General features: G+C 66.9%; 170 protein-coding genes, 3 tRNA genes, 1 pseudogene and 1 riboswitch. Of the genes and pseudogenes, 82 read left to right on the top strand and 92 right to left on the bottom strand.

Annotation, left to right across the window (positions count from 1 at the left end; all coding sequences use genetic code 11):
* Nucleotides 1-128 precede the first annotated feature (128 nt).
* Complete coding sequence (locus G481_RS0104120) at nt 129-554, top strand: PaaI family thioesterase (RefSeq protein WP_051294292.1); 426 nt, start codon at nt 129-131, stop codon at nt 552-554.
* A 20-nt stretch (nt 555-574) separates the two neighbouring features.
* Here G481_RS0104120 and G481_RS0104125 read toward each other — a convergent pair whose 3' ends face one another.
* The 5 genes from G481_RS0104125 to G481_RS0104145 form a co-directional block, all read right to left on the bottom strand.
* Nucleotides 575-1,255 (bottom strand): exopolysaccharide biosynthesis protein, encoded by a 681-nt coding sequence (locus G481_RS0104125; RefSeq protein WP_035025060.1) that lies wholly within the window; start codon nt 1,253-1,255, stop codon nt 575-577.
* Nucleotides 1,256-1,328: 73 nt separating this feature from the next.
* Nucleotides 1,329-3,962, bottom strand: a complete 2,634-nt coding sequence (gene secD / locus G481_RS0104130; protein WP_028028891.1) for a protein translocase subunit SecD — start codon at nt 3,960-3,962, stop codon at nt 1,329-1,331.
* A gap of 98 nt (nt 3,963-4,060) precedes the next feature.
* Entirely contained in the window at nt 4,061-4,432 is a 372-nt protein-coding gene (locus G481_RS0104135) for a hypothetical protein (protein ID WP_154664518.1), read from the bottom strand.
* A 109-nt stretch (nt 4,433-4,541) separates the two neighbouring features.
* Nucleotides 4,542-5,531, bottom strand: coding sequence for a 2-dehydropantoate 2-reductase (locus tag G481_RS0104140; RefSeq protein WP_028028893.1), 990 nt, complete (start codon nt 5,529-5,531; stop codon nt 4,542-4,544).
* Nucleotides 5,528-7,171, bottom strand: a complete 1,644-nt coding sequence (locus tag G481_RS0104145; protein WP_028028894.1) for an FAD-binding dehydrogenase — start codon at nt 7,169-7,171, stop codon at nt 5,528-5,530. The genes G481_RS0104140 and G481_RS0104145 overlap by 4 nt, the downstream gene beginning before the upstream one ends.
* Before the next feature lie 250 nt (nt 7,172-7,421).
* On the opposite strand from G481_RS0104145, the gene proS reads away from it, so the two are divergent.
* From proS to typA, 9 genes are all read left to right on the top strand, one after another.
* Entirely contained in the window at nt 7,422-8,759 is a 1,338-nt protein-coding gene (proS, locus tag G481_RS0104150; RefSeq protein WP_028028895.1) for a proline--tRNA ligase, read from the top strand.
* Nucleotide 8,760: 1 nt separating this feature from the next.
* Nucleotides 8,761-9,258, top strand: coding sequence for a DUF2937 family protein (locus tag G481_RS0104155; RefSeq protein WP_028028896.1), 498 nt, complete (start codon nt 8,761-8,763; stop codon nt 9,256-9,258).
* Nucleotides 9,259-9,578: 320 nt separating this feature from the next.
* Complete coding sequence (locus G481_RS0104160) at nt 9,579-10,868, top strand: ABC transporter permease (protein ID WP_028028897.1); 1,290 nt, start codon at nt 9,579-9,581, stop codon at nt 10,866-10,868.
* Nucleotides 10,861-11,541, top strand: a complete 681-nt coding sequence (locus G481_RS0104165; protein ID WP_028028898.1) for an ABC transporter ATP-binding protein — start codon at nt 10,861-10,863, stop codon at nt 11,539-11,541. Before G481_RS0104160 ends, G481_RS0104165 begins: the two co-directional genes overlap by 8 nt.
* A gap of 102 nt (nt 11,542-11,643) precedes the next feature.
* Entirely contained in the window at nt 11,644-12,429 is a 786-nt protein-coding gene (locus tag G481_RS0104170; protein ID WP_028028899.1) for a peptidoglycan-binding domain-containing protein, read from the top strand.
* 114 nt (nt 12,430-12,543) lie between these two features.
* Nucleotides 12,544-13,758 carry an NADP-dependent isocitrate dehydrogenase gene (locus G481_RS0104175; RefSeq protein WP_028028900.1) on the top strand — a complete coding sequence of 405 codons (1,215 nt, stop codon included), beginning with the start codon at nt 12,544-12,546 and terminating at the stop codon, nt 13,756-13,758.
* 346 nt (nt 13,759-14,104) lie between these two features.
* Nucleotides 14,105-14,707 (top strand): YitT family protein, encoded by a 603-nt coding sequence (locus G481_RS0104180; RefSeq protein WP_028028901.1) that lies wholly within the window; start codon nt 14,105-14,107, stop codon nt 14,705-14,707.
* A 114-nt stretch (nt 14,708-14,821) separates the two neighbouring features.
* Nucleotides 14,822-15,439, top strand: coding sequence for a YitT family protein (locus G481_RS0104185; protein ID WP_028028902.1), 618 nt, complete (start codon nt 14,822-14,824; stop codon nt 15,437-15,439).
* Between the two features lie 59 nt (nt 15,440-15,498).
* Nucleotides 15,499-17,319: a translational GTPase TypA gene (gene typA / locus G481_RS0104190; RefSeq protein WP_028028903.1), complete on the top strand. Its 1,821-nt coding sequence runs from the start codon at nt 15,499-15,501 to the stop codon at nt 17,317-17,319.
* Nucleotides 17,320-17,736: 417 nt separating this feature from the next.
* Here the strand turns inward: typA and cobT are convergent, their stop codons facing one another.
* On the bottom strand, nt 17,737-18,741 hold the full coding sequence (cobT, locus tag G481_RS0104195; RefSeq protein ID WP_028028904.1) for a nicotinate-nucleotide--dimethylbenzimidazole phosphoribosyltransferase: 1,005 nt from the start codon (nt 18,739-18,741) through the stop codon (nt 17,737-17,739).
* Nucleotides 18,742-18,817: 76 nt separating this feature from the next.
* On the opposite strand from cobT, the gene cobS reads away from it, so the two are divergent.
* Genes cobS through G481_RS0104210 form a run of 3 tightly spaced genes read left to right on the top strand, consistent with a single transcriptional unit; the run spans nt 18,818 to nt 22,417 of the window.
* Nucleotides 18,818-19,555, top strand: coding sequence for an adenosylcobinamide-GDP ribazoletransferase (gene cobS / locus G481_RS0104200; RefSeq protein WP_028028905.1), 738 nt, complete (start codon nt 18,818-18,820; stop codon nt 19,553-19,555).
* Between the two features lie 49 nt (nt 19,556-19,604).
* Nucleotides 19,605-22,025: a heavy metal translocating P-type ATPase gene (locus G481_RS0104205; protein WP_028028906.1), complete on the top strand. Its 2,421-nt coding sequence runs from the start codon at nt 19,605-19,607 to the stop codon at nt 22,023-22,025.
* Complete coding sequence (locus G481_RS0104210; protein ID WP_028028907.1) at nt 22,025-22,417, top strand: MerR family DNA-binding protein; 393 nt, start codon at nt 22,025-22,027, stop codon at nt 22,415-22,417. The genes G481_RS0104205 and G481_RS0104210 overlap by 1 nt, the downstream gene beginning before the upstream one ends.
* A gap of 43 nt (nt 22,418-22,460) precedes the next feature.
* Here G481_RS0104210 and G481_RS0104215 read toward each other — a convergent pair whose 3' ends face one another.
* The 3 genes from G481_RS0104215 to G481_RS0104225 all read right to left on the bottom strand — a co-directional run bounded on the left by G481_RS0104215 (nt 22,461) and on the right by G481_RS0104225 (nt 25,617).
* Nucleotides 22,461-23,150, bottom strand: a complete 690-nt coding sequence (locus tag G481_RS0104215; RefSeq protein ID WP_028028908.1) for a hypothetical protein — start codon at nt 23,148-23,150, stop codon at nt 22,461-22,463.
* A gap of 158 nt (nt 23,151-23,308) precedes the next feature.
* The gene (gene eno, locus G481_RS0104220; RefSeq protein ID WP_028028909.1) at nt 23,309-24,586 is read right to left on the bottom strand and encodes a phosphopyruvate hydratase; all 1,278 of its coding nucleotides are present in this window, start codon (nt 24,584-24,586) and stop codon (nt 23,309-23,311) included.
* A 140-nt stretch (nt 24,587-24,726) separates the two neighbouring features.
* Nucleotides 24,727-25,617 carry a DMT family transporter gene (locus G481_RS0104225; RefSeq protein WP_028028910.1) on the bottom strand — a complete coding sequence of 297 codons (891 nt, stop codon included), beginning with the start codon at nt 25,615-25,617 and terminating at the stop codon, nt 24,727-24,729.
* A gap of 129 nt (nt 25,618-25,746) precedes the next feature.
* Between G481_RS0104225 and ribB the strand changes: the two genes are divergently transcribed.
* The 6 genes from ribB to G481_RS0104255 all read left to right on the top strand — a co-directional run bounded on the left by ribB (nt 25,747) and on the right by G481_RS0104255 (nt 29,513).
* Nucleotides 25,747-26,871 carry a 3,4-dihydroxy-2-butanone-4-phosphate synthase gene (ribB, locus tag G481_RS0104230; protein ID WP_035025062.1) on the top strand — a complete coding sequence of 375 codons (1,125 nt, stop codon included), beginning with the start codon at nt 25,747-25,749 and terminating at the stop codon, nt 26,869-26,871.
* Nucleotides 26,872-26,874: 3 nt separating this feature from the next.
* Nucleotides 26,875-27,393, top strand: coding sequence for a 6,7-dimethyl-8-ribityllumazine synthase (locus G481_RS0104235; RefSeq protein ID WP_028028912.1), 519 nt, complete (start codon nt 26,875-26,877; stop codon nt 27,391-27,393).
* The gene (gene nusB, locus G481_RS0104240; protein WP_028028913.1) at nt 27,390-27,881 is read left to right on the top strand and encodes a transcription antitermination factor NusB; all 492 of its coding nucleotides are present in this window, start codon (nt 27,390-27,392) and stop codon (nt 27,879-27,881) included. The genes G481_RS0104235 and nusB overlap by 4 nt, the downstream gene beginning before the upstream one ends.
* A 178-nt stretch (nt 27,882-28,059) precedes the next feature.
* Nucleotides 28,060-28,413: a CidA/LrgA family protein gene (locus G481_RS0104245; RefSeq protein WP_028028914.1), complete on the top strand. Its 354-nt coding sequence runs from the start codon at nt 28,060-28,062 to the stop codon at nt 28,411-28,413.
* On the top strand, nt 28,406-29,131 hold the full coding sequence (locus tag G481_RS0104250; RefSeq protein WP_028028915.1) for an LrgB family protein: 726 nt from the start codon (nt 28,406-28,408) through the stop codon (nt 29,129-29,131). The genes G481_RS0104245 and G481_RS0104250 overlap by 8 nt, the downstream gene beginning before the upstream one ends.
* Before the next feature lie 76 nt (nt 29,132-29,207).
* On the top strand, nt 29,208-29,513 hold the full coding sequence (locus tag G481_RS0104255) for a hypothetical protein (RefSeq protein WP_028028916.1): 306 nt from the start codon (nt 29,208-29,210) through the stop codon (nt 29,511-29,513).
* Between the two features lie 69 nt (nt 29,514-29,582).
* Here the strand turns inward: G481_RS0104255 and dapA are convergent, their stop codons facing one another.
* From dapA to G481_RS0104280, 5 genes are read right to left on the bottom strand one after another with little or no spacing between them, the layout of a single operon-like run.
* The gene (gene dapA / locus G481_RS0104260) at nt 29,583-30,479 is read right to left on the bottom strand and encodes a 4-hydroxy-tetrahydrodipicolinate synthase (protein ID WP_028028917.1); all 897 of its coding nucleotides are present in this window, start codon (nt 30,477-30,479) and stop codon (nt 29,583-29,585) included.
* A 22-nt stretch (nt 30,480-30,501) separates the two neighbouring features.
* On the bottom strand, nt 30,502-31,899 hold the full coding sequence (locus G481_RS0104265; protein WP_028028918.1) for an aldehyde dehydrogenase family protein: 1,398 nt from the start codon (nt 31,897-31,899) through the stop codon (nt 30,502-30,504).
* Complete coding sequence (locus tag G481_RS0104270; protein WP_028028919.1) at nt 31,896-33,173, bottom strand: FAD-dependent oxidoreductase; 1,278 nt, start codon at nt 33,171-33,173, stop codon at nt 31,896-31,898. The genes G481_RS0104265 and G481_RS0104270 overlap by 4 nt, the downstream gene beginning before the upstream one ends.
* Complete coding sequence (locus tag G481_RS0104275; protein WP_028028920.1) at nt 33,166-33,420, bottom strand: 2Fe-2S iron-sulfur cluster-binding protein; 255 nt, start codon at nt 33,418-33,420, stop codon at nt 33,166-33,168. The genes G481_RS0104270 and G481_RS0104275 overlap by 8 nt, the downstream gene beginning before the upstream one ends.
* A complete protein-coding gene (locus tag G481_RS0104280; protein ID WP_028028921.1) occupies nt 33,417-34,580 on the bottom strand; it encodes an NAD(P)/FAD-dependent oxidoreductase in 1,164 nt (387 codons plus the stop codon). The genes G481_RS0104275 and G481_RS0104280 overlap by 4 nt, the downstream gene beginning before the upstream one ends.
* Before the next feature lie 246 nt (nt 34,581-34,826).
* On the opposite strand from G481_RS0104280, the gene G481_RS0104285 reads away from it, so the two are divergent.
* The 5 genes from G481_RS0104285 to G481_RS22805 all read left to right on the top strand — a co-directional run bounded on the left by G481_RS0104285 (nt 34,827) and on the right by G481_RS22805 (nt 39,240).
* A complete protein-coding gene (locus tag G481_RS0104285; protein ID WP_245594921.1) occupies nt 34,827-35,717 on the top strand; it encodes a transporter substrate-binding domain-containing protein in 891 nt (296 codons plus the stop codon).
* A 66-nt stretch (nt 35,718-35,783) separates the two neighbouring features.
* Nucleotides 35,784-36,446, top strand: coding sequence for an amino acid ABC transporter permease (locus G481_RS0104290; RefSeq protein ID WP_028028923.1), 663 nt, complete (start codon nt 35,784-35,786; stop codon nt 36,444-36,446).
* Nucleotides 36,447-36,456: 10 nt separating this feature from the next.
* Complete coding sequence (locus tag G481_RS0104295; RefSeq protein WP_035025065.1) at nt 36,457-37,212, top strand: amino acid ABC transporter ATP-binding protein; 756 nt, start codon at nt 36,457-36,459, stop codon at nt 37,210-37,212.
* Between the two features lie 4 nt (nt 37,213-37,216).
* Complete coding sequence (locus G481_RS22800; protein WP_051294293.1) at nt 37,217-38,305, top strand: saccharopine dehydrogenase family protein; 1,089 nt, start codon at nt 37,217-37,219, stop codon at nt 38,303-38,305.
* A gap of 14 nt (nt 38,306-38,319) precedes the next feature.
* The gene (locus G481_RS22805; protein ID WP_051294294.1) at nt 38,320-39,240 is read left to right on the top strand and encodes a LysR family transcriptional regulator; all 921 of its coding nucleotides are present in this window, start codon (nt 38,320-38,322) and stop codon (nt 39,238-39,240) included.
* On the opposite strand, the gene G481_RS0104310 is transcribed toward G481_RS22805, so the two are convergent.
* The 8 genes from G481_RS0104310 to gcvT all read right to left on the bottom strand — a co-directional run bounded on the left by G481_RS0104310 (nt 39,237) and on the right by gcvT (nt 46,629).
* Complete coding sequence (locus G481_RS0104310) at nt 39,237-39,635, bottom strand: OsmC family protein (RefSeq protein ID WP_035025069.1); 399 nt, start codon at nt 39,633-39,635, stop codon at nt 39,237-39,239. The two genes, G481_RS22805 and G481_RS0104310, sit on opposite strands and share 4 nt — an antisense overlap.
* Nucleotides 39,635-39,862: a thioredoxin family protein gene (locus G481_RS0104315; RefSeq protein WP_028028926.1), complete on the bottom strand. Its 228-nt coding sequence runs from the start codon at nt 39,860-39,862 to the stop codon at nt 39,635-39,637. Before G481_RS0104315 ends, G481_RS0104310 begins: the two co-directional genes overlap by 1 nt.
* 15 nt (nt 39,863-39,877) lie before the next feature.
* On the bottom strand, nt 39,878-40,876 hold the full coding sequence (locus G481_RS0104320) for a permease (protein ID WP_028028927.1): 999 nt from the start codon (nt 40,874-40,876) through the stop codon (nt 39,878-39,880).
* 406 nt (nt 40,877-41,282) lie between these two features.
* Entirely contained in the window at nt 41,283-41,618 is a 336-nt protein-coding gene (locus tag G481_RS22810; protein ID WP_051294295.1) for a hypothetical protein, read from the bottom strand.
* A gap of 172 nt (nt 41,619-41,790) precedes the next feature.
* A tRNA-Phe gene (locus G481_RS0104330) sits at nt 41,791-41,866 on the bottom strand.
* A 311-nt stretch (nt 41,867-42,177) separates the two neighbouring features.
* Nucleotides 42,178-45,018, bottom strand: a complete 2,841-nt coding sequence (gene gcvP / locus G481_RS0104335; RefSeq protein ID WP_028028928.1) for an aminomethyl-transferring glycine dehydrogenase — start codon at nt 45,016-45,018, stop codon at nt 42,178-42,180.
* Nucleotides 45,019-45,141: 123 nt separating this feature from the next.
* Nucleotides 45,142-45,498, bottom strand: a complete 357-nt coding sequence (gene gcvH, locus G481_RS0104340) for a glycine cleavage system protein GcvH (protein WP_028028929.1) — start codon at nt 45,496-45,498, stop codon at nt 45,142-45,144.
* Between the two features lie 12 nt (nt 45,499-45,510).
* Nucleotides 45,511-46,629 carry a glycine cleavage system aminomethyltransferase GcvT gene (gene gcvT / locus G481_RS0104345; RefSeq protein WP_028028930.1) on the bottom strand — a complete coding sequence of 373 codons (1,119 nt, stop codon included), beginning with the start codon at nt 46,627-46,629 and terminating at the stop codon, nt 45,511-45,513.
* A 152-nt stretch (nt 46,630-46,781) separates the two neighbouring features.
* Nucleotides 46,782-46,884: riboswitch (glycine riboswitch) on the bottom strand.
* A 73-nt stretch (nt 46,885-46,957) separates the two neighbouring features.
* Here gcvT and G481_RS0104350 point away from each other — a divergent pair.
* Nucleotides 46,958-47,527 (top strand): gamma-glutamylcyclotransferase family protein, encoded by a 570-nt coding sequence (locus G481_RS0104350; protein WP_028028931.1) that lies wholly within the window; start codon nt 46,958-46,960, stop codon nt 47,525-47,527.
* On the opposite strand, the gene G481_RS22815 is transcribed toward G481_RS0104350, so the two are convergent.
* A complete protein-coding gene (locus G481_RS22815; protein ID WP_035025073.1) occupies nt 47,502-48,836 on the bottom strand; it encodes an MATE family efflux transporter in 1,335 nt (444 codons plus the stop codon). The two genes, G481_RS0104350 and G481_RS22815, sit on opposite strands and share 26 nt — an antisense overlap.
* Nucleotides 48,837-48,941: 105 nt before the next feature.
* A complete protein-coding gene (gene gltX, locus G481_RS0104360; protein WP_028028932.1) occupies nt 48,942-50,264 on the bottom strand; it encodes a glutamate--tRNA ligase in 1,323 nt (440 codons plus the stop codon).
* A 74-nt stretch (nt 50,265-50,338) separates the two neighbouring features.
* Between gltX and G481_RS0104365 the strand changes: the two genes are divergently transcribed.
* Nucleotides 50,339-50,767 carry a metallopeptidase family protein gene (locus tag G481_RS0104365; protein ID WP_084450619.1) on the top strand — a complete coding sequence of 143 codons (429 nt, stop codon included), beginning with the start codon at nt 50,339-50,341 and terminating at the stop codon, nt 50,765-50,767.
* A 174-nt stretch (nt 50,768-50,941) separates the two neighbouring features.
* Complete coding sequence (locus tag G481_RS0104370) at nt 50,942-51,865, top strand: MBL fold metallo-hydrolase (protein WP_154664519.1); 924 nt, start codon at nt 50,942-50,944, stop codon at nt 51,863-51,865.
* Here G481_RS0104370 and G481_RS24985 read toward each other — a convergent pair whose 3' ends face one another.
* The 3 genes from G481_RS24985 to gph all read right to left on the bottom strand — a co-directional run bounded on the left by G481_RS24985 (nt 51,866) and on the right by gph (nt 54,863).
* Entirely contained in the window at nt 51,866-52,771 is a 906-nt protein-coding gene (locus tag G481_RS24985; RefSeq protein WP_051294296.1) for a TPM domain-containing protein, read from the bottom strand. It abuts the gene before it with no gap.
* On the bottom strand, nt 52,768-54,153 hold the full coding sequence (locus tag G481_RS0104380) for a pyridoxal phosphate-dependent decarboxylase family protein (protein ID WP_028028935.1): 1,386 nt from the start codon (nt 54,151-54,153) through the stop codon (nt 52,768-52,770). The genes G481_RS24985 and G481_RS0104380 overlap by 4 nt, the downstream gene beginning before the upstream one ends.
* A gap of 62 nt (nt 54,154-54,215) precedes the next feature.
* Nucleotides 54,216-54,863, bottom strand: a complete 648-nt coding sequence (gene gph, locus G481_RS0104385) for a phosphoglycolate phosphatase (protein ID WP_028028936.1) — start codon at nt 54,861-54,863, stop codon at nt 54,216-54,218.
* Between the two features lie 222 nt (nt 54,864-55,085).
* Here gph and G481_RS0104390 point away from each other — a divergent pair.
* Nucleotides 55,086-55,161, top strand: a tRNA-Val gene (locus G481_RS0104390).
* A 1-nt stretch (nt 55,162) separates the two neighbouring features.
* Here the strand turns inward: G481_RS0104390 and G481_RS26615 are convergent.
* Nucleotides 55,163-55,408, bottom strand: coding sequence for a tyrosine-type recombinase/integrase (locus G481_RS26615; RefSeq protein WP_245594922.1), 246 nt, complete (start codon nt 55,406-55,408; stop codon nt 55,163-55,165).
* Between the two features lie 71 nt (nt 55,409-55,479).
* Here G481_RS26615 and G481_RS26620 point away from each other — a divergent pair, with 71 nt between their 5' ends.
* Entirely contained in the window at nt 55,480-55,764 is a 285-nt protein-coding gene (locus G481_RS26620) for a hypothetical protein (protein ID WP_028028938.1), read from the top strand.
* 213 nt (nt 55,765-55,977) lie between these two features.
* The gene (locus tag G481_RS26850) at nt 55,978-56,112 is read left to right on the top strand and encodes a hypothetical protein (RefSeq protein ID WP_281171636.1); all 135 of its coding nucleotides are present in this window, start codon (nt 55,978-55,980) and stop codon (nt 56,110-56,112) included.
* Between the two features lie 31 nt (nt 56,113-56,143).
* Here the strand turns inward: G481_RS26850 and G481_RS0104410 are convergent, their stop codons facing one another.
* Entirely contained in the window at nt 56,144-56,338 is a 195-nt protein-coding gene (locus G481_RS0104410) for a hypothetical protein (RefSeq protein WP_154664520.1), read from the bottom strand.
* Nucleotides 56,339-56,863: 525 nt separating this feature from the next.
* Nucleotides 56,864-57,070, bottom strand: coding sequence for a cold-shock protein (locus tag G481_RS0104415; RefSeq protein ID WP_028028940.1), 207 nt, complete (start codon nt 57,068-57,070; stop codon nt 56,864-56,866).
* A 493-nt stretch (nt 57,071-57,563) separates the two neighbouring features.
* Between G481_RS0104415 and G481_RS0104420 the strand changes: the two genes are divergently transcribed.
* The 4 genes from G481_RS0104420 (at nt 57,564) to G481_RS22825 (ending at nt 59,530) form a co-directional block, all read left to right on the top strand.
* Nucleotides 57,564-57,989, top strand: coding sequence for a hypothetical protein (locus G481_RS0104420; protein ID WP_028028941.1), 426 nt, complete (start codon nt 57,564-57,566; stop codon nt 57,987-57,989).
* Nucleotides 57,990-58,216: 227 nt separating this feature from the next.
* A complete protein-coding gene (gene rpmB / locus G481_RS0104425; RefSeq protein WP_028028942.1) occupies nt 58,217-58,504 on the top strand; it encodes a 50S ribosomal protein L28 in 288 nt (95 codons plus the stop codon).
* A 101-nt stretch (nt 58,505-58,605) separates the two neighbouring features.
* The gene (locus G481_RS0104430; RefSeq protein WP_028028943.1) at nt 58,606-58,953 is read left to right on the top strand and encodes a hypothetical protein; all 348 of its coding nucleotides are present in this window, start codon (nt 58,606-58,608) and stop codon (nt 58,951-58,953) included.
* A gap of 73 nt (nt 58,954-59,026) precedes the next feature.
* A complete protein-coding gene (locus tag G481_RS22825) occupies nt 59,027-59,530 on the top strand; it encodes a copper chaperone PCu(A)C (RefSeq protein WP_051294297.1) in 504 nt (167 codons plus the stop codon).
* Between the two features lie 97 nt (nt 59,531-59,627).
* On the opposite strand, the gene G481_RS0104440 is transcribed toward G481_RS22825, so the two are convergent.
* The 4 genes from G481_RS0104440 to moaA form a co-directional block, all read right to left on the bottom strand.
* Nucleotides 59,628-60,848 (bottom strand): MFS transporter, encoded by a 1,221-nt coding sequence (locus tag G481_RS0104440; RefSeq protein ID WP_028028944.1) that lies wholly within the window; start codon nt 60,846-60,848, stop codon nt 59,628-59,630.
* 330 nt (nt 60,849-61,178) lie between these two features.
* On the bottom strand, nt 61,179-61,820 hold the full coding sequence (locus tag G481_RS0104450; RefSeq protein ID WP_028028945.1) for a DsbA family oxidoreductase: 642 nt from the start codon (nt 61,818-61,820) through the stop codon (nt 61,179-61,181).
* Nucleotides 61,817-63,355, bottom strand: a complete 1,539-nt coding sequence (locus G481_RS0104455; protein ID WP_035025077.1) for a class I adenylate-forming enzyme family protein — start codon at nt 63,353-63,355, stop codon at nt 61,817-61,819. Before G481_RS0104455 ends, G481_RS0104450 begins: the two co-directional genes overlap by 4 nt.
* 210 nt (nt 63,356-63,565) lie before the next feature.
* A complete protein-coding gene (gene moaA, locus G481_RS0104460) occupies nt 63,566-64,570 on the bottom strand; it encodes a GTP 3',8-cyclase MoaA (RefSeq protein ID WP_028028947.1) in 1,005 nt (334 codons plus the stop codon).
* An 85-nt stretch (nt 64,571-64,655) separates the two neighbouring features.
* Between moaA and G481_RS0104465 the strand changes: the two genes are divergently transcribed.
* Entirely contained in the window at nt 64,656-65,132 is a 477-nt protein-coding gene (locus G481_RS0104465) for a hypothetical protein (protein ID WP_154664521.1), read from the top strand.
* A 277-nt stretch (nt 65,133-65,409) separates the two neighbouring features.
* On the opposite strand, the gene topA is transcribed toward G481_RS0104465, so the two are convergent.
* From topA to tldD, 4 genes are all read right to left on the bottom strand, one after another.
* A complete protein-coding gene (topA, locus tag G481_RS0104470) occupies nt 65,410-68,037 on the bottom strand; it encodes a type I DNA topoisomerase (protein WP_028028949.1) in 2,628 nt (875 codons plus the stop codon).
* Nucleotides 68,038-68,380: 343 nt separating this feature from the next.
* Complete coding sequence (gene dprA, locus G481_RS0104475) at nt 68,381-69,643, bottom strand: DNA-processing protein DprA (RefSeq protein WP_051294298.1); 1,263 nt, start codon at nt 69,641-69,643, stop codon at nt 68,381-68,383.
* 84 nt (nt 69,644-69,727) lie between these two features.
* The gene (locus G481_RS0104480; protein WP_028028951.1) at nt 69,728-70,129 is read right to left on the bottom strand and encodes a hypothetical protein; all 402 of its coding nucleotides are present in this window, start codon (nt 70,127-70,129) and stop codon (nt 69,728-69,730) included.
* Complete coding sequence (tldD, locus tag G481_RS0104485) at nt 70,126-71,547, bottom strand: metalloprotease TldD (RefSeq protein WP_028028952.1); 1,422 nt, start codon at nt 71,545-71,547, stop codon at nt 70,126-70,128. Before tldD ends, G481_RS0104480 begins: the two co-directional genes overlap by 4 nt.
* A gap of 201 nt (nt 71,548-71,748) precedes the next feature.
* On the opposite strand from tldD, the gene coxB reads away from it, so the two are divergent.
* The 9 genes from coxB to G481_RS0104530 all read left to right on the top strand — a co-directional run bounded on the left by coxB (nt 71,749) and on the right by G481_RS0104530 (nt 79,214).
* Nucleotides 71,749-72,645 carry a cytochrome c oxidase subunit II gene (coxB, locus tag G481_RS22830; RefSeq protein WP_035025079.1) on the top strand — a complete coding sequence of 299 codons (897 nt, stop codon included), beginning with the start codon at nt 71,749-71,751 and terminating at the stop codon, nt 72,643-72,645.
* A gap of 47 nt (nt 72,646-72,692) precedes the next feature.
* A complete protein-coding gene (gene cyoE, locus G481_RS0104495) occupies nt 72,693-73,637 on the top strand; it encodes a heme o synthase (protein ID WP_028028953.1) in 945 nt (314 codons plus the stop codon).
* A gap of 1 nt (nt 73,638) precedes the next feature.
* The gene (locus tag G481_RS0104500; RefSeq protein ID WP_028028954.1) at nt 73,639-73,827 is read left to right on the top strand and encodes a hypothetical protein; all 189 of its coding nucleotides are present in this window, start codon (nt 73,639-73,641) and stop codon (nt 73,825-73,827) included.
* Complete coding sequence (locus G481_RS0104505; protein WP_028028955.1) at nt 73,824-74,396, top strand: cytochrome c oxidase assembly protein; 573 nt, start codon at nt 73,824-73,826, stop codon at nt 74,394-74,396. Before G481_RS0104500 ends, G481_RS0104505 begins: the two co-directional genes overlap by 4 nt.
* Nucleotides 74,397-74,417: 21 nt before the next feature.
* The gene (locus tag G481_RS0104510) at nt 74,418-75,218 is read left to right on the top strand and encodes a cytochrome c oxidase subunit 3 (protein WP_028028956.1); all 801 of its coding nucleotides are present in this window, start codon (nt 74,418-74,420) and stop codon (nt 75,216-75,218) included.
* Between the two features lie 91 nt (nt 75,219-75,309).
* On the top strand, nt 75,310-75,972 hold the full coding sequence (locus G481_RS0104515; RefSeq protein ID WP_028028957.1) for an SURF1 family protein: 663 nt from the start codon (nt 75,310-75,312) through the stop codon (nt 75,970-75,972).
* 10 nt (nt 75,973-75,982) lie between these two features.
* Nucleotides 75,983-77,374, top strand: a complete 1,392-nt coding sequence (gene thrC, locus G481_RS0104520) for a threonine synthase (RefSeq protein WP_028028958.1) — start codon at nt 75,983-75,985, stop codon at nt 77,372-77,374.
* The gene (locus G481_RS0104525) at nt 77,371-78,630 is read left to right on the top strand and encodes a M16 family metallopeptidase (protein ID WP_028028959.1); all 1,260 of its coding nucleotides are present in this window, start codon (nt 77,371-77,373) and stop codon (nt 78,628-78,630) included. Before thrC ends, G481_RS0104525 begins: the two co-directional genes overlap by 4 nt.
* Nucleotides 78,630-79,214, top strand: coding sequence for a GNAT family N-acetyltransferase (locus G481_RS0104530; RefSeq protein ID WP_028028960.1), 585 nt, complete (start codon nt 78,630-78,632; stop codon nt 79,212-79,214). Before G481_RS0104525 ends, G481_RS0104530 begins: the two co-directional genes overlap by 1 nt.
* 515 nt (nt 79,215-79,729) lie before the next feature.
* On the opposite strand, the gene G481_RS0104535 is transcribed toward G481_RS0104530, so the two are convergent.
* Nucleotides 79,730-79,957 carry a DUF1127 domain-containing protein gene (locus G481_RS0104535; protein WP_028028961.1) on the bottom strand — a complete coding sequence of 76 codons (228 nt, stop codon included), beginning with the start codon at nt 79,955-79,957 and terminating at the stop codon, nt 79,730-79,732.
* Nucleotides 79,958-80,235: 278 nt separating this feature from the next.
* Here G481_RS0104535 and G481_RS0104540 point away from each other — a divergent pair, with 278 nt between their 5' ends.
* The 9 genes from G481_RS0104540 (at nt 80,236) to ettA (ending at nt 91,724) form a co-directional block, all read left to right on the top strand.
* Nucleotides 80,236-81,303 carry an Mrp/NBP35 family ATP-binding protein gene (locus G481_RS0104540; protein WP_028028962.1) on the top strand — a complete coding sequence of 356 codons (1,068 nt, stop codon included), beginning with the start codon at nt 80,236-80,238 and terminating at the stop codon, nt 81,301-81,303.
* Between the two features lie 747 nt (nt 81,304-82,050).
* The gene (locus tag G481_RS22835) at nt 82,051-82,560 is read left to right on the top strand and encodes a division/cell wall cluster transcriptional repressor MraZ (protein WP_051294299.1); all 510 of its coding nucleotides are present in this window, start codon (nt 82,051-82,053) and stop codon (nt 82,558-82,560) included.
* Nucleotides 82,561-82,599: 39 nt separating this feature from the next.
* Entirely contained in the window at nt 82,600-83,586 is a 987-nt protein-coding gene (gene rsmH / locus G481_RS0104555; protein ID WP_028028963.1) for a 16S rRNA (cytosine(1402)-N(4))-methyltransferase RsmH, read from the top strand.
* Between the two features lie 3 nt (nt 83,587-83,589).
* Nucleotides 83,590-83,946: a cell division protein FtsL gene (ftsL, locus tag G481_RS0104560; protein WP_028028964.1), complete on the top strand. Its 357-nt coding sequence runs from the start codon at nt 83,590-83,592 to the stop codon at nt 83,944-83,946.
* Nucleotides 83,943-85,733 carry a peptidoglycan D,D-transpeptidase FtsI family protein gene (locus G481_RS0104565; RefSeq protein WP_028028965.1) on the top strand — a complete coding sequence of 597 codons (1,791 nt, stop codon included), beginning with the start codon at nt 83,943-83,945 and terminating at the stop codon, nt 85,731-85,733. Before ftsL ends, G481_RS0104565 begins: the two co-directional genes overlap by 4 nt.
* Before the next feature lie 23 nt (nt 85,734-85,756).
* Nucleotides 85,757-87,238, top strand: a complete 1,482-nt coding sequence (locus tag G481_RS0104570; RefSeq protein WP_028028966.1) for a UDP-N-acetylmuramoyl-L-alanyl-D-glutamate--2,6-diaminopimelate ligase — start codon at nt 85,757-85,759, stop codon at nt 87,236-87,238.
* Entirely contained in the window at nt 87,235-88,680 is a 1,446-nt protein-coding gene (locus G481_RS0104575; RefSeq protein WP_028028967.1) for a UDP-N-acetylmuramoyl-tripeptide--D-alanyl-D-alanine ligase, read from the top strand. Before G481_RS0104570 ends, G481_RS0104575 begins: the two co-directional genes overlap by 4 nt.
* Nucleotides 88,680-89,762, top strand: coding sequence for a phospho-N-acetylmuramoyl-pentapeptide-transferase (gene mraY / locus G481_RS0104580; RefSeq protein ID WP_028028968.1), 1,083 nt, complete (start codon nt 88,680-88,682; stop codon nt 89,760-89,762). The genes G481_RS0104575 and mraY overlap by 1 nt, the downstream gene beginning before the upstream one ends.
* A 306-nt stretch (nt 89,763-90,068) precedes the next feature.
* Nucleotides 90,069-91,724, top strand: coding sequence for an energy-dependent translational throttle protein EttA (gene ettA / locus G481_RS0104585; RefSeq protein WP_028028969.1), 1,656 nt, complete (start codon nt 90,069-90,071; stop codon nt 91,722-91,724).
* A 105-nt stretch (nt 91,725-91,829) separates the two neighbouring features.
* Here ettA and G481_RS0104590 read toward each other — a convergent pair whose 3' ends face one another.
* The 11 genes from G481_RS0104590 to G481_RS0104640 form a co-directional block, all read right to left on the bottom strand.
* Complete coding sequence (locus tag G481_RS0104590) at nt 91,830-92,150, bottom strand: hypothetical protein (RefSeq protein WP_154664523.1); 321 nt, start codon at nt 92,148-92,150, stop codon at nt 91,830-91,832.
* 161 nt (nt 92,151-92,311) lie between these two features.
* Nucleotides 92,312-93,658 carry a phosphoglucosamine mutase gene (glmM, locus tag G481_RS0104595; protein ID WP_028028971.1) on the bottom strand — a complete coding sequence of 449 codons (1,347 nt, stop codon included), beginning with the start codon at nt 93,656-93,658 and terminating at the stop codon, nt 92,312-92,314.
* 145 nt (nt 93,659-93,803) lie between these two features.
* Nucleotides 93,804-94,577 carry a cell wall hydrolase gene (locus G481_RS22840; protein WP_084450624.1) on the bottom strand — a complete coding sequence of 258 codons (774 nt, stop codon included), beginning with the start codon at nt 94,575-94,577 and terminating at the stop codon, nt 93,804-93,806.
* A 160-nt stretch (nt 94,578-94,737) separates the two neighbouring features.
* Nucleotides 94,738-97,338, bottom strand: a complete 2,601-nt coding sequence (locus G481_RS22845; protein ID WP_154664524.1) for a putative PEP-binding protein — start codon at nt 97,336-97,338, stop codon at nt 94,738-94,740.
* A gap of 39 nt (nt 97,339-97,377) precedes the next feature.
* On the bottom strand, nt 97,378-98,097 hold the full coding sequence (locus tag G481_RS0104610) for an alanyl-tRNA editing protein (RefSeq protein WP_028028972.1): 720 nt from the start codon (nt 98,095-98,097) through the stop codon (nt 97,378-97,380).
* 2 nt (nt 98,098-98,099) lie between these two features.
* Nucleotides 98,100-100,631, bottom strand: coding sequence for a DUF3772 domain-containing protein (locus tag G481_RS22850; RefSeq protein ID WP_051294300.1), 2,532 nt, complete (start codon nt 100,629-100,631; stop codon nt 98,100-98,102).
* An 8-nt stretch (nt 100,632-100,639) separates the two neighbouring features.
* Nucleotides 100,640-101,671 (bottom strand): cysteine synthase A, encoded by a 1,032-nt coding sequence (locus tag G481_RS0104620; protein WP_028028973.1) that lies wholly within the window; start codon nt 101,669-101,671, stop codon nt 100,640-100,642.
* Between the two features lie 64 nt (nt 101,672-101,735).
* Nucleotides 101,736-102,845 (bottom strand): NUDIX domain-containing protein, encoded by a 1,110-nt coding sequence (locus G481_RS0104625; protein ID WP_028028974.1) that lies wholly within the window; start codon nt 102,843-102,845, stop codon nt 101,736-101,738.
* Between the two features lie 70 nt (nt 102,846-102,915).
* Nucleotides 102,916-103,356: a TrgA family protein gene (locus G481_RS0104630; protein ID WP_028028975.1), complete on the bottom strand. Its 441-nt coding sequence runs from the start codon at nt 103,354-103,356 to the stop codon at nt 102,916-102,918.
* A 95-nt stretch (nt 103,357-103,451) separates the two neighbouring features.
* Nucleotides 103,452-104,684, bottom strand: a complete 1,233-nt coding sequence (locus tag G481_RS0104635; protein WP_028028976.1) for an aminotransferase class V-fold PLP-dependent enzyme — start codon at nt 104,682-104,684, stop codon at nt 103,452-103,454.
* 78 nt (nt 104,685-104,762) lie between these two features.
* Nucleotides 104,763-105,392, bottom strand: a complete 630-nt coding sequence (locus G481_RS0104640; protein WP_028028977.1) for a J domain-containing protein — start codon at nt 105,390-105,392, stop codon at nt 104,763-104,765.
* Between the two features lie 86 nt (nt 105,393-105,478).
* Between G481_RS0104640 and G481_RS0104645 the strand changes: the two genes are divergently transcribed.
* Nucleotides 105,479-105,736, top strand: coding sequence for a BolA family protein (locus G481_RS0104645; RefSeq protein ID WP_028028978.1), 258 nt, complete (start codon nt 105,479-105,481; stop codon nt 105,734-105,736).
* On the opposite strand, the gene G481_RS25360 is transcribed toward G481_RS0104645, so the two are convergent.
* Complete coding sequence (locus G481_RS25360; RefSeq protein WP_084450626.1) at nt 105,737-106,198, bottom strand: DUF4177 domain-containing protein; 462 nt, start codon at nt 106,196-106,198, stop codon at nt 105,737-105,739.
* 233 nt (nt 106,199-106,431) lie between these two features.
* Between G481_RS25360 and G481_RS0104655 the strand changes: the two genes are divergently transcribed.
* Both G481_RS0104655 and G481_RS0104660 read left to right on the top strand, forming a co-directional pair.
* Nucleotides 106,432-107,703, top strand: coding sequence for an FAD-binding domain-containing protein (locus G481_RS0104655; RefSeq protein WP_028028979.1), 1,272 nt, complete (start codon nt 106,432-106,434; stop codon nt 107,701-107,703).
* Between the two features lie 141 nt (nt 107,704-107,844).
* Nucleotides 107,845-108,609: a gamma-glutamyl-gamma-aminobutyrate hydrolase family protein gene (locus G481_RS0104660; protein ID WP_028028980.1), complete on the top strand. Its 765-nt coding sequence runs from the start codon at nt 107,845-107,847 to the stop codon at nt 108,607-108,609.
* A 164-nt stretch (nt 108,610-108,773) separates the two neighbouring features.
* Here the strand turns inward: G481_RS0104660 and G481_RS22860 are convergent, their stop codons facing one another.
* From G481_RS22860 to G481_RS0104690, 6 genes are all read right to left on the bottom strand, one after another.
* The gene (locus G481_RS22860) at nt 108,774-109,775 is read right to left on the bottom strand and encodes a FliM/FliN family flagellar motor switch protein (protein ID WP_051294302.1); all 1,002 of its coding nucleotides are present in this window, start codon (nt 109,773-109,775) and stop codon (nt 108,774-108,776) included.
* Between the two features lie 54 nt (nt 109,776-109,829).
* Entirely contained in the window at nt 109,830-112,526 is a 2,697-nt protein-coding gene (locus tag G481_RS0104670; RefSeq protein ID WP_028028981.1) for a sensor histidine kinase, read from the bottom strand.
* 4 nt (nt 112,527-112,530) lie between these two features.
* Nucleotides 112,531-112,797 carry a hypothetical protein gene (locus tag G481_RS0104675; protein WP_028028982.1) on the bottom strand — a complete coding sequence of 89 codons (267 nt, stop codon included), beginning with the start codon at nt 112,795-112,797 and terminating at the stop codon, nt 112,531-112,533.
* The gene (locus tag G481_RS0104680) at nt 112,794-113,165 is read right to left on the bottom strand and encodes a response regulator transcription factor (protein WP_028028983.1); all 372 of its coding nucleotides are present in this window, start codon (nt 113,163-113,165) and stop codon (nt 112,794-112,796) included. The genes G481_RS0104675 and G481_RS0104680 overlap by 4 nt, the downstream gene beginning before the upstream one ends.
* A 72-nt stretch (nt 113,166-113,237) precedes the next feature.
* Complete coding sequence (gene hisN / locus G481_RS0104685) at nt 113,238-114,053, bottom strand: histidinol-phosphatase (RefSeq protein WP_035025085.1); 816 nt, start codon at nt 114,051-114,053, stop codon at nt 113,238-113,240.
* Between the two features lie 69 nt (nt 114,054-114,122).
* Entirely contained in the window at nt 114,123-114,485 is a 363-nt protein-coding gene (locus tag G481_RS0104690) for a helix-turn-helix domain-containing protein (RefSeq protein WP_028028985.1), read from the bottom strand.
* Nucleotides 114,486-114,814: 329 nt separating this feature from the next.
* Between G481_RS0104690 and G481_RS0104695 the strand changes: the two genes are divergently transcribed.
* Nucleotides 114,815-115,774, top strand: a complete 960-nt coding sequence (locus G481_RS0104695; protein ID WP_028028986.1) for an NADPH:quinone oxidoreductase family protein — start codon at nt 114,815-114,817, stop codon at nt 115,772-115,774.
* A gap of 138 nt (nt 115,775-115,912) precedes the next feature.
* On the opposite strand, the gene G481_RS0104700 is transcribed toward G481_RS0104695, so the two are convergent.
* Complete coding sequence (locus G481_RS0104700) at nt 115,913-116,767, bottom strand: LysR family transcriptional regulator (protein WP_028028987.1); 855 nt, start codon at nt 116,765-116,767, stop codon at nt 115,913-115,915.
* Nucleotides 116,768-116,891: 124 nt separating this feature from the next.
* Here G481_RS0104700 and G481_RS0104705 point away from each other — a divergent pair, with 124 nt between their 5' ends.
* Both G481_RS0104705 and G481_RS0104710 read left to right on the top strand, forming a co-directional pair.
* Nucleotides 116,892-117,119 (top strand): YjiS-like domain-containing protein, encoded by a 228-nt coding sequence (locus tag G481_RS0104705; RefSeq protein WP_028028988.1) that lies wholly within the window; start codon nt 116,892-116,894, stop codon nt 117,117-117,119.
* A 126-nt stretch (nt 117,120-117,245) separates the two neighbouring features.
* Nucleotides 117,246-117,992, top strand: a complete 747-nt coding sequence (locus G481_RS0104710; protein WP_028028989.1) for a Bax inhibitor-1/YccA family protein — start codon at nt 117,246-117,248, stop codon at nt 117,990-117,992.
* Nucleotides 117,993-118,319: 327 nt separating this feature from the next.
* Here G481_RS0104710 and G481_RS0104715 read toward each other — a convergent pair whose 3' ends face one another.
* From G481_RS0104715 to guaD, 4 genes are all read right to left on the bottom strand, one after another.
* Nucleotides 118,320-118,592 (bottom strand): putative quinol monooxygenase, encoded by a 273-nt coding sequence (locus G481_RS0104715; protein ID WP_028028990.1) that lies wholly within the window; start codon nt 118,590-118,592, stop codon nt 118,320-118,322.
* Nucleotides 118,589-120,145, bottom strand: a complete 1,557-nt coding sequence (gene guaA, locus G481_RS0104720) for a glutamine-hydrolyzing GMP synthase (RefSeq protein ID WP_028028991.1) — start codon at nt 120,143-120,145, stop codon at nt 118,589-118,591. Before guaA ends, G481_RS0104715 begins: the two co-directional genes overlap by 4 nt.
* Nucleotides 120,146-120,193: 48 nt before the next feature.
* Entirely contained in the window at nt 120,194-121,030 is an 837-nt protein-coding gene (locus G481_RS0104725) for a DMT family transporter (RefSeq protein WP_028028992.1), read from the bottom strand.
* Nucleotides 121,031-121,313: 283 nt separating this feature from the next.
* Nucleotides 121,314-122,603 (bottom strand): guanine deaminase, encoded by a 1,290-nt coding sequence (gene guaD, locus G481_RS0104730; RefSeq protein WP_028028993.1) that lies wholly within the window; start codon nt 122,601-122,603, stop codon nt 121,314-121,316.
* A 133-nt stretch (nt 122,604-122,736) separates the two neighbouring features.
* On the opposite strand from guaD, the gene mgtE reads away from it, so the two are divergent.
* The 11 genes from mgtE to G481_RS0104785 all read left to right on the top strand — a co-directional run bounded on the left by mgtE (nt 122,737) and on the right by G481_RS0104785 (nt 132,977).
* Nucleotides 122,737-124,107: a magnesium transporter gene (mgtE, locus tag G481_RS0104735; RefSeq protein WP_028028994.1), complete on the top strand. Its 1,371-nt coding sequence runs from the start codon at nt 122,737-122,739 to the stop codon at nt 124,105-124,107.
* Nucleotides 124,104-124,700, top strand: coding sequence for a 5-formyltetrahydrofolate cyclo-ligase (locus tag G481_RS22865; protein WP_035025090.1), 597 nt, complete (start codon nt 124,104-124,106; stop codon nt 124,698-124,700). The genes mgtE and G481_RS22865 overlap by 4 nt, the downstream gene beginning before the upstream one ends.
* A gap of 50 nt (nt 124,701-124,750) precedes the next feature.
* A complete protein-coding gene (locus tag G481_RS0104745) occupies nt 124,751-125,308 on the top strand; it encodes a NifU family protein (RefSeq protein ID WP_028028995.1) in 558 nt (185 codons plus the stop codon).
* Nucleotides 125,309-125,311: 3 nt separating this feature from the next.
* Nucleotides 125,312-125,983, top strand: a complete 672-nt coding sequence (tsaB, locus tag G481_RS0104750) for a tRNA (adenosine(37)-N6)-threonylcarbamoyltransferase complex dimerization subunit type 1 TsaB (protein ID WP_028028996.1) — start codon at nt 125,312-125,314, stop codon at nt 125,981-125,983.
* Nucleotides 125,976-126,404, top strand: coding sequence for a GNAT family N-acetyltransferase (locus G481_RS0104755; RefSeq protein ID WP_028028997.1), 429 nt, complete (start codon nt 125,976-125,978; stop codon nt 126,402-126,404). Before tsaB ends, G481_RS0104755 begins: the two co-directional genes overlap by 8 nt.
* 152 nt (nt 126,405-126,556) lie before the next feature.
* Nucleotides 126,557-127,546 carry a BMP family lipoprotein gene (locus G481_RS0104760; RefSeq protein ID WP_028028998.1) on the top strand — a complete coding sequence of 330 codons (990 nt, stop codon included), beginning with the start codon at nt 126,557-126,559 and terminating at the stop codon, nt 127,544-127,546.
* A gap of 7 nt (nt 127,547-127,553) precedes the next feature.
* The gene (locus tag G481_RS0104765) at nt 127,554-129,128 is read left to right on the top strand and encodes an ABC transporter ATP-binding protein (protein ID WP_028028999.1); all 1,575 of its coding nucleotides are present in this window, start codon (nt 127,554-127,556) and stop codon (nt 129,126-129,128) included.
* Nucleotides 129,125-130,216: an ABC transporter permease gene (locus tag G481_RS0104770; protein ID WP_028029000.1), complete on the top strand. Its 1,092-nt coding sequence runs from the start codon at nt 129,125-129,127 to the stop codon at nt 130,214-130,216. The genes G481_RS0104765 and G481_RS0104770 overlap by 4 nt, the downstream gene beginning before the upstream one ends.
* The gene (locus G481_RS0104775) at nt 130,216-131,181 is read left to right on the top strand and encodes an ABC transporter permease (protein WP_028029001.1); all 966 of its coding nucleotides are present in this window, start codon (nt 130,216-130,218) and stop codon (nt 131,179-131,181) included. The genes G481_RS0104770 and G481_RS0104775 overlap by 1 nt, the downstream gene beginning before the upstream one ends.
* Nucleotides 131,182-131,310: 129 nt before the next feature.
* Complete coding sequence (locus G481_RS0104780) at nt 131,311-132,228, top strand: sulfite exporter TauE/SafE family protein (RefSeq protein WP_028029002.1); 918 nt, start codon at nt 131,311-131,313, stop codon at nt 132,226-132,228.
* Nucleotides 132,225-132,977: a TIGR02186 family protein gene (locus G481_RS0104785; RefSeq protein ID WP_028029003.1), complete on the top strand. Its 753-nt coding sequence runs from the start codon at nt 132,225-132,227 to the stop codon at nt 132,975-132,977. The genes G481_RS0104780 and G481_RS0104785 overlap by 4 nt, the downstream gene beginning before the upstream one ends.
* 14 nt (nt 132,978-132,991) lie before the next feature.
* Here the strand turns inward: G481_RS0104785 and G481_RS0104790 are convergent, their stop codons facing one another.
* The 4 genes from G481_RS0104790 to G481_RS0104805 form a co-directional block, all read right to left on the bottom strand.
* The gene (locus tag G481_RS0104790) at nt 132,992-133,447 is read right to left on the bottom strand and encodes a universal stress protein (RefSeq protein ID WP_028029004.1); all 456 of its coding nucleotides are present in this window, start codon (nt 133,445-133,447) and stop codon (nt 132,992-132,994) included.
* An 84-nt stretch (nt 133,448-133,531) separates the two neighbouring features.
* The gene (locus tag G481_RS0104795) at nt 133,532-134,275 is read right to left on the bottom strand and encodes a hypothetical protein (protein ID WP_028029005.1); all 744 of its coding nucleotides are present in this window, start codon (nt 134,273-134,275) and stop codon (nt 133,532-133,534) included.
* Nucleotides 134,276-134,414: 139 nt separating this feature from the next.
* Entirely contained in the window at nt 134,415-135,824 is a 1,410-nt protein-coding gene (gene glnA / locus G481_RS0104800; protein ID WP_028029006.1) for a type I glutamate--ammonia ligase, read from the bottom strand.
* A 60-nt stretch (nt 135,825-135,884) separates the two neighbouring features.
* The gene (locus G481_RS0104805) at nt 135,885-136,223 is read right to left on the bottom strand and encodes a P-II family nitrogen regulator (protein WP_028029007.1); all 339 of its coding nucleotides are present in this window, start codon (nt 136,221-136,223) and stop codon (nt 135,885-135,887) included.
* A gap of 171 nt (nt 136,224-136,394) precedes the next feature.
* Here G481_RS0104805 and G481_RS0104810 point away from each other — a divergent pair, with 171 nt between their 5' ends.
* Nucleotides 136,395-138,053 carry a bifunctional ADP-dependent NAD(P)H-hydrate dehydratase/NAD(P)H-hydrate epimerase gene (locus tag G481_RS0104810; RefSeq protein ID WP_028029008.1) on the top strand — a complete coding sequence of 553 codons (1,659 nt, stop codon included), beginning with the start codon at nt 136,395-136,397 and terminating at the stop codon, nt 138,051-138,053.
* Nucleotides 138,054-138,150: 97 nt separating this feature from the next.
* On the opposite strand, the gene G481_RS0104815 is transcribed toward G481_RS0104810, so the two are convergent.
* The 6 genes from G481_RS0104815 to cobA form a co-directional block, all read right to left on the bottom strand.
* Nucleotides 138,151-138,972: a ferredoxin--NADP reductase gene (locus G481_RS0104815; RefSeq protein WP_028029009.1), complete on the bottom strand. Its 822-nt coding sequence runs from the start codon at nt 138,970-138,972 to the stop codon at nt 138,151-138,153.
* Nucleotides 138,973-139,142: 170 nt separating this feature from the next.
* On the bottom strand, nt 139,143-139,556 hold the full coding sequence (locus G481_RS0104820) for a DUF934 domain-containing protein (RefSeq protein ID WP_028029010.1): 414 nt from the start codon (nt 139,554-139,556) through the stop codon (nt 139,143-139,145).
* Nucleotides 139,553-140,341, bottom strand: a complete 789-nt coding sequence (locus G481_RS0104825; protein WP_084450628.1) for a phosphoadenylyl-sulfate reductase — start codon at nt 140,339-140,341, stop codon at nt 139,553-139,555. Before G481_RS0104825 ends, G481_RS0104820 begins: the two co-directional genes overlap by 4 nt.
* Nucleotides 140,313-141,974 carry a nitrite/sulfite reductase gene (locus tag G481_RS0104830; RefSeq protein ID WP_028029012.1) on the bottom strand — a complete coding sequence of 554 codons (1,662 nt, stop codon included), beginning with the start codon at nt 141,972-141,974 and terminating at the stop codon, nt 140,313-140,315. Before G481_RS0104830 ends, G481_RS0104825 begins: the two co-directional genes overlap by 29 nt.
* 69 nt (nt 141,975-142,043) lie before the next feature.
* On the bottom strand, nt 142,044-142,343 hold the full coding sequence (locus G481_RS0104835) for a DUF2849 domain-containing protein (protein ID WP_028029013.1): 300 nt from the start codon (nt 142,341-142,343) through the stop codon (nt 142,044-142,046).
* A 2-nt stretch (nt 142,344-142,345) separates the two neighbouring features.
* Entirely contained in the window at nt 142,346-143,101 is a 756-nt protein-coding gene (cobA, locus tag G481_RS0104840; RefSeq protein WP_028029014.1) for a uroporphyrinogen-III C-methyltransferase, read from the bottom strand.
* 144 nt (nt 143,102-143,245) lie between these two features.
* Between cobA and G481_RS0104845 the strand changes: the two genes are divergently transcribed.
* Nucleotides 143,246-143,710: an Lrp/AsnC family transcriptional regulator gene (locus tag G481_RS0104845; protein WP_028029015.1), complete on the top strand. Its 465-nt coding sequence runs from the start codon at nt 143,246-143,248 to the stop codon at nt 143,708-143,710.
* 179 nt (nt 143,711-143,889) lie between these two features.
* On the opposite strand, the gene G481_RS24990 is transcribed toward G481_RS0104845, so the two are convergent.
* Both G481_RS24990 and G481_RS22875 read right to left on the bottom strand, forming a co-directional pair.
* Nucleotides 143,890-148,794, bottom strand: a complete 4,905-nt coding sequence (locus G481_RS24990) for a M10 family metallopeptidase C-terminal domain-containing protein (RefSeq protein ID WP_051294303.1) — start codon at nt 148,792-148,794, stop codon at nt 143,890-143,892.
* A gap of 171 nt (nt 148,795-148,965) precedes the next feature.
* Entirely contained in the window at nt 148,966-149,505 is a 540-nt protein-coding gene (locus G481_RS22875; protein ID WP_154664526.1) for a helix-turn-helix transcriptional regulator, read from the bottom strand.
* Between the two features lie 219 nt (nt 149,506-149,724).
* Here G481_RS22875 and G481_RS0104860 point away from each other — a divergent pair, with 219 nt between their 5' ends.
* From G481_RS0104860 to G481_RS22880, 4 genes are all read left to right on the top strand, one after another.
* Complete coding sequence (locus tag G481_RS0104860) at nt 149,725-149,982, top strand: metal-sensing transcriptional repressor (RefSeq protein WP_028029016.1); 258 nt, start codon at nt 149,725-149,727, stop codon at nt 149,980-149,982.
* 6 nt (nt 149,983-149,988) lie between these two features.
* Nucleotides 149,989-151,296 carry an MFS transporter gene (locus G481_RS0104865; RefSeq protein ID WP_028029017.1) on the top strand — a complete coding sequence of 436 codons (1,308 nt, stop codon included), beginning with the start codon at nt 149,989-149,991 and terminating at the stop codon, nt 151,294-151,296.
* A 1-nt stretch (nt 151,297) separates the two neighbouring features.
* Nucleotides 151,298-151,732 (top strand): YqaA family protein, encoded by a 435-nt coding sequence (locus G481_RS0104870; RefSeq protein ID WP_028029018.1) that lies wholly within the window; start codon nt 151,298-151,300, stop codon nt 151,730-151,732.
* Nucleotides 151,733-151,858: 126 nt separating this feature from the next.
* Nucleotides 151,859-153,439, top strand: a complete 1,581-nt coding sequence (locus G481_RS22880; RefSeq protein WP_035025094.1) for an oleate hydratase — start codon at nt 151,859-151,861, stop codon at nt 153,437-153,439.
* A 170-nt stretch (nt 153,440-153,609) separates the two neighbouring features.
* Here G481_RS22880 and G481_RS0104880 read toward each other — a convergent pair.
* From G481_RS0104880 to G481_RS0104890, 3 genes are all read right to left on the bottom strand, one after another.
* Nucleotides 153,610-153,684, bottom strand: a tRNA-Thr gene (locus G481_RS0104880).
* 363 nt (nt 153,685-154,047) lie between these two features.
* Nucleotides 154,048-155,334 (bottom strand): O-acetylhomoserine aminocarboxypropyltransferase/cysteine synthase family protein, encoded by a 1,287-nt coding sequence (locus G481_RS0104885; protein ID WP_028029019.1) that lies wholly within the window; start codon nt 155,332-155,334, stop codon nt 154,048-154,050.
* 150 nt (nt 155,335-155,484) lie between these two features.
* Nucleotides 155,485-157,098 carry an acyl-CoA dehydrogenase family protein gene (locus G481_RS0104890; RefSeq protein WP_028029020.1) on the bottom strand — a complete coding sequence of 538 codons (1,614 nt, stop codon included), beginning with the start codon at nt 157,096-157,098 and terminating at the stop codon, nt 155,485-155,487.
* 268 nt (nt 157,099-157,366) lie between these two features.
* On the opposite strand from G481_RS0104890, the gene G481_RS0104895 reads away from it, so the two are divergent.
* Together G481_RS0104895 and G481_RS0104900 are read left to right on the top strand one after the other, a co-directional pair.
* Entirely contained in the window at nt 157,367-157,669 is a 303-nt protein-coding gene (locus G481_RS0104895; protein WP_028029021.1) for an FtsB family cell division protein, read from the top strand.
* Nucleotides 157,670-157,730: 61 nt separating this feature from the next.
* Nucleotides 157,731-159,560: a M3 family oligoendopeptidase gene (locus tag G481_RS0104900; RefSeq protein WP_028029022.1), complete on the top strand. Its 1,830-nt coding sequence runs from the start codon at nt 157,731-157,733 to the stop codon at nt 159,558-159,560.
* A gap of 124 nt (nt 159,561-159,684) precedes the next feature.
* Here G481_RS0104900 and G481_RS0104905 read toward each other — a convergent pair whose 3' ends face one another.
* From G481_RS0104905 to G481_RS0104950, 10 genes are all read right to left on the bottom strand, one after another.
* Nucleotides 159,685-160,182 (bottom strand): prepilin peptidase, encoded by a 498-nt coding sequence (locus G481_RS0104905; RefSeq protein WP_035025096.1) that lies wholly within the window; start codon nt 160,180-160,182, stop codon nt 159,685-159,687.
* Complete coding sequence (locus G481_RS0104910; protein ID WP_028029024.1) at nt 160,182-161,039, bottom strand: tetratricopeptide repeat protein; 858 nt, start codon at nt 161,037-161,039, stop codon at nt 160,182-160,184. The genes G481_RS0104905 and G481_RS0104910 overlap by 1 nt, the downstream gene beginning before the upstream one ends.
* 26 nt (nt 161,040-161,065) lie before the next feature.
* Nucleotides 161,066-161,590 (bottom strand): tetratricopeptide repeat protein, encoded by a 525-nt coding sequence (locus G481_RS0104915; RefSeq protein ID WP_028029025.1) that lies wholly within the window; start codon nt 161,588-161,590, stop codon nt 161,066-161,068.
* A gap of 34 nt (nt 161,591-161,624) precedes the next feature.
* Nucleotides 161,625-162,611 carry a type II secretion system F family protein gene (locus tag G481_RS0104920; protein WP_028029026.1) on the bottom strand — a complete coding sequence of 329 codons (987 nt, stop codon included), beginning with the start codon at nt 162,609-162,611 and terminating at the stop codon, nt 161,625-161,627.
* A gap of 4 nt (nt 162,612-162,615) precedes the next feature.
* Nucleotides 162,616-163,584: a type II secretion system F family protein gene (locus G481_RS0104925; protein ID WP_028029027.1), complete on the bottom strand. Its 969-nt coding sequence runs from the start codon at nt 163,582-163,584 to the stop codon at nt 162,616-162,618.
* A gap of 11 nt (nt 163,585-163,595) precedes the next feature.
* Entirely contained in the window at nt 163,596-165,044 is a 1,449-nt protein-coding gene (locus G481_RS0104930) for a TadA family conjugal transfer-associated ATPase (protein ID WP_028029028.1), read from the bottom strand.
* A 10-nt stretch (nt 165,045-165,054) separates the two neighbouring features.
* The gene (locus G481_RS0104935) at nt 165,055-166,320 is read right to left on the bottom strand and encodes a CpaE/TadZ family protein (RefSeq protein WP_028029029.1); all 1,266 of its coding nucleotides are present in this window, start codon (nt 166,318-166,320) and stop codon (nt 165,055-165,057) included.
* Between the two features lie 237 nt (nt 166,321-166,557).
* Nucleotides 166,558-167,202 (bottom strand): OmpA family protein, encoded by a 645-nt coding sequence (locus tag G481_RS0104940; protein ID WP_051294305.1) that lies wholly within the window; start codon nt 167,200-167,202, stop codon nt 166,558-166,560.
* Nucleotides 167,203-167,207: 5 nt separating this feature from the next.
* Nucleotides 167,208-168,638 carry a type II and III secretion system protein family protein gene (locus tag G481_RS0104945; protein ID WP_028029031.1) on the bottom strand — a complete coding sequence of 477 codons (1,431 nt, stop codon included), beginning with the start codon at nt 168,636-168,638 and terminating at the stop codon, nt 167,208-167,210.
* A 203-nt stretch (nt 168,639-168,841) separates the two neighbouring features.
* A complete protein-coding gene (locus G481_RS0104950) occupies nt 168,842-169,078 on the bottom strand; it encodes a ribbon-helix-helix domain-containing protein (RefSeq protein ID WP_028029032.1) in 237 nt (78 codons plus the stop codon).
* Between the two features lie 151 nt (nt 169,079-169,229).
* Between G481_RS0104950 and G481_RS0104955 the strand changes: the two genes are divergently transcribed.
* A complete protein-coding gene (locus G481_RS0104955) occupies nt 169,230-169,754 on the top strand; it encodes a hypothetical protein (protein ID WP_245594923.1) in 525 nt (174 codons plus the stop codon).
* On the opposite strand, the gene G481_RS0104960 is transcribed toward G481_RS0104955, so the two are convergent.
* From G481_RS0104960 to G481_RS0104975, 4 genes are all read right to left on the bottom strand, one after another.
* Nucleotides 169,751-169,930, bottom strand: a complete 180-nt coding sequence (locus tag G481_RS0104960) for a DUF4169 family protein (RefSeq protein ID WP_028029034.1) — start codon at nt 169,928-169,930, stop codon at nt 169,751-169,753. The genes G481_RS0104955 and G481_RS0104960 overlap by 4 nt on opposite strands.
* A gap of 64 nt (nt 169,931-169,994) precedes the next feature.
* On the bottom strand, nt 169,995-171,389 hold the full coding sequence (fumC, locus tag G481_RS0104965; RefSeq protein WP_028029035.1) for a class II fumarate hydratase: 1,395 nt from the start codon (nt 171,387-171,389) through the stop codon (nt 169,995-169,997).
* A gap of 81 nt (nt 171,390-171,470) precedes the next feature.
* Nucleotides 171,471-172,025 carry a class I SAM-dependent methyltransferase gene (locus tag G481_RS0104970; protein ID WP_028029036.1) on the bottom strand — a complete coding sequence of 185 codons (555 nt, stop codon included), beginning with the start codon at nt 172,023-172,025 and terminating at the stop codon, nt 171,471-171,473.
* Between the two features lie 4 nt (nt 172,026-172,029).
* Nucleotides 172,030-172,503 carry an SspB family protein gene (locus G481_RS0104975; protein ID WP_028029037.1) on the bottom strand — a complete coding sequence of 158 codons (474 nt, stop codon included), beginning with the start codon at nt 172,501-172,503 and terminating at the stop codon, nt 172,030-172,032.
* A gap of 290 nt (nt 172,504-172,793) precedes the next feature.
* On the opposite strand from G481_RS0104975, the gene G481_RS0104980 reads away from it, so the two are divergent.
* Nucleotides 172,794-173,129 carry a hypothetical protein gene (locus G481_RS0104980; protein ID WP_028029038.1) on the top strand — a complete coding sequence of 112 codons (336 nt, stop codon included), beginning with the start codon at nt 172,794-172,796 and terminating at the stop codon, nt 173,127-173,129.
* A gap of 622 nt (nt 173,130-173,751) precedes the next feature.
* On the opposite strand, the pseudogene G481_RS25370 reads toward G481_RS0104980, so the two are convergent.
* Nucleotides 173,752-174,544 (bottom strand): annotated as a pseudogene (locus tag G481_RS25370) (IS5 family transposase); the annotation flags it as partial.
* Nucleotides 174,545-174,554: 10 nt separating this feature from the next.
* Between G481_RS25370 and G481_RS22885 the strand changes: the two are divergent.
* Both G481_RS22885 and G481_RS0105000 read left to right on the top strand, forming a co-directional pair.
* Nucleotides 174,555-174,854, top strand: a complete 300-nt coding sequence (locus G481_RS22885; protein WP_028029041.1) for a hypothetical protein — start codon at nt 174,555-174,557, stop codon at nt 174,852-174,854.
* Nucleotides 174,855-174,869: 15 nt separating this feature from the next.
* On the top strand, nt 174,870-175,154 hold a 285-nt coding region (locus G481_RS0105000; RefSeq protein ID WP_028029042.1), incomplete at its 3' end, for a transposase.

Here is a 175,154-nt window from a genome sequence, read left to right on the forward strand (position 1 = left end):
CATGGCGGGGCCGGCGCGGGGCGGCAGGCCCGGGGCCACCCCCGGGATATTTGGATCAAGGCGAAAGTTCGGACCGTTGACAGGGGCCGGGGGGCTTCGCATACCGGCAAGGCACCGAAGGAGCCACCATGAGCATTGCAGAAGAACATGTCAGCATCGTTGTCGGGGGGCAGCCGCCCTATGCCCGGCATCTGGGGATCCGCGTGGTCTCGGCCTCGCCCGAGGAGGTGGTGGCGGAAATGCCGGTGACGGCCGAGCTGATCAACCGCAACGGCGTGCTGCATGGCGGGGCGCTGATGTCGCTGGCCGACAATACCGGGGGAACGGCGACGTTTCTGCATCTGGCCGAGGACGAATTCACCACGACCTCGGAAAGCCGGACGTATTTCTTTCGGTCCATCGGGGCGGGCGAGACGGCGCGGGCGGTGGCGCGGCTGATCCACAACGGGCGGACCATGAAGGTCTGGCAGACCTCGATCTACCGCGATGATGGCAAGCTGGCCGCACAGGTCAGCCAGACGCAGGTGATCCTGAAAAAGGGCGCGCGGGGCTGAACCGCCCCTGCCGCGCAGGGTCACTGCGCGAAGGCGTGCAGCAGCAGGAAGATGGCGGTCTTGATCACCGCCCAGATCACGCCCCAGACGATCAGCAGCGACAGAACGCCCAGCACCGCGCCGACGATGATCCACAGCCCGTCGCGTTCCAGGATGCCAAGCGCGATCAGGCTGATCGCGAAGGCTGGCAACATGTTGCCCAGCGGGATCGGCAGGAACAGCACGACCGCCAGGATCAGGCACAGCGCCCCGACGGCGCGTTCTGCGGTGGGCGTCGTGATCTGCGTCAGGCGCTGTTGCAGCAGCCGCTCGGCCCGTTCCAGCAGCGGCGAGATCCTGGCCACCAGCGCGGCGAAGTCGCGGCGCGTCATCGAGCGTTCGTTGATGAAGCGGGGTAGCCAGGGCGTGCGGCCCAGCATCAGCTGCCAGGTCAGATAGACCAGCGGCAGGCCCAGGATAGCCGAGGTGCCAGGCGGTGCCGGCACGGTATTGGGCAGCGCGAAGATCAGCAGCAGCGCCCCGAAGGCGCGCAGTTGCATGGCCGCCATCAGATCGGCGACCGAGATGCGATCACGCGCGGGGTCGTCGGCAATGTCGCGCAGCAGGGCCGAGAGGCGCTTTTCCGGCATCAAGGGCGCCGGATCGGGCGCAGGCGGCAGCGGCGGCAGGAAGGGGCTGCGGTTTGGCGGGGCTTGGGTCATCGGGCAGCCTTGTGCAAAGGGGGCGGCGGGCCCCCGAGGTGGCGGGCCCCCGGCAAAGGGGCCCGGCCACAGCTTAGGCGTCTATGTTGGCAAACTCGTGATCCTTGCCCTTTTTCTTGGGCTTGTCGCTGCGGTCGAGGCCGATGAACAGCACGATGTTCTTGGCCACATAAAGCGTCGACCAGGTGCCCAGGAACACGCCCAGCAGCATCGCAAAGACGAAGCCCCGGATCACGTCACCGCCAAAGACCAGCAGCGCGACCAGGGCGATGATCGTGGTCAGCGCGGTCATCAGGGTGCGGCCCAGCGTCTCGTTGGTGGTCAGGTTCATCAGATCGCGCAGCGGCATCGACTTGTATTTCGCCAGGTTCTCGCGCAGGCGGTCGAAGATGACCACGGTATCGTTCACCGAATAGCCAAGGATGGTCAGCAGCGCCGCCACGATGGTCAGGTCGAACTTGAGCTGGAACAGCGAATAGATGCCGACCGTGACGATCACGTCATGCAAGAGCGCGATCACCGTTCCAACGGCGAACTGCCATTCGAACCGCAGCCAGATGTAGACAAGGATCCCGAACGATCCTGCCGCCACAGCCGCAAACGCCAGCCAGATCAGCTCGGACGAGACCTTGGGCCCGACCGATTCGACCGAGGGGAAGGTGATCGCCGGGTCGACGGCCTTCAGCGCGGTCTCGATCCTGGTGATCACCTCGGGGGTGATCGCCTCGTCGCCGTCCTGGGCCTGGATGCGGATCATGGCGACATGCTGGTTGTCACGGAACGAGGGGTCGAACACTTCGGTGATCGCGACATCGCCAAGGTTCAGCGGGGCCAGCGCCTCGCGGTAGATGCCGACATCGACGGCCTGGGTCGATTCGGTGCGGATCGTGGAGCCGCCGCGGAAGTCGATGCCGAAGTTCAGCCCCATGGTGGCGACCAGCAGCAGCGAGGCCACCATCATCATCATCGAGGTGCCGAACGTGCCCCATTGCCAGCGGAAGAAGTCGATCCTGGTGTTGTTCGGCACCAGCGTGACAAAGCCCCGCAGCGGCGTGCCGCGCGGTTTGCGGATCGCGTTCCAGCTGTGGATCAGCAGGCGGGTCACATAGACCGCAGTGAACATCGAGGTCAGGATGCCGATCCCCAGCGTCACCGCAAAGCCGCGCACCGGGCCCGAGCCGACAGCGAACATGATCACCGCGGTCAGAAGGCCGGTGATGTTGCTGTCCATGATCGCCGACAGCGCCTTGTCAAAGCCAAGGTCGATGGCCCGTCCGGCCGGCTTGCCGGCGCGCAGCTCTTCGCGCGATCGTTCAAAGATCAGCACGTTGGCATCGACCGCCATGCCCATCGTCAGCACGATCCCGGCAATGCCCGGCAGCGTGAGCGTCGCGCCCAGCACCGACAGGATCGCCAGGATCAGCAGAACGTTGATCCCCAGCGCGACGTTGGCCAGCATCCCGTAGGTGCCATAGACCGCCACCATGAACACCACCACGGCGATCATCGCGATGACCGAGGCCATCTTGCCGGCGTCGATGCTGTCTTGCCCCAGTTCGGGGCCGATGGTGCGTTCTTCCAGGAAGTCCATGCCCGCAGGCAGGGCGCCCGCGCGCAGCAGCACGGCCAGCTGGGTGCTTTCGTCCACGGTGAAGCGGCCGGTGATGATGCCCGATCCGCCCGGGATATGGCTCTGGATCACCGGGGCCGAGATGACCTCGTTGTCGAGCACGATGGCGAAGGGGCGGCCGATGTTGCCGGCGGTATAATCCCCGAACACCCGCGCGCCCGACGGGTTGAAGCGGAAGTTCACCGCCGGTCGGCCGTTCTGGTCAAAGGCGGGCTGGGCATCGACCAGTTCCTCGCCGGTGACGACGGGGGCCTGTTCGATGACGTAGAAGACGCCCTTTTCATTCATCGAGGGCAGCACGACTGCCCCGGCCGGGGCCACCTCGTCGGCGCTGGAGGCCATGCCGACGACCGGGTTGAAGGTCAGCTTTGCCGTGGTGCCGATCAGCGCCTTGAGTTCCGAGGCCGAGCCGATGCCCGGCACCTGGATCAGGATCCGGTCGGTGCCCTGACGCTGGATGGTGGGCTCGCGCGTGCCGACCTCGTCGACGCGGCGGCGGATGATCTCGAGGCTCTGGCGCATGGTGCGGTCGTCCATCTGGACGCGCTCGGCCTCGGACAGACGGATGGTCAGGGTGCTGCCGGCGGTCGTGACCTCGATGTCGTTCTGGCCGACGCCGGTCAGGGTGACAACGGGCGTTGCCAGCTTGCGCACGGCTTCGGCCGCGGCCTGAATGCCATCGGGGTTGCCGATTTCCACCTTCAGCTCGCCCGGCGCGCCGCTTACGCGGCGGATGGCGCCGACCTGATCGCGCAAGCCCCGCAGGCTGTCGCGGACCTCGGGCCAGAAGCTGTCCATGCGCGCGGCATAGACGTCCTGCACCCGCACCTCGGCCAGCAGATGCGCGCCGCCGCGCAGATCAAGCCCCAGCGCCACAAGGCTGGACGGCAGCCAGCTTGGCCAGCCGGCCAGATCGGCCTGCTGGTCTGGGGTCAGCGTCGTGCCGGCATCGACCAGCACGGCGGCATCGTTGTGCTTTTCCACTTGCGTGTAAAAGGCGTTGGGCATGGCGGCCAGCAGGCCCCAAAGACAGATGCCCCAGATGATGAGGCGTTTCCACAAGGCGGTATTTTGCATGAACAGGATCCAGAAGTGCCCCTTGGGCCGCGCGGGCGCCAGTCTGGGCAGGTCATGGGAACAGGGCGCCCCGGCGGTCGGGGCGGCGACAGGATGGGTCAGGCCAGCGGCGGGGCGCGGGGGGCTTGCCGTGATCCGGGGGCGCAGGGCGGGCAGGCGGCGCTGGCCTGGGTCCGGCTGGCCAGGACGGCCCGCCAGGCGGGACCGGCGATGCCCGTGACCGGCGCGCCAAGCCCGGGCGGCGTTCCGGGGCTGCGATCGTCGCTGGCGCGTTTGGCGGCGGCGGTTGCACGCGGGGCGGCGCCCTTGTCGGTCTGCAGCCCGGCCGTGGTCAGCAGCGCCTCGGCCGAGCCCGCGCCGGTGGCGCGGCTTGCCGCGCGGGGCTGCCACAGAACGGCAACGGCAAGCACCATGAGCAAGGCCAGTAGCCTTGCCCCCGTCAGGCGCAGCAGGGATGCCGAAGCGTTCATGCCCCACCCGTCGCATATTCCGCGCGCGAAGGCAAACCCGCGTTAGCGGGGCAGGGCACGAGACAGAGGGCGCAGGTTCCGGCCATCGCGGGTCGGCTTGTCAGCGCGCTCAGCCTGTCAGCTGTGCCAGCAAGGATGCACTGTCCCATCGGCGCGGATGGGCAAGGGCCTGATGCACCAGCGCCGTCAGCCGGGCGTTCACCGGCGCCTGCCGGTTCAGCCGCCGGGCCAGCGCGACGACCGCGCCGTTCAGGAAATCCACCTCGGTCGGCCGGCCGGCGGCCAGATCCTCGGCCATCGAGGACCGGGCGGCCGGGTCGATGCGCAACATGCGCCCGGCGATGCGCCGGAACAGCGGATCGGGCAGGCGCAGCACAGGCGGCACAAGGCGCGGGGGCAGGGGCCCCAGCCGTGCAACCGGCTGACGCGCGGCGGCCAGCAGGTCCAGCGCCTCGGCCTGCGCCAGCGCCAGACAGCGGCGGAAATCGCGCTGCGCCAGTTCATCGCGCAGCGGCAGGCCGGACAGAGCGTTGATGGCATTGTTGAGGTTCATCAGCAGCTTGCCCCACATCACGGCCTCCATGTCGGGGCGCAGATCCAGCGGCAGGCCGGCGGCGGCAAAGGCCGGGGCACAGGGGCCGGCGTCGCGGTCGGCCATGATCTGCCCCGAGGTCGCGCGGCGCAGCACGCCCGGTTCGGGCGAGACCACGTTGAACGGCACGATCCCGCGCAGCACCCGCGCCTGCGGCAGCGCGGTGGCCAGAACCTCGGCATTGCCGATGCCGTTTTGCAAGGTCATCACCCGTGTGCCCGCCGCCAGCACCGGGGCCAGCGCGGCGGCGGCCTGCGGTGTCTGCGCCGACTTCACGCAGACCAGCACCAGACAGCACTCCGCGAGGTCGGCAGGGTCTTGGGAAATCGTGATCGCCTCGGGGGGCACCTGCCTGTCGGGGCCTTCCAGATCGGTCAGGCGCAGGCCGCGCGCCACGCTGTCGGCCATGGCCGGGCGGCCGATCATGGCGACGCTGGCCCCGCCTGCCGCCAGACGCCCTCCGATGAAGCCGCCGATCAGCCCTGCACCGAACACCCCGATCTTCATGCCGCCAGCCCCGCAGCCCGACCCGAAAACAGGCAGCCGCCCAGAAACGTGCCTTCAAGCGCGTTATAGCCATGATAGCCACCGCCGCCAAAGCCCGCCGCCTCGCCGCAGGCATAAAGACCGGGGATCGGCTGGCCATCCTGCCCGATGGCCTGCGCGTTCAGGTCGGTCTCGATCCCGCCCAGCGACTTGCGGGTCAGGATATGCAGGCGCACGGCGATCAGCGGCCCGGCCTTGGGGTCAAGAATGCGGTGGGGCCGCGCCGTGCGCATGAACCGATCGCCGCGATAGGCGCGGGCCTGCCGGATCGCGATGATCTGGGCATCCTTGGCAAAGGGGTTGGTCAGCTCGCGGTCGCGCGCCTCGATCTGGGCGCGCAGATGGGCAGGCTCGATCGGGCGGCCGCCGATGCGGGTCATGCCGGCGACCAGATCCTCCAGGGTTTCCGCGACCACGAAATCCTCGCCATGGCGCTTGAACGCCTCGACCGGGGGCGTTGCGCCCTTGCCCAAGCGGCTGCGCAACAGCAGCGCGATGTTGCGGCCGGTCAGGTCCGGGTTCTGTTCCGATCCCGACAGCGCGAATTCCTTTTTCACGATGGCCTGCGTGGTGACGAACCACGAATGCGGATGGCCGCGCTGGCACAGGATTTTCAGCGTGCCAAGGCTGTCGAAGCCGGGCAGGGCGGGGGCAGGCAGGCGGCTGCCTGCCGCATCGAACCACATCGAGGAAGGCCCGGGCAGGATGCGGATGCCATGGTTCGGCCAGATCGGATCCCAGTTGCGGATGCCTTCGGTGTAATGCCACATCCGGTCGGTGTTGATGGTGCGGGCGCCTGCGGCCTCGGCATGGCCGATCATCAGCCCGTCGACATGGGCGGGCACGCCGCAGACCATGGTGTCGGGGGGCGGGCCCAGCCGGTCCACCGGCCAGGCGCGGCGCACCAGCCCCTCGTTCCCGCCGATGCCGCCCGAGGCGACGATGACCGAGGCGGCGGTGATCTGGAAGGCGCCGGTGATGTCGCGGCTGGAGGGCCGGCCGCGTTCGGCGCCATCCTCGGCCAGCACTTCGCCCGCGGCCCCGGTGATGCCGCCGGGGCCGCCCAGCAGGCGGGTCACGCGATGGCGAAAGGCAAAGGTCAGCCTGCCATCCGCCTCGGCGGCCAGGGCGCGGGTGACAAAGGGCTCCAGCACACCGGGCCCGGTGCCCCAGGTCAGGTGAAAGCGCGGCACCGAATTGCCGTGCCCGTCGGCCAGCCCGCCGCCGCGTTCCGCCCAGCCGACGACGGGAAACCAGCGCATCCCCAGCCCGTGCAGCCAGCCCCGCATGGGGCCAGCGGCAAAATCCAGATAGGCATCGGCCCAGGCGCGGGGGCGGGCATCCTCGGCCCGGTCGAACCCGGCCGAGCCCATCCAGTCCTGCCGTGCCAGATCGAGGCTGTCGCGAATGCCCATCCGCCGCTGTTCGGGGGTATTCACCATGAACAGCCCGCCCAGCGACCAGAACGCCTGACCGCCCAGGCTGGCGCGGGGTTCCTGATCCAGCACCATGACCCGTCGCCCGCGCGCCACCGCCTCGCAGGCGGCGACAAGGCCGGCCAGACCCGCGCCGATCACCAGAACATCGGTGGCTGTGTCCATGGCTGGCCCCCTGCCGATTCCCTGTGCCCAGTGTTTCGCGCATGGGATCATTCGTCCACCGCAAGTTGCAGGCGGCGTCAGGGGGCCTTCTGCCCCCTCTTGGCCGTGCCGGCCAATTCACCCCCGAGGATATTTGGGGACAGATGAAAGGGGGGCCGCGTGCGGCCCTGTTCCACGGGACCCCCGCGGCCTTGTCAGGATGCGGGCTTCCCGCTAGGAACTGGCAAACCCTTCGCCTGAGAGGCCGCCGATGCGTCTGTCCCGCTATTTCCTGCCCGTTCTCAAGGAAAACCCTGCCGAGGCGCAGATCGTCTCGCACCGCTACATGCTGCGCGCCGGCATGATCAAGCAGCAGGCGGCGGGGATCTATTCCTGGCTGCCGCTGGGCTATCGTGTCCTGCGCCGCATCGAGCAGATCGTGCACGAGGAACAGCAGCGCGCGGGGCATATCCCCCTGCTGATGCCCACGTTGCAACCGGCCGATCTATGGCGCGAATCCGGCCGTTATGACGATTACGGCCAGGAGATGCTGCGCATCAAGGACCGGCACGACCGCGACATGCTGTACGGGCCGACCAACGAGGAGATGATCACCGACATCTTCCGCGCCCATGTCGGCAGCTACAAGGATCTGCCGCTGACGCTCTATCACATCCAGTGGAAGTTCCGCGACGAGGTGCGCCCGCGCTTTGGCGTGATGCGGGGGCGCGAGTTCCTGATGAAGGACGGCTACAACTTCGACATCGACCGCGATGCGGCGATCCATGCCTATAACCGCCACATGGTCACCTATCTGCGCAGCTATGAACGCATGGGACTGACGGCCATTCCGATGCGCGCGGCATCCGGCCCGATCGGGGGCGACAATACGCATGAATTCCTGGTGCTGGCGCAGACCGGCGAGTCGGAAGTGTTCTATGACGACCGGGTGACCGCGTTGAAACTTGGCGCGCGCGACATCGACTATGACGACCGCGCGCAGGTGGCCTCGGTCTGCGAGGAGTTCACCACGCTATATGCCCGCACCGATGAAACCCACGATGCGGCGCTGTTCGACCAGATCCCCGAGGAACACCGCAAGGTGGGCCGCGGCATCGAGGTGGGGCAGATCTTCTACTTCGGCACCAAGTATTCCGAGGCGATGGGCGCCACGGTCGTCACCCCCGATGGCAGCCGCGTGCCGGTGGAAATGGGCTCGCATGGGATCGGGGTGTCGCGCCTGCTGGGCGCGATCATCGAGGCAAGCCACGACGACAAGGGCATCATCTGGCCCGAAGGCGTCACGCCCTTCCCGGTCGGTATCGTGAACCTGAAACAGGGCGATGCCTCGACCGATCTGGCCTGCGAGGGGATCTACAAGGGTCTCGCCGCCAAGGGGCTCGAGGCGCTCTATGATGACCGCGACGAGCGGGCAGGGGCGAAATTCGCCACCATGGACCTGATCGGCCTGCCCTGGCGCATCACCGTCGGCCCGCGCGGGCTGGCGGCGGGCAAGGTGGAACTGACCTGCCGCCGCACCGGCGCGTCCGAAGAGCTGAGCCCCGAGGCCGCCGTGGCCAAGGTGGCGGACATCTACGCAGGGCTCTGACATGGGCCTGCGCGGCATCCTGATGCTGGCCGGCGCATGTGCCGGTGGCGCCGGGGTGTCGCAGTTTCCGGAATTCTCGCAGCAATATCTGCAACGGCTGGCCGGTCAGGTCGATGCCCTGCAGCTGGTGGTCGAAAATTTCGACGCCTCGGCCGCGCGCAACGGCCTGACGCGCGAGGCGGCGCTGGGGCAGATGACCGGCACCGCCTTTCTGGCTGACCGCCAGACCGACCTGCGCGGCGATTTCGCCCGATACGACCGGCTCGGCAGCGATCTGGCGCTGCTGCGCGCCGCAACCCCGCTGGAGCGGTTGGCCATGCCGCACCGGCTGGCCGATACGGCGACCTTTCAGGCGACCTGGGCCGATTACCGCCCGGCCTTGCCTGTGACCAGCGACGGGGTGATCGCGGCTGGCGTCGGGGCGGCCCTTGGCTGGGCGGCGGTGGCGGCGCTGCTTGCGCTGCTTGCCTGGCCGTTTCGGCGGCTGCGCGGCGCCTGACCGCCCCCCGTCCCCAAGATGTCCGGCCCGGGGGCAAGGCGCAGACCCCTCACCCGCGCGCCAGCTGCCCGCCGCGGGCACGATGCGGCACGATCCCTGCTATGGCCCTTGCCCCCCCGCGCTTCCTCCCTGATCTTTGCCTTTTTCCAAATACCCATCGAACGCCGGGGCCGGGCGCATCGCTTGACCGCCTGGCGACCCCGCCCGCCGCAGGGGCGATCCTCGGGTCACGATCGCGCGGGGTTCTGCCGGCCAGCCCCGGCGCGGCTTGACCTTTGGCCGCTCGGCAGGCATGGCTGCCGGACAACCTGGGGGACGATTTGGCCAGCCGCACCGCACCCTTTTCCCGTTTCGAATGGATGATCGCCTGGCGCTACATGCGCGGGATCGGCGCCGATGGCGGCGTGTCCATTGTCACCATCATCAGCCTGATGGGGATCACGCTGGCGGTCTTTGCGCTGGTGGCAACGCTGGCTGTGCGCTCGGGCTTTCGCACCGAGTTCGTCGATACGATCCTGGGCGCCAATGCCCATGTCACGGTCTATGCCAGCGCCCGCACCAACGATGCCGGGCGGATCGAGCGGGGCATCCGCGACTATGAGGGCTGGGCCGAACGCCTGGCCACGGTGCCCGATGTTCTGCGCGCCGCGCCCCTGATCCGGGGCCAGATCATGGCCAATGCCAATGGCCGCAACGCCGGGGCCGAGGTGTTCGGGATCACGCTGCCGGACCTGCGCGGCATCCCCCGCGTTGCGGGCGACGAGGCCGACATCGAAGGCGAGATCGACCGTTTCGATCAGGGCATCGCTATCGGATCGGGCCTTGCGCGCGAGTTGGGGGTGATGGTCGGCGACCGGATCAAGCTGATCTCGCCCGAGGGGGTCAAGACGGCCTTTGGCACCAGCCCGCGGGTCAATGCCTATGAGGTGGTGGCCATCTTCACTGCCGGGCGTTGGGACATCGACCGCACCCGCATCTACATGCCCTTTGCCGAGGCCCAGAGCTATTTCAACCGCGAAGGCCAGGCCGACGAGATCGAGGTGATGGTCAAGAACCCCGATGCGGTGGACGACATGGCGCTGCCTCTGATGCAGGCGGCGGGCGAGGGGGCGCTGATCTGGACTTGGCGCGATGCCTCGGGCAGCTTCCTGCGGGCGCTGACGGTCGAGGACAACGTGATGTTCGTGATCCTGGGGATCCTTGTGCTGATCGCCTCGCTGAACATCATTGCCGGGCTGATCATGCTGGTGCGCACCAAAAGCCGCGCCATCGGCATCCTGCGCACCATGGGCCTGACCGAAGGCGCGGTGCTGCGCATCTTCTTCCTGTGCGGTGTGGCGACGGGGGTGACCGGCACGGCGCTGGGGCTGATCCTTGGGGTGTTGTTCGTGCAGAACATCGACTTCATCTTTGCCGTGGTGAACGGGATCGGGCAGGGCGGTGTGTGGGATCCGTCGATCCGTGGCATCTATGCCCTGCCGGCCGAATTGCGGCTGGTCGATGTGCTGAAGGCGGCGGGCCTGTCGCTGGGCCTGTCCTTCGTCGTCACCCTGCCGCCGGCCTGGCGGGCCGCCCGCATGAACCCGGTCGAGGCGCTGCGCCATGAGTGAGACGGTGTTGCGGCTGGACGGGATCGACAAGACCTATAACCCCGGCACCCCCGGCGCGGTCCATGTGCTGCGCGGCGCCAGCCTGCCCATCGCGCGGGGCGAGGTGGTGGCGCTGGTCGCGCCATCCGGGTCGGGCAAATCGACGCTTCTGCATATCGCGGGGCTTCTGGACACGCCCGACAAGGGCACGGTCGAGATTGCCGGCCAGGATGCCGGGCGCCTGTCGGACCGGGCGCGCACGGCGATCCGGCGGGCCGAGGTGGGCTTTGTCTACCAGTTCCACCACCTGCTGCCCGAATTCAGCGCGCTGGAAAACGTCATGCTGCCGCAGCTCGCGAATGGGGCCTCCAGCCGGGCGGCCAAGGATCGGGCGATGGATCTGCTCTCGCGCGTCGGGCTGGCGCCGCGCGCCGGGCACCGCCCCGCGCAATTGTCGGGGGGCGAGGCGCAGCGCGTCGCGTTCTGCCGCGCGCTGGCCAATGCGCCCAAGCTCTTGCTGGCCGATGAGCCGACGGGGAACCTTGATCCCGGCACCTCGGATCAGGTCTTTGCGGTGCTGATGGACATCGTGCGCGAAACCGGCCTGTCGGCGTTGATTGCCACCCATAACCTTGACCTTGCCGCGCGCATGGACCGCGTGGTCCGGCTGGAGGCCGGGCGGATCGAGCCCTAGGCCCGGCTGCAAGCTGGGTGCAAGGAACCGCTGTCAGGCTTCGGGCGTTGTCTGCCTGTCTGCCAGGCCCCCGCCCGGCCGGATTGCGAAGGAGACCCGATCATGCGGACTGTCGTTCTTCCCCTTGTGCTTGGCGCCGTGCTGGCGCTGCCTGTCGCGGCACCTGCCCAGCAAAGCTTTGGCGATACCGTGTCGGGCATCGCCCAGACCATGCTGCAACAGCAGATGGACCGCAGCGCCTTTGCCGATGCCCAGCGGCTGGATACGCCATCCGCCTATCAAAGCTATCTGATGCGCTACCCCAACGGGCTGCACAAGGCCGATGCCGAACAGGCCCTGCGCCGGCTGCTGCCGCCGGTCATGAACCCCGATCCCGGCCGGCCCGGGGTCTATCCGCCGCGCCCGGGCACCGATCCGGTCGCGCTCGAGGCTGCCATCGGCCTGAACCGGCTGGAAAAGACCGAGATTCAGCGCCAGCTGACCGATCTGGGCTATGACACGCGCGGGGCGGACGGGCTTTGGGGCACCAATACCCGCGCCGCGATCGCCCGCTGGCAGGCGGCGAACCGCCAGCCCCAGACCGGCTATGTCACGCGCGAGCAGCTGCGCCAGATTGCCGAACAGCACAACCGCCTTGCGCCCGTGCGCCCCGGCCCAGGCAGCAGCGCCGAACAGGCGGAAAAGGCGCTGGACCTGGCCCCGGCCGAGCGGCGCGAGATCCAGTTGCGCCTGACCTTGCTGGGGCACAGCACCCAGGGGACCAACGGCAGTTTCGGCCCGCTGACCCGCAGCGCCATTGCCGACTGGCAGCGCAAGCAGGGCGATCCGGCCACCGGCTACATGACCGCCGATCAGGTGCGCAAGCTGCAACGCCAGACCGGCGGCTGACCTTCGGGCGGGGATCGGGTATTTCGGTATGCAATCGCATACCGGACTTCCCAAATCGCTGCGGGTGCGATAAGACGCGCGCAGCGAATCCTCCAACCGGAAAGGGCGGCACGAATGAGCAAGATCAAGGTGGCAAACCCCATCGTCGAGATGGACGGCGATGAAATGACCCGGATCATCTGGGACTTCATCAAGAAGAAACTGATCCTGCCCTACCTGGACGTTGACCTGCTGTATTACGATCTTGGCATCGAAGAGCGGGACCGCACCAACGACCAGATCACCATCGACGCGGCCAACAAGACCAAAGAGGTCGGCGTTGCGGTGAAATGTGCCACCATCACCCCCGATGAGGCTCGGGTCGAGGAATTCGGCCTCAAGCAGATGTGGAAGTCGCCCAACGGCACCATCCGCAACATCCTTGGCGGCGTGATCTTCCGCGAGCCGATCATCTGCAAGAACGTGCCGCGTCTGGTGCCGGGCTGGACCCAGCCGATCGTCGTCGGCCGTCATGCCTTTGGTGACCAGTACCGCGCGACCGACTTCCGCTTCCCCGGCAAGGGCAAGCTGACGATCAAGTTCGTCGGTGAAGACGGCACCGTGATCGAGCGTGACGTGTTCGACGCCCCCGGCGCCGGCGTGACCATGGCGATGTACAATCTGGACCAGTCGATCATCGACTTCGCCCGGTCCTCGATGAACTATGGTCTGCTCAAGGGCTGGCCGGTGTATCTGTCGACCAAGAACACCATCCTCAAGGCCTATGACGGCCGCTTCAAGGATCTGTTCCAGAAGGTCTATGAGGAAGAGTTCGCCGACAAGTTCAAGGCTGCCGGCATCACCTATGAACACCGCCTGATCGACGACATGGTCGCCTCGGCGCTGAAATGGTCGGGCGGCTATGTCTGGGCCTGCAAGAACTATGACGGCGATGTGCAGTCGGATACCGTCGCGCAGGGCTTTGGCTCGCTGGGCCTGATGACCTCGGTGCTGATGACGCCCGATGGCAAGACGGTCGAGGCCGAGGCCGCCCACGGCACCGTGACCCGCCACTTCCGCGAACATCAGAAGGGCAAGGAAACCTCGACCAACTCGATCGCCTCGATCTACGCCTGGACGGGCGGCCTCAAGCACCGCGCCAAGCTGGATGGCAACGAGGCGCTGATGACCTTTGCCTCGACGCTGGAAAAGGTGACCGTGCAGACGGTCGAAGACGGCTTCATGACCAAGGATCTGGCGCTGCTGGTCGGCCCGGAACAGAAGTGGCTCTCGACCATGGGCTATCTGGAAAAGGTCGACGAATACCTGAACAAGGCGCTCAAGGGCTGAGAGCCGGGGCGATGAACATCGGGGGGGCGTGCCACGGCGCGCCCCCTTTGCATTGCGGCGTCCGGCGGTCGACCGGACCGGGATTGCGCAGGCGTCCGGCGTGATCGACCGGGCCGGCCGGACAGATCGCGCCGGGGCGGCTGCGCCGATGTCATGCCCCGCGCAGGATCGGCGGCCGATGGCGCCAGTTGCACCGGCAACTCAGCTGGACGCCCCCGCCCGTCTGATGCCCCGTCCCCGCAGGGGCGTCCGCCTTGCCCCAGTCGCGGCCGGCCCTGCGGGGGGCGGGGCATTGCAGAGCGGCCCGTTTCATGCTGCATGGCGCGCGAAAGACCACGAGGCCGTCATGACCGATCCCGATACCCATTCCCTGCTGGAAGACGCCCAGGGCATTGCCTATGGCACCACGATGGCCGCCTTTGGCATGATCGTGCTGACTCATCTGGGGCTGGTGACGGGGCAGACGGCGGGGCTGGCGGTGCTGATCGCCTATGCCACCGGCTGGGGCTTTGGCCCGGTGTTCTTTGTCATCAACATTCCGTTCTATGCGCTGGGGCTGTGGCGGATGGGCTGGCGGTTCACGCTCAAGACCTTTGTCTCGGTGGCGGCGCTGTCGGGGCTGACCATGGTGATGCCGGGCTGGGTCAGCTTTGCACAGCTGAACCCGGTGTTCGGCGCGGTGCTGTTCGGGCTGGCGTCGGGGTCGGCGCTGCTGGCGCTGTTCCGGCATGGGGCAAGCCTTGGCGGCGTCGGCATCCTGGCGCTGCTGCTGCAAGACCGGCTGGGCTGGCGCGCGGGATGGGTGCAGCTGGGATTCGATGCGGTGCTGTTCGCGGCGGCGCTGCTGATCTTGCCGCTTTCCGCCGTTGCCTACAGTTTCATCGGTGCGCTGGTGGTCAATCTGGTGATTGCCATAAATCACCGCAGGGACCGCTATATCGCGGCCTGACCGCCATGCGGCAGGGGCAATCCTGCCATGCGACCAATCGAAAATGCGTCAGCAATATTGACGCATATGCTGCGCTGCAACATCTTGCTGGCATCCCCCATCCCCGAGGATGTCATGACCGCCAGTGCCGTTCCCACGACCCCGCGCTATAGCCGCCTTGAAGACGTTCAGGGCCTTGTCATCTCGATCATCGAGGGGGCCTTTGGCATCATGCTGCTACGATCGGCAGGGCTGATGACGGGGGGCACGGCAGGGCTCGCGCTGCTGCTGTCCTATGCCATGGGCTGGGGCTTTGGCCTGACCTTCTTTGCGGTCAACCTGCCGTTCTATGGCTTTGCCTGGTGGAAGCGCGGCCCGGTCTTTGCCATCAAGAGCTTCATCGCCGTCACCGCCGTCTCGCTGCTGGCCGAAGTGCTGCCGGACTATCTGACGCTCAGCTATCTGCACCCCGGGGTGGCCGCGGTGCTGTTCGGCGTGATCGCCGGGGTGGGCATCCTGGGGCTGTTCCGCCACGGATCCAGCCTGGGGGGCGTGACCATCGTGGCGGTGGTGGTTCAGGACGCCACGGGCATTCGCGCCGGATGGGTGCAGATGGGCTGGGATCTGGCGCTGTTCGCGGTCGCCTTCTTTGTCCTGCCGCTGCCACAGGTGATGTGGTCGCTGGTCGGCGCGGCCATCCTGTCGTTTGTTCTGGCGATGAACCACCGCCGCGACTGGTATCTTCCCGGCTAAGTCTGGCCAATCCCGCCTCGCTCGTGTATGCGCGGCACCGCAGCATTCAGGGCGAACATATGGACATCCGCAACATCGCGATCATCGCGCACGTCGACCATGGCAAGACCACGCTGGTGGACGAGCTTCTCAAACAGTCCGGCACCTATCGGGAAAACCAGCAGGTGACCGAACGGGCGATGGACAGCAACGACATCGAACGAGAGCGCGGGATCACCATCCTTGCCAAGGCGACCTCGGTCGAATGGAAGGGCGTGCGGATCAACATCGTCGACACGCCCGGCCACGCCGACTTCGGCGGCGAGGTGGAGCGGATCCTCAGCATGGTCGATGGCGTCTGCCTGCTGGTCGACGCGGCCGAAGGCCCGATGCCGCAGACCAAATTCGTGCTGACCAAGGCACTGGCGCTTGGCCTGCGGCCGATCGTGGTGCTGAACAAGGTCGACAAGCCCGATGCCGAACCCGACCGCGCCCTGGACGAGGTGTTCGACCTGTTCGCCAACCTGGGTGCAAGCGACGAACAGCTTGATTTCCCGCATCTCTATGCCTCGGGCCGTGCCGGCTGGGCGGATGTGGATCTGGACGGCCCGCGCAAGGATCTGTCGGCGCTGTTCGATCTGGTGCTGCGCCATGTGCCGCCGCCCAAGCAGCAATCGCGCACCGACGAGCCCTTCCGCATGCTGGCGACCACGCTGTCGGCCGACCCGTTCGTCGGCCGCCTGCTGACGGGCCGGGTGGAATCGGGCAAGCTGGCGGTGGGCGCGTCGCTCAAGGCGCTGACCCGCACCGGCGAGCGGATCGAGCAGTTCCGCGTGACCAAGATCCTCGCCTTCCGCGGCCTTGCCCAGACCGCCATCGACGAGGCGGTTGCGGGCGATATCGTGACGCTGGCCGGCATGACCAAGGCCACCGTGGCCGACACGCTGTGCGCTCCCGAGGTGGATACCGCGCTGCCCGCCCAGCCGATCGACCCGCCGACCATCTCGGTCACCTTCGGCATCAACGATTCGCCCCTGGCGGGCCGCGATGGCAACAAGGTGCAGTCGCGCGTGATTCGCGAACGCCTGTTCAAGGAGGCGGAATCGAACGTCGCCATCCGCATCGAGGACACGCCGGGCGGCGAGGCCTTCATCGTCTCGGGCCGGGGCGAATTGCAGATGGGCGTGCTGATCGAGAACATGCGCCGCGAAGGGTTCGAGCTGTCGATCTCGCGCCCGCGCGTGATCATGAAGGACGAAGACGGCCAGCGCATGGAGCCGGTCGAGGAAGTCATCATCGACGTCGATGACGAATACACCGGCGCGGTGATCGACAAGCTGACCGGCGAGCGCAAGGGCGAACTGGTCGAGATGAAACCGGCCGGCGCTGGCAAGACCCGGATCGTCGCACATGTGCCCTCGCGCGGGCTGATCGGCTATCATGGCCAGTTCCTGACCGACACGCGCGGCTCGGGCGTGCTGAACCGCATCTTCCATGGCTGGGTGCCGCACAAGGGCGCGATCCAGGGCCGCCGCCAGGGCGTTCTGATCAGCATGGAAAACGGCGTCTCGGTCGCTTACGCGCTGTGGAACCTCGAAGAGCGTGGCAAGCTGTTCATCGGTGCGCAGGAACAGGTCTACGAGGGCATGATCATCGGCGAGCATTCGCGCGACAACGATCTGGAAGTGAACCCGCTCAAGGGCAAGAAGCTGACCAACGTGCGTGCCTCGGGCACGGACGAGGCCGTGCGCCTGACGACGCCGGTGCGCATGAGCCTTGAAGAGTCGATCGCCTATATCGACGATGACGAACTGGTCGAGGTGACGCCCAAGATCATCCGCCTGCGCAAGCGCTATCTCGACCCGCACGAGCGCAAGCGTCAGGCCCGCAGCGAAGGCTGACCCGCGTACTCCCGCACCCTTGCTCCGCACCCGAGGGTGCGGCCCAAAGCTTTGGGCCGGGCGCCGCGCGTTCCGCGCGGCGTGCCTCCGGCGGGGGTATTTGGAAAAAGGCAAAGCAGATCGGGCGCGGGCCCCATGTCGGCAAAGCTCGGAATTTTGTTTTGCCTTTTTTCAAATACCCATCTGTCCTGTATGCCGGGCGCTGTCTGCCCTCAGGTGCAGGCCATCAGGCGTGCCAGGCATTCATTGGTTAGCCAGGCAGGTCGAGCATGTCATTCTCGCAAAGTGATAGGAGAGGCTTCACGGTGGTCCCGTGATTCGGCGAAGGCCGTGGCCCGCGCCGCGCCATCGCGCGGCGCCCGGCCCAAAGCCTTGTGCCGCCCCTTGGGGCGGTTCAAGGGTGCGGGAGTGCCTCGGTCACGCTTCGGAGACGCCGGCCTCGGCAAAGGTTGCCATGCCCGAATGGCAGGCGATCGCGCCTTGGAGGATGCCGATCGCCAGCGCCGCGCCCGAGCCTTCGCCCAGTCGCAGGTCCAGCGCCAGCAGCGGCGTCTTGTCCAGGTGGGCCAGCAGGCGGCCATGGCCGGGCTCTTGCGAGACATGGGCCGCAACGCAATGATCGAGGGCGCCGGGACGGGCGGTTTCCAGCACGGCCGCCGCCGCCGTACAGATGAACCCGTCAAGAAGCACCGGGATGCGCAACGCCCGTGCGCGGGCGATGGCGCCGGTCATCGCGGCCAGTTCGCGCCCGCCAAGGCGGCGCAGCACCTCGAGCGGGTCTGCGTCCGCATGGAGGGCCAGCCCGCGTGCCACGACATCGGCCTTGCGCGCCAGGCCCGCATCGTCCAGTCCCGTGCCCCGGCCGGTCCAGTCCTGCGCTGTGCCGCCCATCAGGGCCAGGGCAATCGCGGCGGCCGAGGTGGTGTTGCCGATGCCCATCTCGCCCACGACCAGCAGGTCCGCCGCCGGATCGACCGCGTCCCAGCCAGCAGACAGGGCCGCGGCGCAGTCGGCCTCGGTCATCGCGGGGCCTTGGGTGAAATCCATCGTCGGGCGGTCCAGATCCAGCGGCACGACCGACATCGAGGCCCCGAAGCTGCGCGCGAGCTGGTTGATCGCAGCGCCCCCGGCCTGAAAATTGGCGACCATCTGGACCGTCACTTCGGGCGGAAAGGCCGAAACGCCTTGTGCCACCACGCCATGATTGCCGGCAAAGATCACCACTTGCGGGCGCTCCAGCTTGGGGCGCGGGTTCCCTCGCCAGCCGGCATACCAGATCGCCAGCTCCTCCAGCCGCCCCAGCGCCCCCGGCGGTTTGGTCAGCTGGCCGTTGCGGGCCTGTGCCCCGGCGATGGCGTCCGGATCGGGGCCGGGCATCGCGCTCAGGGCTGCGGCGAACTGGGCGAGGGTGGTGAAGGTCATGGTCTTGTCCGTCTGTTCCGTCTTGTGCCATGGCTAGCGCCAGCGGGCGACCGGCGCCAGAGCGAAGGGACAGGCAATGCAGGACAACGGGGCCGGGCCGCTGTGGCTGGGCGATCTGCGCGGGGCCTTTGGGCTGTTGACCCGGCTGCCGCTGGGCGGGCCGGGGCGCGGGGCGGCGGGGTGCTGGGCCTGGCCGGTGGCGGGGGCCGTGGTGGGCGCCCTCGGGGCCGTCGCGGGCTGGGGCGCGCTGGCGCTTGGCCTGCCGGCCGGGTGGGCGGCGGCGCTGGCGCTGGCCGTTCAGGCCATGGCCACGGGCGGGCTGCACGAGGATGGGCTGGCCGATACCTTCGATGGCCTGATGGGCGGGCGTGACCCCGCGCGGCGGCTGGAGATCATGCGCGACAGCCGGATCGGATCGTTCGGGGCGCTGGCGCTGATGCTGGTGCTGCTGGCGCGCTGGTCGGCGCTGGTGGTGATCTTGCCGATTGCGCCATGGGTGCTGATTGCGGCGGCGGCGGCCAGTCGGGCAGTGATGCCGGTGCTGATGGCCGCCATGCCCCCCGCCCGCCCCGATGGCCTGTCGCGCCTGATGGGGCGGCCCACGGCCCTGCAGGCGGGGCTGGCGGTTATGGTGGCGCTGGTGCCGCTGGCGATCTTCGGGCCGCTGGCGGCGCTGATCGCCGTTCCGCTGCTGCTCTTGGCGCTGGGGCAGTGGGCCAGGGCGCGCATCGGCGGGCAGACCGGCGACATCCTGGGCGCCGCCCAGCAGCTGACCGAGGCGCTGACCTTGGGATTTCTTGCCGCGACCCCTTGACCTTCCCGTGACTGGAAGGTCCATCTGGTGGGGGGAAAGGATACCCGCCATGACCACAACCACCACCGTCGAGATCGAAGGCCTTTACTGCGCGGCCTGTGTCGGGCGGGCCGAGCGTGTCCTGCGCGCCCAGCCTGGCATCGACAGCGCCGAGGTCAATCTGGCCCAGAACACCGCGCGCATCGGCTTTGCCGGTGATCCTGACCTGAACGCCGCCGACACCGCGCTGAAACGCGCCGGCTATGGCCTGCGGCACGAGGTGACGCGGCTGGCGCTGGACGGGATGACCTGCGCCTCGTGCGTGGCGCGGGTGGAAAAGGTGCTGACCGCCCTGCCGGGGGTCGAGGGCGCAACCGCGAACCTTGCCGATACCTCGGTCACGGTGCGCCATGTTGCCGGGCCTGGCATGATCCCGGCCATGATGGCCGCGCTTGGCAAGGCCGGCTATCCGGCCGAACCCATGACCGATGCCCGCGCCGATCGTCAGGCCGCCGAAGAAGCCGCGATGAAGCGCCGGTTCCTGTGGGCACTGGGGCTGACCTTGCCGGTGTTTGTGCTGGAAATGGGCGGGCATCTGATCCCGGCCTTTCACCACTGGGTGCTGCATACCATCGGGCAGGGGCCAAGCTGGACAGTGCAGGCGCTGTTGACCACCATCGTGCTGGCCGGGCCGGGGCGGGTGTTCCTGACGCGGGGGCTGCCATCGCTGGCGCGGCTCTCGCCCGACATGAACTCGCTGGTGGCGGTGGGCACGCTGTCGGCCTGGATCTATTCGATGGTCGCGCTGCTGGTGCCCTCGGTGCTGCCGGACAATGCCCGCGCGGTCTACTTCGAGGCGGCGGCGGTGATCGTCACGCTCATCCTGATGGGCCGCTGGCTGGAGGCACGGGCGCGCGGGCGCACGGGCGCCGCCATCCGGCGGCTGGTCGATCTGCAACCCGACAGCGCGCTGGTCGAAACCCCCGACGGGGCCGAGGAGCGCAGCGCCCATGCCCTGCGCCCCGGCGACATCCTGCGCATCCGCCCCGGAGAGCGGCTGGCGGCCGATGGCGTCGTGCTGTCCGGCACCTCGTATATCGACGAAAGCATGATCACCGGAGAGCCGGTGCCCGTCGCCAAGGCCGAAGGCGCCGAGGTGACGGGCGGCACCGTGAATGGCACCGGCGCGCTGCGGGTGCAGGTGACGCGGGCCGGGGCCGACACCCGGCTGCAACAGATCGTGCGCATGGTGGGCGAGGCTCAGGCCGGCAAGCTGCCCATTCAGGCGCTGGTCGACAAGGTGACGGCGGTGTTCGTGCCGGTGGTCATGGGGCTGGCATTGCTGGCGGTGGTGGTCTGGCTGGTCGCGGGCGCGGCGCTCACCCAGGCGCTGGTCGCGGGGGTTTCGGTGCTGATCGTCGCCTGTCCTTGCGCCATGGGCCTTGCGACGCCAACCTCCATTCTGGTTGGCACCGGGCGGGCGGCGGAACTGGGCATCCTGTTCCGTAAGGGCGAGGCGCTGCAGCGGCTGTCCTCGGTTCAGGGCATCGCCTTTGACAAGACCGGCACGCTGACCGAAGGCCGCCCCGAACTGACCGATGTGGTGCTGGCGGATGGCGCCGACCGGGCGCAGGTGCTGGCCCTTGCGGCAGCGGTCGAGGCGCAGTCGGAACACCCTGTCGCGCTGGCGATCCGCCGCGGGGCCGAAGGGCTGGCCGTGCCCGAGGCAGACGGTGTGCAGGCCGTGCCGGGGCAGGGCGTCACGGGCCAGGTGGGCGGGCGGCAGATCGCCCTTGGCAACCCGCGCCTGATGGGGGCGCAAGGGATTGATATTGCCGCGCTGTCCCCGGCCGCGGCCGATCTGGCGGCGCGCGGGCGCACCGTGCTCTATGCGGCGGTTGATGGCCAGCCTGCGGCCCTGCTGGCGGTGGCCGACCCGATCAAGCCCGGCGCGGCCCCGGCGGTGGCGGCGCTGAAGGCGATGGGCCTGAAGGTCGCCATGGTCTCGGGCGATGCCCCGGCGACGGCGCAGGCGGTCGCAGCCGAGATCGGCATCGAAACCGTGGTGGCCGGCGTTCTGCCCGAAGGCAAGGTTCAGGCGATCGGCGGGCTTGGCCCGATGGCCTTTGTCGGCGACGGGATCAACGATGCCCCGGTGCTGGCGGCGGCCGAAGTCGGGCTGGCCATGGGGCAGGGCACCGATGTTGCCATCGAGGCGGCGGATGTCGTGCTCGCCTCGGGCGATCCGCGCGCGGTGGCAACGGCGGTGGAACTGGCCCGCGCGACGCTGCGCAATATCCGGCAAAACCTGTTCTGGGCCTTTGCCTATAACGCCGCGCTGATCCCGGTGGCGGCAGGCGTGTTCTACCCGGCCTTCGGGCTGATGCTCTCGCCCATGCTGGCGGCGGGGGCGATGGCGCTGTCCTCGGTGTTCGTGCTGTCGAACGCGCTGCGGCTGCGCCGGGCCGGCCACCGGATCGGAGAGCTGTGATGAACATCAAGGAAGCGTCAGAGGCGACGGGCCTGCCGGCCAAGACCATCCGCTATTACGAAGACATTGGCCTGATCGCACCCAGGCGGCTGGCCAATGGCTATCGCCGCTTTGCCCCCGCCGATCTGGACCGGCTGGAGTTTCTGGCCCGCTCCCGCGCGCTGGGGTTCAGCATCGAGGATTGCCGCGCCCTGCTGTCCTTGCGCGCCGATCCCCACCGTGCCAGCGCCGATGTCAAACGCATCGCGCAGCACCATCTGGACGGGATCGACGACCGCATCGCCGCGCTTGAAGCGATGCGCGGCGCGCTGGCCGACATGATCGCCGCCTGTCCGGGGGACCAGGGGCCGCATTGCGCGATCCTGTCCGGGATTTCGGGCGAGCGGTCCTGACGCCCCGGGCGGCTGCGCTTTGGTGCCGCGCCGGGCCAGCCCGCTAGAACTCCAGCCAGCTTGCTGCCTTGATCTGCGGGCGCCCGCCGCGCAGGTTCTGCCGCAGGCCGAGTTCCATCTGCACGCGCTTGCCCGCCGACCAGACCGCCGAACCCGCCAGATGCAGATCCGGCCGCTGCCCCCGGCCCAGGTCGGCCTGCACCTGCCCGATCAGCGCCAGCCGCTCGCGCGGGCGATAGCCGACGGTCGCCTCGGCTTTGGCCCGCGTCCCGGCAGGGCCAAGGTCAACCCGCATGTCCAGCGTTGCCCATCCCGGCCAGGGCCGGGCCAGCGCCTTGCCCAGACTGAGCCCGACCCGGGCCGAGACCACGGGGCGGATCTTGACCACGGCCTGCCAGGTTGACGGGAAGTGGACCACGGGCACGGTGATGTTGATGTCCGTCTTGGGCATCCCCACGGCAACACCGGCAAACCAGGCCAGCTTCAACCCGCCCCGGTCCTGCATCGCCTTGTGAAAGCTGGCCGCAATCGACCAGTTGCCAGAGCCGGTATCATACCAGCCGTCCAGCGCCAGCCATCGCCCGCGGCCAAGCCCCCGTTCTGCCCACAGGCTGGCCGTCTGCCCGGTCGTGCCAAGCGTCACAAAGCTGCGCCCCTTGTCGCGGGGCCAAGGCCCGGCCGATGCCAGACCGGCCCAGATCAGCACCACGAAGACAACAAAAAACCCGCGCATGGCCGAACCTTGCGCGGGTCTTGCTTAACGGGCGGTTAATGCCCCTTCATCTTTCCGAAAATATCCTCGGGGCTTCCAAAGGGGCAGACGGCCCCTTTGGCGGCGGGGCGCCCTTGGTTCAAGGCCCAGTGACGGCGGGGGGCTGGCCCCCCTGCACCTCAAGTCCGCAGGATGTTCGTCCCGGCATATTCCGCGATGTCGCCCAGCATTTCCTCGATACGGATCAGCTGGTTATACTTGGCCAGCCGGTCCGAGCGCGCCAGCGAGCCGGTCTTGATCTGGCCGCAGTTGGTGGCCACTGCCAGATCGGCGATGGTCGCATCCTCGGTCTCGCCCGAACGGTGGCTCATCACGCTGGTATAGCCGGCACGGTCGGCCATGCGCACCGCGTCCAGCGTCTCGGTCAGGGTGCCGATCTGGTTCACCTTGACCAGCAGCGAGTTGGCGCAGCCGCGCTCGATGCCTTCGGCCAGACGTTCGGGGTTGGTGACGAACAGATCGTCGCCCACCAGCTGGACGCCCGCGCCCAGACGGTCGGTCAGCATCTGCCAGCCTTCCCAGTCATCCTCGGCGCAGCCATCCTCGATCGACAGGATCGGGTAGTCGGCGCACAGGCTGGCCAGGAAATCGACGTTCTGCTCGGCGGTCAGGCTCAGGCCTTCGCCGGTCATCGCATAGCGGCCGTCCTTGAAATATTCGGTCGAGGCGCAGTCGAGCGCCAGCATGATGTCATCGCCAGGGGTATAGCCGGCGATCTCGACCGATTTCAGGATGAAGTCCAGCGCCTCGCGGGCCGACGACAGGTTCGGCGCAAAGCCGCCCTCATCGCCCACGCCGGTGTTGTGGCCGGCGGCCTTGAGTTCCTTTTTCAGCACATGGAACACTTCGGCGCCCATCCGCACGGCATCGCGGATATTGCCGGCCGAGACCGGCATGATCATGAATTCCTGAATGTCGATCGGGTTGTCGGCATGCTGGCCGCCGTTGATGATGTTCATCATCGGGACCGGCAGCAGGCGCGCGCCGGTGCCGCCGACATAGCGGAACAGCGGCTGGCGGGTGGCCAGCGCGGCGGCCTTGGCGGTGGCGAGCGAGACGCCCAGGATGGCATTGGCGCCCAGGCGCGACTTGTTGGCGGTGCCGTCCATCTCGCACAGGACACGGTCGATGGCGATCTGTTCGGTCGCGTCATAGCCGACCAGTTCCTCGGCGATCTCGCCGTTCACGGCCTCGACCGCCTCCAGCACGCCCTTGCCCAGATAGCGCGACTTGTCGCCGTCGCGGCGTTCCACTGCCTCGTGTGCGCCGGTCGAGGCGCCCGAGGGAACCGCCGCGCGGCCCATCTCGCCGTCTTCCAGCGTGACGTCCACCTCGATGGTGGGATTGCCGCGGCTGTCGAGGATCTCGCGGGCGTGAATGTCGATGATCGTGGTCATGGGGCAATCCCTTCGGGTGAACTTGCCGCCCCTTTAGCCCGTTCAGGCCCTTATGGAAAGAATGGTAGCGCTCGCGCAGGGCGCAAGCCGGAAACAACTGGCCCGGACTGTCGCGTCCTCTGTCCACCTGCGGGGCAGCGTCAGCGCCGCGCCAGCCGGCGTTCGCGCAAAAAGGTGTAGAAGCCCGATCCCACGATCATCGTCCCGCCCAGCAGCGTCCAGCCATCGGGCACCTCGGCAAAGGCCAGCCAGCCCAGCACCATGGCAAAGACCAGCCGCGAATAGCGATAGGGCATGATGGCCGACACCTCGCCCACGCGGGTTGCGCTGACCATCAGCGAATAGCCGGTCACGCCCATTCCCGCGAGGCCCGCCAGCATCAGCCAGTCAAGGCCCTGCGGCATGATCCAGTCCGACCCGGTCGCCACCATCAGGATAAGGCCCGAGGGAATGAACGAGGCCGAGCCCCACAGCGCCAGCGACAGCGACGACACCGCCCCGGCCACCTTGCGCGTGGCCAGATCGCGCACCGCCAGGCTGAACACCGCCGTCATCGTGGCCGCCGCCGCGAACCCCGACAGCCCGTCACCTGTCGGCCGCAAGATCACCAGAACACCCAGAAATCCGACCGCAACCGCCGCCCACCGCCGCCAGCCGACCTTTTCCCCCAGAAACAGCGCGGCCCCCAGCGTCATCGCCAGCGGCATGGTCTGGTGCAGCGCCGAGGCCGTGGCCAGCGGCATCAGCGTCAGCGCAGTGATGAACCCGGCCGTGCCCGACATTTCCGCCAGGTTGCGCAGCATCACCAGCGGGTGCAGGATCGCCGGGGTGACCAGCGGTTGCCGCTGGCGCAGCGCGACCAGCGACAGCACAAGGGTCGAGCCGATGCCGATCGCAAGGATGATCTCGCCTGCCGGAACGCGGCCCGAGACCGCCTTGGTCATCATGTCCTCGATGGCAAAGGCCGCCATGGCCGCCATCATCAAGAGGCCGCCGCGCAGGTTGTCGCGGGTCAGATCTGCGCTGGTCATCCGGGGGGGCCTTTTGCTGACGTGCATGACTGGTGACCCTGCTGTGCGCCAAGGTCAAGCCGATAGGCTCTGGCCACCCGGCGCGGGCTGCGCTATCTGCCAAGGGACATGCGATCATAGGGGCTGCCGATGTCCGAAAATTACGCCAAGCCGGGGCCGGTGGAACGCGACCTGGGCGCGGCCATCTCGCCCATCGAGGATATCATCGAAGATGCGCGCAACGGGCGCATGTTCATTCTGGTCGATCACGAGGATCGCGAGAATGAAGGCGATCTGGTGATCCCGGCGCAGATGTGCACGCCGGCGGCGATCAACTTCATGGCCACCCACGGGCGCGGGCTGATCTGTCTGGCCATGCCGGCGCAGCGGATCGAACAGCTTGGCCTGCCGCTGATGAGCCCCAAGAACTCCAGCCGTCACGAAACCGCCTTCACCCTGTCGATCGAGGCGCGCGAAGGGGTGACGACCGGGATTTCCGCCCATGACCGGGCGCGCACGATTTCCGTGGCCATCGACCCGACCAAGGGCGCGGCCGACATTGCAACGCCCGGCCATGTGTTCCCGCTGCGCGCCCGCGACGGCGGCGTTCTGGTGCGCGCCGGCCATACCGAGGCGGCGGTGGACATCAGCCGCCTTGCCGGGCTCAACCCCTCGGGCGTGATCTGCGAGATCATGAACGACGATGGCACCATGGCCCGTCTGCCCGATCTGGTCGCCTTTGCGCAAAGGCACGGGCTGAAGGTCGGCACGATTTCCGATCTGATCGCCTATCGCCGTCGCCATGACAATCTGGTCACGGAAAAGGCGGTGCGCCGCGTGACCTCGGCCTTTGGCGGCGACTGGCTGATGCGGGTCTATGTCGATGAAACGCAAGGCGCCGAACATATCGTGCTGACCAAGGGCGATCTGTCCTCGGATGCGCCGGTGCTGGTGCGGATCCACCAGATCAACCCGCTGGAAGATGTGCTGGGCATCAACCCCGGCCGCGCCGGCGAGATGCAGGCCGCCATGCGCCTGATCGCGACCGAAGGGCGCGGCGCCGTGGTCCTGCTGCGCGATACCACCATGCAGCTGGTGATGGACGGCGAACATTCGCCCCAGACGCTGCGCCAGTATGGTCTGGGCGCGCAGATCCTGTCGGCCCTTGGCCTGACCCGCATCGAGCTGGTGACCAATTCGGCCAAGCCGAAGGTTGTCGGCCTTGAAGCCTATGGGCTGGAAATCACCGGCACCCGTGCCATCACCAAGGAGTAAGCCATGGCCGGAGCCTCGCATTATACCCTTCCTGCGCCGGTGTTCGACAAGCCGGTCAAGCTGCTGATCGTGGTGGCGCCCTATTACAAGGACATCGCGGATAACCTGATCGCCGGGGCGCGCGGCGCTGCGGCCTCGGTCGGGGCAGACTGCGATCTGATCGAAGTGCCCGGCGCGCTGGAGATCCCGACCGCCATCGCCATGGCCGAGCGTCTGTCGAACTATGACGGCTATGTCGCCCTTGGCTGCGTGATCCGGGGCGAGACGACGCATTACGATACGGTCTGCAATGACAGCTCGCGTGCGATCACCCTGCTGGGCCTTCAGGGCCTGTGCATCGGCAACGGCATCCTGACGGTCGAAAACCATCCGCAGGCCGCCGTGCGCGCCGATCCGGCCGACCAGAACAAGGGCGGCGGGGCGGCGATGGCTGCGCTGCATCTGATCGCGCTGGCGCGCAAATGGGCAGGCACCACCAAGGGCATCGGCTTTCGGGCCGACGAGGGAGCATTCCGCGCATGACGCCCGAGGACAAGCGCAAGGCCGCCAACGCCGAAAAGCGCCGCCAGAAATCGGCGGCGCGGCTTTATTCGGTGCAGGCGCTCTATCAGATGGAGCTGTCGGGCCAGACCGTCGAGCGGGTGGCGCGTGAATTCGAAAGCCACCGCTTTGGCATGATCGTCGACGATGTGGAATTTTCCGACGCCGACAGCACGCATTTCCGCATGTTGCTCGATACGGCGGTGAACTGGCAGGCGCGCATCGACCAGATGACCGACCGTGCGCTGGCCGCCGCCTGGCCCATCGACCGGATCGACCCGGTGCTGCGCGCGCTGTTCCGCGCGGCAGGGGCCGAACTGGTGGCCCCCGGCACGCCGCCCAAGGTGGTGATCACCGAATTCGTCGATGTCGCCAAGGCGTTCTTCCCCGACGGGAAAGAGCCGAAATTCGTCAACGCCGTGCTCGATCACATGGCGCGCGAGGCAAAGCCGGAAGCCTTCGGGCAATAGGGCGGGGCGGCACCTGGCGGATCTGCGGCGCGGATGATGTCGCAAGCCCGGTTGCCCATGCTTCATCTGTCTGCAAATATCCCACGGGGAGGTCTGGAGGGGTGTGAAACCCCTCCAGCGGCCAGCCAGGGGCGCCGACCCGTCCGATTGTCGATGAGATCTGGCGCGGGGCGCAGCGATGGTTCTTTCCCTGACCCTGATCCTTGGCTTTCAACTGGCTGGCGTCGTGCTGGCCCAGCTGATGCGCCTGCCGGTGCCAGGCCCGGTGATGGGCATGGTGCTGATGCTGATCGCCATGGCGGTGTCGGACCGGCTGGCCGGGCTGGTGCGCCCGGCAGGACAGGGGATCCTCGCGCATCTGTCCTTGCTGTTCGTGCCGGCCGGGGTCGGCGTCGTCGGCCATCTTGGCACGCTGGGCGCGCAGGGGCCGGCGATCGGGCTGGCGCTGCTGGTGTCGACCGTGCTGGCGATTGCGGCGGGGGCGCTGGTCTTTGCGCTGTTGGCGCGGCTGACCGGGGGGCGCGATGACTGACTTTGCCGAGATCTGGGGCTATCTGGGCCGCGATCCGCTGCTGTGGCTGACGCTGACACTGGCGGCCTATGTGATTGGCGATGCGGGCTCGCGCGTCAGCGGGCGGCATCCGGTGGTGAACCCGGTGCTGATTGCCGTGGTGATCCTTGCGCTGATCCTGTGGGCCACCGCCACCCCCTATCAGGTCTATTTCGAGGGCGCGCAGTTCGTCCACTTCATGCTCGGCCCGGCGACGGTTGCGCTGGCGGTGCCGCTGCACGCGCAGCTGCCGCGGCTGCGCCGGGCGCTGCTGCCGATGGTCGGGGCGCTGGTGACGGGGGTCGCGGTGTCATCGGCTACGGCGGTCTGGATCGGGCAGGCGCTGGGGGTGGACCGGGTGGTCCTTTTGTCGATGGTGCCCAAATCGGCCACGGCGGCGGTGGCGCTGGGGGTGTCGGAACAGATCGGCGGATCGCCCACGCTGACGGCGGTGCTGGTCATCGTCACCGGCGCGATGGGGGCGATCGTCGCGACCCCGCTGCTGAACGCGCTGCAGATGCGCGACTGGCGGGCGCGGGGCTTTGCGGTGGGCGTCGCCGCCCATGGCATCGGGGCGGCCCGCGCCTTTCAGGTGCATGAAACCGCCGGGGCCTTTGCCGCCATCGGCATGGGGCTGTCCGCGATCCTGACCGCGCTGCTGGCGCCGGTGCTTGCCGGCTGGCTGGTTCCGGCCGGTTAGGGCGGCTGCGTCACCTGGTCTCTGGACGTTCTGCGAAACTGCGCTACGTTATGCGTATGCAGCACGGAGAATCATGATGCCGAAGCTCGTTCGCCTTTACATCACCAATGTCGCCATCGGCTTCGGGCTTTCGGCCGTGTTTCTGGGGGCGCTGCTGGGCTTTGACATCGCGGGGCTGCGCCACCTGATCCTGGACAGCCAGATGGGCTGGCTGGCCGGGCTGATGATCTTCATGTTCTCGGGCACGATCTTTGCCGGGGTGCAGTTCGGGATTGCCGTCATGTCGATGGCGGAACGCGACGATACCCCGCGCGGCGGCCTGCGTCAGCATGTGGCCCCGGTGCCGGTTCCGGTGACGGTTCCTGCGCGCAAGCGCCGCTGACCCCCGGGGTCTATCGGGCCGCCAGGGCGGCCCGATGGGCGTGCGGCCGCCATGGGCGGCCGTTTCGCGTTACAAAAGGCCCGCGCCCGACATCGCCTGACGCAGCATCGCATCGCCGCGCGGCGACAGCGGCACCAGCGGCAGGCGCACCTGATCGGTCATCACCCCGTCCATCGCCAGCGCGCGCTTGACCGGCCCGGGGCTTGCCTCGCAGAACATCGAGGCCGCCAGAGGCGACAGCCAGTCATGAAGGGCCAGCGCCTCGTCCTGCTTGCCTTCGGTCCAGGCACGGTGCAGGGCGACCACCTCGGCCGGGCGCCAGTTCGACAGCACCGAGGTCAGCCCCCGGGCGCCAAGCGCAAAGAACGGCAGCGCAAGGCCATCGTCGCCGCAATGCACCACGAAGTCAGGCCCGCAGGCCGCCCGCAAGGCCGTGGTGCGCGCCGGATCGCCGCCCGCCTCCTTGATCGCCACGATGTTGGCATGGCTTTTGGCCAGCGTCGCAGCGGTTTCGGGGGCGATGGCAATGCCCGTGCGCCCCGGCACGGAATACAGCATCACATCGGCCGCCCCGGCCGCCTCGGCCGCCGCGCCGAAATGGGCGATCAGCCCTTCGGGCGAGGGTTTGTTGTAATAGGGCGTGATCAGCAGCACCCCATGCGCGCCAGCCTCGACCGCGCGGCGGGTGGCGGCAACGGTCTTTTTCGTCACGTTGCTGCCGGTGCCGGCCAGAACATAGGCCGCATTCCCCGCGCGGCGCACGGTATGGGCGATGACGGCCAGCGCCTCATCCTCGTCCAAGGTCGCTGCCTCGCCGGTGGTGCCCACAGGAACAAGGCCGCGGATCCCGGCGTCCAGCTGGCGGTCGATCAGGCGGTCAAAGGCCGGCCAGTCGATCTCGCCGCTGTCGGTGAAGGGGGTGACGAGTGCAGTGAACACACCGTCGAAACGGGTCAGGTCGGTCATGGAAATGGTCCTTTCGTCTGGATCAGTCGATCACCACACGGGGTTCCGACATTTCGCGGATGGCGATGCGCACGCCCTCGCGGCCAAGGCCCGAGGTCTTGACGCCGCCAAAGGGCACGTGTTCGGCGCGGAAATCCGGGCCTTCGTTCACCATGATGCCGCCCACCTGCAGGCCGCGCGACAGCTTGCGGATGGCGGCGTGATCGTTGGTGAAAATCCCGGCCTGCAGGCCGTAGTCGCTGGCGTTGACCTCGGCCATGGCGGCATCAAGTTCGGCGAACTGGCGCAGCGCCAGCACCGGACCAAAGGTTTCCTGCGCTATCAGCGGCATCGCGGGCTCGACCCCTGCAATGACGGTGGGGGCGATCAGGTTGCCCTCGCGCGTGCCGCCTGCCAGCAGGCGGGCGCCCGCGGCCTGGGCATCGGCCAGACGCTGCAAGATGGTATCGGCGGCCGGGGCGTCGATCACCGGGCCCATCTGGGTCTCTGCCAGCGACGGATCGCCAAAGCGATGGGCGGCAACCTTGTCGAGCAAGATGGCGGTGAACGCCTCGGCCACGTCATCGTGGACATACAGCTTTTTCACCGCTGCGCAGCTTTGTCCCGCGATCTCATAGCGGTGGCCGATGGCGGTGCTGGCTGCCAGATCCAGATCGGCATCGGGCAGCACGAACAGCGGATCGTTGCCGCCCAGTTCCATCAGGCAGCGCACAAGGCCGCTGGCGCGTTTCAGCGCCAGACCCGCCTGCGGCCCGCCGGTGAAGGACAGGATGTCGATCGGCGCGCGCGCCAGTGCCAGCGCGGTGTCCGCCCCGCCATGCACCACCTGCACCAGATCGGCTGGGAACCCAGCCTCGACCGTCAGGCGCACCAGGTGATCGGCGGCCAGCGGTGCCTTGGGCGAGGGTTTGACCACAACCGCATTGCCTGCGGCAATCGCGGGGCCCAGCTTGTGGCACAAAAGGTTGACCGGATAGTTGAACGGCGTGATCGCCGCCACCACCCCCACGGGAACATGGGTCACGACCGCCTGCCGGTCCACCCCGCCGGCGACGATGGCGCAGTGCATCACCTCGCCATCGAGGAAGGTCGCCGCATCGCCCGACAGGCGCAGCGTGTTCTGCGCGCGGCGGGTTTCGTTGCGGGCCTCGGTGATGGTCTTGCCCATTTCGGCGCAGATGGTCTGGGCCAGCACCTCGGCATCGCGGGCCAGCAGGTCGGCCAGACGGTTCAGCAGCTCGCGCCGCTGATGCGGGGTCGAGGTGCGAAACGCGGCAGCGGCCTGTTTGGCGCGCAAGACGGTGCCAAGAACCTCGGCCTCGGAGGCAACGGGGACGTCACCGACGGCGGCGCCGCTGAACGGGTTGATGACGGTCACGCGCGCCACATCGGGGCGCAGCAGGGGGGCGGCGATGGTCATGCCGGATCTCCTTGGGTTTCGTCGGGGGTGGCCAGCAGGTCCGCGATGGCGATGGGCCGTGCGGGCCAGCGGGGTGCGCCCAGCCGGGGTTTGGGTGTATCGGGCGCAGCCAGGCGCGCGGTCCATTCAGCGCAGAACCGGCCCTGGCAGGGGCCCATGGAAAAGCGACCGTCCAGGCGCAACTGACGGTCGGTCGGATCGGGGCCAAGGGCGCGCAGATCGTTCACTGTGCGCGCCTCGCACCGGCAGATCACGGTGTCGCCGGGCAGGGCGGCCAGACGGCTCGCGCCGTCATGGGCGTGCAGCCGGGCGACCAGCGCCTGCGCGGCGCGCTGGCGGGCGACTTCGGGGGCGGGGGCCGGTTGCGGCTGGCCCAGCAGTCGGGCCGCCAGTGCCGCGCCCTGGGCCCGGCCATCGGCCAGCGCCGCGCGGGCGCCAAGCGCCTCGCGGCAGTCGCCGGCGCGCAGCACGGGCAGGGCAGGGCAATCGGGCAGGCCGATGTCGTTCGAGGCGATCCCGTCATGCAGGGCAATGCGGTCCACCGTCAGGCTGCGGCGGCCTTTGGGCGTGTCGATGTCGGCGACCAGCGCGCCACCTTCGGCCCGGATCGCCGCCAGATGACTGCCTGCCAGAATCGGCACACCGGCAAGCTTCAGCCGCAGCAGATATTCGGCGCCTTCGCGCAGATAGGACATCGGCAGGCCAAGCGCGGCAATCGGGTGCGAGAGCGGCCGCCCGGCCTCGACAATCGCCACGGGAGGGCGCCCAAGGCGGGCAAGCTCTGCGCCCAGTGCCAGCAGCAGCGGGCCGGAACCCGCCAGCAGAACGCGCCCCTCGGGCGCCTCGGCAAGGGTCTTGAGGCGGGTTTGCAGGCTGCCAGCGGTTTCGACGCCTGGCAAGGTCCAGCCGGGGCGGGGTTGCACCCGCTCGCGTGCGCCGGTGGCGACTATCAGGGCGCGGGGGCGGAACAGCCGCGCGCCCGCGCCGGTCAGCAGCACCGCGCCGGTGTGATCGACGCCGCCAAAGGCCGTGCCCATGGACAGCGTGATACGCGTGCCCTGCGCCTGCACGTCGGCCATCAGCCCGGCCCACCGGCGGCGCTGCACGGGCGATGCGATGGATCGAACACCCGGCAGCGGCTGGCGATGCACGGCGCCGCCTGGCGTCTGGGCCTGATCGGCGACCAGAACGGGCAGGCCGGCGCGGGCCAGTTCCACTGCGGCGGCCAGTCCGGCCAGACCGGCACCGATCACAAGGACGGGGGCGTCAGACATCGCAGGCTCCGGTCTCGGGCAGAATGTGCATGCCAGTGCGGCAGGGGGTCAGGCAGGCCTCGGCCAGGCGGCCATCGACCTGCACAAGGCAGTTCTGACACTGGCCGATGCCGCAGAACACCGCGCGGGCCTGTCCAGTGGGTGCCTGACCGAAGGCGATCACCCCCGCGCGCAGCAGGGCGCTGGCCACCGATTCGCCGGCCCGAAACGCAATGGCGCGGTCTTGCCAGAGGATATGTCCGCTCATGCCCGGCCCTCCTGCGGTTGGGTCGTGAATCGCAGCGGCGAGAGCACCGCCAGATCGGCCGCCAGCGCATCGGATGGCGGCAGGCCGCGCACCATGCGGGCGACCTCGGCGCCGATGATGGCCGAAAGGCAGATGCCATCGCCCTCGAAGCCGGTGGCAAGGGTGATGCGCGGCTGACCGGCGAGCGGCCCGACGATGGGCAGCCCGTCGATCACGGCCGCACGCACCCCGGCAAAGGCCCGGATCACCCGCCGCGCCGCCAGCGCGGGAAAGGCCGCGACTGATCGCGCCATCAGGCCGCGCATCACGGAAAATTCCACCCGGTTGGGGTCGGCGTGGTCTTCGCGGCTTGATCCGATCAGGAACTGCCCGGTGGTCAGCGGGTCGATCACCACAGGCGGCAGGGTCGCGCGGCCCGGCGCCTCGGTCTTGGCCAGCAGATAGGCGGCGGCGGTCAGCGATCCGGGCAGGGCATCGACCGGCCCGCGGTCGGTCACGAACAACTGCCCCGCGCGCGGGATGACCGGCAGGCCCGGCACCAGCTGGGGGCTGGAGACGCCAAGCGCCAGCACCAGTTGCCCCGCCCGCACCTTTTGCGTGCCCAGATCCAAGGTGACGCCGCGATCATCCGGGTCGATCGCGCGGATCGGTGCAGGCCAGAACCCGGTGATTCCCGGCCGTGCCAGATAGGCGCGCACCGCCTTGTGGCCGGGCATGTGCCCTTCGCCGTCCAGCGCGACCAGCCGCTCGACCCCGGCGCCCAGCCCCGGAAGCAGATCGCGCCCGCCATCGGCCGTCACCCGGACGGGCCCTGCGACCTGACCAAGCTTGGCGATCAGGGCATCCATCGCGTCCAGCTCTGCCTCGCCCTGCCCGAAGACATACGAGGGGCGGGGGTGAAAGGCGCCGGCCAGCGGGCCGCCTTGCGACAGCACACGGGTATAAAGCAGCGAGGCCGAAGCAAGGCGCGCCAGCGGCCCCGGCTTTTTCGAGGCGACCGAGACCGCGCCGTCCGAGGCGCCCGAAGCCGCCGAGGCGGGCCCCACGGCGTCGATCACGGCGACACGCAATCCTGCCCCGGCCAGATGCCAGGCAACCGAGGCACCGACGATACCGGCGCCGGCGATGGCCACGTCAAATTCGGATGGGGTCTGCGGCACGGCGGGCTCCGCTTGGGGGTGGGTGTTCTGGTCTTGACGCTAGCCCGGTCCGTCCGCCCCCGCGATGCAAATTAGCGCCCGCCACTTACAACAATATTTGGAAGAACCCCCTGTTTGCCGCCCCTTGCTTGACGATGCCGCGGCATCTTGCAATTCAGTTTATAGGATGGGGCCCTTTTCTTGTATTGATCGGGCAGCGGAAAACGGGCGCAATGCGGCAGGTGGCCCGTCAGAAGGCCCTCGAAGATGTGCCGATACGAAATCCGCGCGGTGCGCCGCGCCAATATGGAGGTGACGATGTTCCTGAAGAAACTGGCCGCCGGGATGACCGCGGCTGCCCTTGCCCTTGCGGCCACGCTGGGCGCAGCACAGGCGCAGCAGAAATCGACCGTGGATGAAATCCGCGATCGCGGCGTTCTGCGCATTGCGGGCATCCTGAACGAGGATCCCTATTTCTCCAAGGATCCGCGCACCGGCGAATGGCGCGGCTTTGTGGTCGAGATGGGCAAGAACATGGCCGAGGAACTGGGCGTCAAGCTGGAGGTTGTCGAATCCAGCTGGTCGAATTCCATCCTCGACGTGCAGTCGGGCAAGGTCGATCTGGCCTTCGCGCTGACGGCGCTGCCCAAGCGGGCGCTGGCGGTGCATTTCTCGGCGCCGACCTATTACAACAGCTTCACCATCATCTCGCCCAAGCCGGAACTGGCGAACAAGACCTGGGCCGAACTGAACGATCCGGCCTATACCATCGCGGTCGATCTTGGCTCGTCGCAGGACCAGATCACCAAGGCCTATCTGCCCAAGGCCAACATCCTGCGCTTCAAGACCCGGGACGAGGCGGTGCTGGCCGTGGCGACCGGCAAGGCCGATGCCATCATCAACACCGTGTTCAACAGCATGGTGATGACCAAGAAGAACGCGGCCATCGGCAAGGTCTATGTGCCGCAGCCGATCCTGTCCTCGCCTTCGGTGGTCGGGATGAACCAGAACTCGGACGATGTCTGGCGCGGCTTCGTGTCGGCCTGGGCTGACTACAACCGCCGGGTCGGCAACAACCAGACCTGGATCCTGAAAGGGCTGGAGCCCTTTGGCATCGGGCTGGACGATCTGCCCGAAGGCTTCGACATCAACGGCTAAGGCCACTTGCGCGGGCCGATCATGGCCCGCGCCAACAAGCCGGATCAACGGTCAGGGGAGACAGGCATGTATCACTGGGACTTCTACACCGTCTTGCAGTCCTTCGATCTTTTCCTGATCGGGATCTGGACGACGTTTCTCTATACCATCGGCTCGATCGCGCTGGGGGTGGTTGTCGGGCTTGTGGCCTGTTTCGCCCGCCTGTCGCGCTTTGCCGCGCTGCGCATTGCGGCGCGCAGCTATCAGGAACTGTTCCGCTGCACCCCGCTGCTGGTGCAGATCCTGTGGGCCTATTACGCGCTGCCGATGCTGCTGGGCGTGACGATTTCCAACACCGTGGCGGGGCTTCTGACGCTCTCGCTGTATGTCGGCTCGTTCTATGCCGAGATTTTCCGCGGCGGCATCAACGCCATCGACAAGGGCCAGCGCGAGGCCGCGGCAGCCGTCGGCATGTCGGGCGTGCAGGCGATGACCCACATCATCATGCCGCAGGCGATCAAGAAGATGCTGCCCGCCTTCATCAACCAGTCGGTCATCCAGGTAAAGAACACCTCGCTGCTTTATGCGATTTCGGTGGCGGAACTGACCTACATGACCTCGGTGGTGAATTCCGAAACCTACCGCCCGCTCGAGGCCTATACGCTGGCCGCGGTGATGTATTTCGTCATGCTGTTCCCGCTGACGCAGGTGGCGGATCACTTTGAACGCCGTATGCGGCGCAGCGACTGAGGACAGGACCATGACAGAACCAGTGATTTCCGTTCGCGGCCTGACCAAATCCTTCGGCAATCTGGACGTGCTGAAGGGGATCGACCTGGACCTGATGCCTGGCGAGGTGCTGGGCCTCATCGGACCCTCGGGGTCGGGCAAGTCCACCCTGATCCGCTGCCTGAACATGATGGAAACCCCGACAGGCGGGAAATTCCTGTTCAAGGGCAAGGAGGTCTCGCCCCGCTTTCGTGGCAAGGGCGGCAGCATCGGCACCGGCGATCTGCGCCGCGAGGTCGGGATGGTGTTCCAGCATTTCAACCTGTTCCCGCATCTGTCGGTGCTGGACAACATCACCAAGGGCCCGCGCACCGTGCTGAAACAGCCCCGCGCCGAGGCCGAGGCGGTGGCCATGGACCTGCTGGCGCAGGTCGGGCTGGCGGACAAGGCCAGTGCCTATCCCTCGCACCTGTCGGGCGGTCAGAAACAGCGCGTGGCGATCGCCCGGTCGCTTGCGATGAAGCCCGAGGTGCTGTTGCTGGACGAGGTGACATCGGCGCTGGATCCCGAACTGGTGGGCGAGGTGCTGGGCGTGATCCGGCGGCTGGCCGATCAGGGCATGACCATGGTTCTGGTCACGCACGAGATGGGCTTTGCCGCCGATGTGGCCAGCCGGGTGATCTTCATGGAACAGGGCCGCATCGCCGAGGAAGGCAGCCCCGAGGACATCTTGCGCAACCCGCGATCGGACCGCCTGCGGGGGTTCCTGTCGCGGTTCCACGGGTAGCGCCATGGCCTATCCGGTTCTGGTTCTTGGGTCCGGCCGCATGGCGCAGCGCATCGCGCAGACCTTTGCCGATGATCCGCGCTATGCCCCCGTGCTGGCCGCCCGCGATGCCGACGCGGCGCTGGCGCCTGGTCTGCGGGCGCTGCCGCCCTTGACCGGCGCCCTGTCCGAGGCGCTGGCACAGGCGCTGCGCGGGCAGCAGGCGGTGGTGCTGGCCGATCCGGCCCTGACCGCGGCCGAGGTCGCGCGCGCCGCCATCGCGGCCGGCTGTCACTATCTGGACATCGTGGAAAGCGCGGCTTCTGGCGCGGCTGTCGGGCATCTGGCAACCGATGCGGCCGGGGCAGGGCTGACGCTGGCCCCTGGCTGCGGGCTGGCGCCGGGCTGGGTGACCGCCCTTGCGGCCGAGGCGCTGGCGACGGCGGGTCCGGCGGACCGTATCACGGTCTTTGTCGGCGTTCTTCCGGCCAAGGCGTCGAACCGGCTGGGCTATGCCAACATGTGGGGCATCGAGGGGCTGGTTGCCGAATATACCGCGCCTTGTCTTGCGATCCGCGATGGCAAGCTGACCGAACTGCCGCCGCTGTCCGAGGAAGAGGCCGTGCAATTCGGCGGCATGGGGCTTGAGGCCTTTGCGACCGCTGGCAGCCTGGATGCGCTGGCGCGCGACTGGCAGGGCCGCATCGCGGGGCTGGAATTCAAGACCCTGCGCCATCCGGGTCATCTGGATTACATCCGCTTCCTGCTGGACGATCTGGGCCTGTCCAAGCGGCTCTTTCAGTTCCGCACCCTGCTGACCACCGCCTTGCCCCGGACCGAGGATGACCGCGTCATCATCGCGATCCGGCGCCGCAACCAGGCGTCGGAACACTGGGACTCGCGGCTGTTGCAGGCCCGGCAGGATCACACCGGGGCGGTCAGTGCGGTGTCCTCTGTCACTGCGGCCCATGTCTGCGCGACGCTGGATGCGATCCGGGCAGGCGATGCCGTGCCCGGACTGGTGGCGCCTGGCGATCTGCGGCCGGGGGTCTTGCGGCGCTCGCCCTTCTACGGTCTTCTGGATCCGCAGGCGGCCAGCGGACGGGCGGTCTGAACCGGGGGGTGGCAATGACACGGCGCGCGGGCGACAAGGAAGCACCCGACGACCGTCGGCCCAAGGTGGATATCTCGCTCTTGCAGACCTTCCACCTGGTGGCGCGCACCGGGTCATTCTCGGCCGCCTCGCGCGAGCTCAACATTTCCTACCAGTCGGCGGCCAACCATGTGCGGCGGCTGGAACAGCTGTATGGTGCGCGGCTGATCGAGGCGGAAAAGGGCTCGCGGTCCGTCACGCTGACGCCGCAGGGCAGGGCGCTGCATGCCTCGCTGGGGGGCGAGCTGGATACGATCCTGTCGCGCATCTCGGTGCTGCTGCATGATGTCCGATCGGTGCTGCGGGTCGGCGTTCCGCAAGCGCTGTTCCACCATTTCTTTCCCGGCATCTTGCAGGAATTCCGCGCCGAGGCCCCCGATCTGGAGCTGGCCTTCTTTGAGCGCGATACGACGCTGGAAAAGATGATGATGGACGGCGCGCTGGATGCCGCCGTCAGCGAGCGCAGCTTCAGTCACCCGGCGATCACCCAGCATCTGCTGGGCAGCTATCGGCTGGCGCTGGTCTGGCCGATGGATTGGGGCATTCCGGGCGACGGGGCCGATCTGTCGGTGTTCCGCGACCGGCCCTTTGTCACCTATGAACCGGGCCAGACCCTGCGCAGCCGCTCGCTGGATTACCTGACCCGCCAGATCGGCGCCCCGCCGCGGGTGGCGACCTCGGTTTCGGGGTCCACCAGCGTCACGCGCCTGATTGCCGAAGGTCTGGGCTATGGCGTTCTGCCCGAATGGGCGGTCGAGGACGATGGCCACCGCGTGATGTGCCGCGTGCTGACCGGGATGGAGCCGATGAAGCTGTGGTTCGCCCATACCGCCTTTCTCGGGACCAACCGCTATGTGCAGGTGCTGCACCGCTGCTGCCAGAAGGCGCTGGGTTAGGCGCGGCGCAATGTGCCGTCCAGCGGCACCGCCGCCGACAGCGTATTCGAAATCGTGCCGTATTTCAGGACGTTCCGATGCAGCAGATCGAGGCGATGGTCGGTCTCGGGGCTGTCGACGATGATCTCGTAGCGGATCAGGGTCAGCTTTGGCGGCGCGTCCTGGCGCACGGCCTCCAGCCGGACTTCGGCGCCGTCGATCCGCAAGTTCAGCATCGGCGTGACCCGCTCGATCCCTTTCAACATGCAGGCGGCCAGCGCGGCCAGCAGCAGTTCGACCGGGTTCATCGCATCGGCCCGACCGCCAAGGTCGGTATCCAGCGTCACCTCGGCCTGTTTCGCGCGGGCAAGACTGCCATGGGCGTCGATGCGGCGTGCGTGGACGCGATAGTCCATCAGAGCAGTTTTCCGATCTCGTCCGCCGACAGCACCTTGCCGGTCGAGAGCAGCCTTTCATCGACGACAAGACCGGGCGTCGACAGAACGCCATAGGCTGCGATCTCGGCAAAGTCGGTGACCTTGACGATTTGCGCATCCTTGCCAGCCGCCGCGGCAGCAGCCTTGGCGTTTTCACCCAGAGCCACGCATTTCTTGCAGCCCGATCCAAGGATCTTGATGATCATGTTCCGCCCCTTTTGTCAGATGAACCAATGGGTGACAGCATTGAAGATGACCCCGATCGACAGGATCCCCAGCGTCACGACGCCCGTGAAGGTGACAAGCAGCGGCATCTTGACCACCCGCTTGAGCATGATCAGCGAGGGCAGCGACAGCGCGGTCACCGCCATCATGAAGGCCAGAACAGTGCCCAGCCCCACCCCCTTGGCCACCAGGGCCTCGGCGATGGGAAGGGTGCCGAAGATGTCGGCATACATCGGAATGCCCACCAGAACCGCCATCGGGACCGACCACCACTTGTCTTGCCCCAGCAGGGCCGAGATGACATCCGCCGGAACCCAGTTGTGGATCGCCGCCCCGATGCCCACCCCGATCAGCACATAGGGCCAGACGCGGTGGACGATCTCGCTTACCTGGTCCCTTGCATAGGCCAGCCGCTCGCGCCGGGTCATCGTTGCGGCCTCGCCGGTCACGGGGACCGTTCGGACAAAGGCCGCGACCTGATCCTCCAGTCCTAGCCGGCCGATCACCGTGCCGCCGACGATGGCGACGATCAGCCCGACGACCACATAGGCAAGCGCAATGGGCCAGCTGAAGATCGAGGCAAGCAGGATGACCGATGCCAGATCGACCAGCGGCGAGGAAATCAGGAACGAGAACGTCACCGCCAGCGGCAGCCCTGCCGCCGTGAAGCCGATGAACAGGGGGATCGACGAGCAGGAACAGAACGGCGTCAGCGTGCCCAGCAGGGCCGCAAGCGTATTGGCGCCAAGGCCCGAACGCCCGCCCAGCATGGCCCGCGTGCGTTCGGGCGGGAAATGGCTCTGGACATAAGAGATGGCAAAGATCAGCACCGACAACAGGATGAAGATCTTGATCACGTCATAGACGAAGAACAGCACCGACCCGCCCAGCCGCGAGGCCGGGTCCAGCCCGACCGCCGCGACGCCCTGACCCACAAGATCGTTGAGCCAGACCATCCGCAGAAGCTGATCGTTCATCCAGCCGAACACCGTCACTGCGCAGCCTCCTGCATGGCGGGCTTGGGCTGCGTCCTCGCATCGAACCCTGGGGTGGGGCGGGGGGCCAGAGCAGGGCGCCTGCGATCACCTGCCGGGTCTGCAGCCGTCTGACCCGCCGCGCACCAGGACATCGGGCCCTGGCTTGCGCCGGGCCGCGCGGGGCGCAGGATTCTGGCAGGGGCGGCACGACAGGTCACGATCATTGGCGACTCCAGTTCCTGCGCAGATACGCATGGACAGTGCCGGACGACACTGATCTGGGTCAAGCCTGCCGCATCGCTGACGGGAAGACAGGGTCCTGCTGTCATCTGCCTTGGATCTGTCGCCCCATGGCAGACGCCACCGTCAAAGCCTGCTCTGCGTCGCGACAGAATGGCCCGGCCTGCCCATGGCGGCCGCTGGATCAGGCTTTCGGCTTCATCCAGCGCTCTCGCTCCTGCCGGGCAATTTCGCCGATGCGCGTTGCCAGCGACTGCAACCGCCAGATCAGAAAGGCCGCAAGCCCGGCGTGGTACGGGATCGTCAGCAGCAGGATCCAGCCCATCGTGGCCCAGCCGCCAAAGATACCCGCGATCAAGGCGACGACCAGTGATCCAAGGAACGAGACGATCAGCGCCACCAGAATCGGCAGGCCATTCGCGCCGTTGATGCGTGCCCTGACCGCCGACCGATCCGCCCAGAAGCCCAGCAGGATCACGGACAGCGAAAGCCCGAAGGCGATGGCAAGAAAGATGGTCATGGCGGGTCAACGCTCCTCGATGGCGATACTCTAGGCGCTCGACCCTTGGGCACAGGCGGGTTCGCGGACAGGACAGGAACCTTGCAGGCGACTGCGCGACTAGATGCGCAGTAGCCGAACCAATGCCTTGGCAGCGCCTGGTCAAGACATCGAAATATGTAGGAAATTCAAGTGGTGCCCAGAGCCGGAATCGAACCAGCGACACGCGGATTTTCAATCCGCTGCTCTACCAACTGAGCTATCTGGGCACCGTTGCGAAGTGTTTGCTTCGGTGGGCGGGTGATAGCCGAGGGGGCGGGGGCTGTCCAGAGGGTGCGGCGAAAATTTTCGCACGAACTTTCAAAGGTGACGCCAGAGGGGGCGGACGGCGTGTGGCGGCGCGGGTTCGCGATGAAGCGGGCCAGGATAGCCGCCCCTGCGCTGGCCGATGGCCGTTTGGCTGGCTTGGGCGCTGCAGGGACAGGGGCCGCGGTCTGCAGCCCTGGTCGCCAAGCCGGGGCGGCATGTCTGACCGCCCCCGATGAAATATCGCCCGGGCCGTGGCCCGGGCGATCAAGTGTCACGCGGCGGCCTGCGCGTAATCCTCGACGGGCGGGCAGGTGCAGATCAGGTGGCGGTCGCCATAGACGTTGTCGACGCGCCCGACCGGGGGCCAGTATTTGTCCACCCGGAAGGCGCCAGGCGGGAAGCAGCCCTGTTCGCGCGGGTATTTGCGCGTCCAGTCGGCGACCAGATCCTCGACAGTATGGGGCGCGTGGCGCAGCGGGCTGTCTTCGGCGGCGATCTCGCCGGCCTCGACAGCCTTGATCTCGTCGCGGATCGCCAGAAGGGCGGTGATGAAGCGGTCGATCTCGGCCTTGGTTTCCGATTCGGTCGGCTCGACCATCAGCGTGCCGGCGACCGGCCAGCTCATGGTCGGGGCGTGGAAGCCGTTGTCGATCAGCCGCTTGGCGATGTCGTCCACCGTCACACCGGCCTCGGCAAAGGGGCGGGTGTCGAGGATGCATTCATGCGCGACCCGGCCCCGGTTGCCCATGAACAGCACCTGATAGGCCCCGCGCAGCCGCGCCGCGATATAGTTTGCGTTCAGGATCGCCACCCGCGTTGCCTGCGTCAGCCCGGCCCCGCCCATCATCAGGCAATAGGCCCAGCTGATCAGCAGGATCGAGGCGCTGCCATAAGGCGCGGCCGAGACCGGCCCCTCGTCGCCGCCCGTCTCGGGGTGGCCCGGCAGATAGGGCGCCAGATGCGCGCGCACGCCGATCGGCCCCATGCCCGGACCGCCGCCGCCATGCGGAATCGCAAAGGTCTTGTGCAGGTTCAGGTGGCTGACATCGCCGCCAATCTCGCCCGGCTTCACCAGGCCGACCATGGCGTTCATGTTGGCCCCGTCGATATAGACCTGTCCGCCATGTTCATGGGTGATCGCGCAAATCTCGCGCACGGTCTCCTCGAACACGCCATGGGTGCTGGGATAGGTGATCATGCAAGCGGCCAGCCGGTCGCCCGCAGCTTCCGCCTTGGCGCGGAAATCCTCGACGTCGACGTCGCCGTTGGGGCTGGATTTGACCACCACCACCTTCATGCCGCACATTTGCGCGCTGGCCGGGTTGGTGCCATGGGCCGACACCGGGATCAGGCAGATATCGCGGTGCGTATCGCCGCGCGCGCGGTGATAGGCCTGGATGGTCAGCAGCCCGGCATATTCGCCTTGCGCGCCCGAGTTCGGCTGCATCGAGAAGGCATCATAGCCGGTGATCTCGCACAGCTTGGCCGACAGGTCGCTGATCGCCTCGGTATAGCCGGCGGCCTGATCGGGCGGGCAGAACGGATGCAGCGCGCCGAATTCGGGCCAGGTGATCGGCATCATCTCGGCGGCCGCGTTCAGCTTCATGGTGCAGCTGCCCAGCGGGATCATCGCGCGGTCCAGCGCCAGATCGCGGTCCGACAGCCGGCGCATGTAGCGCATCATCTCGGATTCGGCGCGGTTCATCTGGAACACCGGATGCGACAGATACTCGCTCTCGCGCAGCATCGGGGCAGGGAACCCAGGGGCGTGCGGCACCGGCGCGGGATCAGAGATCCCGAAGGCATCCAGCAGGCGGCGGATCACATCCTCGCCGGTGGTCTCGTCAAGGCTGATGCCGACGCGGTCGCGGCCCACCTTGCGCAGGTTGATCCCGCGGTGGCGCGCGGCGGCCATGATGCCTTGCTGGCCCACACCCACCTCGACCGTGATCGTGTCAAAGAACGCCTCGGGCGCCACCTTGGCCCCGGCCGCCTTCAGCGCCTCGGCCACCCGGCAGGTGTTGAAATGCACCCGCTCGGCAATCGCCCGCAGCCCCTTGGGGCCATGGAACACGGCATAGAAGCTGGCCATGACAGCCAGCAGCGCCTGAGCGGTGCACACGTTCGAGGTGGCTTTCTCGCGCCGGATGTGCTGCTCGCGGGTCTGCAGGCTCAGGCGATAGGCCTTGTTGCCGCGCGCGTCGATCGACACGCCCACGATGCGGCCGGGCATCTGGCGCTTCATGTCGTCCTTGCAGGCCATGAACGCCGCATGCGGGCCACCATAGCCCATCGGCACGCCGAACCGCTGCGCAGAGCCGACGGCAATGTCGGCGCCCATCGCGCCGGGTTCCTTCAGCAGACACAGCGCCAGCAGGTCGGTCGCGACAATGGCCACGGCCTTGGCGTCATGCAGGGCGGCAATGGCATCGGTGAAATCGCGCACATGGCCATAGGTGCCAGGATACTGGAAGATCGCGCCAAAGACCTTGGCGGGGTCAAGCGCCTCGGGCGCGCCGACGATCACCTCGATCTCCAGCGGCAAGGCGCGGGTACGGATCACGGCGATGGTCTGGGGATGGCAGTTCTCGTCGACAAAGAACGCGCCGGCCTTCGATTTCGCCACGCGCTGCGCCATCACCATCGCCTCGGCGGCGGCGGTCGCCTCGTCCAGCAGGCTGGCATTGGCCACGTCAAGGCCGGTCAGATCGCAGACCATGGTCTGGTAGTTCAGCAAGGCTTCCAGCCGGCCCTGGGCGATTTCCGGCTGATAGGGGGTATAGGCGGTATACCACGCCGGGTTTTCCAGGATGTTGCGCTGGATCGCGGGCGGCGTGACGGTGCCGTAATAGCCCTGGCCGATCAGGCTGGTCATCACCTTGTTCTTTGATGCCACATGGCGCATCCGCTCCAGCAGCTCATGCTCGGCCAGCGGCGCCCAGTCCAGCGGCTTTTCCTGCCGGATCGAGGCGGGGATGGTCTCTTCGATCAGCGCCGCCAGCGTCGGCACGCCGACCGCCTTCAGCATCTCTTCCATCTCGGCAGGCGAGGGGCCGATATGGCGCCGGTTGGCGAAATCATAGGGGTCGTAGGTGGTGGGCGTGAAAGCCATGATAACCTCTGGGTCACTGCAGGGCCGCAGCCCCTGTCACACCCCGCCCCCTTCATCTGTCCACAAATATCCCGGGGGTCCGGGGGCAGGGCCCCCGGCGGGTGCAGTCCACGCGACGGCTGGTCAGCCGATCAGCTCGTTATAGGCGTCTTCGTCCATGAAATCGTCCAGCACGGACAGATCGTCGATCTTCATCTTGAAGAACCAGGTGCCCATCGGATCCTCGTTCACAAGGCCGGGGTTCTTTTCCAGCTTCTCGTTCACGGCAACGATCTCGCCGTTCAGCGGGGCCAGGATGTCGGAGGCTGCCTTGACGCTTTCGATCACGCAGACCTCGTCGCCCTGGGCGACCTGGGTTTCCGGCTCGGGCAATTCCACGAACACCACATCGCCCAGCTGCTCGGCGGCATGGGCGGTGATGCCGACGACGACAACGTCACCTTCGACGCGCAGCCACTCGTGTTCTTCGGTGTATTTCATGGGGCAAGCTCCTCAGCGCTTGTACGAGGTGGGGTGGAAAGGCATGGGCGAGACAGTGGCAGGATGGCGCTTGCCGCGCACCTCGCCCCAGACGGTGCCGGTGGTGCCGGCAGGCAGATAGGCCATGGCGACCGGCGCCTCGACGCTGGGGCCAAAGCCGCCCGAGGTGACCACGCCGATCTGGCGGCCGCCTTCGGCCGCATCAAAGACCGGAGTGCCCTCGCGCATCGGGGCGCGGCCTTCGGGGCGCAGGCCAAGGCGCTGGCGCGCGGTGCCGCTGGCCAGCTCGCCCAGGATGCGCGCAGCCCCCGGAAAACCGCCTTCGCGGGCGCCGCCGGCCTTGCGGGCCTTCTGGATGGCCCAGGTCAGGCCGGCCTCGACCGGACTGGTGGTGGTGTCGATGTCATGGCCGTAAAGGCACAGCCCCGCCTCCAGCCGCAGGCTGTCGCGCGCGCCAAGCCCGATGGGCGCCACTTCGTCCATCACCAGCAGGGCGCGGGCAAAGGCATCGGCCTGCGCCTCGGGGACCGAGATCTCGAACCCGTCCTCGCCGGTATAGCCCGAACGCGAGATCCACAATTCGCCATAGGCGCCGTCGAACACGCCCACATCCATGAATTTCATCGCGGCAACGGCCGGCACCAGCCGGGCCAGCGCGGTTTCCGCCAGCGGCCCTTGCAGGGCCAGCAGCGCGCGGTCGGTGACGGGCAGCACCTCGGCCACATCGGCCAGATGCGCCTGCATATGGGCAATGTCGGCGGCCTTGCAGGCAGCGTTCACCACGACGAACAGATGATCGCCGCGGTTGGCGAACATCAGATCGTCCAAGATGCCGCCTGCCTCGTCGGTGAACAGCCCGTAGCGCTGCCGCCCTTCGGCCACGCCCGCCACATCCACCGGCATCAGCGATTCAAATCCGGCAACCAGCGCGGCCATGTCGGCCTTGGGCGTCAGGATCACCTGACCCATGTGCGAGACATCGAACAACCCGGCACTGGCGCGGGTGTGCAGATGTTCCTTCATCACGCCCATCGGATATTGCACCGGCATTTCGTAACCGGCAAACGGCACCATCTTGCCGCCCAGTTCCACATGCAGGTCATGCAGACCCAGCCGTATCAGCTCGCTCATGGCGCGCTCCCACTCTGGCCGGTCGGAATTGGACACGGCACCGCACGGGCAGGCCGATCCCCACCCTTCGATGCCCCCTCTGTCCCTACCCCGAACGGGGCGCCTGAGATCGTTATCCCTTCGGCGGGCGCGGTGCGCCACTCTCCAGAGTTCCTTGCAGGATGGTCCCTTGCGCCTGAGAGTTTACCGGGGCGGTTGCTCCTTCGGCACCGGCAAGGGGTTGCCCCCGCACCGGATTCTCCCGATCCTGTGGTTCATCCTCTAGCCCGCCGCCCGGCGCGCTGGCAAGGGGATTCGGATTGGCGCTTCGTGAAAGGAAACCGCGGGAATGGCGCATCACTTCTTTGGCTATGGCTCGCTGGTAAACCGGGCAACCCATGCCTATCCGGGCGGCCAACCGGCGCGGCTGGACGGCTGGCGCCGGGTCTGGGTGCATGTCGCGGCGCGCCCGCTGGCCTATCTGTCGGTCGAACCCGCGCTGGGCCTGTCCATCGACGGGCTGGTGGCCGAAGTGCCGGGGGGTGACTGGGCGGCGCTGGATCTGCGCGAACATGCCTATCTGCGCCATGCCGTCGAGGCCGAGACCGGGGCAGGGCGGCTGCCTGCGCAGGTCTATGCCGTGCCCCGGGCCGAGGCGCTGGCGCCGGGCCTGCGCAATCCGGTGCTGCTGTCCTATGTCGATGCGGTCGTGCAGGGCTTCCTGCGCGAATGGGGCGAAGAGGGCGCCCGGCGGTTCTTTGCCACGACTGCCGGATGGGAGGCCCCGATCCTGAACGACCGCGCCGACCCGCGCTATCCGCGGGCACAGCGCCTGTCCGCATCAGAAACCGCGCTGGTCGATGCCGGGCTTGCAGGTGTCGGCGCCCGGCTTGTCACGGCGCCGGCGGCGGCACCCTGACCAGCCGCAGCGCCAGCCACAGCGACAGCAGACCAAACACCACCCCGGTGAAGGCCTGCCCCCACATCACCCCGATGGCCCCCGCCATGCGCGCCCCGATCCAGACCGGGATGATCGTCCCGATGGTGCTGCGCACCCAGTTGGTCCAGGTCGAGGTGAACGGCCGACCAAGGTTGTTGAACGCCGCATTGGCAACGAAGATGATGGCAATGAAATACCACAGCGCCGCCAGCGGGCCGCAGAACAGATAGACCAGCTCGCGGGTCAGCCCCTCGGCATGGAAGGCATCGGCGATCGGGGCGCGCAGCACGAACAGGATCAGCGAGACCAGCCCCACGACGATGCCCGCAAACCCCAGCGAGGCAAAGAACGCCGCCCGCACCCGCTCGGGCCGTCTGGCGCCATGGTTCTGGCCGATGATCGGTCCGATGGACCCGGCCAGCGCGAAGATCACGCCAAAAGCCACCGGCGTCAGCCGCCCCGCGATCGCCATGCCCGCGACCGCCGCCTCGCCGAAATCCGACATGGCGCGGGTGACCAAGGCATAGCCCAGCGGGGTTGCGATCTGGGCCAGAATGGCGGGAACGGCAATGCGCGAGATGGGCCGCACATCGGCGATCATGTCCCCCCAGGTGGTGCGCACGAAGCCCTTGTAGAACCGGTGCACCTGCCAGGTGGCCACCCCGGCGATCACGATGCGCGAGGCGATGGTTGCAATTGCCGCCCCCGTCAGGTCCATGTCGGCCCACAGGATCAGCACGGGGTTCAGGATCGCGCTGATCCCCGCCCCCCACAGGGTCGATGACATCGACCGCCGCGCATCGCCATGCGCGCGCAGAATGGCACCGCCCACCATGCCGACCTTGAGGAACGGCACCGACAGGATCACCACGGCCAGGAAATGGATGGTCTGGTCATAGACCTCGCCCGTCGCCCCCAGCGCGCTGACCATCAGCGGCAGCAAGGCCCACGAGGCCAGCATCACGATCACCCCGAAGATCGCCGACAGGATCACCGAATGCGTGGTCTTGCTGCGCACCTCGGCCGCATCGCCTGCACCGACCGCCATCGCCACCACGGCCCCCGCTGCCACGGACATGCCGATCCCGAACGAGATGACCAGGAACATGATCGTGCCGCCATAGCCGATGGCCGCCGCCAGTTCCGGCCGCGCCAGCATGGATATGAACAGCATGCTCATCAGATCGACGATGAACACCGCCATCAGCCCGACAGAGCCGGTCAGCGACATCACCGTCACATGGCGAAACAGATTGCCTTCCAGGAACTTCGCGCGCCTTGCCTGCATACTCTTGACCCTCACCCTTTCGCCTTGAGGAAAATATCCTCGGGGGAGGGGACGGGGGAGGGGGCAGACGGCCCCCTCCCCGGGGCCGGGTGCCCCGCGGGCGGCTTACAGGGCGCGCACCACCTGCAACAGCGGCATCAGCGCGGCCATTTCCGGCCCGTGGTCCATGCCCGTCAGTGCCCGGCGCAGCGGCATGAACAGCCCCTTGCCCTTGCGGCCCGTGGCGGCCTTGACCGCGTTGGTCCACTGGCCCCAGCTGTCCGGCCCCCAGGGCCGGGCAGGCAACAGGGCCAGCGCCTCGCGCACGAAATCGGCGTCCTCCGGGGCGATGACCGGATCGGCGCCATCGCGGCACAGGGTCCACCAGCGGTCCAGATCGCCGAGAACGTCGATGTTCTGGCTGGCAACCGCCCAGAAATCCGGCTGCACATCGGCCGGCACGCCAAGCGCGGCCAGCCGGTCCGCCACGGCCTCCAGCGGCAGGCGCTGGACCCAGGCGCGGGTCAGGGGTTTGAGATCCTCGGCATCGAACTTGGTGGGCGCGGCGCCAAAGCTGCCGATCTCGAACCCGTCGATCAGATCCTGGATCGACCCTGCCAGCTCCACCGGCTTCGACGATCCCAGCCGCGCCATCAGCGACAGGATCGCCATCGGCTCGATCCCGTTCGCGCGCAGATCGCGCAGGCTGAGCGTGCCAAGGCGCTTGGACAGCGCCTCGCCCTGCGGGCCGGTCAGCAGCGAATGGTGGGCAAATTCGGGGGGCGTGCCGCCCAGCGACTTCATGATCTGGATTTGCGTGGCGGTGTTGGTCACATGGTCGGCGCCGCGCACGATATGGGTGACGCCCATGTCGATGTCATCGACCGACGAGGCAAAGGTATACAGCACCTGCCCATCGGCCTTGATCATCACCGGATCCGAAACCGAAGCCGCGTCGATGGAAATCGGGCCAAGGATGCCGTCGGTCCATTCGATGCGCTCTTGATCCAGCAGATAGCGCCAGTAGCCTTCGCGCCCTTCGGCGCGCAGGCGGGCCTTGTCCTCTTCGGACAGCTTCAGCCCCGCGCGGTCATAGACCGGGGGCTTGCCCATGTTCAGCAGCTTCTTGCGTTTCAGATCCAGCTCGGTCGGGGTTTCGAACACCTCGTAGAACCGGCCCTTGGACTTGAGGTCTTCGGCGGCTTCCATATAACGGCCGATCCGCTTCGACTGGTATTCGATCCGGTCCCAGGTCAGGCCAAGCCATTCGAGATCCTGAAAGATCCCGTCGATATATTCCTGTTTCGAACGTTCCTGATCGGTGTCGTCCAGCCGCAGGATGAACGTGCCGCCCTGCTGGCGGGCGATCATGAAGTTCATCAGCGCGGCACGCAGGTTGCCGATATGCAGATAGCCGGTGGGCGAGGGGGCGAAGCGGGTAACGGTCATGGGCGACTCCGGGTGCAGGCCGCTACCTTTCACAACCGCCGGGAAAAGTCCATATCGGGACAGGAGGTGCCGCCATGACCACAGCCGATAACCCCGCGCCCGACTGGACCGGCCTTGCCGCGCCCGGCCTTGAGGATCTGGAACGCATGGCGCATGGCGCCGTCGCGGGCCTGCCCCCGATCTATCGCCAGGCCGCCACCCAAGTGGGCCTGCGGATCGTCGATTTTCCGCCGCAGGACATTCTGGAGGCGATGGATATCGACGACCCCTACGAGTTGACGGGCCTCTACGAAGGCACGCCGCTGCCGGAAAAGTCCGTCTCGGACCAGCCGATGGGCCCCGATGTGATCTGGCTGTTCCGCCGGGCAATCCTGGACGAATGGATCGACCGGGGCGATGTGGCGCTGGCCGATCTGGTCGGTCATGTGATGGTGCATGAGCTCGCGCATCACTTCGGCTGGTCGGACGAGGAGATCGCCGCGATCGACCGCTGGTGGGAATAGCGCCCATGCGTTGAGGCGCCGGCGGATTGGTTGATCGGTGCATTCATTTTGCTGCCCGAGTCATCCGCGCCGGGCTTTGGCGCGTAAGCGATAGTGTCAAAGGCTGACCGCACGCCAGTGTCGACACCAGCCGGGCACGACGACACCTGTTTCGGACCAAGGGGAGAATTCTTGATGACAATTCGACTGACCCGCCGCCGCGCGATCGCCGCTGCCGCTGCCGCGCCGATGGTGGCCGCCGCTGCCCCCGCCGCCATGGCCGCCGCGCCCTTGCAAGGGCCCTCGTCGCGGCTGGCCAACCGCTTTGCGCTGGGAACCTTCGAGGTGACGGCGCTGATGGCCGGAACCCGGACCGTGCCGAACCCCAAGGAGATTTTCGGCCTCAACGCCAGCGAGGAAGACTTTGCCGCTGCCTCGGCCGCCGCCTTCATTCCGACGGACAAGGCGCAGTTCTTCTTCACGCCGACGCTGGTGAACACGGGGGCCGAGCTGATCCTGTTCGATACCGGCGTTGCCGCAGCCGGAACCGTGGCTGCGCTGGAACAGGCAGGGGTGACGCCCGATCAGGTCGATGTGGTTGTGCTGACCCACATGCACGGCGATCATATCGGCGGGCTGATGGCGGATGGCGCGCCGACCTTTGCCAATGCCCGCTATGTCACTGGCGCCATCGAGCATAACCACTGGTCCAAAGCCGGCAACGAAGGGTTCGACAAGTCGGTCAAGCCATTGAACGACAAGATGACCTTCCTGGACGATGGCGGGTCTGTCGCCTCGGGGGTGACGGCCGTGCTGGCCCATGGCCATACGCCGGGGCACATGGGCTACATGATCGAAAGCGGCGGCGAGCGGGTGATGCTGATTGCCGATACGGCAAACCATTTCATCTGGTCGGTGCAGAACCCCGACTGGGAGGTTCGCTTTGACGCCGACAAGGCGCAGGCGGCCGCGACGCGGCGCAAGGTGTTCGGGATGCTGGCGGCCGACAAGGTGCCCTTCATCGGCTATCACATGCCGTTCCCGGCCTTGGGCTATGTGGCGGCGGATGGTGACGGCTTCCGCTATGTTCCGGCGTCCTATCAGACGATGCTGGACTGATTACCACCGCCCGGTGGCGCCGCCCCCCGAAGAGCGGCCGCCACCGAACCCGTCCGATCCGCGGCCGGTGCTTGCGCGCGGCGCGGGGACAGGCTCGTGCCGGTCGTCGTGCCAGCCGCAGGCGGGGCAGCGGCGGCGGATCAGGCGCTGTCCCCCGGTGGTCTTGCCGGGGGATCTGTCCATGCTGGTTTCAATGACAATGCCGGCGGCGCCGCAGCGCGGGCAGGGGCGGCGGCTGGCAAGGATGTCGCCGATCCGGTGCCGCGCGCCCCAGCCCATGCGGGCCATGATCAGCGCGACAAAGGCGGCAAACATGCCAAGCCCTGCCCAGTCGGTCGGGTCGTCAGGGGCGGCAAGCTCGGGCAGCGACTCATAGGGCTGGCCTGCCAGGAACGGACGGATCAGGTGATCCTCCAGCCCCGCCACCCCCGCCTCCAGCCCGCCGGCGTAGTCATCTTCGGCAAAGCGGGGCACCATCAGCGCATCCATCACCCGCTGGGCGCGCCCGTCCCAGACCGGCGGATAGCCCGCACCGAGGGCGATGCGGGCCTCGCGGTCGTCCACGGCCAGAACGATCAGGATACCGTCGTTGCGATTGGCAGCCCCGATGCCCCAGAGGTTGAAGAGATCTTTCGCAAAGGCCTCGATCCCGTCCCACTGGCCGTAATCGGCCCGGCGGCGGACCGTGGAGATTGCCACCTCGGCCCCCGGGTCGGTCCGCAGCGCCTGCAAGGCGGCCGTCAGCCGCCCCTCGGCCGCATCGTCCAGAACCCCGGCAAAATCGCTGACATAGGGCGTCAGCGGTTGCGGCAGGTCCGCGCGGGCAGGGATCGCAAGGGCAAGCACCGCCAGCAGGACCAGCGCCAGCCGGGCCATGATGCCTTGCGCCCGGTCCCGCCGGATCACGCCAGCAACTCTCGCACCACGGTCGCGATCATCGCCACATCCTCGGCGGTGCAGTCGAACGCGCCGACCTGCACCCGGATCACATAGCGCCCGCGATGCCGGGTCTGGGTCAGATAGATCCGGCCATCGTCGTTGATGCGCTGAAGCAGGGCCTCGGTCGCCGCATCGCCTTCGGTCAGCGCAAAGGAGAACAGCGACAGCGAGGGCTCGGTCACGATCTCGACCCCCTGTAGGGCGGCCAGGTCATCGCGCGCCTGCCGCGCCCAGGCGACATGGTTGCGGATGCGGGCGCGCAGATCGCCAAGGCCATGGGCGCGCAGCAGGAACCACAGCTTCAGCGCCCGGAACCGGCGGCCAAGCGGCACGGTCCATTCGTTGAAGTTGACGATTTCCTCCTGGCCGGGCGTTTCCAGATAGGTCGGCCGCAACCCCATGGTGCGGATCTGCGCCCCCGGATCGGCAATGAACTGGACCGAACAGTCGAACTGCGCCCCCAGCCATTTGTGCGGGTTGAAGACCAGACTGTCGACCCCCTCGACCCCGGCCCAAAGGTCGCGAAACTCGGGGCAGATCATCGCGCTGCCGGCCCAGGCGGCATCGACATGGGTCGGCAGGCCCTCGGCCCTTGCCACGGCCACCACATCGGCCACCCGGTCAAAGGCGCCAACGCTGGTGCCGCCCGCGCAGATCACCACGCCGATCGGCAGATAGCCGGCGGCCCGGTCGGCGGCGATGGCACCGGCCAGCGCGCCGGGCTTCATGGACAGGGTGCTGTCGGTTGGCACCTTGACCAGATTGTCCTGCCCGATCCCGGCCAGCCGGGCGGCCTTGTCGACGCTGGAATGCGTCTCGGCGCTGGCATAAAGCCGCAGGCGCGGGGCGCCCGACAGCCCTTCGGCAATGCCCGTCCAGCCAAGCGCCCGCTCGCGCATGGTCAGCACGGCCGACAATGTCGCCGAGGTCGCGCTGTCATGGATCGTGCCGGTGAAGCGATCCGGCAGGCCAAGCGCCTTGCGCAGCCAGACCATCATCGCCTGTTCGATCTCGGTCGCGGCAGGCGCGGTCTGCCACAGCATTGCCTGGGAGGCCATCGCATTGGCCAGCTGCTCGGCCAGCATCGACACGGGCGCGGCATTCGCCGGGAAATAGGCAAAGAACCGGGGATGCTGCCAATGGGTCATCGCGCCGGGAACCAGGGTCTCGAAATCGTGCCAGATCCGCTCCATCGCTTCGGCGGCCTCGGGCGCCTCGGCGGGCAGGGCATCGCGCAGGGAACCGGGGGCGATGCTGGCGCGCACCGGGCGATCGCGCAGGCCCGCGTGATAATCATGCGCCCAGTCGGCCGCGCGTTTCGACCAGTCGCGCAGATCGTCATGGTTCATGGCTTGCCCCTTTCCGTGTTGCACGGCGCCATCTTGCACCGCCAGCGCGGCAGGACAAGCGGTCAGGCCAGTGCGGCGACCAGCGCGGGCAGCTGCGCGAAATCGTTAAAGGCAAAGCGATGCGGCAAGCTGGCAACCGGCGCCTTGCGATAGCCGGGGGTGAACAGCGCAAAGGGCACGCCGGCCGCCTGCGCGGTTTCGGCATCGACCTCGCTGTCCCCGACATACAGCAGGGGCGCCGCCCCCAGCGCGGCAAAGGCGGCATGCAGCGGGGCCGGATCGGGCTTTTTCACCGGCAGGCTGTCGCCGCCGATCACCGCGCCAAAGGGTGCCTCCAGCGCCAGGTCCGCCAGAATCTGCCGCGTCGCCGCCAGCGGCTTGTTGGTGCAAATCCCCAGCGGGTGCCCGGCCGCCCCCAAGACCGCAAGCGCTGCCTCAACGCCCTCATAGGGCCGCGTCAGCACCGTCGAGGCCGCCTGATAGCGCGCGACCATCGCGTCCACCATCGCCGCGTGCCGATCGGCGCCCAGCCCGCGAAATTCGCGCGCCTGCCGGACCAGCGCGGGAATGCCATGCCCGATGAAGCGGATCGTCTCGGCCAGCGTCAGCGCCTCGGCGCCCTCGGCCAACAGCACATGGTTCAGCGCGGCGCGGATATCGGGCGCGCTGTCGATCAGCGTGCCGTCCAGATCGAAGACAATGGCGGTCATGGCAGGAACTCCGTCACATGGCGCAGGCCTACACTGGCGCCGCCCCGGACAAAAGCCCGCTTCGCAGCGCGCGTCCTGACGGCCGATGCCTTTCACGCGGCCGATCCCTCGCGGGTTCGAAGGCAAGGCGATCCCCGCCACATCCGGGCCAGGCCTTGCCGGGGCGTCAGGTCTGCGGGCTTGCACCTGCCAGGGCCATCGGCTAGGGACGATGGCGCATGCGGGTGATTAGCTCAGTTGGTAGAGCGTCTCGTTTACACCGAGAATGTCGGCGGTTCGAGTCCGTCATCACCCACCACTCAACCACATGATATGAAACGAAAAGTGCGCGCAGGCGCGTCATGCTCCGAGGTTCGGCGAACCTTGCGCATCTTTTCGAAGTTCAGCGCCTTTGCCGCACGGGACAGGTGTTGAGGAGAGAATCGGGCATGGACCGTTGCCGTGATCTGCACATTGCCGTGCCCGAGATACTGGCTGATTTCCCCGATGGGGCCGCCGGCCTTGGCCATATGGACCGCTGCGGTGTGGCGCAGGACGTGCAGCATCCCGTCTTTCAGGCCTGCGTTTTCAACGGCCTTGGCAAGGCCCTTGCGGATCGACCGGCCCGCGCGAGCACATGATCGGACAGGCGCGCGTGTCTGGCGCTTTTCAGGGCGACGCGCAGCCTCGCGTTGATCGGGATGATCGCGCGCCCCTTGCAAGGCCCAAGCATGTTGCCGCGCAGGTTGACCTGTCCGCGCCCGAGGTCGACGCGATCCCATGTCAGGTCAAGGACCGCACCCACGCGCCTGGCCGTCGTCAGCATCAGCAGGATCGCCTGCTTGATGCGCGGCTGACGGTCTGCATCCAGCAGGCGCCGGATCTCGTCTCGGCTGGCCGTGATCTGACCCGGACACTCTGACGGTCAAACCCCGCTGCGGCGGGCTTTTTGCTGCGCATGAGAGACGATGACCGACCTCACCGCCTAATCCGGGACTGATCGAGACGATGAACCGGGCGATCGGCGGCGCCGCTACTGCGATGATCGCAGCCTTCGCTGGCCGCGCCATGTTCCACGCGGGCAAGGTGCGCGCGCGGCTGATCCTGTCGTGGGATCTGCTGGGGCCGCTGGCCGATGATCGGTGGCAGCGTCGGGGTGTATTTCGCATTCCCGCGCGAGGTCACGGTCGGGCTGATCGCCTTGCTATCCTGCCCGGGCCCGCGCGGTGCAGGGGCCGCGCTGGAATGCTGGGCGGCCCGCAAGGGCTGACTGCGATGCGGCCTTGCCAGGAGACGACGGATCAGCTGCGCCACTTCCAGAAAGGTTTGCGGCCCTGGTCATGTGCCTTTTCGCGTCTGGTGCATTGGGGTCGCTCCTCGGTGCCAGACCACGGTGGAACGGTCATCGCCTCGCGCGCGAGATCGGTCAGCCCATAGATCTGGATGTATTCCAGCAGCGCCCGTTCCAACAGCGCGATGCGGCGCTCCTTGTCCATCATAAGCCCAGACCCTTCTGATCAGCCCTGCCAGATTGCGGCGAGAATTCGTCGAAAATGAGGCGGGTGATCCGCGAATCCCGGCGGAACAAGTGCATTATTTCAATATATTAGCGCATGTAGAACCTGGTGTTGCGATTGCTTGCCAGGCTGATCGTCTGTCCGGCCGCATCGGCCGGCGCCCTGTGCGATGCGATCTGACCGACATCGACCGCTGCCGCCGCATTGTCGCCCGCTGCAGTGTGGGCGGGGTGATCCGGGCGGGTGGCTGGTGGGGCAGGGGCTGGCCGTCTCCGGCCGCCGCTATGGTCTCGCGTATGTCGAGGGTGAGACCGGCGCCCGCGCACCGTGGCATCTGGCGGGGGATTTCGCCATGCCGCGGGACTGGCGCTCTGGCAGGTCCGACCAGGCGATGCGCTGCGGGACCGAGCGTTGATCAGGATCTTGCAGGGTCGTTCTACGTATGCAGATAGAAATGGCGGGGCCGACACCTGCCAGCCCCGCCATCAGCGTTCTCGTCGGTGATCAGGCGAGTGCGAGGTTGATCGCGGACTCGCGACCATCGCGGCTGCGCTCGATGTCATAGGTCACGGCCTGGCCGTCATTGAGCTGACGAATTCCAGCGCGCTCGACGGCGGAGATGTGGACGAACACATCCTTGGAGCCACCTTCCGGCTGGATGAAGCCGAAGCCTTTGGTGCTGTTGAACCATTTCACGGTGCCATTGGCCATCGTGTCATTCCTTGTAACAAATGCCGCTCACGTCATGCAGCGGCCCGGCAAAGCTGAAGATCGAAGCTGAGCCGTAAGGAACAGGTCGAAAATTAGGCGTGCGACCCCTAGATAGGTGAGGAAAGGCAAGATTGCTAGGGGTGCAATTCCTTTGCTCGACATTTTGGTGGATCGGCGCGCCGCGCCGCGGCCGGTCCTAGGGGTCCGGCCATCCACTTCATGCGCCCTTGTCCGCCGAACCTGCCCGCGCCAAATCTGCGTGGCAGTTGTGCCGCCAAGGTCCGGTGCGAGTCGCGCCTCTGGCGATATATCGTCACGTTCGGGGTGACGCGGTTCTTGCACCGAGAATGTCGGCGGCTCGAGTCCGTCATCACTTACCATCTCCTCTAAGGTCCATGGCTCTACGGAACCGCCCCGCGTCTGCCGCGTTAGCAAGGCACGACCCCGCGACAGTGTGGTTGCGGGGGATCTTGGATCAGTAAGAGGTGACGCCATGAAAACGCTTCAAATCACCATGTTCGCGGCGGCTCTGGCCGCAACGGGCCTGCCCGCGCTGTCTCAGGACATGCCGAACGCCACCGAGGCCGCCCAGGCGAATGTGTGCCGCACTCTGCTGGGCTACGACGGGGCCGCGGTCGACATGGTCGTCGTTGCACCGAAAGGGCCCGCCGACATCGGCCTGACGCGCCTTGCCGAGCCTACGGATGGTCCGGTGCAGATTCGCGCCTTCGACATGGGCACCTGCCAGCCGGTCGCCGTGAAGGTCTGGGTGCAGGACCAGCTGGGCGAGATTGTCGAGGTTCAGGACAGCGACATGGCCAGCTTTGCCGCGGCAAACTTTGCCGAAGGGGTCAGCTACATCCGCGCCGAACGCGCGCTGGAGCGCGACCTGGGCTTTGTGGTTTCGGGCGCGCTGTGATCGGGAATCGGGCCGTGACGCCTCGTCGGCCCGTAACGGGGGAACCGGAACCTGGGGCATTTCCTGCCCGTCAAGCGCCGGTTCCCCCCGCTTTTCCCCGGATTCCCGCAGATGTTTCACCGGCCACGGGTTGACCTTGGGCCGGTTTCCCCATAAACGCCCCACAAGGAATTGGCGCGCTGCCTGACAGGCGGCGCTGTTCACTGTCGGATCGAAGGAAGAACACAATGTCGCGTGTCTGCGAACTCAGCGGGAAAGGCCCGATGACGGGCAACAATATCAGCCACGCCAACAACAAGACCCGTCGGCGTTTTCTGCCCAACCTCAACGACGTGACGCTGCTGTCGGACGTCCTTGGGCAGTCGTTCAAGCTGCGCATCTCGGCCCATGCGCTGCGCACCGTGGACCACCGCGGCGGCCTCGACTCGTTCCTGATGAAGGCCCGCGACGAGGAACTGTCGGAGCGCGCGCTGAAGATCAAGCGCGACATCCAGAAGGCTCAGGCCGCGGCCTGATCTGCGTCCGATTGTCACGCATTGTGGCCCTGCCGGCTGGCGGGGCCTTTTGCATTGCACCGGGCCTTGGCCGCACGATGCCCCGGTGCTAAGGACATCGCATGACCCTGCAGTTTCGCCTGATGTCCTGGCTGCTGTGCCTTGTCCTTGCGCTGACGAGCGGGACAATGGCGGTGGCGCGTGGCCAGATGGCGGCGGCGGGATCCATCGTCATCTGCTCGGGCTATGGCGTCATCACCGTGCTGGTGGACGACCGCGGCGAGCCACTGGGCACCGTTCACCCTTGTCCCGATTGCATCGCCGCCCATGTGGTGGCGCTGTTGCCCCCCGTGCCGGTGGTCGTTCGGCCGCTTGGCCTGTCGCGGATCGTCTGGGCGCCTGTGGCGACGGGTGCGGTCCCACTGTCGCCCGCCACGCCCAAGGCGCGCGGTCCTCCCTTGGCTGTCTGATCCGTTCCGACTGACTTAGACAGACTGCCGGCCCCTGCCGTGGCGACCGGCCCCTTGGTGCAAGGACATACCCATGATTCCGAAATTCCTGCTGACCGCCGCCCTGCTGGCCTTCGCAAGCCCCGTTCTGGCCGCTGATGGCGTGACCATCGTTGACCCCTATGCCCGCGTGATGGGCGCCAATGCCAAGTCTGGCGCTGCCTTCATGGTGATCGAGAACCATGCCGATGCCGACGACCGGCTGATCGGCGCCGCCTCGGACGTGGCCGAGCGGGTCGAGCTGCACACCCACAAGGCCGATGCCAACGGCACGATGCGCATGATGGAAGTGCCCGAGGGCTTTGCAGTGCCGGCGCATGCCAATCACGCTCTGGCGCGCGGGGGCGATCATGTCATGCTGATGGGTCTGAAACGCCCGCTGGCCCAGGGCGATACCTTCACCGTCACGCTGACCTTTGAACGCTCGGGCGAGGTGACGGTCGAGGTTCCGGTCGATCTGGAACGCAAGGCCGATCACGGCGCGATGGGCGGCCAGATGCAGGGCGGCCAGATGCCGGGGCAAAAGCACTCGCACTGACGCAAGCGGGCGGGCCTGGTTGCTGGCCCGCCCGTCTCATCCGTCCGATCATGGGGCGCGGCCGGTGTTTGAAAGCCAGGCGGCGCCCCTGCGGTCCTCAGCGCAGCTGGGGCGGCAAGGCCATCTGGAACAGCGCCGCCAGCCCGGCCAGCGTTGCCACCCCCAGCGCCAGCGGCCCGATCGTTCCGTCGAAGGCCAGCCCCAGCGGCACGGCCAGCATGACCCCCGCAACGGTCGCCAGCGCCGAGATGAGCGACGCGGCCATCCCCGCGACATGGCCCAAGGGCTCCATGGCGATCGCGTTGATATTACCCAGCGTGAAGCCGGTCATGAAGAACACGCCGCAGATCCAGATCAGGAACAGCACGAATCCCGCGCCCGCCGGCACCAGCCCGCTCAGCGTGGCCAGCGCCACACTGCCCGACGCCGCAACCTGCACCAGCAGTGCCACCCGCACCATGCGCCGCATGCCAAGCCGCATCACCAGCTGCGCGTTGAGCAGGCTCGCCGTCCCCGAGGCCAGCGCGATTCCGGCAAACCAATAGGGAAAGCTGTCGCCCCGGCCATAGGTCTGGTCGAACAGATACTGGATTTGCGACAGCGTGCCGAACAGCGCGGCGAACAGCATGGCCTGCATGGCGATCGACACCTGCACGGCCCGGTGGGCCATCACCTCGCGGCCGGCGGCCAGCAGCGGGGCGACCCGCATCGGGCTGCGCATCGCGCGGGGCAGGGTCTCGGGCTGGCGCGACACCAGCCAGATCATCGAGACGGCCGAAAACAGGATGAAGGCCGCGAAAATGCCGCGCCAGCCCCCCAGCGCGATGATCCAGGTGCCGACCAGCGGCGCAACGGCCGGGACCAGCGTGAAGATCATCATGGCAAAGGACATGATCCGCGCCATCTGCCGCCCCGAATACAGATCGCGCACCATGGCCACCGCCACGATTCGCGGCCCCGCAGCCCCCAGCCCCTGCACCAGCCGGCCGATCAGCACCGCCTCCAGCGTCGGACCAGCCCAGGCCATCGCCGCGCCGGCGCAATACAGTGCCGATCCGATCAGGATCATCCGCCGGCGACCGAAACTGTCAGAGAGCGGGCCGGTGACAAAGGTGCCCAGCCCCATGCCCAGAACGAAACTGGTCAGAATCAGCTGCGCCTTGCTTGGCATGTCCGGCGCCAGCTCGGCGCCGATCTCGGGCAGGGCAGGTAGCATGGCGTCGATGGAAAAGGCGATCGTGGCGAACAGCATTGCCATCAGGGCAATGAATTCCGGCAACGGAAGGCGGGGCGCGGTGGCAGAGGCAGGCTGGGTCATGTCCGTTTGCTTACGCGTGATGCGCGTCAGGAACCAGACCCCAGTTCAACCCCTGATCGCATGGCTGATCTGCGTCGGCTTGCCGCAGGCCGGACTTGACGTGATTATCTGACTCATTTACTCAGAAAATACCTGACAAAAGGAATCGGACATGCCTGTCTTCCTCGTCGCCGGCGTTCCCGTGACCGTTCCCGCGGCCCCCTTGCCCAGCAAGCCACCCGTCACCGGGCGCTGATCGCCCGCCATTTCGCCTTGATGCAAATATCCTGGGGGAAGGCGGGGCCGCGACACCGGGCGCATCAGTTGCCGGGGGCAAGGCCCCCTCGCGCATCAGTCTGCCTTCGCCTGAGCCGCGATCTCTTGCGCAACCTGTTCCCACAATTCCGGAGGCTGCGCCCCCGACACGACGTAATGCCGCGCGATCAGAAAGGTCGGCACCGCGCGCACACCCTTTTGCCGGGCATCGGCATCGCGGGCCATGATGTCGTCACGATCCGCGTCCGAGGCCAGCAGGCGCAACACGATCTCGCGGTCCATTCCAGCTTCGGCGGCAATGTCCGCCAGCACCTCGGGCTGCCCGATGTCGCGCCCGTCGCGGAAATAGGCGCGGAACAGCCCCGAGACCACGGCGGTCTGACACCCTTCCAGCCCTGCCCAGTGGATCAGCCGATGGGCATCCAGCGTGTTGGGCTGGCGTTCGATCTTTTCGACATTGAATTCCACGCCAGCCGCCTCGGCAGCTTGCTGCACGGCCAGATAGGCCTTGGCCGCGTTCATCTGGCCGCCGAACTTGGCCTCCAGGTAATCGCGCCGGTCCGCCCCGTCCTTGGGCAGATCGGGGTTCAGCTGGAACGGATGCCATTCGATGCGGAACGGGTGATCGCCGATCCGCTCCAGCGCGCGGTCCAGATGGGCCTTGCCGATCATGCACCAGGGGCAGACCGGATCGGAAAAGATATCAAGCGTGATCATCGGGTGCCTCCTTCGGGCGGGGTCCATCCCTGGCGCAACGCCTTGCGCGCCAGCTTGTTGTTCGCGCCCTTGGGGATCGCGGGCAGGGGGACGAACAGCCGGGGCTGCTTGTAACGCGCAAGCCGGCTTTCGGCAAAGGTCGCCAGATCTTCGGCCGGGGTTTCCTGCCCGGCATAGAACAGCGCGATCACGCTGACCCCGGGGCGCACCTCGACCTCGACGGCCGCCGATTCCTCGATGGCCGGATGCGCGTTCATCGCCCGCTCCACCTCCAGCGGCGACACACGATAGCCCCCGGCATTCATCATGTCATCGTCGCGGCCAAGATAGGTGATGGCACCGTCCTGCGCCATGCTGACCGTATCGCCGGTCAGGAACCACTCGCCCGCAAAGCGCGCGGCCGTTTCCTCGGGCTGGTTCAGATAGCCAAGGAACAGCCCCGGATCGCGGCGATGCACGGCCAGCGTGCCCGGCTCGCCCCGCGGCACCGGGATGCCGGCCGCATCCAGCACCGCCACCCGCCGCCCCGGCTGCGGATAGCCGCTGGCGCCGGCCGGGGCCGGATGGCCGGGCGCGGCCGAGATGAAGGTGGACACCTCGGACATCCCCAAAGCCTCGCAGATCGGCGTCCCGGTGGCCGCCTCCCAGTCGTGGCGCACGGCATCGGGCAGCTTTTCCCCGGCCGACAGGCCATGGCGCAGCTTGGGCAGGGCGGGCATCGGCTCTCTCAGCATTTGCCGATAAACGCCTGGGGCGGCTGCAAAAATCGTCGCATCGAACCGCTTGAGCAGCAAGGGCAGCTGCGCCGGCGTCACCCCTTCGGCCGGGATCAGCGCCTGCGCACCGACCGACCAGGGGTCCATCAACCCGGTGCCCAGCGTATAGGTCCAGTTGAAGGCCCCGGCATGCATCAGCCGGTCATTCTCGTGCAGACCATACCAGCCCTCATGCATCATCCGCCGGGCCCAGATGGCCCGATGGGCATGGGCCACCGCCCGCGGCCGCCCCGACGTGCCCGAGGTATAGATCAGATAGGCCAGCCGGTCCGCCGGCCCCATGTCCCAATCGCAAGGCGCATGGCTGCGCAGCGCGCGCAGCTCCTCCAGCCCCAACACCGGGCAGGCAGGCGCCCCCGGAACCGCCACACCCGGCGCTGCCACGATCAGGGCCGGGCGGATCTCGTCGGCGATCCGCTCGACCTCTGGCCCGGTCAGCTGGCTCGAGGTCGGCACAGGCACAAGGCCCGCGGCAATCGCACCCAGAAAGGTGACCGGAAAATCGACGGTATTGCCCAGCCGCATCAGCACCCGGTCTCCGGGCCGCAACCCCAGCGCCAGAAACCCCGCCCCGGTGCCACGCACGGCGTCAGCCAGCCGGGCATAGGACCAGCGCTCGGCCCCTGCCGGCCGCACGACCTGCAAGGCGATCCGGTCCGGCACCTGACCTGCGCAGCCCAGCACATGCGCCGCCAGATTGAACGGCTCGGGGCATGGCTCCGGCGCCCCGATATCCCAGACCGACAGCTGATCGTCCATGTTCCCCCCGCGCTTTGCCCCGGCCTAGCCCCGCCGCCACGCCAAGGCAAGAACCAGCCACATCACCTTCGCCAAATACCCCCGCCGGAGGCATCCGCCGCCAACCACCCCGCACGGCACCCCCATGCCGGGCACCACCGCCGCGCGGAACGCGCGGCCTGGCCCAAGGCCATGGGCCGCCCCGAGGGGCGGCGCAGGGGTGCGGGAGAGCTAGCCGCCGGTATGGCTCATGTGGCGGGTCATCTGCCCGCCGATCGCCTGACGGGAATAGTCGAAATCATGCCCCTTTGGCTTGCGGACAATCGCCGCGCGGATGGCAGCCTCCAGCGCCGCATCGTCGGTGCTGGCCCGCAAGGGCGCGCGCAGATCGGCCATGTCCTCCTGGCCCAGACACATGAACAGCTCTCCCGTGCAGGTCAGCCGCACCCGGTTGCAGCTTTCGCAGAAATTATGCGTCAGGGGCGTGATGAAGCCGATCTTCTGCCCGGTCTCTTCCAGCCGCACATAGCGCGCCGGGCCGCCCGTGCGTTCGGGCAGATCGGTGATCCGGTAGCGGCCAGCATAGCGCGCGCGCAGATCGTCCAGCGACCAGTATTGGTCCAGCCGGTCCTCGGCGCCCATGTCGCCCATCGGCATGACCTCGATCCAGGTCAGGTCATGGCCTTCGGCCGCGCACCAGTCTGTCAGGCTGAACTGCTCGTCCTCGTTGAAACCTTTCAGCGCGACGGCATTGATCTTGACACGCAGCCCGGCCTCTTTCGCGGCCTTGATCCCGTCCAGCACCTGCGGCAGGCGGCCCCAGCGCGTCACTTCGGCGAATTTCGCCGCATCCAGCGTGTCGAGCGAGACATTGACCCGCCGCACCCCGCACTCGGCCAACTCCCCGGCAAAGCGCCGCAGCTGGCTGCCATTGGTCGTCAGCGTCAGTTCCTTGAGCGCGCCGGTTTCCAGATGGCGCGACATGGCGCGGAAAAACGTCATGATGCCGCGCCGCACGAGGGGCTCGCCCCCGGTGATGCGCAGCTTTTCCACCCCAAGCCGGACAAAGGCGGAACACAGACGGTCCAGTTCCTCGAGTGTCAGAAGCTCTGCCTTGGGCAGAAAGCTCATATGCTCGGCCATGCAATAGACGCAACGGAAATCGCAGCGGTCCGTCACGGAAACCCGCAGGTAGCTGATGGGCCGGGCAAAGGGGTCGATCAGGGGCGCTGTCATGCCTGCAAGGTAGTCCCCGGCAGAGGGGCGCGCAAGGTCTGCACGGAGCGTTGGCAAGCGTCGGCGCCTTGGCTATTCTAGTCCCATGACCTTGCGATCCCTTGCCCTGTTCCTTGTGGCCATCCCCGCGCTTGGCGCCTGCGACCGGCTGGCCGGCCTGCGCGGTGGCGGCTGGTCTGATACGGCCGCGCCGGCGATGGCGCCGCATGCCCGCCCTGATGCCGCGCCTGCGGTGGTTGTGCCGAATGGGGCGCGGACGGCCGCGGCTTTTGACACCACGAGCGAGGCCGACAAGCGCGCCGCCCGCGCGGCCCCGGCAACGGGGCAGGTGCTGGGCAAGCTGGTGGTCAGTCTGGGCAATCCGGCCGAGCAGGGGTTCTGGTTGCGGTCTTCGCTGGTGAGCGGAGCGCGGCCCGGCGTGGTGAAGCTGGCCTCGGGCGCGACGGTGCAGGTGGACCTGCTGCCGGCGGCGGGGGGCGGGCCGCAATTGTCGCTGGCCGCCTATCGCGCGCTGGGGCTGGGGCTGACCGATCTGCCGACCGTCACGGTTCTGACGCGCTAGGGCGCGCTCCCGCACCCTTGCGCCGCCCTTTCAGGGCACCGCAAGGCTTTGGGCCGGGCCGCGCGTTCCGCGCGGCGGATGGTCCCGGCAGGGCAGTATCGCGCAGGGTGGTTGGTGGCGGATGCCTCCGGCGGGGGTATTTGGGGAAGGTGATGTCTCAGGGCGAAGGGCTGGCGGGGCCGTTTTGTCCGTTCTGGGCAAGCCCCGTCTGGAAAGCGTCTGTTGCGACGCCCGCTTGGAAATGACAGCGTCGCGTGGGAATTCGGTCCGAAGCCGGTCAGCCGGCTGCGGATTTCTTCGCCCTGGTCGTCTTGGTCGCCGATTTTGCCGCCGTTGATGCCGATGCCTTGGGCTTGGCAGCGGCCTTGGGCTTGTCGGTCTTGGGTTTTTCGGCCTTCGGCTTGGCTGTTTTCGCCTTGGTGCCCTTGCCGCCTTTGCTGGCCTTGGCCGCGATCAGGTCCAGCGCCTGTTCCAGCGTCACTGCCTCAGGCGTCATGTCGCGGGGCAGGGTCGCATTGACCTTGGCCCATTTGACATAGGGCCCATAGCGGCCCGCCATGACCTGGATCGGCCCGCCATCGGGGTGATCGCCCAGCGTGCGCAAGGGTTCGGTTGCGGCGCTGGCCGGGCGTCCGCCGCGGGCGGCCTTTTGCGCCAGAACCTCGACGGCGCGGTTCATGCCGATGGTGAACACCTCTTCGACATCGGGCAGGTTCGCATAGGTGCTGTTGTGCTTCACATAGGGGCCAAAGCGGCCGATCGCAGCCTCGACCGGGGCGCCGTCCTCGGGGTGGGCGCCGATCTGGCGCGGCAGCGAGAGCAGCTCGACCGCCCGCTCGAAGGTGAGCGCGTCCGGCGCCCAGCCCTTGGGCAGGCTGGCGCGGGGCGGTTTGGGGGTTGCCTCGGTCGCCTCGCCCTTTTGCACATAGGGGCCGAAGCGGCCGTTGCGCAACGTCACCTCGACGCCGTCAAGTTCGCCCAGCACCTTGCCATCGAGCGCGGCCGCCGGATCATCGGCCGCAACCGAGATCGGGCGCGTATAGCGGCATTCGGGGTAATTGCCGCAGCCGATGAAGGCCCCGCCCGAACGCGCGGTCTTCAGATGCAGCCGGCCCGAGCCGCAGACCGGACACGAGCGCGGATCCGACCCGTCGGCACGCGGCGGATAAAGGTGCGGCGCCAGGAATTCATCCAGCTTTTCCAGCACTTCCGAGATGCGCAGATCCGCCGTTTCGCCCACGGCGGCCGAGAAGTCGCGCCAGAACCGCGCCAGCACGTCGCGATAGGCGCGCTGACCGGCCGAGACATCGTCAAGCTCTTCCTCGAGGTCGGCGGTGAAATCATATTCCACATAGCGGCGGAAGAAGTTGGTCAGGAAGGCCGTCACCAGCCGCCCGGTATCTTCGGGGATCAGGCGGTTCTTGTCCTTGCGCACATAGCCACGGTCCTGGATCGTGGTGACGATGGACGTATAGGTCGAGGGACGGCCGATCCCCAGCTCTTCCATGCGCTTGATCAGCGTGGCTTCGGTGTAGCGGGGCGGCGGCTGGGTGAAATGCTGCTCGGGCGCCACGTCGCTCTTGTCGGCCTTTTCGCCCTGCATCACCTGGGGCAGGCGGCGGCTGTCCTCGTCTTCCTCGTCGTCGCGGCCCTCGTCATAGACCTTGAGAAAGCCGTCGAACTGCACCACCTGGCCGGTGGCGCGCAGTTCGACCTGGCCGTCGTTGCTGGCGAAATCGACCGTTGTGCGTTCCAGCCGGGCGGCGGCCATCTGGCTGGCGATGGTGCGCTTCCAGATCAGGTCATAGAGCCGGCGCTGATCGGTATCGGCGATGCGCAGCTTGTCGGGGCTGGCCGACATCTCGGTCGGCCGGATGCATTCATGGGCCTCTTGCGCGTTCTTGGCCTTGTTCTTGTACATGCGCGGGCTGTCGGGGACATAGGCGGCGCCAAAGACCGCCTTGATGGTATCGCGGGCGGCCATCACCGCCTCGGGCGCCATGTCGATGCCGTCGGTCCGCATATAGGTGATGTGGCCAGCCTCATAAAGCCGCTGCGCGGCTGCCATCGTCGCCTTGGAGCCCATGCCGAACTTGCGGCTGGCCTCTTGCTGCAGGGTCGAGGTCATGAAGGGCGGAAAGGGGTTGCGCGTTGCGGGCTTTGATTCGACCGACTTCGCGGTGAAGTCGCGTTTCTGGATGGCCGAGACCGCCAGCTCTGCTGCCTCGGCTGTGGCAATGTCGAACTTGTCCAGCTTCTTGCCGCCCAGCACGGTCAGGCGGGCGGTGATGTCCTGCCCGCGCGGCGTGGTCATCGTGGCGGTGATCGTCCAGTATTCGCGGGCGGTGAAGGCCTCGATCTCCATCTCGCGCTCGACCACCAGGCGCAGGACGACCGATTGCACGCGGCCCGCGGACCGGGCGCCAGGCAGCTTGCGCCACAGCACGGGCGAGAGGGTGAAGCCGACCAGATAATCCAGGGCGCGGCGGGCCAGATAAGCCTCGACCAGGGCGGTATCCACCTCGCGCGGTTTGGCCATTGCGGCCTGGATCGCGGGCTTGGTGATCGCGTTGAAGGCGACGCGGCTGACCTTCTTGCCCTTTTTCAGGCTGGGGGCCAGGGCCTGTTGCAGGTGCCAGCTGATCGCCTCGCCCTCGCGGTCAGGGTCGGTGGCCAGGATCAGTTCGTCATCGGTCTTGAGCGCCTCGGCAATCGCCTTGATGTGCTTCTTGCTGTCGGCGGCGACTTCCCATTTCATCTCGAAATCGTGTTCGGGATCGACCGAGCCATCCTTGGGCGGCAGGTCGCGGACATGACCATACGAGGCGAGGACCGTATAGCCCGAGCCGAGATATTTGTTGATGGTCTTGGCCTTGGCCGGGGATTCGACGACGACGACTGCCATGGATGCTTCCTTTGCCGACCCTCACGGTGGCCCGGGTAAATGAGGGAGCGGGGCAGGGGTTGTCAAGGAAGGCTGTGTGAGCGGCTGGCGCAAGGGGCAGGTTCGGGCGGCTTGCGGGGGGCGTTTCGCGACGGGGCGGGGCCAGAGTCCCTGCCCGCCGGGGCGGCGGTGATTGGGGATGACAGGTCCGGGTGGCGGCCGTTTGTCAAGGCCGGGCCAAGGCAGTTTGGGCCATCATGCAACCTGTCCTGTCGCCGCCCTGGCCGGCAAGGGGGCCATGGCTGCGGGTGGCCCTTGGGCCTGCGCCACGGGTGCGGCCTGGTCCTGGGGCCCCGGCAACCGCTTACCCCGTGCGGCTGAGCAGCCCGCCGGGGCGCCGCTCGATCCGGCCATCGAGTTCCAGTGACAGAAGTTCGGGCGCCACACGGGCGGCGGGCAAGGCCAGATCGCGGATCAGCTGGTCTTCGGCCAGCGGCGCGGTGCCCAGCCGGTCAAGGATCGTCTGGTGCAGGTTGCGAATTTCGCCCTGCGGGCGTGGTGGCGGCCCCGTGGGAATGGCGGCCAGCGCGCGGGCCGACAGGCTGGCACTGGCCGGGGCGATCACGCTGGCAGCGGCGCGGCTGGCAAGGGCGCGGGCCGACTGCGCAAGGCGGCTGGCGGCGGGGCGTTCGGGGTCTGGCGGGGGGCGGCGCAGTTCGGCCGCGCGGGCCAGCTGGGTGCCAAGCGCCTCGATCACGTCGTCGTGGCTGCGGATCAGGGTGCAGCCATCGCGGATCAGCAGGTTGCACCCGGCCGCGCGGGCATCGGCCGGGTGACCTGGGACCGCCATCACCTCGCGGCCCTGATCCAGCGCGTTGCGGGCGGTGATCAGGCTGCCCGAGCGTTCTGCAGCCTCGACCACAACGACCCCCAGCGACAGGCCCGAGATGATGCGGTTGCGGGCCGGAAAGTGGCGGGCCTGCGGCTCCAGCCCCGGGGGCTGTTCCGACACGATGGCGCCTTCGCCGGCAAGCCGCGCCGCCAGATCGGCATGTTCGGGCGGATAGACCACATCGGCCCCGCCCGCCAGAACCGCGACCGTGCCGGTTGGCAGCGCCGCCTGATGCGCGGCGGCGTCGATGCCCCGGGCAAGACCCGAGACCACGGTGATGCCAGCCTCGCCCAGGCCCTTGGCCAGACGCGCGGCCATGCGCTGCCCAAGGCTGGAGGCATTGCGCGCCCCGACCAGCGCGACCATCGGGGCAAACAGCCAGCAAGGATCGCCGCGCAGCCACAGAACCGGGGGGGCATCGGGAAGGTCTGCAAGGGCGGCCGGATAATCGGGCGTGCCATGGCACAGCATCCGCATCCGCGCCTTGCGTGCGGCGGCCATTTCTGCGGCCGCCACGCGCTCGGGGCAGGGCTCGTAGTTGGTGATGCCGGCGGCGCGGGCGATGTCGGGCAGGGCGGCCAGCGCCGCCTTGGCCGAGCCATGTTCGGCCATCAGCCGGTGAAATGTCGTCGGTCCAACCCGACGGGAGCGGATGAGACGGAGCCACGACAATCTGTCGTCTTCCGTGGTGGGTGGGGTGAAGGGTGTGTTGGAAGAAAACAAACCGTATTCCATCGCAACCTCATCTCATCCGCGAGGCCACACTGCACCGCCATTGGTTAACAGGCCGTAAAGCAAAACCGGGGCCGCAAAGATTCTTCAGCGGGCGGCGCGTGTCAGCACGGCGCGGACGATCAGCAGGGTGATGACGCCGAAGACCGCCGTCATCACTTCGCTGGTGCCGCCAAGCGCCCAGGCGGCCAAGCCGCCGGCCACGGCCCCGATCAGCGCGGCGCTGCCGGGGCCGAACAGCCCGCGCCGGGCCGCGCCCACCGCCATGGGCAGCGCGATCAGCAGCCCGACCCAGGAAAACGCGGGGGCGAACAGCAGGAACAGCGCGGCGGCCATCGGCATCAGCGCCAGTTCTGGCACCAGCCTGCCCAGCCCCACCGCGACCAGCCATAGCAAAAGGCCAAAGGGCACGCTCCAGACCCAGCCGATCAACCCGGCCAGCAGCCAGGCCCCGGGGGCTGGGGCCGGACCGGACCGCCAGAGCGTCATGCCGCCGATCCGCCCACCGTCAGCCCGCCCAGCATCAGCGTCGGTTGGCCAAGGCCCACGGGCACCCATTGGCCGGCCTTGCCGCAATTGCCGATGCCCGGATCCAGTTGCAGATCGTTGCCGATGGCGCGGATCTGGCCCATGGCGTTCGGGCCATCGCCGATCAGCGTGGCGCCCTTCAGAGCCTCGCCCACGACGCCATTGCGCACGCGATAGGCCTCGGTGCAGTTGAAGACGAACTTGCCGTTGGTGATGTCCACCTGACCGCCGCCAAAGCCCACGGCATAGATCCCGTCCTTCAGGTCGGCCAGAATCGCCGCCGGATCGTCGGTGCCGGGCAGCATGAAGGTGGTGGTCATGCGCGGCATCGGGATATGGGCGTGGCTTTCGCGCCGCCCGTTGCCGGTGGACCCCGCCCCCATCAGGCGCCCGTTCTGGCGGTCCTGCATGTAGCCGACCAGAATGCCATCCTCGATCAGCACATTGCGGGCCGAAGGCGTGCCCTCGTCGTCGATGGTGATCGAGCCGCGGCGATCGGGGATCGTGCCATCATCCACCACCGTCACGCCGCGGGCTGCAACCTGCTGGCCCATGCGGCCCGAAAAGGCCGACACGCCCTTGCGGTTGAAATCGCCTTCAAGCCCATGGCCCACGGCCTCGTGCAGCAGAACGCCGGGCCAGCCGGGGCCGACCACAACCTCCATCGGGCCGGCGGGGGCCGCGACGGCGGTCAGGTTGACGCGGGCGATGCGCAGCGCCTCGCGCACGACGCCTTCCCAGTGCTCGCGCGCCATCAACCCATCAAGCGAGATGCGCCCGCCGCCGCCTGCGCTGCCGCTTTCGCGCCGGCCATCGTGATCGAGGATCACCGCGACATTAAGTCGCGCCATCGGGCGGATGTCGCGCAGGCGGATACCCTCGGGGCGCAGGATCTCGACCTCTTGCAACGAGGCCGCAAGGCTGGCCGTCACCTGCACGACCCGCGGGTCAAGGTCGCGGGCAAAGGCGTCGATCTCGCGCAGCGTGTCGAGCCGCAGGGCAAAGCTGGACCCCGCCAGCGGGTCGGTTGCCGCATAGAGATGCCGATTGGTGCCGGGGGGCGGGGGGGCCATCACACCGCCGCCATCCCCGACCGCAAGGCGCGCGGTTTCGGCCGCCCGCCGCAGCGCTGACAAGGAGATATCGGTGGAATGGGCATATCCCGCGACCTCGCCGTTCACGGCGCGCAGGCCAAAGCCCTCGGTCGCGTCATAGCTGGCCTGGCGGATGCGGCCATCGTCCAGAACCAGCGATTCCGATCGCCGGCGCTCCAGGAACAGCTCGCCATCTTCGGCGCCGTCCAGCGCCCCGCGCAGGACGCTCAGCGCCTCGACCTCGTCCAGCCGGGTCTCGAAGGGGCGGAAACTGTCGTCGGCCATGGGGCACCTTTCTGCGTTGCAGCACGTCTTTGATCCAGATCAAGCGGGCGATATTGTCGCACGTTTCGCTTGTCCGTCCGCGCACAATATGGTTTCACCACAGGCAGGAACAACGGGATTCTGCCGCTTATCGTGGCAGGGGGCCGAATACAGGCGGCGGTCAACGCCGCGCCACGAACGGGAACCGCACGGGATACAGACATGCGCTTTGCCACCTCTCTTTCGGCCAGCCTGACCGCGGCAGCTGCCGCGCTTGCCGCCACTGCCGCCACCGCGCAGGAAAAACTGCCGCTGATCGGCCGCCCGACGCAAGGGGCAATGGGCTTTCAGCCGGCCTCGACCGAGCTGGCGCATGATCTGCAATGGCTGGATCACTTCATCCTTTATATCATCACCGCCATCGTGATCTTCGTCACGCTGCTGATCCTTGCGGTGATCGTGCGTCACAACCGGCGCGCCAATCCCAACCCCTCGACCTTCACGCACAACTCGCCGCTGGAAGTCGCCTGGACCGTGATCCCGATCATCATCCTGATCGTGATCGGGGCCTTCTCGCTGCCGGTGCTGTTCAAGCAGCAGGAAATCCCGACCGCCGACATCACCATCAAGGCGACCGGCAAGCAGTGGTACTGGACCTATGAATATCCGGACCAGGAGTTCGAGTTCGACAGCTACATGATCGGCTCGCCCGCGACCGGTGGCGACAACCGCCTGACCCCCGAGGTCGAGGCGCAGCTGGTCGAGGCCGGCTACAGCAAGGAGGAATTCCTGCTGGCCACCGATACCGCCATGGTCGTGCCGGTCGGCAAGACCATCGTGGTGCAGGTCACGGCAGCCGACGTGATCCATTCCTGGGCCATGCCCGCCTTTGGCGTGAAGCAAGATGGCGTTCCGGGTCGCCTGGCCCAGCTGTGGTTCAAGGCCGACAAGGAAGGCATCTACTTCGGTCAGTGCTCGGAGCTGTGCGGCATCGCCCATGCCTACATGCCGATCACCGTCAAGGTCGTGTCGGAAGCCGCCTATGAGGAATGGCTGAAAGGCGCGATCGCCGAATATGCCGGCACCCCGCTTCCGGTGAAGGTGGCTGCGGCCGACTGACGACAAGGCAGGGCCGCGGCTGACGCGGCCCCACCGAAGGACTGGACATGACCGACATCAACGCCTCTGACATTTCTGGTTCCGCCCCGAACGAGGCGGGCTTTGGCGACTATGTCGCCCTGCTGAAGCCGCGGGTCATGTCGCTGGTGGTGTTCACCGCCTTTGTCGGTCTGGTTGTCGCCCCGGTGCCGATGCACCCGTTCGTGGCAGCGACCTGCATCCTGTTCATCGCGCTTGGCGGCGGTGCCTCGGGCGCGCTGAACATGTGGTATGATGCCGACATTGACCGCATCATGAAGCGCACCGCGAACCGCCCGGTTCCGTCCGGCCGCGTGACCGAGGGCGAGGCGCTGGCCGTGGGTCTTGCGCTGTCGGGCTTTTCGGTGGTCATGCTGGGGCTGGCGTCGAACTGGTTCGCCGCGCTGTTCCTGGCCTTTACCATCTTCTTCTATGCCGTGGTCTATACCGTCTGGCTGAAACGCTCGACGCCGCAGAACATCGTGATCGGTGGCGCGGCCGGGGCTTTCCCGCCCATGATCGGCTGGGCCTGTGCAACCGGCGGGATCAGCATCGAAAGCGTGATGATGTTCGCGCTGATCTTTGCCTGGACGCCGCCGCATTTCTGGGCGCTCGCGCTGTTCATGCGGTCGGACTATGACGATGCGGGCGTGCCGATGCTGACCGTGACCCATGGCCGCAAGGCGACGCGGGCGCATATCCTGGGCTATACCGTCGCGCTGGTGCCCGTGGCCGTCGGGGCTGCGCTGACCGGGATCGGCGGGCCGCTGACGCTGGCGGTGGCCGTGGTGCTGAACGTGTGGTTCCTGATCGGCGCCGCCCGGATCTGGCGCCGCAGCGAAGAGACCGCGATTGCCGATGGCTATGCGGTGGAAAAGCGCTTCTTCCGCTTCTCGCTGGCGTATCTATTCCTGCATTTCTCGGCCTTCCTGGCCGAGGCTGCCCTGAAATCCTATGGCCTGGGGGGCTGGTAACATGGCGTTCCGTCCTGATCACGAACTTCACCGCCGCCGCTTTGGCCGCAATGTCGGTCTTGGCGTGACGCTGCTGGCCTTCGTGATGATCGTCTTCGGCCTGACGGTCGTGAAGGTCACCAATGGCGATCCGATGCGCGCCTTCGATCATACGATCCGCCCGGAACTTGCCGAAAAGGCCCGCAAATGAGCCCGCGCCTCAAGACCGCAGGGCAACTTGCCGGCGTGGCCGTCGTGATGGCCTCGCTGTCCTTTGCGGCGGTGCCGTTCTATGACTGGTTCTGCCGCGTGACCGGCTTTGGCGGCACCACGGCCGAGGCGACGCAGGCGCCCGAGAAGATCCTCGAGCGCACGATGCACATCCGCTTCGATGCCTCGCTCGAGGCCGGGATGCCCTGGCACTTCAAACCGGCGCAGCGCTCGATGACCGTGCGCATCGGCGAGGTGGGGCTGGCCTTCTACGAGGCGTATAACCCGACCGATCGCGTGATCGCCGGGACCGCCAGCTACAATGTCACCCCCGATCAGGCGGGCGGCTATTTCACCAAGATCGACTGCTTCTGCTTTACCCAGCAGGTGCTGCAACCGGGCGAGCGGGTGATGATGCCCGTCACCTTCTTTGTCGACCCGGAAATCGTGAACGACCGCGAGGCCAAATACCTGCGCGAGATCACGCTGTCCTATACTTTCCATACCACAGACCTGCCCGAGGAACATGCGGCCACAGAACCGCAGACCCCGGCGCCGGTGGCCAACTGACGCAAACGAGGGAACCGCGCAATGGCTCATGCAAAGAACCATGACTTCCATATCCTGAAGCCTTCGAGCCTGCCCTTCATCGCGGCCATCGGCGCCTTCGTGATGCTGTTCGGCGCCGTGCTGTGGATGCACAGCAAAGGGCCGTGGATGTTCGCCATCGGCCTGCTCGCCGTTCTGTACACCATGTTCGCCTGGTGGTCGGAAATGGTGAAAGAGGCCGAAGAGGGCGATCACACCCCCGTGGTGCGCATCGGCCTGCGCTATGGCTTCATCCTGTTCATCATGTCCGAGGTGATGTTCTTCGCGGCATGGTTCTGGAGCTTCTTCAAGCACGCCCTGTATCCGATGGGGCCGATGTCGCCGATCAAAGATGGCGTCTGGCCGCCGGCGGGGATCGAAACCTTCGACCCCTGGCACCTGCCGCTGATCAACACGCTGATCCTGCTGTGCTCGGGCGCGGCCTGCACCTGGGCGCACCACGCGCTGGCGCATGACAACAACCGCAAGGACATGATCAATGGCCTCGCGCTGGCGGTCGTGCTGGGTGTGTTCTTCACCATCCTGCAGGCTTATGAATACAGCCACGCGGCCTTTGGCTTTGCGGGCAACATCTATGGCGCCAACTTCTTCATGGCGACCGGGTTCCATGGCTTCCACGTCTTCGTGGGTACCATCTTCCTGCTGGTCTGCATGATCCGCGCCATGAAGGGCCAGTTCACCCAGGAACAGCATGTCGGCTTCGAAGCCGCCGCCTGGTACTGGCACTTCGTCGATGTGGTCTGGCTGTTCCTGTTCGCTGCCGTCTATGTCTGGGGCCAGTAAGGGCCAACTGGGGCTTGCCCCCGCCGCATGACAGAGTCACAAGACGCGGGCCGCAAGGCCCGCGTTGCCGTTTGCAAGGGACCGCCTACCGATGTTCCGCCGCCTGATCTTTCCGCTTCTTCTCGGCCTTGTGGGCTGTGGCATCCTGATCGGGCTGGGGACGTGGCAGGTGCAGCGCCTGAGCTGGAAGCAGGGCATTCTGGCCGACATCGAGGCGCGGATCGCCGCCGCCCCGGTGCCGTTGCCGCCCGAAGGGGCGGGCACCGCCTATCAGCCCGTCACCGCGACGGGCGAGCTGTCGGGCAACCGGCTGCGCGTGCTGGTCAGCCGCAAGCAGGTCGGTCCGGGCTATCGCATCGTCTCGGTGCTGGATACCGATGACGGGCGGCGCGTGCTGGTCGATCTGGGCTTCATCGCCGAAGGCGCCCCGGTGCCCGAGGTCACGGGCCATGTCACGGTCACCGGCAACCTGCACACCCCCGAGGAAACCGACGGTTTCACCCCCGCGCCCGATCTGACGCGCAACCTGTGGTTTGCGCGCGACGTGGCGCAGATGTCCGTGGTGCTGGGGACCGAAGAAACCCTGATCGTTGCCCGCGAGCCGGTCATCGCGGGGATCGACCCGATGCCGGTCGATACCGCCGGCATTCCGAACGATCACCTGCACTATGCAATCACCTGGTTCCTGCTGGCCATCGTCTGGGCGGGGATGACAGGGCTTTTGATCTGGCGTATGCGCCGTTCCGCTGCTTGAGGAGCATCCGATGAAATACGTTTCCACCCGCGGCGCGGCGCCCGAGCTGACCTTTGGCGAGGCCATGATGACCGGCCTTGCACGCGATGGGGGCCTCTATCTGCCGGCCAGCATTCCGGTGCTCGGCGCAGACGACATCGCCGCCATGGCAGGGCTGACCTATGAGGAGGTGGCCTTTCGTGTCATGCGCCCCTTCATTGGCGATACCTTCACCGACGATGAATTCAAGGGCCTGATCGCCAAGGCCTATGCCGGTTTCGGCCACATTGCCCGCGCGCCGATCAAGCAGCTGGCGCCGAACCATTTCCTTCTGGAGCTGTTCCACGGGCCGACGCTGGCTTTCAAGGACTTTGCCATGCAGCTCATCGGTCAGATGATGCAGGCGGCGCTGGCGAAATCGGGCAAGCGCATCACCATCGTGGGCGCCACCAGCGGCGATACCGGATCTGCGGCGATCGAGGCCTTCCGCGGCCTGTCGAACGTCGATGTCTTCATCCTGTTCCCGCATGGCCGGGTGTCCGAGGTGCAGCGGCGCCAGATGACGACGCCATCTGAATCCAATGTCCACGCGCTGGCGCTGGATGGCGATTTCGATGATTGCCAGGCCCGGCTCAAGGACATGTTCAACCACTTCGAGTTCCGCGATTCGGTGGGGCTGGCCGGGGTCAACAGCATCAACTGGGCGCGGGTTCTGGCGCAGGTGGTCTATTACTTCACCGCCGCCGTCAGCCTGGGCGCGCCGCACCGCAAGGTCAGCTTTGCCGTGCCGACCGGGAATTTCGGCGACATCTTTGCAGGTTTCATCGCGCAGAAGATGGGCCTGCCGATCGAGAAACTGGTGATCGCCACCAACCAGAACGACATTCTGGACCGCGCGCTGCGCAGCGGGGATTATGCGACGAACGGGGTCAAGCCCTCGATCTCGCCGTCGATGGACATTCAGGTCTCGTCCAATTTCGAACGCGCGCTGTTCGAGGCGCTGGGGCGCGACGGGGCGACGGTGGCCAAGCTGATGGACGATCTGAAGACGACCGGCAATTTCCGCATCCCGCAAGGCGCGCTGGAGGATTTGCGCGCGACCTTCGCCTCGGGCCGCTGCTCTGAAGAAGAGACGCAGGCGACCATTGCCCGGGTGCTGGCCCAATCGGCCGAGCTGATCTGCCCGCATTCCGCCGTGGGCGTGCATGTGGCCGAGGATCATCTGGGCACGGTTCCGATGATCACGCTGGCCACCGCGCATCCGGCGAAATTCCCTGATGCGGTGGAACAGGCAACTGGCCTGCGGCCGGGCCTGCCGCCCCGCATGGCCGATCTGTTCGACCGCGAGGAACGGGTGACCCGGGTGCCGAACGATCTGGCCGCGCTCGAATCGTTGATCCTGGAACGGACGGGCCGCGCATGATCCGCGTCGAGACGCTGCCGAACGGGTTGCGCATTGCCACCGATCCGATGCCGCGGCTGGAAACCGCCGCCATCGGGCTTTGGGTCAACGTTGGCGCCCGGCACGAGGCCGAGGCGGAAAACGGCATCGCGCATTTCCTTGAACACATGGCCTTCAAGGGCACCGCGCGGCGCAGCGCCTTGCAGATCGCATCCGAGATCGAAGACGTGGGCGGCTATCTCAACGCCTATACGTCGAACGAAAGCACCGCCTATTATTCGCGGGTGCTGAAGGCCGATGTGCCGCTGGCGCTGGACGTGATCGCCGATATCGTGATGAACCCCGCCTTCGAGCCGCGCGAGATCGAGGTTGAGCGGGGGGTGATCTTGCAAGAAATCGGGCAGATGCTGGATACGCCCGACGACGTGATCTTTGAATGGCTGCAAGAGGCGGCTTTCCCGGGGCAACCGATGGGGCGGTCGATCCTTGGCACCTCGGACAGGGTCTCGGGATTTGACGCCGCTGATCTGCGCCGCTTTGTCGGGCGGCATTACCAGCCGGCGCAGATGATCCTGGCTGCGGCCGGGGCGGTCGATCACGATGCCATCGTGACCCAGGCGCGCGCGCTGTTCGGCGGGCTGGCGACGCAAGAGGTCAGCCGCTTTGAACCCGCCCGCTTTGCCACCGGAGAGCGCCGCGCGATCGAGGATCTGGAACAGGTCCACCTTGCGCTGGCGTTCCGGGCCGAAGGCTGGCATTCGCCCGATCTGCACGTCGCCCATACCTATGCCGGCATCATGGGCGGCGGCATGTCGAGCCGCCTGTTCCAGAAGCTGCGCGAGGAACATGGCATGTGCTATACGGTCGATGCCCAGTCCAGCGCGCATGAGGATGTCGGCCTGATCACCGTGTATGCCGGCACCGGCGAGGATCAGGTCGGCGATCTGTGCCGCATGACCATGGACGAGCTGAAACGCTCGGCCGAGGACATGACCGAGACCGAGGTGGCCCGCGCCCGCGCACAGCGCCGCGCCGGTCTGCTGATGGGGCTGGAAGGGCCGTTTGCCCGCACCCAGCACATGGCGCGCATGTTGGCGCTGTTCGGCCGCATCCCCGACATGGCCGAAATGGTCGCCGATATCGACGCGGTGACGCTGGATCGGGTCAAGGGCTATGCGGCACGCATGGTCAGCGATGCCCAGATGGCGATGGCCGTCTATGGTCCGGCCGAGGGCGCGCCCGAGGCTGGTGCCTTGCGCGAACGTCTGGTTGCCTGATGCTGGGGCTGCGGCGCCGAACGGTGATCGAGACGCCGCGCCTGACGCTGCGTCTGCCGCAGCATTCCGATTACCGTGCCTGGGCCGGCCTGCGCGAGGCCTCGGCCGCCTTCCTGACACCATGGGAGCCGGCCTGGTCCCCCGATCACCTGAGCCGCCGGGCCTTTACCGGCCGGGTGGCTTGGGCCGCCCGGGTCGAGGCTGATGGCTCGGCCCTGCCGCTGTTCCTGATCCGGCGGGCGGATCGGGCGCTGATCGGGGCGATCACGCTGGATCATATCCGCCGTGGCCCGGCGCAGGCGGGCACGATCGGCTACTGGATCGGTCAGCCCTATGCCCGCAACGGCTATATGCGCGAGGCGATCGAGGGGCTGTGCCACCACGCCTTTGGCCAGCTGGATCTGAGCCGGATCGAAGCGGCCTGCCTGCCTGAAAATGCCGCAAGCCGCGGGGCGCTGGAGAAATGCGGCTTCAAATATGAGGGCGTCGCCCAAGCCTATCTGCAGATTGGCGGGCGCTGGCGCAACCATGTGCTTTATGCGCTGTTGCGCCATGACCGGCGCGGGCGCACCGAGGCCGGCTGACCCGTTTATGTGCTGTCGCATGGGGGGCGCTGCCCCCCACCCGGTGCGTGCCGCACCGGCCCCCCGGGATATTTGCAGACAGATGAACCAGGCGGCAGCCTGTCTTTTCGCATGCCTGAAAACAAAAAGGCGGCAGTCCCAGGGAGGAGGAGGGGACTGCCGCCGACAACGATTGGCCCAGGGAGGAGGAGAGGGCCTTTCGCAACTGTTGGGCGCCAGGGCGCCGGGAATGGCGCGGCGACCCCAGGGAGGAGGAGGGGGCCGCCGCTGGTAACGCAGGCCCAGGGAGGAGGAGGGGCCCGTCGTATACCTTGGGGCGCCTTGGCACCCCGAAACTTGTGGCGGCGACCCCAGGGAGGAGGAGGGGGTCACCGCCGATGACGATAGGCCCAGGGAGGAGGAGGGGCCCGTCGCATTTCCTGGGCCATCTGGCCCGGTATTGATGCGGCGATCCGAGGGAGGATAGATCGCCGCCGTGCCGTTGCCCCGGGAGGAGGTGGGGCTTCGGCGCTAACTCATTTCACCGACTTGCCGTAGGCGGCTTCCAGCGCCACGCGGGTGATCATCGACCGGCTGATGCCCAGGTCAGCCAGTTCGCGGCCGGTCAGGCCATGAAGTTCGGCCAGGGTCTGCTTGTAGACCCGATGGCGGGCCAGAGCTTCGCGGAAGCTGGCGATCAGGCCCTTGCCCGCGAAACCGCTTGCGGCTTTCACATGATGGGCGGAGGTAGATGCGTATGCCATGTCAGTCGTCCGGTTCGTTTCATCTGGGAAGCGGCGTCTGTGCCGTTCCTGTTGAAGACAATCTGGGGCAAATGCTGCGACTGCACAATCCCATAGGTCAACATTGCTGCCTTGCAGCATTTGCATGGCTGCCCTTGGGTCACATGAGGTCGACCGATGGGCATATGGCGTAAAATCCAAGCATTTGACGAACATGCCTTGCTCTTGATCGACTTCAGGACGACCTTTGCGCGGGAAAACCCGGCGAAAATCGTCAGCGATGCAATCGGAGGTTGTGAATGTCAGTCGTGCGTGAAGATGTGTTGCGGGTGCTGTCAAGTGTCGCCCTGCCTGGTGGGGGCAATCTTGTCTCGCGCGATCTGGTCCGGGCGCTGACCATTTCCGGCTCAGAGATTCGTTTTGTGCTTGAAGTATCCGGCCCCGAGGAAGCCCGCGCCCTGGCCCCCGTGCAGGCCGAGGCCGAGGCGCGGCTGCGCGCCATGCCGGGCGTTACGCAAGTGTCGGTGGTGATGACCGCGCCGACCGCGACCAAGGCCCCGCCCAGCCTGAAGATCGGTGGCCATCCGACGCCGCAGCCCGCGGGGCCGCAGCCGGTGCCGGGCGTTGCGCGCATTCTGGCGGTTGGCTCGGGCAAGGGGGGCGTCGGGAAATCGACCGTCTCGTCGAACCTTGCGGTGGCCCTGGCGCGGCAAGGGCGGCGGGTCGGGCTGCTGGATGCCGACATCTATGGCCCCAGCCAGCCGCGCATGATGGGGGTGAACCAGCGCCCGGCCAGCCCGGATGGCAAGACGATCATCCCGCTCAAGGCCCATGGGGTGACCTTGATGTCCATCGGGCTGATGCTGAAGGAAGGTGATGCCGTGGTCTGGCGCGGCCCGATGCTGATGGGCGCCTTGCAGCAGATGCTGGGGCAGGTGGCCTGGGGCGATCTGGATGTGCTGATCGTCGATCTGCCGCCGGGCACGGGCGATGTGCAGCTGACGCTGTGCCAGCGCTATCCGGTGACGGGGGCGGTGGTGGTGTCGACCCCGCAGGATGTGGCGCTGCTGGATGCGCGCAAGGCGCTGAAGATGTTCGAAATGCTCAAGACGCCGGTTCTGGGCCTGATCGAGAACATGTCGATGTATGTCTGCCCCAACTGCGGGCACGAGGCGCATATCTTCGGCCATGGCGGCGTGGCGGCCGAAGCCGCGGCGATGGGCCTGCCTTTCCTGGGCGAGATCCCGATCAGCCTGGACGTGCGCCTTGCGGGCGATGCCGGAACGCCGGTTGCGGCTGGCGATGGCCCGATCGCCGAGGCCTATGCCCGCATCGCCGCCCGTCTGGTGGCCGAAGGCGTCGCCTGAGCGGGACGATATGGAACCGCCATGCGGTCCCCACCGGGACCGCATGGACCTTGCGGATCGGTCCGGCCGGGACGGCATGGAACCGACCCGCCAGGGCGACTGGGACTTCATGGAATCCGGGCGGGATTTTCCGGCCCAAGACGGGCTCTGGATGGAACCTGCCCCCATGCATCCGAATCAAGCGGATGTGTTTGGCGGTGATTCGGACGTTCCTTGACTGTATGTTCTTGATTTGATCCAGTATCCGCAGCGTGTGACGCGACGGCCGGCATCACCGGCGGAGCCGCCCGGAACTTTGTGGAACTTTTTTGCAGGGCAGGTGTTGGTCTATATATAGTGGATACCCTGGGTGTCATTCGCTAGGAATCTGACTTTTCGGGTGGGCGGACGCCTCGGTTGGGCCCAGGTTGTCCCATAGGATTCCATGCAGGTCCAAAAAAGTCCTTGTCGGACCCGAAGCCTCGTGGCAATCATTGTCTAACCGGAAACGGGGAGCAGTGAAGACAAGGGGCGACAAAAACAGACCCCGAACCTTGAGGCAGGTTTCACAGGCTCTCCCCCGGACAAAAACAAAAGACGGACCAGAATCCGGCCAAGCGTGCGAGCAGACACCCCCCCAGGTAGCAGCTCGGCCGGTCAACCCGGAAACGGGACAGAGGGCGGCGGATCGGGCAGTGGCAGCAGCCCGATCCGCCGTTGTCATTCAAGCCCCCCGAAACGGGGCCAGAGGGACGAAAGGGCGCAGGCGTGCACTTCTCGGGCACGATCACGCAGCGGGTTGACGGGAAGGGGCGCGTGTCCATCCCGGCTGATTTCCGCGCCGTGCTGGCCGAGGGCGACCCTGCCTATGATCCCGATACCAAGCGTTTGCGGATGCGCGTCGTCTATGGCGATCCCAGCCGGAAATGTCTGGAAATCTACACCATCAAGGCGTTCGACAAGATCCTGTCGCGGGTGGCCCAGCTGCCCGAAGGCTCGGACGAGCGCGAGATCCTCGAGCTGTTCCTGGTCTCGGGCTCCGAGGTGGTCGAGGTCGATGCCGACGGCCGCACGATCCTGGCGCAGCGTCTGCGCGACCACATGGGTCTGCCGCGCGACGGGGGCGAGGCGGTGTGCGCCGGGGCGCTCGATCTGTTCCGCATGTGGACGCCCGAGGAATTCGAGGCCGAGCGTCAGCGCAAGCTGGCCGCGGTCAAGGCGCGCATGGCAGGTGGCGGCAATATTCTCAAACTGCTGCCCCCCAACCCGGAGGGCTGACCCCTTGGGCAAGGCAATGACATGGCAGGGCAGGGCCGCATGAGCGAGCAGCCCCATATCCCCGTCCTTCTGGCCCCGATCCTGCGGCTGTGCGCCCCCATCCGGGGTGTCTGGCTGGATGGCACCTTTGGCGCCGGCGGCTATGCGCGCGGGCTGCTGGAGGCCGGCGCCGATGTGGTGATCGGGGTTGACCGCGACCCGACGGCGCTGGCGATGGCCGAAAGCTGGCGCGGCGCCTATGGCGAGCGGCTGCGGCTGGTCGAGGGCACCTTTTCCGAACTTGACCAGCATGCGGGCGCGCCGCTGGATGGTGTGGTGCTGGATCTGGGCGTGTCGTCCATGCAGCTGGACCAGCCCGAGCGCGGCTTTTCCTTCCTGCGCGACGGGCCGCTGGACATGCGGATGGGCGATACCGGCGACAGCGCCGCCGATCTGGTCAACGAGGCGGATGAAGGCGTTCTGGCCGACATCCTGTATCACTATGGCGAGGAACGCGCCTCGCGCCGGATCGCCCGGGCCATCGTTCAGGCGCGCGGCAAGGGCCGGATAGAGACCACCGGCCAGCTGGCCGAAATCGTCGCCGCCTGTCTGCCGCGCCCCAAGCCGGGGCAAAGCCATCCGGCGACCCGCAGCTTCCAGGCGCTGCGCATCGCGGTGAATTCGGAATTCGACCAGCTGGTCGAAGGGCTTGCCGCAGCCGAGCGGGCGTTGAAGCCTGGCGGGCTTTTGGCCGTGGTCAGCTTTCATTCGCTGGAAGACCGCATCGTCAAGCGCTTCTTCGCGGATCGCTCCGGGGATGCGGGGCATGGCAACCGCCATGGCCCGGGCATCGCGGCAACGCCCGCGCGGTTCGTCACGCTGACCCGCAAGCCTGTCGGTCCGGACGAGGATGAACTTGCCGCCAACCCGCGCGCGCGTTCGGCGCTGCTGCGCATCGGGCGGCGCACCGATGCGCCGGCCGGGCCGGTCGATCCGGCCGCCCTGGGCGCGCCGCGCCTGCCTGCCACCCGCCGCAAAGGACGATAGGCCATGCGCTCTGCAATCGTGATCCTGTCCTTCCTGTTCATGCTGGCCTCGGGCTTCTGGGCCTACCGCGAGAATTACGCCACCAAAGAGGCGCTGCGCGAAGCCTCGCGCCTTGGGTCCGAGATCAGCCGCCTGCAAGAGGCGATCACGGTCCAGCGCGCCGAATGGGCCTATCTGAACCGCCCCGACCGTCTGGCCGAACTGGCGGCGGCGAATTTCGACCGGCTGGGGCTGCTGCCGATGCTGCCCGAACAATTCGCCGAAACCCGCCAGTTGCCCGAACCCGCCCCGGCCGAGCTGACCGGCGGGCTGGACGGCGTTGCAAGTGTGTCCGCAGAAGACGAGGATCTGCTGCCATGAGCCCCCGCACCCCGCTGCGTCCGCTGGCCAGGATTCTTGATGCCCGCGCGCGGGGCGAGAATCCCGATGCCATCGAGGCCGAGAACATCCGCGACCGGCACGAGGCAATGCGCGACAAGTCGCGCGCGCGGGCGGAAAGCCGGCTTCTGCTGCTGGTCATGGGGTTCTGTGCGGCCTTTCTGACAATCGGCATCCGCATGGCCGCGCTGGCCGGCGCCGAACCCGAAGAGCCGCGCACCATCGCATCGGCCAGCCGCATTCAGGCGCAGCGCGCCGATATCGTCGATCGCAACGGCAATGTGCTGGCCACGAACCTTGTCACCCATGCGCTCTATTCGCATCCGCGCGACATGGTGGACCCGGCGCGCGCCGCGCGCGAGCTGGCACGGATTTTCCCCGACATGTCCGAGGAAAAGCTGCTGCGCCAGTTCACCGGCGGCTCGGCCTTCCTGTGGCTGCGCAAGAAGCTCAGCCCCGAACAGGTGCAGGCGGTCCATGACATCGGCGAGCCGGGCCTTTTGTTCGGCCCGCGCGAGATGCGGCTTTACCCCAACGGCAAGCTGGCCGCCCATCTTCTGGGCGGCGCCAGCTTTGGCGAGGAAGGCGTGCATTCGGCCGAGGTGATCGGTGTGGCCGGCATCGAGAAGGCCATGGACGAGCGGCTGCGCGACCCCGACCAGCTGGACAAGCCGTTGCAGCTGTCGATCGACCTGCCCGTTCAGGCCGCCATCGCCGAGGTGCTGCATTCGGGGATGAAGCTGCTGAACGCGCGCGGCGCGGCCTCGATCCTGATGGATGCCCAGACCGGCGAGGTGCTGGCCATGGTCAGCCTGCCCGATTTCGACCCCAACGACCGCCCGCCGCCACCCACCGAAGGGGATCCGGCCGACAGCCCGATCTTCAACCGCGCGCTGCAAGGGGTCTATGAGCTGGGCTCGGTGATGAAGATCTTCCCCGTGGCGCAGGCGCTGGAACTTGGGCTGGTCACGCCCGACACCATGGTGCCCTCGAACAGCCCGATGCAGCTGGGGCGCTTCAAGGTGCGCGACTACAAGAATTACGGCCCGCAGCTGTCGGTGACCGATGTGATCGTCAAATCCTCGAACGTCGGCACCGCGCGCGTGGTCTCGCAGATCGGGCCGGTGCGCCAGCAGGCATTCCTCAAGGAGCTGGGCCTGCTGGACCCCTCGCCGGTCGAGCTGATCGAGGCGCCGCGCGCCCGGCCCCTGCTGCCGCGCAAATGGTCCGACATCGCCTCGGCGACGATTTCCTATGGCCACGGCATGTCGACCAGCCCGATGCAGCTGGCGGCAGGCTATGCGGCCATGGTGAACGGCGGCTACAAGGTGACCCCCACCCTGATCAAGCGTGACAGCGCCCCCCCGCGCGGCGAGCCGGTGATCTCGGAACAGACCTCGGCCCAGGTGCGCACCATGCTGCGCAAGGTCGTGGAAAAGGGCACTGCCAAGATGGCCGAGGTGCCCGGCTATTACATTGGCGGCAAGACCGGCACCGCCGACAAGCAAAAACCCACGGGCGGCTACTGGAAGGACAAGGTGATGGCGAACTTCGCCGGTGCCTTCCCGATGAACGATCCGCGCTATGTCATCATCGTCTCGCTGGACGAGCCGGTCGAGACGTCGGGCACCGAGGCGCGGCGCACGGCCGGCTGGACCGCCGTGCCGGTAACGGCGGAAATCGTCCGGCGCATCGCCCCGCTGCTGGGTCTGCGTCCGGCAGAGGTTGAAGCCCATACCCCGACCAAGGTAACTACCGTGCGCAACTAGGGCGCAGTGCGCAGGGGGCGGAAATGGGTGTTTCGGGTCGAAGCCTTGCGGAACTTGGATTGTCGGCGCGGGGCGGGCGGGATGCGCGCATCACCGGCCTTGCGGTCGACAGCCGGCAGGTCAAGCCGGGTCATCTGTTCGCGGCCTTGCCTGGCAGCCGGGTGCATGGGGGCGAATTCATCCCCTATGCCCTGCGCATGGGGGCGGCGGCGATCCTGACCGATCCGGCAGGCGCGCGCATGGCCGCCGAGTCGCTGGCCACCAGCGATGCCGCACTGGTCGTCGCCGAAGACCCGCGCGAGGCGCTGGCCCTGGCCGCCGCGCTGTGGTTCGGCGCCCAGCCCGACATCATGGTCGCGGTCACCGGCACCAATGGCAAGACCTCGGTTGCGACCTTCACCCGCCAGATCTGGCAGGCGCTTGGCTTTCCGGCGATCAACATCGGCACCACCGGGGTCGAAGGCGACTGGGCTGCCGCCGCCGGCCAGACCACGCCCGAGCCGATCACCCTGCACCGGATGCTGGCCGAAGCTGCGGATGCCGGCATCACCCATGCCGCGATGGAAGCCTCGAGCCACGGGCTGGATCAGCGCCGGCTGGACGGCGTGCGCCTGACGGCGGCGGGGTTCACCAACCTCACGCAAGATCACCTCGACTACCATCATTCGATGGAGGAGTATTTCACCGCCAAGGCCGGGCTCTTCACCCGCCTTCTGCCCGAAGAGGCGGCGGCAGTCATCAATATCGACGATGCCTATGGCCAGAAGCTGTATGGTATCGCACAGGACCGGGGCTGCCCCGTCATGGCCACCGGCTATAGCCCCGACGCCGATCTGCGCATCCTGGCCCAGCGGTTCGATGCCACCGGGCAAGAGGTGCGCTTTGCCTGGCTGGACGAGCCGCGGCAGGTGCGGCTCAACCTGGTCGGCGGGTTTCAGGCGGCGAATGTGGCCGTTGCGGCGGGCCTTGCGATGGCCTCGGGCGCCGATCCCGAGGATGTGTTCGCCGTGCTGCCGCGCCTGACCACGGTGCGCGGGCGGATGCAGCTGGTTGCCACGCGCCAGAACGGGGCGGCGGTCTATGTCGATTACGCCCATACCCCCGATGCCGTGGCGACGGCGCTGCGCGCGCTGCGTCCGCATGTCATGGGGCGGATCATCGTCGTGATGGGCGCAGGCGGCGACCGCGATACGTCGAAACGCCCGCTGATGGGCGCGGCTGCGGCGGAAAACGCCGATCTGGTCATTGTCACCGACGACAACCCGCGCAGCGAGGATCCGGCCTTGATCCGCGCTGCCGTCATGCTGGGCTGCCCCGAGGCAACCGAGGTTGGCGACCGGGCCGAGGCGATCCTGCGCGGCGTCGATGCGCTGCTGCCGGGTGATGCGCTGCTGATCGCCGGCAAGGGCCACGAGACCGGACAGGAAATCGCCGGTCAGAAATACCCCTTTGACGATGCGGAACAGGCCAGCGTGGCCGTGGCCGCACTGGATGGCATGATATGACCCCGCTCTGGACCGCATCCGATGCTGCTGCCGCCACTGGCGGGCAGGCCCATGGTGACTGGGCCGTCACCGGCGTGTCGATCGACACGCGAACGCTGCAACCGGGCGATCTGTTCGTCGCGCTGCAAGCCGCGCGGGACGGGCACGATTTCGTTGCGCAGGCGCTGGCCAAGGGGGCAGGGGCCGCGCTGGTCTCGCGCATTCCCGACGGGGTGGCAAAGGATGCCCCGCTGCTGGTCGTGCCCGATGTGCTCGAGGGGCTGGGCGCGCTTGGCCGTGCGGCCCGCGCCCGGACCGCGGCCAGGGTGGTCGCGATCACCGGATCGGTCGGCAAGACCTCGACCAAGGAAATGCTGCGCGCCATGCTGGCCGGGCAGGGGCGTGTTCATGTGGCCGAAGCCAGCTACAACAACCATTGGGGCGTGCCGCTGACGCTGGCGCGGATGCCGGCCAATACCGACATCGCGGTGCTGGAAATCGGCATGAACCACCCGGGCGAGATCGAGCCGCTGTCCCGCATGGCCCGGCCCCATGTCGCGCTGATCACCACCGTGGCCCCCGCGCATCTTGAGGCCTTTGGCTCCCTCGACGGGATCGCCCACGAAAAGGCCTCGATCTGCGCCGGGCTGGAGCCAGGCGGCATCGCCGTTCTGCCTGCCGATCTGGAGGTGACGCCCATCCTGATCGCGGCGGCCGAGGCCGCAGGTGCCCGGATCGTGACCTTTGGCAGCGCCCGCTGCGACTGGCACCTGACCGAGACGCGCGTGGTGCATGACGTGACCGTGGCCACCGCCGCAACGCCGGTCGGGGCGATGCTGTTCAAGGTCGCCAGCCCGGGGCGGCACTTTGCCATGAACGCGCTGGGGGCGCTGGCGGCGGCTGTGGCGCTGGGCGTCGATCCGGCGATCGCTGCAGCCGATCTGGGCCGCTGGACCCCGCCGCAAGGCCGCGGCATGCGTGAGCGCATCGCGCTCGATCCGCTGGACGAGGACCTCTACTTCGAACTGATCGACGATGCGTTCAACGCCAATCCGGCGTCGGTTGCGGCCGGGCTTGATCTCTTCGTGCAATCCACGCCGCGCCATGGCATCGGCCGGATCGAAAAGGGCCGCCGCATCGCCATTCTGGGCGACATGCTGGAACTGGGCCCTGATGAAATCGCGCTGCACCGCGCCGTGGCCCATCACCCGGCCATGGCGGCCATCGACCTTGTGCATTGCGTCGGTCCCCGCTCGCGTGCCCTGTGGGAAGAGCTGCCGCTGGCCAAGCGCGGCGAATGGCACGAGGCGGCCCCCGCGCTGGTCGAACGCGTCGCGCATCTGGTCGATGCCGGCGATGTCGTGCTCGTGAAGGGGTCGAAATCCATCAAGGTCTCGACGGTGGTTGACGCGCTGCGCCGTCTGGGGCAGGGGCAGCGCACCCACGACGCGGAAGGTAGCTGATGCTGTACGGACTTACCCTGTTCTCCGAAGGGGGCGACCTCTTCAATCTGTTCCGCTACATCACCTTCCGGGCAGGCGGGGCGTTCTTTACCGCGCTGCTGTTCGGGTTCATCTTCGGGCGCCCGCTGATCAACTTCTTGCGCCGCAAGCAGAAAAAGGGCCAGCCGATCCGCGATGACGGCCCGGCCAGCCATTTTTCCAAGGCCGGTACGCCCACCATGGGGGGCTTGCTGATCCTGTCGGCGCTGATGGTGTCCACGCTGCTTTGGGCGCGGCTGGACAACCCTTATGTCTGGATCGTTCTGGGCGTGACGCTGGCCTTTGGCCTGATCGGCTTTGCCGACGATTATGCCAAGGTCACCAAGATGAACACCAAGGGCGTCTCGGGCCGCATCCGCTTTGGCATCGGGCTGGTCGTCTCGGCCATCGCCGCAGGTGCCGCCGCCTGGTTCCACCCCGAGGCCCTGTCGGGCCAGCTGGCCATGCCGGTGTTCAAAGATGCGCTGATCAACCTGGGCATCCTGTTCGTGCCCTTTGGCATGATCGTCATCGTGGGCGCGGCCAATGCGGTGAACCTGACCGACGGGCTGGACGGCCTTGCCATCATGCCGGTGATGATCGCGGCCGGCACGCTGGGGGCGATCGCCTATATCGTCGGCAATGCGGTGCTGACCGGCTATCTGGGCGTCCATTTCGTGCCCGGCACGGGCGAGCTCTTGATCTTCTGCTCGGCGCTGATCGGCGGGGGGCTTGGCTTCCTGTGGTATAACGCCCCGCCCGCGGCGGTGTTCATGGGCGACACCGGATCGCTGGCGCTTGGCGGCGCGCTGGGGGCGATCGCGGTTTGCACCAAGCATGAAATCGTGCTGGCCATCGTCGGCGGCCTGTTCGTGGTCGAGGCGCTGTCGGTCATCATCCAGGTGCTCTACTTCAAGCGCACGGGCAAGCGGGTGTTCCTGATGGCGCCGATCCACCACCACTTCGAGAAGAAGGGCTGGGGCGAGGCACAGATCGTCATCCGCTTCTGGATCATCTCGCTGATCCTGGCGCTGATCGGGCTGGCCACGCTGAAGGTGCGCTAGGGGGCGACACCCGGATGCATCGGCGCTTGTGTCCGGCCGCTGGAGGGGTTTCACACCCCTCCAGACCTCCCCGTGGGGTATTTTCGGAAAGGTGATGGCGAAAGCCGGGTTTGAAACGCCATCCGCGCCGCCTGGCGCCGAATGCCGATCCGTCCCAGGTGCGACCCTTCCGCATCATCTTGCCTCAAATACCCCCTTGCGCGACCGGGGCCAGGCGCACCGCCGCAGAAGGGCGCCCAAGCTGCGGCTTGAACGCCGCACCTCTCCCCTGTAGGACAGGCCAAACCCATTCAGCGGAGCGGCCCCATGGCGTCTTATCAGTATGTCTATCACATGGACGGCGTGTCCAAGACCTATGCCGGCGGCAAGAAGGTCTTTGAAAACATCCGTCTGAACTTTCTGCCTGGCGTGAAAATCGGTGTGGTCGGCGTCAACGGCGCCGGTAAGTCGACGCTGCTGCGCGTCATGGCCGGGCTCGACAAGGATTTCACCGGCGAGGCCTGGGCTGCCAAGGGCGCAACCGTCGGCTACCTGCCGCAAGAACCCCAGCTGGACCCCGCGCTGAACGTGCGCGGCAACGTCATGGAAGGCGTCAAGGCCAAGCAGGCCAAGCTGGACCGCTATAACGAGCTGGCGATGAACTACTCGGACGAGACCGCCGAGGAAATGGCCCGCCTGCAAGACGAGATCGACGCCGAGAACCTGTGGGATCTGGACAGCCAGGTCGATGTCGCGATGGAGGCCCTGCGCTGCCCGCCGGACGAGGCCGATGTCGAAACCCTGTCGGGGGGCGAGCGTCGCCGCGTTGCGCTGTGCAAGCTGCTGCTGGAAGCGCCCGACATGCTGCTGCTGGACGAGCCGACCAACCATCTGGACGCCGAAACCATCGCCTGGCTGCAAAAGCACCTGATCGAATACAAGGGCACGATCCTGATCGTGACCCACGACCGCTATTTCCTGGACGACATCACCGGCTGGATCCTCGAGCTCGACCGTGGCCGCGGCATTCCTTATGAGGGGAACTATTCCAGCTGGCTGGAGCAAAAGGCCAAGCGTCTTGCGCAAGAGGCGCGCGAGGACAAGTCGCGCCAGAAATCGCTGGAGCGCGAACTGGAATGGATCCGCGCGGGCGCCAAGGCGCGTCAGGCGAAATCCAAGGCCCGTATCCAGGCCTATGAGGAAAAGGCCAGCCAGTCCGAGCGCGAAAAGATCTCGACCGCGCAGATCATCATTCCGAACGGGCCCCGTCTGGGCGGCAAGGTGATCGAGATCGAAGGCCTGTCCAAGGCCTTTGGTGACAAGCTGCTGATCGAGAATCTGACCTTCTCGCTGCCGCCGGGTGGCATTGTCGGCGTGATCGGCCCGAACGGTGCCGGCAAATCGACCCTGTTCAAGATGCTGACCGGGGTCGAGGCGCCCGACGCCGGCACCGTCACCATCGGCGATACCGTCAAGCTGGCCTATGTCGATCAGTCGCGCGATGCGCTGGACCCGAACAAGACCGTGTGGGAGGAAATCTCGGACGGGCTCGAGGTGCTGGAGCTGGGCGATGCCACGATGAACAGCCGCGCCTATTGCGGGGCGTTCAACTTCAAGGGCGGCGATCAGCAGAAGAAGGTCGGCCTGCTGTCGGGCGGCGAGCGCAACCGCGTCCACATGGCCAAACTGCTGCGCCGGGGCGGCAACGTTCTGCTGCTGGACGAACCGACCAACGATCTGGATGTCGAAACGCTGCAGGCGCTGGAAGCCGCGCTGGAAGATTTCGCGGGCTGCGCGGTGATCATCAGCCACGACCGCTTCTTCCTGGACCGTCTGTGCACGCATATCCTGGCGTTCGAGGGTGATGCCCATGTCGAATGGTTCGAAGGCAACTTCGAAGCCTATGAACAGGACAAGATCCGCCGTCTGGGGCCGGATGCGGTGGAACCCAAGCGGGTGAAATACAAGAAGTTCTCGCGCTGATCTTCGGCGCTTTTGCGCCAGTCGACGTGTCGGGGCGGGACCGAAGGGGCCCGCCCCTTCTGTTTGGTTGCGCATGGCGTGGGAACGGCCGCGCGGGGGATGCGACTATTTCGCCAGCATCCGGATGCTCTCGGTGCAACTGCGCACGGCGGCTGTCACCTTGTCGTTTGCTGGCGGCTTGCGCAGATCGCCCCCGCGCGCTGCCAGCTTGCGCGCCGCGCAGGTGCAGGCCTCGGCCTTGAACTGGTCAAGCGTTCGCGTGGGCTTTCCGCCAAAGGCTTTCACGGCGGCGAACTGCGATTCGAGATAGATGTGGATCCCCGCCCGGATCGTATCCGCCTCGAAGCGGGTAAGGGTCAGAGTGCCGATGAAGACCTCGGACTGGCAGGCGTTGCTCCAGGCCTTGACGTATTGATCCCTGGTCAAGGGCTCTGCGGCGGCCGGGAGCGATACCGACAGCGCAAGACCCAGAAGAGACAGCTTACGACCAGCCGCGAACATGCAAGCCACCGACCAGATGCCTGTAAGACGACCATCATGATGTCACGCTTGCAGCCATCGGGCAACGGCGGCGACGGTTGGACAGCCTAGCCCGCGGCCTTTTGCACCTCGGCCACAATGTTGGCGACGACTTCGGCCAACAACCCTTCGTCCTCGCATTCCGCCATGACGCGGATCAGCGGCTCGGTGCCCGACTTGCGGATCAACAGCCGTCCGCAGCCCGACAGCCGCGCCTCGGCGCCCGAGATGGCGGCCTGGACGCTGGCGGTGTTCAGCGGCTCTTGCCCGCTGGCATAGCGCACGTTCTGCAACAGCTGTGGCACCGGGGCGAAGTTGCGCATCAGATCGGACGCGGGCCGGCCCGAGCGCATCATCTCGGCCAGGAATTGCAGCCCGGCGATCAGCCCGTCGCCCGTGGTGGCATAATCGGTCATCACGATATGGCCGGACTGCTCGCCGCCCAGGTTCCAGCCGCCGCGGCGCATCGCCTCGACGACATAGCGGTCGCCAACGGCCGTGCGCTCCAGCCGCAGGCCGCGGCCGGTCAGGAACCGCTCCAGCCCCAGGTTGGACATGACCGTCGCCACCAGCGTGCCGCCGTTCAGCCGCCCCTCGTCGGCCCAGCGGGCGGCCAGCAGCGCCATGATCTGATCGCCATCGGCCACGGCGCCGGTTTCATCCAGCAAGATCACCCGGTCGGCATCGCCATCAAGGCAGATGCCCACGTCGGCGCCATGGGCGACGACCGCCTCGGCAGCGGTCTGGGGATGGGTCGAGCCGCAGCGGTCGTTGATGTTGTGGCCGTTGGGCGACACGCCCACCGGGATCACCTCGGCGCCCAGTTCCCACAAGACCTCGGGCGCGGCCTTGTAGGCAGCACCATTGGCGCAGTCGATCACCACCTTCAGCCCGTCCAGCCGGCCCCGGCCCGGAAAGGTCGTCTTGGCATATTCGACATAGCGGCCCCGGCCATCCTCGATCCGCTTGGCGCGGCCGATGTTGTGCGGCTGGGCGGGGGCGATGTCACCGCCCAGAATCGCCTCGATCTCGGCTTCGGCCTCGTCCGACAGCTTGAATCCGTCGGGGCCGAAGAACTTGATGCCGTTGTCTTGCGCGGGGTTATGGCTGGCGGAGATCATCACCCCCAGATCGGCGCGCATCGACCGGGTCAGATAGCCGATGGCGGGGGTGGGCACCGGGCCCAGCAGCAGGACATTCATGCCGGTGCTGGTCAGGCCCGCCGTCAGCGCGTTTTCCAGCATGTAGCCCGACAGGCGGGTGTCCTTGCCGATCACCACGCGGTGGGCGCTGGTGCCATCGCGGCGGAAATAGCGGCCGGCGGCTGCACCAAGGCGCAGCGCCATTTCGGCTGTCATGGGATAGCTGTTGGCGGTGCCCCTGACCCCGTCGGTTCCGAACAACTTCCTGCTCATGCGCTGACCTCGTATGCGGGGTGGCCCCGGCCATGGCGGCGGGGCGCGTTGCGCCGGGGGTGCCATGCAGGCGCCGCAGGATCAAGCCCCGAGCGCCTGTGCCGCGCGGCTTCCCGCCGGTGCGGGGCCCTTGCGTGAGCGGGCCCTAAAGCCCCATGTCCAGCTGCATCTGGCCCCTGAGCGCGGCAGTGCGCGGCATGTCCTTGCTGCTGACCGTGCCGACCGACTTGCCAAAGCCGGGCAGCGCGCCAGGCTGGCGATAGAACAGGTGGGTGCCGATCCTGGCGGTCTGCGGAAAGACCTGCGCCCAGCCGGGGCTGACATTGCGGGTGTGGAAATGCGTGGCGCCATCGGTCAGATGTTCGCGCGCCTTGCCATCCAGCATCAGGCGGGCGACCTTGCCCGCGCGGTCCCAGGCGGCGGGTTCCGCGATCACTTCGGGCTTGCCGTCGCAGACATACGAAAACTGGCAGCCCCGCGTGCCACGGGCCCCCTGCGTGACGACGCCGCAGACCGTATCGGGGTATCCCTTGGACGCAACGCGGTTCAAGATGACCTCGGCCACCGCGAACTGACCCTTGAGGGATTCGCCCCGCGCCTCGAAATACAGCGCCTCGGACAGGCACTGCCATTCGGCACCGCCGCTGGCAGAGGGCAGGGTGGCCAGCCAGCCATCATCATACAATTCGCCATCCGACCGCGTCCGCGGCCGCTGCGACCACGCAGGGCTTGCGGCGCGCAGCGCGATGGGTGGAGCCGCGCCAAGCGCGGCACGCTCACTGTCAAACAGACGCCGCAGTTCAGCGGCATAGCCTGCATTCGGGTCGTTGGACTTGCTTACCGTAACATCGGCAAGCGCTGTCCCCGACATGGCACACAGCACGACAAGGCTGCGGACCAGCATCGCACGAACGTGCATGGTTCCGTTCCCGGGTCAGTTTCAGGGCGCCGCCGCCGGAGGCAGGACCGGCAGGCAACCGCGTGGTCATAGCCGAAAACAGGTTCCCGGTCTACACGTCCATGCCGCGGTGCGGAAAATCGCAGTCGAAGCCGTGGGTTAGCGGACGTTCATAATGTTGTTAAGCATCTGTCTTATCAAGGTTTCCGTGCGATTTTCCGGCCCGTCTGTCGGCCAGTGCCAGATGGGCCGCAGCCAGCCGCGCAAGCGGCACACGATAAGGTGAACACGACACATAGGTGAACCCGGCGTGCCGGCAGAAGGCGATTGATTCGGGGTTCCCGCCATGCTCGCCGCAGATCGACAGCGTCAGGTCCGGACGCGTCTGGCGGCCGCGTTCGGCGCCGATCAGCAACAGCTCTCCCACCCCGTCGATATCCAGCATGTGGAACGGATCTTCGGGAAAGACCCCCTGGTTCACATAGGCCGACATGAACCGCCCCGCATCGTCGCGCGACAGGCCATAGGTCATCTGCGTCAGGTCGTTGGTGCCAAAGGACAGAAAGGCCGCGTGCTGGGCAATGTCGCCGGCGCGCAGGGCCGCGCGCGGGGTTTCCACCATCACGCCCAGCTTGTAGCCGAAGTTCACCCCGCGCTTGGTGCGCACCTCGGCGGCCACGGCGTCGATGCGGGTCTTGACCAGCTCGACCTCGCGCATGGCCGAGACAAGGGGGATCATGATCTCGGGTTCCACCTTGATGCCGCGCGCGCCCACGGCAAGGGTCGCCTCGAAGATCGCCCTGGCCTGCATCTCGTAGATTTCGGGCAGAACAACCCCCAGCCGCACCCCGCGCATCCCCAGCATCGGGTTGAACTCGGACAGGGCCTCGGCGCGGCGGGTGATGTCGGACAGGGGCTTGTCCAGCGCCTCGGCCAGCTCGCGCATCCCCTCGCGGGTATGGGGCAGGAATTCGTGCAAGGGCGGGTCGAACAGGCGGATGCAGACGGGCAGCCCCTCCATGATGCCGAACAGATGCATGAAATCCTCGCGCTGCATGGGCAGCAGGCGGGCCAGCGCCGAGGCGCGGTCCTTGGCGTCATCGGCAAAGATCATCTGCCGCATGACGATCAGGCGGTCGGATTCAAAGAACATGTGTTCGGTGCGGCACAGGCCGATCCCCTCGGCGGCGAAGTCGCGGGCGACCTGCGCATCTTCGGGGGTGTCGGCATTGGCGCGCACGCCGATGTCGCGAAATTCGTCGGCCCAGCCAAGGAACTTGCGGAAGTCCTGATCCAGCGCAGGGGCCAGCATGTCGGCCGCGCCTGCCAGCGCCTCGCCAGCGGTGCCGTCCAGCGTGATCAGATCGCCTTCGCGCAGGATGCGCCCGCCGGGGGCGATCAGCCGCTTGTCGCGGGCATCCAGCTGCATGGTCGAGGCGCCCACGACGCAGGGCAGGCCAAGGCCCCGCGCGATCACGGCAGCATGGCTGGTCATGCCGCCCCGTTCGGTCAGCACGCCTTGGGCGGCATGCATCCCGCGAATATCCTCGGGGCTGGTTTCGCGCCGCACCAGAATGCAGCTTTCGCCGCGCGCCGCGCTGGCCTGCGCGGCAGCCGAGGAAAACACCAGCCGCCCGACGGCGGCCCCCGGACTGGCCGCAATGCCCCGCACCACCACATCGCGCGCCCCGCGCGGATCCACCTGCGGGTGCAGCAGTTCCGACAGCGCCCGCGGCTCGACCCGCAGGACGGCCTCATCCCGGCCGATGATCCCGTCTTCGGCCAGCGCCACGGCGATCTTCAGCGTCGCCCGGGACGAGCGCGAGACCTTGACCGCGTCCAGCACTTTCAGTTCGCCGTTTTCCAGCGTGAATTCGATCTGCATTTCCTCGCGCAGGCGGCGGCGGCAGTTGGCGCCGTGGCGGATCAGGGCCGCAAAGGCCTCGGGCGCCAGATCCTCGAGCGCATCGCCGCGCGGGTCGCGCGCCAGATAGATCGTGCCCTCGGCCGCCCGGGCCAGCGCGTCGCGCCCAAGGCTTTGGCTCAGATAGCGCCCGGTCACCTGCGGCAGGCCGGTCACGGCATCGACGAACTGCATGACACCTGACCCGGACACGCCCGGCCCCATGCCAAGCGCCATTTCCTGCACCACCAGCCCCAGCGCGGCATCGGCGGGCGCGCCCTTGGCCTGGCGCAGCAGGCGGGCGGTGGTGCCTTCCCAGGCGCGGGCCATCGACCGCAGGGCCTGGGTCAGCTGAACCGCCGGATCCTGGGGAAAGGGTTCGTCGGTTTCCTGCTCATAGGCGCGCAAGGCGGTGCGCAGCGCCTCGGCACTGGGGGCCGAGGCGTCGAACATGTCGGGGTCCAGACGCGCGACATGGATCGCATAGGCCTGCACGAAGCGCAGATACAGCGCATCCGCCACCTCATGCCCATGGCTGTCCACCAGCATCCGGTGGCGTTCGGCATTCAGCCCGATGTTCAGAATGGTGCCTGGCCCGCCCCAGTCGGGGTTTTCCGGGCTAGGCCGGATCGAAACCAGCGGCGCCGGGTCAAAGCCTGCAAGGATCGCCCGCGCAGGGGCCGGCTGGCCCGAGGCAATGGCCCGCACGGCGGCAAAGGACAGCGCGACGGTGCGCGGCACCGGCAGGTCCAGCCGGATCAGACGCTGAAGGCATTTGGCGCGCCAGCCATGCGTCGCGGCAGCGATGGGCGCGGTCGGCGTGATCGTCGAGTGATCGGGATGTTTCTGCAAGGCGGCACCTTTTGCTGCGGAAAGCATACGCCTGACAGCAGGCGGTAGAAGCGCGGTTTCGCCGCGCTAGTCCTGCAATTCGATGGTGACGCGGCGGTTGATCCGGCCCTTCTTCTCGATCTTGCCAATGCTGACGCGGCCAATCTCGGCCGTGCGGGCGACATGGGTGCCGCCGCAAGGTTGCAGATCGACCTGGGCCTCGCCCGCGCCGATCCGCACCAGCCGCACGCGGCCCTGACCCATGGGCGGCTTGACCGACATGGTTTTCACAAGGCCCGGATTCGCCTCCAGCTCGGCATCGGTGATCCAGTCGGTCGTCACCGGCAGATCGCGCGAGATCAGCGCATTCAGCGCGGCCTCCAGCGCAGGCACATCCTGCGGTGCCTCGGGCATGTCGAAGTCCAGCCGTCCCTTGCCGACCGAGATTTGCCCCCCCGTCACCGGCAGCGGAATGACCACCGACAACAGATGCAGGGCGGTATGCACCCTCATGTGCGAATGGCGGCGGTCCCAGTCCAGCCGCAAGGTCACCGCGGCGCCGATCGGGGGCAGGGGGGCGGGCTCGGCCGGAACCATGACGGATGCGCCATCCTCGCCCTTGAGCGTGGTGGCAATGGCGATGCGCCCGCCGTCCCAGTCGATCCAGCCGGAATCGCCAGGCTGGCCGCCGCCTTGCGGATAGAACAGCATGGGGTCCGCGATCAGCCCGCCTTCGGGCGTGATGGCGATGATGCGGGCCTCGGCGGTGCGGGCGTGGGAATCGCTGCGATACAGCGGCTCGGTCATGGTCAGTCCCTTTCATCCTCGCGGCCATAGCCCGAGGGCGGGCCTTCGTGCGGTTCGTCACGGATCGCCTCGTCGGCGCGCATCGGGTTGGCAACGCTGGGGGCCTCGGGGCGGTCCACAGGCTGGGCCTGGGGCGGAACCGGGGCCGCGGGCCGGCCGGTCAGCGCTTCGGGATTGCGGATCCACAGATCGCGCTGGGCAAAGGGAATCTCGATCCCCTCGGCGGCAAAGCGGGCCGCGATCTGGTGGTTGATCTCGGACCGCACGGCGATCGAGAAGTTCACATCGCGCAAGATCGCCCGGATCTCGAAATTCAGGCTGTCGGCGCCAAAGCCCACAAAGGGCACGGCTGGCGGCGGGTTCAGAACGACCATCGGCTGCGCCTCTGCGATCTCGCGCAAGATGCGTTCCACCTTGCGGGTGTCGGTGCCATAGGCCACGCCCACCGGCACGATCAGCCGCCCGTTGAGGTTGAAGCCCGTCCAGTTCGTCACCTGACCCGAAATCAGATCGGCGTTCGGCACGATGACCGTGGTGCGGTCAAAGGTTTCCACCTTGGTCGAGCGCACGGAAATCCCGCGCACGATGCCCTGAACGCCGCCCACCTCGATCCAGTCGCCTTCGGCCACCGGACGTTCGATCAACAGGATGATCCCCGAGACAAAGTTCGACACGATGTTCTGAAGCCCGAACCCGATGCCGACCGACAGGGCACCGGCAACGATGGCCAGGTTCGACAGATCAAGCCCCGTCGAGGTGATGGCCGCCAGCGCCGCCAGCACGATGCCGATATAGCCGACGCCGGCCACGATGGCGTTCTTGCCGCCGGTATCCAGCTTGGTCTTGGGCAGGATCGTGGTGCGCAGCGCGCCTTGCAAAAGGCGCGTCACGCCATAGCCGATGCCGAAGATCACGCCCAGCAGCAGAAAGTCGGTCGGGCTGATGCGCGTATCGCCCAGCCGGAAACCTTCGCGAAACCGCGTCCAGTATTCCAGCAGATCGTCTGCCCGCATCCCCCACAGCAGCGCCAGCACCGGCACCGCCGCCAGCGCCAGCGCGAACGAGATCAGCACCGGCACCAGCGCGTCGCGCGCCACCTGCGGATCGCCGCGCGTCACGACGGCATAGATGTCGTAGATCAGCCGTTGCAGCAGGGCGACCACCGCCAAGAGACCCAGCGTTGCCACCGCAGGCCAGACCATCGCATCGGCCAGCGCGATATAGCCAACCGCCCCCAGAACCGGGCCAAGCACGCCGATGACCATGGCCGCGCGGCCAAGGATCGACAGAACCAGCGGGCGAAAGCCGGGGGTGTCCTGCCCTTCGCTTTCGTTCTGCGCGCCAATGTGCAGCAGCTGGCCCAGGCGGAACAGCAACAGCCCGATCAGCGCGGTCGCCGGATAGGTCGCGGTGCTGACCGCAGCCGCGCCATAGCTTGCCGCGGTAAAGGCGGGCGCCACCAGCATTTCGGCCCCGGCCGCCAGCGCATAGAGCGTGACATGCAGCCGCCCTTCGGCCCGCCGGGCGGGGCGCAGCATGATGACCTGGGTCAGCCGGTCGGTCGGTGGAAAGACGTGCCAGCCGATCCACAGCGCAACCGACATCAGGATGCCGGCCATGATCAGCCCCTCGCTGATCAGCGCATTGGCCAGCGGGCCAAGGAATTCCGTGCGCACCAGCGCATTGGTCAGGAACACCAGCGCCAGGACCGGCAAGATCACCTGACCGAGCGACAGCGGCAGTTCCACAACGCCCCACCACCCGGCGGGCAGGCGGTCCTGAAGGCGCCGGATCAGCTGGTCGATCAGCCGACGGCCCTGCCACAGCAGCAAAATGGCGATCAGCAGCTCGGCCACCAGCAAGGGCGAGGCATCAATCAGCGCGTTGCGGCGCACCGGATTGGCCCAGGCCTTGGCGGTTTCATTCCACAGATCGACCGAAAAGGCCGACATCGCGCCGATCGCCGCGGGCCAGTTCGCCGGGTTGATCGGGGCAGGATCGCGCCGGATCAGCTTGCTGGCATCGCGCGATCGCTGGATGCTGTCGGCCTCGCGGATCAGGCCATCGGCGCGGCGATAGGCCTCTTCGGCGGCAATCGCCGGCGCCTGGGCGCGGGACAGCTGTTCCGTCAGTTCCTTGCGGCGCTGCGCGATCTCGTCGGGTTCGGTTGCGCCTTCGGCCGGGGCAGGCCCCAGCGCCGCGATCTGCTCGCGCAGCGTGTCGACGCGGGGCTTGTTTGCATTCTGCGCCGTCAGGAACCGCTCGCGCCAGTCTGCCAGTTCATTGCGCAGGTCTTGCAGCTGTCCCGAAGCGGTGCCTGGTTCCGTGATCAGCTTTTCCGCGCGGTCGGCAAACCTGCCCCACGCCTGATAATCCGGCGCGGTGTCCGCGGTGGCAGGCGGCTCTTCGACGGGCGCTGCCGCAGCAGAACCGCCTGTCACGCTGCCCAGCCACCACGAACGGGACTGGGCCGAGGATGGGCCGGTTGCCAGCACCAGCACCAGCAGGACAAGAGACAGCAGGCGGCAGATCACGGGTCAGATCACCCCTCGTAGACTTCGGGAAGTTTGCGGCCGGCGGTGTCCAGCCAGGCGGGAACCGGCAGGCCCTTGGCATGCAGGAATTCGGGGTTGAACAGCTTGGACTGATAGCGCGTGCCGTAATCGCACAGAATGGTCACGATCGTGTGCCCCGGCCCCATCGCCTGCGCCATGCGGATCGCGCCGGCGACGTTCACGCCCGACGATCCGCCAAGGCACAGCCCTTCCTCGGACAGAAGGTCGAACACCACCGGCAGCGCCTCGGCATCGGGGATGCGGAAGGACATGTCGGGGGTGAACCCTTCAAGGTTCGCGGTGATGCGGCCCTGACCGATCCCTTCGGTGATCGAGGAGCCTTCGGATTTCAGCACGCCCTGGGTGTAATAGGAATGCAGCGCGGCGCCTTCGGGATCGGCCAGTGCGATCTTGACCCCCTTGGGTTGCAGCGCCATGCCGATGCCGGCCAGCGTGCCGCCCGAGCCGACGGCGCAGACAAAGCCGTCGACCTTGCCGCCGGTCTGGTCCCAGATCTCGGGGCCAGTCGTTTCGATATGGGCCTGACGGTTGGCCACATTGTCGAACTGGTTGGCCCAGATCGCCCCGTTGGGTTCGGTTTTCGCAAGTTCCGCCGCCAGACGGCCGGAATAGCGAACGTAGTTGTTCGGGTTCGAATAGGGCGCCGCAGGCACCTGCACCAGCTCTGCCCCGGCCAGGCGCAGCATGTCCTTCTTTTCCTGGCTCTGGGTTTCCGGGATCACGATGACGGTGCGAAAGCCCATGCTGGCGCCGACCAGCGCCAGGCCAATGCCGGTATTGCCGGCCGTGCCTTCAACGATGGTGCCGCCGGGTTTCAGCTGCCCCTTGGCCACCGCATCGCGGATGATGTAAAGCGCGGCCCGGTCCTTGACCGACTGGCCGGGGTTCAGGAACTCGGCCTTGCCCCAGATATCGCAGCCGGTCAGGTCCGACGCCTTGCGCAGGCGGATCAGAGGGGTCTTGCCGATGCTGTCGGCGAGGTCGCGGCTCATGCGCATGGCGGACGTCCTTTTGCGTTTCGTCTGCAAGGTTTAGGCCGCAGATGCCCGAAAAACAAGCCGATCAGCCCTGCGCACGCAGCCGATCGCGGTTCGCGGCCAACCACATTGCCGAGAGGATGAGCGGCGCATTCGCCCCTTCGGGCCGGGCGACGATCTGCATCAGCTGCTCGAACGGGATGATATGGGCGCGAATATCCTCGACCTCGTCCTCCATCCCGCCATGGCGCGGGCGATCATCAGGCAGATCGCACAGCGCGACATAGGAATAGAGGAATTCGGCCTTGGCGCCGGGGCTGGGGTAATAGCTGGCCACAGGCAGAAGGTCGCGCAACTCGACCCCGGCCTCTTCCTGCGCCTCGCGGCGGGCGCAGTCCTCGGGGGTCTCGAACGGGTCGATGCGGCCGGCGACGGCCTCGAGCAGCCAGGGGTTCGCATCGCCCCGCGCATAGGGGCCGGGCCGGAACTGTTCGACCACCAGCACCCGGTCGCGCACCGGATCATAGGGCAGCACGGTTGCCGCATCGCCCGAGATGAAGGCCGCGCGCGTTGCCTGATCCGACCAGTCGCCGTTGAAGCGGCGATAGCGCAGGTCATATTCCTCGACGGCGAAATAATGCGCATAGGGCTGGCGCTGCGCCACCAGATCGACATCGGCCGCGCTGGCCGCGCGCCGCAGGGCTGACGGGGCGGGGCGTTTGGCGCGCAGCCGCGCGGCACCGCGCATCAGCATCATGGGATAGCGCCGCAGCACTTCGGCGGCCGGTTTCACACCATAAAGCGCCATGAAATCATGGGCGGTTTCGGTAACCACCGCGCCGCGCGTCGCCACCCAGTCGGCCAGCGACCAGGGGGCGCCGGGCTGCCAATGGCCGGGGTCAGGGAAATAGACCCGCGCAAGGCGCCCGTCCGACAGCGGCAGATCGCGGGTATGATAGGCAAAGCCGCCCTCATAGAAATCCAGCCGCGCGACATCTTCCTCGCTCATGCCGGGCAGGAGCAGCCCGTCGGCCTGTTGGCCCGGCGCCTCGACGATCAGCGGAAAGGGCTGTCCCTTGGCCCAGAACACCGCATGATCGGGCAGGCGGGCCGGCTGCGGCGCCACGGGGCGGCCCAGAACGATTTCCAGCAGCGGCAGGTGGCACAGCGTGCCATAAAAGAAAAAGTCGGCCATGTCGGCTCCGGCTTGGGGCAAGGTCGCGGGGCAGGCCCGCTGACCATCTTGGGACAATCGGGGGGCAGGCTCAGCTGGCGCGGCGCGAGACCCATTCGACCAGCAGGCCGCACAGCATGCCGCCGATCGCCAGCACGATCAGCGGCTCGGGGCGCAGCAAGGCCGTGCCATAGATAAGCACGATGTCGAATGTGCCCTCGATTGCCTCGAACACACCGCCATAGCGTTTGCGCAAGGCCCGCAGCAGCATCTCGTAGACCGAGAACAGCACCATGGCAAAGAACACCATGGTTGCCGCCGTGCGCAGCCCCGATCCCAGCGCCGCACGGGTGCCGCGACCGGCCAGCCGCCCCATCAGGAACCAGCCGCACAGCAGGCCGATCAGGGCGCAAAGCGGGGTGAACCGGCCGAACTGGGTTTCGGGCGGCAGGCCGGGCTTGTAGATTTCGGCGGCGAAAAAGCCGAGCGCGGCAAAGGCAAGGGCGGCGGCAAGGCGGGCGGCGGTGGGCATCGGCGGCCTGTCGGGCTGATCTGGGTCGGGCTTAGTGTCGGCCGGGCGCGGGGCTGGCGCAAGGGGGGCGCCCGCGCAACCCGGCCAGTGTTGCCCTAGAGTACCCGCTCGAGCGCCGCGATCAGCTGGTCGATCTCGGCCGGGGCAGTATAATGCACGAACGATAGGCGCAGCACACCATCGGCATCGGGCACGCCCAGCCCTGCCAGCGGGCGCACGGCATAGAAATTGCCTCCCCCCGCCATGATCCCGTGATCGGCCAGCGCGGTTGCCACCGGCAGGGCCGGACGGTCCAGCGCCAGCGCGATGGTGGGCGCACGGCCTTCGGCCTTGCGGGGCCCGATCAGGCGCAGATCGTTGCGCGCCGCCAGCCAGTCCAGCAGCGGCTGGGTCAGCTGCCGCTCATGCGCGCGCATCAGATCATGGACCGCCGTGTTGCGCGCCAGCGGCGAGGCGGTCTGGCCGGGGAAGTGATGGGCGTAAAGCGCATCGACATAATCGGCCATCCCCGCACAGGCCGCGACCTGCGCATGATCGGGACCAGCGGGGGTGAAGCGCTTGTAAAGCACGTCGCCGTTGAACACATGCGCCTGATTGGGCAGGGTAAAGCCGATCTCGCGGCGGATCACCATGATGCCCTGATGCGGGCCATAGGTCTTGTAGGCCGAAAACAGGTAGATATCGGACCCCAGCGCCGGAACGTCGGGAAAGCCGTGCGGGGCATAGCTGACACCATCGACGCAGGTAAACGCGCCTGCCGCGCGCGCCATGGCGCAGATTTCCGCCACCGGGTTGATCTCGCCGACGACGTTCGAGCAATGCGGAAAGGCGACCAGACGGACCTTGCCGTCGGCCAGCAGCGGGGCAAGGGCCGCCGGGTCCAGATGCCCGGTCACCGGGTCGATGCGCCATTCGCGCACCTCGGTGCCGGTTTCGGACAGCCGGCGCCAGACGCCGGTATTGGCCTCGTGGTCCTGATTGGTGACGACGATGGCGCTGCCCTCGGGCAGCCACTGACGGAAGGCCTGCGCCAGCACATAGGTGTTCTGGCTGGTCGAGGGACCAAAGGATACCTCGTCGGTATCCACCCCCATCATGGCCGCAAGCCGGGCGCGCGCCTCGTCCATCTCGGCGCCGCCAAGACGGCTGGCCTCGTAGGGGGCATAGGGCTGCACCTTGCGGCTATGGTAGAACCGGGTCAGCCGCCCGATGACCTGCGCACAGGTATAGCTGCCCCCGGCATTTTCAAAGAACGCCTGCCCCTGCAGCGAGGGTTCGGCAAAGGCGGGAAACTGCGAGCGGACAAAGTCAAGGTCAAGGCTGGTCATGCGAGCGATCCGGTGTTGCGGGCCTGGCCAGACTGGCCACAGCGCGCGCCGGGTGCAAGGGGCATTCGGCCCGCGCGATCAGTCCTTGAAGTGGCGGCTGTCCTTGATCTGGTCCCAGGCCCAGACCACCTCTTGCAGGCGATCCTCGTCAGCACGGTTGCCCCCGTTGAGATCCGGGTGAAGATCCTTGACCAGGCTCTTGTATTGCTTGCGAATTTCGACCCGGGTCCAGGTGTCGCGCGCGTCCAGGATTTCCAGCGCCTTGCGTTCGGTCGGGGGCAGGCGGCGGGTCTGGGTGGTGACCGGCGCGCTGCGCGTGCCTTTCTCGCCCAGAATCTCCAGCGGGTCGTTCACCCCAAGGCGCGCCCAGGCCCGCCCCTCATCGGGGCGTTTGCCAAAGGGCTGGGTATCGCGGCCCCAGACCCGATCCTTGTCGACGAAGCGCTGGAAATCCTCTTCGGTCTGGCCTTGGAAGAAATTCCACTTGAGGTTGTATTCGCGCACATGGTCGCGGCAGAACCAGACGAATTCGTCCAGCTGGTCCGGCGATTTGGGCGCGCGATATTGCCCCGGCTCCTTGCAGCCAGGATAGGCGCAGGGCAGATCGGTGTTTTCGACGGCACCCGACATGCCACGCCGGCCGCGCGCCTTGCGCTTCTTGTCGGAAGAGACGCGGATATCAAACTCGAACGGCGAACGGGTGGTCATAAGCTGGCTCCGGGACTTGCCTTTCCGACTCAGGGCGGCGATTTTAGCTTGATCGTCGGGCACTTGTAGGGGGTTGACAGCCGAAAATGCGGATAGAGGACAAAATTCGCACATCCTTGACCGAGGCCTTCGCGCCAGAGCGGCTGGACGTGGTCAACGAAAGCCACCGCCATGCCGGTCATGCCGGCGATGACGGCTCGGGCGAAAGCCATTTTCGCGTGGCCATCCGGGCGGCGGCCTTTGCGGGGCAGTCACGGCTGGCCCGGCACCGCGCGGTTCACGCGGCACTGGGCCCCGCGCTGATGGGGCAGATCCACGCCCTCGCGCTGGAGATCGAGGGCTGACTACTCGGCCGCCTGATCCGTGCCGTTTGCCCCAGCAGGGCGCGCCGGACCGACCGAGGGCGCAAGCCCCGTGTCGGTGCCTGTGCTGATCCGGGGGGCGGCGCCTGCCTCGGGCCGGGCGAACAGCAGGGCGGCGCGGCGGGCGGCGGCATCCATGGCATCGGCTTCCGGCGCGGGTTGGTCCGTCTCGGCCGGGGGGGCAAGGCGTGCCATCGGCGCGGCGGCCGAGACCAGGTCCTTGCGAAACACCAGCATGTGCTGAAAGGTCGTGGTGCGGCCGGTCAGGCCGACGCGTTCTTCGACCGGCAGGGTATCGGTGCGCAGATAGTCCCAGCCGTCTGCCGCCATCTCGTTCATCACGCGGCCGAGCGCATGGGCAAACCGGGCCTCGGTGGTCTTGGCACCCTTGGCCTTTTCGCCTTTGCGCGGTGCTGGCACCACCTTGTATTCGTATCGTTGCATTCAGGAACCCCCGCCTCTGGCCGCAAGATAGGGGATTAGCCGTGCAAGGCCAAGCGGGCAGGGCGGGTTCTGGCGAAGGTGTGACATGCGCAAGGCCGGACACAACAGGCTGTGGCGCCAACCTGCATGGCCGGGCAGGTCTGGTGTCTGCCCGTGCCTCGGCGATCGGCAATGACAAGATGTGGCACGGCGACTCTTTACGAATCGTTCGCGCGGGCCTACCGATTTGTTCCATGAATGTTCTGGTGTGGTTCAGGCGGGATTTGCGGGTGAACGATCATCCGGCCCTGGTGCAGGCAGCTGCACTGGGACGGGTGTTGCCGCTGTATATTGCCGATCCGGCCGACTGGCTGGCGCCCGGTGCCTCGGCCCGGCAATGGGAGTTCGTGGCCGAAACGCTGACCGGCCTGCGCGCCGATCTTGCGGCGCTGGGGGCCCCGCTGGTGGTGCGCTGCGGCCCGGCAGCGCAGGTCATCGCGCGGCTGTCCCGATCGTATCGGATCGACAGGGTTCTGTGCCTGCACCGCCCCGGCAGCCCGGTGCCGCCGGGGGTCGAGGAACTGGCACCTGATGCGCCCTTGCCGCCCCCCGCGCTGACCCCGGTGCCGGGGATCGAGCCGGGGCTGATTCCCGCAGCTCGTGCCCTTGGGATGGCCGCCGATACCTGCCCGCACCGTCAGCCGGGGGGGCGCGCTGCCGGGCTGGCGCTGGCCGAAAGCTTTCTGGCCGGGCGCGGGGCGGACTATCCGGCATCCCTTGTCTCTCCGATCGGGGGCGAGCGGTCGGGCTCGCGTCTGTCGCCGCATCTGGCACATGGGGTGCTGTCGCGCGAGGAACTGCGCGCCTTGCTGCCTGGCGCCTTGCCATCCCGCGCAGCCCGGGGCTTGATCGAGGCGCTGCGCCAGCCGCTGGCACCCCCGCCTGCATTGACTGGGGGCGAGGGCGGCCATCTGGCCGCCTTTGCCGCGGCCGAGACCGGCTTGCCCTTTGTCGATGCCTGCCTGCGCTATTTTCGCGCGACCGGCTGGCTGAATGCGCGGGGGCGCGAGATGCTGGCCTCGGTCGCGCTGCACCTGCTGGATCTGCCGCCCCAGGGTGTGGCGGCCGTTCTGGCCCGGCTGAGCACCGACCACGATCCGGCGATTCTGGGGCCGCAGATCGCGGCCCTGTGCCAGCCCTCGGCGCGGATCGCAAATCCCGTCCGGCTGGGGCAAGAGCATGATCCGCACGGTCGATTCACCCGCCGGTGGCTGCCTGAACTTGCAGCTGTGCCAGATGATCACCTGCACGCGCCCTGGCGCTGGACCGGGGCGGGGCGGGTGCTGGGGCGGCGCTACCCGGAACCTTTGTGCGACCCCACCCATGCCGCCCGCGCCGCCCGCGCGCGTCTGGGATCGCCGCAGCGGGCCTGGCCCGAACGTCATAGCGCGGCCGACCTTGTGCTGATCGAGGATGCGGTGATGCGGCCGCGCCGCCCGTCGGCCCAACTGTCCTTCGACCTCTAGGGGCGCGTGGCGCGCGGGTCTGGCCCGGCGCGGCCCGATGTTCGCCCATGCACAAGCCGGCGGGCCGATGTTGCGGGGATCCGCCCCTTTTCCTTTTGCAATCGCGGCGCTAGGCTTTGGCCGAAACGTGCGGGGACGGATATGGCATCGCAGCAGCGCCGGCCGGTGGTCGGCATCATCGGCAATGAAAGCGTACTCAACGAAACCTATCATGTGCAGGCGGCGGGGCTGATGAATTGCCATGCCGTGGCCGATGTGGCGGGCTGTCTGCCGCTGATCGTTCCGGCCGATCCGCGCGTGGTTTCGGTGGCCGAACTGCTTGAGTCCTGCGACGGGTTTCTGCTGACCGGCGGGCGTCCGAACGTTCACCCCAGCGAATATGGCGAGGAGGAAACGCCCGCCCATGGCGCCTTTGACCGCAACCGCGATGCGATCACCCTGCCGCTGGTGCGCGCCTGCGTCGAACGTGGCCAGCCCTTTCTGGGGATCTGCCGCGGGTTTCAAGAGGTGAACGTGGCGATGGGCGGCACGCTGCACCCGGAAATCCGCGATCTGCCCGGGCGGATGAACCACCGGATGCCACCCGACGGCACGATCGAGGAAAAATTCGCCCTGCGCCACGCGGTCAAGCTGGTGCCGGGCGGGGTCTTTGCCCGCCTTCTTGGCGCCGAAGAGGTGATGACCAACACGCTGCACGGTCAGGGCATTGCCCGCGCCGGAAGCCGGATCGTGATCGAGGGCACCGCGCCCGATGGCACGCCCGAGGCGATCCATGTCCGCGATGCGCCGGGCTTCACCCTCTCGGTCCAGTGGCACCCGGAATACAAGGCGGCGGCCGATCCGGTCTCGCGCCCGCTGTTCGAGGCTTTCGGCGCGGCGGCACGGGCCTGGGCCGCACGCAGCTAGGCACCGGCGATCGCCTTGGTCAGGGTCTGGTCCCGCCACGGCTGGTGTCGCCGCCGGTCTGTCGCGCGGGGCCTGCAGCACCTTGCGCCTGATTGGCCCGAGCAGCCACCCGGCCAGCCCTATCAACCGTATCAGGGAATTCAGGGCGCCGCCGAATGGCCCGGTCATGCACTGCGCGCAAGGGCAGGTGGTGGCGGGTCTGTGGCAGGCGTTTCAGCGGGCGCGCTGTCCAATGGGGCAGAGCGGGGCGCAATCTCGGTCTGGCGGGCATGGGGCGACGCGGCATCGCCGCCGATATCGTCCATCTTCAACGCCCGGCTGCCCCGGTTCTGGCCAAGGCGGCCCGTCCCAAGCGGTTGCCCCCCGGGACCTTGCAGGGCAATCCGGTCCAGCCGGGCATCGGGCAGCGGCAGGACCATTCCGGGTTCCAGCGCCATGGCCTGCGAGAGGGGCAGGCGGATGCGGGTGATCACCGCCTCGACCGCGACATCGGCACCCAGAACCGCGCCTGACAGTGCCGCTTGCCAGGCCTGCGCCGTTGCCGGGGTTTCGCCCGGCGCAGGGGCGGGGGCGGGTTTCGGCCCGCGACCTTCGGCGGGCAAGGCCAGCAGCAGCCGCCCTTGTCGCGCGCCTGCGGCAATGTCGAGATCGCAGATCAGCACGCGATACGGGATGTCATCGAGCAGCAGATCCAGCGGCCGCGCGTCTTCGAGGAACGAGGCATAGCGAAAGCCGGCGGTCCAGGTCAGATCGGGGGCCGTCGCCAGCGCAGTCTCCAGCGCGGCCAGCGCCCCGTCGATCAGCCCGGCCGACATGGCGGCATCGGTCCGGGTCGGGCGGCGGGGCAGCACCGGGCCGGCGATGACGCGGCCGATGGTCTGCGATTCGATCACCGAGGCCGTCAGTTCCGGCGACATCACCAGCAGCCCCAGCCCGTTCCCCGGCCCTTCCAGCACCGCGAGCAAGGCGCGTTCCGGCACCAGATCCAGCAGTTCAGCCAGCGAGCGCCGATCGTCCCGCAGGACCGGAACCGCCAGATCCAGCCCCACCATGTCGCGCGCGACACGGGCAAAGGCGGTGCGCCATGCCCGTGCCCCGGTTTCCCCGCCGCCGCGATCATCGCTGCGCACCGCGACCTTGCGCCTGAGAACGCTGTCTGCCGTCATCCCGAGCCTGCCTTTCAACAGCCCCAGTCTGACACCCCGAGGTTAGCGAATGGTTTACGCCGGCCCGCCGATCGGCAGCACCAGCGTGGCCGGGAACACCACCCGAAACGCCGCGCCGCCCTGTCCGGGCAGATAGGCGATGCTGCCGCCCAGATTTTGCATGATCTCGCGGCAGATCGCGAGGCCAAGGCCCGCCCCGCCTGCCTTGGCCGAATCCGTCAGCCGGGCGAACTTTTCAAAGATCAGCGCCTGCGAGGGTTTCGGAATTCCGCTGCCGTTGTCGATGAAATCGACCTGCACCTGATCGCCCTTGCGCCGCACGACGATGCGCAGCGCCGGCGCCTCGGCATCGCAGTATTTCCGGGCATTCGAGATGATGTTGATGAACACCTGCGTCAGGCGGTCGATGTCCGAGCTGACCGTCACCTGTTCCGCCTGACCGTCGCGGTGCAGGGCAAAGTCGCGTTCCGGGCGGGTCGATCCGGCGGCCTGCAAGGCGCGGTCCAGCATGTCGCGCAGGCTGGCCGTGCGCAGCGTCAGTTGCACCGTGCCGCTTTCCAGCACCGACAGATCCAGCAGATCATCCAGCAGCCGGGTCAGGCGGATCGCCTCGTCATGGATGATGCCGGCATAGCGGGCGCACAATTCGGGCGGGACATCCTCGTCCATCATGATCTCGGAAAACGCCCGGATCGAGGTCATGGGCGTGCGCAATTCGTGGCTGATCTGGCTCAGGAAGGCATCCTTTTGCACCGACAGCTGGGTCAGCTTGTCATTCGCCTCGCGCAGCTGGCGGGCGGTGCGGGTCAGCTCGTCCTGCTGGGCCTCGAGCCGGGCGGAATATTCCATGATCTGCGCGGTTTCGTTCGCCACCGCCATCAGATCCTCGACCGAGACCGAGGCACCGCCCGCGATCTGCGCAATCATCGCATGGGCCGCCGCCGCACCGATGGACCCCGACAGCCGCCGTTCCAGATCGTTCATGAAGGCGGGGGTGATGTCGGGCAGATAGCCATCCTTGCCCTGCGCCCTCGCATTGGCCTGAAAGAAGGCCAGCGCCACATCCTCGCCCAGGATGCGCTGGGCCATGACCAGCAGATCCTCGGGCTCGGCCTGACCGCGCGACCAGCCGGGGGCGGGGCCGGACTGGTCGAACGCCTGCACGAAGCGCGCGCCCTGAAGCCGCTCCATCGGGCTGGGAAAGGTCAGCAGCGATCCGCCGACGAACAGCAAGGTGTTGACCGCCAGCGACCAGAACAGCGCGTGCAGCAGCGGGTCCATGCCGGATATGCCGAACAGCGCCTCGGGGCGCAGCCAGCCAAGGCCGAAGAGACCACCCTCGAACACATGGGCGGCAATCACCGCACCCTGGCCAAAGGACGGCAGATAAAGGGTGTAAAGCCACAGCCCGAACCCGGTGCCCAGCCCCAGCATGGCGCCCGTGCGTGTCGCACCGCGCCAGAACAGCGCCCCCAGCATGGCCGGCAGGATTTGCGCGACGCCCACAAAGGCGATCAGCCCGGTCGCCGCCAGCGCGCCCGATCCGCCGGTCAGCGTGTAATAGCCATATCCCAGCGCCATCACCCCGGCGATGGACAGCCGCCGCGCCAGCAGCACAACGCGCCTCAGATCACCCGGCTCGGTCCCCTTGCGCTCGCCAAAGGCCAGGATCAGCGGCATGACGACATGGTTCGACACCATGGTCGCCAGCGCAATGGCCGCCACGATGACCATCGAGGTCGCCGAGGAAAACCCGCCCAGAAAGGCCAGCATCGCCAGCCCCCCCTGATCGAGCGCCAGCGGAAGCGTCAGCACGAACAGATCGGGGTTCGACCCGTCCGGCAGCACCTCCAGCCCGACCACGGCGATGGGCACGACGAACAGGCTCATGGCTGCCAGATACAGCGGAAAGGCCCAGCTGGCAGTGGACAGGTGCCGCTCGTCGGCGTTTTCGACCACCAGCACCTGAAACATGCGGGGCAGCGTCAGGATGGCGGCGGCCGACAGGAAGATCAGCCCGGCCCAGCGGCCCGGCACCAGCTCCCAGCCCGCCAGGCGCGATGCGTCGATCCGCGTCACGATATCGGCCGGGCCATCGGCCACGATCCAGACGACGAACACCCCGACCGCGACCAGCGCGACCAGCTTGACCACCGCCTCGACGGCGATGGCGGTGACCACGCCATGGTGCTGCTCGTTCGCATCCAGATTGCGGGTGCCGAACAGGATGGTGAACAGCGCCAGCCCCCCGGCCACCCACAGCGCCGTGGTATCGCGGTCGGGCAGGTGCCAGCCGTCCGGCGTGTCCGAGGCAAAGACCGAAAACGACAGCGCCACCGATTGCAGTTGCAGCGCGATATAGGGTGTCGCCGCCGTCACGCAGATCAGCGTGACCACCACGCCCAGCAGGCTCGACTTGCCATAGCGGCTGGAGATCAGATCCGCGATCGAGGTGACGCGCTGCGTCTTGGCGATCCGCACCAGCTTGCGCAGCACCACCCACCAGCCGATGAACACCAGCGTCGGGCCCAGGTAGATGGTGACGAATTCCAGCCCGGACCGCGCCGCATAGCCGACCGCACCATAAAAGGTCCATGCGGTGCAATAGACCGACAGCGACAGCGTATAGACCAGCGGTGAGCTGAGCCATGGCAGCGTGCCCGCCTCGGCCCGCCGGTCGGCCACAAAGGCGACGGTGAACAGAAAGGCCACATAGGCAAGACAGGCCAGGACCAGAAGGTTGAAGGGCACGGGCCTAGTCCTCGTCCGGTCCGCTGCCGGGCGTGTCCTCGTCCAGCCGGGTGGACAAAAGGCGCGTTGCCACGATCAGCCCCGCCCAGATGGCGAACACATAGATGCCGTCCCGCGCGGTCGACCGTGCGCCGTCCGGCTCTGGCGCCCACAGCATCGGCAGCAGCATCAGCACCGCCCCCAGCACCGGGACAAAGCGGGCGGCATCGCGCAGCCGCCGGCTGCGGTAGATCGGGGGCGCCACAAAGACCGGCTGGCGGGGCGGCTTCACGTCTGCCCCAGCAGCGCGCGGACCGAGGCCAGAACCTCGGCGTTGGAAAACGGCTTGGCCATGAAGCCGCTGGCCCCCGCCGCCTCGGCCAGTTCGCGGTCGCGCCCCTGGCCGCGCGCGGTCAGCATCAGCACCGGCAAGGCGGCGGTCGCAGGTTCTGCGCGCAGATCGCGCAGGATGTCATAGCCGTTGCGGCCGGGCAGCATGGCGTCAAGGATCAGCGCATCGGGCTGTTCCGCCCGCACCACATCCAGCGCATCGCGCCCCTGATGGTGGCACGAGACGCGGAACCCGTCGCGGGTCAGGATGAAGCGGATCGCCTCGGAAATGTTCGGCTCGTCCTCGATGAGGAGTACGTGCTTGCCCATCCGTCGGCCTCCCCTCCGTGCGGTGTGCGCCTTGCGACTATTGCCGCAAATCACGAAGCTGTCAAAACCCTGTCATGGGTCCGATACCTGCGACAGCAGGGCCAGCGCCTCGGCATGGACGGCGGCATTGGCGGCCGCGATGACCCGCCCGCCATTGTGCGCAGGGCGCCCCTTCCAGTCGGTCACGATGCCGCCTGCCGCCTCGATCACGGCGATGGGGGCCACGATGTCATAGGACTGAAGCCCGGCCTCGACCACAAGGTCGATCTGGCCGGCGGCGACCAGCCCATAGGCGTAGCAATCCATGCCATAGCGCACCAGCTTGCAGCGCCGGGCCAGGCGGTGAAAGGCGGTGCCTTCCTCGGGGGTGCCGACCTCGGGGAAGGTGGTGAAGATGATCGCCTCGGCCAGGGGACGCGGCGCGCGGGTGCGCAAGGGGGCTGCGCCTTGCGGCCCGCTCAGCCGCGCAACGCCGGGGGCACCGATGAACCGCTCGCCGATATAGGGTTGGTCGATGATGCCAAGGACGGGGCCATCGGCATCGGTCAGCCCGATCAGAACGCCCCAGGTCGGGGTGCCCGACAGATAGGCGCGGGTGCCGTCGATCGGGTCCAGAACCCAGGTCAACCCGCTGGTTCCCTGATGCTGCCCGCGTTCTTCACCCAGAATGCCATCTTCGGGGCGCAGCTCGGCCAGCAGGGCGCGCATCGCATCCTCGGCGGCGCGGTCGGCCACCGTGACCGGATCGAAGCGGTCGGCTTCCTTGCTGTCGGCCGTCAGATCGCCGCGCCGGAAATGTTCCAGCGTCACGCGCCGCGCCGCATCGGCCAGGGTCTCGGCCACCGCGACCAGTCGGGCGTCCAGGGCGGGGTCGCGTCGGGTCGTCATTACAGCCTCCGGTCAACGCACTGACCCGCCGCGGCTAGCGCGACGGGTCAGTGCGGTCAAGCCCGATGCTCAGGCGGCCGAAGTGTCGGACAGCACGCGCGCCAGATCGAACAGGCGGCGGCGCTGGGCTTCAGGGATGCTGTAGTAGGCGCGGATCAGCTCCATCGCCTCCTTGTCCCCCATCAGATCGCCTGCTGGCCGTGCAGTATCTGCCGCGTCAAGCCCGTCAAAGAAGAAGCTGATCGGCACTTCCATCTCGCGGGCGATGTCGTAAAGCCGCGAGGCGCTGACCCGGTTCATGCCGGTTTCGTATTTTTGGATTTGTTGAAACTTGATGCCCACGCGGTCCGCAAGTTGTTGTTGCGTCATCCCCACCATCCAGCGGCGGTGACGAATGCGTTTACCGACATGTGCGTCTACAGGATGCTTCATGAAACTCTCCCTTCCCAGTCCTCGTTACGCGCGGGGCTCACACATGCCCCTTGAGCTAGTTCTTTCATATTTTTGTCGCTCTGCAAGAAATCTGATCGCGCTACCGCCGCAAAAGTAGCAAAATCTGAATTTGTCCTGAACGCACTGTCTCTCAGGTGTTATCTTTTGAGCGATCCACCCGCCGCAAGTTGAAATTGTGTTTGCATTTCGCGAATCCTGTGCGCATTTTGCGAAGGCTCAACCCCTGCAGACTTCGCGTTCTGCAAGTGCTGGTCATGCCTGCCTGCAACCGCTACCGTTCGCATGACGGAAAAAAGGGGAAGATTCTCATGCGCGCGTATCGTATCCGGGCCTTTGGGGGCGATGCCGGACTTGCCGAGGTGGACCGGCCAGCCCCGGGACCGGGCGAGGTCTTGCTGCGGATCGCGGCCTGCGGGCTCAACTTTGCCGACCTGCTCATGCTCAAGGGCGAATATCAGGAACGGCCCGAGCCGCCCTTTACCCTGGGGATGGAGGTGGCGGGCACGGTCGAGGAGACCGGCGAAGGTGTGACGGGGCTGATGCCGGGCGATCGTGTGGCAGTGTTTGCCGGGCAGGGCGGGCTGGCCGAATGGGGCGTCTTTGCCGCCGATCGCTGTGTCAGGCTGCCCGATGCCATGCCGTTCGATCATGCGGCGGCCTTCCTGATCGCCTATGGCACCTCGCATCTGGCGCTGGGGCACCGGGCCCGCCTGCAACCGGGCGAGACGCTGCTGGTCACCGGCGCGGCCGGCGGGGTCGGGCTGACAGCGGTCGAGATCGGCAAGGCCATGGGCGCGCGCGTCATTGCCTGTGCCCGCGGGGCGGACAAGCTGGCGGTCGCTCAGGCCGCTGGCGCCGATCATCTGATCGACAGCGAAACCGCCGATCTGCGCCGCGAGGTCAAGGCGCTTGGCGGGGCCGATGTGGTCTATGATGCGGTCGGGGGCGATGGCTTCATGGCGGCCCTGCGCGCCACCAACCCCGAGGGACGGCTGATCCCCATCGGCTTTGCAGGCGGCGGCGTGCCGCAGATCCCGGCCAACCTTTTGCTGGTCAAGAACCTGACGGTGCTGGGGGTCTACTGGGGCGGCTACATGGCGTTCAAACCGGCCATCGTGACCCAGAGCATCGCCGAGCTGATGGCCATGTATGCTGCCGGCAAGCTGAGGCCGCATGTCAGCCATGCGCTGCCGCTGGAACAGGCCGATGTGGCGCTGGAACTGCTGCGCAGCCGCAAATCCACCGGCAAGGTCGTCGTGACGATGTAACCCGCGCCTTCGGCGCGCTGCTGCCCGCCGGGGCTGGCAGCAGCGCGTCACGCGGGCCCCGTCGATCCATAATCCCTGGGGGGGCGACGGTTGGTGCGGTAACCCGCGCGGCCTGATACAGGCTGCGCCCAGCTGCCCTCAGCCCGCCGCATATTCCTGACGTATCATGGTTGCCAGTGCGCCCGCCGCATCGCCATGGCCGGTTTCCGCCACATACAGGTTGACCTGTGTGTGCCCCAGATCGGGCAGGGTGCCACCATGGGGCACACGCTGGATCTCGCGCGGCTCGGCGCCTTCGACCAGCACATGCAGCGCCAGATCGGCCGAGAGCGATGCCTCGATCGACCGGGTGGTCTCGGATTCCGCCGCCATCACCCAGGGGATCCCGGCCGCGTCCAGCGCGGTCTGCACCCGCACCCGAAAGATGCAGTTGTATTCGAACGCCAGCGGCAGCGGGCGCTGTTTCCAGGCATGGCCCCCCGGCGCCCCCACCCAGATCAGCGGGATCGACCGCAACGTCTCGCCCCCCTTGTCGGCCACGTCCTCGGTGGTCAGGATCACGTCGCATTCGCCCTGATCGAACAGCCGTTTCAGCCGCCGGGTATAGGACGACACCAGCGTGACGCGCATCTTGGGATAATCTTGCGAAAAGCGCCGCAGCACGCGCGGGATCGCCGGATAGACGATGTCCGAAGGCACGCCCAGCACCACCTCGCCCTCGAAGGTCTGGCCGGTCAGGCGGGCCAGCGCCTCATCGTTGAGGTTCAGCATCCGCCGCGCATAGCCCAGCAGCTGCTCGCCCGCGGCGGTCAGGGCAACGCCCCGCCCGGCGCGGTCCATCAGATCGACGCCCAACGCCTCTTCCAGCCGCTTGAGCTGCATCGAGACGGCCGATTGCGTCAGGTTCAGAAAGCCCGCCGCACGGGTCACGCCGCCTGAATCGGCAACGGCCACGAAGCTGCGCAGAGAGGTCAGGTCGAGTTGGCGCGGCATATCACAGTTCCTGATGTAATGGTTCAAAACCATTCATTTCCATAATGAACAGCAATCAGGCAAAAGGATCAAGACATTTGATGATCCGGCGACTCGGATCACGCACCCTGAAAGGACGACCCCCATGTTCGCCTCGCTCCATACCTCGATCTTCGCGCTGCGCCGCGTGGAACGGCGTGGCGCCCGCAGCCTTGCCACCCGCCTGCGCGCCGCCTTTGCGCTGGCTGCCCAACGCCGCCAGCTGGCCGCGCTGGACGATGCCCTGCTGGCCGATATTGGCCTGACCCGCGAGGAGGCGATCACCGAAGCCTCGCGCCGTGCCTGGGACGTGCCGCGCCACTGGTTGGCCTGATCGCATTCTGTTGATCGGAATGCGCGGGAAGTTCTTGAAAACCCGAGGTTCCACCCCGATATTGACGGCAGACGCCTGTGTGATCCTGCACAGGCGGCTTTCGCCATGCATGACGGAGGCTGACCAATGGCAGACTATCAGACGATCCGCGCGGGATCTGTCGGCGCACAGAGCGTTCGGATCGACGAGGGCCTGAAGGCCCATATGAACAAGGTCTACGGGCTGATGTCCGTGGCCATGCTGCTGACTGCGGGGGCCGCCTGGGCCATCGCCGGTCTGGCGGTGGGCCCGGACGGGGCGCTGACCCAGCTGGGCTATGCGATCTATGCCTCGCCCCTGAAGTGGGTGATCATGTTCGCGCCGCTGCTGGTGGTCTTCGGCTTCAGCGCGCTCATCAACCGCATGTCGGCGGCCACAGCGCAGCTGGTGTTCTACGGCTATGCCGTGCTGATGGGGCTGTCCCTGTCGTCGATCTTCCTGGTCTATACCGGAGCCTCGATCGCGCAGACCTTCCTGGTGACGGCCATCGCCTTTGCGGGCCTGTCGCTCTATGGCTACACCACCAAGCGTGACCTGTCGGGGTTCGGCACCTTCCTGATGATGGGCCTGATCGGCCTGATCGTCGCCTCGATCGTGAACATCTTCATCGCCTCGTCGGCGCTGCAGTTCGCGATTTCGGTGATCGGCGTGCTGATCTTTGCCGGCCTGACCGCCTATGACACCCAGTCGATCAAGACCGATTACATCGCCCATGCCCAGCATGGCGACAGCGAATGGCTGGGCAAGTCGGCGATCATGGGCGCGCTGCGGCTCTACCTCGACTTCCTCAACATGTTCATGTTCCTGCTGCAATTCCTGGGCAACCGCGAATAAGCTGCCAGGGCAGGGCGTTACGGGGGCCGGTGCGGAAACGCGCCGGCCCTTTGCTTATGGCTGCCGATCGCGGGCAAGGTCGGCACGCAGACCATCTGCCTGGGTCTCGTTTCGCCTTGAAGAAAATATCCTCGGGGGTGAATGGCCGGAACGGCCAGAGGGGGCCGAGGCCCCCTTTTCTGCGTCGACGTCTGTGCAACGTGGCGGGTGAAAGAAGGGGGGCCTTCTGCCCCCCGGCCCGGCAAGCCGGTCCTCCCCCCGAGGATATTTTCTTCAAGGCGAAAGGCAAGGAGCGGGTGTGCGCGGAGCTTGTGGGGGCGCGGCGGGTCAGTCTTCGCGGATCGTATAGTCGCGGCGGATGCCTGCGGTTGCCTCGGCCCAGGCGCTGCGGGCCGCGCGGGTCTGATGCGCGTTGAGCGCGGGGCGGTCGGTAAAGGTTTCCTCCACCCGCCAGATCAAAGGATCGTCGGTCGGCGTGACCTGAAACGACAGGCAGCCGGGCTCGGCGCGCGTCAGGGCAACATGGTCAGGCAGATGGGCACGGACGCGGGCGGCTTCCTCGGCCGTTGTGCACACAAGGAAGCCGCTCAGCGTGATCATTCCAGCTCGATCGTGCCCGGCGGTTTCGAGGTGACGTCGTAGAACACCCGGTTCACGCCTTTGACCTCGTTGATGATCCGCGTGGCGGTTTCGCCCAGGAAGTCATGGGTAAAGGGGTAGTAATCGGCGGTCATCCCGTCGACCGAGGTCACGGCGCGCAGGCCGACGGCGTAATCGTAGGTCCGCCCGTCGCCCATCACGCCCACCGTGCGCATCGGCAGGATGGCGGCAAAGGCCTGCCAGATTTCGTCATAGAGGCCATGCTTGCGGATCTGGTCGATATAGACCGCATCGGCGCGGCGCAGGATCTCCAGCTTTTCGCGGGTGATCTCGCCGGGGCAGCGGATGGCCAGGCCCGGGCCGGGGAAGGGGTGGCGGCGGATGAACTTTTCCGGCAGGCCAAGCTCTCGGCCCAAGGCGCGCACCTCGTCCTTGAAGAGCTCGCGCAGGGGTTCCACCAGCTTCATGCCCATCTTTTCGGGCAGGCCGCCGACATTGTGGTGCGACTTGATGGTGACCGAAGGGCCACCCGAGAAGGACACCGATTCGATCACATCGGGATACAGCGTGCCCTGGGCCAGGAATTCCGCACCGTCGATTTCGTTGGCGTATTTCTGGAACACGTCGATGAACAGCCGGCCGATGGTCTTGCGCTTGACCTCGGGGTCCGACACGCCCTCGAGCGCGCCAAGGAACAGGTCGGATTCGTCGGCATGGATCAACGGCAGATTATAGGCCTCGCGGAACATCGACACGACTTCCTGGGCCTCGTTCAGGCGCAGAAGGCCGTGATCGACGAAAACGCAGGTCAGCTGCTCGCCGATCGCCTCGTGGATCAGGATGGCGGCGACGGAACTGTCGACACCGCCGGACAGGGCGCAGATGACCTTCTTGTCGCCCACCTGCGCGCGGATCTTGGCAATCGCATCCTCGCGGTAGCTGGCCATCGTCCAGTCGCCGGTAAAGCCGGCCAGTTTCACGAAATTCTCGTAGAGTTTCGCGCCCTTGGGGGTGTGATGCACCTCGGGGTGGAACTGCACGGCATAGAAGTTGCGCGCCACATCGGCGGTGATGGCGAAGGGCGCATTGGGCGAGGTGCCATAGACAGTAAAGCCCGGCGCGATCTTTGATACGTGATCCCCGTGGCTCATCCAGACCTGCTCGCGCCCCTGATCGAACCAGCCGTTCAGGATGGGCAGATCGCCATTGGCCGGGGTCACGAAGGCGCGGCCGAATTCGGCGGTGCCATGGCCCGATTCCACGAGGCCCCCCAGCTGGGTCATCATGGTCTGCTGGCCATAGCAGATCCCGAGGACGGGCACGCCAAAGGTCCACAGGCTTTCGGGTGCGCGGGGGCTGCCGGGGCGGGTCACGCTGTCGGGGCCGCCCGACAGGATCACGGCCTTGGGCGCGAAGTCGCGCAGGAAGGCATCATCCACCCGGTTGTAGGGATGGATTTCGCAATAGACGTTGAGTTCCCGCAAGCGCCGCGCAATCAGCTGCGTCACTTGCGATCCGAAGTCGATGATGAGGAGGCGCTGGTGCTGGGTCATGCGCCCGCGTAGCCCCTGCCACGCAAAATCGCAAGGGGGTGCGACGCGCTAGAGCCGCGTCAGGATCACCCCGCCGACGATCAGGGCGGCGGCAAGCGCCTTGTTGGGCGTCATCCGCTCGCCAAAGATCAGCCAGCCGATGAGCACGGCGAAGAGGATCGAGGTCTCGCGCAGCGCCGCGACCAGGGCGATGGGGGCGACCGTCATGGCCCAGACCGAAATCGCATAGGCCCCATACGAGGCGACCGAGGCGGCGGCCCCTGTGGTCCAGGCCCGTGCCCCGCCGCCCAGCACCCCGCGCCCCTTCAGCGCCACCATGCCGACCGCGAACAGGATGCCGTCGACCACATAGATCCAGCCGACATAGGCGATGGCATCGCCCGACACCCGCGCGCCCATGCCGTCGATCAGCGTATAGCTGGCCGTGGCCATGGCCGAGCCAAAGGCAAAGGGCAGCAGCCGGCGCGATTCGCCATCGGTAAAGACGCCCCGCGCCATGGTCAGGATGCCAAGCCCCAGCACCGCGATGCCGACATATTCGATGGGCCTCACCGCATCGGCCAGCAGGAAGAGCCCTGCGATGGCCGCCATCATGGGCGCGGCCCCGCGCGCGATGGGATAGACGCGGCTCAGGTCGCCAACCTCGTAGGCATGGGCCAGAAAGAACTTGTAGCCGAAATGCGCGCAACCGGCGGCCAGCACCCAGGGGATCACCTCGACCGGGGGCAGCGGGCGCATCAGCACGACCGAAAGCCCCATGGGAATTTCCATCACCGACAGGATCACCATGGCCCCGATGCGCGACGTGCCGATGCGGATCAGCGCATTCCACAGCGCATGAAGAAAGGCCGCGCCCAGCACGGCCAGCAGCACAGCGACGCTCATGGGGTGTTACCTGCCTGTTACGTTCCCGTTACAGGGGCTAGACCCTGGCGCGGGCGCGGGCAAGGGGGCGGGCTGCCAACGATGCGACGACGCGAATGGGGTGTTGCCTGCCTGTTGCGATCCGGGGGTGCGTGTCAGGTCGGACAGGCCGTCAGGGGCTGCGGGGAAAACGGCCTGCGCTATCCGTCCCATCCGCTTTCATCACCTTGCCGAAAATACCCCACGGGGAGGTCTGGAGGGGTGTGAAACCCCTCCAGCGCCGGTCAACGGCGCCGCGCCTGTATCAGCCCCCGACCCGGCGCCCGGCAATATAGGTCGCGGCAATCGCCCGGTCATCGCCCATCATGATGGTCGGGAACAGCGCCTGCCACAGATCTTCGGCGCGGCTGGTTGCCTGCGCGATGGCGGGGGTGGACTCCAGGTCGATCACCACCAGATCGGCCTCCATCCCCGGGGCGATAGTGCCGATGCGGTCGTCCATGCGCAGCGATTGCGCGGACCCTTGGGTGGCCAGCCACCATAGCTCGGCCGGATGCAGGGCGCGGCCTTTCAGCTGCCCGACCTCATAGGCCGCCGCCATGGTGCGCAGCATGGAAAACGACGACCCGCCCCCGGTGTCGGTGGCCAGCCCGATCCGGTGGCCCGCCGCCTTCAGCCCGCCCATGTCGAAGAGCCCCGAGCCGATGAAGGTGTTCGAGGTCGGGCAGTGGATCAGGCTGCAATCCATGTCCAGCAGCTTTGCCCGCTCGCGGTCCTCCAGCCAGATGGCATGGCCAAAGACCGCGCCAGGGCCGACCAGACCAAAGCGTTCATAAGTGTCCAGATAGTCGCGGTCGGTGGGGTAAAGGCCCTTGACCCAGGCGATCTCGTCGGTCTGCTCGCTCAGGTGGGTCTGCATCAGGCAATCGGGGTTCGCGGCCCATAGCGCCCCCAGCGCCTCGAGCTGTTCAGGGGTCGAGGTGGGCGAGAACCGCGGCGTGATCACATAGGACAGCCGGTCGAGCTGATGCCATTTGGCGATCAGCCGGGCCGAGTCGTCATGGGCCGAGCGGGCGGTATCGCGCAGCCCTTCGGGCGCCGTGTCGCGGTCCATGCAGGTCTTGCCCGCCAGCACCCGCAGCCCGCGCGCCTGCGCCTGCTCAAAGAACGCATCCACGCTGGCGGGGTGGATGGTGCAATAGCTGCACACGGTCGTCGTGCCGTTCGCCAGTGTCAGATCGAAATAGCGGCTGGCAATCGCAGCGGCATAGGCCGGATCGGCAAAGCGCATTTCCTCGGGAAAGGTATAAAGGTTCAGCCAGTCGATCAGCCGCTTGCCCCAGCTGGCGATGATGGCGGTCTGCGGATAGTGGACATGGGCGTCGATGAACCCGGCCGAAATGAGGTTCCGCCCGTGGCTGATGACGGGCACCTGCGGATGGGCCGCGCGCAGCCGGGCGGCCGGGCCGACCGCGCGGATCACGCCGCCCTCGACCAGCACCGCGCCATCGGTTTCGATCCGCGCCGCCGCGATCCCTTCGGCAAAGGGGTCTGCGGCAAAGCTCAGCACCTGTCCGGTCAGCAGTTGGGCCACGCAATTCTCCATCCAAGCAAGACGCGCCAGCCTAACCCCAATCGCGGCGCGGGTAAATTTCCCCGTTGCCCCTGTTTTCCCGAAACACCTTCGGGTAAGGTCGCCGCAATCCCGGCGAACAAGGAGGCGCGACATGTCGGACGATCCCGAAAGCCCGCGCGCCGCCCCCCCGCAAGAGGTGGTCGATGCTGTCCGCGAGGCGGTCGAGGCCGGGGATTCCGCCCTTCTTGTCGATCTGCTCGAGCCGCTTCACGCCGCTGACATCGCGGACATTCTGGAACAGATCCGCTCGGGCGAGCGGGCGGCCCTGCTCAAGCTGTGGGGCCGCGAGATCGACGGCGAGATCCTGTCGGAAATCGACGAGTCGATCCGCGAGGAGGTCATCGAGAGCCTGGCCCCCGAGGTTCTGGCCGAGGCGGTGCGCGAGCTTGATTCCGACGATGTGGTCGACATTCTGGAAGACCTCGAGGAACCGGCGCAGGAACGCATTCTGGATGCGCTGGACCGCGACGACCGGGCGGCGGTCGAACAGTCGCTGTCCTATCCGGAATATTCCGCCGGCCGTCTGATGCAGCGCGAGGTGGTCTCGGCCCCGCTGCACTGGACGGTGGGCGAGGCCATCGACTTCCTGCGCGGCGAGGACTGGCTGCCCGACCAGTTCTATCATGTGATCCTGGTCGATCCGCGCATGAAGCCGGCAGGCTATGTCACGCTGGGCCGCATCCTGTCGGCGCGTCGCGAGGTGAAGCTGTCCGAGATCGCCGAGGACAGTTTCCGCACCATCGCCGCCACCGAGGCCGAGGCGGATGTGGCCTATATCTTCACCCAGTATCACCTGATCACCCTGCCGGTGGTCGATGAAGGCGGGCGGCTGGCCGGGGTGATCACCATCGACGACGCCATGTCGGTGCTGGACGAGGAGCACGAGGAAGACATGCTGCGCATGGCCGGCGTGGGCGAGGAAAGCTCGCTTTCGGACGGCGTGTGGGAAACCGTGCGCCAGCGCTTTCCCTGGCTGGCGGTCAATCTGGTCACGGCTAACGTGGCCGCCATGGTGATCGGGCTGTTCGAACATACCATCGTGATGATCGTCGCGCTGGCGGCGCTGATGCCGATTGTCGCCTCGATGGGCGGGAATGCGGGGACCCAATCGCTGACCGTCGCGGTGCGGGCGCTGGCGACGCGCGATCTGACATCCTCGAACGCGACGCGGGTGATCTGGCGGGAACTGACGGTAGGCCTGTTGAACGGGCTGGGTTTTGCGCTGGTGATGGGGCTGGTCGCCTGGGCGTTCTATGGGCGCGATGTGCTGCTGGGGGCGGTGATCGGGGCGGCGATCATCGTCAACCTGACCATTGCGGCGCTGTCCGGGGTTCTGGTGCCGCTTTTGCTGCACCGGCTGAAGCTGGATCCGGCGCTGGCCTCGGGCACCTTTGTCACGACGATGACCGATGTGGTCGGCTTCTTTGCCTTTCTGGGGCTGGCCACGGTGGTGCTGCTGTGAACGCTGTCGTTGAAAAATCCGCGCTGCGCGAGGCGGCATTTGCCGCCCGCGCGCTTGCCCATGCCACCGGGCAGGGCAGGGCGACCGATCACCTGCTGGCGGCCCTCGCCCCACATCGTGGCAAGGTGCTGGCCGGCTATATGCCGATGCGGTCGGAAATCGACCCTTTGCCCGCCATGGCGGCCTGGGATGGTCCGGTCTGCGTGCCGGTGGTCATCGCGCGGGGCCAGCCCTTGCGGTTTCGCGCCTGGACGCCCGGCAGCCGGATGGTCGAGGGCGCGTTCGGCGCGCTGATCCCCGAAAGCGGCGACTGGCTGGTGCCGCAGGTGCTGATCGTGCCGCTGGTCGCCTTTGATGCAAGGGGCTTCCGGCTGGGCTATGGCGGGGGGTTCTATGACCGCACGCTGGAAGGGCTGCGCGCCACCGGCCCGGTGCCTGCGATCGGCTTTGCCTTTGCCGCCCAACAGGTCGATGCCGTGCCGATCGAGCCCACCGACCAGCCGCTTGACCTGATCGTGACCGAGGCCGGCGTGCTGCGGCCCGGGCCCGCCAAATCCTTGCCCGAACCTGCTGCTGGCCCCTGCCGTTCTTGACAGGATGGGGGGCGGGGCGCATATCCCCCTTAACCCCGGAGATTGCTGCCATGTTCATCCAGACCGAAACCACCCCGAACCCCGCCACGCTGAAATTCCTGCCTGGTCAGGACGTGATGGCCGTGGGCACTGCCGATTTCCCGTCGGCCGATGCTGCGGCGCAATCGCCCCTTGCACGGCGGATCTTTGCCGTTGGCGGCGTGACCGGCGTGTTCCTTGGCAATGATTTCGTCACCGTGACCAAAGGGGCCGACGCGGCCTGGGAACATGTCAAGCCCGCGATCCTTGGCGCGATCATGGAACATTTCCAGTCCGGCCTGCCGGCGATCGAGGGCGAGGCCGAGGCCGCCCATGCCATCCACGAAGGCGAGGATGGCGAGATCGTCAAGCAGATCAAGGAGCTGCTGGACACCCGCGTGCGTCCTGCCGTGGCGCAAGATGGCGGCGACATCACCTTTCACGGCTTCGACCGCGGTGTCGTTTATCTGCACATGAAGGGCGCCTGCGCCGGGTGCCCCTCGTCGACCCTGACGCTGAAGATGGGGATCGAGAACCTGCTGCGCCACTATATCCCGGAAGTGACCGAGGTTCGCCCGGTCGCTGCCTGACCCATGGCACGATCGTATCTGGCCTTCGACACATCGGCCGCGCATTGCGCGGCCGCTTTCGTGCAGGATGGGGCGGTGGTCCTGGCGCGGACCGAACCCATGCAGCGCGGGCAGGCGGAACGGCTGATGCCGTTCCTGGCAGAGCTGCTGGCCGGGGCCGGGGCAGGCTGGAGCGATCTGGCGGGGCTTGCTGTCGGGATCGGGCCGGGCAATTTCACCGGCGTGCGGATCGCGGTCGCCGCCGCGCGCGGGCTGGCGCTGGGGCTGGGGGTGCCGGCGATCGGCATCTCGACCTTCGAGTTGCTGCTGGACCCGCAGTCGGGGGCCGATCTGCTGATCACCCTCCCCGCCCCGCGCGATCAGATCTATGCACAGCGCTTTCGGGCCGGGGCAGCCGTGGGCACCCCCTGGTTGATCGACCTGGCCGAGGTGCCGGCCGATCTGGCCGCGGCGCCGCCTGCGGTGGTGCGCGGGCACCGGGCGGGCGAGCTGGCCGATGTGCTGCGGGCACGGGCCGAAATCGTCGCCATTGACGATTACGCCCGCGCGCTGGGGCGGCGCGCGGCATGGCGGTTCGGCCAGCCGCTGGATGGCACGCGCCCCGCGCCGCTCTATGTCCGCCCGCCCGATGCGGCCCCCCCGGCCGATCCGCCCCCGGTGATCCTTGATGCCTGAGACGGATCGTCTGGCGGCGATCCATGCGGCCAGCTTCACCAACCCGCGCCCGTGGTCAGCCCAGGAGATGGCCAGCCTGCTGGCCATGCCCGGCAGCTTTCTGGCCGAGCGGCCGGGCGGCTTCGTGATGGGCCGCGCGGTGCTGGACGAGGCCGAATTGCTGACCATCGCCGTTGCCCCCGATCTGCGGCGGATGGGCACCGGCGCCGCGCTTCTGGCCGCGTTCGAGGCCGAGGCGCAGGCGCGCGGCGCGGCGCGGGCCTTTCTGGAGGTCGCGGCCGACAATGCCGCCGCCATCGCGCTTTATACCCGTGCCGGATGGCGCCCTTGCGGGCGGCGCAAGGGCTATTACCGGGATGGTCCGGGCGGGGCTGTGGATGCCCTGCTGCTGGAACGCACATTTGCGCAACCAATGGCTTAGCATCGGCATCTGTTGCGCCGCACCGCCGCAAGGCGCGCCAGATTCCTGTTGACCGCCGCAGCCGCCTGCGGCTTGATGAGGCCTGATCCGCCAGAGATCGGACCGCCGAAAGGGCAGGCCCAACGCCCGCGGCCATAACCGGGAGATTCCGAATGACCCTTATGCACAAATTCCTTGGCGCGACTGCTGCGCTGGCGCTGTCGGCGGGCGTGGCTGCGGCCGAACCCGCGCTGATCTATGATCTGGGCGGCAAGTTCGACAAATCCTTCAACGAGGCTGCCTTCAACGGCGCCCAGAAGTGGGTCAAGGAAGCCGGCGCCACCTACAAGGAACTGGAAATGCAATCCGCCGCCCAGCGGGTGCAGTTTGCGCGCCGCATGGCGGAATCGGGTGCCAACCCGATCGTGGTGATGGGCTTCCAGAACGAGGAAACGCTCAAGGAAGTGGCGCCGGATTACCCGGATACCTCGTTCGTGCTGATTGACGCGGTGGTCGATCTGCCGAACGTGCGCTCGGTGATCTTTGCCGAACAGGAAGGCAGCTATCTGGTCGGCATGCTGGGCGCGATGGCGTCGAAGTCGGGCACCATCAGCTTTGTCGGCGGCATGGACATTCCGCTGATCACCGCCTTTGCCTGCGGCTATGCCCAGGGCGCCAAGGCCGTGAACCCGGATGCGAAAGTCATCGTGAACTACACCGGCGATACCCCGGCAGCCTGGAACGACCCGGTCAAGGGCGGCGAGATCGCCAAGGCGCAGATGAGCCAGGGCTCGGACGTGATCTTTGCAGCCGCGGGCGGCACGGGCCTTGGTGTGCTGCAGGCGGCGGCGGATGGCGGCGTTCTGTCGATCGGCGTCGATTCGAACCAGAACCACCTGCACCCGGGCAAGGTTCTGACCTCGATGCTGAAGCTGGTCGACAATGCGGTCTATCAGGCGTTCAAGGATGGCCCCGGCCTCAAGCCCGGCGTGGTCAAGATGGATCTGGCCGCTGGCGGCGTCGGCTATGCGCTGGACGACAACAACAAGGATCTGATCTCTGACGACATGAAGGCCAAGGTCGAGGCGGCCAAGGCCGACATCATCGCCGGCAAGATCATGGTGCACGATTACCGCACCGACAGCACCTGCCCGGCCTTCTGATCCGACGATGGTCACGGGAACGCATACGGGGCGGCAGGCAACTGCCGCCTCGGTTTCGCCTTATGCGATCGAGCTGCGCGGCATTTCCAAGGCCTTTGGCCCCGTGCAGGCCAACAAGGACATCTCGATCCGCGTCAGGCGCGGAACGATCCACGGCATCATCGGCGAGAACGGGGCAGGAAAATCGACGCTGATGTCGATTCTCTATGGCTTCTACAAGGCCGATGCCGGCGAAATCCTGATCGGCGGCCAGCCGACCGCCATTCCCGACAGCCAGGCCGCGATCCGCGCCGGCATCGGCATGGTGTTCCAGCATTTCAAGCTGGTGCCGAACTTCACCGTGCTGGAAAACGTCATCCTTGGCGCCGAAGAGGGCCGCCTGCTGCGCCCCTCGCTGGGCAAGGCGCGCGGCGTGCTGAAACAGCTGGCACAGGATTACGAGCTTGAGGTCGATCCCGATGCGGTGGTCGAGGATCTGTCGGTCGGCCACCAGCAGCGGGTGGAAATCCTCAAGGCGCTGTATCGTCAGGCCGACATCCTGATCCTGGATGAGCCCACCGGCGTTCTGACCCCGGCCGAGGCCGACCATCTGTTCCGCATCCTGCGGGGCTTGCGCGATCAGGGCAAGACGGTGATCCTGATCACCCACAAGCTGCGCGAGATCATGGAGATCACCGACGAGGTCAGCGTGATGCGCCGCGGCACCATGGTGGCCACCGTCGACACATCCGCCACCAACCCCGAGGCGCTGGCCGAGCTGATGGTGGGGCGCAAGGTGCTGTTGCGGGTCGACAAGGTGCCCGCAACCCCCGGCGCCCCGGTGCTCGAGGTCGAGAACCTGTCCGTCACCGACAGTGCGGGGGTGCAGCGGCTCAAGGGCATCTCGCTGACCGTGCGGGCCGGGGAAATCCTTGGCATTGCGGGTGTTGCGGGCAACGGGCAGACGGAACTCCTGCAGGTGCTGGGCGGCACGCAGCGCGGCACCGGCCGCGTTCGGCTGAACGGGCGCGATCTGCCGCTGTCCGGCGCAGGCTGTGACGGTCAGTCGCGCCGCGCCTCGGGCATTGCGCATGTCCCCGAGGACCGGCACGAGGAGGGGCTGATCCTCGATTTCTCCGCCTGGGAAAACGTCGCCTTTGGCTATCACAACGCCCCGGAATACCAGAAGAATGCGTTGATGATGGACAATGACGCGCTGCGCCGCGACACTGAGGCCAAGATCGCCCGGTTCGACGTGCGCCCGGCCAATTGCTGGCTGCCGGCCAAGTCGTTCTCGGGGGGCAATCAGCAAAAGATCGTCGTCGCGCGCGAGATTGAGCGCAACCCCGATCTGCTGCTGGTCGGCCAGCCGACCCGAGGGGTCGATATCGGTGCCATCGAGTTCATCCACCAGCAGATCGTCGCGCTGCGCGATGCGGGCAAGGCGGTGCTGCTGGTTTCGGTCGAGCTGGACGAGATTCTGGGCCTTTCGGACCGCGTGGCGGTCATGTTTGACGGCCGCATCATGGGCGAGCGTCCGGCGGATGAAACCGACGAGCGCGAACTTGGCCTGATGATGGCCGGGATGGGGGGCACGCAATGACCCGGATGCCACCATGGGCCGATGCGGTGATCGTGCCGCTGATCTCGCTGCTGATCGCATTCCTGGTCTCGGGTCTGGTGATCCTGGCCATCGGCGAGGATCCGGTGCGCGCCATGACCGTGATGGTCAAGGGCGCGCTGGGGTCCAGCTATGGCTGGGGCCATACGCTGTATTATGCCACCAACTTCGTCTTTACCGGGCTTGCGGTGGCGATCGCCTTTCATGCCGGGTTCTTCAACATCGGCGGCGAAGGTCAGGCCCTGCTGGGCGGGCTTGGCGTGGCGCTGGTGCTGCTGTTCATCCCGTGGCCGCACTGGTCGCTGGCGCTGATCGGCGCGACGGCGGGGGCGGCGGTGTTCGGCGCGGCCTGGGCGGCGATTCCGGCATGGCTGCGGGCCAAGCGCGGCAGCCATGAAGTGATCACCACGATCATGTTCAACTTCATCGCCTCGTCGCTGCTGGTCTATATCCTGGTCCATGTGCTGCGCCCGCAAGGCTCGCAGGACCCTGCCTCGCCGCGCTTTCCGGCCGAGGTCAAGCTGCCCCGGCTGGGCGCGCTGATGGACAGCATCGGGATTCCGTTCTCGAAAAGCGCACCGGCGAACATCACCCTGTTCCTGGCGATCGCGGCCTGTGTGCTGGTCTGGTTCATCTTGTGGCACACGCGGCTGGGCTATCAGATCCGCGCGCTTGGCAAGAAGGAAAAGGCCGCCGTCTATGCCGGGATCAGCCCGGTGCGCATCACCATGTATGCCATGCTGATGTCGGGGGCGCTGGCCGGGCTGATGGCGGTGAACTCCACCATGGGCGAGGCGAACCGCCTGATCAACGGCGCTGCCGAGGGCGCCGGTTTCATCGGGATCGCCGTTGCTCTGATGGGGCGCAGCCATCCGCTTGGCGTGGCGCTGGCGGCTTTGCTGTTCGGCTTCCTCTATCAGGGCGGGGGCGAGCTCAGCCTTGAAACCTCGATCCCGCGCGATCTGGTGGTGGTCATCCAGGCGCTGGTGATCCTGTTCACCGGGGCGCTCGACAATATGGTGCGCTGGCCGGTCCAGCGGCTGTTCGCGGCTGCAAAAGGGGGCAAGTGATGGATTACATGACCATCCTGCAAATCCTCGATTCTACCCTGCGGCTGGCAACGCCCCTGCTGCTGGCCTGCCTTGCCGGGCTGTTTTCCGAACGCGCCGGGGTCTTTGACATCGGGCTCGAAGGCAAGATGCTGGCGGCGGCCTTCCTGTCGGGGGCGATTGCGGCGGTCACGCTGAACCCCTGGGCCGGGCTGCTGGCGGGGATCGTGGCAAGTCTTGTGATGGCGGCCATCCATGGCGTTGCCTCGATCACCTTTCGGGGCAACCAGCTGATCTCGGGGGTTGCCATCAACTTTCTGGCGGCCGGGATGACGGTTCTGGTCGGCCAGCACTGGTTTGAACTGGGCGGGCGCACCCCCGCGCTGCTGGACGGCGGGCGTTTCCCGCCGCTCACCCTGCCGGGGGCCGAGGCGCTGGCCAATGTGCCGGTGATCGGCCCGCTGTATGCGGAACTGATCTCGGGCCACACGATCCTTGTCTATGTCGCGCTGCTGTGCGTGCCGGTCAGCTGGTGGCTGCTGTACCGCACGCGCTTTGGCCTGCGCCTGCGCGCGGTGGGCGAGAATCCGGCAGCGGTGGATACGGCGGGCGTTTCCGTCGTCGGGCTGCGCTTTGCGGCGGTGATGATCTGCGGCCTGCTGTGCGGCATTGCCGGGGCCTATCTGGCGACGGGCCTGTCGGCTGGCTTCGTGCGCGACATGACGGCAGGGCGCGGCTTCATCGCGCTGGCGGCGCTGATCTTTGCCAAATGGCGCCCGTGGCAGGCGCTTGGCGCCACGCTGCTGTTCGGCCTGCTCGAGGCGCTGTCGAACCGCTATCAGAACATCGACCTGGGCGGGGTGGTGATCCCCGTGCAGGTCATGCAGGCGCTGCCCTATGTGCTGACGGTGATCATTCTGGCCGGCTTTGTCGGCAAGGCGATCCCGCCGCGTGCCGGGGGCGAGCCCTACGTCAAGGAACGCTGAACGGGGCATCATCTTGCCCCAAATACCCTGGGGGCGCGGGGGCAAGGCCCCCGCATCCCTTTGACAACGCGTCCCCCCGGTGCCACTGTTTCCTTGCGCGCCAACGGCTTCGGGTATCACGGGATCGCCATGCAGCTCTACCTGCCCATCGCCGAGGTATCGGTGAATGCCTTCACGCTTCTGGGGCTTGGCGGGCTGGTGGGGATCCTGTCGGGGATGTTCGGGGTCGGCGGGGGCTTTCTGATCACGCCCTTGCTGATGTTCATCGGCGTGCCGCCCGGGGTTGCGGTGGCAACCGGCGCCAATCAGGTGGTGGCCTCGTCGGTCTCTGGCGTTCTTGCCCATCTCAGGCGCCGCACCGTCGATCTGCGCATGGGGCTGGTGCTGCTGGCGGGCGGGATGGCCGGGTCCAGCGTCGGCATCTGGGTGTTTTCCATCCTGCGCCGCATGGGGCAGGTCGAGCTGCTGGTTCAGCTCAGCTATGTGATCTTTCTGGGCCTGATCGGCCTGATGATGGCGCAAGAGGCGATCCGCGCCCTGCGCCGTGCCGCGCGCCCTGGCCCGCCGCGGCGGGCGCACCAGCACTATCTGGTGCATCGCCTGCCGCTCAAGATGAAGTTCCGCGCCTCGGGCCTTTACATCAGCGCGATCCCGCCCTTGGCGGTCGGGGCGGTGGTCGGGTTTCTGGCGGCCATCATGGGGGTGGGGGGCGGCTTCATCATGGTGCCGGCGATGATCTATCTGCTGGGGATGCCGACCAAGGTGGTGATCGGCACCTCGCTGTTCCAGATCATCTTTGTCAGCTGCTTCACCACGCTGATGCATGCGATCACCGCCTATTCGGTCGATATCATGCTGGCGGTCATGCTGATCCTGGGCGGGGTGATCGGCGCCCAGATCGGCACCCAGATCGGCCTGAAGCTCAAGGCCGAACGGCTGCGGCTGTTCCTGGCGCTTCTGGTGCTGTCGGTTTCGGTCAAGATCTTCTTCGATCTGGTGCTCGAGCCCTCCGAGCTTTACACGGTCGTGCCGGGGCGGCTGCCATGATCCGGCTGGCGCTTGCCCTGCTGCTGCTGGCCCTGCCGGTGCGGGCCGAACAGGTGGTCGCGGGCCTTAGTCAGAACCGCGTCGCCATCACCGCGAACTTCGACGGCTCGGAAATCGTGGTCTTTGCCGCCGTTGCCCGCGATGCGCCGCCGCCCAAGGGCAAGCTGGATGTGATCGTCACGATCGAGGGGCCGCTTGCCCCCGTCACGGTCTGGCGCAAGGCACGGCGGATGGGCATCTGGGTCAACACCGAGGCGGTCGAGATCGGCAGCGCGCCTTCGTTCTATGCCATTGCCACCACCGGCCCGCTGCCCGAGATCGTCGAAGACAGCTACAACAAGGCCTATCGCATCGGCATCGGTCAGGTGCTGCAAGGGCTGGATGTCCAGCGCCGGATGCCCGATGCCGACCAGTTTGCTCAGGCGCTGGTGCGGTTGCGCCGGGCCAGCGGGGATTATCAGGTCGATGCGGGGGCAGTGCGGCTGGACCAGCAGACGCTGATCCGGGCCGATGTGCAACTGCCGGCGAACCTGACCGAGGGCCGCTTTCGCGCCCGCATCTTCCTGCTGCGCGAAGGCCGGGTCATCGCGCTGGAGGAAACCGCGATCTACGTCCAGAAGGAAGGGATCGAGCGGTTCTTGCACCGTCTCGCGCTGGATCAGCCCGCGCTCTATGGGTTGCTGTCGCTGGGGCTGGCGGTTCTGGCAGGCTGGCTGGCCTCGGCCGCGTTCCAGTGGTTCCGGCGCTGAGGACACCGCCTGGCTCAGGTGATCGCTTCCAGCCGTTCCTTGGACATCTCGCCGGGGACGATGGTGACGGGGCAGGGCAGGCTGGCGGAATGGCGCGACAGATGCGTCACCAGGGGCCCCGGCCCCGCCTTGTCGCTGCCTGCGCCCAGCACCAGAATGCCGATGCTGGGGTCGTCCTTCAGCTGGGCCAGCACCTCGGCCGCCGCTTCGCCTTCGCGGATCACCAGTTCGGGATGAACGCCATGCTTGGTGCGCATCCATTTGGCAAAGACCTCGAAATGCGCCTCGATCCGCTCGCGGGCTTCGGCGCGCATCAGGTCGGCAACGCCGATCCAGTGCTGGAATTCCTCGGGCGGGATCACCGACAGGATCACCACGCCCGCCCCGGTATGCGCGGCCCGCAGCGCGGCATAGCGCATCGCATTGAGGCATTCGCGGCTGTCATCCAGCACGACCATGAACTTGCGCATCGTCTCTCTCCCGGCTCCGGGGGATGATGCGCCGAAGGCGGCGGCCTGTCCAGCCACCAGACCCGACCTGCCTTGCCGTGACAGTCAGCCGCCTTGGGCCGCCTTGCGGGCCAGAAGTTTGGCCCGCATCTGTCCAAGACGGCGAAACACCGTGCCCGGATCGGCATTCAGCCGGTCCAGCAGTTCCAGCGCCAGCGGCCCCAGCACGGGTTCGGCCCGTGCCTCGATCACCAGGGGGGCCAGCAGGTTGATGTCCAGCCCGCCATCGCGCAGCGAAAAGGGCTCGATCTCCATCGGCAGCGGGGCCTTGACCTTGTGACCCAGCCGGAACGGGGTGGTTGGGTCCAGCCCGGAATAGAGCCGTTCATATTCCGTCAGCTTGAGCAGGCTGAACAGCACTTTCAGCGATTGCCCCAGCCGCCGTTCGCTTTCGGTGCTGCCATGGTCGGCAAAGGTGATCGCGGCCGAGATCAGCCAGCGGGTCGACAGGCAGCCGGTCAGCGCGGCCCCCTGTTCGGCCCATAGCCTGAGGAACAGTGCCGGTGCATGGTCCGGCCAGGCGCGCTTGCGCAGGGCCGAAATCAGCAGCCCGTGCAGCAGGGCGATTTCCGGCTGGCCTTGCAGTTCCTCGGACAGGGCATGGTGCTTGCGCGCATACATCGTGGGGCGCGGCGCAAGCGGGCCGGGCGCGGCGACCGGCCGGCCCAGCAGCGGGTCAATGGCCACATCCAGCGGGGGCAGCGCCTCGCCCTCGGCGAAGTCCAGAGGCGCGCGGCGCGCCTCATAGCGGGCGATGGCGGCATCCCAGCCGTCAGGGTAGGTCAGCATCGGGTCTCCGTCACTTGGGCGGGCGGGGCAAATCCCTGCAAGGGGGCATCGCTGCCGCCCACAGTGCCGCGCCGCTCCCGTGATCCGCAAGCGAAAAGGGCGCCCCAAGGGGCGCCCTTGCCTGCCAGACCGCAAGGGATCAGCAGCTGTAGTACATCAGGTATTCGACCGGGTGGGGGGTATGCTCGTAGGCATAGACCTCTTCCCACTTCAGCGCCATGTAGCCTTCCAGCTGGTCGCGGGTGAACACATCGCCCGCCAGCAGGAAGTCCATGTCCTTGGCCAGCTCTTCCAGCGCCTCGCGGAGCGAGCCGCAGACGGTCGGGATTTCGGCCAGTTCTTCCGGCGGCAGATCGTAGAGGTCCTTGTCCGAAGCCGGGCCCGGGTCGATCTTGTTCTTGATGCCGTCAAGGCCGGCCATCAGCAGCGCCGCGAACGCCAGATAGGGGTTCGCCGACGGATCGGGGAAACGGGCTTCGACGCGCTTGGCTTTCGGCGATTCGGTCCACGGAATACGGACGCAGCCCGAGCGGTTGCGAGCCGAATAGGCGCGCAGCACCGGAGCCTCGAAGCCCGGGATCAGACGCTTGTAGCTGTTGGTGCCGGGGTTCGTCAGGGCGTTCAGCGCCTTGGCATGCTTGAGGATGCCACCGATGAACCACAGGGCTTCCTGCGACAGGTCGGCATATTTGTCACCGGCGAACAGCGGCTTGCCGTCCTTCCAGATCGACATGTTGACGTGCATCCCCGACCCGTTGTCGCCCTTCATGGGCTTGGGCATGAAGGTCACCGTCTTGCCATAGGCATGGGCGACGTTCTGGATGACGTACTTGTATTTCAGGATGTTGTCGGCCTGCTCGGTCAGACCACCGAAGATCAGACCCAGTTCGTGCTGGCAGGTCGCCACTTCGTGGTGGTGCTTGTCGACCTTCATGCCCATGCGCTTCATGGTCGACAGCATCTCGCCGCGCAGATCCTGGGCTTCGTCGATCGGGTTGACCGGGAAATAGCCGCCCTTGTGGGGCGCGCGGTGGGCCAGGTTGCCGGTCTCGTATTCCGTATCGGTGTTCCACGAGGCGGCGTCAGCGTCGATCTGGTAGGCCACTTTCGCCGGGGTCACCGAGTAGCGCACGTCGTCGAAGATGAAGAACTCGGCTTCCGGGCCGAAATAGGCCACATCACCGATGCCCGAGGACTTGAGGTAAGCCTCGGCCTTGAGCGCGGTGCCGCGCGGGTCGCGGCTGTAGGGCTCGCCGGTGTCGGGCTCGACCACGTTGCAGTGGATGCACATGGTCTTTTCGGCATAGAACGGGTCAATGTAGACCGACGAGGCATCCGGGATCAGCTTCATGTCGGACTGGTCGATCGACTTCCAGCCGGCAATCGACGAGCCGTCGAACATGAAGCCTTCTTCGAACCAGTCCTCATCGACCAGATCGGCCACCAGCGTCACGTGCTGGAGCTTGCCTTTCGGGTCGGTGAAGCGGACGTCGACGTATTCGACCTCTTCGTCCTTCATCAGCTTCAGGGCGTCCTGAACCTTGCTCATATGTACTTCCTCAGTTTGGCGGTTGCGGGCGCGTGCCTGCGCGGGGCAGGCTGCGGAAACTCAGACGGCGTCCTCTCCGGTTTCGCCGGTGCGGATGCGGATGACCTGTTCGACAGGGCTGACAAAGATCTTGCCATCGCCGATCTTGTCGGTGCGCGCGGCCGAGATGATCGCCTCGATGGCCGGGTCGACCATGTCGTCGGTCAGCACGACCTCGATCTTCACCTTGGGCAGGAAGTCGACGACATATTCGGCGCCGCGATACAGCTCGGTATGGCCTTTCTGGCGGCCGAACCCCTTGACCTCGATGACGGAAAGGCCCTGGATGCCGACATCCTGCAGCGCCTCTTTGACCTCGTCGAGCTTGAAGGGCTTGATGATCGCCTCGATCTTCTTCACGGCCCCGACTCCCTTGCATCCTCTTCCCTGCCGACTGACCACTTTCGCGGCGAAGGGACAATCTGTTAGGGTTCACGGGCGCGGGTCCAAGGGCTGGAAACGCGGTGTTTGCACATTTTTTGCCCATTTAGCCCTGAATGTGGGCGCTCGAAGAATCCATGTGATGCCGAAATGACCGAAGTTCTGACTTCTGCCCAAATGCGCGCCATCGAAAAGGCAGCCATCGACTCTGGCGCCGTCACCGGGCTGGATCTGATGGAACGCGCCGGCGAGGGCGTGATCCGGGCGATCCTGGCGGAATGGCCGGAACTGGCCATGGGCGCCCCCCGTGCGGTGGTGCTGTGCGGGCCGGGCAACAATGGCGGTGACGGGTTCGTCGTGGCCCGGCTGCTGCATGGCCGCGGCTGGGCCGTCCGGGTGCTGGCCATGGCCCCGCCCGAGGCCTTGCCGCCCGATGCGGCCCACAATGCGCGGCGCTGGCAGGCGCTCGGCCCTGTCGAGCCGCTGACCGAGGCGAACCTGCGGCAGGGGCCGCCCAACGATCTTTATGTCGATGCCATCTTCGGAACCGGCCTGTCGCGACCGCCCGTCGGTGACTGTCTTGACGTGCTGACCCATATCGGCGGGCGCAACGGTGATGCGGGTTATTACACGCCGCGTCTGGTGGCGGTCGATGCGCCCTCGGTCCTGTGTCTGGACAGCGGGCGCAGCCTGCACCCGGGCTGGGACTGTCCGCGCGCCCGCCTGACCGTCACCTTCGACAGTCCCAAGGCCGGGCATCTGCTGGCCCAGGGGCCGGCGCTGTGCGGCAAGCTGGCGGTGGTGGACATCGGGATCGGTCCCTGGCGCGCGGGTTCCCCTCCGGACCAGTCGGATGGCCGCCCGCGCGGGCCAAGACCGCGCGCGACCCTGGGCCGGGTCGAGCCCTCCCTTGCGCCATTCCCTCGCACCCCCGGCGCTTTCGTGCCGGGGATGCTGGGCAAGGCCGGATGGGACGAGGCGGATCGCACCCACAAGTTCACCTTTGGCCATGCGATTGTCCTTGGCGGCCCGGCCGGTCGCGGCGGTGCCGCGCGTCTGGCTGCCCGGGGCGCGCTGCGGATGGGCGCCGGTCTGGTGACCATCGCCAGCCCGCCAGCCGCCATGGCGGAAAATGCCGCGCGTCTGGATGCGATCATGCTGCGCGAGATGGCGGATGGCGCGGCGCTGGCCTCGCTGCTAGAGGACCGCCGCATCACGGCTCTGTGCCTTGGCCCCGGATTGGGCACTGATGCGCACGTGGGGGGCATTCTGGCGGCGGCCCTGCGCGCCCCTGTCCCGGCCCGGCGGGGTCTGGTGCTGGATGCCGATGCCCTGACCCTGCTGGCGCAGCACCCCGACCTGTTCGCCGCCCTGCACCGCGCCTGTGTCCTGACCCCACACGGCGGCGAATTTGCGCGGCTGTTTCCCGACCTTGCCGAACGGCTGAACGCCCCCGCCACACAAGGCCCGGCCTATAGCAAGGTGGATGCCACCCGAGAGGCCGCTGCCCGTGCCGGCTGCACCGTGCTCTTCAAGGGCCCCGATACGGTGATCGCCACCCCGGACGGCCGCGCGGCGATCCACGCGGCGGCCTATGACCGCGCCGCGCCCTGGCTGGCCACGGCCGGATCCGGCGACGTGCTGGCCGGGTTCATCACTGGCCTGCTCGCACGCGGGTTAGATCCGTTCGATGCCGCCTGCACCGCCGCCTGGCTGCACGCCGACTGCGCCCGCAGCTTCGGCCCCGGCCTGATTGCCGAGGATCTGCCGGAAGAACTGCCCAGGGTGTTCCGGGCGCTCGGCCTGTGATCCGGGCCCATCTTGCCTTTTCTGAAATACCCTCGGGGGGTGAATTGGCCGGCACGGCCAAGAGGGGGGCAGACGGCCCCCCTGCGCCGCCGCAGCCCTAGATCCCCTCGCCCACAAAGGCCTTTTCGACCACGAATTCCGCCGGCTCGGAATTCGCCCCCTCGCGCAGGCCCCAACCTTCAAGGATTGCCTTGACGTCGATGTTGAACGCAAGGCTGCCGCAGATCATCGCGCGGTCGGTGGCCGGGTCCATCGGGCCGGGGATGCCCAGATCGGCAAAGACCTTGCCCGAGGACAGGTTGTCGGTCACGCGCCCCATATGGTCGAACGCCTCGCGCGTGGTGGTGGGGTAGTAAAGCAGCTTGCCCTCAACCATCTCGCCGATCAGTTCGTCATTCTTGAGCCCCTCGACCAGCTGACGGCCGTATTCCAGCTCGGCCACCTGGCGGCAGGTGTGCATCATGATGACCTGGTCATATTTCTCGTAGGTCTCGGGATCGCGCATCAGGCTGGCAAAGGGGGCGATCCCGGTGCCGGTGGCCAGCAGCCACAGCCGCTTGCCCGGCAGCAGCGCATCATGCACCAGCGTGCCGACCGGCTTGGGGCGCAGGATGATCTGATCGCCCGGCTGGATATGCTGCAGCTTTGACGTCAGCGGGCCATCGGGCACCTTGATCGAGTAGAATTCCAGCTCCTCGTCCCAGTTGGGCGAGGCGATGGAATAGGCGCGCAGCAAGGGTTTGCCATTGTCGCCCATCAGCCCGATCATCACGAATTCGCCCGAGCGGAAGCGCAGCGATTGCGGCCGCGTCACGCGGAAGGAAAACAGCCGGTCGGTCCAGTGCCTGACCGAGGTCACGGTCTGGGCATCGGGCAGGACGGGGGCGGTCGGGCGGGTCGGGGCGGGCGTGTCGGTCATATGCGTCTCGGGCAAGGCGGCGGGGCCGCGCGGGATGTCAGCGGCAGGACCGGGGGTTTTGCACCCCCGGACCCCCGCAGGATATTTGGATCAAGGCGAAAGACGGCCATGGGCCGCCTTGGCGGGCCGCACCAGTCTAGCGGCTGGGGGCAGGCGTGGGAATCGCCAATTCAGGCGGTCAGCCGCGACCTATGGTCATGGGTTTGCCAGTCGGCGCGGAAGCGCCATTGGTCTTCGGGCTGGCGGGCGGCAAGGTCGGGGCTGATCTCGACCTCGTCAAAGCCGGACCGGCGGGCCATGGCATATTGGTCGGCCAGCAGATGGCCATGGGCGCGCAGCGTGCCGGCATAGCCCATGCGGCGCAGATCGCGCGCCAGGGTGAAGCCGCGCCCGTCGGAGAAGGCCGGAAAGGCGATGCGGATCAGCGTCAGGCGGTGCAGATCGCCCGCCAGCGCGCTGGCGCGGTCGCCGGGCAGAAGGTCGACGGCCGTCGCCAGGGGCGCGCCGGCGAGGTCGGCCAGCGCAACGGGCGTGGGGCCGGCGGGGGTGGGGGCAAAGCCCGCATCGGTGACGAGGATGCTCATGCTGCCGTGTCCTTGAGGGGGCCGCGCACGATGCGGCCGTCGTTGAAGTGAATGCCGCATTCGGTCTTGTCCGATCCGCGCCAGCGCCCGGCGCGTTCGTCCTCGCCGGGTTTGACGCGGCTGGTGCAGGGGGCGCAGCCGATGCTGGGATAGCCCTGCGCCACAAGGGGGTGGCGCGGCAGGCGGTTGTTCAGCATGTAATCCGCCACATCCTCCTTGCCCCAATGGGCCAGGGGGTTGACCTTGATGCGGCCGGTGCCGGCCTCGGCCTCGAAGAAATCCAGCGCGGCGCGGGTTGTGCCCTGATAGCGTTTGCGCCCGGTGATCCAGGCATCGAAACCCGACAGCGCACGGTCGAGCGGCGCGGTCTTGCGCAGATCGCAGCAGGCGTCGGTATCGCGCCGGTGCAGCGCCCCGTCTGGGTCCCAGACCGACAGGTCGGTCAGCCCCGCGCGGATCACCCGCACATCGCGCAGATCCAGCCGTTCCGCGATCTCGCGCTGATAGGCCAGCGTTTCGGGGAACAGCAGGCGCGTGTCGATGAACAGCACCGGCGTTTGCGGTGCGACGACCGAGACAAGGTGCAGCAGCACCACCGATTCCGCCCCGAAGGACGACACCAGCGCAACGCGCCCCAGATCGGGATCGTTCAGCGCATGTTCCAGCACCGCCACCGCCCCATGATGGCGATAGCGCGCGTTCAGCGCGGCGACACGGTCCGGGACCGGGGCAAGCCCGGCGCCCGAGCCGTGCAGCTCACGCGGCAGAGCGTTCGGCCGCGCCATAGAGCGCCTCCTTGAAGGGGGCCGGGCCAAGGCGGGCGAAGGCGGCCGCAAAGGTTTCCTGCGGGGTTTCGCGCTGTGCCAGATAGGCGCGCAGCAGCCGCTCGATCGCGGGGACGATCTGGTCATAGGCAAAGCCGGGACCAGCGCGTTCGCCGATGGCCGCGTTTTCGGTGGCGTCGCCCCCGAGGGTGATCTGGTAATTCTCCACCCCCGCCCGGTCGAGGCCGAGAATGCCGATATGCCCGACATGGTGATGCCCGCAAGCATTGATGCAGCCCGAGATCTTGATCTTGAGCTGACCGATTTCCCGCTCGAGCCCCAGGTCGCGGAAATGGGTGGCCAGTTCCTGCGCCACGGGAATGCTGCGGGCGGTGGCGAGGGCGCAATAATCCATGCCGGGGCAGGCGATGATGTCGGACAGCAGGCCCACGTTGGCGGTGGCCAGCCCGGCCTCGGTCAGCGCGGCCCAGACGGCGGGCAGGTCGCCCTTGTGGACATGGGGCAGGATGACGTTCTGTTCGTGGCTGATGCGCAGCTCGTCATGGCCATAGGTCTGTGCCAGATCGGCCAGAACGCGCATCTGGTCGCTGGTGGCATCGCCCGGGGTCTGGCCATGGGCTTTCAGGCTGACGGTGACGATCGCATATTGCGCGTTGCGGTGGTCGGTCAGGTTGGTGTCCGCCCAGTCGCGGTAGACCGGATTGCCAAGCGCCATGAGATGCGCGTCGATGGGCGCATTGCGGAAGGCGGGGGGGGCAAAGGCGGCCTCGATTTCCGACAGGAAAGCGCGGTTGAGGGTAAAGCCGGGCCGGATTTCGGCAAAGCGGCGGTCAACCTCGGCGCGGAAGGCATCGAGGCCGTTTTCGAAGACGGTGATCTTGATGCGGGCCTTGTATTTGTTGTCGCGCCGGCCAGCCTCGTTATAGGCGCCAAGGATCGCCTCGAGATAGGGCAGCAGATCGTCCAGCGGGACGAAGGGGTTGATGACCTGGCCGATCATCGGGGTGCGGCCAAGGCCGCCGCCGACGATCACCTCGAAGCCGCCTTGACCCTGATCGTTGCGCACCATGCGCAGGCCGATGTCATGCGCCTTGGTGACAGCGCGGTCGTTCGGGCTGCCGGTGATGGCGATCTTGAACTTGCGCGGCAGGAACTGGAATTCCGGGTGGTCGGTGGACCACTGGCGCAAAAGTTCGGCGATGGGGCGGGGATCGGCGATTTCATCCGCCGCGGCGCCGGCGAAATGGTCGGCCGTCACGTTGCGGATCGTGTTGCCGCTGGTCTGGATGGCGTGCATTTCCACATCGGCCAGCGCGGTCAGGATGGCCGGCACATCGGCCAGTTTCGGCCAGTTGAACTGGATGTTCTGGCGCGTGGTGAAATGGCCATAGCCCTTGTCCCAGGTGTCGGCGATATGGGCCAGCTGGCGCATCTGGCGGCTGGACAGCGTGCCATAGGGGATCGCCACCCGCAGCATGTAGGCATGCAGTTGCAGGTAGAGCCCGTTCATCAGGCGGAAGGGCTTGAACTCATCCTCGGTCAGCGAGCCGTCGATACGGCGGGCGACCTGCTGGCTGAACTGGGCGACACGGGCGCGGGTGAAGGCTTCGTCAAAGTCGGTATAGCGATACATCGGGCTTTCCCTGAGGCGGCGGCGCGGGGTGGCAGGCGTCGCATGGGTATTTGTGGCAAGATGATGGGGTCAGGCGCTGGTCGCCTGTTTGCCGTGGGCATAGTTCGACGGGCCGCGGGTGCGGAAGATTTCCCGGAAATGCACAGGCTCGGGGCCGTTCGGGCCGGGGCGCGCATCGGCCAGATAGGCGCCGACCACGCGGTCGCCCTGACGCTGGGCCAGCAGCAGGCGCAGCTGGGCATGGGCCTCGTCCTCGATCAGTTCGGCCTGATGGTGATCGCGGGTCCAGGTGCCCTCGGGGGTCAGCCAGACGGAGTCGCCATCCAGCAGGTCGTTGGCGGTGACGGTTTTCGGGGTGAAACGGGCCATGGTCAGGCCTCCAGGACTGCGGGCAGGGTGGACAGGGCGGCGCGGGGGGCAAGGCCCCACAGAATGACGGCGGGGCCCGAACATTGGGCGGCCGTGGCGGGCAGGGTGGCCAGGGTTGCCGCATGGATGCGCTGGTCGGGGCGGGCGGCGTTTTCCACCAGCGTGACCGGCGTGTCGGGCAAGGCGCCGTGCATCATCAGCCGGCCTTGCAGGAAACGCGCGGCGGCCTTGCCCATGTAGATCGCGGCAACCGCGCCGGGGCGGGCCAGCGCGCGCCAGTCTTGATCGGCAAAGCCCTTGACGTCATGCCCGGTCACGATGGTCAGCGCCCCGTTGCGCCCGCGCGCGGTCAGCGGCTGGCCGAGGGCCGCGGCGGCGGCCGAGGCGGCGGTCAGGCCCGGCACGATCTGCCAGGCGATGTTGGCGGCATCGAGGGCGTCCAGTTCCTCCTCCAGCCGGCCGAAGATGCCGGGATCGCCCGATTTCAGCCGCACGACAAAGGCGCCGGTGCGGGCGGCGTCGATCATCGCGGCGTGGATCTCGGCCTGCGGGGTCGAGGGGCCGAAGCCCTCTTTCCCGGCGTCGATCCGGCGGGTCGTGGCGGGGATCAGGTCCAGGATGCCCTGACCGATCAGCCGGTCGAGCACGATCACATCGGCAGACTGGATCGCGCGCAGCGCGCGCAGCGTCAGCAGGTCGGGATCACCGGGGCCTGCGCCGACAAGCGCGACAGAGCCGGGGGCAAAGCTGGTGGTCATGGCGATCTTCCCGAGGGCTGGTTTTCCTGCCCCAATATAGGACAATTTCCCGGTTTATTGCTAGATTGCCCTTGATGATAAGGATGATTGTTCCGATACTACGCCAGATATGAACGCCTGTTCGCATTCGGGGGAATCTGCGGAATGACTGTCCGGCTGGACGATATGGATCGGAAAATCCTTGCCGCATTGCAGGAAGATGCCAGCCAGTCGCTGGATGAAATCGCCCGCCGCATCGGCAGTTCCAAGACCCCGGTGTGGAATCGCATCCGCCGGATGAAGGAGGCGGGGGTGATCTTGCGCACCACCGCGCTGCTGGATGCCGAGGCACTGGGGCTGGAGGCCTGCTTTTTCGTGCTGGTGCGCACCTCCGAGCACGAGGCCGACTGGCAGCGCCGCTTTCTGGATGTGCTGCGCAAGCGCCCCGAGGTGATGGAGGCGCATCGTCTGGCCGGGGATATCGACTATATCCTGAAGGTGCGGGTCAAGAACGCGCGGGCCTATGACACCTTTTATCAGGCGCTGATTTCCGAGGTGAAAATCTACAACGTGACCGCGCTGCTGAGCATGGAAGAGATCAAGGCCACCACCATGCTGCCGCTGGGTTAGCGGGCTGGGGCGTCCTTGGGGGGCGATGTCAGCCGGCCGGGCGCCCCACCTGCCGGCAGACCGGCGGGCAGGGGCGGCATCCGTATTTGACCGGCCCCCGGGTCTGGCCGGGGACCGCATCGCGGGGCAGTCAGGCCTGCGATCCCCTGCGCGGCGGGCCGCGCCTGGGCCGTCAGTCGTTACAGGATCAGGTCGGCCAGTTCGGGCGCGCTGCCTTGGGCCAGATGGAACTTGATCGCGAAATCGGCGGTGCCATCGCCGTCAATATCGCCGCGCAGGACCGCCAGCGAGGCACTGACAGTCAAGCGAAGCTCGCCCGCGGTGCCGCTGAACAGCGCCGATCCGATGAAGGCAAAGGCCTGATCCCCCACGGTCGTCGCATCGGCATCCACGCCGGACAGGTCGATGGCATCGACGCCCGAGGTGAAATCAAGGATCAGATCCTCGCTGCCGGCCGCGCTGTCGCTGACCGAGCGGAAGACAAAGCAATCCGCCCCCGCACCGCCGCTCAGCGTGTCTGATCCCGTGCCGCCATTCAGCATATCGTCCCCCAGCCCGCCGTCCAGCACATCGCGGCCCGCATCGCCCATGATCGTGTCGAAACCGGCGCCCCCGGTCAGGGTGTCGCCCCGGCCATAGCCACGGATCGCGTGGTGATCCGCATCGGTCACGATCAGCGCATCGGCGCCGCCGGTCAGCCGGTCGGTGACCTTGGTGCCCCAAAGCGTCGCCGCTGTTCCCGTGCCATCCGCAAAGACAAAGGTTTCGACCCCCAGAACGACATCGGTGCCGTCCGGGCTTGCCGCGCGCAGGTCGGTGATGGTCAGGCCATCTTCGGTCACGGCAAAGCTGTAGTCGGCTTTGGCGCCCGAATAGACCGCAGTATCGTGACCTGCGCCGCCGTTGATCAGATCGCTGCCGGCGCCGCCTGTCAGGATGTCATCCCCGGCCCCGCCCAGCAGCGTATCCATCCCCGACCGCCCGTCCATGCTGTCGTTGCCGAAATTCCCGGCAAGGCTGTTGTTCTCGACCCCGCCCAGCATCGTGTCGTCGCCCGAGCCGGCCTCGGCATGTTCGATCGAGGTGCGGGTGGCGGCTGTCATGCCCGCGCTGATCGCATCGACGATGTTCGAGCTGTTGGCGGTCAGCGTGACGACGGCCCCGCGGCCAAGGTCGGTCACAAGGCCCTGATAGGTGGTCTCGACCCCGCCGGCCACGGCAAAGATCGGGATGATCCCGGCCGCTTCCAGCGCGGCGCGCACCTGGGCGACCATCGGGTAATCCTCGCCCAGGCCGCCGCCATTGATCACGGCATCGCCATCGTTTGGCGTCACGATCCCGCCCGATGCGCCATCGCCGGCCACATGGAACGGCGCATCGGTGAACAGCACCACAAAGCGCGCGGCTTCGGCCCGGTACCCGACCTCGGCCGAGGTCAGGGCAAGATGCATCAGGGCTTCGATCTGGCTTTCCGGTGCGTCCGCGCCGCTGTGGGTCGTGATGGCGGCATAGGTCGCGCCAAGCGCCGCGCCGTTCGACGACATGGCCTGTTCCAGCTTGTAGACCCATTCGCCTGCCACGCCGAAGGGCGAGGTCGGCTTGTCGATGAACGAGGACAGGCCGAACCGTGCGTCGGCTTGAATGGCAAAGATCGCGTTGACGATCTGGGGAACCAGCCCGCGCACCGTGGCGATGTCATCCGCGAAGCTGCCGGTCAGGTCTTGCAGGAACTGCACATCCAGCGGACCCGAGACGGTGCCGCCTTGCTTGATATGGCACCGCTCGAGTTCGATCTCGCTGTCGACCTCGCCAGAGAGGTCATAGAAATCGTCCGTCTCGCTTTCCGAGCCGTCCAGCGTGTCATCGCCAAGGAAATCCTCGATCTCGACGGCGCCGCCGTGGATGCGATAGCGGTCATTGCCGCCCCCGCCCGACAGCGTGTCAGAGCCCGAGCGGGAATGCAGCTCGTCATCGCCTTCGCCGGCCAGCAGCTGATCGTCCCCGTCGCCGCCGTCCAGCGTGTCATCGCCGTTGCTGCCTTGCAGGATGTTGTTGCCGCCGCCCCCGGTGACGGTATGGGCGGTGCCGCCCAGCCGGATGATTTCGACATCGCCGTTGACCGCAAGGCCGTCGCGCAGGATCACCGCGACATCGGTGCCCTCGCCTGCAAGTTCGATGATCACGTCGCCGGCATCGTCGATGTAATAGGTGTCATCGCCGGTGCCGCCGGCCATGGTGTCGGCGCCGCCGCCGCCGTCCAGCGTGTCATTGCCGGCCAGGCCGATCAGCATGTCGGCGCCTTTGCTGCCGGTGATCAGGTTGTCCAGCGCGTTCCCGGTGCCGGTCAGCCCGGCCCGCAGCAATGTCAGGTTCTCGACCTGATCGGCCAGTGCATGGCTGACGGTGGCACGCACGGTGTCGGTGCCGCCGCCTGCCGCCTCGATCACGATGTCGCCGGCATCGTCCACGACATAGGTGTCATCGCCGGCGCCGCCCTCCAGCGTGTCGGCGCCCGTCTTGCCGTCGAGCGTATCGGCAAAGGCCGTGCCCGTGATCCGGTTGTTCAGGGCGTTGCCCGTTCCGCTGCGCGCAGCCCCCATCAGGACAAGGTTTTCCAGCCCGCTGCTCAGCAACCAGTCAAGGCTGGCATGGACCGTGTCGGTCCCGCCCGTGGCGCTTTCCCGGATCACATCGCCCGCATCGTCAACGTAATAGCTGTCATCGCCTGCGTTGCCGCGCAGCGTATCGGCACCCAGCCCGCCATCCAGCGTGTCCGATCCCGCAGTGCCGGTCAGGATGTTGGCAATCGCGCTGCCGGTGCCGCGATGGCCGGGCGCTTTCAGCACCAGTTCCTCGATCTCGCCTTGCAAGGTGAAATCGGACCAGGCGCGCACCACGTCATGGCCTTCGCCGGCCAGTTCGACGACCTGATCCAGGACGCTGTCCACGAAGTAAAGATCGTTCCCCGCCCCGCCGCGCAGTGTGTCTGCCCCGGCGTGGCCATCCAGCGTGTTGTCCAGCGCGTTGCCGGTCAGCAGGTTGGCACCACCATTGCCATCGCCGCGCAGGGCAGCGCCGGTCAGGGTCAGCGCCTCGAGATTGGCGCCCAGCGTCATGTCGATGCTGGAGGAGACGGTGTCACTGCCCCCGCCAGCCAGTTCGACCACCACATCGCCCGCCGAGTCGACGATATAAAGGTCGTTCCCGGCGCCACCGGTCAGCGTGTCGTTCCCCGCCCCGCCGTCCAGCGTGTCATTGCCGCTTGTGCCGGTCAGCTGGTTGTCCAGCGCGTTGCCCGTGGCCGCGCGGGCCGCCCCCGTCAGGGTCAGGTTCTCGACATCCGCGCCAAGCGTGTAGTTGACCGAGGCGATCACGGTGTCGGTGCCGCGGCCCGATGCTTCGACGATCACATCGGCGGCATTGTCGATATAATAGACATCGTTGCCATCGCCGCCGACCAGGGTGTCGGCCCCGGTGCCGCCATCGAGCGTGTCATCGCCGTTTCCGGTCGAGAGGCTGTCGTTGCCGCCAAGGCCCATGACCATGTCATTGCCGTCGCCGATCGCATGAAAGGGACCGCCATAGCCGGCCCCGATCACATCCGCGCCCGCCGTTCCATAGACCGTCGCATCGGGGCCCCAGCTGGCGGGGGCATAAAGCACGTTGACCCGCTCTCCGGTGCCGGGGGCAAGGATCATCAGATCGGTGGTGCCATCGCCGTTCTGATCGCCGGCAAGCGAAATGGCGCTGCCGGTCAGGCTTCCGGCTGCGCCGACGATCTTGGCGCCCCCGATGCCCTGGGCCAGGTCGGACAGCGTCACATTGCGGTACAGCTGATCGCCCCAGACCACATAGACCGCCCCGGCATTCGCACCGCCTTCGCTATCGTGCGGGGTGCCGATCACCAGATCCCCGATGCCGTCCCGGTTCAGGTCGACATTGCCCAGCACCGTCATGCCTGCCAGATTGGTGCCTGAAATCCTGACCCCGCCAATTCCGGCGGCAACATCTGCCAGCGTGCGGTCGGTGTTGTCCGCCTGGCCATAGACCAGATAGGCCGCATTGCCGGTCGCCGTCGCGATCAGGATATCGTTCAGCCCGTCACCGTTCAGATCGCCCGCATCGCTGACCGCCGAGCCGGCCCCTTCGCCGGCCTGGCCGGTGATCCGGTAGCCCGTTGTCAGGCTGGCAAGGTTGACGCCCGTGCCAACGGCCTGTCCGTTCACGACCCAGACCGACCCGGCCCCGCCGGCAGCGGTCCGGCTGCCCAGCAAGATCTCGGCCCGGCCATCGCCGTTGCGGTCGGCCAGCGTGGTCAGCACCTCGCCGATGCGGTCGCCTGCCGATGCCCCGGTGATCTTGAACCCGCCCGTGCCCGCCGCGACATTCGACAGCAGGGCCGCGCTTTGGGTGGACTTGCCCCAGACCACATAGGCCGCACCGGCATCGGCGCCGCCGGCGTCCTGCCCCGGGGCCCCGATCAGCACGTCGTCCTTGCCATCGCCGTTCAGATCGCCTGCCGAGGTCATGGCATAGCCGGCCATGTCGCCTGCGGCCTCGCCCTTGATCGCGTAGCCGCCGCCGCCGTTGGTGAAGGGATCCTGAAGGTCGATCCCGTTGCCGACCCCCGTGGGCGCGCCCCACAGCACAAAGCCCGCGCCGGCATCCGATGCCGTCCCCACCGTCTTGCCGGGGGCACCGACCAGAAATTCGCCCAGCCCGTCGCCGTTCAGATCGCGGATAGCCCCGACGGAAAAGCCGCTCATGTCGTTGGCCGAGATGCCGTCGATCACCAGCGTCTTTGCCGTGGCATGGGACAGGTCGGTCGAGCTGCCCGCCGTCGGGGCGCCGATCACGACAAAGATGCGCCCGGCATCGGTGGTCTTGTCATCGCTGCCGGGGGTGCCGACGATCAGGTCAAGGCGCCCGTCACCATCCAGATCCGTGGCCACGGCGATCGATGTCGGACCCGGGACGCCAAGCGGTGTGGCGGTCAGATCGCCCGGGGCAGGCGAGAGCAGGGTAAACCCGCCACCCGACAGGATGGTCGAACCCAGAAAGATCTTGGTGTTGGGAATGGGCATGCATAGTCCTCGGGACAAAGGATCCGGTCAAAACGGCGCGGCGCTGCGGAACGCTGCCCGTGCCCCGGCCTTGCGTCAATCGCGGTCTCGCCGCAAATCTGTGGCCTATGTCTGACGTTTACGCCCGGTCAGCTTTTGTCGGGTGCCTGCCGGGTGCGCGTAAGCATCTGCTTATGTGCCGGAGCGGGCCTGCGGGGTGCCAGTCGTGGCGGTTTCGTCGCCAAGAAGCTCTGCGACGAAAACCGCCGCCAGCTGCGATCGGTTCGAGACCCCGGCCTTGGCATAGATTCGTGTGAACTGGGCGCGCACCGTGCCGGGCGCGACGCCGCGATGCACGGCGATCTCCTCGAGCCCGGCGCCGCGCAAGGACAGGAAGGCAAGATCGCGTTCGGCGGCCGTCAGGTTCCAGCGCGCAAGCCGCGTCTCGACAACGGCGCGGAAATCGGTGGTCAGATCCGCAAGGGCCGATTGCTGCTGGCGCGCGATCCGCATGGATCGGATCAGCTCTTGCCCGACGATCCCCATTCCCACGGTCAGCGCCAGGGCAAGCGGCGCCTCGATCAGCGTGTGCAGCCCTCCAGGATGCTCGGCCATCTCTGCCGCGGATTCGATCAGGAAATAGACCGCCGCGATGCCTTGCACACAAAAGGCAAAGGCCAGGCGCAATGACACGCCCGTCATCAGGCGCCGGACAGGTTCAATCCGTGACACCCCTATCCCCTTCGCCTGTGATCCGTGTCAATGCGCGAAGGCTAGCACAGGCGCGGGCCGAAATTCCATGGGGCAGGTTGCGGCGCTGCCTTGCAGGCGGCGGTGATGGCCGGGCTGGCCGCTGGCGGGGCGATCCGTCCGGGGGGCAAGGGTGCGCCCGCCGCAATCAGCACCAGGATTGCAGGCTTGATTATCCCCCCCGGGGGGATACAAGGGCGCATGTCCGACAGTCAGCCACACGCCTCTCACCCCGACCTGATCAAGCGATTGAAACGCGCCGATGGCCATTTGCGCCATGTCATCGAGATGATCGAGGCAGGGCGCCCCTGCGCCGAGATAGCCGTTCAGTTGCAGGCGGTCGAAAAGGCGGTAACCGCCGCCAAGCGCAGGCTGATCCACGATCATGTCGACCACTGTCTTGGCCACGGCGGCACGGATGACCTTGCCGAGATCCGCGCGCTGGCAAAGCTGCTCTGAGGGCTCATGTTCGCGATCCTTGCCAACCGCACCTACCGCCACCTCTTTGCCGCGCAGGTGATCGCGCTGACCGGCACCGGGCTTGCAACGGTTGCCCTTGGTCTGCTGGCCTGGCAGATCGCGGGCAAGGATGCGGGGCTGGTGCTGGGCACAGCGCTGGCGATCAAGATGGTGGCCTATGTCACGCTGGCCCCCATCGCCTCGGCCTTTGCCAGCCTGGTGCCGCGGCGCGCGATGCTGGTGGCGCTGGACCTGATCCGGGCGGCGGTCGCGCTGGCGTTGCCCTTTGTCACCGAGGTCTGGCATGTCTATGGGCTGATCTTTCTTTTGCAGGCCGCATCCGCCGGATTCACCCCGACCTTTCAGGCCACCATCCCCGATGTCCTGCCGGTTGAGGCGCATTATACCCGTGCCCTGTCGCTGTCGCGGCTGGCCTATGATCTGGAAAGCCTGCTCTCGCCCATGCTGGCGGCGGCGTTGCTGACGGTGGTCAGCTTTCCGGTCCTGTTCGGTGGAACGGTGATCGGGTTCCTGGCCTCGGCGGCGCTGGTCCTGACCGTGACGCTGCCGTCCCCGAAACCTGCCGTCCCGCGCGGCATCTGGGACCGCACCACACGCGGAATGCGCATCTATCTGGCGACGCCGCGCCTGCGCGGGCTGCTGGCGCTGAACCTGTCGGTGGCGGCGGCCGGGGCGATGGTGATCGTCAATACCGTGGTGATCGTGAAAGGGCAGTTCGGCCTTGGCGAAACCGAAGTCGCGCTGGCGCTGGCGGCCTTTGGGGCAGGCTCGATGGTGGCGGCGCTGATCTTGCCGCGGTTGCTTGACCGGCTGCCCGATCGCCCGCCGATGCTGGCGGGGGCGGTGATCGTGACGCTGGGAACGGCGCTTGGCCCGCTGGCTGGATCGCTTGCCACGCTGATGGCGCTGTGGCTGCTGATCGGGTTTGGCTACAGCCTGACCCAGACGCCGACCGGGCGCCTGCTGCGCCGATCGGCCCAGCCCGAGGACCGCCCCGCGATCTTTGCTGCGCAATTCGCGCTTAGCCATGCCTGCTGGCTGATCACCTATCCGCTGGCCGGGCGGCTTGGCCCGGGCGTCGGACTCGAGGCGACGTTCCTTGTGATGGCAGCGCTTGCGGCGCTGGGTCTTGGGCTGGCGCTGCGCCTGTGGCCTGCAGATGATCCGGCCGTGCTGGCGCACCGGCACGACGATCTGCCGCCCGACCATCCGCATCTGCGCGCGCATGGCCCCGATCATCGCCATGAGCTTGTGATCGACGATCTGCACCCGCGCTGGCCGGGGCGGCCCTGAGATGCTTGCGCTGTTCGGCCTGTTCACCGCCGCGCTGCTGGCGGCCACCCTGATCCCCGCGCAATCCGAGGCGGTGCTGGTCGGTCTGGTGCTGGCCGGCGGGCATCCGGTCTGGCTGTTGCTTGCGGTGGCGACAGCTGGCAATGTGCTGGGATCGGTCATCAACTGGGGGCTGGGGCGCGGGCTGGTCCAGTTCGCGGACCGGCGCTGGTTTCCGGCCTCGCCACGCCAGCTTGAACGCGCGACGCGCTGGTATCACCGCTGGGGACACTGGAGCCTGCTGGCCGCCTGGGTCCCGATCATCGGCGATCCGCTGACCCTTGTGGCGGGCGTCCTGCGCGAGCCGTTGTGGCGGTTCGTCCTGATCGTGACGCTGGCCAAGGGCGGGAGGTATCTGGTGCTGGTGCTGATCACGGTGGGCGTTCGCGCGGTCTAGATCGTCGGGCCCATCACGGGCGCATGTCAGGGCCGCGCCCGCGCCATGCGCAACTCGGCCCGGGCGGTTTTTGATGGACGCATGTCGGCAAATGCGGTTTCCTGATCCCAGGCACAGGGGGCGCCCATGGAACGGCACGCAGCGACTGGCCGGCACTACATGGTCGGGGGCGGCATCGCGGCCCTGTCGGCGGCGGTCCTGCTGATCCGCGATGGTGGCGTTTCGGGGGATCGGATCACGATCCTCGAGGGCGCAGGCACGGCGGGGGGCAGCCTTGATGGCGCGGGCGACGCCGGGCTTGGCTATCTGACCCGCGGCGGGCGCATGTTCGAGCCGAATTTCGTCTGCACGCTTGATCTGCTGTCCTCGATCCCGGCGCCCGACGATCCTGCGGTTTCCGTCCGCGATGATATCTTCGCCTTCAACCGGATGGTGCCGGGGCGGGGGGAATGCCGCCTTGTGCGCGCCGGACACAAGGCCGAAGACCGGTTCCAGCTGGGCCTTGGCGCCGAAGAGATCGTCGCGATCAACCGCCTGCTTCTGACACCCGAAGGCCGGCTGGACGGACGCCGCATCGACAGCTGGTTCGCCCCCGCCTTTTTCGGCACGAACTTCTGGATCATGTGGAGCACGATGTTCTCGTTCCAGCCGTGGCATTCGCTGGCCGAGATGCGGCGCTACATGCGGCGCTTTCTGCATCTGTTTCCGGGTCTTGCGCGGATCGAGGGCATCTTGCGCACGCGCTATAACCAGTACGATTCCCTGATCGCGCCGATCCTTGACTGGCTGTTGCAGCGCGGGGTGGATCTGCGGGTCGATCACGGCGTGCAGGATGTCGCCATCACCAGCGATGCGGGGGGACGGCAGGTGAGCCGTCTGCATCTGCAGTCCGGGGCGATCATCGACGTTGCCCCCGAGGACAGGGTCTATCTGACGCTTGGCTCGATGACGGATGCCACCGTGGCCGGCGATCGCGACACGCCCCCGCCAGCAGCAGATGGTCCGGCCCCGGGGTTTGGCCTGTGGCGCAGCCTTGCGGCCCGCCACGACGGGCTGGGGCGGCCCGAGGTGTTTGCAGGCCAGACGGATCGCACGTCCTGGACCTCGTTCACCGTCACGCTGGCCTCATCGGCCTTCGTGACCTTCATGGAGGATTTCAGCAGCAACCGAACGGGGACCGGCGGTCTGGTGACCTTTGCCGATTCGGGCTGGCTCATGTCCATCGTGATGTTCCATCAGCCGCATTTTCGCGGCCAACCTGCCGAGCGACCGGTGTTCTGGGGCTATGGCCTGCGCGGCGAGCGGTCGGGTGACGTGATCGCCAAGCCGATGGCGCAGGCAACCGGCCGCGAGATCCTCGAGGAGCTTTCCCACCAGCTGCGGCTGACGGCGGAACAGGCGGCCGCATTCTTTGACGGCGCGCAGGTCATTCCCTGCCGGATGCCCTTGATCACCAGCCAGTTCATGCCGCGCGAGACGGGCGACCGCCCGCCCGTGATCCCGCGCGGGGCGACGAATTTTGCCGTGATCGGCCAGTTCTGCGAGATGCCGCTCGATTGCGTCTTTACGGTGGAATATTCGGTCCGCTCGGCCTGGACGGCGGTTCACGGGCTGACAGGGCAGGTGCCGCCACCGCCGCCCGTCGTGCGCAGCGATCGCGATCCGCGCGCGCTGCTGCAAGCCGCCAGGGTGCTGTTCGCGGGCTAGGGCCGCCGCCTTGATTTCCGGCCTGATCCGCGCGCTTGGGTTTGGCAGACCGGCGATCCGGCAACCGATTGCCGCAGCGCCATGTTGATGCGCGTGTGCAGACGGAGGATCCACAGCCGAAACCACCCAAGCCCTTCGTGATGCATGATCTATCTGGCAGCGGGGTGGGATGGTGCTGTGAGAGAGGATTGAACTCTCGACCTCTCCCTTACCAAGGGAGTGCTCTACCACTGAGCTACCACAGCCTATGTCTTTCCATTCTGCCAGTCACGACCTGCGATCCTGGCGGGGTGGAAAAGCCCCATGCTTTCAACTGCTTCGCGGTTTGCGACGTCGGGGTTCCTTGCGGTGCCGGGTCGTTTCGCGCTTCAGCGTCTTGCGAGGCGGGAGATAGACGCAAACGCAGACCGGCGCAAGAGCATCACACGATTTTTTCGCGCCCTTTTCGGTTCTTTTGTCGCGGGGCGATGTTGGCACGCAGATGCCGCGCGACGCCCTGGCCGTGGACCGATCCTGGCTTAGGTCAGATCGGGCCGCCGCACGCGATTGCGAGGGGGAACCAGGCCGGTGGTGGGCACGCCCTGCGGGGGCAGGGCGTGCGCGCGGGCTCAGGCGCCGGCCTTGGTCAGGGCCTGATCCAGATCGGCGATGATGTCGTCCGCATCCTCGATCCCGATCGAGACGCGCAGCATGTTGGGCGCCGCGCCCGAGGCGGTCTGCTGTTCCGGCGTCAGCTGGCGGTGCGTGGTCGAGGCCGGATGGATGATCAGGCTGCGGGTATCGCCAAGGTTCGCGACATGGCTGAACAGTTCCAGCGCGCCGACGACCTTGACGGCCACGTCATAGCCGCCCTTGACGCCAAAGGTGAACAGCGCCCCGGCACCCTTCGGGCAGACCGTCGCCACACGGCTGTTGTAGGGCGAGGAGGCAAGGCCCGCATAGGTCACCACATCGACGCGCGGATCGGCCTCAAGCCAGGCGGCGACCTTGGCCGCGTTTTCCACATGGCGCTGCATGCGCAGCGACAGGGTTTCGATCCCCATCAGCGTGTAATGCGCGGCCTGCGGGTTCATCGTCATGCCCAGATCGCGCAGCCCCACGGCGATGCCGTAGAAGGTGAACGCCATGGCCCCCAGCGCCTCGTGGAACTTCAGCCCGTGATAGGCGGGTTCCGGCGCGGACAGCGAGGGGAACTTGCCGCTGGCCGACCAGTCGAACTTGCCCGAATCCACCACGCAGCCGCCAGTGACGGTGCCATTGCCGGTCAGGTATTTCGTGGTCGAATGCACGACCAGGGTGGCCCCCAGCTCGATCGGGCGGCACAGATAGGGCGTCGCGCTGGTATTGTCGACGATCAGCGGCAGGCCCACCTTGTCGGCCACCTTCGCCACCGCCGGAATGTCGGTGATGTAGCCGCCGGGGTTGGCGATGGATTCGCAAAAGATCGCGCGGGTGTTGTCATCGACCGCGGCTTCCAGCGCGGCCAGATCGTCGAAATCGACGAACTTGGCCGACCAGCCGAATTTCTTGATCATGTTGGTCAGCTGCTGGACCGTGCCGCCATAAAGCCGGGTCGAGGCGACGACATTGGTGCCCGGCTGCATCAGCGGGAACAGCGCCATGATCTGCGCGGCATGACCCGAGGAACAGCAGAACGCACCGGCGCCGCCCTCCAGCGCCGCGATGCGTTCGGCCAGCGCCGACACGGTCGGGTTGGTCAGGCGCGAATAGATGTAGCCCACTTCCTGCAGGTTGAAGAGCGCGGCGGCGTGATCGGCATCGCGAAACACATAGGCCGTGGTCTGATAGATCGGCACCTGCCGTGCGCCGGTGGCCGGATCGGGCCGGGCGCCAGCATGGATCTGCAAAGTGTCAAAGCCGAGTTGTCTGGACATGGAAACCTCCCCTTGGGTTGCGCGCCACCCTAGGGCGGGGCGCGCAAGCGCGCAACGGGGCCGGACAGGAAAGGACATCCATTCCCGCCCCGCCCGCCTTGCAAGATCGCCGTTCCATTTCCGCTGCTTGGGTCGGAACCGGCGCCCGGCTCAGACGGTCAGCACGGCCAGAATCGCATCTGTGTCGATGCCGGAAACCGCTCCGGGCAAGGCGCCGCGCGCGCCATCGACCCGGGTGGCAACCCAGGCATCGGCCATGGCCGGGCTGCCCTCGCGGATCAGCACCGAGGCGCCGAACAGCACCGCCAGACGCTCGGCATAAAGCCGCGCCTCGGCCTCGGGCGGCAGGCCGGGCCAGCGGTCCAGATGCGCCCTGATCGCGGCATCATAGCGCCGATCGGCGCCCATGGCGGCCATCAGCTCGGCCCGCAATGCCGCGCCCGCCGCCGGCTCGCGCCCCAGCGCGCGCAGGATATCCAGGCAGATCACATTCCCCGACCCTTCCCAGATGCCGTTCAACGGCGCCTCGCGGTACAGCATGGGCATGGGGGTGTCCTCGACATAGCCCATGCCGCCCAGGCATTCCATCGCCTCGCCGATCATCCAGATGCAGCGCTTGTTGGACCAGAACTTGACCACCGCCACGGCGATGCGCGCCAGTGCGGCCTGCGCGGGATCGTCAAAGGCGCGCGCCACACGCATCGCCATGGCCAGCGCGCCTTCGGCCTCGATTGCCAGATCGGCCAGAACGCTGCGCATCAGGGGCTGGTCGATCAACCGGCGCTGAAAGGCGCTGCGCCCCTCGGCCCACCACAGGGCCTCGGCCAGGGCGGCGCGCATCAGGCCGGCCGGGGCCATGGCCGTGTCCAGCCGGGTATGCTGGACCATCTCGATGATGGTGCGCACGCCCTGACCCTCGGGGCCCAGTTGCTGCGCCCAGGCGCGGTGATATTCAATCTCGGAACTTGCATTGGCGCGGTTGCCCAGCTTGTCCTTGAGCCGCTGGATCTGCATGGCATTGCGCTCGCCGTCCGGGGTCCAGCGCGGGACCAGGAAACAGGTCAGCCCGCCCGGTGCCTGCGCCAGCGTCAGGAACCCGTCGCACATCGGGGCAGAACAGAACCACTTGTGCCCGGTCAGCCGCCAGCCCTCGCCATCGGCCTCGGCACGGGTGGTATTGGCCCGCACGTCCGATCCGCCCTGCTTTTCGGTCATCGCCATGCCCATGGTCGCGGCCCGCTTCATCGCCAGCGGCGCAACCGCCGGATCATAGGCGCGCGCGGTCAGCTTGGGCTGCCATTCGGCGGCTATCGCCGGATCGGCGGCCAGCGCGGGCACGGCTGCATAGGTCATCGTCATGGGGCAGCAGACGCCGGGCTCGATCTGGCTCATCATGTAAAGCAGCGCGGCATGGTGGGCGTGCCCGGCCGGCGTGCCGTCCCAGGCGCAGGCAGCATAGCCGGACCCAAGACCCAGCTCCATCAGCTGGTGATAGGCAGGGTGAAACGCCACCTCGTCCAGCCGCCGCCCGCCCCGGTCGAACAGGCGCAGCTCGGGCAGGTGCCGGTTTGCCAGCCGCCCCGCCTCGCGCATCTCCTCGCTGCCGGCGCGGGCGCCAAAAGCGGCCAGCGCATCCGCACCGCAGCCAGCCAGCCCGGCCCAATGCCGCAACGCCGGATCGGTCGCCCACAGATCGGGGGGCGCCGGGACCGGCTGGTTGAACACCTCATGTGTCGCCTGTCGGGCGCGCGGGGCCTGGGACATGATGGGTCCTCCTCGCCCGTGATGGTTTCATCACCGGTCCCGTCCCGTCAAATGCCGTTCTGAATGACGTTGCGGCGGACTGCTTTCGCCTTGATGCAAATATCCTCGGGGGGTGAATGCGCGCCCTGGCGCGCAGAGGGGGGCAGACGGCCCCCCTGCAACGCCGGCCAGGTGGCGCAGGGGCCGGCAAATCAAGCAGGTTTGCCATTCCGAATCACCTGTGCCATGATGCAGCCAAAGGGGCTTCAGACCCTGTTCGAGGCAGCGCATGACCGGACCTTCCAGCTCTCCGCCCGTCGGGGCCGCCCTTCTGCTGATGGTGGCCGTTGCGATCACCAGCTATTTCGCCTTTGCGGCCATGCAGGGCGATCACGGGCTGTTCCGCCGCGTCCAGACCCGCGCCGACATCGAGGCATTGCAAACGCGCAAGGCCGAGCTTCAGGCCGAACTCGACCGGCTGACCAACCTCACGACACGGCTGTCCGATACCTCGCTTGATCTTGACCTTCTGGACGAACGGGCCCGGCTGGTGCTGGGCTATGTCCGCGCCGACGAGGTGATCATCCACTGACCACGTTGCGGCAGGGGGGCGCTGCCCTTATGTCTTGGGCAAGCAACCTTGTGAGGCCCCCATGACCCTGTCCCTTCCGCGCCCCGTGTTCGATGCCAGTTCCGGCGGGGGCGGTGGCCTTGGCAAGCTTCCCGAATGGGATCTGCGCGATCTTTACCCGGCCGAGGACGCCCCCGAGGTCAGCCGTGATCTGGACTGGCTGGATACGGCCTGCGCCGATTTTGCGACCCGCTATGAAGGCAAGCTGGCCACGCTGGATGCCGGCGCACTGCTGGCCTGCGTGCAGGATTATGAACAGATCGACGTGATTGCCGGGCGGCTGATGTCCTTTGCGGGCCTGCGCTATTACCAGAACACCATGGACAGCGGCCGCGCCAAGTTCATGGCCGATGTGCAGGATCGCGTCACCAATGCGACGACGCCGCTGGTGTTCTTCAGCCTGGAATTCAACCGGCTGGAGGATGCCCATCTTGCCACGCTGCTCGAGGCCGATGCTGCCCTTGCGCGCTACAAGCCGGTGTTCGACCGGATGCGCGCCATGCGCCCGCACCAGCTGTCGGACGAGCTGGAAAAGTTCCTGCACGATGAATCGGTCGTTGGCGCCAGCGCCTGGAACAAGCTGTTTGACGAGACGATGGCCGGGCTAACCTTCAAGGTCGCGGGTGAGGACGAGGAGCTGAACCTTGAATCCACCCTCAACCTGCTGACCGATACCGACCGCGCGAAACGCGAGGCGGCGGCGCGGTCGCTGGCGGTGGTGTTTGACAAGAACATCAAGCTGTTCGCCCGCGTTCACAACACTCTGGCCAAGGAAAAGGAAATCCACGACCGCTGGCGCAAGATGCCCAGCCCGCAGCACGCGCGCCACCTGTCGAACCACGTCGAGCCCGAGGTGGTCGAGGCGCTGCGCAATGCCGTCGTTGCCGCCTATCCGAAACTCAGCCACCGCTATTACCGGCTGAAGGCGAAATGGATGGGGCTGGACAGGCTGCAGATCTGGGACCGCAACGCCCCGCTGCCGACCGAGGCCCCCCGGATCGTCAGCTGGGACGAGGCGCAAAAGACCGTGACCGAGGCCTATGCCGCCTTTGATCCGCGCATGGCCGAAATCGCGCAGCCTTTCTTTACCAAGGGTTGGATCGACGCGGGCGTCAAGCCGGGCAAGGCGCCGGGGGCCTTTGCGCATCCAACGGTGACGACAGTGCATCCCTATGTGATGCTGAACTATCTGGGCAAGCCGCGCGATGTGATGACGCTGGCGCATGAGCTGGGTCATGGCGTGCATCAGGTCTTGGCGGCCGGGCAGGGGGAACTGCTGTCGTCGACCCCGCTGACGCTTGCGGAAACCGCATCGGTCTTTGGCGAGATGCTGACCTTCCGCAAGCTGCTGGACGCAGCCAGGACCCCGGCCGAGCGCAAGACGCTGCTGGCCGGCAAGGTCGAGGACATGATCAACACCGTCGTGCGGCAGATCGCCTTCTACGATTTCGAATGCAAGCTGCATGCCGCGCGGGCCGAGGGCGAGCTGACGCCCGACGACATCAACGCGCTGTGGATGAGCGTTCAGGCCGAAAGCCTGGGCGATGCGTTCGATTTCATGGACGGATACGAGACTTTCTGGGCCTATATCCCGCATTTCGTGCATTCGCCGTTCTACGTCTATGCCTATGCATTCGGCGACGGTCTGGTGAATGCGCTGTACGCGGCCTATGCGGGCGGGCTGGAAGGGTTCAAGGACAAGTATTTCGCCATGCTGGAAGCGGGCGGGTCCATGCATCACAAGGAACTGCTGGCGCCCTTTGGTCTTGATCTGTCGGATCCGGCGTTCTGGGACAAGGGTCTGAGCATGATCGCGGGCTTCATCGACGAGCTGGAGGCCATGGAAGGCTGAGCGCCCATGGCATCTGGCGCAACCGGGGGCATTCTGCCCCCGGACCCCCTGAGGGTATTTTTGAAAAGGCAAAGCAGGCGGCCGGGTTGTGGATCACCGGCCGCAGAGGCCACAAGGCAGCGGATCAGCGGCCGTAGAGGGCCACAAGCCCCAGATGGGCCAGCAGTGCGCCTGAAAGGGCCAGGCCCATCGGGAATTTCTTGCTGGTCCAGCTGACCCAGTCGGGGGTTGCGCGGCGGAACGGCGGGATGGCGCGCAGCAGGCGGTGGGCGGCAAAGGCGGCCAGCAGGCTGGCGGCAAAGATGCCGATGAACAGGCGCAGATCCCCCAGTGCGACAAAGGGGGCCATGGCGGCGGCGAATTTCGCGTCCCCCGCCCCGATCATGCCTGCCATGGTCAGCGCGAAGGTGATCGCCAGCACCACCGCCAGATGCAGCCAGCGCCAGCCGTATTCCGGCAGCGGCAGCGCCACCAGACCGACAATGGCAAAGACCCCGGCAAGCGCCAGCACGGCCTTGTTCGGGATCTTCATGTATTTCATGTCGCTCCAGGCGGCCCAGAGCGCGACGGGCAGGACGAAGGGCAGGAACCACATCGCCTCTCGGGCGGTTGCGGCCAGCATCAGCCTTGCTTCACATTGTTTTCAAGCGCGCGCAAGGCGCGGACGGCGGCGTCGAAATGCTGCGGATGGGTGTCGATCGCCTCTTGCAAAAGGCCGCGTCCGACAACCACATCGCCGCCCTTGATCGCCGTCAGCGCCATGGTGTGCAAGAGTTCCGCCCGTTCGGTCTGGGTCATCTCGACGACGGGCAGATCGTATTTGCGCTGCGCGCCCCTGGCCATGACCAGGTTGTTCTTGGCGGTGAACATCTTGGGGTCGTAGGTGATCGCCTCGGCGAACAGCTTTTCGGCGCCGGCATAATCGCCGCGGCTGAGCTTGGAGAAGCCCCAGTTGTTCAGAACGCCGGCCGGCCGGTTGGTCAGCCCCTGGGCGATTTCATAGAAGCTGTCGGCCTTTTTCCACTGCTTGTTGGAATCGGCCACCATTGCCTCGAGCCGGTAGCGCTGAAAGGTCTCGTGCGTCGGAGGGATGGTGTTCAGCACCTCTTGCGCGCGCGTCCAGTCGTTGGCGCGGATCAGCGCATCGGCCAGCTGGACCTTGTCTTCGTCGTTTGCCTCGGGGCGGGTGATCACGCCTTCCCAGACCTTCGCGGCCTCGGGCGCCTTGCCGGCGCGCACCAGCGCCTTGGCCAGATTGCGCTGCAGGTCGATCCGGTCGGGGTTTTCCGCGGCGGTGCGGGTGAAATAGGCCACCGCCTCGTTCGGGTCGCCCACCGTCAGCATGATGTCGGACAGGTTGCTTTCGTCGATCACGTTCACGCTTTTCATGGCGCGCGCGACTTCGGCATCCGAATTGCGGTTACAACCCGCAAGCGCCATGCCGCCAAGGCACAGCGCAACGATCACAGGGTGGCGCATTTCGCGTCCTTTTCTGCTCGACCCGTCTAGTGCGTAAGCAGCAGGTATTCGCCGCGTCCCCGCCGCACCAGCGAGAAGTTTGCCTCATTCTTGACATCATAGACGCGATTTTCGGTGCGCGCGATAGCCAGTCGCAGGTTTTCGCGGATGGAGTCAGAATTGCCACTGTCCAGGGCATAGGCGCGCTGGAAGACGCGCTTGGCTTCGCCCGTCTCGCCCTTTTCCATCAGCACGACGCCCAGGTTGTTCAGCGCGGGGACGAAATCGGGGTCCATCTCCAGCGCGCGGCGCAGCATCTGTTCGGCCTGGCCAAGGCGGCCAAGTTTCAGGTTGGTCGAGCCGATGGCCGAGAGCACATCGGCATTGATGCCCTGTTCCCCCGCGGCGCGGTAATAGGCCTTGAGCGCCAGTTCGTATTCGCCCGCCTCTGCCAGGCGATGACCGACGGTCAGCCCATCGACGGACTGCCCATGCCGGTCGGTGCCGGGGACCACACCCGCAGGTGCATGAAGGCCGCCTGTCGTGCCACAGGCGGCCAGAAAGATCGTCATCGCGGCTGCAACGGGCCGCCAGAATACTGACACGCTAGAACGCGCCTCCTCCACCCAGGGTCGTGGCGATGCCGTAGATCGAAGGGCCGATCAGAACGATCAGCAAGGGCGGCACCGTGAACAGCATTGTGCCCAGAGTGAGTTTGGTCGGCAAGACGTTCGCCTTTTCCTCGGCCCGCATCACGCGCTTGTCGCGCATTTCCGAGGCATAGACCCGCAGCGCCTCGGCGATCGAGGTGCCGAAGGTGGCCGATTGCACCATGGTGGTCACGAACGAGGCAATATCCGGCACGCCGGAGCGTTCGCCAAAGTCCTTCAGCACCTGCGCGCGTTCCTTGCCGGCCTTGATCTCTTGGGCGACAAGTTCGTATTCCTCGCCAAGCGCGGGATAGCCCAGCTTGATTTCCTTGGAGACGCGGATGATCGCCTGATCCAGCGATTGCCCGGCCTCGACGCAGACGAGCATCATGTCGAGACTGTCGGGAAAGCCGTTGATCATTTCCTCGCGCCGGCTTTGAACGCGGCGTTCCACCCAGTATTTCGGCAGGAAATAGCCCGCGATCCCCGGCAGCAGGGTGGTCAGCATCAGGTTGGTCGTGGTTGGCTTGGTGTCGCCATTCGCCAGCATTGTGTAGAGCACGCCCAGCAGCAACAGGCCGATCCCCAGCACGAATTGCGCCGCATGGAAGGTGCGCACCGCCGTCTTCTGCCGATAGCCGGCCCGCATCAGTTTCAGACGGGCGGCGCCCAGTTCCTCGGCCTTTTGCGGCTCGAGAAAATGGGCAAACTTTTCCAGCTTTTCCGCATAGTCGGCCGTGCGCAGTGCCTTTTGCGTATCGTTGCGGGCATTGCCGCGCGCAACGGACTCGCGCAGCTTGTCCAGCGGATCGGCCTTGCGGTTCAGAAACGATGGCAGCGCGATCAGGATCAGCGCAAAGCCCAGCACGCCGATGACCATCAGCGGGCCCGTGGGGCCAAGCGTCTCGACGATCATCTGGTTGATCTGATTGATGAAATCCATTGGCTCAGACCTTGATGTTGACCATGATCTTCATGTAGATCACGTTGATCGTCAGAAAGGCGCCCACGACCAGCGCAGTGGGGATGAAATAGGCGGTCTCCTTGACCTCGTCATAGTAGTCCGGTTTCAGCACCTGGATCATGATCATGGCGCCGATCGGAAAGCCCGACAGGAACATGCCTGACCATTTCGCCTCGGCGGTGATCGCCTTGACCCGGCGAAACAGCTTGAAGCGCGAGCGGATCACCTTGGCCAGACCGTCCAGCACCTCGGCGAGGTTGCCGCCCGATTGCTGCTGGATCGCGACGGCCACGGCCAGGAAGCGCAGATCCTGAAGATCCATCCGTTCGGCCAGCGCCTTGAGGCTTTCCGACACGTCGCGGCCATAGGCGGCCTCGTCGGCGATCACGCCGAATTCGGTGCCCAGCGGGTCGGGAATTTCCTTGGCGACGATGCTGATCGCAGACGAGAACGGATGCCCCACGCGCAGCGAGCGCACCATCAGTTCGACCGCATCGGGCAGTTGTTCTTCCAGCAGGGCAAGTCGCTTTTTCGCCTTGCCGTTGACCCAGACATAGACGCTGCCAAAGCCCATCACCACCGCGACCAGGGCGCGGACGGGGGTTTCGGCCTCGGTCCCGACGGTCAGGCCGACATAGGCGACCCCGGACATGGCGAACATGATGGCGACCAGGGCCTTGGGCGAAAAGGCGATGTTGGCCTTTTGCGCCTTTTCCGCCAGCAGCGAATAGAGCGGAATGGTCCGCGCCTTCATGTGCTGGCTCATCTCCTTGCGGAGTTGTTCCAGCACCTGTTCGCGGTTGCCGCCCTTTTCCATCAGCGCGAGGCGGCGGTTGACCTTGCGGTCAAGGCTGATCGACTTGCCAAAGACCGTCAGATACAGCCCTTCGACCAGCAGGAACACACCCAGGGCAACAAGCCCGTAAATCAGCGGTGCAGCCGAGAATTCCATGGATGCGGTCCTTATGGCAGCGGTTCGTAGATCGAGGCGGGCAGGTCATAGCCCCATTGCTTGAAGCGGTCGGAATAGGCCGATCGCACGCCGGTCGCGTTGAAGCGGCCGATGATCTTGCCATCGGGCGCAATGCCAAGGCGCTCGTAGCGGAAGATTTCCTGCATCGAGATCACCTCGCCCTCCATCCCGGTGATCTCGGTGATCGAGGTCATGCGCCGGCTGCCATCTTGCAGGCGGCTGGCCTGGACGATCAGGTTGACGGCGCTGGCGATCTGGGCGCGCACGGCCTTGAGCGGCATCTCGATCCCGGCCATGGCGACCATGTTTTCCAGACGGCTGATGCCGTCGCGGGCATTGTTGGCGTGGATCGTGGTCATGGACCCGTCATGGCCGGTGTTCATGGCCTGCAACATGTCGATGACCTCTTCGCCGCGGGTTTCGCCCACGATGATCCGGTCGGGACGCATCCGCAGCGCGTTGCGCAGACAGTCGCGCTGGGTGACGGCGCCCTTGCCCTCGACGTTGGCGGGGCGGCTTTCCATGCGGCCGACATGGGTCTGTTGCAGCTGAAGTTCTGCCGTATCCTCGATGGTCAGGATCCGCTCGCTATCGTCGATGAAGCTGGACAGCGCGTTGAGCGTGGTGGTCTTGCCCGACCCCGTCCCGCCCGAGACGATGATGTTTAGCCGGGTGGCCACGGCGGCCTGAAGATAGGCGGCCATTTCTTCGGTAAAGGCACCGAAGCGGACCAGATCCTCGATCTTGAGCTTGTCCTTCTTGAACTTGCGGATCGAGACGAGCGAGCCATCCACCGCAACCGGCGGCACCATGGCGTTGAAACGGCTGCCATCTTGCAGACGGGCGTCGACATAGGGGTTCGATTCGTCGACCCGGCGGCCCACGGCGGACACGATCTTGTCGATGATCCGCAGCAGGTGCTTTTCATCCTTGAAGGTGATGTCCGACAGCGTCAGCTTGCCGGCCCGTTCGATGAAAATCTGATGCGGGCCGTTGATCAGGATGTCGTTGACCGTATCGTCCTTCAGCAAGGGCTCGATCGGGCCAAGGCCCATCACCTCGTCATAGAGTTCCTGATATAGCTGGCTGCGGTCTTCCTTGTTCAGGACGACCGACAGCTCGGCCAGCGCCTCGTTCGAGATGTCGGCGATTTCCGAGCGCAGATCGGCTTCGGCGGCATGTTCCAGCGCGGAAAGGTTCAGGTTTTCCAGCAGGCGCTTGTGCAGTTCTACCTTCAGCTCGCCCAGACGGTCCTTGCGCTTCTTTTCCTTGTCGGCCGCGACGGCCTGGGCCGAACTTGCCGCCGGCTGCTGCGCGGGTTTCAGCGTTGCCAGCGGCGAGCGGGCAGGGGCCGCCGTGGGCGGCGCGACCGCGGCCTCGGCGCTGACGGCGGTGCGGGCAGGTTCGGCTGCGCTGGATTTGCGGTAGCGGGCAAACATGGGGGCGTCCTTACTTGCGTGCTGTCTCGACGGCCTTGTTCAGGTCGCTGATCTGCTTGGCGAGTTTCTGAATTTCCTTGCGCAGCGGGTTCTTGGCGGAATTCTCTGCCAGCGGCAGGCCATGGTCGTTCGACTGCGTCACCGGCTTGCCGCCATCGGGCAACATCACCTCGATCTCGATCGAGAGGCTTTCGGCCAGCCGCTTGACGCGGCTTTTCCCCGACAGGTCGGTAAAGCCCGGGGCCCGGTTCAGCGCGAAGCGCAGCTTTTCATGCGGCAGGTTCTCGGCCTTGAGCGCCCGCACCAGCCGCAGCGCATTCTGGGCGCTGCGCATGTCCAGCTCGATCAGCGCGAAATAGACATGGGCGGCGTTCAGCACCGTTTCGGTCCATTGCACGATGGCCTTGGGCATGTCGACGATGACAAAGTCGAAGTTCGCCCGCGCCATCGCCAGGATCCGCCCGACATCGTCCGAGGTGATGAAATCCAGCGGCAGCATGTCGGCCGGCGAGGTGAACACATGCAGCTTGTCGTTGAAGGTCAGCATCGACTGGACAAAGGTGTCGCTGTCGATCGACGGGGTGTCCGACAGGATTTCGAACACCTGATCGCGGCGCGGCAGGTCAAGGTAGGTCGCGACCGAGCCGAATTGCAGATCAAGGTCGATGATGCACACGCACGGCGCATTCGTCTTGGACGAATTTGCCAGCTCCCACGCCAGGTTCACCGCGAAGGAGGTTGCACCCACGCCGCCCGCGAGGCCATGGACGGGCAGGATCACGCCATCGCGGTCGCCCTTGGCGGCAAAGGTCGGGTGGGGTTGCGCGGTCTCGGGCACCACGGCGCTTGCGGTCGCGGGCGGCGGGGCAGGGCGGCGCAGCCGCTCGATCGAATCGTGCAGCGCGCCTTCGGGCAGCGGATAGGGCACGAAATCCTCGGCCCCCAGTCGCAGCAGCTGGTGCAGCCCGGCAGGGCTCATCTGGTCGGCGATCAGGATGACGCGGATGCCCTTGTCGCGTGCGGCCGTCACGACCGCAGAGATCTGCGCAAGGTTGGGCTCGTCTTCATCGTCGACGGCGACCGCGATGAATTCCAGCGCCGCCGCGTCAGGTTGGTCGAAGAACACCATGGCATCGGCAAAGGACAGATCGCCCCAGCTTTCGCCCAGTTCGGTTTCCATGTCCTCGATCAGCAGGTCAAAGTTCTGCACATCCCGCGACACGGTGCAGGCGACCACGGGGGCTGGTTCAGGATGCAGTTGGGCCACGCTTGCCATTTCGCCAATCCTCGGTTTCCGGGGTTCGAAACGGGTATCAGGGCAGCATCTGCCAGCCTTTGCCCGAAACGTCCCCGCGCGACTCGGGGGTCGCGCGCTGCTCTTCTTGACCGCAAGGTCGGGGGCAATGGTGGCGAGAATTGGGCTAAAAAGTCGTCATTGTTCGGTATTTTGCGTATAAAAGGGCGCGGAACCTGCTGGTTCCGCGCCCTTTCAACTCATCGATCCCGGGATCGGTCAGTTTTGCGTTTCGCCGACCTGAGTCGCCACAGGCTTGTTCTGCGGATGCGGGCGATCCGCCTCCTTGACGTATTCGCGGAACACCACTTCGGCATATTTGCCGTTCATCACCGTGGGGTGGCGTTTGACGAAGCCGCTGACCTCGGTCACGGTGCGCCGGTTGCGGCGCTCTTCGTTGGTGGTCTGGATCAGGGGGCGCGTCTCGCCAAAGCTGACCAGCGCCTCGAGCCGCGATCGGCTGATGCCCTGTGTTCCCAGGAAGGCAACAACCGCCTGGGCCCGCCGCAGGCCAAGTGCCTTGTTGTAGCCATCTGACCCCACAAGATCGGTATGGCCGAAGACGCGGAAGCGCACTTCGGGGAACTGGCGGATCCAGTGGGCCTGACGGCGCAGGATCGCCTGTGCCTCGCCATCCAGCACGGCCGAATTGAAGGCGAAGTTCACCGTATCCGGCACCTCGCGGGCAAAGCGCCCGCCCAGTTCCATGACGTAATCCTTTTCGCCGGACTGGATCAGCGTGTTGTTCATCGTCGCATCGCCAAAGCCGGTCGTGCTCAGCTCGGCGCCGCTTTCGTGATCGCCGCAGGCGGCAAGTGCCAGAAGGGCGACACCGGCCAGGGACGCGCGCAGGGGAAACGCCATGACCGTCACTCCATCACATAGCCATAGGGGGCGGTGAAATCCTGCCGGGCGACTTCGCCGGCCGCACCCTTGGGCGCCTTGCGATCGCTGCCCGCCACCTTGCCGAACAGGAAGAATTCCTTCTCGGAGGGCAGGCGCACGCGGTCGGTCGGCAGGGCCAGCGCCTCGCCCCGGGTCGGGGTCACCAGATGCGGGGTGACGATGATCACCAGTTCCGACTGCTCGCGGTTGTAATCGGCCGACCGGAACAGCGCGCCCAGGATCGGGATATCCCCCAGCCACGGCACCTGACCCTTGAGGTTGCGGAAATCGTCCTGCAAGAGGCCCGCGATGGCAAAGCTTTCGCCATCGCGCATCTCGACCGTGGTCGAGGTCTCGCGCCGCTTGAACCCGTTGATCGAGATCCCCGAGGCCTGAACCGCAACCGAGCTGTCGATGGCCGAAACGGCCGCGTTGATCGTCAGGTTGATCGCATCGCCATCCACGACACGGGGGGTAAAGTTCAACTCGACCCCGAAGGGCTTGTAGACGACGCTGACGCCGCCATCATTGTCGCGCACCGGGATCGGATACTCGCCGCCGGCCAGGAACTTGGCTTCCTGCCCCGACAGGGCGGTCAGGTTCGGCTCGGCCAGGGTGCGCACGACGCCCTTGGATTCCAGGGCCTCGAGCAGAACGGCGAACTGCATCGACCCGGCCGAGAAGCCAAGGCCAAGCGCGCCCGCGCTGGCCGAATTGATCGGAAAGGTGCCGTCCTTGAACACGGTGCCAACCGCGCCGCTGCCGGTGAAATTGCCGGTTCCGCTGACAACGCCGGTGCGCCCGCCATTGATGCTGCCGCTGGCCGCGATCGAGGATGAGAGCGATTTCGACACCGAGCGCTGCATTTCGGCAAAGCGCACCTTCAGCATGACCTGCTGGGTGCCACCCACGCTCATCAGATTGGACACGCGGCCAGGGGCATAGCGTTCGGCCAGATCAAGCGCGCGGTCCAGGCGGGCGATGGACGACACGGTTCCCGACAGGACGATCCCGTCATTGGCGGTGCGCACCTCGATCTTTTCCGAAGGCAGGATCTGGCGCAGGCGTTCCTTGAATTCGGCAATGTCGGGCGTCACCTGAACCTCGACGTTCGAGATCAGCCGCCCGTCGGCCGACAGCAGCGTCAGCGTGGTGCGGCCCGGCGTCTTGCCCAGGACATAGATCGAGCGGTCGGACAGCGTCGAGATATCGGCGATGCCGGGGTTTGCGATGGAAAGTTCGGCAAAGGGCGTGTCGCTTTCGACCACGACGGCCCGGTTCATCGGCACCTGAAGCGCCGACGCTGCCTCTCCGCGCATGACGCGAATGCTTTCTGCGGCGGCGGTCTGCGGCACCGCGCACACGGCCAACCCAATGCCAAACAAGCCGGCCTGGCCGATCTTTCTGATGTCCATGTGACCCGCCTCTCCGATCACTACTGCCCGCCGGCTCTGCGTCCGGTTCATGGGATATTTTTGCCCACTTTCGCCACACTGTGCCCGATGCGACGAATCATTGCAAGATTCAAGCTGTTGTCCGGCACCGACAGGCGAACAGCTTGCGGTTGACGCCGTGGTGGGCGCAACATTTTGGGTGCGCCTTGGCCGGCTTCACCAGATCAGGACGGTGTTGAGGCGCCTCTGTTGCGGAAATGCCGCAACACATGCAGCCGGATCGCGGTCGCAAGCCCGGTGGCCGGGTCGCGGGCGGTGTCGATCTCGGCTGCAAGTGCCGCAAGCGGGCGCTGCTCGGCGGCGGCGATCTCTTGCAGGGCGTGCCAGAAATCATCCTCCAGCGAGACGCTGGTTCGGTGACCATGCAGCGTGAGCGATCGTTTGACGGGGCGTTGCGACATGCGCAAAGCATAGCCACGGACAGCGTCGGCGCAAGCCGGGTCCCAGGGCGGGGGGCCTTGCGGCGCCCGGTCCGGTCGATCATGCTTGGCCCCAGGCTTGCAGGTGACGAGGTGTTTCATGGCCGGGATCGGACATAATGGCGGACCCGAAATGGCGGGAGTTGCCTGGCGCAAGCATTGCTGGTCTGCCGCCCGCGCCCGGCTGCTGCCGGTCCTGCCGATCGAGGTGGTGCGGATGCGCGTCAAACGCGCGGCCGAGCTGGGCCTCGACTACAAGACCTATGCCGGGGTTCGTGCGGCAACCGGGCACGATGTGGTGGCCTTTCTGTTTTCGTCCAACGCCTTGCGGGTCGATGCCGCAGCGCGCATCCCCCAGGCGGAGGCCGCGCGGCTGTCTGCCCTGACCCGTGCCGGGCGCATCGCCCTTGCGCAGACGGTGACCCCCGAACGGTTGGCGGCGGTCAATGCCGATGTGCTGGACAGCGCCCATGCCGCGCCGCACCCCTTTGCCACCTTTGGTCAGGCGGCGGCCGGCCTGCGGGCGGCCCTTGGCAAGCTGCCGGGCGATCAGGTGGTGCTGATCGCCTCGGATGCGCCGTGGGAGCGGGACTGGCTGATGGCGGGCAAGCTGGCAGCCGTGCTGCCGGCGGACCGCTATTTCGCGCGGGCGGTCTAGTCCGTCTCGCGCTTGTGCGCGTCAAGATCGCGTTCGGCCTTGTCCGACCGCGCACGCGCGAGATCCTTTTCGGCCTTGCTGCGGCCGAATTTGGCAGCGTTCGCATCACCTTGCGCGCGGGCGGCCTTGCGGGCCGCCTGCTTTTTCGCCGTGCGCAGGTTGACGATTTCAGCCATCTGCCTGGTCCTGCGGGTTTGTGGATCCCTCAGAAGCCCCGGGGGGCATCTGAGGGGTCCTGCCTCAGCCCTTGGGGCCGATCATGTCCTCGGGCCGCACGATGCGGTCAAAGGTCTCGCCATCGACAAAGCCAAGCGCGATGGCTTCTTCGCGCAAGGTGGTGCCGTTCTTGTGCGCGGTCTTGGCAACCTTGGTGGCATTGTCATAGCCGATGGTCGGCGCCAGTGCCGTCACCAGCATCAGCGATTCCTTCATCAGCTTGTCGATCCGGGCGACATTCGCCTGCGTGCCCACGACCATGTTGTCGGTGAACGAGCTGGCCGCGTCGCCCAGCAGCTGCATGGATTGCAGCACGTTATAGGACATCATCGGGTTGTAGACGTTCAGCTCGAAATGGCCCTGGCTGCCGGCAAAGCCGACGGCGGCGTCATTGCCCATGACATGCGCGCAAACCATGGTCAGCGCCTCGGCCTGGGTCGGGTTGACCTTGCCCGGCATGATGGACGATCCCGGCTCGTTTTCCGGCAAGATCAGCTCGCCCAGACCCGACCGGGGGCCGGACCCCAGCAGGCGCAGATCGTTCGCGATCTTGAACAGCGATGCCGCCACCGTCTTGAGCGCGCCCGAGAACATGACCATCGCGTCATGGGCGGCCAGCGCCTCGAACTTGTTCGGCGCGGTGACAAACGGCAGGCCGGTGATTTCGGCGATCTGCGCGGCGACGCGGGTGTCCCAGCCCACACGGGTGTTCAGCCCGGTGCCCACGGCGGTGCCGCCCTGCGCCAGTTCATAGATATGCGGCAGGCACATCTTGACCCGCTCGATCCCGCGCTCGACCTGCTTGGCATAGCCGCCGAATTCCTGGCCCAGCGTCAGCGGCGTCGCATCCTGGGTATGGGTGCGGCCGATCTTGATGATGTCCTTGAATTCCTCGGACTTCGCGACCAGCGCCTTGTGCAGCTTTTCCAGCCCCGGCAGCAGCACATCGCGCGCCAGCATGGCGATGGCGACATGCATCGCCGTCGGGAAGGTGTCGTTCGACGACTGGCCCATGTTGCAGTGATCGTTCGGATGGACCGGCTTCTTGCTGCCCATCACGCCGCCCAGCATTTCGATCGCGCGGTTCGAGATCACCTCGTTCGCGTTCATGTTCGACTGGGTGCCCGATCCGGTCTGCCACACGACCAGCGGGAAGTTGTCGTCGAACTTGCCGTCGATCACTTCCTGCGCGGCTGCGGCGATCGTATCGGCCAGCTCCGCCGGCATGTCGCCCTGGGCCTTGTTGACCAGCGCGCAGGCCTTCTTGATCACGCCAAGCGCGCGGATGATCGGGACCGGCTGACGTTCCCAGCCGATGGGGAAGTTCATGATCGAGCGTTGGGTCTGTGCGCCCCAGTATTTGTCGGCGGGCACTTCCAGCGGGCCGAAGCTGTCAGTCTCGGTGCGGGTGGCGGTCATCGGAGCCTCCTGAATGCTGCGCTGCCTTCCTTAGTGCGGGGCAGGCGCGGAATCAATCGGTATGCCGCCGCATACCGCCGGTCAGGCGCGGCGGAAATGCAAAACGCGCGCAGGCGGCAGATTGCCCCAGACCTTGCGGCTATGGCCGACCTCCAGCCCCAGCCGCACCATCTGGCCCGGGGTCAGCGGCGATTTCGGCCCATAGGTGAACTGCACATAGACCCCGCCCGGCGCCAGCACCTGAAACGCGGCCCCCACGATGTCCTCGCGCAAGGGATGCGGCATCGACAAGAGCGGCAGGCCCGAGATCACCCGCGCGGCCGTGGCCCCCATGTGATCGGGCGCTGTCTGAGCCGGGCCATGCACCACGGTCACGCCCGGAAAGCGGTGGCGCAGATGGCGGACGAATTCCTCGTTCATCTCGAACAGTGTCAGCTTTGCCGGGGGAACGCCCGCGGCCAGGATCGCCTCGGTCAGGCGGCCGGTGCCGGGGCCGAATTCCACCACCGGGCCCGAGCCCGGGCCAAGCCCCTCTGCCATGGCCCGCGCCAGCGCTGGCGACGAGGGGGCAACGGCCGAGACCATGCGCGGGTTGCGCAACGCCTCTTTCAGAAACAGCTTGGTGTCCTGGAACATCGGCTCAGGGCTTGCGGAAGCGATCAAGCCGCACGACTTCCGCCTCGCGCGGGGCAGGGGGCGGATCGTCGTCGCCGCCATCGTCGTCGCCATCCTCGTCGTCGGTCTCGTCTTCGTCCTCATCCTCGTGCGATTCGAAGCGCAGCCCGAATTCGACCGACGGATCGACAAAGGTGCGCAGCGCATCGAAGGGGATTCGCAGCGGCTCGGGCTGGTTGCCAAAGTTGAGCGTGACGGTGAAGCCGTCGTCATCGACCATCAGGTTGTCGAACCAGTGCTGGAGAACGATGGTCATTTCCGAAGGATAGCGCGCGCGCAGCCAGTCCGCGATCTGCACATCGGGGTGCGTGGTATCGAAGGTGATGAAGAAATGATGCGCGCCGGGCAGTCCGTGCTCGCCCACCTCGGTCAACACCTGCCGGATCAGGCCCCGCATCGCCTGATGCATCAGGTTGCCGTAATCGATGCCCCGCGCCATGCCGCCCCCTTGTCGAGTTGGGGCCAGCATAGGGGATTTGACCTGCGATGGAAGAGGGCCGGCGCATTTTTCGCCCGCGCAGCATTCTCACGTCGAAGATGCCTTGCCGCATCATCTTGCCCCAAATACCCATCCCCGGCGCCCAGCCCGCGCCCCCTCCGGGGCGCCCGAACGGTTTTGCCAACCCCTGCAAGCTTTTGGCCCGGATCGCACAGGCAAGGGCCAAAGGGCCCCGCCTCGGATCGACGCCGCCTGGCCCTTGCGGATGGCCGTGTCGGCCGAAAGGGCGCGTGCCGCAGCTGGAATTCACCGGCACCGAGAAGGAATCCGCCGTCGAGGATTTCGGCTTCGACGTGCCGATCCCGAATTCCGACATCGAGGCGGCCGCCAATGCCCGTGCGCGCGGCCTGGGCGCGATCGACCCCGAGGCCCATGCGGCCGAAATGGTGGCCGACACGCTGATGAACATCCGTGAGGCCCGGGTTGCGGCTCTGGTCCACAATCTCAACACCTATGCCGCTGACAAGCGGGTGACGCTGTCGGGCACGTCGCAGTTCTCGGACTACCCCAACTCGGAGTCGCTCGATTGTGCGTTGTCAGGTGCGACCACCATGTTGTCGGACTGACGCATGGGACGTGTCGTGCCGTCCTTTTCCGTCCATACGCCCGACAGCAGTTCATGAGCTGCAGAATGGATGGACGCGACCCCCTCCGGCGCGATCTGGGCATTGCCCTCATGCGGGACCGACACCCAAAACGCGCCCGCCGGGGGAAAAGCAGTCCCGGCCACTGCCTGGCATGAGGTATCTGGGTGGCCGGTCAGCCGTCCCTTATAGACCTGGTCAGGAATGAAGCGGCAGACATCCGGATGCATCCGTCGCGACATGGGCAGGAAGATGCCGCGGTCAGGCGGGACCGTCGCATGATCGCCAAGCATCCAGTCACGGCAGGAAAGATTTGCGGGATAGGCATACGCCCCCTGGATCGTGGCTCTGCTGGTCAGGCCCGTCGATATCGGAGTCGACGGCCTGAACTTGCGGCTATGCATCGACGGTCTCGCTGGCCTTTCCCGCGAGATGCCGGACCGCGACATCGGAGAATCCGCAAGACACACGGCGCGCCGATACGGGTGCTGATGCTGTCAGCGCCCGGCATCACCAGCTATCTGGGCGATCCGGGATTTGACCTCGAGATGGCTCTGTTGCACAAATCGGCTGTTGACCAGACGTCCCCTTTCCGCGGACATACCTATCCTGCGACCTCTGTGATGGGTGTACCGAGGGCTGTGAAGCCGTTGAGCACGGCGACACGCACCTGGAACTCAGCGACCTGACGGTCGAAGTCACGGGCGGGCAGGCGCTGACCGAGCAGTTTGGCGCAGTGCATCTTGGTCTCTGCACGGCTTCTGAGGTGATAGCCGCTCGATCGTCGCCAGATGGTTCGACCGACGCGCTTCGATGTGCGCAGGATCTCGTTGCGTTCGATGGCCCCGAGAGTGTCGGGTTTCCACGGTTTGGCATTCTTGCGGGGTGGGATGATCGCGACGCACCTCGGGCGGCGATGACGTCGTGGCACTTGCGCGTGTCGAAGGCGCCATCTGCGGTGACGGTGGCGATCTCCTGCTCAAGCGGGATCTGGTCCAGCAACTCGGGCAGCATGGGTGCATCGCCGATGTCACTGGTGGTGAACTCGGCGGCCCGGATTTCCAGTGTTTTCGCGTCGATCCAGATGTGGAACTTGCGCCAGACCCTGCGTTTGGTGCCACCATGCTTGCGGGGCTCCATTCCCCTTCGCCCTCGACCTTGATCCCGGTGCTCTCCACCAGCAGGTGCAGCGGGCCGTCCGAGCAGCGAAAGGGAATGTTCACGTTCAGGCTCTTCTGGCGCCGCGACGGCGTGCTGAAGTCGGGCACCGCCCAGTCCAGGCCGATCAGGCGCAGCAGGCTCTCGACGAAGCCCGTCGTCTGCCTGAGCGCCATTCCAAACAGACCCTTCATCGTCAGGCAGGTCTGGATCGAGGCATCGCTGTAGTCGTGCTGTTGTCAACCACGCTTGACCTTTGCCCTGACCATCCGCAGCGCCGAAGACATGGGGGCCGAAGCCCTTGTCGCTGCCAAAGCCACCGCCCGCGCCCGCCTCGCCGCCGCAATCACCGCCGCGCGCTCGGCCGTCATCACCGTGCTGCCCGGGCAGGACATGATCTACCAGGCCAAGGAAGCCGAGGCCCGTGCCTGGATCGCCGATCCGGCTCCCGATCTTGCCAACTACCCGCTCCTCTCGGCCGAGATCGGCCTGACCGCCCCTGACGCCCATTTGAACCGCACCGGGTTTGCCGGAGGCTCCAACTCCTGAGTAGGATGGAGCATCATGAGCAAGACGACGAACAAGTTTTCCCCCGAAGTGCGTGAACGCGCGGTGCGGCTGGTCTTCGACAACGAGGGGCAGCATGGGTCGCGGTGGCAGGCGATCGTGCCGATTGCGGCGAAGATCGGTTGTTCTGCCCATACGCTGAACGAGTGGGTGAAGAAGGCCGAGGTCGACAGCGGGAAGCGCGCGGGCATTCCGACCGAGATGGCCGAGCGCATGAAGGCTTTGGAACGCGAGAACCGCGAGCTGCGCCAGGCGAACGAGATCCTTCGCAAGGCGTCAGCG

The sequence above is a fragment of the Gemmobacter nectariphilus DSM 15620 genome (assembly GCF_000429765.1).
Lineage (GTDB): Bacteria > Pseudomonadota > Alphaproteobacteria > Rhodobacterales > Rhodobacteraceae > Wagnerdoeblera > Wagnerdoeblera nectariphila.

What these genes read in the sequence shown, in the direction of transcription:
- G481_RS22880 (WP_035025094.1), top strand. Translation starts at nt 151,859, where the DNA reads ATGGAACGGCACGCAGCGACTGGCCGGCACTACATGGTCGGGGGCGGC.
- G481_RS0104770 (WP_028029000.1), top strand. Translation starts at nt 129,125, where the DNA reads ATGACCCGGATGCCACCATGGGCCGATGCGGTGATCGTGCCGCTGATC.
- G481_RS0104955 (WP_245594923.1), top strand. Translation starts at nt 169,230, where the DNA reads ATGGCGGGAGTTGCCTGGCGCAAGCATTGCTGGTCTGCCGCCCGCGCC.
- G481_RS0104925 (WP_028029027.1), bottom strand. Translation starts at nt 163,584, where the DNA reads ATGGAATTCTCGGCTGCACCGCTGATTTACGGGCTTGTTGCCCTGGGT.
- G481_RS0104410 (WP_154664520.1), bottom strand. Translation starts at nt 56,338, where the DNA reads ATGGACAAGGAGCGCCGCATCGCGCTGTTGGAACGGGCGCTGCTGGAA.
- typA (WP_028028903.1), top strand. Translation starts at nt 15,499, where the DNA reads ATGGACATCCGCAACATCGCGATCATCGCGCACGTCGACCATGGCAAG.
- G481_RS26615 (WP_245594922.1), bottom strand. Translation starts at nt 55,408, where the DNA reads ATGCTGCACGTCCTGCGCCACACCGCAGCGGTCCATATGGCCAAGGCC.
- G481_RS0104565 (WP_028028965.1), top strand. Translation starts at nt 83,943, where the DNA reads ATGAGCCCCCGCACCCCGCTGCGTCCGCTGGCCAGGATTCTTGATGCC.
- G481_RS0104350 (WP_028028931.1), top strand. Translation starts at nt 46,958, where the DNA reads ATGGCGCATCACTTCTTTGGCTATGGCTCGCTGGTAAACCGGGCAACC.
- G481_RS0104635 (WP_028028976.1), bottom strand. Translation starts at nt 104,684, where the DNA reads ATGACCAGCCTTGACCTTGACTTTGTCCGCTCGCAGTTTCCCGCCTTT.
- thrC (WP_028028958.1), top strand. Translation starts at nt 75,983, where the DNA reads ATGAAATACGTTTCCACCCGCGGCGCGGCGCCCGAGCTGACCTTTGGC.
- G481_RS0104795 (WP_028029005.1), bottom strand. Translation starts at nt 134,275, where the DNA reads ATGCTGACCTACCCTGACGGCTGGGATGCCGCCATCGCCCGCTATGAG.
- G481_RS26850 (WP_281171636.1), top strand. Translation starts at nt 55,978, where the DNA reads ATGATCGGTGGCAGCGTCGGGGTGTATTTCGCATTCCCGCGCGAGGTC.
- gltX (WP_028028932.1), bottom strand. Translation starts at nt 50,264, where the DNA reads ATGACCGTTACCCGCTTCGCCCCCTCGCCCACCGGCTATCTGCATATC.
- glnA (WP_028029006.1), bottom strand. Translation starts at nt 135,824, where the DNA reads ATGAGCAAGGTTCAGGACGCCCTGAAGCTGATGAAGGACGAAGAGGTC.
- G481_RS0104820 (WP_028029010.1), bottom strand. Translation starts at nt 139,556, where the DNA reads ATGAGCATCCTCGTCACCGATGCGGGCTTTGCCCCCACCCCCGCCGGC.
- G481_RS0104930 (WP_028029028.1), bottom strand. Translation starts at nt 165,044, where the DNA reads ATGTTTGCCCGCTACCGCAAATCCAGCGCAGCCGAACCTGCCCGCACC.
- guaA (WP_028028991.1), bottom strand. Translation starts at nt 120,145, where the DNA reads ATGACCCAGCACCAGCGCCTCCTCATCATCGACTTCGGATCGCAAGTG.
- proS (WP_028028895.1), top strand. Translation starts at nt 7,422, where the DNA reads ATGCGTCTGTCCCGCTATTTCCTGCCCGTTCTCAAGGAAAACCCTGCC.
- G481_RS0104245 (WP_028028914.1), top strand. Translation starts at nt 28,060, where the DNA reads ATGGTTCTTTCCCTGACCCTGATCCTTGGCTTTCAACTGGCTGGCGTC.
- secD (WP_028028891.1), bottom strand. Translation starts at nt 3,962, where the DNA reads ATGCAAAATACCGCCTTGTGGAAACGCCTCATCATCTGGGGCATCTGT.
- G481_RS0104450 (WP_028028945.1), bottom strand. Translation starts at nt 61,820, where the DNA reads ATGATCACGCTTGATATCTTTTCCGATCCGGTCTGCCCCTGGTGCATG.
- G481_RS0104960 (WP_028029034.1), bottom strand. Translation starts at nt 169,930, where the DNA reads ATGGCTGAAATCGTCAACCTGCGCACGGCGAAAAAGCAGGCGGCCCGC.
- G481_RS0104885 (WP_028029019.1), bottom strand. Translation starts at nt 155,334, where the DNA reads ATGTCCAGACAACTCGGCTTTGACACTTTGCAGATCCATGCTGGCGCC.
- G481_RS0104785 (WP_028029003.1), top strand. Translation starts at nt 132,225, where the DNA reads ATGATCCGGCTGGCGCTTGCCCTGCTGCTGCTGGCCCTGCCGGTGCGG.
- G481_RS0104265 (WP_028028918.1), bottom strand. Translation starts at nt 31,899, where the DNA reads ATGACCATCGCCGCCCCCCTGCTGCGCCCCGATGTGGCGCGCGTGACC.
- G481_RS0104275 (WP_028028920.1), bottom strand. Translation starts at nt 33,420, where the DNA reads ATGAGCGGACATATCCTCTGGCAAGACCGCGCCATTGCGTTTCGGGCC.
- G481_RS22845 (WP_154664524.1), bottom strand. Translation starts at nt 97,338, where the DNA reads ATGCTTTCCGCAGCAAAAGGTGCCGCCTTGCAGAAACATCCCGATCAC.
- eno (WP_028028909.1), bottom strand. Translation starts at nt 24,586, where the DNA reads ATGACCACGATCATCGACATTCACGCCCGCGAGATCCTCGACAGCCGC.
- G481_RS0104465 (WP_154664521.1), top strand. Translation starts at nt 64,656, where the DNA reads ATGACCTTGCGATCCCTTGCCCTGTTCCTTGTGGCCATCCCCGCGCTT.
- G481_RS0104745 (WP_028028995.1), top strand. Translation starts at nt 124,751, where the DNA reads ATGTTCATCCAGACCGAAACCACCCCGAACCCCGCCACGCTGAAATTC.
- G481_RS0104370 (WP_154664519.1), top strand. Translation starts at nt 50,942, where the DNA reads ATGACAATTCGACTGACCCGCCGCCGCGCGATCGCCGCTGCCGCTGCC.
- G481_RS0104655 (WP_028028979.1), top strand. Translation starts at nt 106,432, where the DNA reads ATGAATGTTCTGGTGTGGTTCAGGCGGGATTTGCGGGTGAACGATCAT.
- G481_RS0104290 (WP_028028923.1), top strand. Translation starts at nt 35,784, where the DNA reads ATGTATCACTGGGACTTCTACACCGTCTTGCAGTCCTTCGATCTTTTC.
- G481_RS0104630 (WP_028028975.1), bottom strand. Translation starts at nt 103,356, where the DNA reads ATGCCCACCGCCGCCCGCCTTGCCGCCGCCCTTGCCTTTGCCGCGCTC.
- moaA (WP_028028947.1), bottom strand. Translation starts at nt 64,570, where the DNA reads ATGACAGCGCCCCTGATCGACCCCTTTGCCCGGCCCATCAGCTACCTG.
- G481_RS0104515 (WP_028028957.1), top strand. Translation starts at nt 75,310, where the DNA reads ATGTTCCGCCGCCTGATCTTTCCGCTTCTTCTCGGCCTTGTGGGCTGT.
- G481_RS0104175 (WP_028028900.1), top strand. Translation starts at nt 12,544, where the DNA reads ATGAGCAAGATCAAGGTGGCAAACCCCATCGTCGAGATGGACGGCGAT.
- G481_RS0104440 (WP_028028944.1), bottom strand. Translation starts at nt 60,848, where the DNA reads ATGACCCAGCCTGCCTCTGCCACCGCGCCCCGCCTTCCGTTGCCGGAA.
- G481_RS0104135 (WP_154664518.1), bottom strand. Translation starts at nt 4,432, where the DNA reads ATGAACGCTTCGGCATCCCTGCTGCGCCTGACGGGGGCAAGGCTACTG.
- G481_RS0104830 (WP_028029012.1), bottom strand. Translation starts at nt 141,974, where the DNA reads ATGTATCGCTATACCGACTTTGACGAAGCCTTCACCCGCGCCCGTGTC.
- gph (WP_028028936.1), bottom strand. Translation starts at nt 54,863, where the DNA reads ATGACCGCCATTGTCTTCGATCTGGACGGCACGCTGATCGACAGCGCG.
- G481_RS0104500 (WP_028028954.1), top strand. Translation starts at nt 73,639, where the DNA reads ATGGCGTTCCGTCCTGATCACGAACTTCACCGCCGCCGCTTTGGCCGC.
- G481_RS22800 (WP_051294293.1), top strand. Translation starts at nt 37,217, where the DNA reads ATGGCCTATCCGGTTCTGGTTCTTGGGTCCGGCCGCATGGCGCAGCGC.
- G481_RS0104775 (WP_028029001.1), top strand. Translation starts at nt 130,216, where the DNA reads ATGGATTACATGACCATCCTGCAAATCCTCGATTCTACCCTGCGGCTG.
- G481_RS0104185 (WP_028028902.1), top strand. Translation starts at nt 14,822, where the DNA reads ATGACCGCCAGTGCCGTTCCCACGACCCCGCGCTATAGCCGCCTTGAA.
- G481_RS0104680 (WP_028028983.1), bottom strand. Translation starts at nt 113,165, where the DNA reads ATGGGCAAGCACGTACTCCTCATCGAGGACGAGCCGAACATTTCCGAG.
- G481_RS0104165 (WP_028028898.1), top strand. Translation starts at nt 10,861, where the DNA reads ATGAGTGAGACGGTGTTGCGGCTGGACGGGATCGACAAGACCTATAAC.
- G481_RS0104365 (WP_084450619.1), top strand. Translation starts at nt 50,339, where the DNA reads ATGACCACAGCCGATAACCCCGCGCCCGACTGGACCGGCCTTGCCGCG.
- G481_RS22825 (WP_051294297.1), top strand. Translation starts at nt 59,027, where the DNA reads ATGATTCCGAAATTCCTGCTGACCGCCGCCCTGCTGGCCTTCGCAAGC.
- G481_RS0104915 (WP_028029025.1), bottom strand. Translation starts at nt 161,590, where the DNA reads ATGACGATCTTTCTGGCCGCCTGTGGCACGACAGGCGGCCTTCATGCA.
- gcvT (WP_028028930.1), bottom strand. Translation starts at nt 46,629, where the DNA reads ATGAGCGAGCTGATACGGCTGGGTCTGCATGACCTGCATGTGGAACTG.
- G481_RS0104570 (WP_028028966.1), top strand. Translation starts at nt 85,757, where the DNA reads ATGGGTGTTTCGGGTCGAAGCCTTGCGGAACTTGGATTGTCGGCGCGG.
- G481_RS0104225 (WP_028028910.1), bottom strand. Translation starts at nt 25,617, where the DNA reads ATGACCAGCGCAGATCTGACCCGCGACAACCTGCGCGGCGGCCTCTTG.
- ettA (WP_028028969.1), top strand. Translation starts at nt 90,069, where the DNA reads ATGGCGTCTTATCAGTATGTCTATCACATGGACGGCGTGTCCAAGACC.
- G481_RS0104910 (WP_028029024.1), bottom strand. Translation starts at nt 161,039, where the DNA reads ATGCGCCACCCTGTGATCGTTGCGCTGTGCCTTGGCGGCATGGCGCTT.
- glmM (WP_028028971.1), bottom strand. Translation starts at nt 93,658, where the DNA reads ATGAGCAGGAAGTTGTTCGGAACCGACGGGGTCAGGGGCACCGCCAAC.
- G481_RS0104645 (WP_028028978.1), top strand. Translation starts at nt 105,479, where the DNA reads ATGCGGATAGAGGACAAAATTCGCACATCCTTGACCGAGGCCTTCGCG.
- G481_RS22860 (WP_051294302.1), bottom strand. Translation starts at nt 109,775, where the DNA reads ATGACGGCAGACAGCGTTCTCAGGCGCAAGGTCGCGGTGCGCAGCGAT.
- G481_RS0104920 (WP_028029026.1), bottom strand. Translation starts at nt 162,611, where the DNA reads ATGGATTTCATCAATCAGATCAACCAGATGATCGTCGAGACGCTTGGC.
- G481_RS0104810 (WP_028029008.1), top strand. Translation starts at nt 136,395, where the DNA reads ATGACCGAAGTTCTGACTTCTGCCCAAATGCGCGCCATCGAAAAGGCA.
- G481_RS0104640 (WP_028028977.1), bottom strand. Translation starts at nt 105,392, where the DNA reads ATGACCACCCGTTCGCCGTTCGAGTTTGATATCCGCGTCTCTTCCGAC.
- G481_RS0104905 (WP_035025096.1), bottom strand. Translation starts at nt 160,182, where the DNA reads ATGCTGGCCGCAACCGCCCGAGAGGCGATGTGGTTCCTGCCCTTCGTC.
- G481_RS0104295 (WP_035025065.1), top strand. Translation starts at nt 36,457, where the DNA reads ATGACAGAACCAGTGATTTCCGTTCGCGGCCTGACCAAATCCTTCGGC.
- cobA (WP_028029014.1), bottom strand. Translation starts at nt 143,101, where the DNA reads ATGACCACCAGCTTTGCCCCCGGCTCTGTCGCGCTTGTCGGCGCAGGC.
- G481_RS0104120 (WP_051294292.1), top strand. Translation starts at nt 129, where the DNA reads ATGAGCATTGCAGAAGAACATGTCAGCATCGTTGTCGGGGGGCAGCCG.
- G481_RS0104705 (WP_028028988.1), top strand. Translation starts at nt 116,892, where the DNA reads ATGTTCGCCTCGCTCCATACCTCGATCTTCGCGCTGCGCCGCGTGGAA.
- G481_RS22810 (WP_051294295.1), bottom strand. Translation starts at nt 41,618, where the DNA reads ATGACCATCTTTCTTGCCATCGCCTTCGGGCTTTCGCTGTCCGTGATC.
- G481_RS0104210 (WP_028028907.1), top strand. Translation starts at nt 22,025, where the DNA reads ATGAACATCAAGGAAGCGTCAGAGGCGACGGGCCTGCCGGCCAAGACC.
- G481_RS24990 (WP_051294303.1), bottom strand. Translation starts at nt 148,794, where the DNA reads ATGCCCATTCCCAACACCAAGATCTTTCTGGGTTCGACCATCCTGTCG.
- cobS (WP_028028905.1), top strand. Translation starts at nt 18,818, where the DNA reads ATGCAGGACAACGGGGCCGGGCCGCTGTGGCTGGGCGATCTGCGCGGG.
- fumC (WP_028029035.1), bottom strand. Translation starts at nt 171,389, where the DNA reads ATGACCGCCACCCGCACCGAGACTGACAGCTTCGGCCCGCTGGAAGTG.
- G481_RS0104625 (WP_028028974.1), bottom strand. Translation starts at nt 102,845, where the DNA reads ATGGCCGACTTTTTCTTTTATGGCACGCTGTGCCACCTGCCGCTGCTG.
- G481_RS0104310 (WP_035025069.1), bottom strand. Translation starts at nt 39,635, where the DNA reads ATGGACTATCGCGTCCACGCACGCCGCATCGACGCCCATGGCAGTCTT.
- G481_RS0104125 (WP_035025060.1), bottom strand. Translation starts at nt 1,255, where the DNA reads ATGACCCAAGCCCCGCCAAACCGCAGCCCCTTCCTGCCGCCGCTGCCG.
- G481_RS0104155 (WP_028028896.1), top strand. Translation starts at nt 8,761, where the DNA reads ATGGGCCTGCGCGGCATCCTGATGCTGGCCGGCGCATGTGCCGGTGGC.
- mraY (WP_028028968.1), top strand. Translation starts at nt 88,680, where the DNA reads ATGCTGTACGGACTTACCCTGTTCTCCGAAGGGGGCGACCTCTTCAAT.
- G481_RS0104895 (WP_028029021.1), top strand. Translation starts at nt 157,367, where the DNA reads ATGACCGGACCTTCCAGCTCTCCGCCCGTCGGGGCCGCCCTTCTGCTG.
- nusB (WP_028028913.1), top strand. Translation starts at nt 27,390, where the DNA reads ATGACGCCCGAGGACAAGCGCAAGGCCGCCAACGCCGAAAAGCGCCGC.
- G481_RS0104690 (WP_028028985.1), bottom strand. Translation starts at nt 114,485, where the DNA reads ATGAAGCATCCTGTAGACGCACATGTCGGTAAACGCATTCGTCACCGC.
- G481_RS0104255 (WP_028028916.1), top strand. Translation starts at nt 29,208, where the DNA reads ATGCCGAAGCTCGTTCGCCTTTACATCACCAATGTCGCCATCGGCTTC.
- G481_RS0104815 (WP_028029009.1), bottom strand. Translation starts at nt 138,972, where the DNA reads ATGACCGACACGCCCGCCCCGACCCGCCCGACCGCCCCCGTCCTGCCC.
- G481_RS0104530 (WP_028028960.1), top strand. Translation starts at nt 78,630, where the DNA reads ATGCTGGGGCTGCGGCGCCGAACGGTGATCGAGACGCCGCGCCTGACG.
- G481_RS0104415 (WP_028028940.1), bottom strand. Translation starts at nt 57,070, where the DNA reads ATGGCCAATGGCACCGTGAAATGGTTCAACAGCACCAAAGGCTTCGGC.
- G481_RS0104455 (WP_035025077.1), bottom strand. Translation starts at nt 63,355, where the DNA reads ATGGACGATCAGCTGTCGGTCTGGGATATCGGGGCGCCGGAGCCATGC.
- G481_RS0104950 (WP_028029032.1), bottom strand. Translation starts at nt 169,078, where the DNA reads ATGTCGCAACGCCCCGTCAAACGATCGCTCACGCTGCATGGTCACCGA.
- cobT (WP_028028904.1), bottom strand. Translation starts at nt 18,741, where the DNA reads ATGACCTTCACCACCCTCGCCCAGTTCGCCGCAGCCCTGAGCGCGATG.
- G481_RS0104790 (WP_028029004.1), bottom strand. Translation starts at nt 133,447, where the DNA reads ATGCGCAAGTTCATGGTCGTGCTGGATGACAGCCGCGAATGCCTCAAT.
- G481_RS0104170 (WP_028028899.1), top strand. Translation starts at nt 11,644, where the DNA reads ATGCGGACTGTCGTTCTTCCCCTTGTGCTTGGCGCCGTGCTGGCGCTG.
- G481_RS26620 (WP_028028938.1), top strand. Translation starts at nt 55,480, where the DNA reads ATGATCGGACAGGCGCGCGTGTCTGGCGCTTTTCAGGGCGACGCGCAG.
- gcvP (WP_028028928.1), bottom strand. Translation starts at nt 45,018, where the DNA reads ATGGCTTTCACGCCCACCACCTACGACCCCTATGATTTCGCCAACCGG.
- G481_RS0104420 (WP_028028941.1), top strand. Translation starts at nt 57,564, where the DNA reads ATGAAAACGCTTCAAATCACCATGTTCGCGGCGGCTCTGGCCGCAACG.
- G481_RS0104945 (WP_028029031.1), bottom strand. Translation starts at nt 168,638, where the DNA reads ATGGACATCAGAAAGATCGGCCAGGCCGGCTTGTTTGGCATTGGGTTG.
- G481_RS0104975 (WP_028029037.1), bottom strand. Translation starts at nt 172,503, where the DNA reads ATGGCGCGGGGCATCGATTACGGCAACCTGATGCATCAGGCGATGCGG.
- ribB (WP_035025062.1), top strand. Translation starts at nt 25,747, where the DNA reads ATGTCCGAAAATTACGCCAAGCCGGGGCCGGTGGAACGCGACCTGGGC.
- G481_RS0104140 (WP_028028893.1), bottom strand. Translation starts at nt 5,531, where the DNA reads ATGAAGATCGGGGTGTTCGGTGCAGGGCTGATCGGCGGCTTCATCGGA.
- hisN (WP_035025085.1), bottom strand. Translation starts at nt 114,053, where the DNA reads ATGACGACCCGACGCGACCCCGCCCTGGACGCCCGACTGGTCGCGGTG.
- G481_RS22805 (WP_051294294.1), top strand. Translation starts at nt 38,320, where the DNA reads ATGACACGGCGCGCGGGCGACAAGGAAGCACCCGACGACCGTCGGCCC.
- G481_RS0104755 (WP_028028997.1), top strand. Translation starts at nt 125,976, where the DNA reads ATGCCTGAGACGGATCGTCTGGCGGCGATCCATGCGGCCAGCTTCACC.
- G481_RS0104870 (WP_028029018.1), top strand. Translation starts at nt 151,298, where the DNA reads ATGCTTGCGCTGTTCGGCCTGTTCACCGCCGCGCTGCTGGCGGCCACC.
- G481_RS0104510 (WP_028028956.1), top strand. Translation starts at nt 74,418, where the DNA reads ATGGCTCATGCAAAGAACCATGACTTCCATATCCTGAAGCCTTCGAGC.
- G481_RS0104845 (WP_028029015.1), top strand. Translation starts at nt 143,246, where the DNA reads ATGACTGTCCGGCTGGACGATATGGATCGGAAAATCCTTGCCGCATTG.
- G481_RS0104180 (WP_028028901.1), top strand. Translation starts at nt 14,105, where the DNA reads ATGACCGATCCCGATACCCATTCCCTGCTGGAAGACGCCCAGGGCATT.
- G481_RS0104380 (WP_028028935.1), bottom strand. Translation starts at nt 54,153, where the DNA reads ATGAACCATGACGATCTGCGCGACTGGTCGAAACGCGCGGCCGACTGG.
- G481_RS0104145 (WP_028028894.1), bottom strand. Translation starts at nt 7,171, where the DNA reads ATGGACACAGCCACCGATGTTCTGGTGATCGGCGCGGGTCTGGCCGGC.
- G481_RS0104610 (WP_028028972.1), bottom strand. Translation starts at nt 98,097, where the DNA reads ATGACCGAGCCGCTGTATCGCAGCGATTCCCACGCCCGCACCGCCGAG.
- G481_RS25360 (WP_084450626.1), bottom strand. Translation starts at nt 106,198, where the DNA reads ATGCAACGATACGAATACAAGGTGGTGCCAGCACCGCGCAAAGGCGAA.
- G481_RS0104620 (WP_028028973.1), bottom strand. Translation starts at nt 101,671, where the DNA reads ATGCGCATGAGCCGCGACCTCGCCGACAGCATCGGCAAGACCCCTCTG.
- topA (WP_028028949.1), bottom strand. Translation starts at nt 68,037, where the DNA reads ATGGCAGTCGTCGTCGTCGAATCCCCGGCCAAGGCCAAGACCATCAAC.
- G481_RS0104540 (WP_028028962.1), top strand. Translation starts at nt 80,236, where the DNA reads ATGTCAGTCGTGCGTGAAGATGTGTTGCGGGTGCTGTCAAGTGTCGCC.
- G481_RS0104535 (WP_028028961.1), bottom strand. Translation starts at nt 79,957, where the DNA reads ATGGCATACGCATCTACCTCCGCCCATCATGTGAAAGCCGCAAGCGGT.
- G481_RS0104900 (WP_028029022.1), top strand. Translation starts at nt 157,731, where the DNA reads ATGACCCTGTCCCTTCCGCGCCCCGTGTTCGATGCCAGTTCCGGCGGG.
- tsaB (WP_028028996.1), top strand. Translation starts at nt 125,312, where the DNA reads ATGGCACGATCGTATCTGGCCTTCGACACATCGGCCGCGCATTGCGCG.
- G481_RS0104935 (WP_028029029.1), bottom strand. Translation starts at nt 166,320, where the DNA reads ATGGCAAGCGTGGCCCAACTGCATCCTGAACCAGCCCCCGTGGTCGCC.
- G481_RS22815 (WP_035025073.1), bottom strand. Translation starts at nt 48,836, where the DNA reads ATGCAGGCAAGGCGCGCGAAGTTCCTGGAAGGCAATCTGTTTCGCCAT.
- dapA (WP_028028917.1), bottom strand. Translation starts at nt 30,479, where the DNA reads ATGACCGACCTGACCCGTTTCGACGGTGTGTTCACTGCACTCGTCACC.
- G481_RS0104250 (WP_028028915.1), top strand. Translation starts at nt 28,406, where the DNA reads ATGACTGACTTTGCCGAGATCTGGGGCTATCTGGGCCGCGATCCGCTG.
- G481_RS0104765 (WP_028028999.1), top strand. Translation starts at nt 127,554, where the DNA reads ATGGTCACGGGAACGCATACGGGGCGGCAGGCAACTGCCGCCTCGGTT.
- G481_RS0104825 (WP_084450628.1), bottom strand. Translation starts at nt 140,341, where the DNA reads ATGGCGCGGCCGAACGCTCTGCCGCGTGAGCTGCACGGCTCGGGCGCC.
- G481_RS0104970 (WP_028029036.1), bottom strand. Translation starts at nt 172,025, where the DNA reads ATGTTCCAGGACACCAAGCTGTTTCTGAAAGAGGCGTTGCGCAACCCG.
- G481_RS0104430 (WP_028028943.1), top strand. Translation starts at nt 58,606, where the DNA reads ATGACCCTGCAGTTTCGCCTGATGTCCTGGCTGCTGTGCCTTGTCCTT.
- G481_RS0104695 (WP_028028986.1), top strand. Translation starts at nt 114,815, where the DNA reads ATGCGCGCGTATCGTATCCGGGCCTTTGGGGGCGATGCCGGACTTGCC.
- gcvH (WP_028028929.1), bottom strand. Translation starts at nt 45,498, where the DNA reads ATGAAATACACCGAAGAACACGAGTGGCTGCGCGTCGAAGGTGACGTT.
- G481_RS0104860 (WP_028029016.1), top strand. Translation starts at nt 149,725, where the DNA reads ATGTCCGACAGTCAGCCACACGCCTCTCACCCCGACCTGATCAAGCGA.
- G481_RS0104205 (WP_028028906.1), top strand. Translation starts at nt 19,605, where the DNA reads ATGACCACAACCACCACCGTCGAGATCGAAGGCCTTTACTGCGCGGCC.
- G481_RS0104760 (WP_028028998.1), top strand. Translation starts at nt 126,557, where the DNA reads ATGACCCTTATGCACAAATTCCTTGGCGCGACTGCTGCGCTGGCGCTG.
- G481_RS0104780 (WP_028029002.1), top strand. Translation starts at nt 131,311, where the DNA reads ATGCAGCTCTACCTGCCCATCGCCGAGGTATCGGTGAATGCCTTCACG.
- cyoE (WP_028028953.1), top strand. Translation starts at nt 72,693, where the DNA reads ATGACCGACATCAACGCCTCTGACATTTCTGGTTCCGCCCCGAACGAG.
- G481_RS0104525 (WP_028028959.1), top strand. Translation starts at nt 77,371, where the DNA reads ATGATCCGCGTCGAGACGCTGCCGAACGGGTTGCGCATTGCCACCGAT.
- G481_RS0104940 (WP_051294305.1), bottom strand. Translation starts at nt 167,202, where the DNA reads ATGGCGTTTCCCCTGCGCGCGTCCCTGGCCGGTGTCGCCCTTCTGGCA.
- G481_RS22840 (WP_084450624.1), bottom strand. Translation starts at nt 94,577, where the DNA reads ATGCACGTTCGTGCGATGCTGGTCCGCAGCCTTGTCGTGCTGTGTGCC.
- G481_RS0104715 (WP_028028990.1), bottom strand. Translation starts at nt 118,592, where the DNA reads ATGATCACGCTGAGCGGCTTCCTTGTGTGCACAACGGCCGAGGAAGCC.
- rsmH (WP_028028963.1), top strand. Translation starts at nt 82,600, where the DNA reads ATGAGCGAGCAGCCCCATATCCCCGTCCTTCTGGCCCCGATCCTGCGG.
- G481_RS0104575 (WP_028028967.1), top strand. Translation starts at nt 87,235, where the DNA reads ATGACCCCGCTCTGGACCGCATCCGATGCTGCTGCCGCCACTGGCGGG.
- dprA (WP_051294298.1), bottom strand. Translation starts at nt 69,643, where the DNA reads ATGGAATACGGTTTGTTTTCTTCCAACACACCCTTCACCCCACCCACC.
- G481_RS0104505 (WP_028028955.1), top strand. Translation starts at nt 73,824, where the DNA reads ATGAGCCCGCGCCTCAAGACCGCAGGGCAACTTGCCGGCGTGGCCGTC.
- ftsL (WP_028028964.1), top strand. Translation starts at nt 83,590, where the DNA reads ATGCGCTCTGCAATCGTGATCCTGTCCTTCCTGTTCATGCTGGCCTCG.
- G481_RS0104270 (WP_028028919.1), bottom strand. Translation starts at nt 33,173, where the DNA reads ATGTCTGACGCCCCCGTCCTTGTGATCGGTGCCGGTCTGGCCGGACTG.
- G481_RS0104660 (WP_028028980.1), top strand. Translation starts at nt 107,845, where the DNA reads ATGGCATCGCAGCAGCGCCGGCCGGTGGTCGGCATCATCGGCAATGAA.
- G481_RS0104315 (WP_028028926.1), bottom strand. Translation starts at nt 39,862, where the DNA reads ATGATCATCAAGATCCTTGGATCGGGCTGCAAGAAATGCGTGGCTCTG.
- tldD (WP_028028952.1), bottom strand. Translation starts at nt 71,547, where the DNA reads ATGGCCGACGACAGTTTCCGCCCCTTCGAGACCCGGCTGGACGAGGTC.
- G481_RS0104710 (WP_028028989.1), top strand. Translation starts at nt 117,246, where the DNA reads ATGGCAGACTATCAGACGATCCGCGCGGGATCTGTCGGCGCACAGAGC.
- G481_RS0104890 (WP_028029020.1), bottom strand. Translation starts at nt 157,098, where the DNA reads ATGTCCCAGGCCCCGCGCGCCCGACAGGCGACACATGAGGTGTTCAAC.
- rpmB (WP_028028942.1), top strand. Translation starts at nt 58,217, where the DNA reads ATGTCGCGTGTCTGCGAACTCAGCGGGAAAGGCCCGATGACGGGCAAC.
- G481_RS0104865 (WP_028029017.1), top strand. Translation starts at nt 149,989, where the DNA reads ATGTTCGCGATCCTTGCCAACCGCACCTACCGCCACCTCTTTGCCGCG.
- G481_RS0104700 (WP_028028987.1), bottom strand. Translation starts at nt 116,767, where the DNA reads ATGCCGCGCCAACTCGACCTGACCTCTCTGCGCAGCTTCGTGGCCGTT.
- G481_RS0104835 (WP_028029013.1), bottom strand. Translation starts at nt 142,343, where the DNA reads ATGGCCCGTTTCACCCCGAAAACCGTCACCGCCAACGACCTGCTGGAT.
- coxB (WP_035025079.1), top strand. Translation starts at nt 71,749, where the DNA reads ATGCGCTTTGCCACCTCTCTTTCGGCCAGCCTGACCGCGGCAGCTGCC.
- G481_RS0104285 (WP_245594921.1), top strand. Translation starts at nt 34,827, where the DNA reads ATGTGCCGATACGAAATCCGCGCGGTGCGCCGCGCCAATATGGAGGTG.
- G481_RS0104480 (WP_028028951.1), bottom strand. Translation starts at nt 70,129, where the DNA reads ATGACGCTCTGGCGGTCCGGTCCGGCCCCAGCCCCCGGGGCCTGGCTG.
- G481_RS0104725 (WP_028028992.1), bottom strand. Translation starts at nt 121,030, where the DNA reads ATGAGCGTCGCTGTGCTGCTGGCCGTGCTGGGCGCGGCCTTTCTTCAT.
- G481_RS0104235 (WP_028028912.1), top strand. Translation starts at nt 26,875, where the DNA reads ATGGCCGGAGCCTCGCATTATACCCTTCCTGCGCCGGTGTTCGACAAG.
- mgtE (WP_028028994.1), top strand. Translation starts at nt 122,737, where the DNA reads ATGTCGGACGATCCCGAAAGCCCGCGCGCCGCCCCCCCGCAAGAGGTG.
- G481_RS0104215 (WP_028028908.1), bottom strand. Translation starts at nt 23,150, where the DNA reads ATGCGCGGGTTTTTTGTTGTCTTCGTGGTGCTGATCTGGGCCGGTCTG.